The 226549-nt window shown below is 60.4% G+C and carries 229 protein-coding genes, 2 tRNA genes and 2 pseudogenes (1 of these 233 cut by a window edge); 135 read left to right on the top strand and 98 right to left on the bottom strand.

The features are described from left to right. Together BP869_RS11205 and BP869_RS11200 are read left to right on the top strand one after the other, a co-directional pair. On the top strand, positions 1–271 hold the end of the coding sequence (locus BP869_RS11205; RefSeq protein WP_342679712.1) for a class I adenylate-forming enzyme family protein. 1274 nt of this gene lie to the left of the window's left edge; only the last 271 of its 1545 coding nucleotides appear in the window; its start codon lies beyond the left edge, outside the window; it ends in the stop codon at positions 269–271. Positions 272–376: 105 nt separating this feature from the next. Continuing rightward, positions 377–970, top strand: a complete 594-nt coding sequence (locus BP869_RS11200; RefSeq protein WP_342679710.1) for an RAD55 family ATPase — start codon at positions 377–379, stop codon at positions 968–970. A gap of 643 nt (positions 971–1613) precedes the next feature. Here BP869_RS11200 and BP869_RS11195 read toward each other — a convergent pair. The 4 genes and pseudogenes from BP869_RS11195 to BP869_RS11180 form a co-directional block, all read right to left on the bottom strand. Beyond that, complete coding sequence (locus tag BP869_RS11195; protein ID WP_342679708.1) at positions 1614–2510, bottom strand: methionine synthase; 897 nt, start codon at positions 2508–2510, stop codon at positions 1614–1616. Further along, a complete protein-coding gene (gene aspS, locus BP869_RS11190; RefSeq protein ID WP_342679912.1) occupies positions 2507–3796 on the bottom strand; it encodes an aspartate--tRNA(Asn) ligase in 1290 nt (429 codons plus the stop codon). The genes BP869_RS11195 and aspS overlap by 4 nt, the downstream gene beginning before the upstream one ends. A 330-nt stretch (positions 3797–4126) precedes the next feature. Next, positions 4127–4849, bottom strand: a pseudogene (locus BP869_RS11185) (PAS domain-containing protein); the annotation flags it as partial. 91 nt (positions 4850–4940) lie between these two features. Further along, positions 4941–6086: an iron-containing alcohol dehydrogenase gene (locus BP869_RS11180; RefSeq protein WP_342679706.1), complete on the bottom strand. Its 1146-nt coding sequence runs from the start codon at positions 6084–6086 to the stop codon at positions 4941–4943. Positions 6087–6247: 161 nt separating this feature from the next. Here BP869_RS11180 and BP869_RS11175 point away from each other — a divergent pair, with 161 nt between their 5' ends. After that, on the top strand, positions 6248–6913 hold the full coding sequence (locus BP869_RS11175; protein WP_342679704.1) for a hypothetical protein: 666 nt from the start codon (positions 6248–6250) through the stop codon (positions 6911–6913). A gap of 1 nt (position 6914) precedes the next feature. Here the strand turns inward: BP869_RS11175 and BP869_RS11170 are convergent, their stop codons facing one another. Both BP869_RS11170 and BP869_RS11165 read right to left on the bottom strand, forming a co-directional pair. Further along, positions 6915–7592, bottom strand: a complete 678-nt coding sequence (locus tag BP869_RS11170) for a hypothetical protein (RefSeq protein ID WP_342679702.1) — start codon at positions 7590–7592, stop codon at positions 6915–6917. Then, a complete protein-coding gene (locus BP869_RS11165) occupies positions 7586–8542 on the bottom strand; it encodes a hypothetical protein (RefSeq protein WP_342679700.1) in 957 nt (318 codons plus the stop codon). Before BP869_RS11165 ends, BP869_RS11170 begins: the two co-directional genes overlap by 7 nt. A 121-nt stretch (positions 8543–8663) precedes the next feature. On the opposite strand from BP869_RS11165, the gene BP869_RS11160 reads away from it, so the two are divergent. Next, positions 8664–9137, top strand: a complete 474-nt coding sequence (locus BP869_RS11160) for a hypothetical protein (RefSeq protein ID WP_342679698.1) — start codon at positions 8664–8666, stop codon at positions 9135–9137. Here the strand turns inward: BP869_RS11160 and BP869_RS11155 are convergent. Further along, on the bottom strand, positions 9122–9472 hold the full coding sequence (locus BP869_RS11155; RefSeq protein WP_342679696.1) for a metalloregulator ArsR/SmtB family transcription factor: 351 nt from the start codon (positions 9470–9472) through the stop codon (positions 9122–9124). The genes BP869_RS11160 and BP869_RS11155 overlap by 16 nt on opposite strands. Before the next feature lie 118 nt (positions 9473–9590). Here BP869_RS11155 and BP869_RS11150 point away from each other — a divergent pair, with 118 nt between their 5' ends. From BP869_RS11150 to BP869_RS11115, 8 genes are all read left to right on the top strand, one after another. Continuing rightward, the gene (locus tag BP869_RS11150) at positions 9591–9731 is read left to right on the top strand and encodes a hypothetical protein (RefSeq protein WP_342679694.1); all 141 of its coding nucleotides are present in this window, start codon (positions 9591–9593) and stop codon (positions 9729–9731) included. Positions 9732–9784: 53 nt separating this feature from the next. Next, positions 9785–10693 (top strand): permease, encoded by a 909-nt coding sequence (locus BP869_RS11145; protein WP_342679692.1) that lies wholly within the window; start codon positions 9785–9787, stop codon positions 10691–10693. Positions 10694–10934: 241 nt separating this feature from the next. Further along, positions 10935–12002, top strand: a complete 1068-nt coding sequence (locus BP869_RS11140; protein ID WP_342679690.1) for a permease — start codon at positions 10935–10937, stop codon at positions 12000–12002. 8 nt (positions 12003–12010) lie between these two features. Beyond that, positions 12011–12280, top strand: a complete 270-nt coding sequence (locus BP869_RS11135) for a hypothetical protein (RefSeq protein WP_342679688.1) — start codon at positions 12011–12013, stop codon at positions 12278–12280. After that, positions 12267–12509: a thioredoxin family protein gene (locus BP869_RS11130; protein WP_342679687.1), complete on the top strand. Its 243-nt coding sequence runs from the start codon at positions 12267–12269 to the stop codon at positions 12507–12509. The genes BP869_RS11135 and BP869_RS11130 overlap by 14 nt, the downstream gene beginning before the upstream one ends. Continuing rightward, positions 12509–12964 carry a putative zinc-binding protein gene (locus BP869_RS11125; protein ID WP_300164794.1) on the top strand — a complete coding sequence of 152 codons (456 nt, stop codon included), beginning with the start codon at positions 12509–12511 and terminating at the stop codon, positions 12962–12964. The genes BP869_RS11130 and BP869_RS11125 overlap by 1 nt, the downstream gene beginning before the upstream one ends. A gap of 4 nt (positions 12965–12968) precedes the next feature. Beyond that, the gene (locus BP869_RS11120; RefSeq protein WP_342679683.1) at positions 12969–13304 is read left to right on the top strand and encodes a putative zinc-binding protein; all 336 of its coding nucleotides are present in this window, start codon (positions 12969–12971) and stop codon (positions 13302–13304) included. A 114-nt stretch (positions 13305–13418) separates the two neighbouring features. Continuing rightward, entirely contained in the window at positions 13419–13832 is a 414-nt protein-coding gene (locus BP869_RS11115; protein ID WP_342679681.1) for an arsenate reductase ArsC, read from the top strand. A gap of 464 nt (positions 13833–14296) precedes the next feature. On the opposite strand, the gene BP869_RS11110 is transcribed toward BP869_RS11115, so the two are convergent. Further along, positions 14297–15181 carry a cation diffusion facilitator family transporter gene (locus BP869_RS11110; RefSeq protein WP_342679679.1) on the bottom strand — a complete coding sequence of 295 codons (885 nt, stop codon included), beginning with the start codon at positions 15179–15181 and terminating at the stop codon, positions 14297–14299. A gap of 74 nt (positions 15182–15255) precedes the next feature. Here BP869_RS11110 and BP869_RS11105 point away from each other — a divergent pair, with 74 nt between their 5' ends. Next, a complete protein-coding gene (locus tag BP869_RS11105) occupies positions 15256–16089 on the top strand; it encodes an MBL fold metallo-hydrolase (RefSeq protein WP_342679677.1) in 834 nt (277 codons plus the stop codon). Here the strand turns inward: BP869_RS11105 and cofD are convergent. Beyond that, entirely contained in the window at positions 16061–16978 is a 918-nt protein-coding gene (gene cofD, locus BP869_RS11100) for a 2-phospho-L-lactate transferase (RefSeq protein WP_300166882.1), read from the bottom strand. The two genes, BP869_RS11105 and cofD, sit on opposite strands and share 29 nt — an antisense overlap. Positions 16979–17028: 50 nt before the next feature. Here cofD and BP869_RS11095 point away from each other — a divergent pair, with 50 nt between their 5' ends. The 9 genes from BP869_RS11095 (at position 17029) to BP869_RS11055 (ending at position 25830) form a co-directional block, all read left to right on the top strand. Beyond that, on the top strand, positions 17029–18231 hold the full coding sequence (locus BP869_RS11095; protein ID WP_342679674.1) for an HD domain-containing protein: 1203 nt from the start codon (positions 17029–17031) through the stop codon (positions 18229–18231). Between the two features lie 8 nt (positions 18232–18239). Further along, positions 18240–18809: a UbiX family flavin prenyltransferase gene (locus tag BP869_RS11090; protein ID WP_342679672.1), complete on the top strand. Its 570-nt coding sequence runs from the start codon at positions 18240–18242 to the stop codon at positions 18807–18809. Beyond that, positions 18793–20034 (top strand): UbiD family decarboxylase, encoded by a 1242-nt coding sequence (locus tag BP869_RS11085; RefSeq protein ID WP_342679910.1) that lies wholly within the window; start codon positions 18793–18795, stop codon positions 20032–20034. The genes BP869_RS11090 and BP869_RS11085 overlap by 17 nt, the downstream gene beginning before the upstream one ends. Continuing rightward, entirely contained in the window at positions 20034–21197 is a 1164-nt protein-coding gene (locus BP869_RS11080) for an aconitase X catalytic domain-containing protein (RefSeq protein ID WP_342679670.1), read from the top strand. Before BP869_RS11085 ends, BP869_RS11080 begins: the two co-directional genes overlap by 1 nt. 5 nt (positions 21198–21202) lie before the next feature. Then, complete coding sequence (locus BP869_RS11075) at positions 21203–21598, top strand: hypothetical protein (protein ID WP_342679668.1); 396 nt, start codon at positions 21203–21205, stop codon at positions 21596–21598. 303 nt (positions 21599–21901) lie between these two features. Further along, a complete protein-coding gene (locus BP869_RS11070; RefSeq protein ID WP_342679666.1) occupies positions 21902–22795 on the top strand; it encodes a proline iminopeptidase-family hydrolase in 894 nt (297 codons plus the stop codon). 13 nt (positions 22796–22808) lie between these two features. Beyond that, entirely contained in the window at positions 22809–23903 is a 1095-nt protein-coding gene (locus BP869_RS11065) for a helix-turn-helix transcriptional regulator (RefSeq protein WP_342679663.1), read from the top strand. Positions 23904–24121: 218 nt separating this feature from the next. Next, positions 24122–25339, top strand: coding sequence for an alpha/beta hydrolase family protein (locus BP869_RS11060; RefSeq protein WP_342679660.1), 1218 nt, complete (start codon positions 24122–24124; stop codon positions 25337–25339). A 59-nt stretch (positions 25340–25398) separates the two neighbouring features. After that, on the top strand, positions 25399–25830 hold the full coding sequence (locus BP869_RS11055) for a hypothetical protein (RefSeq protein ID WP_342679658.1): 432 nt from the start codon (positions 25399–25401) through the stop codon (positions 25828–25830). Positions 25831–26069: 239 nt separating this feature from the next. On the opposite strand, the gene BP869_RS11050 is transcribed toward BP869_RS11055, so the two are convergent. Genes BP869_RS11050 through BP869_RS11040 form a run of 3 tightly spaced genes read right to left on the bottom strand, consistent with a single transcriptional unit; the run spans position 26070 to position 29356 of the window. Continuing rightward, on the bottom strand, positions 26070–28262 hold the full coding sequence (locus BP869_RS11050; RefSeq protein WP_342679656.1) for an elongation factor EF-2: 2193 nt from the start codon (positions 28260–28262) through the stop codon (positions 26070–26072). A gap of 30 nt (positions 28263–28292) precedes the next feature. After that, a complete protein-coding gene (locus BP869_RS11045) occupies positions 28293–28925 on the bottom strand; it encodes a 30S ribosomal protein S7 (RefSeq protein WP_083523293.1) in 633 nt (210 codons plus the stop codon). Positions 28926–28927: 2 nt separating this feature from the next. Further along, positions 28928–29356 carry a 30S ribosomal protein S12 gene (locus BP869_RS11040; protein WP_067047818.1) on the bottom strand — a complete coding sequence of 143 codons (429 nt, stop codon included), beginning with the start codon at positions 29354–29356 and terminating at the stop codon, positions 28928–28930. Between the two features lie 166 nt (positions 29357–29522). Between BP869_RS11040 and BP869_RS11035 the strand changes: the two genes are divergently transcribed. The 8 genes from BP869_RS11035 to sepS all read left to right on the top strand — a co-directional run bounded on the left by BP869_RS11035 (position 29523) and on the right by sepS (position 37257). Next, complete coding sequence (locus BP869_RS11035; RefSeq protein WP_342679652.1) at positions 29523–29936, top strand: 6-carboxytetrahydropterin synthase; 414 nt, start codon at positions 29523–29525, stop codon at positions 29934–29936. Beyond that, positions 29923–30537, top strand: coding sequence for a 7-carboxy-7-deazaguanine synthase QueE (locus tag BP869_RS11030; RefSeq protein WP_342679650.1), 615 nt, complete (start codon positions 29923–29925; stop codon positions 30535–30537). Before BP869_RS11035 ends, BP869_RS11030 begins: the two co-directional genes overlap by 14 nt. Positions 30538–30539: 2 nt before the next feature. After that, complete coding sequence (queC, locus tag BP869_RS11025; RefSeq protein ID WP_342679648.1) at positions 30540–31211, top strand: 7-cyano-7-deazaguanine synthase QueC; 672 nt, start codon at positions 30540–30542, stop codon at positions 31209–31211. Beyond that, on the top strand, positions 31208–31705 hold the full coding sequence (locus tag BP869_RS11020) for an NUDIX hydrolase (protein ID WP_342679646.1): 498 nt from the start codon (positions 31208–31210) through the stop codon (positions 31703–31705). Before queC ends, BP869_RS11020 begins: the two co-directional genes overlap by 4 nt. Positions 31706–31800: 95 nt before the next feature. Next, the gene (gene prf1, locus BP869_RS11015) at positions 31801–33084 is read left to right on the top strand and encodes a peptide chain release factor aRF-1 (protein WP_067047806.1); all 1284 of its coding nucleotides are present in this window, start codon (positions 31801–31803) and stop codon (positions 33082–33084) included. Then, positions 33085–34749: an arginine--tRNA ligase gene (argS, locus tag BP869_RS11010; RefSeq protein ID WP_342679642.1), complete on the top strand. Its 1665-nt coding sequence runs from the start codon at positions 33085–33087 to the stop codon at positions 34747–34749. Then, positions 34730–35659: a 4-demethylwyosine synthase TYW1 gene (gene twy1 / locus BP869_RS11005; RefSeq protein WP_342679641.1), complete on the top strand. Its 930-nt coding sequence runs from the start codon at positions 34730–34732 to the stop codon at positions 35657–35659. Before argS ends, twy1 begins: the two co-directional genes overlap by 20 nt. Continuing rightward, positions 35656–37257, top strand: coding sequence for an O-phosphoserine--tRNA ligase (sepS, locus tag BP869_RS11000; protein ID WP_342679639.1), 1602 nt, complete (start codon positions 35656–35658; stop codon positions 37255–37257). The genes twy1 and sepS overlap by 4 nt, the downstream gene beginning before the upstream one ends. Before the next feature lie 470 nt (positions 37258–37727). On the opposite strand, the gene BP869_RS10995 is transcribed toward sepS, so the two are convergent. Next, on the bottom strand, positions 37728–38030 hold the full coding sequence (locus tag BP869_RS10995; RefSeq protein WP_342679637.1) for a hypothetical protein: 303 nt from the start codon (positions 38028–38030) through the stop codon (positions 37728–37730). A 201-nt stretch (positions 38031–38231) separates the two neighbouring features. On the opposite strand from BP869_RS10995, the gene BP869_RS10990 reads away from it, so the two are divergent. From BP869_RS10990 to BP869_RS10980, 3 genes and pseudogenes are all read left to right on the top strand, one after another. Beyond that, a complete protein-coding gene (locus BP869_RS10990; protein WP_342679635.1) occupies positions 38232–38771 on the top strand; it encodes a cache domain-containing protein in 540 nt (179 codons plus the stop codon). Positions 38772–38958: 187 nt separating this feature from the next. Further along, positions 38959–39390: a PGF-pre-PGF domain-containing protein gene (locus tag BP869_RS10985; protein ID WP_342679633.1), complete on the top strand. Its 432-nt coding sequence runs from the start codon at positions 38959–38961 to the stop codon at positions 39388–39390. Continuing rightward, a pseudogene (locus tag BP869_RS10980) lies at positions 39368–39478 on the top strand (hypothetical protein); the annotation flags it as partial. The gene BP869_RS10985 and the pseudogene BP869_RS10980, both read left to right, overlap by 23 nt. Positions 39479–39625: 147 nt before the next feature. On the opposite strand, the gene BP869_RS10975 reads toward BP869_RS10980, so the two are convergent. Together BP869_RS10975 and BP869_RS10970 are read right to left on the bottom strand one after the other, a co-directional pair. Further along, entirely contained in the window at positions 39626–40042 is a 417-nt protein-coding gene (locus tag BP869_RS10975) for a HEPN domain-containing protein (protein ID WP_342679631.1), read from the bottom strand. Beyond that, on the bottom strand, positions 40029–40589 hold the full coding sequence (locus BP869_RS10970; protein ID WP_342679629.1) for a nucleotidyltransferase domain-containing protein: 561 nt from the start codon (positions 40587–40589) through the stop codon (positions 40029–40031). The genes BP869_RS10975 and BP869_RS10970 overlap by 14 nt, the downstream gene beginning before the upstream one ends. Before the next feature lie 131 nt (positions 40590–40720). On the opposite strand from BP869_RS10970, the gene BP869_RS10965 reads away from it, so the two are divergent. The 5 genes from BP869_RS10965 (at position 40721) to BP869_RS10945 (ending at position 47050) form a co-directional block, all read left to right on the top strand. Further along, on the top strand, positions 40721–43093 hold the full coding sequence (locus tag BP869_RS10965) for a hypothetical protein (RefSeq protein WP_394339040.1): 2373 nt from the start codon (positions 40721–40723) through the stop codon (positions 43091–43093). 308 nt (positions 43094–43401) lie between these two features. Then, complete coding sequence (locus tag BP869_RS10960; protein WP_342679908.1) at positions 43402–44856, top strand: RNB domain-containing ribonuclease; 1455 nt, start codon at positions 43402–43404, stop codon at positions 44854–44856. Between the two features lie 41 nt (positions 44857–44897). After that, positions 44898–46088 carry a deoxyguanosinetriphosphate triphosphohydrolase family protein gene (locus BP869_RS10955; protein ID WP_342679627.1) on the top strand — a complete coding sequence of 397 codons (1191 nt, stop codon included), beginning with the start codon at positions 44898–44900 and terminating at the stop codon, positions 46086–46088. A gap of 40 nt (positions 46089–46128) precedes the next feature. Beyond that, a complete protein-coding gene (locus tag BP869_RS10950) occupies positions 46129–46551 on the top strand; it encodes a pyridoxamine 5'-phosphate oxidase family protein (RefSeq protein ID WP_342679625.1) in 423 nt (140 codons plus the stop codon). Positions 46552–46648: 97 nt separating this feature from the next. After that, entirely contained in the window at positions 46649–47050 is a 402-nt protein-coding gene (locus BP869_RS10945) for a hypothetical protein (protein ID WP_342679623.1), read from the top strand. A gap of 15 nt (positions 47051–47065) precedes the next feature. Here BP869_RS10945 and BP869_RS10940 read toward each other — a convergent pair whose 3' ends face one another. Then, positions 47066–47335 carry a hypothetical protein gene (locus BP869_RS10940; RefSeq protein ID WP_342679621.1) on the bottom strand — a complete coding sequence of 90 codons (270 nt, stop codon included), beginning with the start codon at positions 47333–47335 and terminating at the stop codon, positions 47066–47068. A gap of 180 nt (positions 47336–47515) precedes the next feature. Here BP869_RS10940 and BP869_RS10935 point away from each other — a divergent pair, with 180 nt between their 5' ends. The 6 genes from BP869_RS10935 to BP869_RS10910 all read left to right on the top strand — a co-directional run bounded on the left by BP869_RS10935 (position 47516) and on the right by BP869_RS10910 (position 53009). Continuing rightward, entirely contained in the window at positions 47516–48781 is a 1266-nt protein-coding gene (locus tag BP869_RS10935; protein WP_342679619.1) for a UDP-glucose/GDP-mannose dehydrogenase family protein, read from the top strand. Beyond that, a complete protein-coding gene (locus tag BP869_RS10930; RefSeq protein ID WP_342679617.1) occupies positions 48772–49536 on the top strand; it encodes a sugar phosphate nucleotidyltransferase in 765 nt (254 codons plus the stop codon). Before BP869_RS10935 ends, BP869_RS10930 begins: the two co-directional genes overlap by 10 nt. Positions 49537–49547: 11 nt before the next feature. Next, positions 49548–50483, top strand: coding sequence for an SDR family oxidoreductase (locus BP869_RS10925; protein ID WP_342679615.1), 936 nt, complete (start codon positions 49548–49550; stop codon positions 50481–50483). Then, entirely contained in the window at positions 50459–51403 is a 945-nt protein-coding gene (locus tag BP869_RS10920; RefSeq protein ID WP_342679613.1) for a glycosyltransferase family 2 protein, read from the top strand. The genes BP869_RS10925 and BP869_RS10920 overlap by 25 nt, the downstream gene beginning before the upstream one ends. Positions 51404–51427: 24 nt before the next feature. After that, positions 51428–52135 carry a class I SAM-dependent methyltransferase gene (locus BP869_RS10915; protein WP_342679611.1) on the top strand — a complete coding sequence of 236 codons (708 nt, stop codon included), beginning with the start codon at positions 51428–51430 and terminating at the stop codon, positions 52133–52135. 139 nt (positions 52136–52274) lie between these two features. Then, positions 52275–53009, top strand: coding sequence for a class I SAM-dependent methyltransferase (locus tag BP869_RS10910; protein WP_342679609.1), 735 nt, complete (start codon positions 52275–52277; stop codon positions 53007–53009). Here the strand turns inward: BP869_RS10910 and BP869_RS10905 are convergent. Beyond that, on the bottom strand, positions 52999–53982 hold the full coding sequence (locus BP869_RS10905; RefSeq protein ID WP_342679607.1) for a lysylphosphatidylglycerol synthase transmembrane domain-containing protein: 984 nt from the start codon (positions 53980–53982) through the stop codon (positions 52999–53001). The two genes, BP869_RS10910 and BP869_RS10905, sit on opposite strands and share 11 nt — an antisense overlap. Positions 53983–54075: 93 nt before the next feature. Here BP869_RS10905 and BP869_RS10900 point away from each other — a divergent pair, with 93 nt between their 5' ends. Beyond that, positions 54076–55905 carry a hypothetical protein gene (locus BP869_RS10900; RefSeq protein ID WP_342679606.1) on the top strand — a complete coding sequence of 610 codons (1830 nt, stop codon included), beginning with the start codon at positions 54076–54078 and terminating at the stop codon, positions 55903–55905. A gap of 297 nt (positions 55906–56202) precedes the next feature. On the opposite strand, the gene BP869_RS10895 is transcribed toward BP869_RS10900, so the two are convergent. The 13 genes from BP869_RS10895 to BP869_RS10835 all read right to left on the bottom strand — a co-directional run bounded on the left by BP869_RS10895 (position 56203) and on the right by BP869_RS10835 (position 71655). Beyond that, positions 56203–57018: a class I SAM-dependent methyltransferase gene (locus BP869_RS10895; RefSeq protein ID WP_342679605.1), complete on the bottom strand. Its 816-nt coding sequence runs from the start codon at positions 57016–57018 to the stop codon at positions 56203–56205. Next, a complete protein-coding gene (locus BP869_RS10890) occupies positions 57019–57876 on the bottom strand; it encodes a glycosyltransferase family 4 protein (RefSeq protein WP_342679603.1) in 858 nt (285 codons plus the stop codon). It lies immediately after the preceding gene. Between the two features lie 294 nt (positions 57877–58170). Next, positions 58171–59343, bottom strand: coding sequence for a glycosyltransferase family 4 protein (locus tag BP869_RS10885; RefSeq protein ID WP_342679601.1), 1173 nt, complete (start codon positions 59341–59343; stop codon positions 58171–58173). Between the two features lie 4 nt (positions 59344–59347). Further along, positions 59348–61732: a glycosyltransferase family 4 protein gene (locus BP869_RS10880; RefSeq protein ID WP_342679599.1), complete on the bottom strand. Its 2385-nt coding sequence runs from the start codon at positions 61730–61732 to the stop codon at positions 59348–59350. Continuing rightward, positions 61729–62589 (bottom strand): hypothetical protein, encoded by an 861-nt coding sequence (locus BP869_RS10875; RefSeq protein ID WP_342679597.1) that lies wholly within the window; start codon positions 62587–62589, stop codon positions 61729–61731. The genes BP869_RS10880 and BP869_RS10875 overlap by 4 nt, the downstream gene beginning before the upstream one ends. Positions 62590–62612: 23 nt before the next feature. Further along, positions 62613–64172, bottom strand: coding sequence for a class I SAM-dependent methyltransferase (locus BP869_RS10870; RefSeq protein WP_342679595.1), 1560 nt, complete (start codon positions 64170–64172; stop codon positions 62613–62615). A gap of 88 nt (positions 64173–64260) precedes the next feature. Further along, complete coding sequence (locus BP869_RS10865; protein WP_342679593.1) at positions 64261–64989, bottom strand: class I SAM-dependent methyltransferase; 729 nt, start codon at positions 64987–64989, stop codon at positions 64261–64263. Between the two features lie 71 nt (positions 64990–65060). After that, the gene (locus BP869_RS10860) at positions 65061–66110 is read right to left on the bottom strand and encodes a radical SAM/SPASM domain-containing protein (protein WP_342679591.1); all 1050 of its coding nucleotides are present in this window, start codon (positions 66108–66110) and stop codon (positions 65061–65063) included. Then, positions 66107–67360, bottom strand: a complete 1254-nt coding sequence (locus BP869_RS10855) for an ABC transporter ATP-binding protein (protein ID WP_342679589.1) — start codon at positions 67358–67360, stop codon at positions 66107–66109. Before BP869_RS10855 ends, BP869_RS10860 begins: the two co-directional genes overlap by 4 nt. A 9-nt stretch (positions 67361–67369) precedes the next feature. Continuing rightward, positions 67370–68149 carry an ABC transporter permease gene (locus BP869_RS10850; RefSeq protein WP_342679587.1) on the bottom strand — a complete coding sequence of 260 codons (780 nt, stop codon included), beginning with the start codon at positions 68147–68149 and terminating at the stop codon, positions 67370–67372. Between the two features lie 8 nt (positions 68150–68157). Continuing rightward, positions 68158–69252 carry a glycosyltransferase gene (locus BP869_RS10845; protein WP_342679585.1) on the bottom strand — a complete coding sequence of 365 codons (1095 nt, stop codon included), beginning with the start codon at positions 69250–69252 and terminating at the stop codon, positions 68158–68160. Next, positions 69249–70478 (bottom strand): GDP-mannose 4,6-dehydratase, encoded by a 1230-nt coding sequence (locus BP869_RS10840; protein WP_342679583.1) that lies wholly within the window; start codon positions 70476–70478, stop codon positions 69249–69251. Before BP869_RS10840 ends, BP869_RS10845 begins: the two co-directional genes overlap by 4 nt. 37 nt (positions 70479–70515) lie before the next feature. Continuing rightward, a complete protein-coding gene (locus tag BP869_RS10835; RefSeq protein ID WP_342679581.1) occupies positions 70516–71655 on the bottom strand; it encodes a glycosyltransferase family 4 protein in 1140 nt (379 codons plus the stop codon). A 95-nt stretch (positions 71656–71750) separates the two neighbouring features. Here BP869_RS10835 and BP869_RS10830 point away from each other — a divergent pair, with 95 nt between their 5' ends. Then, entirely contained in the window at positions 71751–74264 is a 2514-nt protein-coding gene (locus BP869_RS10830) for an oligosaccharyl transferase, archaeosortase A system-associated (RefSeq protein ID WP_342679579.1), read from the top strand. 9 nt (positions 74265–74273) lie between these two features. Here the strand turns inward: BP869_RS10830 and BP869_RS10825 are convergent, their stop codons facing one another. Beyond that, positions 74274–75416 carry a glycosyltransferase family 2 protein gene (locus BP869_RS10825; protein WP_342679577.1) on the bottom strand — a complete coding sequence of 381 codons (1143 nt, stop codon included), beginning with the start codon at positions 75414–75416 and terminating at the stop codon, positions 74274–74276. A 337-nt stretch (positions 75417–75753) separates the two neighbouring features. On the opposite strand from BP869_RS10825, the gene BP869_RS10820 reads away from it, so the two are divergent. From BP869_RS10820 to BP869_RS10805, 4 genes are all read left to right on the top strand, one after another. Then, the gene (locus tag BP869_RS10820) at positions 75754–76422 is read left to right on the top strand and encodes a glycosyltransferase (protein WP_342679576.1); all 669 of its coding nucleotides are present in this window, start codon (positions 75754–75756) and stop codon (positions 76420–76422) included. Between the two features lie 13 nt (positions 76423–76435). Continuing rightward, positions 76436–77011, top strand: a complete 576-nt coding sequence (locus tag BP869_RS10815; RefSeq protein WP_342679575.1) for a DUF2115 domain-containing protein — start codon at positions 76436–76438, stop codon at positions 77009–77011. Between the two features lie 340 nt (positions 77012–77351). Continuing rightward, positions 77352–78878, top strand: coding sequence for an MFS transporter (locus tag BP869_RS10810; RefSeq protein ID WP_342679574.1), 1527 nt, complete (start codon positions 77352–77354; stop codon positions 78876–78878). A 151-nt stretch (positions 78879–79029) separates the two neighbouring features. Beyond that, the gene (locus BP869_RS10805; protein ID WP_342679572.1) at positions 79030–81309 is read left to right on the top strand and encodes a PAS domain S-box protein; all 2280 of its coding nucleotides are present in this window, start codon (positions 79030–79032) and stop codon (positions 81307–81309) included. Between the two features lie 19 nt (positions 81310–81328). Here the strand turns inward: BP869_RS10805 and BP869_RS10800 are convergent, their stop codons facing one another. Next, complete coding sequence (locus BP869_RS10800; RefSeq protein ID WP_342679570.1) at positions 81329–81628, bottom strand: hypothetical protein; 300 nt, start codon at positions 81626–81628, stop codon at positions 81329–81331. A 177-nt stretch (positions 81629–81805) separates the two neighbouring features. Between BP869_RS10800 and BP869_RS10795 the strand changes: the two genes are divergently transcribed. The 6 genes from BP869_RS10795 (at position 81806) to BP869_RS10770 (ending at position 84605) form a co-directional block, all read left to right on the top strand. Further along, entirely contained in the window at positions 81806–81928 is a 123-nt protein-coding gene (locus BP869_RS10795; protein ID WP_342679568.1) for a hypothetical protein, read from the top strand. A 10-nt stretch (positions 81929–81938) separates the two neighbouring features. After that, positions 81939–82334, top strand: coding sequence for a hypothetical protein (locus BP869_RS10790; RefSeq protein ID WP_342679566.1), 396 nt, complete (start codon positions 81939–81941; stop codon positions 82332–82334). Between the two features lie 171 nt (positions 82335–82505). After that, on the top strand, positions 82506–82739 hold the full coding sequence (locus BP869_RS10785; RefSeq protein ID WP_342679564.1) for a hypothetical protein: 234 nt from the start codon (positions 82506–82508) through the stop codon (positions 82737–82739). 28 nt (positions 82740–82767) lie between these two features. Further along, a complete protein-coding gene (locus tag BP869_RS10780) occupies positions 82768–83697 on the top strand; it encodes an ABC transporter ATP-binding protein (RefSeq protein WP_342679562.1) in 930 nt (309 codons plus the stop codon). Then, positions 83694–84389, top strand: a complete 696-nt coding sequence (locus BP869_RS10775) for an ABC transporter permease subunit (RefSeq protein WP_342679560.1) — start codon at positions 83694–83696, stop codon at positions 84387–84389. Before BP869_RS10780 ends, BP869_RS10775 begins: the two co-directional genes overlap by 4 nt. A gap of 6 nt (positions 84390–84395) precedes the next feature. Further along, positions 84396–84605 (top strand): helix-turn-helix transcriptional regulator, encoded by a 210-nt coding sequence (locus BP869_RS10770; protein WP_342679558.1) that lies wholly within the window; start codon positions 84396–84398, stop codon positions 84603–84605. A 206-nt stretch (positions 84606–84811) separates the two neighbouring features. Here BP869_RS10770 and BP869_RS10765 read toward each other — a convergent pair whose 3' ends face one another. From BP869_RS10765 to BP869_RS10750, 4 genes are read right to left on the bottom strand one after another with little or no spacing between them, the layout of a single operon-like run. Then, entirely contained in the window at positions 84812–85732 is a 921-nt protein-coding gene (locus BP869_RS10765; protein WP_342679556.1) for an ROK family protein, read from the bottom strand. Then, positions 85732–86334: a nucleoside-triphosphatase gene (locus BP869_RS10760; protein ID WP_342679554.1), complete on the bottom strand. Its 603-nt coding sequence runs from the start codon at positions 86332–86334 to the stop codon at positions 85732–85734. Before BP869_RS10760 ends, BP869_RS10765 begins: the two co-directional genes overlap by 1 nt. Continuing rightward, positions 86289–86801 carry a hypothetical protein gene (locus tag BP869_RS10755; RefSeq protein ID WP_342679552.1) on the bottom strand — a complete coding sequence of 171 codons (513 nt, stop codon included), beginning with the start codon at positions 86799–86801 and terminating at the stop codon, positions 86289–86291. Before BP869_RS10755 ends, BP869_RS10760 begins: the two co-directional genes overlap by 46 nt. A gap of 49 nt (positions 86802–86850) precedes the next feature. Then, on the bottom strand, positions 86851–87348 hold the full coding sequence (locus BP869_RS10750) for a hypothetical protein (protein ID WP_342679550.1): 498 nt from the start codon (positions 87346–87348) through the stop codon (positions 86851–86853). Between the two features lie 89 nt (positions 87349–87437). Here BP869_RS10750 and BP869_RS10745 point away from each other — a divergent pair, with 89 nt between their 5' ends. The 18 genes from BP869_RS10745 (at position 87438) to BP869_RS10660 (ending at position 108226) form a co-directional block, all read left to right on the top strand. Next, positions 87438–88223 carry a TIGR01458 family HAD-type hydrolase gene (locus BP869_RS10745; RefSeq protein ID WP_342679548.1) on the top strand — a complete coding sequence of 262 codons (786 nt, stop codon included), beginning with the start codon at positions 87438–87440 and terminating at the stop codon, positions 88221–88223. A 42-nt stretch (positions 88224–88265) separates the two neighbouring features. Then, complete coding sequence (locus BP869_RS10740) at positions 88266–89429, top strand: hypothetical protein (RefSeq protein WP_342679546.1); 1164 nt, start codon at positions 88266–88268, stop codon at positions 89427–89429. A gap of 223 nt (positions 89430–89652) precedes the next feature. Next, positions 89653–90384, top strand: a complete 732-nt coding sequence (locus BP869_RS10735) for an ABC transporter ATP-binding protein (RefSeq protein ID WP_342679545.1) — start codon at positions 89653–89655, stop codon at positions 90382–90384. Next, positions 90369–91478, top strand: a complete 1110-nt coding sequence (locus BP869_RS10730) for a SufD family Fe-S cluster assembly protein (RefSeq protein WP_342679543.1) — start codon at positions 90369–90371, stop codon at positions 91476–91478. The genes BP869_RS10735 and BP869_RS10730 overlap by 16 nt, the downstream gene beginning before the upstream one ends. Positions 91479–91487: 9 nt before the next feature. Continuing rightward, the gene (locus BP869_RS10725) at positions 91488–92135 is read left to right on the top strand and encodes a protein-L-isoaspartate(D-aspartate) O-methyltransferase (RefSeq protein WP_342679541.1); all 648 of its coding nucleotides are present in this window, start codon (positions 91488–91490) and stop codon (positions 92133–92135) included. A 5-nt stretch (positions 92136–92140) separates the two neighbouring features. Beyond that, complete coding sequence (locus BP869_RS10720; protein ID WP_342679539.1) at positions 92141–92752, top strand: cyclase family protein; 612 nt, start codon at positions 92141–92143, stop codon at positions 92750–92752. Between the two features lie 7 nt (positions 92753–92759). Then, positions 92760–93365, top strand: a complete 606-nt coding sequence (locus tag BP869_RS10715; RefSeq protein ID WP_342679537.1) for a hypothetical protein — start codon at positions 92760–92762, stop codon at positions 93363–93365. Positions 93366–93956: 591 nt separating this feature from the next. Continuing rightward, positions 93957–95219 carry a phosphopentomutase/phosphoglucosamine mutase gene (locus BP869_RS10710; protein WP_342679535.1) on the top strand — a complete coding sequence of 421 codons (1263 nt, stop codon included), beginning with the start codon at positions 93957–93959 and terminating at the stop codon, positions 95217–95219. Then, on the top strand, positions 95216–96415 hold the full coding sequence (gene glmU, locus BP869_RS10705) for a bifunctional sugar-1-phosphate nucleotidylyltransferase/acetyltransferase (RefSeq protein WP_342679533.1): 1200 nt from the start codon (positions 95216–95218) through the stop codon (positions 96413–96415). Before BP869_RS10710 ends, glmU begins: the two co-directional genes overlap by 4 nt. A gap of 10 nt (positions 96416–96425) precedes the next feature. Next, positions 96426–97577, top strand: a complete 1152-nt coding sequence (locus BP869_RS10700) for a sugar phosphate nucleotidyltransferase (protein ID WP_342679531.1) — start codon at positions 96426–96428, stop codon at positions 97575–97577. Between the two features lie 42 nt (positions 97578–97619). Beyond that, positions 97620–99359 carry a glutamine--fructose-6-phosphate transaminase (isomerizing) gene (gene glmS / locus BP869_RS10695; RefSeq protein WP_342679529.1) on the top strand — a complete coding sequence of 580 codons (1740 nt, stop codon included), beginning with the start codon at positions 97620–97622 and terminating at the stop codon, positions 99357–99359. Beyond that, complete coding sequence (locus BP869_RS10690) at positions 99356–99949, top strand: acyltransferase (RefSeq protein ID WP_342679527.1); 594 nt, start codon at positions 99356–99358, stop codon at positions 99947–99949. The genes glmS and BP869_RS10690 overlap by 4 nt, the downstream gene beginning before the upstream one ends. Before the next feature lies 1 nt (position 99950). Continuing rightward, positions 99951–101036, top strand: coding sequence for a DegT/DnrJ/EryC1/StrS family aminotransferase (locus BP869_RS10685; RefSeq protein WP_342679525.1), 1086 nt, complete (start codon positions 99951–99953; stop codon positions 101034–101036). Next, positions 101037–101948, top strand: coding sequence for a Gfo/Idh/MocA family oxidoreductase (locus tag BP869_RS10680; RefSeq protein WP_342679523.1), 912 nt, complete (start codon positions 101037–101039; stop codon positions 101946–101948). Between the two features lie 69 nt (positions 101949–102017). Further along, positions 102018–103466 carry a nucleotide sugar dehydrogenase gene (locus BP869_RS10675; protein ID WP_342679521.1) on the top strand — a complete coding sequence of 483 codons (1449 nt, stop codon included), beginning with the start codon at positions 102018–102020 and terminating at the stop codon, positions 103464–103466. Positions 103467–103475: 9 nt separating this feature from the next. Next, entirely contained in the window at positions 103476–104639 is a 1164-nt protein-coding gene (locus BP869_RS10670; RefSeq protein ID WP_342679519.1) for a glycosyltransferase, read from the top strand. A gap of 66 nt (positions 104640–104705) precedes the next feature. Then, the gene (locus BP869_RS10665; protein ID WP_342679517.1) at positions 104706–107261 is read left to right on the top strand and encodes an oligosaccharyl transferase, archaeosortase A system-associated; all 2556 of its coding nucleotides are present in this window, start codon (positions 104706–104708) and stop codon (positions 107259–107261) included. Continuing rightward, positions 107261–108226, top strand: a complete 966-nt coding sequence (locus tag BP869_RS10660; RefSeq protein ID WP_342679515.1) for a histone deacetylase — start codon at positions 107261–107263, stop codon at positions 108224–108226. The genes BP869_RS10665 and BP869_RS10660 overlap by 1 nt, the downstream gene beginning before the upstream one ends. Before the next feature lie 319 nt (positions 108227–108545). On the opposite strand, the gene BP869_RS10655 is transcribed toward BP869_RS10660, so the two are convergent. Beyond that, the gene (locus BP869_RS10655) at positions 108546–109721 is read right to left on the bottom strand and encodes a YcaO-related McrA-glycine thioamidation protein (protein ID WP_342679513.1); all 1176 of its coding nucleotides are present in this window, start codon (positions 109719–109721) and stop codon (positions 108546–108548) included. A gap of 53 nt (positions 109722–109774) precedes the next feature. Between BP869_RS10655 and BP869_RS10650 the strand changes: the two genes are divergently transcribed. Next, positions 109775–110062, top strand: a complete 288-nt coding sequence (locus BP869_RS10650; protein WP_342679511.1) for a DUF2098 domain-containing protein — start codon at positions 109775–109777, stop codon at positions 110060–110062. Here BP869_RS10650 and nikR read toward each other — a convergent pair. Continuing rightward, a complete protein-coding gene (gene nikR / locus BP869_RS10645) occupies positions 110059–110487 on the bottom strand; it encodes a nickel-responsive transcriptional regulator NikR (protein WP_067047638.1) in 429 nt (142 codons plus the stop codon). The genes BP869_RS10650 and nikR overlap by 4 nt on opposite strands. 202 nt (positions 110488–110689) lie before the next feature. Between nikR and BP869_RS10640 the strand changes: the two genes are divergently transcribed. The 10 genes from BP869_RS10640 (at position 110690) to BP869_RS10595 (ending at position 116390) form a co-directional block, all read left to right on the top strand. After that, positions 110690–111913: a translation initiation factor IF-2 subunit gamma gene (locus tag BP869_RS10640; protein WP_394326506.1), complete on the top strand. Its 1224-nt coding sequence runs from the start codon at positions 110690–110692 to the stop codon at positions 111911–111913. Beyond that, positions 111910–112290: a PIN domain-containing protein gene (locus BP869_RS10635; RefSeq protein WP_342679507.1), complete on the top strand. Its 381-nt coding sequence runs from the start codon at positions 111910–111912 to the stop codon at positions 112288–112290. The genes BP869_RS10640 and BP869_RS10635 overlap by 4 nt, the downstream gene beginning before the upstream one ends. A 1-nt stretch (position 112291) precedes the next feature. Further along, on the top strand, positions 112292–112867 hold the full coding sequence (locus BP869_RS10630) for a DNA-directed RNA polymerase (RefSeq protein WP_067047630.1): 576 nt from the start codon (positions 112292–112294) through the stop codon (positions 112865–112867). Beyond that, entirely contained in the window at positions 112851–113057 is a 207-nt protein-coding gene (gene spt4, locus BP869_RS10625; protein WP_067047628.1) for a transcription elongation factor subunit Spt4, read from the top strand. Before BP869_RS10630 ends, spt4 begins: the two co-directional genes overlap by 17 nt. Next, complete coding sequence (locus BP869_RS10620) at positions 113057–113542, top strand: GTP-dependent dephospho-CoA kinase family protein (protein WP_342679503.1); 486 nt, start codon at positions 113057–113059, stop codon at positions 113540–113542. The genes spt4 and BP869_RS10620 overlap by 1 nt, the downstream gene beginning before the upstream one ends. A gap of 63 nt (positions 113543–113605) precedes the next feature. Then, positions 113606–113902, top strand: coding sequence for a 30S ribosomal protein S24e (locus BP869_RS10615; RefSeq protein WP_342679501.1), 297 nt, complete (start codon positions 113606–113608; stop codon positions 113900–113902). Between the two features lies 1 nt (position 113903). Then, on the top strand, positions 113904–114086 hold the full coding sequence (locus BP869_RS10610; RefSeq protein ID WP_083523287.1) for a 30S ribosomal protein S27ae: 183 nt from the start codon (positions 113904–113906) through the stop codon (positions 114084–114086). A gap of 2 nt (positions 114087–114088) precedes the next feature. Next, positions 114089–115648: a bifunctional N(6)-L-threonylcarbamoyladenine synthase/serine/threonine protein kinase gene (locus tag BP869_RS10605; RefSeq protein ID WP_342679498.1), complete on the top strand. Its 1560-nt coding sequence runs from the start codon at positions 114089–114091 to the stop codon at positions 115646–115648. After that, complete coding sequence (rdgB, locus tag BP869_RS10600; protein WP_342679906.1) at positions 115645–116196, top strand: RdgB/HAM1 family non-canonical purine NTP pyrophosphatase; 552 nt, start codon at positions 115645–115647, stop codon at positions 116194–116196. The genes BP869_RS10605 and rdgB overlap by 4 nt, the downstream gene beginning before the upstream one ends. Positions 116197–116243: 47 nt before the next feature. Then, positions 116244–116390: a 50S ribosomal protein L40e gene (locus BP869_RS10595; protein ID WP_083523286.1), complete on the top strand. Its 147-nt coding sequence runs from the start codon at positions 116244–116246 to the stop codon at positions 116388–116390. Between the two features lie 574 nt (positions 116391–116964). On the opposite strand, the gene BP869_RS10590 is transcribed toward BP869_RS10595, so the two are convergent. Next, positions 116965–117615, bottom strand: a complete 651-nt coding sequence (locus BP869_RS10590) for a putative phosphothreonine lyase domain-containg protein (protein ID WP_342679495.1) — start codon at positions 117613–117615, stop codon at positions 116965–116967. A 53-nt stretch (positions 117616–117668) separates the two neighbouring features. Continuing rightward, positions 117669–118433 (bottom strand): sulfide-dependent adenosine diphosphate thiazole synthase, encoded by a 765-nt coding sequence (locus BP869_RS10585; protein WP_342679493.1) that lies wholly within the window; start codon positions 118431–118433, stop codon positions 117669–117671. Positions 118434–118538: 105 nt separating this feature from the next. On the opposite strand from BP869_RS10585, the gene htpX reads away from it, so the two are divergent. The 4 genes from htpX to BP869_RS10565 all read left to right on the top strand — a co-directional run bounded on the left by htpX (position 118539) and on the right by BP869_RS10565 (position 121012). After that, the gene (gene htpX, locus BP869_RS10580) at positions 118539–119426 is read left to right on the top strand and encodes a zinc metalloprotease HtpX (protein WP_342679491.1); all 888 of its coding nucleotides are present in this window, start codon (positions 118539–118541) and stop codon (positions 119424–119426) included. Positions 119427–119480: 54 nt separating this feature from the next. Beyond that, positions 119481–119551 (top strand) — tRNA-Gly (locus BP869_RS10575). 139 nt (positions 119552–119690) lie between these two features. After that, positions 119691–119764 (top strand) — tRNA-Val (locus tag BP869_RS10570). A 216-nt stretch (positions 119765–119980) separates the two neighbouring features. After that, positions 119981–121012 carry a hypothetical protein gene (locus BP869_RS10565; RefSeq protein WP_342679489.1) on the top strand — a complete coding sequence of 344 codons (1032 nt, stop codon included), beginning with the start codon at positions 119981–119983 and terminating at the stop codon, positions 121010–121012. A 197-nt stretch (positions 121013–121209) separates the two neighbouring features. Here the strand turns inward: BP869_RS10565 and BP869_RS10560 are convergent, their stop codons facing one another. Further along, complete coding sequence (locus BP869_RS10560) at positions 121210–121527, bottom strand: hypothetical protein (protein WP_342679487.1); 318 nt, start codon at positions 121525–121527, stop codon at positions 121210–121212. A gap of 245 nt (positions 121528–121772) precedes the next feature. Here BP869_RS10560 and BP869_RS10555 point away from each other — a divergent pair, with 245 nt between their 5' ends. The 3 genes from BP869_RS10555 to BP869_RS10545 all read left to right on the top strand — a co-directional run bounded on the left by BP869_RS10555 (position 121773) and on the right by BP869_RS10545 (position 124839). Beyond that, the gene (locus tag BP869_RS10555; protein ID WP_342679485.1) at positions 121773–123833 is read left to right on the top strand and encodes a heavy metal translocating P-type ATPase; all 2061 of its coding nucleotides are present in this window, start codon (positions 121773–121775) and stop codon (positions 123831–123833) included. A 215-nt stretch (positions 123834–124048) separates the two neighbouring features. Beyond that, a complete protein-coding gene (locus tag BP869_RS10550) occupies positions 124049–124537 on the top strand; it encodes an NAD(P)H-dependent oxidoreductase (RefSeq protein ID WP_342679483.1) in 489 nt (162 codons plus the stop codon). Further along, a complete protein-coding gene (locus tag BP869_RS10545; RefSeq protein ID WP_342679481.1) occupies positions 124510–124839 on the top strand; it encodes a hypothetical protein in 330 nt (109 codons plus the stop codon). The genes BP869_RS10550 and BP869_RS10545 overlap by 28 nt, the downstream gene beginning before the upstream one ends. Positions 124840–124971: 132 nt before the next feature. Here BP869_RS10545 and BP869_RS10540 read toward each other — a convergent pair whose 3' ends face one another. Together BP869_RS10540 and BP869_RS10535 are read right to left on the bottom strand one after the other, a co-directional pair. Continuing rightward, positions 124972–125199 carry a type II toxin-antitoxin system HicA family toxin gene (locus tag BP869_RS10540; RefSeq protein WP_342679479.1) on the bottom strand — a complete coding sequence of 76 codons (228 nt, stop codon included), beginning with the start codon at positions 125197–125199 and terminating at the stop codon, positions 124972–124974. Beyond that, a complete protein-coding gene (locus BP869_RS10535) occupies positions 125196–125399 on the bottom strand; it encodes a type II toxin-antitoxin system HicB family antitoxin (protein ID WP_342679477.1) in 204 nt (67 codons plus the stop codon). Before BP869_RS10535 ends, BP869_RS10540 begins: the two co-directional genes overlap by 4 nt. Positions 125400–125733: 334 nt before the next feature. Here BP869_RS10535 and BP869_RS10530 point away from each other — a divergent pair, with 334 nt between their 5' ends. Further along, the gene (locus BP869_RS10530) at positions 125734–126435 is read left to right on the top strand and encodes an alpha/beta hydrolase (RefSeq protein ID WP_342679475.1); all 702 of its coding nucleotides are present in this window, start codon (positions 125734–125736) and stop codon (positions 126433–126435) included. A 4-nt stretch (positions 126436–126439) separates the two neighbouring features. On the opposite strand, the gene BP869_RS10525 is transcribed toward BP869_RS10530, so the two are convergent. The 3 genes from BP869_RS10525 to BP869_RS10515 form a co-directional block, all read right to left on the bottom strand. Continuing rightward, complete coding sequence (locus BP869_RS10525) at positions 126440–126916, bottom strand: putative immunity protein (RefSeq protein ID WP_342679473.1); 477 nt, start codon at positions 126914–126916, stop codon at positions 126440–126442. 730 nt (positions 126917–127646) lie between these two features. Further along, the gene (locus BP869_RS10520) at positions 127647–129119 is read right to left on the bottom strand and encodes a hypothetical protein (protein WP_342679471.1); all 1473 of its coding nucleotides are present in this window, start codon (positions 129117–129119) and stop codon (positions 127647–127649) included. Between the two features lie 281 nt (positions 129120–129400). Next, positions 129401–130981, bottom strand: a complete 1581-nt coding sequence (locus BP869_RS10515) for a hypothetical protein (RefSeq protein ID WP_342679470.1) — start codon at positions 130979–130981, stop codon at positions 129401–129403. A 38-nt stretch (positions 130982–131019) separates the two neighbouring features. On the opposite strand from BP869_RS10515, the gene BP869_RS10510 reads away from it, so the two are divergent. From BP869_RS10510 to BP869_RS10490, 5 genes are all read left to right on the top strand, one after another. Beyond that, positions 131020–131460 (top strand): nucleoside deaminase, encoded by a 441-nt coding sequence (locus BP869_RS10510; protein ID WP_342679469.1) that lies wholly within the window; start codon positions 131020–131022, stop codon positions 131458–131460. Between the two features lie 437 nt (positions 131461–131897). Next, positions 131898–133496: a hypothetical protein gene (locus BP869_RS10505; RefSeq protein ID WP_342679467.1), complete on the top strand. Its 1599-nt coding sequence runs from the start codon at positions 131898–131900 to the stop codon at positions 133494–133496. Then, a complete protein-coding gene (locus BP869_RS10500) occupies positions 133496–136003 on the top strand; it encodes a hypothetical protein (RefSeq protein WP_342679465.1) in 2508 nt (835 codons plus the stop codon). The genes BP869_RS10505 and BP869_RS10500 overlap by 1 nt, the downstream gene beginning before the upstream one ends. A 4-nt stretch (positions 136004–136007) precedes the next feature. Further along, complete coding sequence (locus BP869_RS10495; protein WP_342679463.1) at positions 136008–137048, top strand: hypothetical protein; 1041 nt, start codon at positions 136008–136010, stop codon at positions 137046–137048. Continuing rightward, positions 137041–142359 carry a DEAD/DEAH box helicase gene (locus tag BP869_RS10490; RefSeq protein ID WP_342679461.1) on the top strand — a complete coding sequence of 1773 codons (5319 nt, stop codon included), beginning with the start codon at positions 137041–137043 and terminating at the stop codon, positions 142357–142359. Before BP869_RS10495 ends, BP869_RS10490 begins: the two co-directional genes overlap by 8 nt. 815 nt (positions 142360–143174) lie before the next feature. On the opposite strand, the gene BP869_RS10485 is transcribed toward BP869_RS10490, so the two are convergent. The 6 genes from BP869_RS10485 to BP869_RS10460 all read right to left on the bottom strand — a co-directional run bounded on the left by BP869_RS10485 (position 143175) and on the right by BP869_RS10460 (position 147570). Then, positions 143175–144659, bottom strand: a complete 1485-nt coding sequence (locus BP869_RS10485) for a glutamine synthetase family protein (RefSeq protein ID WP_342679459.1) — start codon at positions 144657–144659, stop codon at positions 143175–143177. Positions 144660–144798: 139 nt separating this feature from the next. After that, positions 144799–145074 carry a hypothetical protein gene (locus tag BP869_RS10480; RefSeq protein WP_342679457.1) on the bottom strand — a complete coding sequence of 92 codons (276 nt, stop codon included), beginning with the start codon at positions 145072–145074 and terminating at the stop codon, positions 144799–144801. Between the two features lie 278 nt (positions 145075–145352). After that, entirely contained in the window at positions 145353–145820 is a 468-nt protein-coding gene (locus BP869_RS10475; RefSeq protein ID WP_342679455.1) for a hypothetical protein, read from the bottom strand. A 229-nt stretch (positions 145821–146049) separates the two neighbouring features. Continuing rightward, positions 146050–146529 carry a 23S rRNA (pseudouridine(1915)-N(3))-methyltransferase RlmH gene (gene rlmH / locus BP869_RS10470; protein WP_342679453.1) on the bottom strand — a complete coding sequence of 160 codons (480 nt, stop codon included), beginning with the start codon at positions 146527–146529 and terminating at the stop codon, positions 146050–146052. Positions 146530–146580: 51 nt separating this feature from the next. Continuing rightward, positions 146581–147393, bottom strand: coding sequence for a hypothetical protein (locus BP869_RS10465; protein ID WP_342679451.1), 813 nt, complete (start codon positions 147391–147393; stop codon positions 146581–146583). Further along, entirely contained in the window at positions 147394–147570 is a 177-nt protein-coding gene (locus BP869_RS10460; protein WP_342679449.1) for a hypothetical protein, read from the bottom strand. 212 nt (positions 147571–147782) lie between these two features. Between BP869_RS10460 and BP869_RS10455 the strand changes: the two genes are divergently transcribed. After that, positions 147783–148691 carry a PEGA domain-containing protein gene (locus tag BP869_RS10455; protein ID WP_342679447.1) on the top strand — a complete coding sequence of 303 codons (909 nt, stop codon included), beginning with the start codon at positions 147783–147785 and terminating at the stop codon, positions 148689–148691. Here the strand turns inward: BP869_RS10455 and BP869_RS10450 are convergent. The 3 genes from BP869_RS10450 to BP869_RS10440 are packed head-to-tail and all read right to left on the bottom strand — an operon-like array spanning position 148688 to position 151055. Beyond that, the gene (locus BP869_RS10450; RefSeq protein ID WP_342679445.1) at positions 148688–149197 is read right to left on the bottom strand and encodes a hypothetical protein; all 510 of its coding nucleotides are present in this window, start codon (positions 149195–149197) and stop codon (positions 148688–148690) included. The two genes, BP869_RS10455 and BP869_RS10450, sit on opposite strands and share 4 nt — an antisense overlap. A 55-nt stretch (positions 149198–149252) precedes the next feature. Beyond that, positions 149253–149795 carry a hypothetical protein gene (locus BP869_RS10445; protein WP_342679443.1) on the bottom strand — a complete coding sequence of 181 codons (543 nt, stop codon included), beginning with the start codon at positions 149793–149795 and terminating at the stop codon, positions 149253–149255. A gap of 9 nt (positions 149796–149804) precedes the next feature. After that, positions 149805–151055: an AAA family ATPase gene (locus BP869_RS10440; protein WP_342679441.1), complete on the bottom strand. Its 1251-nt coding sequence runs from the start codon at positions 151053–151055 to the stop codon at positions 149805–149807. Positions 151056–151168: 113 nt separating this feature from the next. Here BP869_RS10440 and BP869_RS10435 point away from each other — a divergent pair, with 113 nt between their 5' ends. After that, positions 151169–151390, top strand: coding sequence for a DUF5654 family protein (locus BP869_RS10435; protein WP_342679439.1), 222 nt, complete (start codon positions 151169–151171; stop codon positions 151388–151390). 6 nt (positions 151391–151396) lie between these two features. Here the strand turns inward: BP869_RS10435 and BP869_RS10430 are convergent, their stop codons facing one another. The 6 genes from BP869_RS10430 to BP869_RS10405 all read right to left on the bottom strand — a co-directional run bounded on the left by BP869_RS10430 (position 151397) and on the right by BP869_RS10405 (position 155881). Then, entirely contained in the window at positions 151397–152146 is a 750-nt protein-coding gene (locus BP869_RS10430) for a hypothetical protein (protein ID WP_342679437.1), read from the bottom strand. A gap of 74 nt (positions 152147–152220) precedes the next feature. Continuing rightward, the gene (locus BP869_RS10425) at positions 152221–152901 is read right to left on the bottom strand and encodes a small multi-drug export protein (protein WP_342679435.1); all 681 of its coding nucleotides are present in this window, start codon (positions 152899–152901) and stop codon (positions 152221–152223) included. Further along, the gene (locus BP869_RS10420; protein WP_342679434.1) at positions 152898–153590 is read right to left on the bottom strand and encodes a small multi-drug export protein; all 693 of its coding nucleotides are present in this window, start codon (positions 153588–153590) and stop codon (positions 152898–152900) included. The genes BP869_RS10425 and BP869_RS10420 overlap by 4 nt, the downstream gene beginning before the upstream one ends. Before the next feature lie 40 nt (positions 153591–153630). Beyond that, positions 153631–154053, bottom strand: coding sequence for an adenylyltransferase/cytidyltransferase family protein (locus BP869_RS10415; protein WP_342679432.1), 423 nt, complete (start codon positions 154051–154053; stop codon positions 153631–153633). Then, positions 154050–154421, bottom strand: a complete 372-nt coding sequence (locus tag BP869_RS10410) for a Mov34/MPN/PAD-1 family protein (RefSeq protein WP_342679430.1) — start codon at positions 154419–154421, stop codon at positions 154050–154052. Before BP869_RS10410 ends, BP869_RS10415 begins: the two co-directional genes overlap by 4 nt. 50 nt (positions 154422–154471) lie before the next feature. Then, on the bottom strand, positions 154472–155881 hold the full coding sequence (locus tag BP869_RS10405) for a dihydropteroate synthase-like protein (RefSeq protein ID WP_342679428.1): 1410 nt from the start codon (positions 155879–155881) through the stop codon (positions 154472–154474). Between the two features lie 42 nt (positions 155882–155923). Between BP869_RS10405 and BP869_RS10400 the strand changes: the two genes are divergently transcribed. Together BP869_RS10400 and truA are read left to right on the top strand one after the other, a co-directional pair. Continuing rightward, positions 155924–156589 (top strand): PHP domain-containing protein, encoded by a 666-nt coding sequence (locus BP869_RS10400; RefSeq protein WP_342679427.1) that lies wholly within the window; start codon positions 155924–155926, stop codon positions 156587–156589. Beyond that, on the top strand, positions 156586–157428 hold the full coding sequence (truA, locus tag BP869_RS10395) for a tRNA pseudouridine(38-40) synthase TruA (protein WP_342679425.1): 843 nt from the start codon (positions 156586–156588) through the stop codon (positions 157426–157428). The genes BP869_RS10400 and truA overlap by 4 nt, the downstream gene beginning before the upstream one ends. On the opposite strand, the gene BP869_RS10390 is transcribed toward truA, so the two are convergent. After that, positions 157360–157959: a hypothetical protein gene (locus BP869_RS10390; RefSeq protein ID WP_342679423.1), complete on the bottom strand. Its 600-nt coding sequence runs from the start codon at positions 157957–157959 to the stop codon at positions 157360–157362. The genes truA and BP869_RS10390 overlap by 69 nt on opposite strands. Before the next feature lie 195 nt (positions 157960–158154). Here BP869_RS10390 and BP869_RS10385 point away from each other — a divergent pair, with 195 nt between their 5' ends. The 10 genes from BP869_RS10385 (at position 158155) to BP869_RS10340 (ending at position 168745) form a co-directional block, all read left to right on the top strand. Then, positions 158155–159036, top strand: a complete 882-nt coding sequence (locus BP869_RS10385) for a thiamine pyrophosphate-dependent enzyme (RefSeq protein WP_342679904.1) — start codon at positions 158155–158157, stop codon at positions 159034–159036. Then, on the top strand, positions 159030–160136 hold the full coding sequence (locus BP869_RS10380) for a transketolase C-terminal domain-containing protein (RefSeq protein ID WP_342679421.1): 1107 nt from the start codon (positions 159030–159032) through the stop codon (positions 160134–160136). The genes BP869_RS10385 and BP869_RS10380 overlap by 7 nt, the downstream gene beginning before the upstream one ends. After that, positions 160136–160663 (top strand): 2-oxoacid:acceptor oxidoreductase family protein, encoded by a 528-nt coding sequence (locus BP869_RS10375; RefSeq protein WP_342679419.1) that lies wholly within the window; start codon positions 160136–160138, stop codon positions 160661–160663. Before BP869_RS10380 ends, BP869_RS10375 begins: the two co-directional genes overlap by 1 nt. After that, positions 160660–160905 (top strand): 4Fe-4S binding protein, encoded by a 246-nt coding sequence (locus BP869_RS10370; protein WP_342679416.1) that lies wholly within the window; start codon positions 160660–160662, stop codon positions 160903–160905. Before BP869_RS10375 ends, BP869_RS10370 begins: the two co-directional genes overlap by 4 nt. A 495-nt stretch (positions 160906–161400) precedes the next feature. Beyond that, positions 161401–162591: a DUF362 domain-containing protein gene (locus BP869_RS10365; protein WP_342679414.1), complete on the top strand. Its 1191-nt coding sequence runs from the start codon at positions 161401–161403 to the stop codon at positions 162589–162591. 367 nt (positions 162592–162958) lie between these two features. Beyond that, positions 162959–165112, top strand: a complete 2154-nt coding sequence (locus BP869_RS10360) for a methyl-accepting chemotaxis protein (RefSeq protein WP_342679412.1) — start codon at positions 162959–162961, stop codon at positions 165110–165112. A gap of 15 nt (positions 165113–165127) precedes the next feature. Next, positions 165128–165598, top strand: a complete 471-nt coding sequence (locus BP869_RS10355; protein WP_342679410.1) for a chemotaxis protein CheW — start codon at positions 165128–165130, stop codon at positions 165596–165598. A gap of 256 nt (positions 165599–165854) precedes the next feature. Next, positions 165855–167861 (top strand): methyl-accepting chemotaxis protein, encoded by a 2007-nt coding sequence (locus BP869_RS10350; RefSeq protein WP_342679408.1) that lies wholly within the window; start codon positions 165855–165857, stop codon positions 167859–167861. A 10-nt stretch (positions 167862–167871) separates the two neighbouring features. Then, the gene (locus BP869_RS10345) at positions 167872–168348 is read left to right on the top strand and encodes a chemotaxis protein CheW (RefSeq protein WP_342679406.1); all 477 of its coding nucleotides are present in this window, start codon (positions 167872–167874) and stop codon (positions 168346–168348) included. Positions 168349–168427: 79 nt separating this feature from the next. Next, entirely contained in the window at positions 168428–168745 is a 318-nt protein-coding gene (locus BP869_RS10340; RefSeq protein WP_342679404.1) for a DUF2769 domain-containing protein, read from the top strand. Positions 168746–168780: 35 nt separating this feature from the next. Here the strand turns inward: BP869_RS10340 and BP869_RS10335 are convergent, their stop codons facing one another. Further along, the gene (locus tag BP869_RS10335) at positions 168781–169710 is read right to left on the bottom strand and encodes a cation diffusion facilitator family transporter (protein WP_342679402.1); all 930 of its coding nucleotides are present in this window, start codon (positions 169708–169710) and stop codon (positions 168781–168783) included. A 143-nt stretch (positions 169711–169853) separates the two neighbouring features. Beyond that, positions 169854–172526, bottom strand: a complete 2673-nt coding sequence (locus tag BP869_RS10330) for an HAD-IC family P-type ATPase (protein ID WP_342679400.1) — start codon at positions 172524–172526, stop codon at positions 169854–169856. Positions 172527–172711: 185 nt separating this feature from the next. On the opposite strand from BP869_RS10330, the gene BP869_RS10325 reads away from it, so the two are divergent. From BP869_RS10325 to argB, 5 genes are all read left to right on the top strand, one after another. Beyond that, positions 172712–173614 carry an ADP-ribosylglycohydrolase family protein gene (locus BP869_RS10325; protein ID WP_342679398.1) on the top strand — a complete coding sequence of 301 codons (903 nt, stop codon included), beginning with the start codon at positions 172712–172714 and terminating at the stop codon, positions 173612–173614. A gap of 92 nt (positions 173615–173706) precedes the next feature. Beyond that, a complete protein-coding gene (gene argC, locus BP869_RS10320) occupies positions 173707–174693 on the top strand; it encodes an N-acetyl-gamma-glutamyl-phosphate reductase (protein ID WP_342679396.1) in 987 nt (328 codons plus the stop codon). 13 nt (positions 174694–174706) lie between these two features. After that, positions 174707–175192, top strand: coding sequence for a CBS domain-containing protein (locus BP869_RS10315; RefSeq protein ID WP_342679394.1), 486 nt, complete (start codon positions 174707–174709; stop codon positions 175190–175192). Positions 175193–175197: 5 nt separating this feature from the next. Then, a complete protein-coding gene (argJ, locus tag BP869_RS10310) occupies positions 175198–176349 on the top strand; it encodes a bifunctional glutamate N-acetyltransferase/amino-acid acetyltransferase ArgJ (RefSeq protein WP_342679392.1) in 1152 nt (383 codons plus the stop codon). Continuing rightward, positions 176346–177215, top strand: a complete 870-nt coding sequence (gene argB / locus BP869_RS10305; protein WP_342679390.1) for an acetylglutamate kinase — start codon at positions 176346–176348, stop codon at positions 177213–177215. Before argJ ends, argB begins: the two co-directional genes overlap by 4 nt. A gap of 257 nt (positions 177216–177472) precedes the next feature. On the opposite strand, the gene comE is transcribed toward argB, so the two are convergent. The 9 genes from comE to BP869_RS10260 all read right to left on the bottom strand — a co-directional run bounded on the left by comE (position 177473) and on the right by BP869_RS10260 (position 188042). Beyond that, positions 177473–178591 (bottom strand): sulfopyruvate decarboxylase subunit beta, encoded by a 1119-nt coding sequence (gene comE, locus BP869_RS10300; protein ID WP_342679388.1) that lies wholly within the window; start codon positions 178589–178591, stop codon positions 177473–177475. After that, positions 178584–179861: a cysteate synthase gene (locus BP869_RS10295; protein WP_342679386.1), complete on the bottom strand. Its 1278-nt coding sequence runs from the start codon at positions 179859–179861 to the stop codon at positions 178584–178586. Before BP869_RS10295 ends, comE begins: the two co-directional genes overlap by 8 nt. Positions 179862–179863: 2 nt before the next feature. After that, positions 179864–181090: a methanogenesis marker 16 metalloprotein gene (locus BP869_RS10290; protein ID WP_342679384.1), complete on the bottom strand. Its 1227-nt coding sequence runs from the start codon at positions 181088–181090 to the stop codon at positions 179864–179866. Next, positions 181087–181698 (bottom strand): (Fe-S)-binding protein, encoded by a 612-nt coding sequence (locus BP869_RS10285; protein ID WP_342679382.1) that lies wholly within the window; start codon positions 181696–181698, stop codon positions 181087–181089. The genes BP869_RS10290 and BP869_RS10285 overlap by 4 nt, the downstream gene beginning before the upstream one ends. Further along, on the bottom strand, positions 181699–182406 hold the full coding sequence (locus tag BP869_RS10280; RefSeq protein WP_342679380.1) for a GTP-binding protein: 708 nt from the start codon (positions 182404–182406) through the stop codon (positions 181699–181701). Further along, positions 182403–183236, bottom strand: coding sequence for an ATP-binding cassette domain-containing protein (locus BP869_RS10275; protein WP_342679378.1), 834 nt, complete (start codon positions 183234–183236; stop codon positions 182403–182405). The genes BP869_RS10280 and BP869_RS10275 overlap by 4 nt, the downstream gene beginning before the upstream one ends. A 205-nt stretch (positions 183237–183441) precedes the next feature. Next, the gene (locus tag BP869_RS10270) at positions 183442–185154 is read right to left on the bottom strand and encodes a uracil-xanthine permease family protein (RefSeq protein ID WP_342679376.1); all 1713 of its coding nucleotides are present in this window, start codon (positions 185152–185154) and stop codon (positions 183442–183444) included. Positions 185155–185192: 38 nt separating this feature from the next. Continuing rightward, positions 185193–186821: a uracil-xanthine permease family protein gene (locus BP869_RS10265; protein WP_342679374.1), complete on the bottom strand. Its 1629-nt coding sequence runs from the start codon at positions 186819–186821 to the stop codon at positions 185193–185195. 111 nt (positions 186822–186932) lie between these two features. After that, positions 186933–188042, bottom strand: coding sequence for an ATP-NAD kinase family protein (locus BP869_RS10260; protein ID WP_342679372.1), 1110 nt, complete (start codon positions 188040–188042; stop codon positions 186933–186935). Positions 188043–188105: 63 nt separating this feature from the next. Between BP869_RS10260 and BP869_RS10255 the strand changes: the two genes are divergently transcribed. After that, the gene (locus BP869_RS10255) at positions 188106–188666 is read left to right on the top strand and encodes a class I SAM-dependent methyltransferase (protein ID WP_342679370.1); all 561 of its coding nucleotides are present in this window, start codon (positions 188106–188108) and stop codon (positions 188664–188666) included. 44 nt (positions 188667–188710) lie between these two features. Here the strand turns inward: BP869_RS10255 and trpA are convergent, their stop codons facing one another. Genes trpA through BP869_RS10215 form a run of 8 tightly spaced genes read right to left on the bottom strand, consistent with a single transcriptional unit; the run spans position 188711 to position 196484 of the window. Beyond that, complete coding sequence (trpA, locus tag BP869_RS10250) at positions 188711–189511, bottom strand: tryptophan synthase subunit alpha (protein WP_342679368.1); 801 nt, start codon at positions 189509–189511, stop codon at positions 188711–188713. Beyond that, positions 189508–190680, bottom strand: a complete 1173-nt coding sequence (gene trpB, locus BP869_RS10245; protein ID WP_342679366.1) for a tryptophan synthase subunit beta — start codon at positions 190678–190680, stop codon at positions 189508–189510. The genes trpA and trpB overlap by 4 nt, the downstream gene beginning before the upstream one ends. Beyond that, positions 190677–191249 (bottom strand): phosphoribosylanthranilate isomerase, encoded by a 573-nt coding sequence (locus BP869_RS10240; protein ID WP_342679365.1) that lies wholly within the window; start codon positions 191247–191249, stop codon positions 190677–190679. Before BP869_RS10240 ends, trpB begins: the two co-directional genes overlap by 4 nt. Then, the gene (locus tag BP869_RS10235) at positions 191240–192001 is read right to left on the bottom strand and encodes an indole-3-glycerol-phosphate synthase (protein WP_342679364.1); all 762 of its coding nucleotides are present in this window, start codon (positions 191999–192001) and stop codon (positions 191240–191242) included. Before BP869_RS10235 ends, BP869_RS10240 begins: the two co-directional genes overlap by 10 nt. Further along, positions 192001–193014 carry an anthranilate phosphoribosyltransferase gene (gene trpD, locus BP869_RS10230; RefSeq protein WP_342679363.1) on the bottom strand — a complete coding sequence of 338 codons (1014 nt, stop codon included), beginning with the start codon at positions 193012–193014 and terminating at the stop codon, positions 192001–192003. The genes BP869_RS10235 and trpD overlap by 1 nt, the downstream gene beginning before the upstream one ends. Next, a complete protein-coding gene (locus tag BP869_RS10225; protein WP_342679362.1) occupies positions 193011–193592 on the bottom strand; it encodes an aminodeoxychorismate/anthranilate synthase component II in 582 nt (193 codons plus the stop codon). The genes trpD and BP869_RS10225 overlap by 4 nt, the downstream gene beginning before the upstream one ends. Next, on the bottom strand, positions 193589–195115 hold the full coding sequence (locus tag BP869_RS10220) for an anthranilate synthase component I family protein (RefSeq protein WP_342679360.1): 1527 nt from the start codon (positions 195113–195115) through the stop codon (positions 193589–193591). Before BP869_RS10220 ends, BP869_RS10225 begins: the two co-directional genes overlap by 4 nt. 10 nt (positions 195116–195125) lie before the next feature. Continuing rightward, positions 195126–196484 carry a TrpB-like pyridoxal phosphate-dependent enzyme gene (locus BP869_RS10215; protein WP_342679358.1) on the bottom strand — a complete coding sequence of 453 codons (1359 nt, stop codon included), beginning with the start codon at positions 196482–196484 and terminating at the stop codon, positions 195126–195128. A 104-nt stretch (positions 196485–196588) separates the two neighbouring features. Between BP869_RS10215 and BP869_RS10210 the strand changes: the two genes are divergently transcribed. After that, the gene (locus BP869_RS10210; RefSeq protein ID WP_342679356.1) at positions 196589–197218 is read left to right on the top strand and encodes a LysE family transporter; all 630 of its coding nucleotides are present in this window, start codon (positions 196589–196591) and stop codon (positions 197216–197218) included. Positions 197219–197221: 3 nt separating this feature from the next. Here BP869_RS10210 and BP869_RS10205 read toward each other — a convergent pair whose 3' ends face one another. The 5 genes from BP869_RS10205 to cooS all read right to left on the bottom strand — a co-directional run bounded on the left by BP869_RS10205 (position 197222) and on the right by cooS (position 201542). Continuing rightward, on the bottom strand, positions 197222–197470 hold the full coding sequence (locus tag BP869_RS10205; protein ID WP_342679355.1) for a hypothetical protein: 249 nt from the start codon (positions 197468–197470) through the stop codon (positions 197222–197224). A 65-nt stretch (positions 197471–197535) separates the two neighbouring features. Continuing rightward, on the bottom strand, positions 197536–198090 hold the full coding sequence (locus BP869_RS10200; protein ID WP_342679353.1) for a flavodoxin family protein: 555 nt from the start codon (positions 198088–198090) through the stop codon (positions 197536–197538). Positions 198091–198142: 52 nt separating this feature from the next. Next, positions 198143–198814, bottom strand: a complete 672-nt coding sequence (locus BP869_RS10195; protein WP_342679352.1) for a ribonuclease III domain-containing protein — start codon at positions 198812–198814, stop codon at positions 198143–198145. Between the two features lie 428 nt (positions 198815–199242). Next, on the bottom strand, positions 199243–199560 hold the full coding sequence (locus BP869_RS10190) for a hypothetical protein (protein WP_342679351.1): 318 nt from the start codon (positions 199558–199560) through the stop codon (positions 199243–199245). Beyond that, the gene (gene cooS, locus BP869_RS10185; RefSeq protein WP_342679350.1) at positions 199557–201542 is read right to left on the bottom strand and encodes an anaerobic carbon-monoxide dehydrogenase catalytic subunit; all 1986 of its coding nucleotides are present in this window, start codon (positions 201540–201542) and stop codon (positions 199557–199559) included. Before cooS ends, BP869_RS10190 begins: the two co-directional genes overlap by 4 nt. Before the next feature lie 117 nt (positions 201543–201659). On the opposite strand from cooS, the gene BP869_RS10180 reads away from it, so the two are divergent. The 8 genes from BP869_RS10180 (at position 201660) to BP869_RS10145 (ending at position 207880) form a co-directional block, all read left to right on the top strand. Beyond that, positions 201660–201980, top strand: coding sequence for a cupin domain-containing protein (locus tag BP869_RS10180; RefSeq protein ID WP_342679902.1), 321 nt, complete (start codon positions 201660–201662; stop codon positions 201978–201980). 65 nt (positions 201981–202045) lie between these two features. Beyond that, a complete protein-coding gene (locus BP869_RS10175) occupies positions 202046–202468 on the top strand; it encodes a spore germination protein GerW family protein (RefSeq protein WP_342679349.1) in 423 nt (140 codons plus the stop codon). Between the two features lie 11 nt (positions 202469–202479). Beyond that, positions 202480–203142, top strand: a complete 663-nt coding sequence (locus tag BP869_RS10170) for a hypothetical protein (protein ID WP_342679347.1) — start codon at positions 202480–202482, stop codon at positions 203140–203142. Next, on the top strand, positions 203139–203384 hold the full coding sequence (locus BP869_RS10165) for a hypothetical protein (RefSeq protein WP_342679346.1): 246 nt from the start codon (positions 203139–203141) through the stop codon (positions 203382–203384). The genes BP869_RS10170 and BP869_RS10165 overlap by 4 nt, the downstream gene beginning before the upstream one ends. Positions 203385–203457: 73 nt before the next feature. Continuing rightward, entirely contained in the window at positions 203458–203898 is a 441-nt protein-coding gene (locus BP869_RS10160; protein WP_342679344.1) for a formylmethanofuran dehydrogenase subunit E family protein, read from the top strand. A gap of 2 nt (positions 203899–203900) precedes the next feature. Next, positions 203901–204641, top strand: coding sequence for a metal ABC transporter ATP-binding protein (locus BP869_RS10155; protein ID WP_342679342.1), 741 nt, complete (start codon positions 203901–203903; stop codon positions 204639–204641). Continuing rightward, a complete protein-coding gene (locus tag BP869_RS10150; protein WP_342679340.1) occupies positions 204634–205461 on the top strand; it encodes a metal ABC transporter permease in 828 nt (275 codons plus the stop codon). Before BP869_RS10155 ends, BP869_RS10150 begins: the two co-directional genes overlap by 8 nt. Positions 205462–205597: 136 nt before the next feature. Continuing rightward, positions 205598–207880 (top strand): metal ABC transporter solute-binding protein, Zn/Mn family, encoded by a 2283-nt coding sequence (locus BP869_RS10145; protein WP_342679900.1) that lies wholly within the window; start codon positions 205598–205600, stop codon positions 207878–207880. Here the strand turns inward: BP869_RS10145 and BP869_RS10140 are convergent. Then, positions 207877–208713, bottom strand: a complete 837-nt coding sequence (locus BP869_RS10140; protein ID WP_342679339.1) for a class I SAM-dependent methyltransferase — start codon at positions 208711–208713, stop codon at positions 207877–207879. The two genes, BP869_RS10145 and BP869_RS10140, sit on opposite strands and share 4 nt — an antisense overlap. A 106-nt stretch (positions 208714–208819) precedes the next feature. On the opposite strand from BP869_RS10140, the gene BP869_RS10135 reads away from it, so the two are divergent. Further along, positions 208820–208999 (top strand): hypothetical protein, encoded by a 180-nt coding sequence (locus BP869_RS10135; protein ID WP_153015827.1) that lies wholly within the window; start codon positions 208820–208822, stop codon positions 208997–208999. A gap of 65 nt (positions 209000–209064) precedes the next feature. Here the strand turns inward: BP869_RS10135 and cgi121 are convergent, their stop codons facing one another. The 6 genes from cgi121 to BP869_RS10105 all read right to left on the bottom strand — a co-directional run bounded on the left by cgi121 (position 209065) and on the right by BP869_RS10105 (position 215208). Continuing rightward, positions 209065–209574, bottom strand: a complete 510-nt coding sequence (gene cgi121, locus BP869_RS10130) for a KEOPS complex subunit Cgi121 (protein ID WP_342679337.1) — start codon at positions 209572–209574, stop codon at positions 209065–209067. Next, positions 209574–211754, bottom strand: a complete 2181-nt coding sequence (locus BP869_RS10125) for an ATP-dependent DNA helicase (protein WP_342679336.1) — start codon at positions 211752–211754, stop codon at positions 209574–209576. The genes cgi121 and BP869_RS10125 overlap by 1 nt, the downstream gene beginning before the upstream one ends. 112 nt (positions 211755–211866) lie before the next feature. Further along, positions 211867–212409, bottom strand: coding sequence for a KH domain-containing protein (locus BP869_RS10120; protein WP_342679335.1), 543 nt, complete (start codon positions 212407–212409; stop codon positions 211867–211869). Positions 212410–212414: 5 nt separating this feature from the next. Continuing rightward, the gene (locus tag BP869_RS10115) at positions 212415–213206 is read right to left on the bottom strand and encodes a serine protein kinase RIO (RefSeq protein ID WP_342679333.1); all 792 of its coding nucleotides are present in this window, start codon (positions 213204–213206) and stop codon (positions 212415–212417) included. Between the two features lie 4 nt (positions 213207–213210). Then, a complete protein-coding gene (locus tag BP869_RS10110) occupies positions 213211–214152 on the bottom strand; it encodes a tyrosine--tRNA ligase (protein ID WP_342679331.1) in 942 nt (313 codons plus the stop codon). 36 nt (positions 214153–214188) lie between these two features. Next, positions 214189–215208, bottom strand: coding sequence for a type II glyceraldehyde-3-phosphate dehydrogenase (locus BP869_RS10105; RefSeq protein WP_342679329.1), 1020 nt, complete (start codon positions 215206–215208; stop codon positions 214189–214191). A gap of 145 nt (positions 215209–215353) precedes the next feature. Between BP869_RS10105 and BP869_RS10100 the strand changes: the two genes are divergently transcribed. Continuing rightward, positions 215354–216388: an acyltransferase gene (locus BP869_RS10100; protein WP_342679327.1), complete on the top strand. Its 1035-nt coding sequence runs from the start codon at positions 215354–215356 to the stop codon at positions 216386–216388. 347 nt (positions 216389–216735) lie between these two features. On the opposite strand, the gene BP869_RS10095 is transcribed toward BP869_RS10100, so the two are convergent. The 3 genes from BP869_RS10095 to thiC form a co-directional block, all read right to left on the bottom strand. Continuing rightward, positions 216736–219921, bottom strand: coding sequence for an ABC transporter substrate binding protein (locus BP869_RS10095; protein ID WP_342679325.1), 3186 nt, complete (start codon positions 219919–219921; stop codon positions 216736–216738). 140 nt (positions 219922–220061) lie between these two features. Beyond that, positions 220062–220361 carry a YunC family protein gene (locus BP869_RS10090; protein ID WP_342679323.1) on the bottom strand — a complete coding sequence of 100 codons (300 nt, stop codon included), beginning with the start codon at positions 220359–220361 and terminating at the stop codon, positions 220062–220064. 133 nt (positions 220362–220494) lie between these two features. Continuing rightward, positions 220495–221778, bottom strand: a complete 1284-nt coding sequence (thiC, locus tag BP869_RS10085) for a phosphomethylpyrimidine synthase ThiC (RefSeq protein ID WP_342679321.1) — start codon at positions 221776–221778, stop codon at positions 220495–220497. 25 nt (positions 221779–221803) lie between these two features. Between thiC and BP869_RS10080 the strand changes: the two genes are divergently transcribed. From BP869_RS10080 to BP869_RS10070, 3 genes are read left to right on the top strand one after another with little or no spacing between them, the layout of a single operon-like run. Next, the gene (locus BP869_RS10080) at positions 221804–222403 is read left to right on the top strand and encodes an MBL fold metallo-hydrolase (RefSeq protein ID WP_342679319.1); all 600 of its coding nucleotides are present in this window, start codon (positions 221804–221806) and stop codon (positions 222401–222403) included. After that, positions 222403–222858 carry a DUF123 domain-containing protein gene (locus BP869_RS10075; RefSeq protein WP_342679318.1) on the top strand — a complete coding sequence of 152 codons (456 nt, stop codon included), beginning with the start codon at positions 222403–222405 and terminating at the stop codon, positions 222856–222858. Before BP869_RS10080 ends, BP869_RS10075 begins: the two co-directional genes overlap by 1 nt. After that, positions 222855–223406 (top strand): flavodoxin family protein, encoded by a 552-nt coding sequence (locus BP869_RS10070; RefSeq protein ID WP_342679316.1) that lies wholly within the window; start codon positions 222855–222857, stop codon positions 223404–223406. The genes BP869_RS10075 and BP869_RS10070 overlap by 4 nt, the downstream gene beginning before the upstream one ends. A 118-nt stretch (positions 223407–223524) precedes the next feature. On the opposite strand, the gene BP869_RS10065 is transcribed toward BP869_RS10070, so the two are convergent. After that, positions 223525–224148 carry a GNAT family protein gene (locus tag BP869_RS10065; RefSeq protein WP_342679314.1) on the bottom strand — a complete coding sequence of 208 codons (624 nt, stop codon included), beginning with the start codon at positions 224146–224148 and terminating at the stop codon, positions 223525–223527. 8 nt (positions 224149–224156) lie between these two features. Next, a complete protein-coding gene (gene purE, locus BP869_RS10060) occupies positions 224157–224546 on the bottom strand; it encodes a 5-(carboxyamino)imidazole ribonucleotide mutase (RefSeq protein WP_342679312.1) in 390 nt (129 codons plus the stop codon). Between the two features lie 119 nt (positions 224547–224665). Between purE and BP869_RS10055 the strand changes: the two genes are divergently transcribed. From BP869_RS10055 to ribH, 3 genes are all read left to right on the top strand, one after another. Next, positions 224666–225799 carry an alanine--glyoxylate aminotransferase family protein gene (locus BP869_RS10055; protein ID WP_342679310.1) on the top strand — a complete coding sequence of 378 codons (1134 nt, stop codon included), beginning with the start codon at positions 224666–224668 and terminating at the stop codon, positions 225797–225799. Beyond that, positions 225796–226257 (top strand): riboflavin synthase, encoded by a 462-nt coding sequence (ribC, locus tag BP869_RS10050; protein ID WP_300167396.1) that lies wholly within the window; start codon positions 225796–225798, stop codon positions 226255–226257. The genes BP869_RS10055 and ribC overlap by 4 nt, the downstream gene beginning before the upstream one ends. Before the next feature lie 50 nt (positions 226258–226307). Next, positions 226308–226549: 6,7-dimethyl-8-ribityllumazine synthase (gene ribH / locus BP869_RS10045; protein ID WP_342679307.1), on the top strand; the 242-nt coding region annotated here is incomplete at its 3' end.

The raw sequence follows: 226549 nt of genomic DNA, 5'->3' as shown, positions 1-226549 counted from the left end.
GAACGTCATCGTCGAGCACCCGAAGGTCGCCGACGTCGCGATCTTCGCGAGGCCGGACGAGAGGCGGGGCGAGATCCCGGTGGCGGCCGTCGTCTTCAACCCCGGAGAGGGGATGACGCTCGACGACCTGACGATCTACTGCCAGGAGAGACTTGCCGGCTACAAGGTGCCCCGCGACATGGTCGTCCTCGACCACCTCCCCCGGGTGAGCGGCTGGAAACTCCTCAGGCGGACTCTCAGGGAAATGTATCCCGCATCATCGGGGAACTGACCCCCCGGACACCTTATTTTCGTCCCGTTTATATCAAGGATGCCAATTTGAACCTTTGGGAAGGTTTATGTACGCAGATATCCATGTGATCTGCCGGAGAGTATATTGGACAGGGAAAAGCAGCGTTCAACCGGTCTTGTCGGTCTCGACCTGGTTCTGGAGGGGGGGATACCGAAGGGAACGGTGATCATCGTCGCAGGCACACCCACAAATGGACTCGACCTTTTCGCCCGTCAGTTCTGGAAGGGAGACCCTGACAACCCCGAGGAGGGGACATACCTGATGCTCGACGGGAAGATCGAGGAGGGGATGACCGACGCGCGGGAGATACCGCCCGACCAGTACCCCGCACATATGCACGGCCAGCGGATCGTCATCGACTCTCTCTCAAGCATCATCCTCAGGCACGGCATCGACGATGCCGTCGACCTCGTGACCCGCGGGCTGCGGGAGAAGGTGGCGGAGGGGGCGAACGTGGCGCTCATCATGTACCTCGGCATCCACCGGAAGGCAGACGAGAACAAGCTGATCAGGTCGGTTGACGGCTACATCGAACTCAAACAGGGAATCGAGGGCTCCGAGGTGGAAAGGATGCTCGGCGTCTTCAAGATGGTCGGGGTAGAACTCCCCAGGCAACTCGTCCCATACAATATCACCGCCGATGGACTCGAACTCTCGACGACAAAGAGAGTCGTCTGATCTTTTTCAATCGCTCACGATACTTTTTTCTGAGAGATTTTTGCAGACCCGGAGGAGGGTGTTCCGGGGGCGGCAATCCTCCGGAGAAGGTGCAGATCAACCGCCTTCCCCATAACCTGAACCGGGGGGGCGGTAGCCCCCCGGTCCCCCAACCTAAAGATTGGTCCCGGGAAGAGCGAACAGGACATCCAGAGGAGGGAGGTTGCCATATACCCGCCTATCCTGAGCGGGGAACGAGCATCAGCGAGTTCGAGAAGACGAAGTCTTCGAGGGCCGGGGGCAACGAGCGATAGCGAGTTCAAGAAAATCTTTGATTTTCGGCGTAGTCCCCCGGCGCGATACACCGATCAACCGCCTTCCCCACAATCTGAACCAGGGGCACCTCGAAAACCTACATTTCACGGAAAATGCAGAGCATTTTCCTTCACCGGGAATCTTCGATTCCCTGTATTCTCGAACTCGCTATCGCTCGTTGCCCCCAGACCCCCACTTGCGATTGGTCCCGGGAAGAGCGAACAGGAGATCCTGAAGAGAGGATTGTCATCAATCCCCTATTTTAAGGAGATACGATTGGAGTGAGGCGAGAGGCCCACTAGATCTTCGCTAAAAGTTTATGGAGATCCCGGATCAGAAAAAAAGTGAATCAGTATTCGGCCCTGAGGACCGCGGCGGCCTTCACCATCGCGGAGAGTTTCTCGTAGGCCACATCTCTCTCAAGCATCCGGAGGCCGCAGTCGGGGTCGATGAGCATGTTCTCGGCGCCGAAGACGTCGATACCCCGTTCGATCCTCTTCTCGATCGCTTCCATGCTCTCGACGCCGGGATCGGCGGAGGCGACGCAGCCGTAGCCGACCGGCCTCCCTTTCAGGTCCTTCGTCGAGAGGATTTCGAGGTTCTCCCTGTTCTCGGAGAACTCGAAGTCGAGGACAGAGACCTGGATCTTCAGGATGTCGTCGATCGCACTCTCGAGGTTCCCGCAGACATGGAGGCAGGAAGGGATGCGGAGCACCGAGGTGATCAGGTCCACCGCCTGCCTGCCGACGCCAAGGTCGGCGGCGCCGGTGGAAAAGATCGGTTCGTCGATCTGGATCATCGTCACGCCGGCGGCCTGGAGGGCCCGCGCCTCCGTGGCAAGGGCCTGCGCAAGGTCCAGAACCACCTCGTCCCGCCCCCTGTACGCCGGCGTCTCGATCCGCAGGCCATGGGCCAGTGTCGAGGGGCCGGTGATGATCCCCTTCACCTTCGGGTGCTTCGAGAGGGCATACTTCGTGTCCGCGACGGTGAGGGGTTTGTCAGGGGGCTCGATCCTGCCGATGACGCTCTGTCCCCTGATGCCGGGCAGACGGGAGACGAACGCCGTGATCATGTCGCCCCGCACCTGGCCGTCCGAGATGATATCGACGCCGGCGCGGACCTGGTCGGCAACCGCTGTCTCGACAGCCCCGTGCAGGGGGTCGAGGAGAGAGCGGAGCCCCCCGGCCTTGACGACCGGGTAACTCCCGACGACCGTGGTCGGCAGGACCTTCGAGATAAAGTTCATGGGACGACTCTGTGCCTATCACGCGGGAAGAGAACGGCCTCTCTGATGTTCTGGAGACCGAGCATCGTCATGATCAGCCGCTCCATGCCCATGCCCCAACCTGCGTGGGGTGGCATGCCGTACCTGAAGGGCTGGAGATAGAACTCGAAGCTCTCCGGGCTTAATCCTTTTGCCTTGATCTGGTCGACCAGGAGGTCGTACTGGTGGACGCGCTGGGCGCCCGAAGAGAGTTCCATACGCGGGTGCATCATGTCGAAGGCCTTGCAGATGGACGGGTCGTCCTCGTACGGCATCGCGTAGTACGGCCTGATCGCACTCGGCCAGTCCACGATGAAGTAGTGCTCGCCCATCTCCTCGCCGATCGCCCTCTCAGACGGTGTGGAGAGGTCGTCGCCGTAGGCGATCGGTTCGTCGATCTTCTTTGCCGCGATATCGATCGCATCGGCGTACGGGATGCGGGGGAAAGGCGCCTTCGGGACCTCGAACTCGACGCCGAGGTCGGCGAGAGCGTCGGAGCAGGTTTCCGCGACGGTGGCGTACTGGTGGGAGACAAGGTCTTCCAGGACCTTCATGACGTCGTTGTGGTCGGCGAACGAAACCTCGACATCGATGGACGTCGCCTCGTTGAGGTGCCTGACCGTGTTGTGCTCCTCGGCCCTGAAGATCGGCCCGATCTCGAAGACCTTCTCGAAACCGGCGGCCATCATCATCTGCTTGTAGAGCTGCGGGCTCTGGTTGAGGAAGGCCTCCTTCTCGAAGTAGGCGATCGGGAAGAGTTCTGTGCCGCCCTCGGTCGCCGCTGCGACGACCTTCGGGGAGGTGATATTGTAATAGCCGCGCTTCGAGAAGAACTCGTAGGTGGCGGCGGTGACCGCGCTCCTGATCTTGAAGATCGCGGCGACCCTGGGCTTCCGCACGTCGAGGAACCGGGCGTCGAGCCTGGTGTCGAGGTCGGCCGGCACCTTCTCGACGACGTCGAGGGGCAGGGGGCTCTCGCAGGGGGAGACGATCTCAAAGGTCTCGGGGGTGAGCTCGCGGCCGCCCGGCGCCTTCTCGATCGGCTTCACGGTCCCGCTGACGCGGACGATCGATTCGCGGGAGACAGCCTTCGCGGCCTGGAGAACGGCTTCGGATGCCTTCTTCTTGACGACAGTGACCTGGATGATCCCGGTCCGGTCGCGGATCAGGAAGAAGGTGAGCCCGCCAAGGTCCCGGATCTCGTGGACCCAGCCGGCAACCTCGGCACGCCCTGTTTCGGGAGTTACCTCGTTGATGGGAGTACGCATGTACAATCCTGTACCTATGGGGGGGGAAGGGATATGGGCTTTATGATAGGAGAAACGCGAACGACCGGCACCGGCCTGGAGATCGATCCCCTCCCGTCTCCGGAGATATTGCCGCACATTTTCCGACATCACCCAGCCCCGGTCGAGTTCGGTGATGATGCCATTGACCCGGGTGCATTGCTCCACGATCTTCGCGGCGACAGGGTCGTCGATCATGCAGGCAAGACCGACGATCACCTGGAGAGGGTTTCTGATATGGTCGCCGAGAACGGCAAACTGCTCGATGTTCTGCTCGAGCTGTTCATAGGCCCGGCGCCTCATCTCCTCCATCGCCTTCAGGCCGGTGATGTCCTGGCAGACGAACATCAGGCAGAGGGGCCGGCCGTCGTCGTCGGGCACCGCGGACCCGGAGACCCGGAGGTCGAAGACCGTTCCCTCCCGCCTCCGGGCCTTCGTCTCCGTCCGGAACGCCTGGCTGGTCCAGAGTGCCTGCCACATCCCCGGCCCCCCGTCGCTCATCTCAAGGAGACCCTCGATCCTGGTGCCCTTCAGGTCGGCGGCATCGGAAAAGCCGAACATCCGTCCGAAGGCTTCGTTCGCATAGATCACTCCGCCGTCCGGGTCCACGATCAGAATACCGTCCGAAGAAGACCTGATAGCACTCTCCTTGATCCTGAGGTCTTTCTCGGCCTCCCGTCTCCCGGTGATGTCCCGGGCAACGGCGACGATGTAGAATTCGTCTCCAAAATGGACGGCATGTAGCGTCGCCTCCACCGGCACGGTCCCGCCGATCGCCTTCCGGAGGGAGAGCACGATCGTGTGCAGGGCGTCCCGGTCCCTCGCGGAGCCAGCGATGAAGGGGAGGAAACGAGGGCGCTCCGAGGGGACGATCAGGTCGATAAAAGGTCTGCCGACGACGCCCGCCTGCAGGTACCCGAAGTGATCCCAGGCCGGGCGGTTCGCGTCGACCACCACGCCCGACCGCACGTCGATGAGATAGACCGCATCGTGACTTTCGTCGAGAAGGGCCCGGAAACGCTCAAGGTCGGCCATCTGCTTCTGGAGTTCGGGATAATAACTTTTATGAATGGACGTCTCGCCAAACCCGATGATCCGGTCTCGCAGGTCGTCCCAGTCGCCGGGTTCAGAAGGCTGCTTCATAGACCTCCGCGATCTCGTCTTCTTTCGGCCGCCTCGGGTTGGTCACCATGCAGGGGTCGGCCATCGCCCTCCTGGCCAGAAGAGGTATCTCGGCGAGCGTGGCGCCTGTCTCGCGGAGGGTGCCGCGGATGCCGAGCGAAGACCTGAATTCGTGGATACGTTCAGAAAGTGTGTGCGTGTCGCCCTCGCCGGAAGGCCCCATGATCCTCTCGATGTCCCCGTACCGGTCCGCGGCCGCAGGATAGTTGTAGGCGACGACGTGCTCAAGGAGGAGTGCGTTTGCAAGGCCGTGGGAGAAGTCGTGAAGGCTGCCGACGGCATGGGCCATGGCGTGGACCGCCCCGACGCTTGCATTGGAGAAGGCAAGTCCTGCATGAAGGGATGCGAGCATCGTCATGGAGCGTGCGTCGAGGTCGGCAGGGCGAGCGGCAGCGACAGGGAGAGACCGGACGACGAGGTCGACCGCAGTGCGGGCATGAAGGTCGGTCATGGCAGAACTCGCGTTCGAGACATAGGCCTCGATCGCGTGGCTCAGGGTGTCCATACCCGAGGCGACCGTCACCTCCCGCGGCTGGGTGACAAGGGGGAGAGGGTCGAGAAGAGAGATGTCGGGGACAACAGCCTTGCTGATGATGGCCGCCTTCCGCCGTGCACGCTCGTCGGTGATGATCGCAAACTGGGAGACGTCGGCGGCACTGCCTGCCGTCGTCGGGACGCAGATGAGGGGCGGGCCCGGTAGCGGCACGCGGTCCACGCCCTCGAATGTCAGGATATGGTCCTGGTTGGAGGATACGACCCCGATCCCTTTGGCGCAGTCTATTGCGCTTCCCCCGCCCACGGCCAGGATCCCCCGGCACCCGGCGTCGGCATAGACGCCGGCGCCGGCCATCACCTCGCCCGACCGTGGGTTCGAGGAGACGTCGGAGTACAGAGTCCATGCGATCGCCGCGTCGTCGAGGCCCGTGCATATCTCCTCGAACCACGGCATGGTGCGGACAAACGGATCGGTGACGAGCAGGATATGCCTGATGCCGAAGTTCAGTGCGTACCGACCGGCAAGGCGCATCGCCCCTTCTCCAAAAACAAACTCAGGAGCAAAGAACTTTCTCAACACACGGCAGTCGTCCACAGTATCGCACACCTACAGGACAGAGAGATAATGGATGATACTGGTTCAGGAAGTACAAAAACATGCCCATTTCTATAAGGGGGAGATGGTGCTTCAGATTTCTCCCTGCCTCTCCGGCGGGGATCGGTCTGGAAACGGCTTAATAAAAGCGGAGACGATAGATGGATATGCAGAGGAGAGACCTTCTCGCCTGTTGCGTTCTTGTCCTGTCGCTTCTCGCCTGCGGGTGCACAGGACCGGGCGGCGACGAGGCGCAGCCGACCCCGGCACCGACCCCCACGCCGACGCCCCCCATTCAGGCGGGGTCCGGTGTTCCCCAGCCGGTGCCGACGCCGCCGGGTGAGTGGGACGGAAAAAAGCCCTATGACGTGAAGTTCGTCGACCCGGCCACCTATCACATCACCCCCACCGTGACGGCGACCACCACCGTGGTGAAACAGCCGAACGACCTGCAGGTCGACAAGACGGCCCTGAAGGAGTACGCGAAGATCTCGCCCACGAAAGTGGAGAAGGTGATGACCACCGAGATCTATCACATCCCCTTCCCATACTGGGAGCTCGACTACACGGCCAACGCAAAAATCAAGGAGCTTGCACGGTTCGATCTCGAGGTCAGGGACGCGGAGGATCCGAACCGCCTTGTCGCCGAGGTCAACATGAATAGAGCAAATTTCTTGCAGCCCAAAAATAGCACCCTGGAGAATACGGCAAACTCAGGCACGATTCTCCTCAGGGAGGGGTTCCGGGACTATTATTTCGTGATCAAGACCGACCAGATCAGTTCCTTCTCTCTCGTGATCAAGGTGCCGGAGAAATACCTGGTATAGGTCAGGATCCTTCTCTTTTTTCCTGACTGAGAATGATTTCCCGGTTATAGTCGTTGATGGCCAGTTCATATGCCTGCCATTCCCGGTCGGCCTCTCCAATCTGTTTTTCCGCCTCAGCATAGCGCCTGAGGTCGTAGGCCGTCGCCGACGCAGACCAGAGGGTGTAGGCACGGTTCAGGTGATCGAGGGCCTGCAGATATGCTTCCCTGACACCTTCATGGGTTTCGGGGACGGCAATCCCCTCGATCGCCTGCAGGTGCCGGGCGGTTGTGGCGACTCCCCGATCGGCCAGGTCCTCGAACGTCGCCATATAGGCATCGGATTCCTTGAGAGACGGGGCTTTGCCAGCCGAACTGATGAGAGCGGAGACTTCCCTGTCCAGGCCGGCAAGGTCGGCTTCAGAGGACGCAATGGCGTCTGCGAGCACCCTGACCTCGTGGTGCTGTTCAGCCGCGTGGAACAGATTCCACCCGACGAAGGCGACGACCAGCACTGCCACCGCGATCCCGCAGGCGGTCAGCGCCTTCCGCATCTTCGGTGTCAGCGTCGGCTTTTTCAACTCAGGCATCTTCGGGCGGAATGTTTTCAGGTCAGAGACCTGCAGACCGGAGAGCTTTGCCTTCAGTTCACCGACCTTCAGGGCGATCTCCTCAGGCCCCGGCATCTTCAGGTTCACCACCAGCCCTCACCTCCGGGAAGAGGATCGGCCGGGCGGACCGTGTGGCGCGCGGGCCTGACGATATAGTGGAGGGGGATCACGGTCGGGGTCTCGGACTTCACGCTCGTGATCGAGCCGTCGGTCGTATCGCCGACAGGGAACGGCTTCCCCCAGCGGTCAATATTCCCCGGCTGGGTCCTCGGGAGCTGGATGTAGTTGGTCGTCTCGACGTAGTAGTAGCGCTTGCCGCCGAAATCATAGTATTTCGGGGTATAGCCGGCATAATATGGGCCGAAATCCGTCATCTGCACGCCGACGGCCATATGGTCGGAGTACCCCAGGAGGACCACATCATAGTCCATGAGGCTGAGGAGGGCGGCGGCGAGAATCGACGAGTCTTCGCAGTCCCCTTTCCCGTCAACGAGGGTCTCGACAGGATATTTCGGGTACTCGACGCCGTCGGCAACATGCAGGGCATGCGCCGGGACAGCGCCGCCGGTATAACTCTCAGGTGTGTCGTCGGAGGAGTACGGGAGTTGCTGGACGAAGAAGAGGACGTCCATCACCCGCCAGTAGTCCTCGTCGGGGGTGTTGAAGCGTGGGGAGGCTATCTGCCTGACAAGGTCCTCGAGGTACGGGCGTTCGTCCTCAGAGAGGGCGTACCTCCCCCAGGACGCGTGGTCGGGAAGACGCGGCGTCTCCCTCTCCCTGTCAAAGAGGGAAGACGGTATTTCCAGTGTGGCTGTCTGGACACCGCCGTCGATGGCGGTCCACCTGAACTCCCTGGCAATCTCTTTCCCGGCAGGGAGAAGGGTCGGGTCGGGGTCTGTCACCGCAGGTGCGGGCGTGGGGAGAGCACCCGGCGTATCGCCGCCGCCAGGCCCCCCGTAGAGTGCCGGTTTGACGACAAGGGCGATGACGAGTACGATGACGACCCCGGTGAGAATCGATAGTATGTCCTGGCGATCCATATGCAATTTCCAGATATATCGGGAGGATGCTGAATATACACATATAATTGAACAAAATATTTAAATCATGTCAAATAGGTGAAACTTAAAAATCAAATGATTGATATAATATCATAATATTATGCTGCAACAGCCGGTTCGGGGACGTGTCCTCATTCTTCCCCTCGCCCTCCTGGCCCTCACGCCTTTCATCGCCGCCGCAGCCTCCCGCACCCCCCTGCAGGAGAGTCTGCTCTGGGCCGCCGCCGGGATCATCGCTCTCCTTGTCGTCCCGGTCGCAGGCCCGCACCTCGCGGCCGGAGGAAAAACCTATGTCGCGGCCGTCTGCTCGGCGGCGCTGCCGGGACTCGGCCAGGTCGTCAACGGCAATCCGGGAAAAGGATTTCTCGTCTGTGTCCTCTGCGCCTTCGGGCTGAAAGAGGCGTCGGCGATCGGCGGCCTCATCGCCGCGGGCGCATGGCTCTGCGGCATCGCCGACGCACTTGTCACCGCACACCGCATGAAGACCGGCAGCGTCCCCCTGCTGCCTGTCCCGCGGGCGATCTTCATCGAGTACGTCGTCCTCGGGCTTGCGGCGGCCTATGCCCTCCCCTGACCGGCAAGGAGGGCGGCAAACTTCTCTCCCTCCGCGGTGAGGGAGTAGATGATCCAGTTCCCGCGAGATTCTCCCGCGATCAGGCCGGCTTTTTTGAGCACATTGAGGTGGTACGAGAGGCGCGAGTCGGCGACCGCGACCACCTCCCTGATCACGCAGACGCAGAGGGGCTGGACGGCAAGGAGGAGGAGGATCTTCAGGCGCACGGGATCGGAGAGGGCATGGAACTGCTGCGACCGCAGCGCAAGCGTCTCCCCGTCGGGGAGCAGGCGCGTGAGGCCCTCTATACCGCCGACCCGTGCGAGGTCGCCTTCAACAGGTTCAGGAATTGGCATTTTTGTTCTCACCGGAGCCCTGAGGGCTATTTCAAGATAGTATGAAATGGATAGCCTTATACCCTTTGGGATAGGGATACTATTTCAACAAATCTTGAAACTACATGGAGTGAACCAGATGGCAGACAACACACAGAAAGACAGCAAAAAGTCGGGCATCGTCTCAAAACTCATGGGCGCCCTGAAGGGCAAGGAAGGCGGGTGCTGCTGCTGCGGCACGAAGATCGTCCCGAAGAAAGAGGAGAAGAAGGGCGAGTAAGGGCGAGGAGATGGCCGGCATGATAGGGGAAGGGGGAGACTGAGACGGACACGGTGTCGGCGCTCATGACGGCAGGCGGGTTCTTCGCGGTGATCACCGCGGAGCTCGTCCTCCTCTTCATCGGGATCTCCTTCCTCGTCGGCCTCCTCCACGAGTACATCCCTGAGGAGAGGATCCGGGCGGTGCTCGCGGGTCGCGGCCGGGGGACAGGGCACTTTATCGGCGCGGGGTTCGGGGCCCTCACCCCCTTCTGCTCCTGCTCGACGATCCCGATCCTCCTCGGCCTCCTGGACGCGGGCATCCCCTTCGGCGTCTGCATGTCCTTCCTCATCGCCTCGCCCCTCCTGAACCCGGTCATCCTCTCCCTCCTCGTCGCCCTGGTCGGCGTCGTGCCGACCGCGGTCTACGCGGGGATCACCTTCCTCGCGGCCGTGGGCCTCGGCGCCCTCCTCGGGCGGCTCGGCTACGGGCGGTACGTGAAGGACGTGATGGTGGAGAGGGACGGAGGGTGCGCATGCACCGCGGAGAACGGCCACGGCCCGCGCCTCGGGCGGGCCCTCGCCTTCGCCCTCTCCCTCTTCAGGCACGTCTTCCCGTACCTCCTCCTCGGCGCCGGGATCGGGGCCTTCATCTACGGCTTCGTCCCCGAAGACCTCATCGTTGGCCTTGCCGGGCCAGGCAACCCCCTCGCCATCCCGGCGGCCGCCCTGATCGGCGTCCCGATGTACATCAGGGCCGAGACGATCATCCCGATCTCGGCCGTCCTGCTGGAAAAGGGGATGGGCATCGGGGCGGTGATGGCCCTGATCATCGGCGGCGCCGGGGCGAGCATCCCCGAACTCACCCTGCTCGCCGCGATCTTCGAGAAGAGACTCGTCGCCGTCTTCGCCGGCGTGGTCCTCGGCGTCGCCGTCCTCACGGGCGCGGCCTTCTCCCTGCTCGCGGCAGGGGGCATGATCTGAAAGACGGAGAGAAGATGGGTCTGAGGAGTTCCTTCTGCTCTCAATGTGGCGGCCCTCTGATTCCGCAGGGAGATTGCCATACCCCCGCCTATCCTGATGAGGGGGTCTGGGGGCAACAGCCCCCAGTCCAGGTTTCGGGGAAGGCAGTGGATCTCCACTCTCCTTGCGGAAGTCAGAGGGAACACCCGGACCAGAATATGAGGAACACCCCGGATCCAGAAAACCAGGAGATGATACAACAATGATAGACCCCATCACAGGCGCCCTCCTTGCGGGCGTCGCCACACTCGTCGGCTACCTCTCCGAGCACGTCATAACGTGCCTCGTGCCCGCGTTCTTCATCGCGGGAGCGATCGGGGCCTTCGTCAAGAAGGACGCGATCCTGAAGTACTTCAGCCCGGACACGAAGAAGACAGTCAGTTACGGGATCGCATCGGTCTCCGGGACCGTGCTCGCGGTCTGCTCCTGCACGATCCTCCCGATGTTCGCCGGCATCTACAAGAAAGGGAGCGGCATCGGTCCGGCCGTCACCTTCCTGTACGCCGGGCCCGCGATCAACGTGCTCGCCATCATCTACACGGCCAAGGTGCTCGGCTTCGACCTCGGCGTGGCCAGGGCCCTGGCAGCGGTGGCGCTTGCGATCGTCATCGGCCTCATCATGGCGGCCATCTTCAGGGACCATGACGCCGGGGTGCGGGCGGCCGCACCCGCACGGGCCGCACGGGCGGAGGAGGGCGGCAGGCCCTGGTGGGCGACCCTCGCCTTCTTCGCCTCCCTGGTCGGCATCCTCGTCTTCGGCGCCTCGCAACTCCCCTGGACGATCAAGTTCCCGATAGTGTACCTGCTCACCCTCGCCGTCGCCGTGCTCGTCATCTACACCTTCGAGAGGGACGAGGTGACAGACTGGGCGTACGAGACCTGGGACCTGACAAAGAAGATCTTCCCGATCCTGATCGCAGGCACCTTCGTCCTCGGCATGCTCGCCTACTTCCTCCCGCCCGAGACCTTCGCCCCGTACTTCGGGGACAACTCGATCGGGGCGACCCTGCTCGCGGCAATCGTCGGCGGCATCCTGTACATGCCGACCCTCCTGGAGGTGCCGATCATCGGCACGACCTTCGGCTACACCTCGGGCGTGATGGCCGGCGGGCCTGCCCTCGCCCTCCTCCTTGCCGGGCCGAGCGTGAGCCTCCCCTCCCTCCTGGTCATATCGCGGGTGATGGGGGCGAAGAAGACGGCGGTGTACGCCGTGCTCGTCATCCTGTTCTCGGCCCTGGCCGGGTTCGTGTACGGGAACATCGTGGGGTGAAAAAAATCATGAAAGAAGACAAACCATGCTGTGCGGCAGAGGCCCTCAGGCGCATCAGGCAGGTGGACGTCGGCGGTGTCGTCGTCGGGCTCTCGATGCTTGATAAAGTCATCGCGGATGTGGAGGCGCTCGGGCTCGCCTCCGAGGTCCGCCTCTCCGATGAACTGGTGAAGAGAACAAAGGTCTACAACTATATCCCGAAGAGCGCGGAAAAGATGTACGGAGAGGCGCTCCTCGCGGTCTACCGCAATGAGGTGAAAAACCATGACAAAGCTTGAGATATTCGGCACAGGTTGTGCAAAGTGCATGAGAACGGCAAAGAACGTCGAAGCAGCGGTGAAAGAGCTCGGCATCGAGGCCGAGGTCGTCAAGGTCGAGGAGATCGACGCGATCACCGACCGGGGCGTCATGCTCACCCCGGCGCTCGCGGTGAACGGCGAGGTCGTGGTCGAGGGCCGCGTCCCGACCGTCGACGAGATCAAAGAGATCCTCTCGGAGGTGGCCTGATGGCAGGATGCAGTTGCGGCTGCGGCAGCGACTGTGGAGAGGGCGACGGGAAGAAGAGGATCATCTTCGCCTGCGCCGGCGCCTCCAATGTCGGGCAGATCACGAACATCGCCGCGATCCAGTTATTTGTCGAGGGCTTCGGCAGTCCGGCCTGCACGGCGCAACTCGCCACCGGCGCCGGCCCGGTGAAGAGGAAGTGTGCGGAGGCCGACGAGGTCGTCGTCCTGGACGGGTGCCCTGTCGCCTGCGCCTCGAAGATCGCGGAGGCCCAGGGGATCACACCCGACCAGGTGATCATCGCCACGGAACAGGGGATCGCAAAGACCCATGACCTCGAGATCTCCGAAGAGGAGATCGAGAAGGTCGTCTGCGCCGCCTGGGAAGGGAAGGGAAAGGCAAAGAGGTGCCGAGACCTCCCCGAGGGCGGGTGCGGCTGCGGGTGCGGCGGGGAGTGAGCCCGTGGCCGGATGGGTGCTGGTGACCTGTTCGGGCGTCTCGAACACCGGGAGGCTGACGACGCAGGCGGCGTCGGCCTTCAGGCAGCGCCACCCCTCGGCCCTCGACGACGCCGTCCCGGCCGGACGCCTGGATACAGGCGCCGTCCCGGCAGGCTGCCGGGTGATCGCCCTCGACGGCTGCGCCGACGCCTGCGGGAGAAAGAAACTCGAAGGCCTCGGCGTCGTGCCGGACGCCCATATCGTGGCGACCGAACTCGGCGTCGTCAAGAACGGCATGGCAGAGGTGCGGTACGACGAGATCGCACGGGTCGTCTCTGCCCTGCGGGAGGCGGTCTGAGATGGCCGCCGCCGGATTTTCTCTTTTCTCCATATTTTGATCTCCCGGTCGCCGGCGGCGAGGGGGCCTGCGGCCGTGCGCGACCATTATAACCGACCGGGCCAAGGGGAGAGCATGAAAGAGAAGGTGCTCTTCATCTGCACGCACAATGCCGCCCGCTCCCAGATGGCCGAGGGCTACATGCGGGCGCACTACGGCGACCGCTACGAGGCCCACTCGGCCGGCATGCAGCCCGACGCCCTCGACCCCCGGGCCGTGGCGGTGATGGCCGAGATCGGGGTCGACATCTCGGCCCAGCGGGCGAAGCCCCTCACCGAATATTTCGGGCAGCAGATGGACTATGTCGTGACCGTCTGCGAGGGCGGCGTCTGCCCGATGTTCCCCTGGGCGACGACGACCATCCACGAGGTCTTCGACGACCCCCGCGCCCTCGACGGCCCGGAAGAGGAGATCCTCGATGGATTTCGGCGGGTCAGGGACGAGATCTGCCGCTGGATCGACCTGCGGTTCGGGACGGAGAGCGCGTAAGGGGGCGTCATCACACCAGGGTCAGAATGTTAGACTCTGGAGAGACCCTCATGCTCGGGCTGATATATCCCGATAATCCTATGAAGGGAAGTGCGGAACCGCTGCCTTCCCCCCAGAGTCCCCTGATCAATTAAGGGCTCTTTAGTCCCGCGTCGGGGGACTACGCCCCCGATCACTCGAAAACCTACGGTTTTCTCCACTCCCTTCGGTCGTCCCCGCTCAGGATTGGGGTGGGATGGATTCTCCCCGTCAAGACCTCCAGTTCGTTCTTCCCCGGTCCTATCCTAATGTCGGGGGTCCGGGGGCAGCGACCGAAGGGAGCATGAGAAAGCCGCCAGGCTTTCGAGATGCGAACGAAGTGAGCAGGAGAAGACCGTCAGGTCTTCGAGTAGTCCCCCGGCGTAGAATGGGGGGAAGGCGATTGGTTCACGCCGCATACCATGGAATCTAGGAGAGACATCTGACTACACCTCGATCCTCGATACCACCGCCGCCCCGGCGCAGGGCTCGGTCTCGAACTCCAGGGTGCTGTACTGGACCTCGAAGCGTGCGAGCCTCTCCCTGATCTCCTCTTTTACCGCCTCCACCCCGGCAAGGTCGGGGACGCAGGTGACCACATGTGCGTCCAGGATATTGATGTGCGAGCAGAGGGTCCAGAGGTGGACGTTGTGGACGCCGTCCACCCCTTCCACCGCCTCCATCGCCCGCACCACCTCGTCGAGATCGATGCCGGGCGGGGCGTACTGGAGGAGGATGGCCGCCGTCTCCCGCAGGAGGAGGACGGCGTTCCCCAGGATCAGGAGGGCGATCGCCCCGGAGAGGAGGGGGTCGACGAGGGTCTGGCTGGTGAGGGCGATCCAGACGGCGGCGACGATGACCGCCACCGAGGTGAGGGTGTCGGAGAGGACGTGGAGGTAGGCGCTCCGCACCGTCAGGTTCTCTCTTCCCGAGAGGGTCCAGGCGACATAGAGATTGACGGCAAGGCCGATGCCGCCGATCACCCCCATCGTCGCCCCCTCGATCGGCACGGGAGAGAGGAACCTGAGCACCGCCTCCCTCAGGATCCCGGCGGAGAGGAGGACGAGGACGAGGCCGTTGATGAAGGCGACGAAGATCTCGACCCTGTGGTAGCCGAAGGTCTTTTCTTTCGTCGGCAGGCGCCCCGCGATCACGAGGGCGCCGAGCGCGAGGAGGAGGGCGATGACGTCGCTGAACATGTGGCCGGCGTCGCCGAGGAGGGCGAGTGAACCGGTGACGATCCCGCCGGCCACCTCGACCAGGAGATACCCGGCGGTCAGGAGGACCGCCACCTTCAGGGCAAACCTGTCGTCGCCGCGACGGTGTGCCATGGGCCCTCCTCCCCCGCAGAGAAAATGAACCTGTCCCCGGCAGGGTTATGCCACGCCACCGCGAAGGATCGGGCATGGAGATCACCATTCTCGTCGATAACACCGTCCTTCCCGGCAGGGGCCTCCTCGGGGAGCACGGCTTTTCGGCGTACGTCAGGGACGGCAGGGAGTCGGTCCTCTTCGACACCGGGCAGTCGGGCATCGCCTTCCAGAACGCCGCCGCCCTCGGCATCGACCCCCTGGAGGCCGGACACGTCGTCCTCTCCCACTGCCACCTCGACCACACCTGGGGGCTCGTCCCGTACCTCAGGGCGATCAATGCCGCCGGGCGGGCCGGGCGACCGCGGCCGCACCCGGTCTTCCTCGCCCACCCCGAGATCTTCAGGCATGTCGAGGCCGGGGGCGAACCCGAGATCGGCATGATCCTCCCGGAGGAGACCCTCGCCCGCCACGGCGAGGTGCGCCTCTCCCGCGACCCCGTCAGGATCACCGACGACATTGTCTTCCTCGGCGAGATCCCCCGCATCTTCCCCTTCGAGGGGAGGACGGCGGTCGGGACGTCGGGCGGGAAGCCCGACCTCGTCCCTGACGACACGGCACTCGCCTGCCGCACCGACGAGGGGATCGTCGTCGTCACCGGCTGCGCCCATGCAGGCATCTGCTCGGTGGTCGAGCATGCAAAAGATGTTCTGGACGAGGAGAAGGTCGCGGACGTCGTCGGCGGTTTCCACCTCGGCGACGCCCCGGCGGAGCAGGTCGAGGCGACCTGCCGGTACTTCCGCGACCTCGGCGCCGCACACGTCCACCCCTGCCACTGCACCGGCTTTCGGGCCGCCGCCATCGCCGGCGTGGCGAGGGTCGGCCCGACAGGCGCCGGCCTCAGGATCTCTTTCGGCTCGCGCTCCTGACGATGGACATCAGTTCCCAGGCAAGGGCCTCGGCCCGCCTCTCGTCCTTCATCAGGGTGTCCAGGCGGAGGGCGCCCGGCACCTCCGTACTGTCCCGCACATCCTGGACAAAGACATCGACGAAGTCCCTGTACAGGGCGTACGTCCCCGCCGACGACGCCTCCATCCCCCACGCCTCCATCAGGGCGGCCGCGGGGCCGGAGACAGGTTTGTCGCCGATGAAGGGGGAGACCGCGATGACGAACTTCTCCTTGAGGGCCTCCCGCACACCCTCGCACTCCAGGACCGGCGAGATGCTCGTCACCGGGTTCGAGGGCCCGAGGATCACGGCGTCGGCATCCCTGATCGCGGCGAGAACCTCGGGCGTCGCCTTCCTGTGCTCCTCGCCTTTCCGCATGACGCCCCTGATCTCCACCTCGCCGCGGTACCCGACCCAGTACTCCTGGAAGTGCATGGGTCCGGCGTCAGTCTCGACATAGGTCGTCACCTCGGCGTCCGTCATCGGGAGGACGCGGGCGCGGACCCCGAGGGCCCGGGACAGGGAGAGGGTCGCCTCGGTGAGAGTCGCTCCATTCCAGAGAAGACGTGCCCGCGCGATGTGGACGGCCCTGTCCTTGTCGCCGACCGCGATGAACTCCTCGCCGGTGAACTGTTCGAGAAATTTATGCGTCGAGAAGGTGTCGCCCCTGATCCCCCACCAGGTGTCGGTGTTCAGGAGGCCGGCAAAGAGATACAGCACGGTGTCGATGTCCGGAGACATGTGGTTGCCCGAGATCCACATATCCTCCGCGGTGTTGACGATCACGGCGATCTGGTCGTCGTTGACCAGGTTGCGCATCCCCCGCAGGAGTTTCGGCGTCCCGGTCCCGCCGGAAAGGAATGTAATCATAGAGAATAGTTTAACTGTCCATACATGAAGATTTGTGAACAGATAGCCCGATGAAAATCATCAAGGACCCGGTGCACGGCGACGTCGAGGTGGGAGAGACGGCCCTCGCGCTCCTCGACTCACCCGCCCTCCAGCGCCTCCGCCATATCAGGCAACTCGGCTTCGCCCACCTCGTCTATCCCGGGGCCAACCACACCCGTTTCGAGCATTCGCTCGGCACGATGCACCTCGCGGCCGTGCTCTGCCGCCACCTCGGCCTCGACGCGGGCGAGAGCGACCTCGTCACCGCCGCCGCCCTCCTCCACGACATCGGCCACGGCCCCTTCTCCCATGTCACCGAGGCCTTCATGGTCGAGATGATGGGGAAGGGCCACCAGGACGCGGGCGACCTCCTCGGGGAGGGCGAGACGGCCGGCATCCTGGAAGACCGCGGCCTCGACCCGGCCGAGGTCGCCGCCGTCATCAACGGCACCCACAGGTACGCGGGCGTGATCCACGGCGACCTGGACGTGGACAGGATGGACTACCTCCTCCGCGACGCCCACTACACCGGCGTGCCCTACGGCCTCGTCGATGCCGGGCGGTTGATCAGGGCGACGGCCGGGACGGAGTACGGCGTCGCTCTCGACGCCTCCGGGATCAATGCGGCGGAGTCCCTGCTCATCGCACGGACCCTGATGCGCCCGGTCGTCTACTACCATCATGTCTCCCGGATCGCCACCTCCATGTTCCACCTCGCCCTCCTCTCCCACCTGGAGGAGAGCAGGGAGAGTGTCGGGGCGCTGATGCGGATGGACGACGCCGCCCTCTTCACCCGCCTCCTCGCCTCTCCCGACGAGACGGCACGCGACCTCGCCCGAAGACTCTATGAGAGGAGACTGTACAAGAGGGCCGTCTATGTCGGCCGCGGCCAGGTGAACGCCGCCGCCGTGCAGGCCCGGACATCCCTCGCGGAGAGCAGGCAGATCGCCCGGGAGGTCGCGGAGGCGGCAGGCGTCGGGGAGGAGACGGTGCTCGTCGACATCCCGCCCTTCCCGACAGACATGTCGATGGAGGTGCGGGTGCGGGAGAAGAACGCCCTCGTCGGCCTCGAACAGGTCTCCCCCCTCCTGACGACCCTGAACGAGACGCGGCGGGAACAGTGGCGCCTCGGCGTCTACACCCTCCCCGACCAGAGGGAGACGGTGGAAGCGGCGGCGATCGAGGTGCTCCACATCAAAAAACCGACGCAGCAGGACAGGCTGCCGGTGTGAGGACGACGATGGAGAAGGAATATGTTATCGGCGTGACCGGCGCGAGCGGGATCGTCTACGCGAGGCGCCTCCTTGAGGTGCTCGCAGGGAAGGCGCGGGTGCACCTGATCGTCTCCGGGACGGCGCGGGAGATCGCGGTCCACGAAGGCGTGAGCCTTGACGGGTTCCCGGTGATCGAGGAGGACAACAGGAACCTGGCCGCGGAGATCGCGAGCGGGTCGTTCAAGTACGACGGGATGGCGATCGTCCCCTGCTCGATGAAGACCCTGGCCTCGGTCTCGGCCGGTTTCTCCGACACCCTTATCGCACGGGCCGCAGACGTCTGTTTGAAGGAGAGGCGGCGTTGCATTCTCGTGCTGCGGGAGATGCCCCTCTCGCGCATCCACCTGCGGAACATGCTCGCCGCGGACGAGGCCGGGGCGACGGTGATGGTCGCAAGCCCGCCTTTCTACGGGCGGCCGCAGACGATCGACGACCTGGTGGACATGGTGGTCGCACGGGTCCTCGACCACCTCGGCGTGGAACACGATATCGGGAAAAGATGGAGCGGATATGATGACGATGCGACAGTTCATTGACGAGATGCGGGAGAGGGGCCTGGTCGACGAGATCGAAAGACCGGTCTCCGACCGCTTCGAAGCGGCACAGATGGCGAGCACAACCGACAGGGTCCTCCTCTTCCACGACATCGGCGGGAAGAAGGCGGTGATGAACCTCACCGCAAACAGGAGCACCCTTGCGGCGGCACTCGGGAGCACGGAGGCCGACCTGGTGAAGAGACTGGCCGGGGCGTCGTACAGCGGCACGCTGAAGCCGATGGGCAAACTCGAAATGCGCCCGGCAGACCTCACCGAACTTCCGATCATGACCTTCTTCCCGAAGGACGGCGGCCCGTACATCACCGCCGGGATCGTCTTCTCCCGCCTGGACGGCGTGGAGAACGCCTCCATCCACAGGATGATGGTGATAGGCAAGGACCGCCTGGCCGCACGCCTCGTCGAGGGTCGGCACACCGACGTCCTCCACCGCGAGGCGCTGAAGAGGGGCGAGAAACTGCCGATCGCCATCGCCCTCGGCGTCCACCCGGCGGTCACCTTCGCCTCCTGCACCCGCGTCCCCGAGGGGAAGGAACTCGCCTTCGCCGCCGAACTGATGGGCGGGGAACTCCCGGTCTACGAGTGCTCGAACGGTGTCCTCGTCCCGGAGGCCGAGATCGTGCTCGAAGGCTATATCGGACCGGAGAAGTCCGAGGAAGGGCCTTTCGTCGACATCACCGGCACCTACGACTTCGAGCGCATCCAGCCGGTCATGGAACTCACCGGCATGTGGACGAAGGAGGACCCAATCTACCACTCCATCCTTCCGGGCGGGAGCGAGCACCGTCTCCTGATGGGCGTGCCGTACGAGCCGAAGATCTACCGGGCCGTCGCCGGGGTGACGACGGTCAGGAACGTCGTCCTGACGACAGGCGGCTGCGGCTACCTCCACGCGGTCGTGCAGGTCAGGAAGAACACGCAGGGCGACGGGAAGAACGCGATCATGGCGGCCTTCGCGGCCCACACCTCCCTGAAGCACGTCGTCGTCGTGGACGAGGACATCGACCCCTTCTCCATGGAGGACGTGGAGTACGCGATCGCAACACGGGTGCGGGGCGACCGCGACCTGATGGTGATCACCGGGGTGCGGGGCTCGTCCCTCGACCCCTGCAGGGACGGCGACGGCACGAACGTGAAGATCGGCCTCGACGCCACGATGGTGATGGGAGAGGAGGAAAAGTTTGTGCGTGCAGGATGGAATGACTGATGTATCTGGAACCTGAAGAAGAAAAAATGCAGAACGGCGAGTACGGCGAGACGATGCAGCAGATGCTGGAGATCCTCGTCGGACTCGGCAAGGTCTTCGGCGCCGAGAAACTCATCCCGATCGCGAGCGCCCAGGTCTCGGGGGCGTCGTACAAGACGATCGGGAAATGGGGTCTCGAATGGCTGCAGGGCCTGGACGCCCATGTGGCGGTGCCGACTGTCCTGAACCCGATCGGCATGGCCCGCGACCGCTGGAAGGAGATGGGGATCCCCGAGGTGTTCGCACAGCAGCAGGAGGCGGTGGTCGCGGCCTACGGGCGTCTCGGCATCAAACTCGAGTGCACCTGCACGCCGTATTATGTCTCCCAGACGCAGTACGGCGAGCACCTGGCCTGGGCCGAGTCGTCGGCCGTCGTCTATGCGAACTCTGTCATCGGGGCCAGGACGAACCGCGAGGGAGGGCCGGGCGCCCTTGCCGCGGCGATCGTCGGCAAGACGCCGTACTACGGCCTGCACCTCTTCAAGAACCGCCTGCCGAACATCGGGATCACGGTGGACGACCCGGCGGCGCTGAAGGACGCGGCCGAGTACGGGGCCCTGGGCTATGTGGCCGGGAAGATTGTCGGGAACAGGATCCCTCTCTTCTCCGGGATCAGGCCGCCCCGCGACCACCTCAAGGCCCTGGGCGCGGCGATGGCGGCGACCGGCGCGGTGGCCCTCTTCCACGTGGACAGGATCACCCCCGAGGCCCGCCTGCCGACCTTCAAGCGCGATGTCCCGGAGACTGTCGAGATCAGGATGGACGAGGTGCAGGAGGTCTTCTCCTCGATCGAGGTGGACGCGATCGCGGTCGGGTGCCCCCATCTCTCTCCCGCCGAACTCGACAACCTCGCCGGTCTTCTCGCCGGCAAAAAGGTGAATAAGCCCTTCTTCGTCTTCGCCGCACAGGGTGTCATCGCGGAGAACCGCGACGCCGTGGCGGCGATCGAGAAGAGCGGGGCGCGGGTCTATGCCGACACCTGCGTCGTCGTCTCCCCGGCCCTGGACAGGTACGACGCGATCATGGTGAACTCGGGCAAGGCCCTCGCGTATGTGCCGACGATGTGCGGGGCGGTGGCCCGTATCGGGACGATGGAGGAGTGCGTGGCCGTCGCTACGATGTGAGGTCTATGACAGCCGCACCTTTTGAGAGTCTGCCGGGAAAGGACACGAGAGAGCGTTTCGCATCTCTCGGCATCACGGAAGGAGGGGAGGCCGACCTCCTCGCCCTCCGCACGATCGTCCGCGACCACGACGTCGAGGTCTGGGTCTACTTCGACAGGGAGGTGGCCCGCACGTCCACCATCGAGGCCGACCTCGCGGCCTTCGAGATGGTCCCCGAGGCCGACCGCCCCTTCATGGAGCTCCGCAGATTTTTCGCCTTCATGGAGGACATCGAACCGGGCTTTGCCGCGGCGATGGAGACGGAACCGGTCACAGCAAAGGTCGTCGCCGTCGGGGACCGCGAGGCCTACTGCGCCTGCGTGCTCGTGCCGCGGCCGTACGTGAAGGTTTTTCTCGGGTGACCGGTCCGGGGGACGACCGCCCCCGTCAGCGAAAACCTTCGGTTTTCTTGAACTCGCTGACGCTCGTTTCCCCCGGTACAGGACAGGGGGTTCCGGGGTTGCGAGCGTCAGCGGGCTAGAGAAGGTCGCCTTCGAGAAAAACCCCGGTTCAGATTGTCGGGAAAGCGGTCGACCAATGCCCTCCTCCGGGGGCGGGAGTCTCCCCGAGAAAAAAGATCTCGAAACAGACCGCCTATCACAGGACTTTTTTTCACCCACAACCGGATCGCCAGATTCATCCCGGAAAACGTCAAGAGAAAAAATATGGATCTCCCGCATGAGGGTTGTGCAGACGTTCCCGGCGGAAAGATAGTGTATCGTGTCGCCGGAGCGGAGGAGAGCGGCACCCCTCTCCTCGTCCTCCACGGCGGCCCTGGCTGCACGTCCGACTACCTCGAACCCCTCGCCGCCCTCGGGGGGAGGCCGGTGGTCTTCTACGACCAGCTCGGCTGCGGCGACTCCGACCGCCCGGACGACCCCTCCCTCTGGACGCTGGAACGCGCCGTCGACGAACTCGCCGCGGTGCGTGAGGCCCTCGGCCTCGACCGCGTCCACATCCTCGGCCAGTCCTGGGGGACGATGCTCGCCGTCGAGTACATGCTCACGCACCGGCCCGACGGGGTGGAGAGCCTCGTCCTCTCCGCACCCTGCCTCTCGGCCTCGCGCTGGGCCGCGGACGGGCGGAGATATCTCCAGGCCCTCCCCGACGACCACAGGGAGGCGATCCTCCGCGCCGAAGAGGCGGGCAGCTACGACGGCCCCGCCTACCAGGAGGCGATGACGGCCTATTACCGCCGCCACGTCTGCCGCCTCGACCCCTGGCCCGACTGCCTGATGAAAACATTCGAACGCCTGAACACCGACATTTACCTGCAGATGTGGGGCCCGAGCGAGTTCACCATCACCGGAAGCCTCGGCGACTTCGAGCGTGCCGGACGCCTCCACGAGATCGCCGTCCCCACCCTCTTCACCTGCGGCGAGTTCGACGAGGCGACCCCGGAGACGACGGCATACTACAGCCACATGATGCCGGGATCGGAGATCGCCGTCTTCGAGAGTGCGTCGCACGAGCACCACCTGGAGGCGACGGGCGACTACCTTGCCGTCGTCAGGGAGTTCCTCGCCAGAGTCGAAAGCCGAACGAGAGTACGATCATAGACACTCTGGAAAAATGGACGCACACGATAGTAGCATCGGTCCCGACCTGATCCGTCTGTACACCGCACCGGCGGTCGTCCGCCTCCTCGTGGCACTCTCGGGCGGCGGACAACGCACCCACCACCTTGCCGCCGTCACGGGGTGCCGGCGGGACGAGACCGAAGAGGCACTCCGCAGCCTCCAGCGCAGGGGAATGATCATCCGCGAAGCAGGAGGCTATCGGCTCACACAGAGCGGGCACGTCCTTGCGGGCAGACTCTTCTCCTGTGCCTCCGGGCTGTACCGGGCCCTCTACAGCAGACCGGGATTTTTTCTCCCGCCCCTGCCCCTCGTGGTCGAGGGCGTGCTCGACGATATCGGTCACCTGACACTACCCGCCTATCATGAGGCCTTTCACCACCCCGACCGTGCAGGGGACGAGATGAAAGAGTGGATGCTCTCCCGCGGGCATCTCTCGGAGGCAGACGGCGCCCTCCGCCTGACGCCGAGAGGCGAGGCATATCTCACCTTTCTCGACCGCTGCACCAGGACGATCGCGACCATCGAACAGTTCAACAGTTTTTTCGAGAGCCACTCCCTCGACGGCATCCCGGAGTTCGCCCTACAGCGTATCGGGGACCTGATGAGTGCCGGACTTGTCACGGACCTCCCGGTGAACGCGGAGCAGACGTTCGAGTTCTTCCTGGAGATCATCGAGGAGGCCGGATCGATCCATGGGGTCTCGACATGGTCCCTGCCCTTCATTGCCGGGGCCCTCTGGAAACGGGTGATGGCAGGGGCGGAGGTGGAGCTCGTCATCACGCCCGACCTTGCGGAACCGCTCTGGCAGGAGGAGTTCGTCGGCAGGGAAAGGGACGCCGCCGCCTTCCCCAATTTCAGGCTCTTCGTCTCGACGGTCCCGATCACGGTCGGACTCACGGTCACCGACAGGGCCCTCTCCTTTGGCCTGTGCCGTGAGGACGGCACCTACGACACCGTGCACGACCTGGTCAGCAGGGCGCCCGAGGCGCTTGCATGGGGCGAGCGGCTCTTCAGGCATTACAAAGAACACGCGGTGCCGATAGAGGATTTTTTCCGGGAACGGGAGAACACAACAGGATCTGCCTGAATTGAACAGGGACGCACAGGAATATCCCCTCTGACAAACTCCTCGACAGAAGATACCATCAAAACCGTCCTCATCACATCGGCCCGTCGCGCTCTCTGAAGAGGACTGTGAAAAGATCATCACGGGGTGAGAGGCAGATCATCACGGGATGAGGACTCTCGACCCACCATTTTCTCCGAAACCTTAAATGAAATGGCGCCGACTGTTCAGCGGTCACGATGAAAGTCCACTTCAGCGACGAGCAGTTCTCCTTCCAGTACCTCCGTATCCTCGGAACGTGCGCGGTCGGCGGCGCGGACATCGGGGAATGCCTGATGACCGCGGCACGGATCAGGGAGTCCGACTTCGAGAGCTGGCATGCAGAATGGCGGCGGACGGCCGAACTGGTGGAGGGCTATGCCCGCGAGGCCGGGGCCGGCCGCGTCAGCGCCGGAGAGGCATATATGCGGGCATTCTCCTATTACCGGGCGTCGGAGTTCTTCCTCCACGGGGATCCGGCCGACCCGCGGATCGTCGAGACCTGGGGGAAATCGCGCACCTGCTTCAGGCAGGCCCTCGCCCTCCTCGACGTGGAGCACGAGGTCGTCGCCATCCCGTACGAGGGGACCACCCTCCCCGGCTACTTCTTCCCGGCAGGCGGGGAGGGGCGGCCGACCGTCGTCCTCACCACCGGCTTCGACGGCACCGCGGAGGAACTCTACCTTGACTACGGGGTCTCGGCCCTGAAAAGAGGATACAACGTCCTCGCCTTCGAGGGGCCGGGACAGGGCGCGGTGATACGCGAGCAGGGCCTTGCATTCAGGCCCGACTGGGAGACGGTGATGACCCCGGCCGTCGACTGGCTCCTCGCACGGCCGGAGGTCGATCAGGGGCGGGTCGCCCTGATCGGCGCCTCGATGGGGGGCTACCTCGCGCCGCGGGCGGCGGCCTGCGATCACCGGATCGCCGCTCTCGTCGCCAACGGCGGGGTCTTCGACGCCGACTACACGAAACTGACGGTGATGGCAAAGGACGTCATCGAGATCCTCCACACCGACCCCGACGCCTTCGACGCGGCTGTGCGGGAGGTGATGAAGACCGACCCCGCGATCCGCTGGGCCTTCCAGCATGGCATGTACGTCTACGGCGCAGCCTCGCCGCACGAGTGGCTCCTCATGTCGCAGGCCTACACCCTGGAGGGCATGGCCGGCGAGATCGCCTGCCCCACACTCGTCATCGAGGCCGGGAACGAGCGGTCTTTCCCGGGCAGGGCACGCCTCCTGTACAACGCCCTCGCCTGCGAGAAGGAGTGGATGCCCTTCCCTGCAGCCGAAGGGATCGAGGAGCACTGCGGTATCGGCGGCACGATGCGCAGGAACCAGCTGATCTTCGACTGGCTCGACCGGGTGCTCGGGGCGGGGAAGAGGGAGGATGAAAATTCCGCGACACGAAGATGATCGTACCATAACCGGGATATAGTACGCCCGAGAGATTTCGCGCCGTGGAGACCGCGAGGATGGCAGCGTCACTCTCTCAGACAGTGCGCCGGCATACGAAACTCATCATTCTCCTTATCGTACTGGTGCTTCTCCCCCTGATCTGCATCGCCGTCTTTCCCCATCTCCTGTCCCTGACCGTTCCGCCTGACCGCCTCCAGGTCTTCGAAATTACCGGGCAGAAGGCCGGGGAAGGTATCATCATCTCTCTCGACGAGCAGACCATCAGGGACTATCCGGCGCTCGAAAAAGTGCTGCTGGAGGGCGAAGCGAACCGGACAGGGCAGGGATATAACGACGGAGACATCCGCCTCGCGGGCGAGGTGGAATATCCCGAAAAGATAACGCAGGCGACCATCGACCTCTATCTCATCGACCCGACGACAGGCACGAGAAAATATTTCGCGTATGCAGGGCGGTACTACAGGGTCGGGACCGTCCATCAGGATTGAATCCACCCGGCCGGTACGTGCGATCGCCTCCGGGCGATGACCGGGCACGCATCATCGATACCACGCGTCTTTTCAGCGGAGAAGAACGTCAGACCTTGCGGTCTCATACAACAGGCACCCCTACCGGGACACCCAGAAAACAGATCAGCCCCTGCCGGGCAGAAAAGAGCAGAACACCACCCCTCCCAAAAAAGATTGTGGGGAGGGTATTCCCCGGGAACGGTTTTGCGCTCCTCTGCTCACGCCAGATAGTCTTCCGGCCGCGGGATCTGTTCCTTCAGACCCTTCCTCTTCCGGATCGCCTTGACGACCTCGGGGAGGAGACCCTGGGGAACAACCTCGAAACCGGCGAACTCGGTGGACCACATCGCACGGCCTTCGGTCGCGGAGCGGATGTCGCCGGCAAAGCCGAAGAGTTCCGCCACCGGCGCCTTGCCGGAGACAGTGATCGTGTCGCCCATGCTCTGCATGTCGAAGACCTGACCGCGACGTCCCTGGATCTGACCGGTTGCGGCACCCATCTGGTCCATCGGGACAGTGATCTGGATCTTCTGCAGCGGCTCGAGGAGGGAGTCGCCGGCCATCAGGATGCCGGCCTTGACCGCGGAACGGACCGCGGGGATGACCTGCGCCGGACCGCGGTGGATCGCGTCCTCGTGAAGCTTGACATCGACGAGGCGGATCTTCAGGTTCTGCACCTGTTCCTCGGCAAGCGGACCGCCCGCAAGGGCCTCGCGCCAGCCTTCGAGGACAAGTTCCATCGTCTCGTTGAGGTACTGGATACCCTTGGTCATGTCGAAGAACATGTTCGTCGCTTCGATGGCCTTGAGGTTCTTCGCCTCATCCTTCTCGAAACCGGCCTTGATCAGGATGTCACGCCTCTCAATTTCAGGGAGGTTCATCGTGATCTCGCCGCTCTTGATCAGCTGCACGACCTCGTCGCTCAGGGGCTCAAGCTCGATGTAGAACCTGTTGTGGCGGTTCGGGGACTTACCCTCGACAGGACCCGCCTTCAGGGTGGGAGTCTCACGGTACACCACGATCGGCGGGGACGTGACGATCTCGACGCCCTTGTCGCGCTTGATACGGCCGGTGATGATCTCCAGGTGGAGCTCGCCCATGCCGGAGATCAGGTGCTCGCCGGTCTCCTCGTTGATCGTGACGCGGACAGTCGGGTCTTCCTTTGCGACCTGCCTGAGCACGGTGACGAGCTTCGGAAGGTCCTTCATGTTCTTCGCCTCGACCGCAACGGTCATGACAGGCTCGGAGTAGTGCTGGAGAGACTCGAACGGCGTCATCTCCATCATCGACGTGACGGTCGAACCGACGATCGCGTCCTTGAGACCGGTGACGGCGGCGATGTTGCCGGCGCAGAGGCTCTCGACCTCGATCCTCTCGGGGCCCATGAAGATACCGACCTGCTGGAGGCGGTTGGACTTTCCGGCGGTGCCGGAGATGTAGACCTCTTCGCCGCGGCGGAGAGTGCCGGAGAAGAGACGACCGGTGGCGACCTCGCCCGCGTGCGGGTCGAAGGAGATGTCAGTGACCATCATGGCGATAGGACCGTTCGGGTCACAACCGATCATGGACTTGCCGACCTCGGACTCGTAGTCGCCGTGCCAGATGATGTGGACACGGCGGTCCTGTGCCTGGATCGGGTTTGGCAGGTGCTTGACCACCATATCGAGGAGAACGTCGGCGAGCGGGCTCTTCTTGGCGAGAGTCTTCATGTCCCCGGCGCGGCAGCGGTCATAGACCTCGCCGAAGTTCACGCCCGACGTCTTCATGTACGGGACAGAGACGGCCCAGTTGTACAGCGCGGAGCCGAAGGCGACGGTGCCCTGTGCGGCGTCGAGCTTCCAGCCGTCGTTGTACATCTTCTCGTTCATGCCCTTGATGAGCTTGTTCACCTTGTCGATGACGCGCCCGAGGCGGATCTGCATCTCGGTGGCGTCGACCTTGATCTCGTTGATCAGGCGGTCCACCTTGTTGATGAACAGGACAGGCTTGACACCCTCTTTGAGGGCCTGACGGAGCACCGTCTCGGTCTGGGGCATGGTGCCCTCGACAGCGTCCACGACGACGACCGCACCGTCCACCGCACGCATCGCACGGGTGACGTCGCCGCCGAAGTCAACGTGGCCCGGAGTGTCGATCATGTTGATGAGGTACTCCTGTCCGTTGTACTCGTGGACCATGGAAACGTTCGAGGCATCGATCGTGATGCCACGGGCCTGCTCCTCCTCGTCGGAGTCCATGAAGAGCTGGTGACCGGCGAGCTCCTCGGAGATCATGCCGGCGCCTGCAAGCAGGTTGTCAGAAAGGGTGGTCTTCCCGTGGTCGATGTGTGCTACGATACCAATGTTGCGGATACGGTCCGGCTTGTCCATCAGCTCGGTGACCCGCTCTACCATCTTTTTTCTTCGTGTCATGGGAGTGCCTCAGAACCAAAAAAAAGGGTTTTACCGTGCAGCCTTGGCAACACGTTCGCGTTCTTCTTTCTTCGAGACGGAGTAGGCCTTTGCATCGCCCTTCGCCGCAGCGATAATCTCGTCTGCGAGCACGTCGGCAGCCGAGCGCTTGCTCTTGTGGGAGCCGTTGTAGGTGGCGATGGCGAGGAAGCCGAGGGCGGAGTCGACCCGGCGCTGCGGGGCGGTGTCGACTGCCTTCGGGACATTGATGCCGCCGTACTTCAGGCGGACGGTCTCCTCGCGGGGGCCGGCATTGGCGATCGCGTCGACGAGCACCTGGACCGGGTTCTTCTTGGTCTTCTTGTTGACCCTGTCGAAGGCTTCCTCGACGATCCCGATCGTGACCTGCTTCTTGCCGGTGTTCTGTTCCTTCTGCATCAGCTTGTTGATGAGCCGCTCGACGATGAGCATCTCACTCTTGGCAAACTGCTGCTGGGAGAGCTTGCCGCAGGAGTGCGGGACGATCATCGAGGTGAGGTTCACGTAGCGGAGAAGGCCGGGGTCGGCGATCTGGACTTCGGAAAGGTCCCACTTGTTGAAAAGGAGCCTCGGTACGCCGGCTTCTTTCTCTTCTACCTGTTCTACCTGTTCCTGGACAGGAGTTTCTACTTCTTCCACCATCATGATCACCTGCGCGGCTTCTCCTTACGGCCGAGGACCATTTCCTGGAGGCATACGTCGTTCACCTTGGTGACACAGAAACGGACACCAGGAATATCACCCTTCGACCTGCCGAGACGGCCACCGATACCTTCGATGGTGACCTCGTCGTGCTCGTCGATGAAGTTGATCGCGCCGTCGCCGACGGCGAAGGCCGAGACCTGACGGCCGTTCTTGATCAGCTGCACACGGACACACTTACGGATGGCCGAGTTCGGCTGCTTGGCTTCGACACCGACCTTTTCGAGCACGATGCCACGGGCCTGCGGGGCGCCCTCGAGGGGATCAGACTTGATATCGAGCATCAGTTCGCGGCGAGCGTAGTTCTTGTCGCTCCACCGGGTGCTGTTGGCGTCACGCTTCAGCTTTCTGGCTGCAAATTTACCCATTCCCATTGAATACCCTCTTTAGAGTAGATTTTCTCGATGTGGAAACTCCTCACTGTGGTATATACCAAAGCGCGGAATGAATTTATATATTCTCCATCATCTCGAAATCTTGTAGTATTCATGGGACGTCCACTATAATAATCTTATATCCTCACCCGCCGAATGATAGGTGATGGTCACCTGTATCTACAAAGAAACCTACTTCGACGCGAGTCACCGCCTCCTCCACTACCAGGGGAAGTGCCACCGCCTCCATGGCCACAGGTGGAAGGTCGAGGTCTGGATCAGGGGGACGCCCGACGAGACGACCGGTATTCTCATCGACTACAATGATATTAAAGAGGTCGTAGACCGGTTCGACCACCAGGTGGTCCTCAACGAGGAGGACCCGATGGTGGCCTGCCTGCGGCAGTTCCAGGACGTGGTGACCACCGTCGGCGACCCGACGAGCGAGGTGCTCGCCAGGGTGATCGCCGGGCTCATCAACGAGATGTGCGGCAGGGACGGGAGAGACGCACGCGTCGAGAAGATCCGGGTCTGGGAAGCGGAGACCTGCTATGCGGAGGCGACCGATGCGGATCTGTGAGGTCTTTTACTCTCTCCAGGGCGAGGGGACAGAGCAGGGCAGGCCGACCGCCTTCGTGAGGCTTGCCGGGTGCAACCTGGCGTGCGGCTGGTGCGACACGCCGTCCGCGCGTGACGCCGCGGGGGGCCGGGACGTCGCGGTCGATGTCCTCCTCGACCATCTCTGGCGCAAAAAGTGCCGGACGATCTGTTTCACCGGCGGCGAGCCCCTCCTCCAGATAGACGAGGTGGTCGAGGCCTGCCGCCGCCTGTCGGGGATGGGCTATGCCGTCGACATCGAGACGAACGGCACGGTGGACTTCAGACCTGTCCAGCCCTTCGCCTCTGTCTGCATGGACGTGAAGTGCCCGTCGTCGGGGGAGAAGAGCGACCTCTCCCTCCTCCCGTATATCAGGGAGAAGGACAGCGTGAAGTTCGTCGTCGGCACGAACGAGGACCTGGCATATGTCGAGAAGGTCCTCAAACACTGCCCGATAAAGGGCGAGGTCTTCGTCTCGCCGGTGTACGGCTCCGACGAAAAGGGGATCGCGCGCTGGGTGCTCGAGTCGGGTTTCCCGGTGCGTTTCCAGATCCAGCTCCACAAGTACCTGGAGATGAAGTAAGGATGAAAGCGGTATGCCTCCTCTCGGGCGGGATGGACTCGACCACCCTCGCCTATGTGGCGAAAGATATGGGCTACGATGTCCTCGCCCTCCACCTCAACTACGGCCAGCTGACAGAGAGGAAGGAGCGCGAGTGCGCACGGACGGTCGCCGGCCTCCTCGGGGCGAAGGAGTTCCTCGAAGTGGACGTCGGCTACTTCAGGCAGTTCGGAAAGAGCGCCCTTGTCGACGAGGAGATCCCGGTGAACGATTTCAGGGAGGAGCACGCGGGTGTCCCGAAGACCTACGTCCCCTTCAGGAACGGGAACCTCCTCGCGATGGCGACGAGTTTTGCCGAGTCCCGCGACGCCGACGCGGTCTTTATCGGGGTGCAGTCCTCGGACTTCTCGGGCTACCCTGACTGCCGGGAGGAGTTCATCCGGGCCTTCCAGGCGGCGGTGGACCTCGGCACCGCGCAGGAAAAGCCGATCAAGCTGATGACGCCTTTCGTGCACATGAACAAGACGGAGATCCTGAAGACGGGCCTCGCCCTCGGCGTGCCGTACGAGCACACCTGGTCCTGCTACAGCACCAACGATACCGCCTGCGGGGTCTGCGAGTCCTGCCACTTCAGGCTCGAAGCCTTCCGCGCCCTCGGCATCGAGGACCCGATCCCGTACGAGGTGCGGCCATGACCGAGATCTACAAAGGAAAGAGGCTCTCGGTCGAGTTGAACAGGTACACCCTCCCGAACGGGAAGGAGAAGGAAAGAGTCGTCGTCAAACCCGGCAACGCCGCGGTGATGCTCCCGATCGAGGGGGAGGACTGCTACCTTGTGCGGCAGTACCGCTTCGCCATCGGGGAGTACATCTATGAGGCTGCGGCCGGGACCCTTGAACCCGGCGAGGAACCGATCGAGACGGCGCGGCGAGAACTCGTCGAGGAGTGCCGGATCGCCGCCGGGGAGTTCATCCCGCGGGGCTTCATCTACACCTCGCCGGGCTTCACCGATGAGAGGGCCTACCTCTTCGAGGCGCGGGGCCTCACGCCGTCGCGGGAGTTCGACCCGGACGACGACGAGGTGATCGAGGTGGTCAGGATGCCCCTCGCAAAGGCCGTCGCCATGTGCCGGGACGGGCGGATCTCGGACGCGAAGACGATCGCGATCCTCTGCCGGTGCCTGCGATGAAGCAGGCCTTCCGGCCCGCGTGATCGCCGTGTGCATGTAATTTATACGAATCTGAAGAGAAACAAGTACTAACTTTGATGACTGGTGAATGAGAGATGACCGAAAACGCCGAAAATATAGTGGAGATGGACTCGGCGAGGCTGCGATACGAGTTCAAGAAGATGCTCGAACGCCTCGAAGCGAAGCAAGGGAGCGGCACCGAGCTCATCTCCCTCTATATCCCCCCGGACAAGCAGATCTATGACGTGACAGCCCAGCTACGGGACGAGTTCGGGCAGTGCGCGAATATCAAGAGCAAACAGACCCGAACGAACGTGCAGAGCGCCATCTCTTCCATCCTCTCCCGGCTCAAATACTTCAAGAGGCCGCCGGAAAAAGGCATGGCCGTTTTCTGCGGGACGGTCAGCACGGTCGGCGACCGCACCGACCTCCAGTGCGAGATCGTCCACCCGCCCGAGCCCATCAACCTGTACATGTACCGCTGCTCCTCGAACTTCGAGCTCGAACCCCTCAAGCAGATGCTCGAAGAGAAGCAGGTCTACGGACTTCTGGTCATCGACAGGCGAGAGGCGTACTGGGGCTTCCTGCGGGGCAACAGGATCGAGCCCATCGGAGGGTCCACCTCGATGGTGCCGGGCAAGCAGCGTAAAGGCGGTCAGTCGTCGGTGCGATTCCAGCGTCTGCGTCTCATCGCCATCAACGAGTTCTACAAGAAGGTCGGCGACCATGCAAGCGACACCTTCCTTGCCGAGAAGGACTTCTTCAACCGCTTCCAGGGGCTCCTGATCGGCGGGCCGTCGCCGACGAAAGAGGAGTTCAACGAGGGCGGGTTCCTCCACCACGAGGTCCAGAAGCGTGTGCTCGGCCTCTTCGACGTCGCGTACACGAACGAGAGCGGCCTTGCCGAACTCGTCGACAATGCACAGGACGCCCTGAAGGGCGTCGAGGTCGTCAAGGAGAAGGAAGTGATGAACCGCTTCCTGAAAGAACTTGTCAAGGACGACGGCGTCGCCGCCTACGGCGAGGAGAGCGTGCGAAAGAACCTCGAAGACGGCGCCGTCGCGGTCCTGATCCTCTCCGACAGGCTGCGCGAGTCCCGCCTGAAGATCAGGTGCGGGAACTGCGGCTACGGCGAGGAGAAGACGGTGAAGACCGAGCCCGGCAAGACGACAAAGGATATCGACCTCGGGAACTGCCCGAAGTGCAGTTCCCCCCTCCAGATCGAGGAGGAAGTCGACATCATCGAGGAGATGACGACCCTCGCCGACCAGAGCAGTGCGAAGGTCGAGATCATCTCAGACGACTTCGAAGAGGGTTCGATGCTCTACTCCGCCTTCGGCGGGATTGCAGCGATCCTCAGATACAGGACGGGATACTGAATGTTCCTTGAAACTTACCGGCAGATAGAAGAGGCGCTCCGGGCGTGCACCGGAGAGGAGACAGTCGAACTCACGGACGGCGGCGAGCACGCGGACTATGCGACCACCGTCGCCTTCTCCCTCGCGAAGAAACTGAGAAAGTCCCCGATGGTCATCGCGACCGACCTTGCGGCAGAGCTCACCGGGCGTCTTGCCGACGCAGGGATCACGGTCGAGACGAAGGGCCCGTACATCAACTTCCACGTGAGCGCCGCGTACGTGCAGGACGCGGTCAGGGAGGCCCTGGAGCCCGGCTACGGGAAACTCCCGGCACATGCCGGGAGGGTGATCCTGGAGCACACGAGTGCGAACCCGAACGGCCCCCTCCATGTCGGCCACATCAGGAACTCGATCATCGGCGACACCCTGGCCCGGTGCTTCCGGAAGGCGGGCTACCCCCTGGAGGTCCAGTATTACGTGAACGATATGGGCCGCCAGATCGCCATCGTCTCCTGGGGATTCGACCATGTCCCGAAGGAGCGCCTTGAGGACGAGAAGGAGGACCACCACATCGCCCGCGTGTACGTCGCCGCCAACCGCGAGATCGAGAAAGAGCCCGCGATCACCGGCGAGGTCGACCACCTGATGCAGCTGATCGAAAAGGGCGACCCGGAGACGCAGAAGAAGTTCCGCGAGGTCGTCTCCCACTGTCTCGACGGTTTCAAGGTGACGATGGGCAACCTCAATGTCGTCCACGACCGCTTTGTCTGGGAGTCGGACTTCGTGCGGAACGGCGACATGGAGAGGATCATCGACCGGATCGACCGCCTGCCCCAGGCGAAGCACGAGGGCACGCTCTCCCTGGACCTGACGGAGTGCGGTTTCGAGAAGGACTACGTGATCCGCCGGTCTGACGGGACGTCCGTCTACGCGGCCCGCGACCTCGCCTTCCACACCTGGAAGGGCCGGAACTCCGACCGCATGATCGACGTCCTCGGCGCCGACCACAAACTGATCGGCTCGCAGCTCCAGTGCACCCTGAAGCTCCTGGGCGAGAAGGCCCCGGAGATCGTCATCTTCGAGTTCGTCTCCCTGCCCGAGGGCTCGATGTCCACCCGTGCGGGCAAGTTCATCTCGGCCGACGAACTCGTCGCCGAGGTGACGAACAAGGCCTTCGCCGAGGTCTCGGAGAGGCGGCCCGAACTCCCGGCGGACCAGCGCGAGGAGATCGCCAGGGCCGTCGCCATATCGGCCATCCGCTACGACATCGTCAGGATCTCGCCGGAGAAGTCGACGGTCTTCGACTGGAAGGAGGCCCTGAACTTCGAGAGACAGAGCGGCCCGTACGTCCAGTACTCCCATGCCCGCGCCTGTTCGATCCTGGAGAAGGCGGGTGCCTTCGACGAGGCCTTCACGTACACCGACGAGCACGAGATCGCCCTTGCAAAGCAGATCGCCCGTTTCCCCGCGGTGATCGACCAGGTGGTCCGCGAACTCCGGCCTCACCTCCTCGCCACCTATGCCCGCGACCTTGCCGACCAGTTCAACACCTTCTACAGGTACGTGCCTGTGCTGAAGAGCGAGGGGGAGATGCGGGCGAGCAGGCTCACTCTCGTGAAGGCTGCGCAGAACACGCTGAAGGAATCTCTCGAAACCCTTGGTATCGATGCGATCTCCACGATGTGAAGACGCGAGGGGCGCCCTGCGGAAGCAGGGCTACCAGTTTTTTTCTCCCGACGCCACCGCGGCCGTGAAGCCGTGCATGTGGAACAAGCGGGCCCTGAAGGGTGGCGATATGTGCTACAAGCACCAGTTCTACGGGATCGAGAGTCACCGCTGCGTGCAGATGACGCCGACCCTCCGCTGCAACCAGCGCTGTCTCTTCTGCTGGCGCTCTTTCGAGCACGATGTCTCGGCAGAGAGGGAGTGCACGCCCGCGGAGATCCTCGGACGTGTCCGCGACCTCCAGAAGAGGGCGCTCTCCGGGTACAAGGTCTCGCAGTACGTGACAGGGGATCGTTTTGCCGAGGCACTCGACCCGACGATGGTGGCGATCTCCCTCTCCGGCGAACCGACCCTGTACTCCGGCCTGCCGGAGATGATCGACCTCTTCAACGCGGAGGGCTTCACCACCTTCCTGGTCTCGAACGGGACGCGGCCCGACGTCCTCGCCCGCTGCCGTCCCTTCCAGACCTACGTCTCCCTGGACGCACCCGACGAGGAGACCTACCTCCCCCTCTGCAACCCGGAGGAGGAGGGGTCGTGGGAGAGGATCCAGCAGAGCCTCGGACTCCTCTCCGGCCGCAGGTCGGCGGTCAGGACAACCCTCGTGAAGGGGATCAACGACATCGACCCGGCAGGATATGCGGCGCAATACGAGGCATCGGGCGCACGTTTTATTGAGATCAAGGGATACATGTATCTCGGATACAGTCGCAACCGCCTGTCGCGGGAGAACATGCCCGAGCACGAGGAGATCCGCCGCTTTGCCGAGGAAGTCGCCGGGCACTGCACCAGGTACCGTATCGCGGACGAAAGCCCCATATCCAGGGTCGTCCTGATGGAGAGAACAGAGAGAGGGGATGAAACAGAATGAGATTTGATCCAGAAGAAAGGAAGGAACTGTCGAGGAAGGACTTTGAAGAGGCATGGCACCGTGGCCCCGAGGTGCTGACGCCGCCGGCCCTGGCCGGGACGTACCCGCGGAAGGCCTACACGCGTGCGAGGCCGCACCCGATCGCGGAGACGATCGAGAGGCTCCGCCAGGTGTACCTCTCGATGGGTTTCGACGAGGCCCGCGTCCCGGTGATGATCGAGGAGTCGGACGTCTACAGGCAGTTCGGCCCCGAGGCGAGCGCGGTCCTGGACCGGGTCTTCTATCTCGGCGGCCTGCCGCGGCCGAACATCGGGATCTCAGACCGCCAGATGGAGCAGGTGATGGCGATGATCGGGGCCGAGTACGCCGAGGCGCCGGTCACGTCCGAGGAGGCGAAGGAGAGGCTCCAGAAGATCTTCCACGCCTACAAGAAGGCCGAGATCGACGGCGACGAACTGACCCACGAGATCGCCGGGTCCCTCTCGATCGACGACGGCCTGGTGGTCCGCATCCTGGACGCGGTCTTCCCGGAGTTCAAGAGTCTTGAGCCCGAGTCCTCGCACACGACCCTCCGCTCCCACATGACGAGCGGGTGGTTCCTCTCTCTCGGGTCGATGTGGGAGCACTACGCCCACCCGATCCGTCTCTTCTCGATCGACCGCTGTTTCCGCCGGGAGCAGGAGGAGGGGCCGACGCGGTTGATGACCTACCACTCGGCATCCTGCATCATCGCGGGCGAGGACGTCACGATCGAGGACGGCAAGGCGGTCTCCGAGGCCCTGCTCTCGGCCTTCGGCTTCGAAGACTTCGAGTTCCGTCCTGACGAGAAGAGGTCGAAGTACTACATCCCCGACACCCAGACGGAGGTCTACGCCAGGCACCCGGAGATCGGGTGGGTGGAGGTCGCCACCTTCGGCATGTACTCGCCCTCGGCACTCGGCGAGTACGGCGTCGGCGTGCCTGTCATGAACCTGGGCCTCGGCGTCGAGCGCCTGGCGATGATCCTCTACAAGGCGAACGACGTCCGCAAACTCACGTACCCGCAGTTCTTCCCCCGCACTCTCACCGACCGCGAGATCGCGGCGGCGATCGGTCTCCGCGAGGAGCCGCGGACCGTCGAGGGGCGGCGTCTCGTCGGCTCGATCATGGCGGCGGCGACCGAGCACGCCACGGCGGTGGGGCCGTGCTCGTTCCCGGCCTTTGAAGGCGAGTTCGCGGGCCGAAACATCCGGGTCTTCGTGGAAGAACCCGAGGAGAACTCGAAGCTCTGCGGCCCTGCGACCTTCAACGAGATCTTCGTGCAGGACGGCAAGGTGCTCGGCGTCCCTGACACGGAGAAGTTCGCGGACGTGCGGGCGAACGGCGCCCCGACCGGCATCTCGTACCTGATGGCGGCGGCGAACCTCGCGGCGGCACGGATCGAGGAGGCGGCGAGGATCGGCGAGGGCGTTGTCGTCCAGACGAAGATGGCGAAGACGCCGTCCGATGTGAATGTGAAGATACCCGAATGGGCGATGCGGTATATCACGGACAATAAGAGGAAGATCGACGTCCGCGGGCCGGTTTTTCTGACGGTGCGGGCGGAGATTATAGAATAATCTTTTTTTCGAGATAAATCTCTCAAATAATATTTCAGAATCGTAGGGAAATTATTTTAGATTTCGATCCTATTACCGTGGAAAGGGGAATCGATCCCTTCATCATTTTTCTCTACGCAATGCAATGTCCCGTTTGAGACACAAAAGATCCCTCACCGGCCTATATAAAAAAGAGAAGAAATCCAGGATCCAGTAATACCACTTTATTTTGCACGTACTGTTGCCAGAGATTTCATATGGTATCGAATATCTATTGAGAACAGGATATTTTCTCTGTGCTTTACGCCATAACTGATGGCGAATTTTCTGTCGCACATTATGTCCACGCACTCCATGTGTTTTGTACATTGCATGAGATGTACTGACAATTATCCAGTTGACTTTGTACCATCTCTCAGGATCATCCCGAATAGAATACACAACATGAGATATGTTTCGCATTGCAATCTCAGTGTGATTTATACGGGGTTTCATGGATAGTATAACTCCGGGTATCGAATTCCCTTAAAATTAGCGATCGGAATTTTAGAATTTCTCTTTGGATAATCGAGATGCCCGTCGACATCCAGGGCCTGAGTTCTCCCGGTCGGTCGGCAAATTTCACCTTCATAGAGCCTGAACCCGAACACTCTCAGCGGAGAAGGCCCCCCTATAACATCAAGGAATCCTTCCGCACGCGAAACGGCATTTTTTGCTTCCTCCTCCGGGATCGTCCCTGCCATATCGTAGACCGCGATATGCCGCTCCCTCCGCATCCGGTCGAAGGCGAGCACGATCTCCCGGTCCAGGAAAAGTTCGGCAAACCTGACCGCCGGGACGGCGTTCGAGGCGAGACCGTTGAGAACCCTTTGATGACTCCAGAATAGCCGACATTGCGCATAATAGCCATATATAGAGCATAATATCGACAAAAACTCCCATCAAGGCATTCGCTGAGACAGCATATTTATCAGCGGAAAAATCGCATTAATAGCATGCAAAAAACGTCAATTTCATTCCTGATTCTGCTCGTTCTCGGCCTGTTTCTTGTAACAGCCGGGTGCACACAGACTCAGCCCGACACGGCCACTCCAACGCCGGGAAGTACGGGAATTCAGCAGGAGACCTACACCTCCAATGAAACGCTCGTCGCCTTCGTTGAGAGTGCGGCCGCCTATGTGAAAGCAAACGGCAAAGAAAAAGCCCTTGCAGAATTTAACAACCCGAATGGTTCTTTTATCAGGGGCGAACTCTACATCTACGCCTACGACTTCAACGGCACGACCCTCGCCCACCCGGTCGATCCCGAGAAGGTCGGAGTAAACCGTATGGATGAGGGAGAAACAGGGATTTTCCTCCGGGGCTCCAGCGATGCGGTCAGGAATGGAAGCGGTTTTTACCAGATCAAGTATGTCAATCCCATACACAACCGGACGCTCGAATCAAAACTGGTGTATGGTGTGAAGATCGATGATGACTGGTGGCTTGGTTCCGGAATATACACCGGCCCGGCAGACCAGTCTCCAGTGCAGTAACAATTTTCCCCCCGGCATCCGCCCCGGACAGCGTCTGGACCCTGGGCGGAACAACAACCGGGACATCTATTTTTAACCCTGATGACGGGCTGCTTCCTGATAATAACAAGGAATATTCTCATGCAGCATCCCCGGCCGGTAATCATTGCGGGAATCACACTACCCAGTATAGTACAGTACACGATCATTGAGCACGCACCCGACTCCGGCACCGTACCTCTATGTGTTCGCGATCCCGCCCGAACCGGCAAAGACCACATCCATTCTCGCGTCTTTGCATGTTAACGGCAAGAATAACGGGCTCATCGTCACGGCCACGGTTCTCTCCTCACTGCCCAATGGTGTCTTCCCGGCACCTGGCGACGTCTTCGAGTACGTCGACCTCGTGCCGGCCCGGTACACGAACATCACCGGGGCGACGGTCACCTTCACCGTCCCGCTCTCGTGGCTCGACGAGCACCTCCTCTCCCCGGCCGACATCGTGCTGTACCACCACACCAACGGCACCTGGACCGCCCTGCCGACGATCGTCGGGACAACCGCGGACGGGCGGTTACCTTCACGGCGACGAGCACGGGTTTCTCACTCTATGCGATATCAGGGATCGAGAAAACAATAGTGACACCGACGGAGACGCCCTCACCCACGCGGCCCGCTTCCACGTCGCGAAGATCGGCGTCTTCGGGTCGGTCTCCCGCGGCGAGCAGACGCCGGAGAGCGACATCGACATCCCATGCCTGAGTTCTCCCGGCCGGTCGGCGCACCGATCGACCTGGGGACGCCCGACGCCATCAAACCGGTGATGAAGGAGAGGAATGCCATGTGAGACGGTCTATGTCTGAACTCAAACACACTCAGCGCAGAAGACCCTCTATGGCATCAAGGAATACTTCCGCACGCGAAACGGCATTTTTTGCTTCCTCCTCCGAGATCGTCCCGGCCATGTCGTAGACCGTGATATGCCGTTTCCTCCGCATCCGGTCGAATGCGAGAACGATCTCTCGGTCCAGGAAGAGTTCGGCAAACCTGACCACCGAGATATGCTGGTTGGCCCCGGACGGCCGGTACCCTTTCGAAAACATCAACGCCCGTCCGGCCTGAAGCATGGCATTGTAGGCAATGGTATAGGCCCAGTCGCTGTTGCCCGCAAGGACGGTTCCCGCGACCGCCACATCCCTTCGCGCAAGATCCATCGCGTTGTTCACCGCCTGTGTATCAAGGGGGAGTTTTCGGATCAGGCCCTGACGTTCCAGCGCCTCAATCTCCGCCAATCAGCACCACCTTCGGTCCTGCAAGCACATTCGAGACAAACGGATCATCATGTGCGATCCTTCTCTCCATCTCCTCGGCCGTGAAAAGGGCATAGTTGATCTCCCGTCCAAGCAACTCCTCCGTTGCGCGGACCGCGGCGATCAACCGGTCCTCGTTCACCGTCCCGACAATGAAGAGGTCGATGTCGCTCCCGACACCGGCCTCCCCGCGAGCGAAAGAGCCATAGATAAACATGGATTCGATCGCCCCGATCCCGTCGAGATGCTCGGTGATGACCTTCGCGACGCCTTCGGTCTTGAGAATGATGGCGGTCAACTCCTCATACAGGGGAAAGGAACGGTTCACCATATAATAATGTGCATTCCCCCGCCGCATGCTGGAGAGCAGCCCGAACTCTTCGAGGTTCGCGAGTTCCCGCCTGACGGCATTGAGGTTCTCCCCCGTGAGGCGCCCGACCTCGCGGAGGTACATCTCCCGGCCGGGATTCAGCAGGAAGAGCGTGAGAAGTTTCACCCGCGTCTTCGAGGGGATGAGCCGTTCGAGCATGTATCAATAATGTATACTATAGTATAAAAAATGTATTCGATACGAGGACGGTCCGGGCTCAGATCCGCGGCGACGACCGACTCTCTCCCCGGTTAAGTCAGGCTTAAGACCCCCGTCGCCGACGGAGAGGCATGAACCCGAAGAAAAGAACAGACGGCAGCCTTCGTGATCCCCCGTGCGCCAACACCGGATCCGGGAAGACCGCCACGTCTCCGTCGACTGGAGACACCCCGGCTCAGGCCCTTGCCACCCTCTTCCCGACCGGCGGTGTCGTCGAAGTGCGGGCGCTCGGCGACTATGCGACGCACTCCGGCTACTTCGACGACTTTGCAAGACTCGCCGCGTCTGCGGAGGCACTCGACACCGACCCGGAGGTCCGCGGGATCTACGTCACCCTGAACGAGGTGAACCCGGCCCTCCTGGCCAGGCGGGCGAACAGGGTGAAGATGCGGCTGACGAGGAGCGACCCGACGACCTCGGACGCCGACATCCTCCGCCGCCGCTGGCTCCCCATCGACCTGGACCCCGTGCGACCGGGCGGGGTGTCGTCGACGGAGGAGGAGCATGACGCAGCACTCAGGCGGGCGGACGAGATCGCCCGCTGGCTTGCTGAGCAGGGGTTCTCCGAACCTATCCGCGCCGACTCCGGGAACGGGGCGCACCTCCTCTACGCGATCGACCTGCCGAACGACGACGGGGGACTCGTCAAAGGGGTGCTCGCCACCCTTGACGCGTTGTTCTCCGACGAGACGGTCACCGTCGACACCGCGAACTCCAACGCCGCCCGCATCTGGAAACTCTACGGCACCTGCTCGCGGAAGGGGGACACCACTCGCGAGCGTCCGCACCGGCGGGCGCGGGTCCTCTCGGTTCCCAAAGAGAGGAAGATCGTCACGGCCGAAAAACTCCGGGCGATCGCCGCCCTCCTCCCCGTCGAGGCGCCGCCGGCGCCGACGGGCGGGAAGATCGACCTCGCCGCGTGGCTCAGGGAGCACGGCCTCGGGGTGCGGAGCACGCGGCCCTGGCAGGGCGGCACCCTCTTTGTCCTCGCCGACTGCCCCTTCTCGACCGCCCACCGCGACGGCGCCTTCGCCGTCCAGTTCCCGGGCGGTGCGATCTACGCCGGGTGCCACCATGCGAGTTGCGGCGGCGGGACGCAGAGGTGGCCGGAGTTGCGGGCCATGCACGAACCGAAGAGACAGACGAAGCAGAAGACGACACCGCCCTCGTCCGAACCCGCAGAGATCAGGGAGTGTGCGATGAAAATTCTCCGGGACGGCGACCCGATCGCCTTCCTCCTCGACACCTTCCACCGGGAACACGTCGGTGACCGCACCGTCGCCGAGTGCCTGATCATGTCCGTCGCCTCCCAGTCCGTCGAGAACACGAACGGCCTCCACGTCGCCATCTCGGGGAACTCCGGCAAGGGCAAGACCCACGCCTGCACCACCATGCTCACCCTCATCCCGGAGACCTTCAGGCTCACGGGCACCGTCTCCGACAAGGCCCTCTACTACCACGACTCCCTCAGGCCGGGCACCGTCTTCCTCTTCGACGACGTCTCCCTCTCCGACGACATGCAGGAACTCCTGAAGAGCGCCACCGCCGGTTTCCGGGAACCCATCGAGCACCGCACCCTCACCACCGAAAGGCGCCTGCGTGTCTGCACCATCCCGGAGAGGTGCGTCTGGTGGCTCGCGAAAGTGGAGAGCGTCGGCGACGACCAGGTGATGAACCGCATGCTCACCGTCTGGATCGACGACTCGAAGGAGCAGGACGAGCGGGTGCTCGCCCACATGAAGACGGCCGAGGCAGAGCGCCGCGGCGACGACGAGGACGAAGACGTCCACGTCTGCCGTGCCATCTGGGAGATCGTCAAGGAACAGACCTACCACGTCCGCATCCCCTTCTCGACGCGGATCTCTTTCCAGACAGCAAGAAACCGCCGGAACCCGGCCATGCTCTTCGACCTGATCAAGGCCTCCGCCCTCCTCCACGCCTGCCGGCGGGACCGGGACGAGGACGGGAGCCTCATCGCCGACCGCGAGGACTTCGTCTATGCCCGCAGGCTCTTCCTTGCGATCAACGGCGACGCCGGCGGGCAGGAGACGAAGCTGACCAGGAACGAGGCGGCGGCCCTGGAGACGATCGCGAAGATGGGCCTTGAGGCCTTCACCGTCAGGGAGTTGCAGGACGCCCTCGGCCTCTCGTACCACCAGACCTACCGCCTGCTCCACGGCTACACGAACAGCAGGGCGACCTACACCGGCATCCTGGACAAGTGCCCGGCGGTGAGTCTCATCGACGCCACGGTGGCCGAGGAGCGTTTCGGGATCGAGATGAAACGGCGGGAACATTATTTCTCGTTCGACGACCGGGCCTACCGCGAGTGGATGGCGAAAGCGGACGTCTGGATCGACGACGACCCCGACCTTTCCACCTTCGCGCCGGGTTTGCACCAGGGCGGTGGAAACGAGGCGGCGGCAGAAGGGGACCGTTCCTGAGAGGTATGTGCGTACAGAGTACAGTATGAGAAGTGTGTACAGGTACCCGGGGTAATTTGCACACGATCCGGAGAACATACGGCACGCCTGCGGGGGTGGTGTATGGTGCTGCGATACGCGGGCTGGTGCAAACGTCGGCGAGCACCCGGCGTGCACGGCCCTGTTGCCGGATCGGAGGCTGCCGGCGACGGATCTCCCCGGTGCAAAACCGGCGCGAAGGAGAGAAAACAGGTGCAAGGTGCAAAGGCATCGGCGTGCCGGCACGGTCCAGAAGATAATTATGCTCGCGGGTCTCCCGTCCACGTATGATGACCACCCGCCCATCCATCGACCTGAAGGCGATCGCACGGGATGCCATGGAGACGTACGGGTTCTCCCCCCGATTCTCCCCGGCCGTCGAGAGGGAGGTCGGCGCAATCGCGGCGCCGGCCGTGCCACACGGCGTCCGCGACCTCTCGTCCCTCCTCTGGTCGTCCATCGACAACATCGACTCCCTGGACCTCGACCAGATCGAATACTGCGAACGCACGGGCCGCGGCGAGATCCTTGTCAGGGTGGCGATCGCCGACGTCGACGCCTCTGTCCCGAGGGCGTCGGCGGCCGATCGGCATGCCGTCCACAACGGCACCTCGGTCTACACCGGGGTCGAGACCTTCCCCATGCTCCCGGACAGGCTCTCGAAGGGGATCACCTCGCTCCTGCCCGGCCCGCCCCGCCTCGCGGTCGTCATCGAGTACACCGTCCGCCCGGACGGGAGCACCCGGCCGGGCGGGATCTACCGGGCGCTCGTCCGCAACAGGGCGAAACTCGTCTACGAAGAAGTCGGCGACTGGCTGGAAGACATCGGCGATCCGCCCGCGATCTTTTCCGACGTCCCCGGCCTGGAGGAGCAGGTCCTCCTCCAGGACGAGGCGGCCCGGAGACGGAGACGGCACAGGATGGAGCAGGGGGCGCTCGACCTCGAAACCATCGAGGCGGCGCCCGTGATGGAGGAGGGGACGGTGACCGACCTCGTCGTCCCGCGGCAGAACGCGGCCCGGCGCCTCATCGAGGAGTTCATGATCGGGGCGAACGGGGCAGTGGTGGAGTACCTGGGCAGGGCCGGCGTCCCCATGATCCAGAGGGTCGTCCTGACGCCGAAGAACTGGGACGGGATCGTGGCGACAGCCGCGGAGTACGGCTGGCGCCTGCCGAAGAAACCCAGCGCGAAGGCCCTCTCGAAATTTCTCGTCCGGCGGAAGATGGCCGACCCCGAACGCTTCCCCGACCTCTCCCTGACGATCGTGAAACTGATCGGGCACGGCATCTACCTCCCCCTCGACCCCGGCGAACCGCCGTGCGGCCACTTCGGCCTCGCGGTCACCGACTACACCCACGGCACGGCGCCGAACAGGCGCTACGTCGACGTGATCATCCAGAGGCAGGTGAAGGCGGCCCTCCAGGGAGAGGAAACCCCATACACCCGCGACGACCTGGAAAGCCTCGCCGCATGGCTGACAGACAGGGAGAGGGCGTCGGAGAAGGTGGAGAGGTTCATGCGCAAGGCCGCGGCCGCGGTGCTCCTGGAGGACCGGATCGGCGACGTATTCGACGCCCTCGTCACCGGCGCTTCGGAGAAAGGGACGTACGTCAGGATCGTCTCGCCCCCTGTCGAAGGAAGGGTCATGGAGGGCGAGGAGGGCCTCTCCGTCGGCCGGAAAGTCCGCGTCCGCCTGGTACGCACCGACCCGTACAGGGGCTACATCGACTTCGAGAGGGTGTGAGGGCGAAAGCCCCAAATACCGTCCCCGTCCTCCCTCCTCCTATGGACATCTCCCCCGCCACCCTCGAAGAGATCCGGAAGCGGCAGGCCGCGGTCGAGAGGACGTACTCTCCCTACGCCGCCAGGAACGCCGGTGCCGTCAGGAAGAAGGACGCAAGAGCGGAGGAACCCGTCATCCGCCCGCCCTTCTCCCGCGACGCCGACCGCATCCTCCACTCCCGGGCCTACACCCGGTACATCGACAAGACCCAGGTCTTCTCCCTCATCGACAACGACCACATCACCCACCGCGTCCTCCACGTCCAGCTCGTCTCCAAGGTCGCCCGCACCATCGGCCGGGCCCTCGGCCTCAACGAAGACCTGATCGAGGCCGTCGCCCTCGGCCACGACATCGGGCACGTCCCCTTCGGACACACAGGGGAGGAGTGCCTGGACGGGATCTGCCGGCAGGCGGGGGTCGGCGCCTTCAGGCACAACGTGCAGAGCGTCCAGTTCCTCGACGCCATCGAAGACCTGGACCTCACCCTCCAGACCCTGGACGGCGTCCTCTGCCACGACGGCGAGAAGTTCGTCGGCCGCCTCGTCCCGGCCGGACCAATCTCTGCGGCGTCCCTCAGATCGAAGTGCGAGATGATTCGCGGCGGGGCGCCCGTCCTCCCGTCCACCATGGAGGGGTGCGTCGTCAGGGCTGCGGACGTCATCGCCTATCTCGGCCGCGACCTCCAGGACGCGATCGAGGTCGGCTTGATCGACCGGGACGACGACGACCTGGCGGCGATCTGCCGGGAGACCTTCGGGATAGACGATTATCAGACGATCACCAGGACGACCATCGACACCCTCATCAAAGATCTCATCACGGAAAGTTTCGGGAAAGCAGAGATTTCTTTCTCCGACGAGGCCGCGGAGGGCGTGAAAAAGATGCAGACATTCAGCATCGACCATGTCTACAACCATCCAAGACTCACCTCCCAGCATGAGAAGATCAGGAGGATGTTCGCCGCCCTCTTCGAGCACTACTCCGCCGACCTCGAAGAGGAGAAGAGGGACTCGCCCATCTACACCGACTACCTCGACGCCCCCTGGGTCTCGCGGGAGTACCGGGAAGAGGCGAGCGAGGGCGAGAAGGTCCGGGACTTCATCGCCGGGATGACAGACCGCTACTTCGCCGAGAGATTCCGGGCAGTCGTCCTGCCGGAGAGGGTCAGGGGGACATACAGGACGGAGGGATGACCCGATACTATTTTTAAGGAGGTGGCCGAGGGGAGTATTGATGTCAACCAGACTGATGGACTACTTCAACAGGACCCCGCGGATCGGCGTCCTCGGTACCGCAAGCAAAGACGGGAAAGTGAATGTGGCAGTCTTCGAATCGCCGCAGATGATCGATGAGAAGACCGTCGTCGTCGCCCTGGGACAGAACCGCACCCTTGCAAACCTCCAGGAAAACCCGAACGCCGTCTATATGATCGTAAAACCGGCAGAGACAGGGGTAGAGGAATGGAAGGGGATCAGGGTCTCCATGAGAATGAAGGAGTGCACGACGTCAGGGGCGAGGCTGGACGCGTACAGGAAAGAGATCGCACAGATCGCGGGCGATGAGGTGGCGGCGACGATCCAGGCCACGGCGACCTTCGAGATCGGCGAGGTGCGCCCCATCGTCGATATGGGCCAGGGCTGGGAGAACTCGATCTGAACATTTTTCCGGGGCAGGAGGGGAGGACTCTCCTCTGCCCTCACGCCCTATCGACGGCGGATAGTTTCTTCATCCCGGTCGCCGGAGAAATCTGCGTATGGAACACAGACTGAAAAGAACGGCCCGACTCCTCGGATATGGCGCCCTGACATGGCTGGTCCCCTTCCTCGCGGCCGTCCCCTTCTACGGCCCGGGCGGCGACCTCCTCGTCGACGTCTCCCTCTTCAAGAGCGTCATGGTCGTCGTCGGCGGGGTCACGGGAGCTCTGCTCCTGGTCCACTGGTTCGACGGCGTGCAGGCCCGCCACCTCAGGGAGGGCGCGGTCGTCGGCGGCGTGTGGCTCGCGATGAACTGGGCGCTCGACCTCCTGGTCCTCGTCCCCATCGCAGGCATGGACATTGCGACGTACTTCGCCCAGATCGGCCTTCGGTACCTGCTGATCCCGACGATGGCGATCGCGATCGGTTACAGCACCGGACGGGCGGCGGCGAGAGAATAGGCAGGGACTCTCCTCTCACGCACCCCCGAGCACGCACCCGATGCAGATCGCAAGTTCGAGGACGATGATGCCGCCGACCTCAAGCCAGGCCACGCTGTCGGGCAGGGCACCCATATCCCGCCAGACCACCAGGATCATGCCGGTCATGAGGAGGATGAGGGCGTTCATGCCGGCGTTGACAGGGGAGCCGGCGGCGACGAGACACGCTGTTGCGGCGACGCCAAGAGGGAGGCCGGTCGTGGCGCCAAGGAGGACAGGGGCGTTCCTGGGGGAAGGGGCGATCATGGATGGCGGGAGTGAGGCGAGATGGGATTTATAGGTTGTGGAATGAAGGGCGAGGGCAGAGACAATATATACCAGAGACTGCAGATGCGGCGATCTGCCGGATACGAACAACAAATAAGAAACCCATTTAACCGAGCAAAAATAAGTATTCAGATAATTTAGCCGGATCTGGTGGACGGGATGAAAATAGCGGTAATCGGTGGGGGGTATGTCGGCCTGGTCACGGCGGCGTGCTTTGCACATCTGGGGCACGAGGTCTCAATAGTCGAGGTCGACGCCGGCAAGGTCAGGGCGATCAATGCCGGAGAGCCCCCGATCTATGAGGAAGGGCTCGAAGAACTTCTCACGGCGCATGCGGGAAAGACCCTGGTCGCGGGGACGGAATACGGGCCTGTTGCAGACGCGGACCTCTCCTTCATCTGTGTCGGGACACCGCCGGCAGGGGACGGGAGCGCCGACCTCTCGTACATCACCGCGGCATGCCGCTCCATCGGCGAGGCCCTCCGCGGCAGGACGAAGACGCACACCGTCGTCGTGAAGAGCACCGTGCCGCCGGGGACGACCGAAAACCTCGTCGTCCCCACGGTCGGGGTGGCGTCGGGCCGGAACGACCTCGGCTTTGCCATGAACCCGGAGTTCCTCAGGGAAGGCAGGGCGGTGGATGACTTCCTCCACCCCGACAGGATCGTCATCGGGAGCGCCGACCCCGCGGCAGGAAACAGCGTCGCCGCGGTGTACCGGGGCATCGACGCCCCTGCCGTGCGGACAGGCACCACCGCCGCCGAGATGATCAAGTACGCCTCCAACGCCCTCCTCGCAACGAAGATCTCCTACACGAACGAGATCGGGAACCTCTGCAAGCGCCTCGGCATCGACGTCTATGAGGTGATGCAGGGCGTGGGGCTCGACAAGAGGGTATCCCCCCACTTCCTCAACGCGGGCGCCGGTTTCGGCGGCAGTTGCTTCCCGAAGGACGTCGCCGCCCTCATCCACCTTGCGGAGAAGCAGGGCGAGGACCCGGTCCTCCTCCAGTCTGTGATGGAGGTGAACAGGCGGCAACCCCTCAGGATGGTCGGGATACTGAAGGAACGGGTCGGCGACCTGAACGGGAAAAAAATCGCGGTCCTCGGTCTCGCCTTCAAGGACGGCACCGACGACATCAGGGAGTCGCGGGCGGTCCCGGTCATCGAGGCCCTGCTGGAGGGAGGGGCGGCGGTCGCCGCCTACGATCCCCTCGCCGTCCCGAATATGCGCCGGGTCTTCCCGCAGATCGAGTACTGCGCCAGGGCCGCGGAGGCCCTGGCCGGTGCCGACGCCTGCCTGCTGATGACAGAGTGGCCTGAGTTCTCCCGCCTCGACGGGGAGTTCGACCTGATGAAGAGCCGCGTCGTCATCGAGGGGAGGAGAGTTCTCTCCTGCGACGGGAAGGAGGGCATATGCTGGTAAGACAGGGGCTGATCCCGGCGGCCGGGTCGGGGACGCGCCTCGGGCCTTTCACCAACGCGATCCCGAAAGAGCTCCTCCCTGTCGGCGAGAAGGCCGTGATCGAGCACGTGGTCGAGGCGATGGCCGGCGCGGGCATCGAGGAGATCGCCATCGTCGTCTCGCCGCACAAGCACGGCCTCTCCGATTACCTCGGTTCGGGGAAGCGCTTCGGCGTGAACTGCACCTATGTCGTCCAGGACGAGCGCCTCGGGCTTGCGAACGCCGTCGCGGCGGGGGAGCACGTCATCGACGGCACCTTCGCCGTCGTCCTCGGCGACAACTTCTTCGCCCCCACGACCTTCCTCGCCGACCTCATCGCCTTCCACACCTCCCGGCATGCCGACGCCACCGTCGGTGTCGCCGAGGTGGCCGACGTCACCCGCCACGGCATCATCAGGCCTGACGGCGACCGCATCCTCGGCATGGTCGAGAAGCCCTCCCCCGAGGAGGCGCCGAGCTGCCTCGGGGCCATCGGTGCCTATGTCTTCGAGAAGAACATCTTCGACGCCATCAGGAAGACGGAGCCCGGCTACAAGGGCGAGTACCAGCTCACCGACTCGATTGGACGGGAGATCGAGGAGGGGAAGAGGGTGCTGTACAGGCAGATCAACGGCATCCACATCGACGTCGGGACCCCGCATGATCTGATGCGGGCGAATGAGTGGTATTTGAGGGAGAATGGGCACAGCCTGGAGGACATCTCCCGCACCATCTAGGAATGACAACCATGAAGATACTTGTCACAGGTGGAGCCGGATTTATCGGCTCCCACATCATTGCACGGTTGCTTGGTGAGGGGCACGAGGTCGTCTGTCTCGACAACTTCGACCCCTACTACGATCCGGCAGCCAAGAAAGCGAACATCGCACCGTTCGCATCAGACCCGAACTTCACCCTTATCGAAGGGGACATCAGGGACACTCACCTCCTCACGCAAGTTCTCGACGGCGTCGACTATGTCTTCCACGAGGCGGCACAGGCAGGTGTCCGCATCTCGGTGGAAGACCCGGTGAAACCCCACGAGGTGAATGCCACCGGCACCCTGAACCTGTTGCAGGCGGCACGCACCGCCGGCGTCAGGAAGGTCATCTACGCCTCCTCGTCCTCCGTCTATGGCACCGTGAAGTACCTCCCCTTCGACGAAGACCATCCCACCCTGCCGGTCTCGCCCTACGGTGTCTCCAAGTTGATGGCCGAGCAGTACTGCAGGGTCTTTGACGAACTCTATGGTCTGAAGACCTGCTCTCTCCGGTACTTCACCGTCTACGGCCCCCGGATGAGGCCCGACCTTGCGATCAGCATCTTCACCAGGCACGCCCTGAAGAACGAACCCATCACAATCTTCGGGGACGGCGAGAAGACGCGGGACTTCACCTACATCGACGACATCGTCGACGCAAACATCATTGCGATGACGAAAGGCGAAGGGGCGTACAACATCGGCGGCGGCCACCGGGTCTCCATCCAGACACTCGCCGAAAAGATCATCGAGATCACCGGGAGTGGATCCGAGATCAGGTATGCGGACCCGATGAAAGGCGATGCAGAGCACACCTTTGCCGGGACAGAGAAAGCGAAGAGGGAGATCGGGTGGGCCCCACAGACGACTCTGGAAGAGGGACTGAAGAGGTACATAGCATGGGTGTCGACCTCTCAGTCGTGATCCCCACCTACAATGAGGAGGAGAGCGTCGTACCTCTGTATGAGGAACTGCACAAAGTGCTCCCCCCCCTCGGCATGACCTACGAGATCCTCTTCGTGGACGACGGGTCGACAGACCACACCTATCAGCGTCTGAAAGACCTTCATGATCAGGACAGCACAGTCAAAGTCGTTAAGTTCAGGAGCAACTTCGGCCAGAGTGCGGCGATGAAAGCGGGGTTCGACCACGCCGGGGGCGATCTCGTCGTCACCATGGATGCAGACCTCCAGAACGACCCCCACGACATTCCCGCCCTCCTCCAGAAGATGCAAGACGACGACCTTGACGTTGTCTGCGGCTGGCGGTACAACCGCCATGACCCCCTCTCCAAAAGGATCTTCTCGAAGGGTGCAAACCGCCTGCGCAAGGCACTCACGCACGAGACGATCCACGACTCGGGCTGCACTCTCAGGGCCTACAAAAAAGAGTGCACGAAGGACCTGGAACTGTACGGGGAACTGCACCGCTATATCCCGGCAATGCTCCTCTGGAAGGGTTATCATGTCGGGGAGATGAAGACCAACCACCGAGACCGGTCCTTTGGACAGAGCAAATATAACTGGGTCCGTCTGGTCAAAGGATTCCTGGACCTCCAGGTGATCACCTTCTGGCAGAGGTTCTCGGTCAGGCCGATGCATGTTTTTGGCGGGGCGGGGTTAATAATGGGGGCATTAGGCATTCTTGTTACGGGATATCTCATAGTTTTAAAGGTTTTTTTTGGCGCTGCCCTCTTCGAAAGACCACTCTTTCTTGCAGGATTAATTTTGCTTGTCCTGGGTGTGCAATTCATCGCTATCGGAATACTGGCAGATATCCTGCTGAAAATCTACTACGGTCAAAATGACAGAAAAAATTACCTCATTGAAAAGATGATTGAATAAACATCCAAACGCGGAGAATATATCATGGAATCTCAGGCTCAAAGGGATGGGGAGTACCAGATAAAAGGTGACTACCATAAGAAACTGGATAAAGAATGGCGATACTATCCGGTGTATACCGCAAAGATGGAATATCTAACAGACTTTCTAAAAGATATTCCAAAAAGTGCAAAAATTCTCGATGCAGGATGTGGGGAAGGAGTACTTGTCGAGAAATATCGAAAACTGGGATATGATATCAGGGGTCTGGACCTGAATTACTCTTCAGAGTGCGTGATTAAAGGGGATCTCCTCAAAACACCGTTTGAAGAGGGAGAATTTGATGTCGTCCTCTGCCTGGATGTTATCGAACACCTCAACTTTGAAGATCAGGGCCCCGCACTCCATGAAATTCACCGGATTCTCAAGAAGGGAGGAGTAGTTCTTCTCGCCATCCCGAACCTCGCTCACTTTGCATCTCGGTTGTCTTTTTTATTTACAGGCAATTTGATACGGACGTCAACGATAGAGCGTCACAGAGGGGATAGACCCATAAAAGAATATTTAAAACTCACTTCAGAGGAAGAGTTTCAAATCATCAAACGAAAAGGGATATTCCCAACATTACCTATCACATCAGTTCTTACCTATCTCTATCCAGGAAAGGTGATGATACTTCACAAAGTTCTGAATCGGTTACTTCCCTACCCGAACTGGTGCTTCTTAAATATCATCACCTGTAAGAAGGGATGAAATTCTGGGTTTAAAGATAAATCCCTATATCAAATTATGGATAATAACCATGGGCGACAAAGATTTAGAGAGAATCTCAAAGAAGTATGCTTTCCATGAGGCTTGCTAGTTGTATAACTGAGATAAGATGGGGAACAATATGACAGTAAATCTCGTAGATCATTTAGAAAAGGTTCATGAATTTAGCGAGAGCGATTTTAGATGGAAAAATTTGCGAAAACTTGTTTATAAAGACGTAATTGGAAAATCAATCTTAGACGCGGGTTGTGGCACAGGAGACATGACATTGCATTTATTAAATGCAGGATATGATGTCACGGCTATCGACTATTCTGAAGAACTTGTAACTATTACACAAAAAACGATTGAATCAAAGAATTACAAGGCTGAAGTGTGCCAACTAGATCTGTGTAATGCTCGATGCTTGGGCCATAATAGATATGACACGATAGTGTGTTTGGATGTTATCGAACACGTTGAAGATGACAAAAGAGCTCTACAGAATATTTATTATACACTAAAAAAAGGAGGGAATCTCATCATCTCGGTACCGGCGTGTAATTACCTTTATAGTACAAGGGACAAACAAGTTGGCCACTACAGAAGGTATATTAGAAGCGATTTACTTAATACACTGACGGATTGCAAATTTAAAGTTTTAGAAACCAGATACTGGAATTTTATAGGAGTTATACCATACTTCATCTCGGGAAAATTGCTTAAAAAAGAAATATACGAAGGCATGAGATATTCAAGAGATTCCCAAATATCAAAAGGAATAAATTACATTCTAGACAACTGGTTTTCCATTATTGAAAATAACGTCAGACCGCCAATAGGTCTGACACTTTATATTGTCTGTACTAAAGATTAATTTTATCAGTCACACTGAGATTCAATAATTCAAATCCACCTAAAATAAAAATGTACACCAAAAGCAAAACATGGTAACCAAAACCAGAACTAATTGCAACATCTTGCGCGAGTCCTGCAGCAACAAACCCAACAGTCCATCCTGCCTCAAGAGTCCCAAACCCACCAACTCCCTGGACAGGGAGAACGGTTGTAAATATTGCAAAAGTGGATGCAAAGAGTACAGCGGTAAAGTCCATAGGAATACCCATCGCCGCGATGAGGACATAGTTTAAAGAATACATGATTGTCCATACACCAAGCGAGACAAACAGTACCTCAAGGTACAGATTCTTGCGGGTCGAACCCAGTCTCTCAAGACACTCAACAGTCTCCTCACACTTTTTCAAGACGTATATTCCAGGGGAGGAGCGGTTGAGATGAAGTACCCCAAGGATCTTCTCCAACAAACTCAGCGATGAGCGTCCGTAATAGAGCAATCCAAACAGGACGAAAACCATCGTCACCATAAACACAGCGGCGATCTGGATGAGGTCCATGGCAAAAGATGGCACTTCCCCCATCAAAGAAAAGGAAATAATAAACAGAATTGTTATGGTAATGAAGTCAAAAACCCTCGCCACCACAAGGGTGGCAATACCTTCCCCCGTCGTTCTCCCATCCACTTTTTTCAGGAGATAAACATAGGACAGTTCTCCGGTTCTCGCCGGCAGGATGCTGTTCACCATGTTGTGGACGCAGACAATCCTGAAGAGACTACGTAGCCCCACCTCTCGATTCAGCAGGATATGAAAGCGTAATGCTCTGAAAAAGTAGCTGCAGGTGTAGAGGAGGAAGCCCAACACAAGGTAGAGAGGATCGATGCTCGCAAGGGTGGTGACGACGTCTGAAAGGTTGATCTGAGAGAAGAGGATCACGAGGAGTACGACAGTGACAAGCAGAGCGGCGGCTTTGGCGAGATCCGAATGTTTCACCTTGAAATCACGTACTTTATTAATTGATATCTGGAAACATATAGACTGAACGATACCGAGATACCAGGTTCGTACAGATGAAATAGCAGGGTGATGAGAATTCAAGATTTGAAGACGATTTTTTCAAAAGTACAGAACCTCTCAGATGCAAAGAAAGCAGCAGGAGTTTTTGCCTCCTATATTCTTCTGACAATAATCTTCACTTACCCTGTTGCTTTTAAGATCGGGTCGGATATCCCGGGCGGATGGGATGCATTCTACTGGATGTACTCTCTCTGGTATACGGGGTATGCCATTACACATTCCGATATGACTTCCCTCACATACACAGTCATGCAATTCTATCCGGAAGGCATCCCAAACATGTCCTTCCCCTCCGCATTCAATCAAGCACTCTATTTCCTGATGTCTCCCTTCCTTGAACTCCATGTCATCTATACCCTCCTCTGGCTCCTGACATTTATTCTGGGCGCCTTCGGAGCATACCTGCTCGTAAAGTATCTGACAGGGAACACACCTGCGGCATTTATATCCGGGATCGTCTTTGCATTCGCTCCCTATCACTTCGTGCACGCACTGGGCCATTTCGGGGCCACCTCCATCGAGTGGATCCCCTTCTGCGCCCTCTATCTCATGAAGACATTCAGGGAGGGCGGGAGGAAAAACAGCATCCTCGCAGGGATATTCTTCGTCCTGGTCGCCATGAGTGACCTCCAGTATATGGTGTTCATGGGGCTTTTCGCACTTCTGCTCTGTCTCTATGAACTCTATCAGATTCACTCAGATGAACATCTGACGATAATCGCCACAATCGAAAAAGTATTCAAAAAATATCTTCCCTTCGGGCTGGTGTCTCTTGCAGGAGTGCTGCCTTTCACGATCAACGACATCCTTATGGCGACTTCTGGGAACAACTTCCTGAAGCCAAATCCCATGGAAGCGGTGACATACTCGACAGACCTGCTGAGTTTCTTCCTTCCCTCCCAAATGCACCCAGTTTTCGGGAGCATCGTGGCCCCGATCTACAACAACTTCTCCGGAAATATGACCGAACATACAACGTACATCGGATATGCCGTTTTGATGCTTACAATATTTGCCGTCCTGAAACTGAGGTCCAGCAGGGAAGTACAGTTCTGGACGCTCTCGGCGGTTTCATTTTCTCTCCTCAGTCTGGGCCCCCTGCTCTCCATAAACGGGGACACCAAATTTTCAGTTTTCAACACCACCGTGCCACTCCCCCATCTGGTGCTGTATTACCTGATCCCCTTTCTGGAAAACTGCAGGACCACAGGCAGGTTTTATGTTATCGCAGCGCTCGCGTTTGCGGTGCTCGCAGGGTACGGTATTGCGGAGTTGCTGAAGAGACGTACCCTGAAAAAGGACGTATTCGTGGTGCTGATCGCCGGGGTCATTCTGTTCGAGTACCTCTGTTTGCCTTACCCCACATCCTATGTTGACCAGCCCGAGTTTTACAAGGAAATAGCCAGGGATACTGAGAATTATGCACTCCTGGAGATCCCGGCAACGGCAAATTACGGTGCAGGGATAAAAATCGAATATTATCAGACAATACATGCGAAACCTATCGTTGGAGGCCAGGTTGCACGGGCACCGTTAGGAGCGAGAGATTTTGAGAAAAATACTCCATTCATAAGGGAATTGACATATTTGTCTTCATCTCCCCGGGATATCATACAAGAGAATATATCACAGACTGGCCCTTCCATACTAAAACAGCACAATGTCAGATATATCATTCTCCACACTGACTATTTATCCAAACAGGAACTCGATTTCGTTTTTGGGTTACTGAACAGCACCAGCATATCAAAGCCGCAATCATACACCAGAGATGGGTTGATCGTATATAAGGCAGTTAATGAAACCATCAACCTAAACTCTAGAATATCGAACGTATAATACAAACAAGAGAAGTGGCAGAATCCATCAGGCAGATGTTTAATCTGGCTTTACAAAAACAGATCATTTGAATAATAATCATTAAATTTTTTCTTTTCTTAGAAACAGAACTACTGGAGGATATAAACCACAAATTAAGGCAAGCATCAGGAGCAACACATAAAATAGAGAATATTTCCAAGCCCGCAAGTACCTCCTCAAATGAAAAGGTAAGGTTTCTGCCCCCATTTCAAAAAAACCATAGACAGGACAGATGAGAGAGTGTCATCTTATCCTGATGAGAGTATCTTACAAATATTAATTACGACACTTTTTGAGGAGGATATTCATACCCCGGAACAATAGATCTTCTTTTGGATAATATTTCTGTGCACGCAGGTAATTTGGGTGTTCTAGATGACTTTTATTCACAACTCCTGACCATGTGTATGATACGATCTTCTCAAACAAACCATGATTCGGATCGGTGTATTTATCAAACAGAGTAAAAAAATACTCTTTATTCCGACGATTCAGGCCATATTTAAAGTCAGAGAGGACGGCAGGAGGACAATCTGCTTCTTGCAGCATAGATTCATATTGCTCTTGTGAACGCAACAGGTGCTCCCAGGGCAGAGCAATAAAATCAAACATATGGGAACCAGTGTCGCAGTAATATAAAGGATCAAACTGGATATATGCAAAACCATTTGGCTTTAGAACGTGCCAAATTTCTTTAAGAACCGCCTCAGGATCCGATACGTGCTCAAAAGCATTAAGACAAAAAACTGAATCAAATAATTGATCCTTGAATAATAAGGACTCTGCATTCATTTTAATGAACTGGCATTTCGCCCCATCAAAAGGATAATTGAAGCGAGCATATAAATCCAAGAGATTTTGTTTGAATTTTCCACCCCAGAGGGTTTCATAATCCAGTAAATCAACACCAATTGTGAATCTACAACCTTTCCCAACCAGAAAACCAGTATGCATCCCTGTTCCGGCACATAAATCCAGAACAAAGGAATCTTTTAATTGGAAATTTCTTTCGATAATCTCATAACATCGCGTAAATTCGTCCAGGTGATGTCGGAAATCCACTTCAACATCGTACTCTTTTATATTAACCATTTAATTCATATCAATGAGATCTTCGTAATAAGATTTTAACCGCTCAGATATAATAGGCCAGGTATAATTTGAAATTGCTTTTTGATATCCACGACTCCCAAACTGACAGGCCTTAGTCTTGTCATCAAGGAATAATCGAATTGAAGACTCAATATCCGAAACATTTCCACAGAGACAACCATTCACATGATCTTCGATCAAAGAAGCAACAGCCCCACAATATCTATTCCCGATCACGGGCTTTTTCCGGGACCACGCCTCACAGAACACCATCCCAAAACTTTCACTCTCAGACATCATCGCAAACGTATCACAGGCATCATAAGCATCTACAAGGTCCGTTTCCGGAGCCTTTCCCAGATATGTGACGCCAGCGGCATCGATCGGCACCCGATCCTCATCAGGGCCTATCATGACCAGATGTGCGTCCGGATAGTCCTGGTGCAGAGATGCCATCGCGGAGATGAGCATATCGTACCGCTTGCTCGGACTTTTTCTGGACACTGTAAGTATGATCTGCTTGTCCTCGAAACCATATTTTTCCCTGAACCTCCCGCCATCGACATCCGGGCTTAAAAATACAGTATCATCGATTCCAGGGCCGAGGCACACACTCTTCGCCCCGATACGATCAAAGAGTTCGTTCTTGGAATACATCGAATTTGCAAGAACGAGATCGGCCTGCTTCAACTGGTCATAATAATGTGACCAATGGTAAAATTCATCATCGATATGCATTTCAGGCAAAACAACAAGGGTGGGTAGGGAAGGGTGGACTCGCCATTTTGAAGAGATGGATGCCAGCACCTCCCCATCACAGATCTGCAGGGCAAAGGAGCAGGGGGAGAGAACTAGCATACAGGCACCAGAGAGACGGGAAACTCACCTCGAAGATCCGTAAGAGGGAGGGATATATCAACCGAAATATCAATTCTCAAGCAATGAATGAGTCCGCCCGGACTGCGACACTCTCCATGACCGCACTATCAACGCCGCAACCAATAGCAAGAAAGAGGTCTTGCACAAGCAGAACCTTCTTGTCGGGTATCCAGTGCTGAACACGCGCAGCAATCCTGTGGACTCGCCTCAGGAGAGAGAAGAATAAAGGAGGATCCCACCCCAACAGGTGGGGGTACGTTTTCATTCATGCTGTCAACAGGAGTTCAAAAGATTCTGGAATCCTCCCAACAATGAAAGAAACTTCTGCTCAACGTGATCCCATCGATAGTTACTCGCAACATACCTCTTCCCATTTTCGCCCATCAGATCCCCCAAACCATCTTTTCCAAGCAAATACCGGGTACATTCCTCAAATTCGTCGTAACCCTGATACCACAGACCAGCATTACTCCGGACACAGTGCCCCTTCAATACACCACACTCCCCATTTGCCAGAACCGGCGTCCCGCACGCCATCGCCTCAAGCGTGACCAGTGACAGACTTTCATATGGCGAGGGCATGATCAGGAACTTCGCCCTGTGTAGCAGTGAAAACTTCTCACCTTCTGAGACAAAACCCAGATAGATAATCTTCCTATGCTTGGGAACCCCTATGGCGTCCTGGCCCGCCATTACCAGATAAGGTACCGATTCCATCTCCCGCGCCAGTCGTTGATAGAATTCAAACAGGGTGTAACATCCTTTGGAACCCTCAATTCTGCCAAGGTAGAGGATATACTCAGAAGGTACCTTCACCTGCTGGAGGGCGTCAGGAACCTCAATGCCCGACCCGATAACATCCACAACTTTTCCCAACTCATCAAAGCGCACCTTCCGGCGTATGAGATCACGCTCCTCAGGAGTACTGTATACTATTCCCCCAGCACGGGAAAAGATCTCTCGGGTCGTTGAGAGGTTCAGAGCAGGGTCATCTTCTGCAAAAGGAATCAGGATTGCTTTTTTCCCGACGTTTAATACACCATGGTAACTCTGATAATACCTGAACGTGAAGAAGATAAAGCAGTCGAACCGATCGACATTATCCTTGATATATGCAATGAGATCCGGGCAAACAGGACCATTTTCCTCTATCCACCCCAATTCATCATCTCGGGAGTGTTTATGGTAAAATACTCGCTCCTGAACCTGCAAAAGATTTGTTTGATTCCTCATTTTGGTGTTCTTAAACCGCCGGACAGGGATACCATTGACGACGTCGACCCCCTCAGAGCACTCATTCTTCCAGGTATGGTAATTCTTCGCACAGGTAGTCAGGACTTCGATATCATGATACTTTATCAGGTGCTCTGCAAAAAGCCTGGTCAAGTGCTCTGCTCCCCCGACAATATCGGTGCCATATCGCTGAACGACAAATGCAATCTTCATGTACTCAGCACCTCTGATCGATCAGGTACTGTAGATACTCCTCCATCTGGCAAACAATGGAGTCCCAGGAAAAATCATTTTCAACGAGTTTCCGGGCATTACTCCGGAGACGCTCACGGATCGGATCATCAGAGATCAATTCCTGAATCTTCCCGACCATCTGTTCGGGGGGGCATACGATGGCATGCTCATAGTTTACAATGGGAATGCCCCGTGCACCGACCGGTGTGGTTACAACAGGAATACCAGCACTCATATAGTCCAGCATCTTCAAGTTGGTGCCGGAACCACTGAACATGGGATTTATGGCAACGTCAGCTAATTTATACAGTTCACACTTCTCATCTTCATCCACAGTACCGAAAGCCAGCACATTCGCTGGCAACGCGCCGTACTCCTGGGTATAATAATCCTTTATGCTGCCGACTATGAGAAAGAGGCAGCCTTTACATTTTTTCTGAATATCTTCGACGATGAACCTTAACGCTTCTAGGTTGGGGGGATGCCAACTTCCCACGAACAGTATTGTTGGAACCCCCGAAAATCCAACACTTTTTTTCATTTGTTCTCTTTCTTTATCACTAGGTATCCCGATATGTTTGACATCAACCCCATTCGGCACAATCACGATCTTGTCAGGATTGACGCCGTACATCTGTATAAGAATTTCCCTGTTCTCATCAGAGATCGCAAAGATACGATCGGATTCCGTGCACGCGGCCATCTCAGATTCAGATATTCTGGCCAGATAATCAGAATTTTTGATATAATCTTTCTTTTGTTGGTACTCGACATCGATCGCATCATAGACAACTCTCTTCCCCGGCCCGACGTATTTATGCAAAGAGAAGAGATAGGGGTGAGCGAAAATAACGACGTCAGACTGCTCCATCAACTCTTTTACCGTATCGACATAATCGTGGGACAATTCGATATGATTGATCATCGCAACGTCATAGAGATTGACTCCCACTTTCTTCTCCATACTCCACTGTGCCTCGGCGTGTTCCCGGTTCTGAGGGATGCAGATCTGCCGGAGTCCATTTTTAAGCGTGAGGTTTTGATACACCTTGTTAGACTCGATAACGGAACATATGGTAACATCATAATGCTTCGCCAGAAGCGAATACAGATTATAAAGCCGATGCTGGCCGCCTCCCCTTGGAGGATAGCACGAATAGGTGGCTAGAACCAGGATCTTTCTCTTTTTCTGCTGCCGTATGACCTCTCCACCAAGAAGACGACTGCTAAAATTTTCCCACGTTATGCCCTGTGCCGTCAGATAGCCATATTCACCCATCTTTCTGGCCTCATAAGGATGCTCAATGCAATAGTTTATCTTTTCGGCAATTCTACGGGGGTCTGGATCTACCACAAACCCACTCAGCCCATTCTTTACCAGTTCAACAGGTCCACCGCTATCCGTGGTCGTAATCACGGGTTTTCTGCTTAACATCGCTTCGAGTGTGATCAGACCATAGTCCTCAGCATATGGAATGAATACAACAGCCAGCGCTCGGGAATAGAGATCTACAAGTTCTTTATCATGCACGAAACCAACGAATTCAATTCTCTTATCTCCATCTGCCATCTTCCTCAGTTTCTGCTCTTCCGGCCCGGTGCCAGCAATCATCAATTTGATTCTGTGAGGGACATATTTCATGGCTTTGATGATGAGATCAATCCGTTTCGGTCCGTCAAGGCGGCTAACCGTAAAGAGATAATCATATCCGGTACTGGAATAGTGATTCAACTTTGAGGGGGGATGAATGATATTGACGCTTACGCCAACGGGGAAGTAGTCCTTCCGCAAGCGTACCGTATCTGACATAGTATAATATTGCTTAATTCTCTCAGGGGCAAGTGCAAATCCGTCAAAAAAGTGAATTATTTCCTGAACGAAGGGTCCCGGGAATTGAAACGTCTCCGACTTATAGTGCGCCTCATCTTCTTTCAACAACCGAAGTTTTTCGAATACAACATTTACAGCATCCTTAGAGAAGTGGTTCTCATGAATGATTTCAACAATCTCCCCAACCAGTCCGACACGCAGGTATGCGGGCGTCTCTGTAGGCAGGTTGCAGAAGTGGTAGGTGTCGTACAGCCCTCGCAATGTATGAACCATGTACACGACATGATTACCATGCTGAACCATCCAAGATGGGTATTTGGTGGAGATAACCATGTCAAAATGTGAGAGATCAAGGGTATAGAATGAGTAGTATGACGCAATAAGATTCCAAAAATTATCTTCCCGGGTAGGGATTTTAACGAGTTCACACTGGTGAGGGGTATACTCATGTATCGCTTCCCGCATACCCCAGAAAAGTTGTTCTGCCCCGCCAACTGTAAAAGGAACAGGACTTGGGGCAACGATTGCAATTTTCATATTTTTGTCCCTTCCAAAATGAATTTACAATACACAGAATCATCAATTACTTCCGGATTATCTAATATGTGGACTTTAAAACTCATATTTTTATTAGGCTTTATTAATCGAGCATATAAAGAACCAGGAGAGTAAAACCTACCATGCCGATTACCCCAATCCTTCGTGCAATAAACTACAGCATTGCTATCAAATTGGACACGCCCCTGCACCGCATATATCGGATCTGTCTGGCACGCCTCCTCTGAATACAGGTATAAGGGAACAATTACAACTTTTCCTCCCTGGACCAGCAACCGACCGATCTCGTTCATAAACCGAATATCAGAATCGGTTTCAAAATGTTCAATGCTACAGGTAGCTATAGCACCCTTAAAAAAGCCATTCTGAACAGGGATATCTGCAGCATCACAACCGATTCTATATTCATGTACTCCAGAATCATACATGATATCTTGAGAGTAACTAGTACAACCAGTTAGCCTATGAAATATTTCTGGGATGGGAGAGTGCTCACTGGCTATGTCAATAAAATTGTCACCTTTTTTAAGATCCATGAGTTTATAACTCAAGAAGTGCTCTAAAGATTTTTCATAGAAGTTATCAAAGTAATAATTAGGATACCGTCTTTTATATTCTGCCCGAAAGATGTATAATAGATATTGCAATCTGCTAATATACAACGTATCTACTGGAATCCCAAGATCTTTTAATCCTTCACACACAGCGGACGTACATTTCGGCCCAGTATTGTTTATCGCTCCAATAGCAATTTGATTTTGTACACGTTCTTTTAATATTTCTATGCTTTTCTCGAAACTTAACTTTCCCGGACTAGGTTGGTATTCGTACTTCATTTCGTTCACCCATAGGATTTAGATTACTTTTTCCCGATCACTGCGTAGTCCTGAGCCCCATACAGGATCCCATTCAGCATCTCGATATTATGGTTATAAGACTCAAATAAAACCTTATTTCCTGCATCCATCTCTCCTTCTGAAGACAACGTCCGCAGCCGTCCCTCTTCAGCCACTGGCGAGGAGAACTGTGCCTCGATCTCCCTGAATCCCACAGCACCAAAGAGGAACTTCAGGGTCTCAGGGTGAACCGGCCGCACATGGCTCATGTCGATATAGAAGTTTGCCAGAGAGACGAAGGAGAGCGGGTTCACCGTCTCGGCGACGAGGTAATACCCGTACTGGAGTTTCTGACAGCAGAGTTCGAGGAGACGGACAAGGTACGCGGGTTCGAGGTGCTCGACGACCTGGTCGATGAAGATACCGTCGAGGCTCCGGTCTTCGAGGGCCTCCAGATACGAGACTGCATCCACCTTCTCGACGGCCAGTCCCTTCGACCTGCAGAACTCCACCATCGTATCGTCGATGTCGACACCGCGGGCACCGGTCCCGTGCTCCCGCATCAGTTCAAGGAACTCGCCCCTGCCACAACCGATGTCCAGGACATTCTTGCAGCCCTCTAAGTAGGGGAGGAAGGCCTCCTGCCGCCCCTTGATCTCCTGCCGTGAGCCGCGGAAGCGTTCCTCGAAGACGAAGTAGTTCAGGCCGACCCCATCAGAAATTTCAGAGGCCCCGGAGATGTCCTCACCCTCCCAGGAGGCATTCGAGATCCTTTGCTCAAGGACGCGAGCAAGACCAGCTCGATCCCTGATTTCGGCATCCATTGCAGCGAGTCTCTCCCTGACTTTCTCTTCGACGAGAGAATCCACCTCGCCCTTTATCCGGGCGACCGCATCATTGACAGACGAGATCTCAGCCCTGACTTCCTCATCCTCCCGCCGCAGGCACTCCTTCATCATTGCCTTGATGTCGGCCTTCATTCCAGCGACGAGATCTCGCACCTCGGCCCCGGTCTGCCTCTGAACAGAGGAGATCTCTCCCCGGAGTTCGGTCTCGGTCTGCTGGATCTGGCCGCCAACCTCCCCCCTCATCTCGGCCCTGATCTGGTCGAGGACATCAAGGATCTGGAGGGCGACACCTTCCTTCAATGTCTTGACAAACGCACCTTCGGGATGCAAACGTGATTCCAGATCCCCGAGGCGCCCATCCATATCATTGAGAACGCGGGCGGCACTCCCGTTGAACTCGCTCTGCTTCCAGAAGACCGGGTCCACGTACCGCCGCACCTCCCCGTGGACGAGTCCGCGTCCCTTCACCAGGAATTTTCCCGTAAACGGACGGTGCGAACTGATGAAGTAACCGTTGTTCTGGACGCTCCAGTTGCTCGAAAGATAGGTAAGATCTTCCTGAGCAGCCTTCGAATTATTCCCTCTCACAGCTGAACCTTGAAAGGAGGCGCGGGAGGCGGATTCTCCCAAATGAAGCCCTGATTCCTTCCGCCGCCCGATATTCTCCCGGATCTGCTCCATGATCTTTTCGACGTCGATCTCGCCGTCGCGTATTTCTAAAGTATCCTCACCCATGTCACTCATTTCCCATTACCTGAGAGATTTCCGATCCTAATCTTCCCAAAATCGAAAAGCAGCCGAAAGATTGAACTCGCATGAATGATCACCTTTTTTCTAAGAGAATACATGCTAATCCTGCGGCTGCAGGGGCATTATCATCTTGATAGAGTGTACTTGCCAGTTCAGACTTATCACACTTATGCCATCCAGATCTGTAGATGAAATAATCCTCCAGAACTATTGAAAATTTTGATAATTCAACTAATCTCTGCAAACGGGCATCGTCATAATGAATGAACCACCCGTAATCATATGACTTCCCATAGGGCACTGTAACAACAACTCTGCCATAGGGTTTCACTATTCTGTAAATTTCTTGGAGGGCCTTGAAATCGCCCTCATTATCTTCACTTACATAAGGAATATGATATACGGAATTGTCTCTCCCAATATGTTCTATTGTAGATATACAGAATACGAGATCGAAAAAATCGTCTGGAAACGAGGTATTCCTGATATCCCCAACGACCGATATAATCCCAGGACAATTTTTAGGAATCATATCAATCCCAAAAAGTTGAGGGATATTTAAAGACAATAATTCCGATACATATCTATCCTCAGCGTTGGCATAGCCAACATCGAGAACTCTCTTCTCACTGTGGTAACAGGATACCGCCCAGGGGATTTCAATACACCTCTCTGTATCTCCTTGCCCAAAGGGCTCGGCAGGCAACGTAAAAAGCGGCGAGTGTCTACCTAATGGTGGATCAGATAACAAATACCGATAATATCTATTTAATCTCTCAAAGAATGTTTCATTATTACTCATTACGTTACCTCCTATCAAATATCCAATCACAAGTCAGAACAAATGACCCTTAAACCTTTCAATAAAACCTGTTATCCACCTACCAAATCTAGGGGATATTCCAAGATGTTTTCATTACTCTTCAAATCAGAGAGAGGGCGATAGAACGAGCAATTTTTGCAGATATCAGGGATCTTCGGGGAATTAAGCCACAGGTTCCTTGTTTTGTTTGAGTTATAGATCTCTCCAAGAGTTTGATCAGCAATATTCCCGAGTAATAACTCATGATCTCCTTCATAATCCGCACAGGGACAGAAGGACACATCTCCATTAGAGAGTATTTGTGCCGCCAACAGGGGGATGAGACATGGTTCGGAGGACTGTATTTTCTTCGTCCACTGCGCATCCCCAGGTAAAATCACGGATTCGTCAAGGGAAACACCCCAATTAGAATAAGTCGTAGTATAACTATACGGATAAACGGAGCCAAAATTCTCCTCGATCCAATTTTGAATCTCAGAATCCGCCTTATTATTCAACAGGCGAAATCCAAAGACAATATTATCTCTATCTGTTAAATCAACAACTTTTCGAATCGAGCAAAGCATCTTGTGATAGGTATTTCTCCGTGTCATTGTGCAGTACTCTTGCTCGTCGAGACCGTATACGGAAATGTGAATCCGGCCCAACTGATTCACGATATACTTGAGGTCATCATCAGAGTATCTATCCGCGTAGACAGCATTCGTCGTTACAGAAACATTTCTAATCAAGGGGTAATCCGAAATGAGCGCAATCCGTTCGAGCAAATGGGGATCAAAAAAGATATCCCCGACCACAGGTGTTAGAGACAGGTATCCGCCACCCATCTCCGAGTAATCATTGAGAACCTTCTGGAAAAGGTTCATATCCATAATTCTGTGTTCCCTCTTCAAACGGTCATAGGGGCAGATAATGCACCGGTGATTACAGATATTCACAGTCTCGCATATGAGCATGAGCGGTCTGCTCTGCAACCCGGAATCAGGATTCCCACCAAAAAAATCCCGGATCCGACCATGCCAGCTCATTTTCTTCGTGTAGTGGAGATATTTATGATAATCCGGGCAATCGAGCAGAGGGAGTCCATGGTAAACATTCATAAGGCATCATCCTCTCCCTGCCGGATCCGCACATCCGGATGCATATCGAAGACACCCGCAAAGCGGATCCCATCTGTTTTTGCTGTGACGGTCAATATCACTCCATCGTGCATTAAGTAGAGATATTCTTCGAAATTACCGTATCCCCATCCCTGATTCGCAACACCCACAGAGAGAGAGTAGTGACCAGGTGCAAGGGGGACTGCCATCTCAAATTCCACAACCGCAACTTCACCGGGCTTCAGGGGTTGCGTAGCACAACCCATGCAATAGGTGTTCGTCTCAAATACTGAGACTCCAAGGCTGTTACGGATGAAAAAACCATAATGAGGATCTTTCAGATATCTATCAGACTGTACGCGAATTTGAATTGTGATGATATCATCGGTCTCAACGGAATCGACATCCTCCCCCTCAGAGTCGATAATTCTAAGGGACGTCACATCAACCTCACCCGTGGACACATCAGAATGGAGAGCTGAATCAGCACGCACACAACGGTCAATCTGAACCTCAGATGAGCCAGCGTGAGCCTTCTTCAGGAGAGAGGCCTGGTAGAAATCAACCACCTCTTTCGGCTTTCCAACCATCGTTATTTTCCCGTTCTCCAGCAGGAACGCATAATCGCAGAGTGTCTTTACCGCGTTCGTATCATGCGACACAAAAATGATCGACCCCCCGGCTTCCTTGAACTCCTGGATCTTTCGCATGCACTTCTGCTGGAAGTAAGCGTCGCCGACCGAGAGCGCCTCATCGACAAGAAAGCACTCTGGATCGGCATGGATGGCGACGGCAAAGCCGAGGCGCATCAGCATCCCGGACGAATAGGTCTTGATGGGTTCATTGATAAACTCTCCGAGTTCGGCAAAACTGATTATTGCGTCCTTTTTCGCCTCTATCTCGTCGCGGCTCATGCCGAGGAACGTCCCGTTCATGAAGATGTTCTCAAGGCCGGAGAGTTCGGAATTGAAGCCGGTCCCAAGTTCGAGAAGCCCGGTGACTTTTCCCGAGATCTCCACCGCTCCCGTATCTGGGAGCAGAACACCGGAAAGGATCTTCAGAAGCGTCGATTTGCCCGCGCCGTTCTGCCCGACAATCCCCAATGTTTCGCCGGAGTCGACCTCGAAAGAGATATCTTTGAGTGCCTCGAAATCCCGGTGGTACGACCGGTGGAAGAATACCTCCTTGAGGCGATCCGCCGGGGAGGAGTATATCCTGAACCGCTTTGAAACGCCCGTTACCCGAATCATGCTGGTTCCTCAGATAAAATCACGGATATCACGCTCCAGTCTCCGCATCAGGTATTGCTTCACGGCGAGGAGAACGATCCCGAGGCCGAAAAGAAGGATGAGGAAGAGTCCGTTCGGCAGTTGCCCATAACTGAACATGCTCTGGTAGGAGTTAACGAACCAGAACGCGGGGTTGAAAACCTCGATGCCCTTCACAAACTCGGGAAGGATCTCAGTCACGTAGACGATCGGGGTCAGCCAGAACCAGAGTTGGAAGACGACATTCACCGTCTCCCTCATATCCCGGAGGAATACGACCAGAATACCGAGGATCGATCCAAGCGCGTAGGCCACGAACTGCTGAGCTGCAAAGACAACCGGCAGTGCGAAGAGCACCGGAGGGAACTCATATCCCGTCGCAAAGAGGAAGACAAGGATGATCGCAAGGGTGATCCCGAATATGATCGATTCCGATATCACGATGTACAGCGGGAAACAGTTTAGATCCACATGGATCTTAGAGATGATATTCTTGCGGTCGAGATAGACCGTCGACGACCGCATCACGACCGAAGAGAACGTGGTCCAGGGGATGACACCGGCAAGCAGGTAGATTCCATAACTGTAAGCATTCGACGAACCGGGCAGGCGTGCTCCCATGATGTTTGCAAAAACGATAAGGTAGATGAAAACGGTCACCAGCGGAAAGATCACCGACCAGAGCGCTCCAAGCGAAGAGCCAGAATATCTCTCCCAGAGGTCGCGCCGTGCGAGTTCGATTAACAGTGGCAACTGACCGGATAGCGACATGGAACCTCTTATGTACTCTTATCTTCTGTCTGCATAAGCGATTCGGCAACCAACTCCCGGATAGAAGTTGAAAACCGCGAAATGTCAAACAGGGCTGCACGCGCCAGGCATGCCTCCCTGTACTCTTCCGGGTCTTTCGAGACGGCAAGGACGGCGTCGCGGATATTCGCCACGTCCGCCTCCACGAGCACCCCTGTCTCCGGAGTCACGGTCTCCCGAAAGCCCCCTTCGTCCACGGCGACGACAGGTTTGCCGCTCGCCATCGCCTCGACCGGCGTGAGGCCGAAGTCCTCGTCCATCGCGGTGCAGACAAGGCCCCGGCACCGGGAGTAGAGGTCGAGCAGGTCTGCCTCCGGGACCTCGCCCCTGACCTCCACATTCGGCGGCAGATTGTCCTGGATCCTGCCGGCGTACGTTGCGGCATGATCTCCTGCCGCATACCCGCCGACAATGATCAGCCTCTCCTCCGGCATCCGGCGGAATGCCTCGATCTGGAGTTCGATCCGCTTCTCCGGGTACAGGCGGTTCACCGAGAGCCAGAAGTCCCCGTACTCCCTGCAGGAGAACTTCGCGGTGTCCACGGGAGGGTAGATGAGGTCAGACTCCCGCTGGTGGTAGGCACGGATCCTTTGCCTGGTCGTCTCCGAGATCGCGACGATGCGGTCGACCTGCCGAACCGACCGCTGGTCCAGTCTCCGGTGAACGCCTGCCCAGAGGCGGAAGGCCTGCCTGGTCACCGGGTCCTGCCGCCGGAGGAAGGTGTCATACAGATCGTAGAATGCCCGTACCGGAGTATAACAGTACCAGAGATTCGGGTGATGACAGTGTGCCGCATAATGGCTCCAGTTCCCGGTGAAGATAAAAAAATCATAGTCATCCGAGAGATCACAGGAGGAAAAAGATCGTGTTGCGGAGATCTGCTTCAAAGGGGGAAATTTTATCGTCTTCCCCAGGCTGATGACCGGGACAGACATATCCATCTTCTCGACGGCATCGACGTCGGTGGTGATGATGTCGGCACCGAGCACCTCTGCAAGAGTGACGACGACCTTCTCCCCGCCGCCGATGGCCCCGAAATAATCATGGAAGATGGCAGTCTTCATGCCCGCTTCTTCTCGTCCATGAAGTAGTTGAGCTGGTCCCTGACGATATCTCCAACACTGTACGTCGAGACAAAGCCGAGTTTCTGCAGTTTCGTGATGTCGGCCATCAGGATCGGGACCTCGGCAGGCCTGAACCGCGCCTCGTCAAAGGAGATCCTGACCTTCCGACCGCCGCAGACCGCGGTGATCCCCTGGTCGGCGAGAGTGTAGTCGATCGATCCTTCGAGGAGCATCCGGTCGACATTCGTCTTGTCAAAGCGGACGCCAAACATCTCCGCCGTGTCTCTGCCGGTCGGGTTGTCCACGGACTTCTCTCCTTTGAACGTCTCGATTCTGTCCACAGGCATCCCTGCCGCCTCAAGGCTGAGGAGGATATAAGAGAGGACCGAGGTCGTGCGCATCGAACCCTGGTTGTAGACCTCTCCCGGCTTTCCTTTTTCTGCAAGGAGGCAGTAGCCATTGATGACATCGCGGACATGGGACCAGTCCCTGAAGGCGTTCACATTGCCGATGGTGACCCGATCGATCTCGCCGGCAACGAGTTTCGCCACCTGGTTGGTGACGACGGAGGTGACGAACATGATCCCCCGGCCGGCACCCTCGTGGTTGAAGGCACGGGAGACGATGGCCTTCGTGCCGTAGGTGTAGAAGTAGTTCCTCATCAGGTGGTCGCCATAGACCTTGCTCACCGCATAGGGCGACATCGGCCTGAGGGGGTTCGTCTCCTTGATGGGCACCTCGGGAAGGACAGTCGGCTGCGGGAAGATCGCACCGTACTTCTCCTCTGCCCGTGCGTACTGCTCCTCAGAGCTGAAGACCAGCCCGTATTCCTCGGACGACCCGGCAAAAACAATGGTCGGGTCGCAGTCCTTCATCCTGATGGCTTCGAGAAGGTTATTGGTGCCGATCGAGTTGATCTGCGCCGTTTCGACCGGGTGGGTGAACGAACGCGGGACATAGGACTGAGCGGCAAGGTGGAAGACCACATCGGGCTCGGCCACATCGAGGGCGGTGGCAAGGCCGGAAATATCCTCGAGGTTCCCTTCGATAAAGCGGATCCCACCCGCAATATCCTTCTCGGCGATATTCTTCGGGATCGATCCGTCTGCCCGCCGGCGGATCAGGCCATAGACATTCGCACCCTCGTCCAGCAGGTGCCGTGCAAGATATGAACCGGCAAACCCGCTGATACCGGTGATAAGAACGTTCTTTTCATTCCACTTCATTGAAACCCTGACCTGCAGTTTATGCCATGCCTATTGTCTATGTTTTTTTATATACCTGTTCAAGATGTCTGGCGACGGTGTCCCAGGCATATCTCCCTGCCATATCCAGGGAACTCTTTTTCAGATCGGCACCCTCTTGCAAGGTGAATAACACCTTCCTCGCGATCTCCCCCGCCGAGAGCCCGCAGACAAAACCGTTCACCCCCTCTTCCACCAGATCCCGGACGGCATTGCCGGGGTGGTCCGCCGTCACCACGGGGAGGCCGCAGGCCATCGCCTCCAGGGCCGCGATCCCGAAGCCCTCCCGCGTCGAGGGGAGGACAAAGACCTTCGAGGCCTTCATCGCGGCGATGACAGACACATAGTCGGGGAGGAAACCGGTGAAGAATACCGAACCGGCGAGCCCGAGGTCGTGCACCCGCCTCTCCACCCCGGCCCTCTCCGGGCCGTCGCCGACGATCACGGCCCTGAGGTCGGGGACCTCCTCCCTGACCATGGCCAGGGCATCGACGAGGAGGTCGGCATGCTTCTCCCGGATCAGTCTCCCGACGAAGATGACGTCGGTGGCCTCGGCCGAAGGCGGCACCGCCGCGATGCGGGCGAGGTCGATGCCGTTCGGGACGACCTCGACCCCCTCCCTGACGCCGAGGCCTGCGAGGGCCGACGCGGTGGAGGGGGAGACCGCGATGTGGCGGTCTGGCAGAGTCGCAACGAACCTCTCGACCGCCCTCCCGGCGACGCCCTTCCGGCCGAGGTACTCCTGCCAGTAGTCGCCCCAGACCTCGTGCCAGGTGATGACCAGGGGGACCTTCCCGGCAGAGGCCGCCGCCCGCGCCGAGATGCAGGAGAAGTACGGAAAGTTCTGGCAGTCGATGAGATCGGCTCCAGAGGCACGGAGGGGGCCGAGGACCGCCTGCCCGAAGCGGAGGGCCTGCACAACAGATCTCCTCCCGCCTGCATAGAGCGGCACCGGCGCACAGACGCCGTGGAGCACCACGCCGTCCTCCTCGATCGTATCGGGACCGTCCCAGAACTTCATGCCATAGAGGTGAACCTCGTGGCCCCGCGCCGCAAGGCGGGTGGAGACCTCCCGGATCCGCTTCTCGACACCCCCCATCACGTACGGGTAGACGGCATCATAGACATAGGCGATCTTCATCGACGGCAGGAACTCCATTCCTTTTATGCAGTGATGGGCCGCAGGGAGTGAAAAGACATTCGCCGGAGACGAAGACAACACCACTATATAGGAAAGAAAAGAACCATCCAGCAATGTCTCTTGATATCGCCCGCAACCGGCGTACTATCATAATCGCTCTCCTCTTCGTATTCATGCTCGTCGCCCTCTGGATACGAAGTCTGCCCGCGGCGTACCTCGTCAGGGACGGCGTGACCGTCGTCATCGGCTCGGACACCTGGTACACCCTCAGGCAGATCGAGGCAATGGCTGCCCATTATCCCCTGTACTCCTGGTTCGACCCGATGACCGCCTACCCCACGGGCAAAGAGATTGGCTGGGGCCCGCTCTTCCCCTTCATCGCCGCGACCGCGTGCGTCCTCACCGGGGCGACGGCACGCCCGGACTTCGTCTATGTGGCGGCATGGATCCCGCCCGTCATGGCGGCGGCGATGGTGCCGGTGATATACCTCCTCGGGCGGCAGCTTGAGTCCTGGAAGACCGGGATCGTCGCCGCCGGTCTGATCCCCTTCGTATCCCTGGCATTCTACTACCGTTCGGTCTTCGGTTTCGTCGACCACCACGTGAGCGAGGTGCTCTTCAGCACGCTCTTCTGTCTCTGCTATATCGCGGCACTGGGGTACGCCTCGGGCCTCTCCTTCCCGTCTCCTGACAGGGCAGTCCTCAGGAACGCATTCCTTCTCTCGGCGGCGGCAGGCGTCGCGTACCTCCTCGGCCTGCTGAACGCCCCCACGATGATCCTCTTCGCCCTCATTGCCGGGGCATTCACCGTCCTCCAGTTCGTGCGGGAGCACGGGGAGGGACGGCACGGCGAGTACCTCCTGCTCGTCAACGGTGTCGCCTTCGGCATCCCGGCCCTGTATATGCTGCTCTTCGGGGTCAAGACAGACGTCCTCTCCTTCACGACCTACTCGGTCGCCCACCCCATCGCCTACCTGATGCTGATCGCGGCGACCGCGGTCCTGTACGCCCTTTCCCGCGTGCTCGCCGGGAAGAGGTGGGAGTACCCCGCGGCGATCGGTGCACTCGGGATCGGGTCGATTGTTCTCCTCGGCGTCGTCGACCCTGTACTGTCCGGGATGTTCTGGCAGAACCTGACGACCTTCTTCGGGACAGTCCACGAGACCTCGCTCATCAGGGAGATGGAGCCCTGGAACGCGGCACTCGCCTGGACGAGCCTGAACTATGGCCTCATCCTCCTCGTCGGCGGCCTCGGGGTCCTCGGGTACCGCACACTCAAGAGCACAAGGCCGGAGTCCCTCTTCGTCCTGGTCTGGTCGGCCCTCATCCTGGTGGCCGCGGTCCAGCACATCAGGTACGAGTACTACCTCTCGGCCGTCGTTGCCCTGCTTGCGGCGCTCGTCATCGCCGCCGCCGTTGAGTACGGCGGGCGGGAGACGATCGGGTACCTCCGCGGGCTGTCGGGCGGGGAGACCGAAAAGCAAAGCAAAGGTTCGAAAAAGAAAAAGGCAACGAATGATGCACCCTATGGAAAGATGGCCACACTCAGTGTTGTCATCGTCCTTGCCGCCGCCTTCGTCGTCACCTCGGCCGGCAACGACATCACGCTCGGGAGCCATGCAGAGAGCACCGCCATCGTCTCGAACGAGTGGCAGGAGACCCTGGAATGGCTGGGCACACACACACCCGACCCGGGCGTGGACGTCCTCGGGGTCTATGAGAAGGAGACTTTCCAGTATCCTGAGCAGGCCTACGGCGTCATGGCATGGTGGGACTTCGGCCACTGGATCACCTATCTCGCAGGGCGTATCCCCAACACCAACCCCTTCCAGGACAATGTCGTCGGCCCGGGCGGTGCGGCCACCTTCTTCATGGCGACGACCGAGGACGAGGCCGAGGACGCGGTCGGGGTGGCGGGGTCACGCTATATCATCACCGACGGCAGGACCATGACAGGAAAGTTCGCCACCATCGCGTCCTGGATAAACCCCGGAGCAGGGATGCGCCCGTACGCACGCGGTTTCCTGCCGCCGAACGCCGCCCAGACAGAAGGACAGAAGATTGCGTGGGTCTATGACGCTCCCTACTATCACACGATGGCGACCAGGCTGCAGATACTGGACGGGTCGATGACCGAACCGTCGGAGGCCTATTGCGTCGCGTATGACAACAGCACCCTCGCCACGCGGGGGTACCCCCAGATCAGGCAGGTGTTCCGCGGACCGCTGGACGAGATCAGGGAGAAGGCGGAGGTGTATGCCCTCAGCGCACCGTCGGGACAGGGCGCCGTCGTGCTCAGCGACAGCCCGGCCCGGCCTCTCGACACGGTTCCTGCCCTCGGGCATTACCGCCTGATCTATGAGTCGTCGGCAGATGTGGCGACAAGCATCAAGGTCTTCGAGCATGTACCGGGTGCGGTCGTGAAAGGAGATGGCGTCGTTGAACTGCCTCTTGTCACGAACAGCGGCCGTGCATTCACCTACAGGCAGCAGAGCGTGAACGGGACATTTGTCCTGCCGTACGCCACCGAAAGCGAGAACGGCGGCGTCAGGGCGACGGGGCCGTACAGGATCGCCGGGACAGACACCTCCTTCACGGTGACGGAAGAGGCTGTCCTCTCCGGGTAAAATCCCCTGTCACTCCTCTTTTTGATCGGCCTTGAGGAGCATCATGCTGACGAAGACCGCCGCAAAGAGGATCTGGATCCCGGCGAGGAAGAGGGCGAGGGCCCAGACTGCATTCGCAATCTGGGAGAGAGAACCGAAACCCGCGGCGGCCCACTGGTAGACGATGCCGAGGCCGACGATGACGCCAGCCGTCATCATGAGACTGCCGCCGGCAATCCCCCACTCCAGGATATTGTAGTTCAACAGCCTCGATATGGCCGCACTCTGCCGCCCGTAGCCGTGGACGACGGAGAAGACCCTGATGATGAGCCCCATCAGCATGCCCTCCAGCCCGCCGATGAAGGCCAGGGACGCAAGGATGAAGGAGTGGAAGCGGTAGGTCTCGACATCGCCCCGCACAAGGAAGAGAAGCATCAGCGAGAGACCGAAAAAGGCGAAGAAGAGGCCCGGGACCGCGAGGAACGGCACGGGCCGGTAGAGGAGCATGAACCTGACATGCCGCCAGCCGTCAGAGAAACTCTGGAGTTTCGAGGGGGTGAGGCGGGGGTGGTAGGTGATCGGCACCTCTTCTATGCGGAGTCCGGCGATCGCCGCCTCGATGATCATCTCGGATGCGAACTCCATCCCCCCGGTCTTCAGGTGGAGGCACTCCAGGGCGTCCCGCCGGATCGCACGAAAGCCCGTATGGGAGTCTGAGATGTGGGTGTGGAAGACCCGGTTCAGGAGCCAGGTCAGGACAGGGTTGCCGATATAGCGGTGGAGGGCGGGCATGGCGCCCGGGAGGATCGTCCCCCGGAGACGCGAGCCGAGCACCATGTCGGCCCCGGCATCCAGCGGCGCCAGTAGTTGCGGAATTTCGAGAAAGTCGTAGGTGTTGTCGGCGTCCCCGATGACGACGTACGTCCCGCGGGCCCGTGCGAGGCCGGCAAGATACGCGTTGCCATAGCCCATCTTCTCGGGCCTGACGACGATGGCCCCGAGAGAGGCCGCGATCTCGGGGGTCCGGTCCCGGGACGAATCGGCGATGATGATCTCCCCCTCGGTGCCGAGGTCTGCAAAGACCTGCCTGATCTTTGTGATGCAGTCGGCGATGGTCTCTTCTTCGTTCAGGGACGGAAGGACCACAGAAAGCGCCGGAGGAGATCTGTCCATGGGTATCTAGATCATTGGTTATTCTGCCCCTATATAGTGTCGCCGGAGACCTGCCGGAAGTGGGGGGGTACGACAGTGTCGCAGGCGGCAGAGGGTGACTGACGACGGGAGAAAGAGGGGCAGGCGGCGGTGTTGGCCATCGTCTCCTGAGGGGGGAAGACAGAGCGGCCGGTTGTCTGTGAAAAAGAGGCCCGTTTCTTCAATCCGGGTGTCGATTCGCTCCATACGAAACCGTATATAGGGTTACGCCGATGATCTGACAGGAAGGATCGTCCTCGCGTTCACCATCGAAACAGGGCGGATTGAGGCATACATGGGGCAGAAAGACCTTTATTCAGTGATCATACCCGCATATAACGAAGAGACCAGGATCAGGTCGGTTCTCTCTACTTTTATTCAGGCTTTTTCCGGGCACGAGATCATCGTCGTCTGCGACGGGGCCGACCGCACTGCGGATATCGTCGACGAGGTCTCGAAAGAGAACCCGATGATCAGACTCCTGCGATATCAGGAGCGCCTGGGGAAGGGAGGCGCGATCATCGAGGGTTTCAGGGCGTCTCACGGACAGAGGATCGGTTTTGCCGACGCGGACGAATCGGCCGAACCTGCCGAGATAAAGGGGATGTTCGATGCCCTGGACGGAGCAGACGGGTTGATCGGTTCGCGGAGACTGAAGGGATCAAAGATCACCATCAAACAGCCCCTTATGCGGAGGGCGATAAGCAGGATATTCAATATCGTCTTTGCGCACATCCTCTTCGGCCTTCCCTTCAACGACACGCAATGCGGTGCGAAGGTGTTCACGAGGGAGGCGGTCATGGATATCATCGACGACCTCGAGGGGAGGGGCTTTGAGACAGACCTTGAGATCCTCTGGCGCCTGGAAAAGAAGGGGTATACGGTGAGGGAGTACCCGATCACCTGGAAGCACTCGGAAGGGTCGACCTTCAGATTGTCGTATTCGTGGAAGATGTTTGTCAGTCTCATGAAGATCCGGTGGGGATGACCCCGAGAATTCCATGCCCGAACCCGAAGACCGCATCCATGAAGCTGCCGACCGCCTTGCCCGGTGCAGGAGCCCCGGCGATCTTGCAGAGGCGATCGCCGTCGAGGCGGAGCGGTACACTCTTTTCGATCTCCAGCAGATCGGCGGGGGGGTCAAAAGGGAGGTCGACCGCCTGCCCGAGCCGTACCGCTCCCGGGTGCGGCCGTACTTCGAGGCGCAACTCTTCGGCGCCTACCACCGCCTGATGCTCGGCCACCGAACAGGGGCTTTTGCAACTCTTGAAGGCCCTATTGCCGACCGGGAACGTTTTGACGCGTTCGTCGCCCTCATCGTCCCGGGATGTCTGGAAGACGGGGATACGGACTTCGGCCTGAAAAATCCCCACCACACACTCTTCTACTACCTGATGACGGGCTTTGTGATGTTTGTCGAGGGCGGGCCCGGCCACCCTGTCGGCACGCCCTTCCCCGGCGGCTTTGCCGTCGAAAAAAAAGGGGAGAACTATTACTGCCCGATCCGGGAGAAGGAGGAAGAAGTGCTCTTCTCCATCTGCAATGTCTGCCCGGCACGGCAGATGGAGGGGGTGTGAGACCTCCCCCGCTGGTCGTCGGATAAATCGTCCAGATCCGCGAGGGTGCCGATCCCGAACATGAGGAAGGTATGGCAGAGCACGCCTGTTTCCGTCTTTTCCATGCTGGCTTCGGGCCTCGCAACGATTCAGACCACAAAATATTGCCAATGAGATATATTTCTGGCCACCGGGAGAATCTTACCTGTTTTCTTCGCCAGATATCCCTCGAAATCCAGAATTTTGTTAAGAATAGCGGCGCATCATCAAGGCCGCCTCATATATAAATCATTCTGATCCCTTCACAACGCTTTCATAGCGCGGTACAGACCCTTCACGTATACAGGGGGAACGTGCGGGAATGCCAGATCTGAGCCCGACCGAGAACATGAGCATGGACGAGCGGAGGCGAGGTCTCCGCCTCGTCCTCCAGGAGGGGATGGTCACCCAGGCGATGGTCACCCTCACCGGCGGGGTCTTCCTCGTCGCCTTCGCCCTCCAGCTCGGGGCATCGAACACGATCATCGGGCTTCTCGCCGCCATTCCGCCTCTCGCGGAACTCTTCCAGATGCCGTCGGTCTACCTGGTGACGCGGATCAAGAACCGCCGGCGCCTCACGGTCACGGCCTCCTTCCTGGCAAGATCGTTCTGGGTCGTCATCGCCGCCATCCCCTTCGTCGTCCCGCCGTCGACAGCGGTCTGGGCACTCGTCGGGGCGATGTGCTGCTACTCCATCCTCTCCGGGATCTCGCACTGCGCATGGAACTCATGGATCCACGACCTCCTGCCGCAGACCGAGATCGGGGACTTCTTCTCCAGGAGGATGCGCCTCTCCACCATCCTCGCCATCATCCTCTCTCTGGCCGCCGCTTTCTTCATCGACTTCTGGAAGACGGAGACGGGAGGGGAACTCACCGCCTACTCCGTCCTCTTCTTCGGCGGCTACATCGCCGGCATGGTCGGCGTCTACCTCCTCTCCAGAACTCCCGAACCCCTGATCCAGGAGGAAGAGGCCCCGAAACTCCGCACGATCCTGAAGGAACCGGCCTCTGACAGGAACTTCCGGAACCTTCTCACCTTCCTCGGGTCCTGGAACTTCGCCATCAACCTCGCCGCCCCCTTCTTCACCGTCTATATGCTCCAGAGACTCGGTATGGACATCGGGTGGGTGATCGCCCTCGCCGTGCTCAGCCAGATCGCCTCGGTCGCCTCGTTCAAGGTCTGGGGACATACCGCCGACCGTCTCAGTCATAAGTCCGTCCTCCAGATCAGCGGCCCGATCTTCATGATCGCGATCCTGGCCTGGACCTTCACCACCCTTCCCGAGCCGTACTTCCTCACCATCCCCCTCCTCATCGTCATTCACATCCTCACCGGCATCTCGACGGCAGGGGTCACCCTCTCCACCAACTACATCGGCCTCAAACTCGCTCCCCAGGGTCATGCCACCTCGTACATCGCCGCCGCGAGCATCACCAACTACCTTGCCGCTGGGGTCGCCCCCATCGTCGGCGGGCTTTTCGCCGATTTCTTTGCCGCACGGGAGGCGTCCCTCACCCTCACCTGGACAGACCCGGCAGGCACGATCGTCCTGAACACCCTCGACTTCCAGCACTGGGACTTCTTCTTCTTCTTCGCCTTCATCATCGGATTGTATTCCCTCCACCGGCTCTCTGCCGTTCATGAAGAAGGGGAGGTGAAGGAGCGGATCGTCATCCACGAACTCCTCGCAGAGGTGCGGCGGGAGATGCGCAACCTCTCGACCGCGGGAGGGCTGCGGACGATGATACGGCCCCCTGTCGCCAGGATACTCAAGTCGCAGGAGAAGAAACTGGAGGAGGCCACCTATGACCGGGAGAACAGAGTAAAGGGCATCCCGGAAGAGTGATACCTTGTCCCGATCCATGAGCCTGGGCAATTACATTTGAATTATATAATAATACCTATTTCTGTGGCGATGGCGAGATAGAATAGTATATATATTAATTGAGTGCATTCACGGTACACCCGCGACCCATTCCCGCGGGCGAGATGAAAACATGCCCTGCCAGAGGGAAGAGATCAGAAGAGTACCCGCCACAACCCCTTCCGTTGCCGGCACCTGTGAGAGGGCAGCCGGCCTGCCGGGAGAGGAAGAAGAGCGGAACGAACCATTATCCAGCCATGCCGAACTCGAAAGCCCATCATTTACCGGGAGTAAGAGTTCGCCCGCCATTTTGCGGTCTGTCCTGAGATCGGCACTCGACACCCTGAATTTCCCGATTGGATGGATCTACCAGGTCATGGAAGAGGAAGGGGTGGCCAGAATAGTCAGCACTTCCGGCATCCCGGAGGCATGGCCCGGGGACATCGAAGAGATAAGGACCCACACCCCGCCCCATGATACCATATTCGGTGAAGGAAGAGCAACTTTCACGGCGGACTATGCCAGGGCATGTCCGGAAAAGTTTCGAAAGCCCGGCATCGTTTCCCTCGCCAGCATCCCCCTCAGCGTGGGGGACCAGATGATCGGGGCACTCAATCTGGCCAGCACAGAAAGGCATGAATTCACGCCGGAAGAGCGCTCAGCCCTCATAACCATTGGAAAGGTGGCGGGCAGCATCATCAGGGAGATGGCCGCGGAAAACATCTCCCCCGATCTCGCCGGACGCGGGCCTGACAGTGAGCCGCCAGAACACACGATTTCTGTTGAAACATACGGGCACACCCCGGCAACACCCATCATTCAATCAGGTCGAGGCGCTCCGGGGCAAAGCGACCAGGGGGAGACCACCGCCCCGGCATGCAGGACACGGGAAGACGCCGCAGAAAGGGCACTGAAAAGGAGAGAACAGATACTGGAGGCTGTTAACTATGCCGCGGAAAGGTTCCTGGGCGCTTCTGCATGGGAAGACGAGATACCGGGCGTGCTCAGGCGACTTGGCGAGGCAACCGGAGCAGGCAGGGTCTATGTATTCAAGAACACAGTCGACCACGCCACCGGCGAGATCCTGATGACCCAGTCGCAGGAGTGGACAGGAGAGAGGACGTCACGAGAGATCGAAAACCCTGCCCTGCAAGCATTGCCCTATCGCGCAGCAGCCCCGCGGTGGCAGGAGGTCCTCTCTGCCGGGGGGGTCGTCGCCGGACCTGTCCGTACCTTCCCCGCAATCGAACGTGCATATCTTGAGCCGCAGGGGATCCTCTCCCTTGTGGCGGCGCCGATCTTTGTGGAGAGGCAATGGTGGGGATTCATCGGCATGGACTACTGCACCGAAGAAAACCTCTGGTCGCCTGCAGAACTGGATGCAATCCCTGCAGTGGGACGGCTTATCGGGGCGGCCATCCAGAGGACGAGAGCAGAGGAGATATACCGCAAGCCTGTCGAGAAATCTCTTGCAGGAGTCTTTGTTGTTCAGGACGACCTCCTGAAACGGGTCAACCCACGCTTTTGCGAGATCTTCGGTTTTAGAGGAGAAGAACTCATTGAAAATATCAGGCTCAGTTCTCTCCTCTCCCTGCAGGGCAGGGAGGCGTGGGACCTCCTGATGAAGGATCCGGACGCGTCTATTCATGCAGAACTCCCGGGAAAGACACACGATGGGTGTCCTATCATCGTCGAGGTCTTCTGCTCGTCCCATCTCTACGAGGGGAAGCCGGCAGTGGTCGGCACCCTCATCGACATCACCGCACGGAAACAGGCAGAATACACCCTGGCAAAGAGCGAGGAAAAGTACAGGGAGTTCTTCAAAAACGTGACAGACGCCATCATCGTCACCGAGATACCGACACCGGAGAGAGAGGTCAGGATCCTTGAGGCAAACGACGCCGCCGTCGCGATGCTGGGGTATCCCTACGATGAACTGCTCAGAATGCCCCTGGAGAGCATTGTTGACGCCGACATAGGGGAGCGTGTCGGCGAAATTACCCGGGCCCTCCTCTCCACCAACCATAACAGGTTTGAGGGGGCATTCCGCAACAAAGACGGACGGACCGTTCCCGTCGAGGTCAATCTTCACCTCTTCACCCAGGACGGCCAGGACGTCGTCCTCTCCATCGCACGGGAGATCACCGAGAGGAAGAGAATGGAGGAGGAGGCGCGGGGGGCCTATCAACAGATCGAAAAGAACATGGGGCAGTTCGCCGTCCTGAACGACGAGATCAGGAACCCTCTCCAGGGGATCATCGGATTTGCCGCACTTGAGGACTCGCCGCTATCCCCGAAGATCATCGAACTCGCGCGCGAGATCGACAGGATCGTCTCCGGACTCGACCGGGGATGGGTCGAGTCGGACAAAGTGAGGGACGTGCTCAAAAGACAATACGGCCTCTTCGATTAAGAGAGGTGAAAAAGGGATCTCACTCCCCGATTTCCATCTCGATCCCTCCGATCCATCCTGCGGCGACATTGTAAACCCAGGCAATGAGACCGCCGAAGATGAAGCCGAGAATCCCGTAGAGGACGGCGATGGCGAACGCCAGAATAAGAAGAGCAACACTTCCGAGTCCGGCCGTGACCATCCCTCCGTCGCTCGGGGCAGCCATGTTCAAGATTGATATGAGCGCGAAGAGGAGACCGAAAATAAGCCCGATGACGCAGTAGATTACACCTGAGATTTTTGCGACCGAGATGATGCCGAAACGTTTTATCTCTGTCATATCCTGACAATTGCCCTCTCCAGGGCAAAAAACCTGTATTACGGTGTCGGCGGATCCGGTTCGCCCCGCGGGACCGGAGAGGTGTTCGGCGACAGCATGTGAGATATTCCTCACAAGGCATATATACGAAGTGAGCAAGATCTAACATAAAGTTGCATATTTCTCACAGGCGATTGCATGAAAACACGATACCTCCTCCAGACATGTGCCGGTGCCCGGGTGGCAGCGGCCGGGATCTTCCTCCCAATCAGCGACGCCGTCACCGATACGGCCATCTTCTGGCATCTCGCGGAGGCCTGAGGTGATGGAGATGAAGAACAGAACGCGATATCTCCTCTGGACCGCCTTCGGCGTCCTCTTTCTCATCCTCGGGATCGCCAGGTTGGCCCTCGGAGAGGGGAGCAGCGACACGACGGCGGGCATGTTCATCACCTCCGGGATCATCATCATCCTCTTTGCCGGATCCCGGGCGATGCGGCAGGAGGAGGGACTCGAACAGGACGAGAGGACGAGGAAGATCGGGGCCTACGGGATCACATACGCCTGGTTCCTCACCCTCGTGTACCTCTTCGCCCTCTTCTGGCTGGAGAACATGGGGATCCTTGCGCTCTCGGCGACGGACGTGATCCTCTCCACGATCCTGTTGACAACGATCTCGGCGAAGGTTTTCCAGTGGTGGTTCTTCAGAAAGGGGGACGTGAAATGACCCTCACGCGAAAGGACTTCATCGTCACTCTCGCCGGACTCCTCGTGGCATGGCTCGGTCTCACCCTGGTCTGGCTCGGCGTCGTCGGCGAGACGAGCCCGGTCGCTCTGGTCCTGGTCCTCGGCGGCATGATCGGGATCTTTTTCCCGGCACTGCAACAGACGTACCAGGATGATCTGGCGAAGTTCCCGGCAGACGTCGTCAGGAAGGCGTGGGTACGCCGGGGTGGCCACGGGAGCGGCGACAATCGTCGTCTTCGTCGCCCTCAGGGAGGCAACGGCAGGCGACCCGAAGCTGCATGCCCTCCTCTCCCTCCCTGTCGCGGTGATCGCCGGCATTTTCGTTCTTATGGTGACGGAAAAGGGCGTGCTCAGGATCTCCCGAAAAAAGAATCAATCGCAGTGACTGAACACACCATCAAAAAGGGAGCACTATGAGTATCATTGACGTTAAAAACCTGAAAAAGACCTTCAACGGGAGAGAAGTCCTGAAAGGGATCACCTTCTCCGTGGAGAAGGGCGAGGTCTTCGGCTTCCTCGGCCCGAACGGCGCCGGGAAGACGACGACCATGCGGTGCATCCTCGGCCTCCTGAGGCCGACGGATGGAGAGGCACTCGTCTTCGGCGAACCCCTTGCCGAGAATGACGGGACACGCGGGCGTGTTGGAGTCCTCCTCGACAAAAACGGGATCTCCGACAGCCTCAGCGCCCGGGAGAACCTGGAGTACTATGCACGCCTGTACGGCGTCCCCGACCCGGAGGGGCGGGCGAAGGAGATCCTGGAGTTCACAGGCCTTGCAGAGAGAAAGGACAGCCTCGTCGGCACCTTCTCGACAGGCATGAAGCGGAAACTCGGCCTCGGGCGGGCGATCCTCCATGACCCCGAGGTGCTCTTCCTTGACGAACCCTCGGCAGGCCTCGACCCGGAGGCACAGAGGATGGTCAGGGACCTGATCCTGGACCTCTCCCGCAAGGAAGGGATGACCGTCTTTGTCAACTCCCACAACCTGGACGAAGTCCAGCGGGTCTGCTCGAAGGTCGCCATCCTCCACCAGGGGACAGTGAGGGCATTCGACACCGTCGAGCACCTGAGGGGCGGCAGAGAGGGGACGCACCTGCGGGTCGTCCTCTCTGACGCCACTTCGGCGGAAAGGGCGGTCACCGTCCTTGGTGAGGTTCCCGGGATAGGTGGTCTCTCCCGTGAGGGCGAGGCCGTCAGCGCCGCCCTTGCCGGGGAGAGCGCCGCGGAGGTCGTCCGCACACTCGTCGCCGCCGGGTGCGGCGTCGAGGAGGTCACGCGGGAGCGCCGGTCCCTGGAGGAGATCTATCTGGCCGCGGTGCGGCAGGCGGAGGGGTCGGCATGAACGGCATATTCACCGTCGCAAGGAAGGAGGCAGGCCAGATCGTCAGGTCGCGCCAGCTCCTGATCTCGGCGGTCATCGTCACCCTCGTCTTCTCCACGACCGCGGTCCCGGCCGCGCTCGCCACCGCGGGCTATGCCTCCCTCGACCGTGTCGGTTTCATGCTCCTCGTCGTGATCGGGATCTTCATCGGCTACATCTTCTCGGGACAGGCCTTCCTGCGGGAGAAGACAGAGGGGACGATCGAGACACTCCTCTGCTCGCCCCTCTCCCTGCGGGAGATCTGGCTCGGCAAGGTGATCGGCGTCACCCTCCCGGCCTATGCCCTCACCCTCGGCGGTGCGGCTGTCCTCGTCGCCGGGGCATCGGCCCTCACAGGGGCGCTGGTCCTCCCGTCCGGCCCCATGATCTTCCATCTCCTCGTCGTCGTCCCGGCCTTCATAGCCGTGGCCGTCGGCATGCTCGGGATTGTCCAGCTCCTCCTCGGCATGCGGGAGAACCAGATCATCAACATGGCCGTCGTCTTCCTGGTCATCTTCTTCTTCTCGGCCTCGGCCGGGCTGCTGGGGGCCGGGTTCCAGGCGACCTGGACTGTCGAGGGTATTCTTCTTGCAGTCGCCCTCGCCCTCCTCCTCGTCCTCAGGGGGGCAACACGGTTCCTGGACCGCGAGAGGATCGTGACCACCATCCCATGAGGCACGATGCAGACGAGAATGCGGGAATACCGGGCAAAGACCGGGCTCACACAGGAGGAGCTCGCCACACGGGTCGGCGTCAGGAGGGAGACGATCGTCTTCCTGGAGAAGGGGAGGTACAACCCCTCCCTCAGGCTTGCCTGGCGAGTCGCCCGCGAACTCGGGGCAGGGATCGAGGAGGTCTTCATCTTCGGCGAAGAGGACCTGGAGAAATGAAGAGAGATGACGTGCTCGCCCGCCTTGCCGCCCTCGCAAAAGACCTCATAGCGTCAGAGAGCACGACCGCCCGCTGGATCGGCAGGGACGCCCTGCAGGACCTCAGATAAATACTCGTTTTCATACGAGGAACCCCGGCCTTCCCCTCCTGCCTGCCAGGGATCCCGATAGAGTTTCTTTTCACCAGTGCACGCCCCGCAGATATATCACCATATCCCGAGCGCGTACGCCGCCGCACCGAGGAGGGGCGCCCTGCCCCCGAGGGGACTGACCGCAATCCGCGGGAGGGGGAGGTAGCGGTCGAGATGCGGGAGGAGAGACCTGATCAGGAGGTCGCCGTGGTGCTGCGCCAGGGGACCGTCGAGCACGACCACCTCGGGCTCGTAGGCGACGACGATGTCGGAGAGGGCGCGGCCATTGACCCTGCCGAGGGCGTCCATGAAGGAGAGGGCGAGGGGGTCCCCGACCTCCGCGGCACCGAGGATGCCGGCGCTCGTCGCGGCGTCGAAGGACGGCGCCGACCCCTGCCCTTCCAGCCAGGCCCGGAAGAAACGGGGCATCCCTGTCCCCGAGGCATAGGCCTCCCAGTGGCCGGGATAGCCGCAGCCGCAGACGCAGCCGTAGGCCGCGTCCACGAAGAGGTGGCCGACCTCCCCCGCGTTCCCCGACCGCCCGAGGAGCAGGCGGCCGTTCACCACCGCACCGCCGCCGATCCCTGTCGAGAGGGTGACATAGACAAGGTTCTCGACACCCCGCCCGGCCCCCTGCCACCTCTCACCGAGGGCGCCGGCCCGGCAGTCATTGAGAAGGGCCACCGGCAGACCAAAACGCTCCTCCAGGGGTCCGCGGAGAGGCACCTCGGGGAAGGACAGGTTTGGTGACCTGACGATCACGCCCGCGGCACAGTCGAGGGGACCTGCCGAGGCGATCCCGATCGCCGCAGGTGAGGCGTCGCCGGTCACCGCCTCGACCGCGTCCGCGACCGCACGGGTGACGGCGAGCCCCGACTCCCCGACCCGCGGCGTGTCCCCGGTTTCAAGCCTGACAATAGAACCGTCATCCGCCACAAGCCCGGCCCGGTAGTGGGTGGCGCCGATATCGACGGCGACCACCGTCCTCCTCTCCATCACCCACCCGGTCGGCGCGGCGGCATATGGGCCTTGTCCTCGCCGGCAAGGGACGCCGCCTCCAGGCGGAGCACGGGCAGCAGGGCGTCCCTGTTCGCCTCCGTCACGACGACAAGGCGCACGTCCGGCCTCTCCTTCAGTCCCTCGATAAAAGAGTCGCCCCTGAGGGCGACTGTCGCCACCACAGGCAGGGGGCCGTCGAGAAGGGAGGTCACCATCTCCCTGAAACGAGGGGAGAGGCACTCCATCTTCCCGATCTCGTCGACGACGACGAGGCGCACCCCCGCCCCGGAAAAGGGCGCGGCGGCAAGGAAGGCCTCGAACATGGCGACGTCCACGCCGTACCTCCCCACCCTGTGCCGGCCCCTGATCCCGGTATGCGCAAGCAGGGCCCGCCTGCCGTCGAAGCCCACCAGTTCAAAACCTGTCCGTCTCCCCTGCTCCCTGATCTCGGCCGTGTAAAACCCGGCGACGCCGGCCATCCCCTCCGCGACGGCGCGGATGAGAGTCGTTTTCCCGGTCCCCGGCGCCCCGGTGATCAGGATGTTCCCGGCCGTCAGGACTCCTCCCCCTCCTCCTTCCTCCTGACCGTCATCTCGCACTGCGCCTCGCCCATACACCGGGCCCGGACAAAACGGAGGGTGAAGGCCGGGTTGAGGTGCTCGACCGCCGATATGGCAAAGGGGAGACACCAGGAAAAAGCGGTGTCGGCGTCGCACCCGGCCCCGGCCAGGCACCGGGTGTACGGGCATGCCTTCACCACGACCGTCGCCCTCTCCGGCGAGGTGGCGAGGATGGAGATCCTGAAGTCGGGGCCGAAGAGCACGACCGCCCCTGCCCTGAAGACCTCGCAGATCTCCTCCGCGGTCGCCGTCGGGAAGGCAAAGGTCTCCGCGATCTCCCGCACCCCGCGGCCGACCTCGTACCAGATCACCTGCTCCCTCTCATCGGGCGTGCCCTCCCCCTCACGCAGGGCCCGCGCGTACAGGGCCGGGAGGAGGGAGGCCGCCCGCGTCGCAAACCGCCATCTGGCAAGAGGTGGGATCTCCTCGATCAGGTCTTTCGGCATGATGACACCACACACTCTGGAAAAAGAGGACGCGGCCGGGATGAAAACCTTACCTCTTCGGCTCGATCGTCATCTGGCATGTCTCCCCGCCCAGGCACATCCGGCTCCCGAACGCGATCCCGTAGGCAGGGTTGAGGCTCTCGACCGCCGCGGTGCAGTAGGCCCTGCAGTCGGGACAGATAGTCTCCGGGGCCTCCTCCATCTCCCTCGCCCGCGAGAGGTACGGGCAGGACGTCGTGACCACGCGGGCGCAGTCTCGGCCCTGTGCGACCTGCACCTCCCCCTTCAGTTCGGGCCCGAGCACCGCGGTCGAGAGAGTGCTGAAGGCCCGGGTCACGTCCTCCGCGTTCTTCAGGGGCATGTTGAAGGCGCGGGCCAGCGCCCCCTGCGTCTTTCCGGCCTCCGTCCAGATCGCCCCCGAGATCTCGCCGAGTTCGCCCCCATGCCTCTCGCGGTACACCTTTGCGTACGCCAGGGGGAGAGCACTCGCCCCCCGTGTCGCCAGACTCCACCGCACCTCGGCAGGGATGTCATTGATCTCCACCATCTTTTCTCTCCTCCCGGCACCATCCGGTGCCGGGCAGGAATATACAGGCACGCATATAAAAAGTGTCCGCGAAGAGAGATCCGAAGACCATGGCAGAGAAGAGAGAGATCAGGGGCGTCCTCCTCGACATCGACGGCGTCCTCTATGTCGGCGGGCAGGCGGTTGCAGGGGGGAGGGAGGCAGTCGCATGGCTCAGGGACAACGGCATCCCCTTCAGGTGCGTCTCGAACACGACAAGCAGGTCGCGCCGCTCGATCGCGGAAAAGTTACAGGGCTATGGCTACGAGATCGACGAAAGCCTCGTCTTCAACCCGCCGGTCGCCGCGATCCATCATATTGCAGGAAAAAGGACTTTCCTCCTCACGCGGGGCAGTGTCAGGGAGGACTTCGAGGCGGCAGGCATACCCATCGTCGAGGACGGCGCGGAGGCCGTCGTCGTCGGCGACGCGGGAGACGGGTTCTCCTATGCCGCGATGAACCGGACCTTCAGGATGGTCCTTGACGGCGCCGCGATCGTCGCCCTCGAAAAGGACAGGTACTGGATGGGCGACGACGGCCTGATGCTCTCCGCAGGCCCCTTCGTCGCCGCCCTCGAATATGCCACAGGGAAGACGGCGACGGTCGTCGGAAAACCCTCGGCCGCATTCTTCTCCCTCGTCCTCGCCGACATGGGAGTGTCCCCTGCACAGGCGCTGATGGTCGGCGACGACATCAGGACCGACATCGGCGGGGCGCAAGGAGCAGGGATGAAGACAGCCCTCGTCATGACAGGAAAGTTCAGAAAAGATATTTTTGACACCTCGCCGTACAGGCCCGACCACCTCCTCGATTCTGTCGCCGACCTCCCGGCGGCCATCGAAGCAACGTATATATAGAGGTAACTGCGACTCTCGCCGGGACGGCGGGGGAAGGAGAGAATGAGCGAACAGATACGCAGGGCATTCTTCATCGGGATCACGATATTGTGCGCATGCATCATCGTGGCATCAGGAGTCATACCGTTCCTGAGGCCCGCGGCAATCTATCCGTCCATCACACCGGCCTCGGAGACCGACGAAACCGGAGACTCGGAGTTTCTTTTCTCCTTCGAGGATGGCACCTACCGCCTCTGCATGCCTGTGGACATGGCCGTCTACAGCGGCGCCCGGGGGGGATCGAAGAACGCCATTCTCTACGAAAACCTCTCCGACGACGTCTGGATGACAGGGTATTACCGCGCCTTCATCGACGACCCCCACCAGGAGGCCCTGTACGGCAAACTCCTCTACGCCTTCTCTGACCTCAGGGACAAAAAAGCCCTCGACTCGGACCGTTATGTCGAACTGGTCACCGCCTTCGTGCAGGCGATCCCGTACGAACACCACCCGAACGGCACGCCCCCGAAGTTTCCGGTCGAGACCGTCGCCGAAGGCACCGGGGACTGCGACGACAAGAGCCTCCTCCTTGCCGCCCTCCTCTCGCAGGCAGGATATGACGTCGCCCTCCTCAACTTCGTGAACGACTCCCACATGGCCGCCGGCATCGCAGGCGACCACAACACCTTCGGGTCGACCGGCTACATCTACATCGAGACGACAGAGATCGGGTTCGTCGGATCTGTCCCCGAAGTCCTTGCAAACGGTGCAAGGCTTTCCGAAGAACCGCTGGTCATCGGCATCGGCAACGGCACGGCGAGGTACACGAGCGGCGACGAGACCGCGTATATCGAGATGCGGGAAAGGGAGGCAGAGGAGATCACTGCACGTCTCGGCATGACCCTCGATCAAGAGATGACGGCGTTGCGGGCCGAAGAGTTGAGGCTTATCGAGACCAGGGATCACCTGGAAGAGATGCTCGGAGGAGGGGAGACCGCAGGCTACAATGCCGGCATCCTCTCGTTCAACGACGATGCCGCAGCCTACAACGCCGCCCTGCAGGCCCACGACAGGGAGAGAAAACGGTTCGACGAGGCCCGGGAGGTCTCGGCCTATATTCTCGGCCACCGATCTGATCGGGCCGCGACCTACCGCTGGCTCCTCGACCATCCCCTGACTCAGACCACGATGCAGACAGGGGAGGGGACTGAAGCCGGCATATCCTGAGAGGACGTCTTCCTCGCCAGAAAGGCAGCCTTTGAGATCTGGTTCCTCCTCTGGACGGCCGGATAGGCCTGTGCACGCTCGGCAATCGCGGAGAAGGTTATGTCTGTCATGATCATGGGGTCGGCAGGGAGGTATTCAAAGGGGGGCCGGGCGGGGGGTGAAAGTGTCGCGCACTCCGATAACTGTTTATCCCCATTTTCTGATATACTCTGGAGGGTTATTCATGCTCAAGATTGAGAACCTGAAGGTCAGGATCGGGGACCGCGAGGTCCTGCATGGGATAGACCTCCAGATCAACGACGGGGAGACGCATGTCCTGATGGGCCCGAACGGTTCAGGCAAGAGCACCCTGCTGATGACGATCATGGGGTTTGGCAACTACCAGGTGACCGAGGGACGTATCCTCTACAATAACAGGGACATCACCCACATGCCCATTGACGAGCGTGCAAAACTCGGGATTGGCATGCTCTTCCAGCGGCCGCCGACGATCTCCGGTCTCAAGCTCGGCAAACTCCTCACCGCCGTTGCGGGCGGCAAGACCGGCGACATCCCGGGGTACGCCAGGTCTGTGAACATGGAAGGGTTCCTCGAGCGGGACATCAACAAGGGCTTCTCCGGCGGGGAGATCAAGCGGAGCGAGGTGCTCCAGCTGATGGTCCAGAGGCCCGACTTCGTCATGGCCGACGAGCCGGAAAGTGGCGTCGACCTGGAGAACATCTCCCTGATGGGCAACTCCATCGCCCGGCTCCTCCAGAAAGACCTGCACATCGTGAACCGTCAGAAGAGCGGGCTTATCATCACCCACACCGGCCACATACTCAACTATATCGAGGCCGACTTCGGCCATGTGATGATCGACGGGCTGATCCGGTGCCACGGCAACCCCCGCGAGATCCTCAACGTGATCAAGGAGAAAGGATACAAGGAGTGCCTCGCATGCCAGCAGATATGAACGAGTTCTATACCCTCCCGGAGACCGAACAGGAGCGCCTCACCCAGACCGGCCTCGACGTCGGCATGGAGAACAGGTGCGGGAGTTTCTTCCAGATGGACCAGAAGATCCTCCAGACAACCTGCTCGGCCCAGGGCGTCGAAGTCCTCTCCCTTCAGGAGGCCCTGGAGAAATACGACTGGATGGCCGACAGGTACTGGAACGCCGTCAAAAAGGACAAGGACAAGTACACGAAGTTCGTCGCGAAGCAGGAGCAGCCGCGGGGCGTCGTCGTCATCGCCCACAAGGGCACACGCGCCGTCTTCCCGGTGCAGGCCTGCCTGTACCTCTCCGCGGCGCCTGTCCAGACAGTGCACAATATCATGATCGCCGAGGAAGGGGCCGAACTCCATGTCATCTCCGGGTGCGCCAGCGCCGAAGGGGCAAAGAGGGGCTCGCACCTCGGTGTCACCGAGTTCTATGTCGGCAAGAACGCCCACCTCACCTCGACGATGATCCACAACTGGAACCCGCACATCTCGGTCTATCCGCGGAGCGCTGCGATCGTCGAGGAGAACGGCGTCTTCATCTCCAACTACGTCTGCATGCACCCTGTCTCCCGCGTCCAGATGTACCCTGAGGCGACCCTTGCCGAAAACGCCACGGCACGTTTCTCCTCCATCGTCGTCGCCCACCCGGGTGCTCACCTGGACCTCGGCTCCCGCGCGGTCCTCCAGGGGAAGGGGAGCAGTGCCGAACTCGTGACCCGCGCCATCACCAGGGGCGGGACCATCATCTCCCGCGGCCATGTCATTGGCGCCACAGAGGGGACAAAGGGGCATATCGAGTGCCGGGGCCTCATTCTCACCGACGGCACGATCCACGCGATCCCCGAGATCGACGGCAGGGTTACCGGCACCGAACTCTCCCACGAGGCGGCTGTCGGCAAGATCGCACAGGACGAGATCGAGTACCTGATGGCCCGCGGCCTCTCCGAGGAGGAGGCGACATCGACGATCATCCGCGGCTTCCTTGACGTGAAGATCGAGGGCCTGCCGCCGGTGCTCCAGAAACAGATCGACGCGGCGATCGACGCCTCAGAAGCAGGCTACTGAGAGACAGAGATGGAGAGGGACTATACGGAGGAGCGCCGCCGCATGGTGGACCAGCAGATCCGGGCGCGGGGTGTCAGGAGCACCCGGGTCGCCGCCGCGATGCTCGATGTCCCCCGCCACCTGTTTGTCCCGCCCGGACTGCGGGGCTCGGCCTATGGCGACCATCCCCTCCCCATCGGGAGCGGGCAGACGATCTCCCAGCCCTACATCGTCGCCGTGATGACAGAACTCCTGGCGGTGGAATCCGGCGACCGCATCCTTGAGATAGGGGCAGGGAGCGGCTATCAGGCGGCGATCCTGGGCCGTCTTGCCGCGGAGGTCTGGACGGTCGAGCGCCTGCCAGAACTTGCCGACCTGGCGGAGAGGAACCTCGCCGGTGTCGGGGCGGAGAACATCCATGTCGTCACCGCGGACGGCACCCTGGGCCTGCCCGAGCACGCCCCGTACGACGGGATCATCGTGACCGCGGCGACCCCATCCGTCCCGCAGCCCCTCTTCGACCAGCTCGCCGACGGCGGGAGGCTTGTCGCACCGGTCGGCAGCCGGGGACTCCAGTACCTGATGTGCTACACCCGCCGCGGTGACGATATCGTCCCGGCCTCGTGGGGGGCGGTCTGCTTCGTCCCCCTGATAGGGGAGCATGGCTGGGAGGAGTGAGGGCCGTGTTCTACGACATCACGCGTGAGCTCTCCGAAGAGATCCTCGCCTTTCCCGGCGGCGACCCGAAGCCGTCGTTCACGAGAGAGGAGCATGAGGACTATGTCATCACCCTTCTCTCCCTCTGCACCCACACCGGCACCCATATCGACGCCCCTTCCCACTACCTGAAGGATGAGGGAGGGACGGTCGACGCCATCCCCCTCGAAAGGCTCGTCGGGAGGTGCCGGGTCGTCGACCTCGGGACCCGAACCGCGATCACGCGGGAGGACCTCGAAGGGCGGATCGGCGATGCAAAAAAAGTTCTCCTGAAGACATGGTTCTCCGAAAAAACCGCGTTCGATCCGGGTTACCCGCACCTGACCGCGGACGCCGCGGCCTTCCTCGCGGACGCCGAGGTCGCCTGCATCGGCATCGACTCCCCCTCCATCGAGGCCTTCGACGGCGACGGCACCGTCCACCGCACCCTCCTCGGGGAGGGCATCGCGGTCATCGAACTCCTCGACCTCTCCGGCATCGTCGAAGGGGACTATTATATGATCGCCCTCCCTCTCCGTCTCAAAGGGCTCGACGGGGCACCGGCGAGGGTGATCCTCTCGGACAGGCCCATATCCTGAGGTGACCATGAACCTGATTGCAACTGCCGTACAGCGGCTCGAAGAAATTATGAAAGACGGGGGCTGCGAGGAGGGGACCGTCTCGCTCGCGCAGAACCCGAAACTCCCCCTCTGCCCGTACCCGCAGGGGGTCTGCACCGAGGCGTGCTTCGGCGATCGACGCGGCCATGTGGTCACCGCCGACCCGATCCAGGCCTGCACGAAGGTCTCGTTCATGTTCGGCGCTCCGCTCAAAAGCCCGGTGGAAAGGACGGCGGCCTGCGCGATCATCAATGCCGTCACCGGATTTTTCTGCATCAACAGGAAGATGAACGCCTGCGACGAGGCGCATCATGCCCCCTGCCTCAGGGATCTCATGGCAGAGGTCGCGGGAAAGAGGGTCGCCGTCGTCGGCGAGGCAAAGGGCCTCCCTGACGCCCTTGGCACGGCCCTCGTGCCAGACCCGGCCGACGCCGACGTTCTCCTCGTCACCGGCCCCGGCCTCGTCTCCGACGACGGACTCGCCGCAATCGAGGCCGCCCTCGGCACAAAGAGGGTGATCTTCCTCGGCCCCTCCACCGCGGGCGTCGCCCTGCTCCAGAAGATCGAGCACTGGTGCCCGTACGGGCATTGAAAGGATCGACCCTCCTTTTTTTTATCCACACGCGAGAAGAAGACTTTCAGAACGGGCAATATCCAATTTTTCGGCTCTGGAGAAACTCTCTCGGGCCGATGTCGCCCCCGGTTTCCATGACGAGTGGTGTGGATCAAATGCCTTCCTCACAATCTAAACGGGGGACTACGCCCCCGGACCCCCGCTCAGGATTGGACTTCGAATGGTAAACTCTACATTTTGAAGAGGAGACTGCCCTCCACCCCCATCCCAATGGCAGGGGGACCGGGGGGCGGCAGCCCCCCGGCAGAGGCACTCCGAAACAGGATTTCTACAGAGCCCAGGAAAGATAATTCTACAGAATTTGAAACTGAAGATGTCCTTTCCAGGCAGATCTTTGAGGTGCTACAGACCAAAGACCTTCGAAGGCGGCGAATGAGATCTCGGCAAAGAGCACACGCACACCATATCGCCCGACCAGAGACCTCTGCCCCCTGACCGACATCTCCGGGGCGGCTGCACAAATCGCGATTATAATAATCCTGATACCTTGAAAAGATCCCCGCGGCCCAATCCCCAAACCTCATATCCTGTGAGGGTGCAGACGTACTCATGCTTTTCGGCTCTTCAGGGATCAGAAGAGAATATTCCGGAGGATTCGCCGACCTGGCCATCCGTGTCGGGGCTGCGGCTGCATCCCGCGGCGGGAATGCGGTCGTCGGCAGGGACGCCCGGACGACCGGGCAGGTCCTCGCGGACAGTGTCAGTGCCGGCCTCCTCTCGGCCGGATGCGACGTCTATAGTTGCGGCATCGCCCCCACCCCGACGGTCGCCTGTGCCGCACGTGCCCACGACCTCGGCGTGATGATCACCGCCTCGCACAACCCGGAGGAGTACAACGGGATCAAACTCCTCAACCCGGACGGTTCCTCCTTCACCGCGGCCCAGCAGGCCGCCATGGAAGAGGCGCTCGCACAGGACCACTGGACCGGGTGGGAATCCCAGGGGCATGTCCACGCCCTCGATGCCGTCTCAATCCACAAAGACGTCATCCTCAGCACCCTCACCCTCCCCGAAGGACTCGATGTCGTCGTGGACTGCGGGAACGGTGCCGGGAGCATGATCACCCCATCCCTCCTTGCCGACGGGGGCGTGCGCCCCCTCGCCCTCAATGCCAACCCGAACGGCCGCTTTGTCAGGCCCTCCGAACCCCTGGAAGCGAACCTCCCGTACATGCCCGCCATGGTGCGGAAGGCAAACGCCGCCTGCGGGATCGTCCACGACGGAGACGCCGATCGGATGATGGCCTTCGACGGGAAGGGCCGGTACATCGGCGGCGACCACCTGCTGATGCTCTTTGCGAAATACCTCGGCGCACGCCGCGTCGTCACGACCGCAGACGCCTCGATGGCGATCGAGGAGGTCGCGGAGGTGAGACGAACACCAGTCGGTGACACCTACGTCTCCGAGGAACTCCTCCGCTGGGGAGACTTCGGCGGAGAACCATCAGGGGCATGGATCTTCCCGAAAAATTCCCTCTGTCCGGACGGCATCTATGCCGCCGCCCTCCTCTGCGAGATCGCCGGGGAATGGGACATCGCCAACGAAGTGGCACTGATGCCCACCTACCCGATCCTCAGGGACTCCATACGCCTTGAGAATGCCCGAGACCTGATGGGCGCACTCGGCGCCGCCGTCCCGACAGACGGCATCAGGATCGAGGAGGAGGACGGCTGGTGCCTGATCCGTGCAAGCGGGACAGAGCCGAAGATCCGCTTCACCGCCGAGGGGAAGGACGCCGCCGCCGCACAGAAGATGATGGAGCAGGGGAAGGCGCGTGTATCCGCGGCCCGCCACGGGAGTGATGTTGCATGAAGTGCGTCATCCTTGCCGCGGGCGAGGGAAAGAGGATGCGCCCCCTCACCGCGGAGAGACCGAAGGTGATGCTCCCCATCGCCAACAGGCCGATGCTCGAACACCTGATCGCCGCCGTGCGGGACGCCGGGATCACCGAGATCATTCTTGTCGTCGGCTACGGCGAGAGAGAGGTGCGGGAGTGGTTCGGCGACGGCGAACGCCTCGGCGTCTCCATCAGGTACGTGCCGCAGCGCCACCAGCTCGGCACGGCCGACGCCCTCCGGTCCACAAAAGGGCTCGTGACCGGGAGGTTCCTGATGCTCAACGGCGACATGATCGTGGAGACCCGCGACCTTGCCGCCCTCTGCCGGATGGACGCCCCAGTCATGGGAGTCTATGAATCAGACCACCCCCAGGACTACGGCGTCGTCACCACGGCCGGCGACCGCATCACCGGCCTTGAAGAGAAATCGCCGAACCCGAAGAGCCGGACCATCAACGCGGGAGTGTACCTCTTCGACGCCGGGATCTACGACCTCCTCGAAGAGGTCTCCCTCTCGGGCCGCGGCGAGTACGAACTGACCGACGCCCTCGCCGAGTACATCAAAGAGGGACGACTGCAGGCATACCGCCTGGCGACCTGGATGGACGTCGGGTCACCCTGGGACCTCCTCGACGCCAGCGCCACCCTCCTTGCCGGGATGAAACCGACCTCGGAAGGGGAGATCGAGAACGGCGTCGTCATCCACGGGAAACTCGTCCTCGGAAAGGGATCGGTCGTCAAGGCCGGCACATACATCGAAGGGGACTGCATCATCGGGGAGGGGTGCACCATCGGCCCCCACGCCTATCTCCGGGGCTCGACCGCGATCGGCGACCGCTGCCACATCGGCCACGCCGTCGAGATCAAAAACTCGATCATCTTCCCTGAAACCAAAGTCCCGCACTTCAACTATATCGGCGACTCGGTCATCGGGAGCGGCTGCAACTTCGGCGCCGGCACCAAGATTGCGAACCTCCGGCACGACCACGGCATCGTCACGGCCAGCGGCAGGTCGACGGGCAGAAAGAAGTTCGGGGCGATCGTCGGCGACCATGTCCTCTTCGGGATCAACTGCTCTGTGAACGTGGGGAGCGTCATCGGGAGTTACTCCCTCATCGGCCCCCACTGTCTCGTCGAAGGGACCGTTGCCGAGAGGACCATCATCAGGTAGGTGAAGAGAGATGCAGGCAGTCATTCTCGCAGCAGGCGAAGGAAAAAGGCTCAGGCCCCTCACCCACACGATGCCCAAGGCGATGGTGCCGGTGGCGAACAGGCCGATCCTGGAGCACATCATCAGGGCCCTGGAGAAGAACGGGATCAGGGAGATCATCGTCGTCGTCGGGTACAAGAAGGAGCACGTGATCCGCCATCTCAACACACTCGACATCCCGGTCAGGGTCGTCGTGCAGGAGAGACAACTTGGCACCGCCCATGCCCTGGCATGCGCCGCACCCCTGATCACCGGCGACTTCCTCCTCCTCCCTGGCGACAACTATGTCGACACCGCCTCCATCGCCAGGATCATGCGGGAGAAGAACGCGGTGCTCACCTGGGAGCACCCCCACCCGTCGAACTTCGGTGTCCTGGTCATCAGGGACGGTCTGGTGAGAGAGGTGATCGAAAAACCCCAGGACGCCCCGGGATTCACCGTCTCGACAGGCATCTTCTCTCTTGACCCGTCCTTCCTCCAGTACCTCGATGAGACGGAGATCCCCGATGCCGTCAACAGGATGATCCGGGCAGGCACGCCCCTGAAGGCCGTCGCCGCCGCCGACTGGCAGGACGCGGTCTATCCCTGGGACCTTCTCAAACTGAACGCCGCCCTGCTCCGGGACGTCAGGCCGGAGCGGGCAGGCAGGAGCGGGCCCGGCGTCGTGATCCGGGGCCGGGTCTCGATCGGGAAAGGGACGACCATCGGCCCGAACACCACCATCCTCGGACCTGCGATCATCGGGGACGACTGCGACATCGGCGCAAACTGTGTCATCACGTCCGAGACGAGCGTCGGCGCCAGGGCACGGGTCGAACCCTTCACCATGATCGGCCAGTCTGTCCTCCTCGACGACGTGAGCATCGGGTCCCATTCCCGGATCGTCGAGGCGGTCGTCGGGACAGGGTCGCACCTCGGCGACCACGCCACCACCTTCCCCACAAAGACGATCTTCTCGATAGAAAGGGAGATGATCGGGGCGAAATTCGGGGCGATCATCGGCGACCACATCTGTTCGGCACCGTTCTGTATCTTCAGGAACTGCATCGTCGGGAACGATGTGGTCATCGATGACGGGAAAACCATTTACGGGGAAGTCCCCGACGGTGCAAAACTATTATAGGATCACAGGAGATTAGCAGAGTTAGCCGGATTCGTGAAGACCATGTGCGGGATAGTAGGATATATCGGCTGGAGGGACGCGGCGCCCCTGATCATCGAGGGCCTCAAGCGCCTGGAGTACCGGGGCTATGACTCCTTCGGTGTCGCAACAGAGAACGGGGACATCAGGGTCGTCAAAAGGAACGGGAGGATCTCGGATAACCACCTCGACCTCTCGGCGCTCAGCGGGACCATCGGCATCGGCCACACCCGGTGGGCGACGCACGGCGTCCCAAACGAGCAGAACGCTCACCCCCACACCGACTGCACGGGCGCGATCGCCGTCGTCCACAACGGCATCATCGAGAACTACGCGCTGCTGAGGAGAAAACTCACCGAGAAAGGCCACCACTTCAGGAGTGAGACCGACACCGAGGTGATCGCACACCTGATCGAGGAGTACTACACAGGCGACCTCCTCGCCGCGGTCACCGAGACCGTCCGTCACCTCGAAGGGTCCTATGCGATCCTGGCCCTCGCAAAGAATGACCCGAGAATCATCGCCGCCCGCAGAAGCAGCCCCCTCGTCCTCGGCATCGGCGACGGCGAGATGCTCTGCGCCTCAGACATCACCCCCCTCCTCGACCACACAGAGAGGGCCGTCTACCTGGAGGACGGAGACATCGCCGCCCTCACGCCTGCACGGATCGACGTCTATCATGACGGGATGCCTGTCGAGAGGCATGTCGACCACATCACCTGGAGCGTGGACGACGCGAAGAAAGGGGGGTTCCCCCATTACATGCTCAAGGAGATCTACGAACAGCCCCAGGCCTTCTATAACACCATCAAGGGCCTCGAAGGGGACAGCCGCCTTGCCATGGTCAGGGTCGCACCCGAACTGACAGTGGCGGCCTGCGGGACGTCATACCACACCGCCCTCATCTTCCGCTATCTTGCCGAGGACTACGGAAAGAAGAGGGTCAACGTCGAACTCGCCTCCGAGTTCAAGTATTATGCCCCGCCCATCCGCGAACTCGTCATCGCCGTCTCCCAGTCCGGAGAGACCGCGGACACCCTTGCGGCGATCGACCAGGCAAAGGCCCACAACTGCCCGGCCCTCGCCATCACGAACATTCTCGGGAGTTCGATCACCAGAAAGGCGGACTGGACCCTCTTCATGTGCGCCGGCCCCGAGATCAGCGTCGCCGCCACCAAGTCGTTCACCGCGCAACTCGCGGTCTTCATGGCGATGGTGAACGCGATGTGCGACAGGGAGTTCGACGACGTCCTCGCCCATGCCAACTGCTCTATCGAGCGTGTGCTCTCCTGCACCCTCGGAAAAGCGGTCGCATTAATATCTGAGGCGCAGGAGATGTTCTATGTCGGGCGGGGCGTCTTCTACCCGGTCGCCCTCGAAGGGGCGCTGAAGATGAAGGAGATCTCGTACATCCATGCCGAGGGTTATGCCGCAGGCGAACTCAAGCACGGGCCTTTCGCGCTGCTCTCTCCGGAAACGCCGGTCGTCGCCATCTGCATGCCGGGCAGGACCTACGGCGTGATGCTCTCCAACGTCAAGGAGATGAAGGCAAGGGGGGCCCCGATCATCGGCGTCGGCGTCGAAGGGGACACCGAGGTGGAACAGGTCGTCGACGTCTTCATCCCGGTGCCCAACGACCACCAGATGGTCCAGGTGCTCACCGTCTCGGTCGTCCTCCAGCTCCTCGCATACCACACCGCATGTGCTTTAAACAGGGACATCGACAAACCAAGAAATCTGGCAAAGAGTGTGACCGTCGAATGATAGAATATGGCATAAACAGACTGGGAGAGGGCGCACGCGTCTTCGAGCCGGTGACTCTCGGTTTTCCGTCACGGGACAGGCTTGACCAGGAGGGGTATCCCGGCACCGTCATCGGGAAGAACGCCGTCCTCAGGTCGGGGACGATCATCTACTGCGACGTCGAGATCGGGGACGAGTTCTCGAGCGGGCATAACGTGCTGATCAGAGAGAGGACAAAGATCGGGGACCATGTCGCCGTCGGCACGTCGGCCGTGATCGAGGGGGACTGTGTTCTGGGGAGCCATGTATCCCTCCAGAGCATGGTCTATATTCCGACAAACACGATGATCGGGAACAATGTCTTCATCGGCCCGAACGCGGTGCTGACGAACGACCGGTACCCGCCGCGGGGCAGGCCGCCCCTGCAGGGGCCGATGGTCAGGGACGGCGTCTCGATCGGGGCCGGCGCTGTGATCCTCCCGGGGATCACGATCGGCGAGGGGGCGCTCGTCGCCGCGGGCGCGGTCGTCACCCATGACGTCCCGGCCAGGATGATGGCGATCGGGGCGCCGGCACGCTTTGTCGACCTTCCTGCGGGGATGCGCGACTGATATGACGATCCCGATCGCACGCCCCCTTCTCGGGGCTGAGGAAGCGGACGCCGTGACGGCGGTCCTTGCATCAGGCATGATCGCACAGGGCGGCCGCACGGCTATGTTCGAAGAACAGTTCGCCAGATATTGCGGGGCCAGACATGGCGTCGCCGTCAACTCGGGCACGGCCGCCCTCCATGCCGCCCTGCTCGCGGCAGGCGTCGGCCCGGGCGACGAGGTGATCGTCCCGGCCTTCACCTTCTTTGCGACTGCGTCCTCGGTCGCTATGTGCGGCGCGACGCCGGTCTTCGCCGACGTCGACCCCGCACTCTTCACCATCGATCCGGCCTCCGTTGAGAATCTCGTCACCCCGCGGACAAAGGCCGTGATCGGCGTCCACCTGTACGGCCAGCCCTGCGACGTCGGGGCTATCCGGGAGATCTGCGACGACCGCCACCTCGTCTTCATCGAGGACGCCGCCCAGGCCCATGGCGCCGAATACCGTGGACAGAGGGCCGGGTCGCTCGGCGACCTCGCCTGTTTCTCCTTCTATGCGACGAAGAACATGGCGACAGGCGAGGGCGGCATGGTCACGACATCCTCGGACGATTACGACGCACGCCTCCGCCGGGTCATCAACCACGGCCAGTCAGACAAGTACCTCCACACCGAACTCGGCTACAACTACCGTCTCACCGACATCGCCGCCGCGATCGGCCTCGTGCAACTCTCGAAACTCGACGACTTCAACAGGCGCCGGCAGGAGACCGCCGCATACTATGACAGCCACATCCGCGCACCCGGCATCCTCACACCGCCGGTGGCGGCGGGCATGACCCATGTCTACCACCAGTACGTGATGCGGGTGACCGAAGAGGCGGCCCTCTCACGGGACGCGTTCATGGCCCGTCTCCGGGAGAAGGGAATAGGGACGGCAGTCCACTACCCTGTCCCGCTCAACCGCCAGCCCGTCTTTGCAGGCCTGAATGCCTCCTGCCCGGTCGCCGAGTCGCTTGCAGCATCCGTCTTCTCCATCCCCGTCCACCCGGCCGTGACCGACGAGGAGAGGGCGTACATCTGCGATGCGATCAACGAGGTGATCTAGATGGACGCAGGCGTCATCGGCACCGGCACGATGGGCAGGAACCATGTGCGGGTCTACACCGAGTTGAAAGAGGTCGGCACGACCTATGTCTACGACCTCGATGCGGCGGCCGCAGAGAGAGTCGCAGCCGCGAACGACGCCGAGGTCTGCCACTCGATGGACGAACTCCTGCGGAAGGCCGAGTGCATCTCGGTCTGCGTCCCGACGCCGTACCACTTCTCGACGGCAGGACAGGTCATCGGAGCCGGGGTGCACACCCTCATCGAGAAGCCGATCTGCCTCACCGCCGAGGAGGGGAAGCAGCTCCTCGGCCTGATCCCTGACGACATCACCGTCGGCGTCGGCCACATCGAACGCTTCAACCCGGTCGTCGACGAGGTGAAAAGGCTCATCAAAGATCCCCTCTATGTCCAGATCTCACGGCACAACCCGGCATCGGCACGGGTGACCGGTTCCTCTGTCGTCGAGGACCTGATGATCCACGACATCGACATCGTCTTCCACGCCCTCTTCAACGGGCCGTACACCCTCAAAAGCAGCGGCACCGCCGATATCGCGGGGGCGCTCCTCACCTTCGGGACGACACCGGTCTATCTCTCCGCAAGCAGGAAGTCCTCCAAGAAGGTCAGGACGATCTATGTCGAGGAGGAAGACCTGACGATCGAGGGCGACTTCATGACCCAGGAGGTCTACGTCTACCGGAAACCCGGCGCATACGGCCAGGAAAACGGGCTGTACCGTCAGGAGAACATCATCGAGAAGGTGCTCGTGAACAAGGTCGAGCCCCTGAAGATCGAACTCCAGACTTTTGTCAGGGCGGCACGCGACGGCACGCCCTTCCCGGTATCGCCGGCAGAGGGGCTTGAAAACCTCAGGATCTGCGAGGAGATCAGGGGCAGCCTCTCCATCTGATCCCTTTTTCCTCGACCGCTGGCTACTTTATCCCTGCACGCCCATATTCATTCAGGTTCCGGGATCACCATGAAAGACAGACTCTCATCGATCATAGCACGGAAAGGCCCGATCCGGCGGATCGGCGTCATCGGCATGGGCTATGTGGGCATCCCCGCGGCGGTGCTCTTCGCCGATGCCCCGGCATTCGAACATGTCTACGGTTTCCAGAGAGACTCCCCCTCGTCTGGCTATAAAATAGAGATGCTGAATCGGGGCGAGTCGCCCCTCAAGGGCGAGGAGCCCGGGCTTGAAGACCTCCTCCAGAAGGTCGTCTCAGCCGGTACGTTCGAGTGCACCCCCGACTTTTCGAAGATCGCCGAGTGCGACGCGGTGACGCTCGCGATCCAGACGCCCTTCAAGGACAAGAAAGACCTCCTCCCCGACTTCACTCCCCTGATCGCCGGGATCAGGAATGTCGGGAAATACCTCACCCCCGGCACGCTCGTCGTGCTCGAATCGACGATCACGCCGGGGACGACTGCAGGAATGGCCCGCGAGATCCTGGAAGAGGAGTCAGGCCTCGTCGCAGGCGAGGACTTCGCCCTCGCCCACGCACCCGAGAGGGTGATGGTCGGAAGATTGCTCAAGAATATCCGCGAGCACGACAGGATCGTCGGCGGCATCGACGACGTGAGCACGAAACGGGCCGTCGAACTCTACTCGCCCGTCCTCACCCTCGGCCATGTCATCCCGATGACCGCCACCGCGGCCGAGGTGACAAAGACCGCGGAGAACACCTTCCGCGACCTCCAGATCGCCGCAGTCAACCAGCTCGCCCTGTACTGCGAGGCTATGGGCATCAATGTCTATGATGTGCGGGCCGGCGTCGCCTCCCTCAAGGGCGAGGGGATCACCCGCGCCATCCTCTGGCCGGGCGCAGGCGTCGGCGGCCACTGCCTCACCAAAGACACCTACCACCTGGAGAGGGGCGTGCAGCAACTCGGGCCGGACGCCCTCGACTTCCCGGACGGCAGGGAGTCGCTGTACACCCTCGCCCGCGGCATCAACGACTTCATGCCCGAGCACATGCTCCATCTTACAGAGTCGGCGCTCGCACAGGCAGGAAAGACCCTGAAAGGCGCGAAGATCGCCCTTCTCGGCTGGGCCTTCATCAACGACTCGGACGACGCACGGAACACCCCGGCAGAACCCTACTACGAGGCGGCGAAGGCCGCGGGTGCGGAGGTCCGCGTCCACGATACATGGGTCGACCCGGAGACGGCGCCCGACGTGCCGCCGGGATTGTCGAAGGATCTCGACGCCGTGCTCAAGAGTGCCGATGCGGTCGCCATCTTTGCCGGACACAAGGAGTACAGGAGACTCGTGCCGGCAGAAGTGAAGGCGCTCTGCGCCTGCCCCCACCCGGCGGTCGTCGACGGCAGGAATGTCGCCGACCCGGACGCCTGGATCGACGCGGGTTTCACGTACCGCGGCATCGGCAGAGGCGACAAAAACGGCCACACATTCACGGAGTGAGGTGAGGTCATGAAGATCCTCCTCGTCTCAACGCAGGACTACATCCACCACCCCGTCCCCTCCCGCCACCACTACATCTTCGAGGAACTGGCAAAAAGGCACGAGGTGCATGTTCCCCACTTTCACGTGAGCGATGGAATGAACGGCAAGGAGAGAGAGACACGCCTCCAGGTCCATGAGGCAACGATGTTCCCCCTCAAAAGTCCGCTCCTCCACTACACCCTCAACGCCCCCTGCCATCACCATGTCATCTCGCAGATCGTGAGGGACGAAGGGATCGACCTCGTCGTCGTCGGGCACATCCTTGCCGGCACCGCCGCGATCAGGGCGGCAGAGAAAGAAGGGATTCCAGTCGTCTTCGACCTCAAGGACTGGCTCCCCGACTCTGCGGCGGCATATTACCATAACCCCGTCCTCAAAAACACCATATACAAAACGGTCTGGGCCATTACCAGGTACAATCTCGACCACAGCAGCGAGATCACGACGGTCTCCCCCTCCCTCGTCGACCGCCTGAAAGGATTCGGGTACGATTCCCGTTTGATCACGAACGGCGTGAACACCGACTACTTCAAACCCCTCGACGGCCTCCCGTACAGGAAGAAACTCGGCATCGACGAGAGTACTTTTGTCATCGGGTTCTCCGGGAGTATCGAGCGGTTTTTCGCACTTGATCAGGTGCTGAAGTCATTCAAAAAGGTGCTGCAATTCCACGAGGACACGAAACTGCTGATCGTCGGTGGGTCGCTCTTCACGCACTATGATCAGGAGATCAGATCCCTTGCCGACGAGCTGGGCCTGAAGGACCGCGTCATCTTCACCGGCACCGTTCCCTACCCCGAGATGCCGCACTATGTCGCCTGCATGGACGTCTGCCTCATCCCCTTCTCCTCGGCGACCTGGGATAACATCGCCCTTCCCAACAAGTTTTTCGAGTACTCGGCATGCGGAAAACCCATCCTCTCCACACCTGTCCCCGATGTCATGAAGATCGCAAAAGAGAATTACCAGGTGTACAGATCAGAGGAAGAGTTTCTGGAAAAGGTCAAAGATCTGATCAGAGAACCCCGGAACTATGATCTGGACCTCTCGGGGTACAGCTGGAAGGTGAAGGCAGGAGAATTCGAGGAGATCTTCAACCGCCTGGTCGACGGGAACAACCGCCATATATAAGAATCTGCGGACTGCATCTCATATCAGAATTATATTTTTGCGTGAAAAAAAAGGAAGAGGATATTCATGCTCCCTACGTCTCTGACTAAGAAACAAACGTACCTTGTCCTTGGACTTATCGTCCTGTTTTCCCTGTGTGCACTCTGGATACGCCTCATCCCGATGGCGGGCCTGACTGCCGGGGGAGAGGTTGACCTCCAGGGAATCGACCCCTGGTACAACATGAGGCAGGTCGAGGCGCTCGCCGCCAACGGCCTCGCCTATCAGTGGTTCGACCCCATGACCCTGTACCCCACCGGGGATGTCGTGCACTGGGGGCCCCTCTTCCCGACGATCATCGCAGCCCTCACGATCCTTGTCGGGGCGACGACGCGGCCAGAGATCATGTTCGTCGGCGCCATCGTCCCCCCGTTGATGGGTGCCGCCATGGTCCCCCTGGTCTACCTTCTCGGGAGGAGGCTTTCTGACTGGAAGACCGGCCTCCTTGCTGCGGGCTTTACGGCTGTCGTATCGGGGCACTTCCTGTACCGATCTCTCTTCGGCTTCGTCGACCATCACATCGCGGAGGTGCTCTTCTCGACGCTCTTCGTGCTTGCATATATCGTCGCCATCCAGGCAGTGCGGGGGGGGAAGGTCGACCTGTACTCCCTTGAAAGCCTGAAAAAGCCAGCCATCCTCGGTATTCTCGCCGGCATTGCCTACCTCCTCGGCCTCTTTGTCATGCCGACGATGATCCTGCTTGCGATGATCGTCGCCGTCTACACGCTCTTCCAGTACCTCATCGACACATGGGAGAAGAAGGAGACCTGGAACCTCGCCGTCATCAACACCGTGGTCTTTGCCGTCGCGATCATCGGGCTCTTCCTCTTCGGCTTCCCACATGAAGGCCTCGGTCTCGCCCGGTACACGCCGGGGCACGTGCTCGCGTATCTCGCTATCATCGTCGGGAGCTGGTTCCTCTACGCCCTTGCACGGGTAAGTCGGGACAAACCAGCATACATCTACCCGGTACTCCTCGCCACCATCGGCATGGTTGTCGCCATTCTCCTCAAGGTCGCAGCCCCGGTCCTCTACGAGGTTCTCATCGGAAACTTCTTCGGGTTCTTCGGTCAGCCAGTCGAGATCCTCACCGTCGAAGAGGCGATGCCCTGGAGCATCGAGGCCGCCTGGTATACCTTCAATGTCGGGTTGCTCCTGATGGCCGGCGGTTTTGCTGTCCTCCTCTATGGAATATTCCAGAAACGCCGGGTCGATTACCTTTTCGTCCTGGTCTGGTCGGCGATCATCCTCCTCTCCACCTGGCAGCACAACAGGTACGAGTATTATCTTTCGGTGAACATCGCCCTCCTTGCCGGCCTTTTCGCCGGGTTCGTCCTTGAGCGCGGATGGCAGGAGGTTGCCGCACACCGTGTCTCCGAGGTCGCAGCACCTCTCGATAAAAAAACAGGGAAGAACAGGAAAGAAGAGAAAAAACCATCCGGAGGGAGCGACCCCGTAGTGCTCCTCGGCAGCGTCATCGTCGTCATTCTCTCGGTCTTCTTCGTCATTTCCTCCCTTCAGGTAGGCCTTGCCATGGCGGAGGGGTCTGCCTACGGCGGCATGCACCCGCAGTGGCGCGAGACTCTTGAATGGATGGAGAACAATACCCCTGATACAGGCGTTGACTATTACAAGAGTTATGAAAAGGACTCGTTCCAGTACCCGGCCGAGTCGTATGGCGTGATGACCTGGTGGGACTATGGCCATTTCATTACTTTCCTCGCCAAGCGCATCCCGAACTGCAATCCCTTCCAGCATGGGGTCGCCGGTCCGAACGGTTCTGCGGCATTCTTCATGGCGCAGAACGAGGATACGGCAGCTGAGATCCTGACACACGACGGGACCAGGTACGTGATCACCGACACCATGATGGACACCGGAAAGTTCTGGGCGATGGCAACCTGGTTCGACCCGAAGGCCGGGCCACAGCCCTACCAGCAGACCTGGCTTGTCCCTGCCGACCAGGACACACTCGTACAGCACAGAATCTACACCCCCGCGTACTTCCAGACGATGACCTCACGCCTCCATAACTTCGACGGCTCGATGTCCGCATCAGACCAGGTCTACTACACCGAGTACGCCGATGCCGCCGCGGCCGGTTACGGCCTGCCCGTGATGACGAACCTCTCGATCCTGGACGCGGACACTGCACAGGCGAAGGTGGAGGCCTACAACGCGAAGGCGCAGGCAGGGATGCACGCCGGGACCATCGGCCTCGAGAACAACCTTACCATAGCCGGGAGCGAGGCGCCGGCACTTCAGCACTTCAGACTCGTCCATGAGTCAAGCCAGAACTCATACTCCTCAAAGACCCCGGACATCAGATATGTCAAGGTCTTCGAGTTCGTCCCCGGCGCTCATATCAAGGGGGAGGGGACGATCGAGGTGAGCCTGACCGCAAACACGGGAAGGACCTTCACCTACAGGCAGGAGAGCATCAACGGCGAGTTCGTGGTGCCGTATTCCACCTCGGGCACGCCCTATGACGTGCGTGCGGCCGGGCCGTACCGGATCGTCGGGACCGGCCAGACCTTTGACGTGTCCGAGGACGCCGTCATGCAGAGATTAACCATTAACTGATGAAAGCGTCCGCGATCACCGGCAGGGTGTTTGCGAAACACGATATGGAGGGAGGCGCCGAGACAGGCGCCCGCCTGCGGGAGGTCCTCGAAGGCCTCCCGCCTGACATCCCTGTCCGCCCCCCTGTCGCGGCCGACCCGGCCGAGATCGAGATCGTCCATGACCCGGCCTATGTGCGGTGGATCAGGGAGATGGGCAGGGGCTGCTGTTTTCTCGATGACAATACCTATATCACCCCCTCGACCCTGGAGGTCGCTCTCACCGCCGCGGGGTCGGCCGCCGCCGCGGCTGAGCGCGCCCTCGATGGCGAGAACTGTTTTGCCCTGGTCCGCCCGCCCGGCCACCATGCCAGACCCGCACGGCAGATGGGCTTTTGCATCTTCAACAACGCCGCCTTTGCCGCGGCAAAGGCCCTCCAGGAGGTGGACCGCGTTGCGATTCTGGACTGGGACCTGCACCACGGGAACGGCACCCAGGAGATCTTTCTCGCCTCCGACCGCGTGCTCTACCTCTCTGTCCACCAGAGGGGAGGTTTTCCGGGAACCGGATGGCCTGAGGAGGTCGGCACCGGCGCAGGCAGGGGGTTCAGCCTCAACGCGCCCATCGCGCCGGGCGGCGGGATCGCGGACTATGCCTTCCTCTTTGCCGGGGTCTTTCTCCCCGCGGTCCGGGCGCACCGCCCTGACCTCTTGATCATCTCAGCCGGGCAGGACGCCCTCGCCGACGATCCGCACGGAGAGATGCGCCTGTCTCCGGACGACTACGGGCTCCTGACAAACCTCGCCCTCTCTCTTGACCTGCCTACGGCCCTCGTCCTCGAAGGCGGGTACGGCCCGTCGCACGGGAAGGCAATCGCCGCGATCTTCGCCGCTCTGCGGGGGAAGAAGTTTGAGGAGGAGACCGCACCCCCGCGGCCCGGCACGGTGGCTCTGGTCTCGCGGCTCAGAAAATTGATGATGTACTAAGTCGGGCTCTGGAGATGTCTTCATACTGCGGGTCAGGAGAGACTATTCGGATCCCGCGGGGGGAAGCGCGGGCCGACGCCTTCCCCACAATCTGAACCGGGGGCAAGCCCCCGGATCCCCAATCCAGGATAGAGCCCGGGAAGAGAGAGCAGAGATTCTGAGGGGGGGACTGCCATCCTCGTCCGATCTTACAGGGTGCGAGCATCAGCACGCTTGAGAAAATCTTTGATTTCCGAGGGACCGGGAGGCGACCGTAGGGAGTTGAGAAAACCGAAGGTTTTCGAGCGGCAGCCCCCCCGACATCGGCACCCCCTCATTGTCAGCCCTGCCTGCGGGGGACCCGGTCGCAGTTCATGTGCGAGACCTCGAAGCCCGGCACGATCACCCGGACGACCGGGACGGCGGTCCTCGTGAGGTCGCAGAGAAGGACACGGTCGGCCGAGGTCGCCACCTCGTCGAGAACGACCCTGATGTCGTCGTCGAAATACGCGGTTGCACGGTTAGGGATCTCCTCGATCGGAACCGACGGGGCCTCTCGGAACCACGCACCATTTATCCGCTTCATCCTCTCGTAGCCCGCCCGTTCGATCAGGTGCTGCCGGCCCTCGTTGACCCGGCCGCCCTGGAGCTGGCTCGCACGGCTCTGCGCCACCTCGGTGAGGGCGCGGAGGGCCGCGATCGTCGGGTCGGGATGGGTTCCGGCGCCCATCACAAGGAGGGCCGGATCCCTCGCGACCGTGTCGTCGGCAGCCGCGGCGACCGTCGGGATGCCGGTCCGCCCCTCCAGGAGCCAGAGGTGGACAGCGATGCCGTGCCCCTCAAAGAGGTCGAGGACCTCCCGCACCGGGCCGTCGGCGCTGACCGCAAGGCGCCGCCCCATATTCCGCAGCCTTTCGGCCCGCGAGAGGGCGTCGCGCTCGATCACTTCGAGGAGTGCATGGAGGACGGCCTCCTCCATGATATTCCCTGCTGCAAGGCCGTTCGTGTCCGAGGTGAAGAGGGGAACGGTCATGCCCAGGCAGTCGTACGGATGGAAGACGGCATTCGAGGGCACGAGGAGCTCTTCGTCGTTCAGGATGTCTGTGGCCGGGCTCCAGTGGATCTTCTCGTCCTTCTCCAGGGGCCGCGGCAGGATGAGGTCGGCCGGGTCGAGGGCACGTATCGGCCCGAGTTCCTCGAAACTCGCGTATTCCATACGGTCGCCATGATACTCGCCGGAGTAGCGTTCGACCGCCTCCATCATCGCGGAGACCTCGGCCTGCAGGGGCCCCTTCCCCTTGCCGGCATGGTATTTTGCCGCACCGATGGCGGCACGCGGGCGGAAGGCCGAGAAACAGGGGATGCCCAGGCGGTCGAGAGAGGTGACGTCCTCGACCGAGACGACGCCGATCTCGTCCATCATGGGCCCGATGACCTGCAGGGTCTCCTCAGGGGAGCATGAACGGTGGGTGCCGTCGAAAAAACATTTTTTGACGTGGTTGAAGGTGACGGACATTATCAGGGGATTGGCCGGGCGATATTTTATATCTTCACGCTCTATTCTCCTGCATGGAGACCGCGGAGATCGCTGTCGGGATGGCGGTACGCTACCCGCGGACCGGCACGGCCGGGAAGGTGGCGAGGATCGAGGAGGTCAGGGGGGAAACCTTTGCCGAGATCGATACCACAGGCCTGCTGTACCGGGTCGACACGCTGGAACCTGCCGCACAGCCGGGACGCACCCGGGAAGAGAGAGAGGAGAGCGCCGAAGACCTCATCAGGAGAGAGAGGGAGTTCGGCAAAGACCTCGGAGACGCCTGGAAGAACATCGACAATGCCTGTGAGGGAGGGGGTTAATCCTCCTTCTCAATCGGTATCGTCGTCAATTTTACCGATTCCACACCCTTCTGGGACATGAGCCGCTCGGCAATCGTCTTGAGGGCCGCACCGTCGCCGCGGAGGAGGATCACTTCCATGCACTGGTCATGACTGAGATGGGCATGCATCGATGCCTGGATGGTATGGATGTACTCGTGCTGGATGTCGGTGATCGTCTGGAGGAGGCCGCGCTGCTCGTGGTCATAGACCATCGTGATCACGCCCTGCCTCTCGCCCTTGACGTCGGACATCCACTGGTAGTAGGTGATGTAACTCCGGATCGCATCCCTGATACCCTCGGAACGTGAGGAGTAGCCCCGTGCGCTGATGATGCCGTCGAACTTGTCGAGCAGGTTCTTCGGCAGCGAGATGCCGATCCTGGAGAGTTCGCTCTCTGGGTTCATACGATCCTGTAGTACGCGTAAAAATATAAAGCATGGCATTGCGCGTAACACCAATTCATTGCCTCTGCCGAAACAGAAACATACATCGTATGCAACGCCCGGCCCTCCCCGGGATTTTCCGGCCCCCGTGTCCGGCACCGATTTATCTATAAAGAGTGCGATATATATAGGAAGGGAGGTTTGAATCAGTTTGCATGATGCTATGATACCCAACGTCAATATCGGACTTGTCGGGCACGTGGACCACGGCAAGACGACCCTCGTCTCCGGACTCACCGGGATGTGGACCGACCGCCACAGTGAGGAGATGAAGCGGGGGATCTCGATCAGGCTCGGCTATGCCGACGCCACCTTCTACCGCTGTGAAAACCATGAGGGGAGCGAAGCCTATTCCACGAAGGACGTCTGCCCGATCTGCGGGGCCGCCTGCACCCCGTTCAGGACCGTCTCCTTCGTGGACGCACCAGGCCACGAGACCCTGATGGCGACGATGCTCTCGGGCTCGGCCCTGATGGACGGCGCAATGCTTGTCATCGCCGCAAACGAGCCCTGCCCACAGCCTCAGACGAAGGAACACCTTTCGGCTCTCGAACTGGTGGGGATCAAGAATATCGTCATCGTTCAGAACAAGATCGACGTCGTCTCCCAGGCAGACGCCCTCAAACACTATAGCCAGATAAAAAAGTTCGTGAAGGGAACAATCGCTGAGAACGCACCCATTATCCCGGTTTCTGCCCAGAAAGGGATCAATATCGGGGCCCTCATCGATGCACTCGACAAAAATATCCCGATCCCTGAGCGCGACCCCGAGGCACCGGCCAGGATGCTCATCGCCCGCTCCTTCGACATCAACAAGCCGGGAGCGAACTGGCGTGACCTGAAGGGCGGCGTGATCGGCGGGTCCCTGACAAGCGGCGTCATCAAAGACGGCGAAGAGATCGAGATCAGGCCGGGCATCCAGACCCAGACCGAGAACAAGACGGTCTGGGAACCGATCATCACCAAGGTCGTCGCGATCCACACCGGCGACAAGAAAGTGAGTGAGGCGGCGCCTGGTGGGCTGATGGCACTCGGCACGAAGCTCGACCCCGCGATCACGAAGAGCGACACCCTTGTCGGCCAGGTCGCAGGGCATGTCGGTGACCTCCCGCCGATCCACGACCACCTTACCTTCACCGTGAAGTTGATGGACAGGGTCGTCGGGTCAGGAAGCGAACTGGATATCACGCCGCTGAAGCACAAGGAACCGCTGATGCTCTCGGTGGGCACGGCAGTGACCGTCGGCGTGGTGACGAACACGAAGAAGGACCAGGCAGAAGTGGTCCTGAAGAGGCCGGTATGTGCGGATGCGGGAGCGAGGATTGCGATCAGCCGCCAGGTCGAAGGGCGGTGGCGTCTGATCGGCATGGGGATCCTTGCCGAGTGAAGGTGCTCCTGGACACCAATGCCCTGATGATGCCCGTGCAGTTCCGCATCGATCTCTTCGAGGAGCTCAGATACCTCCTCGGGAGGTATGAGCCGCTCGTGCTCGTCGACGTGAAGCGCGAGCTGGAGGGGCTTGCCCGGGGCGGCGGGAACGACGCCGCCGCGGCACGGGCCGGGCTGATGTTCGCAGAGCACTGCCGCGAGGTCGAGAGCCAGAGCAGTGCCCGGGCGGTCGACGACCGCGTGGAGGCGTACGCGGCCGCAGAGGGGTGTATGGTGGCGACGAACGACCGCCGCCTGAGGAATGCCCTTCTCGCGGCGGGCGTCCCTGTAATCTCATTGAGAAGCCAGAAAAAATTGGAAATTTTAAGGGGATAGCATGTATTATCGTGTGACGCTCGAGGACAAGGTCAGGGTGCCGCCGCACCGCCTTGGCGAGGACCTGGAAACTGTTATCCTGGACGAACTCCAGAAACAGCTTGAAGGGAGCATAGACAAAGAGATCGGCATTTTCATTGCCGTAACCACGATCGACAGGGTCGGCGAGGGCGAGATCGTCCCCGGCGATGGGGCAGTTTATTATGACGTCACCTTCGAGGCCCTGGTGCTCAGGATCGCCCTCCAGGAAGTGATCGAAGGGGAGGTCGTGGAAACGACAAGTTTCGGGGCGTTCATTTCCCTGGGGCCGATCGACGCGATGCTCCACGTGAGCCAGATCTCCGACGACTTCATCACCTACGACGAGAAGAACAACACCCTCAACTGCCAGGAGTCGGGCCGGGCCATCCAGGTCGGGGACGGGATCCGCTGCCGGGTGGTGACCCTGAGCCTCAACGAGCGCGAGCCCCGCGAGAGCAAGATCGGGCTGACGATGCGGCAGGCCGGTCTCGGCACGGAAAAATGGCTTGTCGAAGAGCGCACAAAGGAGCAGGAGAGCCATGGCGCCAGCGCGTAAGAAGAAGATGGTGAAGGTCTGCCGCGACTGCCACAAAGTGGTCGAGGGAGAGTCCTGTGTGACCTGTGGATCGACGAACCTCACCGAGGACTGGGCAGGCTACCTCATTATCATCAACCCTGAAGGGTCGGAGATAGCACGCCGGATGAACCTCGAAATGCCCGGCAGGTACGCTCTGAAGGTCCGTTGATGCTCCGCCTCCCTGAAGAGTGCAGAGACCGTTTCAAAAAGCCGATCGGCAGGCTCTTTCCTGAACTTGTCGACGCTCTCCCCCTGCTTGCAGGCAGAACCGTTTATACGGTGGGGGACGTGGTGACGCACAACCTGCTGGCGGCAGGGGGGTCGCCTGAGATCGCCGTCATCGACGGGTACACGATGCGGGCGCCCTGTGCAAAGACTCCCCTCTGCGCCCACCGCAGGGTGCAGGTGAAGAATCCGGCAGGCACCCTCACTGAGGAACTGGTCCGGGCCCTCAAAGATGCCGTGGAGCACCCGCCCGTCCTTATCATCGTCGACGGGGAGGAGGATCTGGCGGTGATCCCGCTCGCCCGTCTCGCCCCCGAGGGATCGGTGATCCTGTACGGGCAGCCAGGAGAGGGGCTGGTGGCCTGCATCGTTACAGAAGACCTGAAAACTCTTGCAAACGATCTATATTCCCTTTTTGTCCCGGTATAACCCGGGATCCGGATCAACCCCCATGCTTTAAATAAATATGTAGACAATATTTGAGGGATATCGATGGAATTTGAGATCACCCGTGACTACCGGAATGAACTTCTGAGCCGGAGGGAAGTGCATTTTACCCTTACCTACGACGGCGCAACACCTTCGAGGGCACAGATCCTCGGAAAAATGGCTGCCCTCCTGAATGTCAAGGAAAGCCTGACGGTGCTCGACTCAACGAAGAAGCAGTTCGGCATGATGGAACTCCGGGGCGTCGCCAGGATCTATGACGACGAGGAGAACCTGAAGATGACCGAGCGCGAGTACCTCCTCAAGAGGGGCGCCCCGAAGGCAGCAGAGGGGGCCGAGTAAAATGGCGGCGGCGAAGAAGGCTGCACCGGCTGCAGTAAAGCGCAGCGCCTATTTCTCGGTCGAGGGTGACAAGGCAGTGCCACAGCGGAAGTACTGTCCCCGTTGCGGGGTGGGCGTCTTCATGGCCCAGCACAAGGGTCGCCTTGCCTGCGGGAAGTGCGGCTATACTGAGTTTTCAGAATAAGGATGCAAAAGGGCGGAAAGGTACTGGGTATTGAGGGGACGGCCTGGAACCTCAGTGCCGCTATTTTCGGCGAGGATCTTGTTTCCCTCTACTCCAGTCCGTATCAGCCTCCGAGCGGGGGGATTCACCCGCGGGAGGCCGCCCAGCACCATGCCTCCGCGATGCGGGAGGTCGTCTCCCGCGTGCTTACGGATCCGGACGAGATCACGGCGGTGGCCTTCTCGCAGGGGCCGGGGCTCGGCCCCTGCCTGCGGACTGTGGCGACGGCGGCGAGAGCCCTTGCCCTCGCCCTCGACGTGCCCCTGATCGGGGTAAACCACTGCGTCGCGCATGTTGAGATCGGCCGGTGGGCGACCGGGTGCAAGGACCCGATCACCCTGTATGTCTCCGGAGCGAACACCCAGGTGCTCGGCTACCTGAATGGCCGGTACCGCATCTTCGGCGAGACCCTGGATATCGGGCTCGGGAATGGGCTGGACAAGTTTGCCCGGAGTAAGGACTTCCCCCACCCGGGCGGGCCGAAGATCGAGGCACTCGCCCGCGGCGGGCGGTATATCGACCTGCCCTATACGGTGAAGGGGATGGACCTCGCCTTTTCCGGCCTGATCTCCGCCGCACAGGAGAGCAAGGCCGACATCGAGGACGTCTGCCACTCTCTCCAGGAGACGGCCTTCGGGATGTGTGTCGAGGTGACCGAAAGGGCCCTTGCCCAGGCAGGTAAGGACGAGGTGCTCCTGGTCGGCGGTGTCGCCGCAAACGGGCGTCTCCGCGAGATGCTGAAGACGATGTGCAAGGAGAGGGGCGCCGAACTCTTCGTGCCCGAGCGGCAGTTCTGCGGCGATAATGGTGCGATGATCGCCTACACGGGCCGGATCATGCTGGAGAGCGGGGCGACGATCCCGGTCGAGGCGTCGCGGGCGAACTCCCACTACCGCGCCAATGAGGTGGACGTGGTCTGGCGGCACGGCGAGGTGCTGCGCCCGGCCGAGGAGGGGCCGCGCCGGGGCGCGGAGGCGGTCGTAACGATCGACGATGATACGGTGATGAAGAGGCGTGTCTCGAAGTCGTACAGGGTCGCGGCCCTGGACGCCCGCCTGATCGCGGAGAGGACGCGGGCCGAGGCGCGGCTGATCGCCGCAGCCCGGAAGGCCGGGGTGCCGACGCCGATCCTCTACGATGTCACCGGCGACACGATCATGATGGAGAGGGTCGAGGGGACGATCCTGCGGGACGCCCCGACGCCGGAGAACCTGGAGCGCGCCGGCGTCGCGGTCGGCCGCCTCCATGCTGCCGGGATCGTCCACGGCGACCTGACAACCTCGAACATGATCGAGAGGGACGGCAGGTGCGTGCTCATCGACTTCGGGCTTGCCCATTCGTCCTCCGAGATCGAGGACCGCGGCGTGGACCTCCACGTCCTCTTCCAGACCCTGGAAAGCACGACAGAGAACCCCGACGAGTTGAAGAAGGCCTTCCTCCGCGGCTATGCCACGGCCCTCCCCGGGGCGGAGCGTATCGCCGAGCGCGAGGAAGAGATCGAAAGGCGGGGGCGGTACCTCTGAGGATCGCGGTCGTGACCTCCAACAGGCACAAGGCCGAGGAGGTGGCGAGTTTCTTTGCAGGCGTCGCCGAGGTGGAGCATATCAGCCTCGATATCCCGGAGTACAGGGACAACGATGTCAGGAACATCGCCCGCGAGAAGGCGCGGTACGCCTGGGAGCAGGTGCGGCGGCCGTTGATCGTCGACGACACGGCCTTCTCGATCGATGCCCTGAACGGTTTTCCCGGCCCGTACGCCGCCTATGTCCAGGGGACGATCGGGAACGAGGGAGTCCTCAGGTTGATGGCAGGGAGGGAGGACAGGCAGGCCCACTTCGAGACGGCGATCGCCTACGCGGACGAGGTCGGCGAGGTCAGAGTCTTCTCCGGCATCGTCGAGGGCGAGGTGACCGACGCACCGCGGGGGGGCGTGGGGTTCGGGTACGACCCGATCTTCGCGGTCGGCGGCCGGACATTCGCCGAGATCCCGCTCGCGGAGAAGAACCTGATCTCCCACAGGGCGCGGGCACTCGCCGCCTTCAGGGCCTGGCTGGAGGATCAATATCCTTAAGTGGACAAACGTCGTTGTACTTAGAACGAATAGTGGTGAGATAAGATATGGCACGGTTCCCTGAAGCAGAAGCAAGGTTGCTCAACGTCATGGTCTGCATGCGCTGCAACGCACGGAATGCACTGAGAGCAACACAGTGCCGCAAGTGCGGCTACAAGCACCTCCGCCCCAAGAACAAGGAACGCAAGGCGTAAACAGGATAGAGAGGGACGTGCGACCGGCCGCACGGCAGGTACCCTCACCATACTTTTCTGTGTTGTTGCCCGGAGAGTGTCCGCGGTGCGTCTGCACGTCCCCCTCCCGAGCGGTCCGGGCGTTTAAACAAGTGTTCTGTTGAGATCGTCATACGAGAGTGATCTCTTCTCCAGATATCAGGAGAGGAAGCGCTGATCCCCCTCCTCTTCCAATACAATTCCCGGGGGCGGCAGTCCTCCGCCACCGGCATCCGGGAACAGGAATTCTCCCGCGATCTCTTCTGGAAACTTTCACTCCACGCGAGGGTTTTCAAAAAAAACTAAAAAAAGGCACTGTAGAAACCCTCCCGTGAGAGTACTTTCTGGAATGATAACTGGAGATATCCTGTTCTTGCGTGCTGGTTCCAGGAGGCTGCCGCTCGAAAATCTTTGATTTTTGGCGTAGTCCCCCGGCGCGAGCGTGCGGGAAGGCACGCCGACCAGACGATCTCCTCAGAACAATTTTCATCCGATATGCTTGAGTCTCCCTCCGGGACTCATGTTCGATTCTACAAAACCAAAAAAAAAGGAATATTCAGGCGCTGTAATACGTGACCTTCTTGCCTTCTTCCGCGTATTCCCCGGCAAAGGTCTCGATGTTGCGCTTGTAGCCGATCCTCTGCTCGACGCCGAGGGCCCTGAGCGCTGACCTGACCCGCATGACGTCGGCCTCGTCGCTCCAGTCGCGGGTATAGACGTAGACCACCTTTCTCTCGTCACGGGAGTCGGGATTGGGGCGTGCGGTGCTCACTTTTGCGGAGACGCCGAGGTCGCCGGCGACGGTGGCGTCCCTGATCTTCTTCCAGAGGGCGTCGACCTCCCCGGTCTCGCAGAAGATGAGCCATTTGCCGGCCTGCTCGCCGTAGGGCTCGACGTCCCCGGCCGCAGGGTCGTCGGCGATGATCCAGTAGGTCTCCGTCGTCTTCGAGGGGGTGACCCCCTCGCCTCCTGAGATGAGATGATAGATGGCGGCCGCGCTCCCGAAGCGCCCGACGAGGGCGGCGGCGAGAGGCGGGTACTCGGCCTCGAAGTCGGCGAAGATCGCCAGGAAGTCGTCCTGGAAGTCGACCCCTCCTTCGACGCGGGCAAAGAGGGGGTCGCCGCGTGCAAGGAGTCCTCTGTTCAGCAGGATCTCGAAGATGCCGTAGGCGGCATCGGCAAGTGCCTCGGAATCGACTTCGTCCATGATCATCTCGTTGGAGAGGCAATCAAAAAAGGTTATCATTCCTGACCGGGAGGTCAGGTCCTGAGCGCAGCGGCGACGAGGTCGGCGGCCCTCTCGCCGGAGAGGAGCATGCCGCCGAAGATCGGGCCCATGCGGCACTCGCCGCCGACGGCGTTCGCGGCCATGCCGCAGACGAAGAGGCCGGGGAAGACTTCCTTCGTGTGGTCGAGGATGTTGCCCTCGGCCCGCTCGGCCCACATGTAGCCCTCGCCGCGGATGGGGAGGTCGCCGCCCTTCTTCGCGACCATGTGACAGATGGTGGCGTCGTGACCGGTGGCGTCGACGACGGCGCGGCACCTGATGGTGAGGGGGTCGACGTGGAGGCCGGCCATCTCGACCGGGCTCCAGTTGATGACGAGGCCCGCGACCCGGCCGTCGGCCTTGACGACGACGTCCTCGACGGCGATGAGGTTGAAGAACTCGGCACCCACGGTGCAGGCGGCGGCGGTGAGTTTGGAGACGGATTCGACGGACTTCGCGACATAATAGCCGGGCTCGGCCTCGGTCGAGGCGATGCCGAAGCGGTCGAGGAGGCGCTTTGCCGCGGCCTGGACGACGATTCTCGGGAACATCATGCCGCCGCCCCACATGCCGCCGCCGATGGAGAGTTTCTTCTCAATAAGACCGACTTTGAGTCCTTTCTCCGCAAGGAGTGCAGCGCAGGTGATGCCCGATGGGCCGCCGCCGATAACGGCGACGTCGAGATCGAGGTACTCGACCATCGTCTCCATCTGCGTCTTCAGGATCGCCCTGCTGATTGTCACTTCATCGAGTTCCATCGTTCCACTTCAGGGAAAAGATTGGGCATACGGATTGAAATAGCCATTCTCCGCGGATGGCAGGGTCGCAGGTATTATAGGCACAGAGAGATACCTCATAGTAATATGCAGTGGAAACGTGATTTCGGGCTCACGATGAGGCAGCTCATGACCTGGGCACTCCTGCTCCTGGTCTACCTGATCTTCCTCACGATACTCGGGAGCCTGTTCGGCATCGGTCCGTGGAGTCTTGTCGCCATCGCCGCGGTGATGGCCTTCGCGCAGTACTTCTTCTCCGACAGGCTGGTGCTCATGAGCACAGGCGCCCAGGAAGTGAGCGAGGAGGAGTACCCCGAGCTTCACAGGATCGTGGAGAAACTCGCCGCAGAGGCAGGGATCCCCAAGCCCCGCGTGGCCATCATGCCCTCCCCGGTGCCCAATGCCTTCGCGACCGGCAGGAGCCCCTCCCACGCTGTCGTGGCGGCGACTGACTCGATCATGCGTCTCCTCACCCGCGACGAACTCGAGGCGGTGCTCGCCCACGAGATCGCGCACGTGAAGAACAGGGACGTCATGACCCTGACCATCGCCTCGTTCCTGGCGATGGTGGCGGCGATCATCATGCAGAACGCCTGGCTCTTCTCCCTCGGCGGCGACCGCCGGGAGGGGGGTGCCTGGATGGCCGCATGGGTCGTCTCGATCGTCGTCTGGATCGTTGCCACCCTGCTGATCCGCACCCTCTCCCGGTACCGGGAGTTTGCGGCCGACGCGGGCAGTGCGTACATCACGGGCAAGCCCCGCGCCCTCATCTCCGCGCTCAACAAGATCAGCGGCAGGATGGACATGATCCCGCCGGAGAAGAAGCAGGAGGTCGAAGGGGCGAACGCCTTCTTCATCATCCCGGCTCTCTCCGGCAACAGCATCATGGAGCTCTTCTCCACCCACCCGACCCTGGAGAAGCGGGTTGCGGCCCTCGAGGCCCTCGAAGAAGAGATCGGGCATATGCCGCGGTAAACCCCCCGGCAATACCATTTTATGTCATCGGTGCGAATATCGTACGGTACCCCTGCATCGATGGTCTAGTGGCATGACTTTGGCCTTCCAAGCCAATAGCCCGGGTTCAATTCCCGGTCGATGCATTCCTTTCTGACACCGCTTCCGCACTGCCCCACCTTTCTTCGTGCGCACCCGCCCTGTCACGCTCCCCTGTCGCATCGGGAGGCGGGCGGAGAGGAAGAAGGTTTATTATGACGCTACGCCAATGATGTACGAACACGAGGGCTCGTGGTCTAGCTGGCTATGACGTCGCCTTCACACGGCGGAGGTCCTGAGTTCGAATCTCAGCGGGCCCATCTTCTTTTTCATATTCTTTGCAGGTTCCGGGAAATATCCGCCGATACATGAAGGCTGATTTTGAGATGTATCCATTCTCATCAGGCGAACGCGACTATATTCCATGTGTTTTATAAATACTCCCTGTCCAAACTACTTTGAACCGACAATGTAACCCCGGAGAGGGACTCATTTCAGAGTACCTGACACGGGTCCCCAGGGAAGTGGAAAAACATATGGAAGACGCAAAAATCTATGTAGACTACGAATATGGAAAACTTCGGGAAGTGATCGTAGGATTATCTACCGGAATGACACCGGACCTTAAGGCACCATGGTTTGAAAATGCTCTCCGGATTCTGCCGGAGGATGAAGCCGCCTATGCCCGGGAAACGGCCGGAATGAACTTTGCAGATATGATCCACCCAGATACGGGGAAAAGCGAATCCGAAATGCTTGAAGAAGAAACTCAGGCCTTTATCGCTGTTCTGAAAAAACTCGGGGTAAAGGTCCTTCGCCCAAAAGAGATAACTCCGGAATTCATCCGGGAGAACTATGGCGAAAAAATCCTGATAAACGGATACTCTCAGGATTTTCCCCGTGACAATCTGGTGATCATCGGAAACACCGTTATTGAATGCAATCTGAGAACTCCAATCAGAAAAACAGACATCTCAGGTTTCAGTGAAATTTTACGGGAAAAATGCGTTGACGGCGTCAGGTGGGTTGCCATGCCGCATACAGAACCACTGGCAATTCCCGGCGACGAAACACCGTTGCTCGAAGGTGGCGATGTTATTGTTCTCGGCACCACGATCCTGGTGGGAAACTCGATGAATCCCGCTGTGGGTTCAAATGAAGCCGGATATCGCTGGCTGAAAAATTTCCTGGGTGACGCCTTCAATGTAATGCGTGTGCCATTGGTGCCTGAGATTCTCCATCTCGACTGTGTGCTTTCGGTTCCCAGAAGAGGACTTGCAATTCTCTGTCCTGAAGCGTTTGCAGAAGGCATCCCGAAAGCGCTTGAAGACTTTGACACAATAACGGTGTCTCTGGAAGCTGCCTCAAGGCTGGCCGTCAATGGTCTGCCCGTTGACGAAAGTCATTACATCATGTCCTACAACGATCACAATGACAATGAATATATCCGGGAAGAACTGGAAAAGCGTGGGATTTCCGTCTATCCGGTGTATTTCGGGGTTCATAACGGACAGGGCGGAAGTCTGCGGTGTGCAACTCAGGCTCTGACTCGCAGGTGTGAATACTAATCGGTGATGAGGGAAGTCTTCGTATGGCAAAGAACAGGACCCCGAAGCCATGACCGAAACTAGCTCCTCCGTGGTCTACGAAAAGTGTGCGGATCTTTTTTGATCCGCGGTTTTTTCTCTGCACGGAGGTGATCCATGGATTACAGCAGATCCATCCTCGCCCTCGGAATCCCTTTTCCCCAACCTACATGAACGGTCTATCGGGCAGGGAGCCTCGTCTCGATGATTCCTTCAATGAAATCGGTTCCGGCATATCCTGCTGCAATCAGGCCCAGGAGAAACTCCTGACCGATCTCCATTCCGACCAGGAATACAGCAGCGAAACTGCCCGCGATTGCACCGATAATAAGACTGAACAGGAGTCGATTCAGATCGAACCATTCCTTCATCTCTTCATTCTTCACCGCTGCCTGATCCGATCTCTTCTTGATTCCAACAATTGACCTGGTCCCCTGTCCGACTGCGCCCAGTATGGCACCCAGAACCACATACAACACTGCGGTAGTAACATCCATATGCATCCCCCAGGAGGAGTTCACTCCAGCATTGTCCTAAAAACTTTGTCACTTACATTTGCTGATTGCATAGGGAGAATCCCAAAGAAGTGCGGTAGAGGTTCCCTCTCCGCAACACTCTTATCTGGAGAAGACGATCGGCATCTCGACCCGGAGTAACTCGGCAGGACACCGATGTGCGGAAACCATCCTGAGGGGGTAGATGTCCGATACTTTTAGATACCCACGCGGGCCAGGGGGAGGCGATGGACCATGAACACACCCCTGCCGGGTATCATGCACACGACCGGCCGATGCATGAAGAGGGAGAGATAACTCCCGCAGAGCATGCAGGCGGACCTCCGAAGACCCACCAGCACAGCGGAGGGGGCGACCACCGCCATGCCCTCGAAGACTTCAAACGCCGGTTCATCGTCTCGGTCGTCCTCACGGTTCCCATCCTCGTCCTCTCGCCGACCATCCAGACGCTCCTCGGGTTCAGCGTCGAGGTCCCGGGAGCAGACTATATCGTCCTGATCCTCGCATCCGCAGTCTACTTCTACGGCGGCTATCCGTTCCTCACCGGGATTGTAAAAGAACTGAAAAGTCGGACACCAGGGATGATGACCCTGATCGCAGTCGCGATCACCGTCGCCTACATCTACAGCGCCGCGGTGATCTTCGGCATGCCCGGCGAGGGGTTCTTCTGGGAACTCGCCACCCTGATCGATATCATGCTGCTCGGGCACTGGATCGAGATGCGGTCGGTGCTCGGCGCTTCGCGTGCCCTCGAAGATCTGGCACAGATGCTCCCCAGGGAGGCGCATCTGTTCAAAGACGGTTCCGTCGAGGACGTGCAGGTCGAGGCACTGATCGTCCACGACCGTGTTCTGGTGAAGCCGGGCGAGAAGATCCCCGTCGACGGCGTGGTGATCGAGGGGGACTCCAGCGTCAACGAGGCAATGCTGACGGGGGAGTCGCAACCGATCGCCAAACAGACCGGAACATCGGTGATCGGGGGTTCCATCAACGGCGAAGGCTCGCTCGTCGTTGAGGTGCGGAAGGTCGGCGCCGAGACGTACCTCAACCAGGTGGTCGAACTGGTCCGTCGGGCACAGGAGAGCAGGTCCCACACGCAGGACCTCGCAAATCGAGCGGCATTCTATCTCGTGGTAATCGCACTGTCGGTCAGCGCACTGACATTCGTTGCCTGGGTGTTCCTTGCCCGCGACACCGGGTTTGCCGTCGAGCGGGCGGCCACCGTGATGGTGATCGCCTGCCCGCACGCACTCGGACTTGCAGTCCCGTTGGTGGTTGCGGTCTCGACGGCGCTCGCGGCACAGTCGGGATTTCTCATCCGCGAGAGGCAGGCATTCGAACGGGGAAAGGACATCCAGGCCATCATCTTCGACAAGACCGGAACTCTGACCGAGGGGCGGTTCGGCGTGACAGACATCATCTCATTCGGTCCTCTCGGCGAGGACGGGGTGGTGCGGCTGGCCGCCTCCCTGGAGGCGCGGTCAGAGCACCCGATTGCACAGGGCATCATCCGCAGATCACAGGAAGAGGGGCTGGAACTGGCATATCTGGAAAATTTCAGGACTATCCCGGGAAAAGGCGTCGAGGCGGTCGTCTCGGGTCGACACCTGAAGGTCGTAAGCCCCGGATACGTGGAGGAGCAGGGGATCGCCGTCGACGACGGACGGGTGGAGGCACTGCAAAGACAGGGGAAGACGGTCGTCTTCCTGCTCGAAGACGACACCGTGATCGGGGCCCTGGCACTCGCGGATATCATCCGAAAAGAGTCACGTGAAGCGATCACGCAGTTGAAACAGATGGGAATTCACTGCATGATGCTGACTGGAGATAATCGGTATGTTGCCCGCTGGGTGGCCGAGGAGCTCGGGCTTGACCAGTACTTCGCCGAAGTTCTCCCGCACGAGAAGGCCGAGAAGGTCAGAGAGGTCCAGGAAGACCATATCGTCGCAATGGTCGGCGACGGAATCAACGACGCACCGGCACTGGTACAGGCAGATGTCGGCATTGCGATCGGCGCCGGGACCGATGTCGCAATCGAGAGTGCGGATATCGTGCTCGCCAGGAACGATCCCCGGGACGTCGTGGGAGTCGTCGACCTCTCAAAGAAGACGTATGCAAAGATGGTCCAGAACCTTTTCTGGGCGACGGGTTACAATGCGTTTGCCATCCCGCTCGCTGCAGGGATAGCGATCGGGTACGGGATCCTTCTCACGCCGGCGATGGGGGCGGTTCTGATGAGCGCAAGTACCGTGATCGTGGCCGTCAATGCGAGGACGCTCCACCGATAAACGTCTGTACGGGACAAAAATGAGAGAGAGAGGAAACACCGATACGGGATATTTTTTGAGCCACGGTTTTTTCTTTCTGCACGAAGGGGATCCATGGATTGCAGCGGATCGATCTTCCACCCCGTTCCGGCGAACCGGCCGAAGCCATGACTGAAACCACTTCCCCGCGGCTCCACGAAAAAAAATCTATGTACGAGGTGTCCCTTTACTTCTCCATGGAAAACCGGCCCCTAAAGGTTCTCGTCATCATGGGCAGCCCCCGGAGGGCGAACACATACCACGCAGCCGAACGGATCCGCGAGATCCTCCAGAAGAACGCACCGGTGGACTGGGAATACGTCATGCTGCGGGATGTCAACCTGGAGCAGTGCCGCGGCTGCTATACCTGCTTCGAGCGGGGGGAGGAGCACTGTCCGATCAAGGACGACGCAGCCCTCCTTGAGCAGAAGATGCATGACGCGGACGGGGTTGTCTTTGCCACCCCGGTCTACGGCTTCCAGGTCTCGGGATTGATGAAGGTGTTCATCGACCGCCACGCATACATCTTCCACCGCCCCCGTTTCTTCCGGCAGAAAGCACTCCTTCTCACCAGCGCCGGCGTGATGGGGAACAAGGACGTGCTGGAATACCTCAATGCCGTGGCCCGCATCTGGGGCTTCGAGGTCGCCGCACAGGCATGGATCACCTCCCATGCCACCGGGTAAGGGAGAACGAGCAGAAGCTGCAGGCGGCGGCAGGGGCCTTTCTCGCCGCACTCCGGAGGGAGACGCGCTCAAGGCCAGGACTGTTCGACGTGATGGCGTTCCATATCGGGAGAGCCCCCTGCGACGAACTGGGCGAACGGGCCCCTGCGGATCACGCCTACTGGATCGAGCAGGGGTGGCTCCAGAAGGGACGACGCTATTATGTGGATGTGCCGGTCAATCCGGTCTACCATGTCCTGGGCACGCTCGCGGAATGGTACATGCGGCGGCAGATACGAAAGGACCTGAGGGAGATCGGTTGAACCGGTGCAGGGGAAGAATGAATGCAGGCTTGAGGTCCGCAACAAAAATTCTCAAACTCCTCAATTGGTGGAGTGAACGGCGAAGAGGGGAGTAAAAAAATTACGATGTGCCAAAAAACGGGAACTCCGGATTCAGAGCAAGCGATTCAGGTCTTCGACAGTCATATTGGCCTGCTTGAGAACGTGTGATAAGGTAGAACGCTTGACCGGTTTATGCATGGGTACGGTCAGTTTCAGTGTTTTATCAGGGAGGTGCTTTTGCAGGCGGATATGGCTGCCCCGTTGGCGGACCACAACCCACCCATCCCTTTGAAGTGCCGCAACAATTCTGTCATAATTCAGAGCAGGCACTTTGTTCATACGGCGATCTCAATTTGCTCGGCTTTTTCGTTAAACACAAGATCGTCATCAACGACTTCAAGGTACAGATCGATCGCTTCCCTGATATTTTCCAGTGCTTCTTCCTTCGTGTCGCCTTCACTGATACAGCCGGGAAGGCTCGGTACATAGACGGTGTATCCTCCTTCCTCACTGGGTTCAAGCACTACACGCAGTTTCATACTATAACCTACCAATTCCGGAAATTTATACTTAATTGCCCCGCCATACAAAGGATTACGCCAATCGATCCCCCACCGAACGCTGCCTGACGGGTGTGGTAAAACGAAGAGAAAATGCAGGCGGCGGCAGATACGAAAGGATCTGAGGGAGATCGGTTGAACTGGTGCAGATGCAGAAGATGAGAAGGGCTTGCTATGATCACTACGGAATGAGGCGTGGTATGAGTCATGGAACTCCTCGAAGAGGCAGGTGTTGCTCCGTCGCGGACTTCAATTCTTAATGACAATCACATAGGTATTAAGACTAGATCAAATAGCAAAAACAATAGGAGTTATGGAAAAGAAATGCTTTCAAATTCAGGGGATTCCAGCAATTCTCTGGGGTTCCCGCTCAAATAAATTATATCTATACATACACGGACAGTCCGGGCGTAAAGAAGAAGCGGAAGCGTTTGCTCATATAGCCAGTCATTATGCGTGGCAAGTTTTGAGTATCGACTTGCCCGAACATGGAGAACGCAAAAGAGAAACAAATTCATTCGACCCGTGGCACGTCGTGCCAGAACTCGTGTCTGTTATGGACTATATCAAAGGCCAGTGGACACACATTTCTCTATTTGCTAACAGCATCGGTGCATGGTTCAGTATATTGAGTTTTGAAAATGAACTGCTGGAAAAAAGCCTTTTTGTTTCCCCTATTCTTGATATGAAACAACTTATTTCCACTATGATGCTCAGGGCAAATGTATCGGAAACACAGCTTGAGCGTGAACGTATTATCCCCACTTCCTCTGGACAAACTCTTTCGTGGGAATATCTCCTCTATGCTCAAAATCACCCGATTACACAATGGGAGGTTCCAACAGCAATATTGTATGGCGAGCATGACGAACTTACAGATCGTACTGTTGTAGAAAAATTTGTCCAACGTTTTCATTGCAATCTAACTATTATGAAAAATGGGGAACACTGGTTTCATACCTCAGAACAATTGGAAGTCTTAAATAATTGGATCAATACGTGCCTTCGAGAATAAACTATCAAAACCCCTCCCCCTTCCTCAATTTAATAGAGACCCCGCCCCCCTGCTCCAGCACAACGATCCTCCCCATCATCTCCTCCCGCAACTGCCCAGGGAGACGCTCCGACTGCCACTCCCATTCCCCGCCAGCGTCACCCCCGGCCGCCGCCACGGCTTTCAGGGCATAGTACGCCGCCCCGTAGGCGTGCTGGGGGACATGCGCAGTCGCCACCGCCTGGCCTGCGGCACGTGCGGCAAAACAGGCCGCGTCATTTTCTTTCGCTTCGCGGGCAGCGGCATGAGCGGCAAGAGAAGCGCCGCGGATCTCGGTCATCCTGAACACGCCCGTACTGGCCCATCTCCGGCATGTTTCGATGGCATTGCGCGGCCGGCCGTCCTCAGGATACGCCTCCTCAAAAAACGGAAGCACCCGTTCGGCGCAGTCCGCAGCCCAGGTTGCCATCGAGATCTGATCGTCTCTGGCGTATTTTTTCACACGCAATTCTTATGAACGTCCCATATTTTGTATCTTGATATGCTGCCGGGAGGGAGATGTCAACCGGGATTGCCGTAGCATCGATACACCCCTTCCAGGACGCTCCGGGTCCGCCTCGAGTGGACGGCGAAGGCGGACGTCCGGACCGACGACGACGATCCCGACCCTTGCACCCTCGCGCCCGGTTCGCGCCGGGGTGGTGGCAACCGGGCGGCCGAGGAAAAAAGCCGATCCTTACCGGGATCTGTGTACAGAGTACATAGAGAGAAGTGTGTACAGCTACCCCTGATAATTTACACACGATCCGGAGAACACCCGGCACCGGTGAGAAGGATGGATCCCCGGTCGTGATCCGGGCGCGGGTGTAAACGACCGAGAGCACGCTGCATGCATCCCCGATCATCAAACAACGGCCGCCAGCGAGATATCGCCCGGTGCAAACCAGGCGCGAAGAAGAAAAATGGCCCTCTGGCCCTGTAGAATGCCTCTCCTTTTCCTGGATCCGGTATAATTCAACCGCCTCCCCACATCGATCGCGCCGGGGGCGGCAATTCGATAGTGTTCCCGCATGGTGTCTTGCTCCGAAGAGGGAGCACGGATCCGTGCACATCCCACAAGCCCACAGGAATGTTCATCGCGTATGCTTCCGTGGATCATGCCTGATTCTCCAGAGCCGAATAAACGGGTTGGAGCCGGGATCGGCCCTGAAGCCTCCCGGCCCTTTCCAGTCCTAACCCGCGGGCTCGAACTTTATCGCCCTGTCGTACACGATCTCGTTGTAGGACGGCCCGGTACTCGTAGCACCCTCCAGGTAACTCCTCCAGATAATGAAGAGCGGCTGGTCAGGCTCGATGCCGTAACTACCTATACCGGAGGGGAGTTCGAAACAGTGCGGGTCACCCTCGCAGTCCCTCGCGATCGTGTAGACGTACAGGTACTTCGCGTTGGGATTGTCGGGGAGGTACTCCTCAGCAGTACCGCTGAAGTCCGCGTCGGTGATCGATCCGACGCCGTTCCACACATCCGCTCCATAGACGGAGAAACTCGAGTACGTCGCCTTGCCCGTGGCGACGTGGTTGACCCCGTAGACGATGATGAACTCGTTCGTATCGTTCCCGAGGGTGATCGGCGGGTTTCGCAGGAAGTCATAGTACTGCGTGGTGTCGAAGAAGGGCGGCGTCGGCGAGTTGACAGTCTGGTTTGCGCTCCATAGATACGCTGCATCGTTGCTTGGCCCCACACCATCGATTCCCCGCTGGATAGCATCATTCCCCATCGGGAATCCGATACTCGTCGGAAGCTCCGTGGAGCTCAGGTTGTTGTGCTTCTCAAGAATCGCGTTCCTGAGATCTTCGAGATCGTCCGTAAGGTCAAGCTCCGTCTTCCCTGTTCCCCTGACCCGCATATCCGGAGACTCATACGGGTCGAGTGCCGTCGTGTTTTTCGGCGTCACGCGGAGGATAGTCGCCGGGGTATTGTTGATGTACTCGGCGCCTGCCTGCTTGTCGGTGAAGAGGGCAGGGCGGATAAATATGCCGAACGTATCGGAGGTGTTGTCGAGGCCCATATTCAGTATGGACGACGGAAACACCTGGGTGTTCATCATGTCGTCCGAATATCCCGCCGATCTGGCGGCGGCACGGATACGCTCGTCAATGCCCCTGTCGGCCGTGGCGACGGTAATCGTCGTCTGGTTGTACGGATCTCCCGAGCCTCCGGTCGTGTTGATGACCTGATTGTTCAGCGAATCGGCGATGTTGGAAAAGATCCACCTGGTCTCGTTGCCATAGGTCCTGCTCATGAGATAATAATCGTACCCGAAGTACCTGCACTCAGGCGGTGTCTGTCCTACGAAGACAACAGCTTCGTCGGGACCGAGATTCCAGAAGGAAGATGTGTTCCCGCTCATTCCAAGTGTTTTCGCTATCTCTGCTATCCGTTCGTCGACCGGATATCCGGGTGCCGGCGGAACGAAGTATGCCAGATACTTTGTGGCCGGATTGTTTCCATATGCGGAAGGCAGCACCCCTGAATCATAGAGTTTGATGAGATCGAAATAGCCGATCTCACCTTCCTGCACGCTGAAGTTGTCCTGCTCCAGTATCTGCCGGAAAGCATCCACGTCACCTGTTTCTCCTGTCTGTGCAAGGCCATGCCCTACCAGCATGGCCACGAGAACTGCAAAGAGGATGTACCGTCTCAAACTCTTCCCCCCTCTGGGGGTGGAATACCATCCGGGCAAGAAATAGTTTTGGTTGTATCCCGGTCCGATTGCTCTACTCGTGCATTCTGTCATCCAGGCAAACAACCGATATATGGTCCCCTACCGCATGCTGACCCTGAAAAAGGAGAGGGATCCGCCCACACGCTGGAGCGCTGCTCAGAAAATGTTCAATCGCGTGTGCTTGAAACGAAGGTTCACGCCGAATTCTCCAGAGCCGAATAAACTGGTTGGAGCCGGGATTCTCCCGGCCTCTTCCAGTCCTAACCCGCCGGCTCGAACTTTATGGCCCTGTCGTACACGATCTCGTTGTAGGACGGGGCTGTTTTCGTAGCACTCTCCAGGTAGCTCCTCCAGAGAATGAAGATCGGCTGGTCGGGCTCGATGCCGTAACTTCCTATACCAGAGGGAAGCTCGAAGCAGTGCGGGTCACCCTCGCAGTCCCTCGCGATCTTGTAGACATACAGGTATTTCGCGTTGGGATTGTCAGGGAGATACTCCTCGGCAGTTCCGCTGAAGTCCGCGTCGGTGATCGATCCGACACCATTCCACACATCCGCTCCATTGAGAGTGAAGCTCGAGTACGTCGCCTTGCCCGTGGCGACGTGGTTGACCCCGTAGACAATGATGAATTCATTCGTATCGTTCCCGAGAGTGAGCGGCGGGTTTCGCAGGAAGTCATAGTACTGCGTGGTGTCGAAGAAGGGCGGCGTCGGCGAATTGACAGCCTGGTTTGCGCTCCATAAATATGTTGCATCGTTGCTCGGGCCTACGGCATCGATCCCCCGCTGGATAGCGTCAATCCCTTGCGGGAACCCCGGAGCCGTCGGAAGCTCCGTGGCGCTCAGGTTGCTGTACTTCTCGAGAATCGCGTTCCTGAGGTCGTTGAGATCGTCCGTAAGGTCAAGCTCCGTCTTCCCGGTTCCCTTGACCCGCATATCCGGAGACTCATACGGGTCGAGTTGGGTCGTGTTTTTCGGCGTCACGCGGAGGATGGTCGCAGACGTGTTGTCGATGTACTCGTCGCCTACCTGCTTGTCGGTGAAGAGGGACGGGCGGATAAATATGGCGAACGTATCGGAGGTGTTGTCGACACCCATATTCAGGATGGACGACGGAAACACCTGGGTGTTCATCATGTCGTCCGAATATCCCGCCGATCGGGCGGCGGCACGGATGCGCTCGTCGATGCCCCTGTCGGCCGTGGCGACGACTATCGTCGTCTGGTTGAACGGGTCTCCAGGCGACCCCTTCGTCTTGATGATCTGGTTGTTCAGCGAATCGCCCATGTTGGCAAAGATCCACCTGGTCTCGTTGCCATATGTCCTGCTCATGAGATAATTATCGTACCCGAAGTACCTGCACTCCGGCGGCGTTTGTCCTACGAAGATAACGGCTTCGTCGGGACCGAGATTCCAGAATGCAGATGTGTTCCCGCTCATTCCAAGCGTTTTCGTTATCTCTGCTATCTGTTCGTCGATCGTACCCCCGGGTGCCGGCGGAACGAAATATGCCAGATACTTTGTCGCGGGATTGTTTCCATATGCAGAAGGCAGCGCTCCTGCGTCATACAATTTGATGAGATCGAAATGCCCGATCCCGCCTTCCTGCACGCTGAAGTTGTCCTGTTCCAGTATCTGCCGGAAAGCATCCACGTCACCTGTTTCTCCTGTCTGTGCAAGGCCATGCCCGGCCAGCATGACACAGAGACATGCCAATAGAATATACCGTCTCACAGATTTCCCCCCTTTTGTGGTTGGAATACTATCCAGGTGAGAAATAGTTTTGGTTGCTTCCCTGCCCGACCGCTCGACCCCGGCAGTTTCGGTGACCGGAATGTTCATGGGCCGTCACGCACTTTCTCTATCCGGGTGTCGTTTCAATGGACAAATTCATGCAGGCCGCCATCGAAGAGGCCAGACAGGGACGTGCCGAGGGCGGGATCCCCATCGGCTCGGTGCTGGTGATCGACGGCAAAATCGTCGGCCGGGGACACAACCGCAGGGTGCAGAAGGACAGCGCCATTTTACACGCCGAGATGGACTGCCTGGAGAACGCGGGCCGGCTCAAGCCGGAGGATTACCGCCGGGCGGTGCTGTACTCGACTCTTTCCCCCTGCGACATGTGCAGCGGCACGGTCCTCCTCTACAAAATACCCAGGGTCGTGATCGGCGAAAACCGGACCTTCCAGGGATCGGAGGAGTACCTCCGAACCCGGGGCGTCGACGTGGTCGTCCTGGACGACGAGGAGTGCGTGCGCCTGATGACCGAGTTCATCGCCGCGAATCCAGAGTTGTGGAACGAGGATATCGGGGAGGAGTAGAGGGGTCATATCAAGAGAGAGAATGGGGGGCGTCGTCATCTCCGATAGCACCAGGTAATAGGCCACTGACGATGCGTGTCTGTAGATCATCAACAATTGGATCATGATCTGTGCAGGGGTTCAATACACCCTAGAAGAGAATATAAAGGAAATTTTCTCCGGCGCAGTTTATAATTCACATTGCCTTAACTTCGCAATTTTTGTAGGACATCCTCTCCGGTTCAAGCAGTTAACCATCTTTTCATGCATTTTAAAATCGAAGGAGGAAGGGTACGCGTTCTAGACACTCACGATATTAGCACAAAAAACGCACTCATTTGAGTATGGCAAGAACTCGACAACTCTATTCATATGATGAGACAAAAGAGCGGCATGAAATTTAATTCGATGATATTATCTTGGCCGAAGAAATACATCGTTCTTGAAGGGGACTTTCAGTGGATTATGCAATATGGAAGAGGCATTCTGGACATGAAGAGTTAGTCTACGCCAAAAATTTTGTAAATAACCACCATTTATCCAATAGCAGGCTTTTATTTTGCCCTGCGTGTGGAGAACCAGTAATATTAGCAAGTGGAGAGGAAAGAACCTATTTTAGACACTGCCCCAATAATCCAAAAAATTACACCTGCCCCAACTATTCAGATAGCGTATATGCGGTTCAATATCAGAGGCAACAAGAGGAACGCAAATTAAGGCAACGTCCAAAACGGATCTATATTTTGAAGATAGGTGGAAACTTCGGGCTTTTTCTTGGTTTTCCTCCATTGGAAGAGAAGACTGTTTTAGCTGCCAGAAATGAAAAACTCATAGTACGAATCATTAATCCTAATAATGCAGAACTTAAAGAGAACAGAATCCTCTCTAATCAATTAATTCCAGGAGAAACAACTTACCTCCAGTTAAAGTGGATATATGATTATTACTCTCTCGAATACAGCGAATCACCAGTCGGTCACGACATAATTAAAATGTGGGGGGAGGATCTATCAGGACTTCCAGAAGAGGGGGCACTGTTTAGATACAGTAAAAATTATGCTCGTTGTATATCAAACAACGGAGAGATAAACACAGACAAATATTACTATTTTGCAACAGCCTTTGGAATACCAGATGACACTGAAGACTTTCTCGAATACGAGCCAGTAGGGGAATTAGAAGGAGATTCATATGGCTTCGAATCAAAATGGATGGTCTACCGAGTGCAGTTTACCAAAGTTACCGAAGAGGCCATAGAATTTGCAGACAACTTAGGAGTCACGCTTGTCGAGTGGCATCCCCCCCTAATCCCCCTCTGGCCTCCTCATGTGCAGGTTGGAAAGAGGCAAATTTACAGTAAACCAGCGACCGTCCTCAACCAGGCACAAACAGACACATTCTATTATCAGGATACGGATGGACAATCTCGCAGACTTAAAAAAATACCAACTAAAGCAGCAGGATTGTTGTTATGCCACTCTGTCAGGGGTCCAACACACGTCAAATCCTCTGATGGATCATATGAGGCTCACCTCACATGCGAATATCCGGAAGAAATATTTCAGTACTTCTTTCCAAAAATAACACTTGATTACGCAAAAAAAACACTTGAAAATGGAGACTCCTTCTCCCTCAAGGGTAGAGCAAACTTATCCTTCAAGTCAGACTGTAAATGTGACATTTATCATTACTCAGAAAAACAACTAAAAAGTGTTTACTGGAATGAACAGACTATTCTTGCATTTCCAAACCTCTCCGAAGGAGATAATATTTGCGTACTTCATGGACTTGACGCGATACATCAGGTAAGCATTCCCAAACACATCCAGCCAAAGGGAAGATACGCGGTAAAGAAAGACGAAGAAACGTATCAGGAACTCATTCTAATGAGAGGTACGTTTATATCGACCCCCGTGAAAGTGAAATATATTCTGGACCATCTTGAAAAGTATCCTAAAGTCAGTAGTTATCTCAGCCAGACATTACGATCTGGTAAAATACCACAGAAGGCGTACGACCATCTTATTTCTGAATTCTATCAGGAGATTGAAAAGTAATGGCAAATCCAAAAAAAGATTTCAAATTACGTTGCTGTATCGGGATTTCGGTGAAATTTGACGACCATAATTTCAAAATCTTGAGGATAGCAGACATTTCCACAAATGAGTGGGGTAAAAAAGGTCGAGTAAATACCATAGGTACGATCTACACCAATCCAGACAACGGGCACATGCTCATACCGATTAAGTTAGAGGAAAATTCTAATCAATGGGGGCATGACAATGTAGGCATCTGGATGTGGAAAGAAAATGCCAACTCTGAGTTTTATGACGCAGCCCCCTATTCACATCATCCTAAACCCCCTTGCAAATATAATTATTACGAGTTAATCTTCTTGCAGAATCCTGAAACTTCGCCAGGATCCCTACGACATAGGAGACTGGTGATGGATTCTGAGGATGCACTCGCACAGATGTTGGAGAATGGTATTGTTGTCCCGGATACATTTTCAGAAAACCTCCTCGTAGTCTATGACTGCGATGAAGAACATTACTTCTGTGTTGAAATAACGAGAGCAACATCCTGTCTACGGTATAATGAGTTGCTATTTGTAACCGACAGAAGGTCATTGGATCGATATAGAATCATAAGAGCAGACGTTATTGATTCTTTTGATCCAGTATACACAAATTCAATCCCAGATAACAGTTCAGACCTGACTCGAAGGTTCATCTACAAAAAAATGAAATTCGGTCAGCAGGATAAGTTAGATCCTCTTATCCTCCATAATGATTCAACTCGTTTTGCAGGATATTTTTACCGCATCGCATCTCGCTTGAATTACTCAGAGGGTGAGAAGAAACTCGTGAACAAAATTGTCACCGAGGCCCTATCAAATCCAGAATTACAGCCACAATTTATACTGTCTCCAGAAGTAAAGCAAAGGTTAGAGTTACAAACTGACATAATAAATGCATATCTCAATACTGACGATAAAGTTGAGGAGTTTGTAAGAGGGGTTATTGAAAACGTCCCGAAGATCAACGAAGAATACGTTGATAAAATACAACGTATCGCAAATCAAGAATTATTTGAGCAGAAAGAGGCTTTAGAGAGAGAAGTTAGCGACCTAAAGAACATAATCGATGAAATCAATAGTGAAATACTTGTAATAAATGCGGAAAAAACAGCTGAAACGGATGCATTAAAATCACTCAAGAAAACAGTTGAATCAGAAGGGGAAAGACTCAGATCAGAGCAAGAATGCCACATAAAACAGGAACCCCACAGGTACAAAGAAGATCTAAAAAAGATTGCCGATGAGGGAATTGTTGCATTTAAAAAAGAACAAATGCAGGCGATCGCCAAAGAGGGCGAACAGTTTAGAGCGGATCAACAGAACACTATCCAGAAAGATCTTGAGTCACTCCGTGAGGAAACTCGCAAAATCCAGAAGGACATAGACTCATTAGAAGTATCAAAGAAACAACTTGAGAAAGATATTTCAGAAAAAAAACAGATTCAAGAAAAATTCTCGCAACTGGAACAAAAGAAGCAAGATTTAGAAAAAATAAATGACCAGTTAAAAACCTATTGTGAGCAGAAACTTAGGAGCATCCAGCATAATCCAGGGAACTTCCTCGGCGATTTGGCGCTGTTTAAAGGGGTAATTCCATCAGAGGATTACGAAAAAATAAGTGTTGCCTCCTCGCCAAATTCAGATCTTTTAGTGCAGCCGGCAAAAGATTGTCACGGATCAGAACCGATCGAGAGTGAGAATATAAAAGATCTAATCGATGATCTGAAGAACAATCTTCAGAACATTGGAACTGACAATAAATATGCTGAGATCTTAGCTAAGCTCATTGCTGGAGCATATGTGACAAGAACTCCTCTCCTCCTTACAGGATGTAAGGCAAATCTCATGGCTAATGCCATTTCAGTTACACTCCACTCACAAACACCTGAGGTTATTTCTGTTCCAACTGGTTACAACAACTATTCTTCACTGTTAAACACTGTGAAAAAGAGTAGAGGAAATATTGTTCTTCTTCAAAATGTCATCGGTTCCATTGACGAATATTGTTATACGCATCTCGCAAAGGACATTCTTGATGAAAACCCCGAAAAATACATCCTGTTTTCACTTGATTTCTCAGAAAACATGCGAATACTTCCGCCAAGTGCCCTAGGATATATGGTCCTCATCAATTCAGAAGATATGATAACCTCCATTGCAGCCAATGCCTTGTATCCTGGGATTTGTACAGTAACTATCGAAAGAAGTTCAAAGGGATTTCAGGATTTGTATCAGAGAGCAGTTAAGATTTCAAAAGGACTGAATACAACAAATGGGTACAATCTGACTAGAACTGCAATACTCTCTGATTTTATCGAAACAGATGACGAAAAAGATGAAGAAAACGTGGAGGGGGTACTTCTTCTGGAGCTTGCATCATATTGCAAATTGTTAGGGACTACAAAAGAACTAAACCAAAGACTAGAGAATCTTAGCAGAAAAGACCTCAAAGAGATCATAGTGGGACTCCTTGGAGGAGAATAACTCTATGATCCAATATCCCCATGAGATTATAGCACAGGGACTGGGGATATCTCGCTTTTCCTGTGAAGACAAAAACGCCTATATTGCCCGGGTGCTTTATTCCGCCATTTCAGAATGGATAAAAACAGCAGTTTTAGACAGATGTATTGAGGACAGAGAGGAATATCAGGACACAAAAGACACACTGTACACAAAACATCATGTGACCAGAAAATGCAATATCATCCTTTCTGCCTATTTAGATCTCTATCCAGACGTGAAGAAATGGTTTTATCCTGAGGATAAACCGGATTTTCAGCCAGCAAAAAAGATCCAAGAGAGACTGGAATACGCTGGATTTCTTGTATCTGGACCGGACAACACAATTCAATTACCCCCAGATAAATTCGCAAGAATTGCCGATGATTTGTTTTTACTCCGCGGAACATCATTCGGAAAAGATGGAGAGATACATGGGCTTGGATGGTATGTTAATAGGATTTCCGAAAAAAATGCGTACTCGCTTGAAGAACTTTTTTTGATACCACAAATTGATGCAAAAGACACCGTTCTTGAGTACAGTAGATATGCTAATGGGAAATATACACTAAACCCCATCATATCTGATGTTCGAAAATATTTTGACCCGCTTTCAAAACTAATCTTCTCTGATTCCTGGAAACAATCACTGGATCATCCGTGGGAACTAACGGTGTATCGAAATAACCTTGCTGACTATGGAATTGCTAAAAACGAAAATGACAAGATATATACCCTGGCATTTCCGGATTACATCATAAAAACACACGAAGTTCGTAGATTCATGTATGGTCTTCGACATTTGAATGATAATCAGGTACAGGCCACAATAACGACCTACAAAGACGCAATCAAAATCAAGCTGTACTCTACTCTTCCCGGGAGAGAGGAAATGTTGCTCTACATGATAGCTTGGCCGGTTCGAAACATTCTGGACAGAACAGAATTTATTACATCGCCTGTATTCCTTCCAATCGTCACAAAACTTCTGGAGAATCTAAACATTCGGGTGATACAGAATGGCTGAATATAGTGCTCAACATATACACCATGAACTTGTTGCAAAATTGAAGGACTACATCGGGGCACAATACTTTGGTGAGAACGATCTTCTTTTGAGCGCATCAAAAGATCTTTTAGATGAAAAAGACTCAATTTACAAAGATCCCTACATAGAATCAAATCAAACATACCAGATATCAAAAGATGGATTGATTAATGCCGATATCCCTCAAAATATCAAGGATTTCCTTTTTCAAATGAGTACCAAAAATTTAGGGGTTTTCAAAGATCCTTATAGTCACCAGGTTAAGGCGCTTGAAGAGTTTTACCAAGGGAGCGACATTCTGGTGACAACAGGCACAGGTTCTGGAAAGACCGAGTGTTTCATGTGGCCTCTTGTCGCAAATCTTGCGAATGAAGCAAAAACATGTCCAGATTCGTGGAATAAAAGAGGCATTAGGGCGTTGCTGCTCTACCCAATGAATGCACTGGTCGCAGATCAGATTGGTCGTTTGCGGAAAATGATCGGGGACTACGGTGGAGAATATTACACACTTTTTACGGAGTATACTGGTGGCGCACATACTCGTATTCCTCAATTCGGAATGTACACGGGTAGGACACCATATCCCGGTGAACCTGTAAAAGAAAAGAATACAGAACTGGCAAAAACACTGGAACGCGACCTGATCGACCGTAGTCCCGAGTTGATCGCGGAGCTCAAATCGCTGGGGAAGTATCCCTCAAAATATGATCTGAAAACCTATACTGCAAATCTAAAAAAGGGGATTCATCAACCTGCTCTGCGGGATGCGGAATTAATCACCCGTAAGGAAATGCAGGATTATTGCCCAGATATTCTCGTCACAAATTACTCAATGCTCCAATACATGCTGATTCGGCAGATCGAACAGCCATTCTGGTCAAACACAAAGGACTGGTTAAACGAATCTCCGGAGAACAAACTCCTGATAGTCATCGATGAAGCACATATGTACCGTGGATCGGCGGGAGGAGAGGTGGCCCTCCTCATTCGCCGGCTAATGTACAAGTTAGGAATTACGCGCGATAAAGTACGGTTTATTCTCACCAGCGCAAGTATTCCTGTTGATACCGAGGAAAAGAAAATCGAACTAAAAAAATATCTAAGGGAGATCACTTCATCGGAGAAGGATACATTCTCGATAATAATTGGAACAAATAAAAAGATCGATCTCCTAAATCCCGTTGATTTCTCTGCAAATAAGATAAGTAATTTCCCTCTAGATGATTTCCAGCTTGATGATACAACAAAAGTACTAGCAATCCACAGATTTTTCCAAGAAATTGATGGGACAAGGCCCCCATATGATACTATCAAGGAACTAGAAGTATGGTTATTTGAAACATTGCCAAAATACAGTCCCATACAACGGATAATAAATCAAACAGCAGGAAACGCTACCGGGATCACCGAACTTGCAGAGATTGCGTTCCCACATGATGATACCAAAAATGCACTTTCGGCAACACAAGTTCTTCTATCACTACTACCACTTGCTAAAAAAGACAGGCAGGTTCTCTTTCCTGCAAGACTTCACATGTTTTTTCGTGGCCTACAGGGATTGTACGCATGTACAAATCCGAACTGCCCAGAAAAGCATGCTGGCGACGGTATCACTCTCGGTAAGATTTACTCAGACAGTGAGTGGGACACCTGCCCTCACTGCGGTGGAAAAATCTATGAGTTAGTCAATGATAGAAGATGTGGAGCCCTATTCCTCAAAGGATACTTGCTCAATGGGGGGGATTCCAAGAAAAAGAACTATCTCTGGCGTACTCACGGAGAAATATTTGGGAAAGAGTTGAAGGAAGTACATCTCTACATCATCCCGCAGAATTATCATAGAAAAAAGGGAGATATCCGTTACGGGTGGCTTGATGCAAAGACTGGTTTCATCCATTTTAACAACATTCATGCCGAAGAAGATGGATTCTTAGAGGTTTGCTACTCTCTTAAGCCAGTAAAAGGAAAGCCAGAACAACTGACATTTTACTCCTGTCCCAAGTGTGAAAAACAATTGAGGAATTACGCACTTTCCGATTTTTCTACGAAGGGAAATGAACCTTTTTACAACATTGTTTCATCACAACTGTCGGTTCAACCGCCTGCACTATTTAACGAAGAAAAACTTAAACAACAACCAAATGCCGGGAGGAAAGTCCTTGTCTTCTCAGACAGTAGACAAAGAGCGGCGGTACTTGCCAAAGATATGACCCGGACAGCAGATGATCAGGCTGCAAGAGCTGTTTTAGTTCTGGCGGCCACTCGATTGCAGGAGTGGGCCAAGGATAATGATAATGTTGTCACACTTGATATGCTCTATCCCGCATTTTTGGAAATATCATACCAAAATCATTTACGTCTATTCTATGGAGGGGACAAGACCCTCTTTAACAAAGATCTAGAAAAGATCAAACGTACTATTGAAAGAGCAGAAAGACAGAAAAAACCGATAATATATGATAGAATCACTAATGATTACAGGAACAAGCCAGGACTGTTTTCTGAACAACTCCTGAAAAATCTCTGTTCACCTTTCAGGTCTTTGACAGATCTTGGATTGGGTTGGATGGAACCCAGTTACGAGGATGATATTACAGGCTGTCTTGAATCATTCAAGGAACATGACATCCAGATGTCTGAAGAGGAATTTATTGCCCTTTTTGCTGCTTGGGCCCACTATCATTGTACAAACTCATTTGCTATCGGAAACCAGATTTCAGATCAAATACGGTACAATATCTCCCTTCGTAAATATGGCAGCAGGTTTGGTGTAAAGGAAAAAGACCTAAAAAAAGTACCATCCAGATTCAAGAAAATATTGGCAAATAAATATACGTATCATCAGATTGATTGGATTGTGTCTATACTTTCCAACACCTTCCTTGATCGCGGAAGTGGAGAGGAGGAAGGCAGATATTTCCTGATTTTGGAAAAAATTGCGTTAAAATTCAAGGACACACATAAGTGGTACCGCTGCAGAACCTGTTCCAATATTTTCCCATACACTCTGTTCGGGAAATGTGCACATTGTGGTTCACCTGATATCTATGAGATGAGTGATCAGGATCTTGAACGATACAAGTTCTGGAGAGACCCTGTTCTTGATGCAATCGCTGAAGGTTCTGGGAAATTGATTCATACCATCAATACGGAAGAACATACGGCACAACTATCCTACAAAGATCAGCGGGATGACATATGGTCTACGACAGAAAATTACGAGATGCGGTTCCAGAACCTTGTCTTGGACGATGAGTTTCCAATTGATGTTCTGAGTTGTACAACAACGATGGAAGTAGGTATTGACATCGGGTCTCTGACAGCGATCAGTCTTCGGAATGTTCCACCAATGCGAGAGAACTACCAGCAGAGAGCAGGACGTGCAGGAAGACGCGGAACGTCAATATCAACAATTGTCACCTATGCTCAAAATGGCCCCCATGACGGTTGGTACTTCAATCATCCCGAGAAAATAATTTCAGGAGATGTCAGCAGCCCATGGATTGATGTAGACAATAATACACTCCTTCAGCGTCATGTGAATCTGCTTATCCTATGTGAATTTTTGAATGAAAAAGGGACGGATTTGTACGAATATCCAGTATTATCATTCTTCGATAACTACTACAATGAGTTTATAGAGTTTCTGAAAACATTCTGGTTTAAACCAGAACTAGAGGAAACAATTCTATCTATCCAAAAAACAGATGAAAGTTCTCATCAGAAATTTATATCAGAACTCATAAGAGAATTAGAGAGAATCCGAGATGATGTGTTCAAAAACCGCGACCTTTACGAGGGCAAAGCGGAAAAAGAACAAAAAACCAGTCTTCTGGATCACTTGAGTTTTGAGGGGATCTTACCAACCTACTCATTCCCCCAAAACGTTGTAGGTTTCTACATTGAAAACGGATCTGGGAATAAGATAATCCAGAGACCAGACCGTTCACTTGACATTGCAATTAGTGAATATGCCCCAGGAAAAGTAATCGTTGTAAACAAAGAAACCTACAAAGTCGGCGGCATATACAGTTTCCACTCAAAGTTCAGAAAAGGCAATAGGCGTGAAAATCAAGCACGACCGTACTTTGACGATCCTAATTATCTGTCCGATTTGTATCTATGTCCAAACCCAGAATGTGGCTGGACTGATACAAAATATCCAATAGGGGGAGTGTGCCCATTCTGTGGAGAACCAATTTCAGAAGAGAAGAAACGGAAGATGCTTCGACCATGGGGTTTTGCTCCCATAGACGGAAAGCCAATCCCAGAAGCACACGCAGAAATTGAACAGTCATATGCAGAGGAGCCATGCTATTTTGCAACACCTGACCGCAATGACATGAAAGACATTGGGTGTCAGCACATAATGGCCGCAGTCCGATCTGATAAGATCAGAATCATCAACAAGGGCGTGAAAGGACACGGATTTAATGTATGCCAGAAGTGCGGTGCTGCAGAGGTTGCAGAACAAAGTGATGAGGATCCCGAATCAAAAGTATTGAAGAATATTGGCCGACCATACTCTATCCAAGGTGCAAGGTGCATTCATGATCCGGTAAATGTGTATCTTGGTCACACATTTGCAACAGATATGATTGTCTTTGAGTTTGAACTGGATAAGTCCCTAATAAACACCGAATACTCCGGAATGTGGATATCAAGCGCTGCAACAACACTCACCGAGGCTTTCTTACTTGCTGCAAGCCGGACTCTGGATGTTGATTTCAAAGACATTAAAGGTGGTCACAGAGTTCACGAAACGGAAGATAAAACGTTTGTTGATATTTACATCTATGACAGTCTATCAAGTGGAGCGGGATACGCCACTGGCCTTTGGAGCATGATTGATCCACTACTCCAGAATATTCAGAATGTCTTGAACTGCGACAAAAGGTGTGCTACAGCATGTCACTCTTGTCTCAAACATTACTGGAACCAGAGAGTGCATGAAAAATTGGATCGTCTTGCAGCCCTTGATCTCCTGAGCTGGGGTAGATATGGCAACCTCCCAAAACCCTTGAGCATCGATGAGCAACATGAAATTATCATCCCACTCAAACATTTGCTTGCTGATGCTCATCCTGAGATTCAATTACCCCCCGAGAAAGGGAGCATGTCAGTTATTTTACCGAACAAATCAATCCAATTCGTGGTGTATCCTGCTATGTGGCTCCTATCAGAGAAGAAAGATAGCACCATATATTTGTCAGATAAGGTAGTAAAAAATGCACTCCCAAAAGCCTTTGAAGAGGTAGATAAGATTATAAAACACTTCCTGCGAGATTAGAATCCTCCAAAAATTAATTTTCCTGCTCTGCAGGAACTATCCCTAACAATTTCTACATAGTGTGTCACTCCCAGTTCTGGATCCTATCAGAGGATTTTCAAGAAGGATAAGGCTTCATGTTAGTCCCCAGCAGACGATACATGGGGGCAGAAAACCTGCGATCCTGCGCAGGATCAGAGGGGACCTCAACAAGAGCAAGGAATTTTCTTTAGGGTCTTACCATCCTGAATCCGGGAGATGAAACCTGATCACACCACACTCTAAACGCGGTTCCAACAAGAAGCAATCCCGCTCTCCATCGACTCGCCCGAAACCTTCAACGCCGCCATCGGCACGCTCATCGCCTCCCTCGATCCGTCGGTCGAACTGCTCAGCTTCGGAGAGGCGCTCCACGGCGGCGAGGAGAGCCTCCTGCTCCGCAACAAACTCTTCCAGCGCCTGGTGGAGAGGCACGGCTACACTGCCATCGCTATCGAGAGCAGTTTCCCCTGAGGCCGCTTCATGAACGACACGTGGCCGGCCGTGGGCCACACCTCACCAAGATCTTCGGCCCGCGCTATGCCGTCATCGGCTCGGCAGTGGGTGTCTCGGAGGCTAACGGCATTGGCCAGGACACAGCGACATACGCCCGCGGCGGGCCGCCTCTGCAAGAGCAGGACGCCAGCACCGGGTAGGAGGCCAAAAGAACCGTAGCTATGCAGAAGCGACGGCAATGCGCACGCCCTCCTCAGCGTGGACGACGTATTTTTTCCGAGAAAAAGAGAGCCTCCACCCACCCCGAAAAAAGATTGTATCGGGAGGAGTATTCTGAGATCTTATGCGACGTGGATGTACGTCTCGACGAGCTCGCGGATCGCTTCCGTGTTGCCGTAGAGCTTCTCGCTGAGGCCCTTGTCGTTGAAGGCCTTCAGGGTCTGGATCCTGTTGTCGATCATGCCTGCCGGGAAGATGCCGTTCTCCTCGAAGATCGCACGCCTGGCGACGAGGACGTCGGCCGACTCAAAGCACGATGCCGGGAGCTGCCTGAAGGTGGCGAGACGATCCTTGAACTCGGGCCTGAAGATGTTGCCGATGACATAGAGGTCCTCGGCCTGCTTGAGGGCGTCGGGCATGTTGATGCCGTGGAGGGAGGCGATGATCAGGGAGGCGACGGTGAGATAGGGATCGCAGGAGCCGTCCGCGACACGGTACTCGATCGTCTGCTTGGACGGCCTCGCGGCGGCGCAGTGGTAGCCGCAGGGGTTGGCGTCGCGGGTCATATCTGAACCGCAGGTCCAGCCCAGGGGCACGCGGACCACGACAGAGCGGTTGCGGTCGCCCCAGCAGATGTAGGTCGGGGCTTCCTGGTGGGGAACCAGGCGGAGGTACGAGGTCGGGATGCAGTTGCCGAAGGCCGTGATCGCGTCCGCGGCGTCGAGGATGCCGGCGATCATCTTCCTGGCCATGGAGCTGAGCTTGCCGTCCTCGACCATCAGGTTCCTGCCGTCCTTCTCGACGAGCATGTGGAAGTGCATGCCGCTGCCCGCCTTGCCGACGGTGATCTTCGGGGCATAGCTGATGTCGACGCCGTAGCGGTAGCCGAGCATGCGCAGGATCCACTTCGCCAGGATGATCTGCTCGACCGCCTGCTCCACCGGCACCGGGAGGAACTCGATCTCGTGCTGCTCGTAGTAGGTGTCCTCGTTGCAGAAGCAGCCGACCTCGGAGTGGCCGTACTTGATCTTGCCGCCGGCGCGGGCGATCAACTTCATCGCCTCGTTCCGCAGGTCTTCGAACTTCGCGAAGGGCTCGGCCGTGTGGTAGCCCTTCTGGTCGCGGCCGGGGTAGAGGTCCTCGCGCGGGCTGATTACATAATACTCGAGTTCGCCGAGGGTCTTGAAGACGGCACCGGTCTGGCGGGTGAACTCCTCGTTCGCCTTGCGGAGCACGTACTCGGGGGAGCTCTCCAGGGGCTTGCCCTCGTTGTCATAGAAGGAGCAGAGGATCTCCAGCGTGGGCACCTCGGTGAAGGGGTTCATGAACGCGGTGCGGTAGCGGGGGATCGCATACAGGTCGCTGCTCCCGGCCTCGATGAAGGAGAAGAGGTTGCTGCCGTCGACACGCTCGCCGTCGGAGAGGATGGTGTCGAGGTGTTCCTTCGAGGAGATAATGAAGTTGAGGGTCTTGAGCTGGCCGTCCTCCGCGGCGTACCGGAAGTTCACCATCTCGATCGCATTTTCCTCGCAGAAGTGGATGATGTCTTCCTTGGTAAACTCCGCCGGATCCTTCTTGAGAAAACGAACCAGATCGTTGGGATTCATCAAGATCTCAGAGTCTTTCATAATTTCCTAACGTTGGTTCTGGCCGGATAAAAACATAATCCTCATTTAAACAGATTTGCGAGGGAATAAAAATATTTAAACGCCATAGAAGGCAGGGACTTTCCATCGGCGAGACACATCATAGCAGCAGGATCATGCCCAGCGCCGCATAGTCGTCGGGCCCTCTCCGGGGCACCCGACGGCTGCAGGCCGTGCAGAGAGGCACACCGTTCCGCCGGGGACCGTCACCGCCGGGGAAGGAGGGCGCCCTGCTCTGCCCGGGCTCCCAGGCCCACTTGGAGTCAGGCAGGGCATTCCGGTAGATCGTTTTCCCGCAGACCGCACACCTCCCCTTTCCCGCATCCCCAAACCGCCTATTCCAGCATTGCTGCCGCCCAATTGTGCCGCCTGACACCACAACCACCCTGCCCGCGAGAATATATTCTTGTGCGACAATAGAATCACTAACTATATAATAATTCCGGAATATTTTTTTCAGAATATCATCGAATGAGAAAAACAAGAAATTAAAGAGAATGAAATCTCTCAAAAAACGATTTCATCGCCACGCAAGGGACAGGTCACGTCAGGAGTGCGTTCAGAACAACGCCTGGAACAGATTGGAAAAGGCCCGGGCCAGGAGTTCAGGGGGAGGAGCCGGGCATGCCCCCTCGCTCCGGACGTAAAAAAGAATTATTCTATACAATCCCCGATCTCGGCCATGCCCGACGGGCCGACCACCACTTCGAGGACACCATGCTTGAAGGACATCCGCGCCACCGCGAGGGCCGGGGAGGGGAGGGCGACCGTGGTGTAGTACCGCCGTTCGCCGTCCTCCGCGGCGATATGGAGGGAGGCGTCCTCCTGCCAGACCCTGACGCCGTCGGCAGTCACGCCGGGAAGCGCTGCGGTCACGACAGTCTCCCCGCCGACCTGGTGGACCTCCACCACAGGTTCGTTCGCCCCGGCCCCTTCACTGCCGGTCAGCGCCTTCATCGGGGACCACGTGGGCGGGAGGACATGGCAGTGCCCGTCCCTTATCAGCATATAAATCCCGAATGCGACGGGCTTGTTCTCGTATTCGTCCTGTGCGCGGTTCACCATCTGCCTGATGTAATCGCTCAGTTCACTGAAGTCTTCCTCTGGTATATCCTGGCTCATGCTGATTCCTCACGTAGGGTAGCCGGTCTCCGACTGTCCCCGAAGTACATTTTTCTGACCTGTAGGTATAAATTTTTTGATCTTGCCATCTCCAAGGAAAAGAGAAATCAGAGCAAAGTGTCAAATTGAGAGCGACGGTCAGGTTTTAAGGGCAGCGAGATGAAAAAAGAAGTATATAATGGGGCATATGCCCCCCGGCCCACCGGGGAGAGAGGAACCGCGAGGAGGATCACTTGTGGTACGGTTCGCCTCGCACGATCCTGAAGGCCCGGTAGATCTGTTCGAGGAGGATCACCCTGACCATGGTGTGGAGGAAGGTCATCCGCGAGAGGGAGAGGCGGAGATCGGCACGGTTCAGCACCGCCTGCGAAAGACCGAGAGGCCCGCCGATCACAAAACACACCTCCCGCGTTCCGGAGATCTCCCAGGTACGCAGGCGAGCCGCAAGGTCCTCGCTCGACCACATCTCGCCGGCACCGTCAAGGGCGACGAGGAGGGCGCCCCCGCGGACCGCCGCAAGGATCCGCTCTCCTTCCTCTTCCTTCACCTTCGCCTCCTCTGCCGGCGAGGCGTTCTTCGGCACCCGCTCGTCCTTCACCTCGACGATCTCGCAGTTCGCATAGGGGCGGAGGCGTTTCTCATATTCTGCAATCCCCTCTTCGATATACCGCTCTTTCGCCTTTCCAACAGCAACGACACTCACCTGCATCTCCAGAGCCCCTGTACCTTTCGTGCCCCTTTCCAGATATATTAGGCGACATTACAGGCGACCGGCCGTACACCAGATCCAGCCGTCCTCGTCAGACCGGAAAAAACGGTTCTCGCCGCAACGGAGGCGCTCCATCGCGGCCATCGAATAGTGTGCCTCGACCTGCCCACCTGCGTCCCGGATCACCGACCCGATCATTCCCGGCGTGTACAGGGAGATGGCGGGCAGGCCCGACCTCTCCTTGAGGCAGGAGAGAACGGCCCGCGGGACCGCCCGCCTGCGCAGGGAGACCATCTGGCAGGGAGCGAAGTACTCCGCGATCACGTGGTTCTTCCCGGTCCCTGAGCAGAATGAACCGAGGATGCCGGCGAGGGTGGCCCGGTCAGGATAATAACTCGCCCCTTCAAGGACAAGGACCGTCGGTTCCCCGACAGCAAAGGGAAGAGAAAGCACAGAGGCGATATCGGCCTGAACGCAGGAGACCCGGGCAGCGAGGTCAGGGGCGACCCTCGCGTAGAGGGCGCGTTTCTCCTCCATCCCGGCACGACCAACCTCCACGACCGAGGAGACCTGGTCGGGGTAGCGCTCCAGCACCTCGAAGGCCAGGGGGTTCATCCCTGCCGCCGGGACCACGACCCTGCAGGGTTCGCCTGCCCTATCCAGAGCCTGTCCAAGAAGGCAGGCGATCATGTGCCGCCCGTTCAGGACGACCTCGCCATACCACGGACAGACCTCCTCGCACTCCTTCAGGAGGCCATAGGCGGGCGAGAGGTCAAGGGCGTCGAGGAACTCTCGCACAGGCCCGCCATCGTACAGCGCGGCCGACCAGGCCATAGCCAGCGCTGCCGCGGCGTCGAGACCCATCTAGAGCCCTCCGATATCCCGGTGCCAGGGGTCAGGGTGCCCATCGACGAAGGGACCGGACATCCCGGTGGAGGCAGGGAGGAGAGGGGCGTCCTCTTGCAGACGCCCGGTGTACCCTCTCCCCATGACCTCACTCCCGGCGAGCGAGATCCCGATCTCCCTGATCGCCTCTGCCATGAACCTGTCCACAGACTCACACCCTGCCGCAGGCGGAGAACAGCAATGGGGGTGACCGAAGGGTGGAAAAGCACACCATAGAGGCTGCCGCTCAACCACCTCCATCGTCTCCATGTATCCTGCCTCGCACACACAGGGATATATATCCTCTCAATTGCATGCGCACGCATCAGATCGAAAGGATTCTTAAGAGTCAATGCTTTTGCATAGACATGGACAGAACGCAGATCCTGATTCTGGGCATCGCCCTCCTCGTCTGCACCGTCCCTGCCGTCGCCAGTGCCGCGGCAGAGACGATCGGCGGCGACCAGGGCTATTATGCCGTCCACTGCAACGTCGACGGCGCAAAGGTCTACTTCGACAACGACCTCAAGGGCGAGATCACGAGCGGCCGCCTTCTGGTGCCGGTCTACGTGACAGGCACGCCGTACAAGACCATCAGCATCGAGGCAGACGGCTATGAGACCTACACCACCTCGATCGTCGAGTACCCGGCCAAGGGCGAGACCGTCGACATCAACGCCAACCTCCAGCAGGCACCGATCGGCGGCGACATGGGCGCATTCCTCGTGAAGTCCAATGTCGAGGGGGCAAAGGTCTTCTTCGACAACGACCTCAAGGGCGAGATCGCAAACGGCGAACTCGTCGTCCGCGTCTATGTGACAGGCACGCCGTACAAGACCATCAGCGTCGAGGCCGACGGCTACGAGACATACACCGCACCGGTCACCGAGTACCCGGCCAAGAGCGAGACCGTCACTATCACGGCGACCCTCCAGCAGGCTCCGATCGGCGGCGACATGGGCGCATTCCTCGTGAAGTCCAATGTCGAAGGGGCAAAGGTCGCCTTTGACGGCGAGGCCAAGGGCGAGATCAAAAACGGCGAACTCCTTGTCAGGGTCTACGTGACAGGCACGCCGTACAAGACTGTCACCGTCAGCGCCGAGGGCTACGCGCCGCAGTCCGTCGGGATCAGCCAGTACCCGGCAAAAGGGGAGACTGTCGAGATCGACACCACCCTCACGCCGGTAACCCCCACGCAGTCCCCGCTCTCACCCTTCGCGGTGCTCGGGTCCCTCTGCATCTGCGGGGCTTTCCTCCTGCTGCGGCGGGAAAATTAAATCTTTTTTCCCAGGATTCTTTCAAGAAGGGGGCGCTTGAGGAGCGCCACCTCATAATCGAAATACTCGACCCATTCTGAGATGAGGGAGGTCGTCCTCTTCTCGGCCGCGAGCGCCTCTTCAAGAGCTGCGATCCTGGCCTCAAGGGCCTGCCTCTGGCTGTCCAGTCCCGAACGGAGGGCGGCGATCTCGGCGTCCTGCCGCGCCACCACGTCCTTGAGGTCGCGGGCCTCGGCATAGGCCTGCACCACCGGCGAGGGCGCGGGCTCCGGCCCCTCGTCGTCGACAGGTTCGACCGCCTCTTCCGGGCTCTTTCCCTCCTTCGCCGCCCGGGCAAGTTTTTTCACCGTCTCGACGGCCGCCGCGGTGTACAGGCGCGCCGGGCCGATGCTCCGGGAGTGAAAGAGGTCGGGGTGGGCGGCCAGGTACTCCCGCACCTCGGCCTCGGGGAGGCCGGCGAGGTCGGCGATCTCGGCCGGCTTGAAATATTGCATTCCCATCGTCATGGCGTCGTCCAGCAGATGATCCTTTCTTCCTTCAGCGGAAAAATGCTCCCATTTCTCACGGTACTCGCTCGCCCTCGACGAACCAGTTCATAAAATACCGGAAGGACCGGTTCCGCCGCTTCGCAAGCCCGACATCGAAACCGTCAAGGACCGCCTGCATGAACGCAATGCGGGAGACACCCCGGGGGATGAGGGCGTTGAAGGCCTCCTTCGTGATCCGCTCGGTCCTGTGGGGGAGGGGCGGGAGGCCGAGCGCGGCCTCCTCCTCCTTCCCCACGCCGGCGAGGTACCAGCTCTCGATCTCGGCGATGACGATGACGATCATCTCGGCCTCCATCGCGTGGCCGAAAGAGTCCAGCGTCTCCTGCACCCGGCGGCCGGCATAGGGGGTGCTGTCGATGTCCCTGACAAAGACATAGGGAAAACCGGCCTTTCTCAGCGCCCTGACGAGGTTCATCGTCCGCAGCCTCTTCTCGCAGGCGTACTTCCAGACCTTCGTCTCGTAGCCCTGTGCCGCAAAGAGGGGGGCGACGACGCGGTCGAAGAAGCGTTCGTCGTCCGGCCCTTCGAGAAAAAAATAGAGGGGTTTTTCCGCCATCGGCCCGCCTCAGAGGAGGTTCTGGACATAGAGTTCGTCGATCCCCATGCTCTCCAGGAAGACCTCGAGCTCGGCGCGTTCGGATGGGCGGGAGATGGACGAGTAGCCTTCCCTGTCCCTCCTGAGGAGGAGGATGTTCTCCCTGCCGCCGTACTTCACCACCTCGGGGTGGTGGGTGGTGACGAACACCTGCCGCCCCAGGTGACAGGCGACGTCCTGCATCATGGTGACGAGTTTCGCGATCAGGTGGGGGTGGATGTTCCTCTCCGGTTCTTCGATGATGACCACCGGTTTCTCCTCGAAATAGAGGATGACGACAAGGGCGGTGAGGTTGATCGTCCCGTCCGAAAGGAGGAAAGAGGGGACTGCGGCGCCGGCGGTGTACTCCTCCTTCACCGTGGCGATGAGAGAGCGCTCGGCGATAGCGTCGACCCTGATCTCCTCGATGAAGGGGAGGAGGTCGCGGACGAACGACCAGGCGCGGCGTTTCTTCTCCGGGTCCGCGAGGATCGCCCTGAGCACCAGGGCGAGGTTGCGCCCGTCCCTTTCGAGTTCGGCACGGCCCGGGATCTCGGCGGCCCTCTTTGCCAGGCGAGGGTCGAGGTCGTAGTGGCCGATATCGCGGAAGAAACCTCCGACACGGGAGACCAGGGGCGAGAAGGTCGGGTAGATCGCAGGGCTCTCCAGGATCGACTCGTCTGGGGCAAGCTTCGCAGGCATCAGGGGAGTGCATTCGGGTTCAGGTGCGAGTCCGGCCGGCGTGACAGTGCAGCCGACCGCACCGTCGGCCGACCTGACCAGGGTGATCTCCCCCTCTCCCGGGGACGAGGGCCGGCCGTCGCCGTCCACGACCGTATAGACGCACGACGCCGTGATCCGCTCCTCGGCCACCGTGCAGCCGCCCCCGGCGCAGGCGAGGGTGATCTCATAGCTGCCCCGCAGGGCCGCGGCCTCGATCACCCGGCCGCCGTCCCGGAAAAAGCGGACCCGCGCCGGGTCGGCGGCGGCGTCGAGGGAGACCGAGATCCCGGTCGTCTCGCCGGGAGGAGCGCGGAGGTTCCTGATATACTCCCCGCCCCCCTGGAGGGAGACGGCATTGGCAAAGCCCTCGCGTGCGCAGTCGGAGAGAAAGGTGAAGGCGTCGACAAAGTTCGACTTGCCGGCGGCATTCGGGCCGATGATCACGGAGAAAGGGCCGAAAGCCGCCGATGCGGCCTGAAAGCTCTTGAAGTTCCTGAGGGAAATTCCTGAAATCTTCATCGTGCACCTCAGGATCGGGTATTGCCTCAGGGGAAATAAAGCGCTTCTCTTTTTTGCATCTGTACATTTATATATGATGCAGCATATGCTCGGCCATGGGTTTCTACGGAGAAGTGCTCGACAAGGTATCTGACCTGATTACGGCCGCATTCGGACTGGTCGCCGCGCTGGCATGGAACGGTGCGATCCAGACGCTCTTCGTCGAGGTCTTCGGGACGACGGAGAGCCTCGCGGCACAGTTCACCTATGCGATCATCGTCACGATCATCGCCGTGCTCGCCACCATCTGGATCGCACGGATGGCCGCACGGGCGGAAACAGAGAAAAAAGAGTGAGAAGACTCACTTCCAGATCCAGCCGATAACCCCGCTGTCCGCGGTCTCGTTCCCGGCGAGGGCCCGGAGGCGCTCCTGCTCCTCCTCCATCACCCGCAACTGGTCCTGGAGAAGGGTGCGGGTCTCATTGTCGCAGGTGCAGTTCTCCACCAGGCGCTGCATCTCCCGGATCTGGTCGCGGCTCTGGTTCAGGTTCTGGAAGAGGGTTTCGGCCGCGGCCTCGTCGCCGCCGGCAAGGAAGCGCATCCAGCCCGGCCTGGCCTGGATCTGCTCCTCGGCCTGGAGGCGGGTCTGGATCGAGTTATTGAAGGTACGAGCGATCGCCGAGACATTCTTCCCGATGCCGCCGTCCATCTCGCCGAGGGCGAGGAAGGTGTGGACGGCGAGGCGGACCTCGTTCTGGTTCTTCCAGACCTTCTGCTTCTCAGGGGGGAGAGCACCGGTCTCGTTCTCCAGGTCGCCTACAGTCTGGTTGACCCGTTCCCTCAGGCGTTCGTGGAGGGTGGCGTTCTTCTTCACCTGCCCGGGAGCGGTGCTCACCTTCACGGTAAGGGGTTTGCCTTTCCCCGGCGCCTTCGTCGGTTCAGGTGTCGCATTGACTGCTGGATCCTGCTCGTCACCCGCGTCCTCCTCCAGGAGGACCGGGGCACTGTTTCCTGCTTTCCCCTGACCGTTCCCGTTGCCGTTCCCGGGAACCGCAAGGGCCGGGGCAACGAGGAGGAGACAGAGAATGAGCACGGCTGCTTTTCTCATCATCTGATATTCACCAGGAATGCCTCTGTCAGGGTTGGATAAGAATATGTTGAACCCGGAGGTTCAGCCTTCGCTATTCAGAGAGAGGAGGCGTACCTCTTCCAGAGGATCCAGAGGGCCGCGATCAGCAGGGCGATCAGGCCGAGGGCGCCGAGGCCGAGTGTCGGGCTCTGCCTGAAGAGGGAGAGGACGGCGTCGGCGCCGAGGGCGATGGCGTAACTGCTGACAAAGCTCCCGATGAGAACGCACCCGACTGCACGCTGTGCGGTGAAGCCCATGATCCGCCCGAGGACCGTGGCGTTCATCCCACCGGACCCCTGGAAGGGAACGATCACGAAGACGATCAGCCCGGCGGTCGAGAGGCGCTCAAGCCAGGGGCGGGCATCGAGAAATGCCCTGCCGCCGGCCATGAATTTCCCGAGGAATGGGCCGAGCACCGGGATCTTCAGGGTGAGGTCGAGGTTGAGGGCGACGAAGAGCGAACAGCAGAGGTCCACCGTCACCGTGCAGGCGGCGATGAGCCACCAGGGTTCGCCAAGGCCGATCCCGACCGGGATCACCGTCTCCTTTCCTGCCGGCGGCACAAGGTACACGAAGAGCAGCCCGGCAAGGGTCAGGAACTCCTGATAGGACCTCGTGAGGTAGAGCACAAGGAGGAGGAGGGCGCCGAGCCCGAAGGGAAGGGCGAGTTTGATCGCCCTGTCGGCCAACGGATTCGCATGAAAGGTGACATCCCTGAGAGAGAGGATCCCGGTCATCTGTCACGAGAGATTGGTGGCCCACCCATATGAAGGAGCGCCACACGACATAGGACAAGAACGGAAGCACCGGCGAGGACGAGCGCGACGGCCACCGTACCGGCGGCACAATACTCCCTGAGGAGAGACGCGGCGGCACCGGCCCCGAAGGCGAGGAGGGCAGACCCGATGACACATCCCGCCGAGACGCAGACGACTACCGCACGCCTGCCCATCCCGAGCATCCGGCCGGCAAACGCCCCGCCGACACCGCCCGAGCCCGCGAAGGGGAGGACGGTAAAGAGGACGAGTCCCGGAGAGGAGAGACGGCGCAGCGCGGGGTGGCGTTCAAAGAAAGTACCGGCGACACCGGCGGCGCGGGAGAGGGCAGGGCCGACGTACGGGAGGGTCATAAGGAGGTCAGCGTTCAGGACGACGAGGAGGCAGCCGGCGATGTCCACCCAGGCAAAGGAAGCAGCGGTGAGCCACCAGGGGTAACCGAGGGCCGCCGCAACCGGGATGAGGGCCTCGCCCCCGACAGGCGGGACGATATAGGCGGCAACAAGGGCGAGATAGACGGGGGCGAGGTTGGGGAAGACAAGGACGAGAACCAGGACGTACAGGGGATACATCAGGAGAGGGATGCCGAGCCTGAGGGCGCGGTCGAGTGCCGGGTCCTCCGCAAACAGTGTATCTCCTTTCAGGTCCATCGGAGATGGGGTCGGCGGCCGGGGATAAAAGAGTGGCGGGTCAGGGATGGCCCCGCTCGGCAAGGATGCGCCCGACGATCTGGGACGAGGAGGAGAGAGGCCCCTCGTACCGGCCGATCCGCACCACGCGGGCCCGCAGGCCGTGCTCCCGCAGGGCCCGCTCAAGGTCCTCCTCCTTGAAGAACTGGTTGAAGCCGAGAGTGATCACGTCGGGGTCGATCTCCCTGATAGGAGCGAACAGATCGGTCTGGTCGCCGAGGCGGGCATGGTCGACAGGCTTCAGGGCCGCGACCATCGCGAGGCGCTGCTCCTCAGGCATGATGGGCTTTGGCTTGTGGCGGACATTGACGTCCCGCGCCACGATCACGTGGAGTTCGTCGCCGAGTTTCTTCGACTCCTCCAGGTAGAAGAGGTGTCCGGGGTGGAGGATGTCAAAGGTGCCGGTGGCGACGATCCGCTTCATTCCACCACCTCAAGGTCATAGGGCTGGCCGTCCGCGGTGAAGCAGGCCCAGTCGTCGGGGCCGTACGGCCAGCCGATGATCAGGTTGCAACGGCCTGTCCTCGGGAAGAAGGAGAGGTCGGCGTCCGAGGGATAGAGGACGCCGTTCGGGTGGGAGTGGGCGCTCCCCGCGTTGTGGGTGCCGAGGGGTAGCATGTCCAGGAAGACGCTCGCGCTCTCCTCGTTGCTCGTCGTGCCCGGGACGAGGTCGAGTTCCCTGATGACGCCGTCCTCTTCCCTGAGGATGGCGGCGAACTCGTTCGGATGGTTCTCGGCCCCCAGCCTGAGGAGGAGGTCGAGGAGGTCGGCGGAGATACCCCTGATCTTCATAGGTCTATGGAACTTGGGCGGCATGGCCAATCAATGATTGCATCGGAGGATCAGAGGGGACCGTCCTGCACATAGCTCCTGCCGAACTGAACGGCGATCTCGGCCCGCGCCAGTTCCCGGCCGAGATAGGCGGCGTGGTCGAGGCGGGTGACGCAGCCGCCCTCCAGCAGGGCGGCAGCGAGGTCGGCGGCCGTCCGGCCCCGGTAGACCGTCCCCCTGTGTTCGACCAGGATCCAGCCGCCGTCGACGGCGATCCTGATGTTCCCCGCGGGGTCGGGGGTGAAGGCGTCTGGGGCGGGGGCGACGTCGAGAACTTCACCCACGGGGAGGGGCTCGCGCCGCCGCCTCTTCTCCTTGAGGACGAGGAGATCGATGCCGAGGTCCTTCGGGTACGGGTGGTCGCCCATCGCCGCCATCATCTCTGTCGCCCGGCGCATCTCCGCGACCGAACCCTTCGTCTTGTCCGAGTGTTCGGAGGTGAAGATCAGAGAGGCCCCGACCTCATGGGCACAGACCGCGAGAAGGGCGTTCACCCCGACGGAGTCTGCGTCGATGAGTTCCGTGACATTGCCGGCGCCGAAGAAGAGGGGGACGTCGCCATCGGAAAAGCCGCAGAGGGAGGCGACAAGTCCTGAGCCCGCGGGCTGGAGGAGGGGGTCGGCGATGAGGGCGAAGATGCCGGCGTCCTGCGCGGCGCGGAGGTTCGCCGCAAGGCCGGCCGCGCCCGGCACGACGACCGCCGCAACACCGGCCGCGGCGATCTCCTCCCCGACGAGGGGGATGTTCCCCTCGTGGAGGGAGAGGACCAGGTCTGCCCGGCAGAGCGACGCCCGGATCAGGGCCGGGTCCTGCGTGTCCGCGGCAAGAGAGCCCTCGATCCCGTCGAGAACCGCAAAGCACCTCTCCACGTCGGCAGGCACGGCGTCGAAGCCAAAGCCAAGGTCGACGATGTCGGCACCCCGGGAAAAGAAGTCCTCGACGGCCGCACGGAGGGCCGGGTGGCGGTGGGCGTCCATGATCTCGGCAAGGACCTTCATCCGCGACCCGCCCCCGATCTTCGTTCCCCGCAGGACGATCTCAGGCTCCGCGGCATCCTCGAGGGCGGAAAGGCAGCGGTATGCCGCGTCCCGTCTCTCCGAGGCAAAGAGTTCGTCGGCAGGGACCTCCCGGGAGAGGGCGACCTTCCCGAGGAGGGGGAGGACCATGGCGAGGTCCGCGGCATGACGCGGCCCGCGATAGACAGGCACGCCGGTTTCCTCCTCGACAGAGGCAAAGGAGGCCGTCGACATCCCGGAGACGAGGACGAGATCGTAATCTCCTGCTTTGACGAGGTCCCGAAGATTTTCCGGGGTCAGGAACGCGGCTATATCGCCGGTGACGACGACGTCGGCGTCAAAGCCTTCGGCGGCCTTCCGGACGACTCCGGCGGTCGCCTCGCCCGTGGGAAGGAGGATCCGCATACCATTCCTTAAGAGGGCGGAGACCTAAAATGATCTGATCCCATGCTGAGATGTGATCTGCACATCCATACCAGATATTCCCGTGACGGCGAGAGCAGCGTCGAGGATATACTGAGACAGGCCGAAGCCGTCGGGCTCGACGCGGTTGCGATCACCGACCACGACACCGTGGAGGGGGCCCTCCACGCCCTCCAGTGCCGGACGTCCGTGATCGTCATACCCGGGACAGAGATCTCGACAAAACAGGGGCACCTCCTTGCCCTCGGCGTCACAAAAGCCTTCCCGAAGGGCATGGACTTTTTTGAGGCCGTCCACCGCGCCAGGGAGGCGGGCGCCGTCCTCATCCTCCCCCACCCCTACCATATGTGGCGCCACGGCGTCGGCCTGAAACTCAGGGCCGGTCCGGCCCTCGTCGACGCCATCGAGGTCTTCAACAGCAGGTACATCATGGGGACCGCGAACAGGAAGGCAGCAATGATCTCCCGGGACCTCGGAAAGCCCGCGGTCGGGGGGAGTGACGCCCACCAGTCACGCTTTGTCGGCTACGGCTACACCCTTGTCAATGCCGACCGCAACCTCGACGCAATCCTGGAGGCGATCCGCACCGGAAAGACCGCTGCAGGCGGGAGGATGACACCCCTCCGCTCGTACACCACCCAGTCCCTGAAGAGTTCCTGGAAGAAGATTCAGGCCAGGATCCCGAAATGAGGCTTGCGTTCAGGATCGGCTACTGGGGGGACGACTTCTACGGTTCTCAGGTCCAGCCCGACCTCCGCACCGTTGAGGGCGACGTGATCGCGGCGTGTATACGGATCGGCCTCTTCTCAGATCCCAGGGATGCAAGATTCGCCTTCGCCGGCAGGACAGACCGTGGCGTCCATGCCGCCGGGCAGGTCTGCGCCTTCACGACCGCCGAGCCGGAAAGGGCGGTGGCGGCCCTGCGGTTCGAACTCCCTGCCGACATCTGGACGACAGGGTGGGCAGAGGTGCACGACCTGTTCAGCCCGAGAAAGGAGGCCGCCGCACGGACGTACCGCTACTATTTTGTCGAGCACCCGGGCGACACGGCGGCGATGGACGACGCGGCGCAGGATTTCGTGGGCGAGCACGACTTCTCCCTCTTCTCCCGGCAGAGCGAGAGAGATCCTCTCCGCCATGTCATGGCGGCCCATGTCGCGGATGAAGACGGCTTCTGCGTCTTTACGGTGACGGCCGAGAGTTTTCTCTGGAACATGGTGCGGTGCATGGCCTTCGCCCTCGCCGCCGTCGGCAGAGGGGAGATGGATGCCGGCGGGATCAGGGCCCTGCTGGCAGGCGAGGGGACGGCGCGTGTGCCGGCCGCACCACCCGGCGGCCTGATCCTCACCGACGTCGCGTATCCCTTCCCCTTCACTCCCCTCCTCCCCTCGCCGAAGGCAGAGAGGGCACTTGCCGAGCGGGAACAGGACTTCAGGTTGAAAAAAAGGGTGACTGCAGCCCTACGCGGGCTGAGCCTGGATCTCCTTCGGGAGGAGCAGGCCGACGACAAACTCAGGGACCTGCCGTGAGGTCTTGACAGAGAGGAAGAAGTTCTCCTTTCCCTCGACAAGCCCCCTGTACTTCATGAGCATCTTGAAGTCTGTGGAGAGGAGGGTGACGCCAAAGACCTTCATGCTGGCATGGTGCTCTGCCACTTCCTTCTCGTCGCCGACGATGAGTTTCTCCCTGTTGCCATTGACGTCGAGAATGAGTTCATTGTCATAGCTGAGGACCATCATCCTGACATTCCCGACCGTGACAGGTTCACCGTCAGGGAACCAGGCATTGTAGGTCGTCATGTACGGGTAGGTGGCTCCCGGCGTCGGATCCCCGATCTCGACGTCCAGGGTGAATGCCGCCGCAGCGACGAGGATCACCAGAAGTCCCAGGACGCCGAGAACGACCTTCTTCTTCCCGCCCTTTTTCACGGGTTCAGGGGCCGGGGGAGGGGATGGGGGCGCCATCGGTTGCTCGACCGGGACTGACTGTGATGGCTGAGGGAGGTCTGCCGGAGGGACAGTGCCGTCCGCCGCGTCATCGTGGACATGTTCTTCGGTCATAATTTCCCGGGGAGAGTGCGTGTCTTCAGCATTTATGGCTGATGGATTGTGGCGGGAGATCTGGCGATCCGAACCAACAAGCCCAAGTCAGCGCGCACCCAAACTATGTACGTCCATAATAGCAACCTACAAGAGTCCCCCGACAAATGTAATGATCGATAATGAGCAACTATCACAGGTGAGGAGTTGAGCACTATTTCTGAGATTCCGAAAGAGGAGTACATCAAGACCTGCACAGCCGCATGTGCAGGGTGCAGTTCCTCCCTCTGTCTTCGCTATGTCCTGAAGGCCGCGGGGCCCGACACGGTCCTTGTCATCCCGGCCTGCTGCACATCGGTGATCCAGGGGGTGTACCCGAACACGTCCTTCAATGTCCCGGTGTACAACATCGCCTTCGCAGCGGCGGCAGCCTGCGCCTCGGGCATGAGCAAGGCGTTCAGGAGCGCGGGGAAGAAGACGAACGTCATCGCCTATGCAGGCGACGGCGGGACGGTGGACATCGGCATCCAGGCGCTTTCCGGCGCCTTCGAGCGCGGCACCGACTTCCTGTACATCTGCTACGACAACGAGGCCTACGGGAACACCGGCATGCAGCGTTCGGGCGCCACCCCCCTCGGCGCCCTGACGACGACGACGCCGGGCGGCAAGGGCGAGTTCAAGAAAGACCTCGACCGTATCGTCGCCGCCCACAACCCGCCCTATATGGCGACGGCGTGCAGCGCCTACCCCCTCGACCTGTACAAGAAGGTCAAGAAGGCGCTCTCCATCGAAGGGCCGAAGTTCATCCACATCCTTGCGCCCTGCCCGCCGGGCTGGCGCTACGAGTCCGACCGGACGATCGAGATGGGCAAGCTCGCGGTGAAGACCGGGTCGTGGGTGCTCTGGGAGCGCGAGTACGGGAAGTTGACCGTCTCCGGGCCCTCGAAGGCCGCGATGAAAAACCCGCTGCCCCTCGAAGAATACCTGAAGGGCCAGGGCCGTTTCAAGAAGGCGACCCCCGAGATCATCGCCGAACTCCAGCAGGCCCTGAACAAGAACCTGGAGAGGATCAGGAAAGAGGAGGAAGGAATATGCTGATCATCTCAACAGGGAACAAGGCCGTCGCCGCGGCAGTGAAACAGGCGCACCCGTCTGTCGTCGCCGCCTACCCGATCACGCCGCAGACCGAGATCATCGAACAGATTGCAAACTACGTCGCCGGCAAGGAGATCGCAACCGAGTACATCCCGGTGGAGAGCGAGCACTCGGCGATGGCCGCGTGTATCGGCGCATCGGTGACCGGTGTGCGGACCTTTACGGCGACGAGTTCCCACGGCCTGCTGTACATGCACGAGATGCTCCACTGGGCCGCGGGGGCCCGCCTGCCCATCGTGATGGCGAACGTGAACCGCGCCCTCGGGCCGGGCTGGAACACCTGGGCCGAGCACACGGACGCCTTCTCCCAGCGCGACACAGGCTGGCTGCAGGTCTATGTGGGGACTGTCCAGGAAGCCTACGACGCCACCCTGATGGCCTTCCGTATCGCCGAGGACGAGCGCGTCCTCCTGCCGGTGATGGTCAACCTGGACGGCTTCTCCCTCTCCCATATCATGCAGTCCCTGGACACCGTCGAGCCCGGCGACTTCATCCCGCCGATCAGACTGCCGTACGCGATCGACGTGAACAACCCGATGGGCTACGGCCCCATGACCGGGCCTGCCGACTACTTCAAGTTCAGGTGGGACATCGAGCGTTCGATGCGGGACGCACGGGACGTGATCCGCGAGACGGAGGAGGAGTTCGCCCGCCGGTTCGGACGGAAGTACGGCCCGACAGAGGACTATCAGTGCGAGGACGCGGACGTCGTCGTCGTCTCGATGGGCACCCTCGGCAAGGAGGCCGAGGTGGCCGTCGACATCCTCCGGAAGGAGGGCATCAAGGCCGGTTCGATGCGGCTGCGCTGGTTCAGGCCCTTCCCTGACCTCGACCTGAAGGGGAAGGAGGTCGTGGTCATCGACCGCGACTACTCCTTCGGCTTCGGCGGCGTGGTGGCGGCCTCGATCAAGGCGAAGACCGGCATCGAGTGCTACAACGTGATCGCCGGCCTCGGCGGCCAGGAGGTCACGTACGACGATATCGCGGGCTTCGTGCGGGACCGGAAGATCGGTGAAGAGATGTGGTTCGGGGTGAGCGAGTAATGTACGAGATCAGGATCCACTCCCGCGGCGGGCAGGGCGGCGTGACCGCGGCCCGTCTCCTCGCCCTTGCGGCGTTCAGGGACGGGAAGCACGCAACCGCATGCCCCTTCTACGGGGCAGAGCGCCGGGGCGCACCTGTCGTCTCCTTTGTGCGGATCGACGACGCCCCGATCAAGATCTATTCCCAGATCAGGAACCCGGACATGGTCGTCGTCCTCGACGCCTCGGTGATGGAGACGGTGGACGTCCTCCAGGGCCTCAAGGCGGGCGGGAAGGTGCTCGTCAATTCAGAGCACCCGCATGAGTTCCCGGGATTTGCCGCGCACCACGTCGACCTCACCGGCATCGCCCTGGCAAAGAACCTGGCGATCGCCGGGACGCCGATCGTGAACACCCCCTTCCTGGGGGCGGCGGCAAAACTCGGCATCGTCTCCTTCGAGTCGGCAAAGCAGGCGATCAGGGAGATGTTCTCCGACGAGCGGAACGTGCAGGTGGCCGAGGCCGCCTACGAGGAGATGGTCATATGAGAGAGCGGCTTGCACTGAGCAGACCGAAGGCCGGGGCCTGCGGGCTCACCGGGTCGTGGCGGGTCTTCCGCCCGGTCGTGGACAGGGAGAAGTGCAACCAGTGCGGGATCTGCGAGATCCACTGTCCCGACGGCGTGATCGACGAGGAACTGAATATCGACCTCGATTTCTGCAAGGGCTGCGGCGTCTGCGCCAATGTCTGCCCGAAGAAAGCGATCACGATGGTCCGCGAAGAGCGGTGAAGGGTCTCGGACTGAAAACCTATTCTGGGGGGAGGAGTGACATCCTCCTCCTATTCTAAGTCTGAGGAATAAGAACAGGATCTCGTAAGAGCGATTAGTTTCTCATCCTAGGGGTCTGCAACCCCGCGCTCACTGCCATTAGGATAGGCGGGGATATAGCCATCTCCCTCCCCCGAGTGTCATGTTCACTCTTCCCGGGGCCAATCCTAATTTCGGGGGTCCGGGGGCAACGAGAAGACCAAAGGTCTTTGAGGCAGTCCCCCGGTGGGCAGTATGGGGAAGGCAGTGGATCGGCATCTTGTCCGGGGGACTACGCCCCCAGACCCCCGCTCAAGATTGGACCGGGGGATGGCAATCTCCCTCCCGACCCTACTAGAGAACATCGAATCGCTCTCCTCTCGATAAAGTCTCCCGAGCCCTATGTTGCACTTCCCCCAAACCCCCCCACCCCCGGTACATATCCTTTTTCCGACCACAAAGAGATGAGTTGGTACGATGACGCCAGCAGACCCCCCGGCAAAAGAGGTCGCCCTCGTCCACTGCCGGACCTACGACGAAGAACAGGTCTATGCCGCGGTGGAACGGGCGGTCGGCCTCCTCGGCGGGGTTGGGGCCTTCGTCCCGCGGGGGTGCCGGGTGCTCCTCAAGCCCAACCTGCTGATGGGCGCGGAGTCCAGGCAGGCGGTCACCACCCACCCGGCAGTCGTGAAGGCGGTCGCACGCCTGCTTGCAGAGCACGGCTGCACGGTCGTCATCGCCGACTCGCCCGGCGCGGGGACGCGCTACACCCGCCGGAACCTTGAGCGGGCCTATGAAAGATCCGGCTTTACCGGTGCGGCCGCGATACCGGGGGTCTCCCTCTCCACCGCGACCTCGTCGAAGACCGTCCCCTTCCCCGAGGGGGAGGTGATGAAGCGCTTCTCCATCATCGACGCCGCCCTCGATGCCGACGCGATCGTCGTCGTCTCGAAGGCGAAGACCCACCTCTTCACCGGCTACTCCGGGGCCGTCAAGAACCTCTTCGGCGTGATCCCCGGCCTTGAAAAACCGGTCTTCCACGCGAGGTTCAGGGACCCGCAGGAGTTTGCGAGGATGCTCCTCGACCTCAACACCCTGGTGCACCCGGCCCTCCATATCATGGACGCGATCGTCGGGATGGAGGGAGACGGCCCGATGTCGGGGTCGCCGCGGCCTATCGGCGCCGTCCTTGCGGGTGCGAATGCGACGGCGGTCGACATCGTCACCTCCCGGTTGATGGGGATGGACCCTGCCGACATCGGCACGATCAGGAGTGCCGCGGAGCGTGGATGGGTTAGCCCGGACTTCAGGGAGGTCGGGGTGATCGGCGACGACCCCGGAGCAGTGACTGTCTCCGACTTCAGGAAGGCATCCACCCACCCGTCAGCCCCGGCCGTCCCCTTCCTCAACAGGCAGATACTCCCCTTCCTCCAGCGGCGGGGGACGGAGATCAGGCCGACGCCGGTGCCTGACCCCGAACGGTGCACCGGTTGCGGCAGGTGCGCCCGCGCCTGCCCGGTCGCGGCGATCAGCATCGAGGAAGGCAGGGCCGTGATCGACGAATCCTCCTGCATCCGCTGCTACTGTTGCCATGAGATGTGCGAAAACAGGGCGATAGGACTGCGGCAAGGGCTTGCGGGAAAACTTTTGTCGTCTCTTCTCAAGTGAAGCATACAGGATCAGCCAGAGTTTACCCACATTTTTCAAGAAATACGCCATTTTTGCAGCATTAAAATGAAAAGGAACCCCCAAAAGATTTAGAAATCTATATTTTTTTCAAAAAAGCCACAAAAAAGGTATCGGGGCAGAGATATCTGATCAATGTCAGCACAAAAAGACATAGAGTACGAAATAATCGTGCGGATAAAATGCAATCCATTAAATAACATACTGAGTAGATGATCATCTATCCCGGAGCGCGACGGCCCGTGACCGGCCGGAGCCCGATGTCTGACCCCACGCACACACGGCACCCTCCGGTGATGGGATATGGCGAGAATCGCCCTCCAGAGCAAAAATCAGACAGGAGATCATCATGCCAGAGAAAGAACCCACCATCGAAGATTGTCAGAAAAAGATCACCAGACTGGAGAAGGAGATCAGGAAAAACGAGAATCTGGCCGCGGGCATGGACCAGATCCCCCTTCCAGCCCACATCATCGACACCGACTTCAACGTCCTCTACATCAACAGGGCGGCTGCAGACCTCCTCGGGAAAAAACAGGAGGAATGCATCGGCAAACCGTGCTATGACCTCTACAGGACAGGCCTCTGCAACTCGAAGGAATGCCCCTGCAGGGTTGCGATGACTGAGGGGCAGGTCAACACCATCACCAACGACCTCGGGGACGGACGGGTGATCAAGTGCACCGGCGCCCCGTACAGGGACGGCAGCGGCGCGATCATCGGGGCGGTCGAGTACTTCCCCGATGTCACCGGTGAGGTCAGGATGATCAAGGACCTCCTCGGGGTGGCCGACGGTATCAGAAACGGAAACCTCTCTGTCAGGGCAAAACTCGACGGCGAGGGCGAAATCCTCCAGATCGCGAAGGGGGTCAATGCGATCATCGACGCGATCACCGAGCCCCTCCCGCCGACCATCGCCGTGATCGACCAGATCGGGCGGGGCGAGATCCCCGGGAAGATCACGGCCGATTACAAGGGAGACTTCAAGAACCTCAAAGAGAGCATCAACCGCTGTGTCGACGGGCTCGAATCCCTCAGGGAGTGCGATACCGTCCTCCAGAAGATCGCCGCGAACGACTACACGAAAAAGGTCGAAGGGCAGTATACCGGCGTCTATGCCGACATCGCCGACGCAGTGAACACTGTCCGCGAGCGCCTCCTCGTCGTCCTCAAGGTCGCCACCAACATTGCACAGGGCGATCTCTCCGATCGCGATGAACTCAAGAAGGTCGGGAAGCGTTCAGAGAATGACAGGATGCTCCCTGCACTGATCGGGATGGGCGAGGGGCTTGCAGCCCTGGTCAGGGATGTTGAGATGCTCGCAAGGGCAGGCCAGGAAGGGAAACTCTCTGTCAGGGCCGACGTCTCCCGCCACCAGGGTTCCTTCGCCGAGGTAGTCTCCGGCGTCAACGGCCTCCTCGACGCCATTCACAGACCCCTGAACGAGGGGATGCGGGTCTCGGCGGCCATCGCCGACGGCGACTACACGAAGACGTTCTCCGACGACATCGAGGTTTCCGGAGAATTCAAGCGCTTCAGGGATTCCCTGAACCAGATATCAGTCAATGGCAGCGGCGCGTTCAGGCAGGTCAAGCAGGCAGCCGAACAGGTCCAGCTCGGTACTCTCGAAGCGAGCAAGGGCGGCGACCAGATCGCCAAGGCCGCCGAGCAGGTGGCCCTCACCAGTCAGCGGTGCGCCGACCTCGGCAAGAAGACCCTCACCAAGATGGAGGAGATCACCCAGAAGTTCAGCGACCTCTCGGCCTCGAACGAAGAGATCGCCAGCACCTCGCAGGAAGTCCTCGAGAGAGCACAGAATGTCGCCGAGGTGGGCAGGGACGCGGAGAAACTCGGTAAGGAGGCCAACACGAAGATCACGGTCGTTGAAAAGATCGCCAACGAGAGCGTGATCAACATCACCCAGCTCAACCAGGAGATCCATGAGATCGACAAGATCGTGAAGCTCATCACCGACATCTCGAACCAGACCAACCTCCTCGCCCTCAACGCCGCGATCGAAGCGGCACGGGCGGGCGAGCACGGCCGCGGCTTCGCCGTCGTCGCGGGTGAGGTGAGAAACCTCGCCGGCGAGTCGAAGAAGGCGACAAACGACATCGAGAACCTCATCACATCCATCCAGGCGAAGAGCGAGAAGACCGCCTCGAACATCAGTTCAGCGAACACCGAGATCACGGCAAGTGTCGAGAGCGTGAACAAGGCGATCGTCGCCCTGAACAGGATCGTCGAGGGCGCGGTCTCGGTGACCCATGACATGGGCGAGATCGCCAAGGCCATCGAGGACCAGGCGAACACGAGCAATGCCGTCGTCCAGATCGTCGAGGACGGCAACAACCTGACGAGGTCGAGCCTCGAACAGATCGAAGACCTTGCCGCCCTGGCAGAGGAGACGAGCGCCTCGACCCAGGAGATCAACAGCGCCACTCACGAACTCCATGAACTGGCGGCCGATCTCGAAAAGCAGATGGACAGATTCAAAGTCTGAAGGTGGGGATAGACCGTGGTAAAGACCATCGACGTCGTGGAGTTCGAGATCAGCGGCACCAGGTACGCCCTCGACATCCTCCTGGCACGGGAGATCGTGGAGATGATCCCGATCACCCCGGTGCCCCTCGCGCCCCCCTATATTGCCGGGATCATCAACCTCAGGGGCGAGATCACGAACATCATCAACCTCAACACCCTCCTCCAGCTCCCGGACAGGGTGGAGGTGACGAACAGGAAGATCATCGTCCTCGTCCCCGAGGTCGCGGGAGGATCCAACCTCGGGATCATCGTCGACGACGTCCATTCGGTGATGCAGGTCTCCGAGGACGACGTGGAGACGATGGACGCGGCACTCTGCCACGAAGCATTCGTAAAGGGGATCATCAAGATCGGCGGCGATGGGGGCGACGATATCGAAGAGAAGGGTCTCGTGATCTGGATCGACATGACCAAAGTTCTCAGGAACCTTACCGCCGCGGTCTGAGGCAGACTGCGGCGGGAGATGGTAACCATAAGTGGAACATAACTCAAAATAAGATATATATTTTGAGGATAAGTAAAGAAATTAAACAATTGCCAATATTCAAAATTAAAAAATAATATATATAAGTACACGCAAGTACGTACTCGACACCCCGAACTGATGCGCACACCGGCGAACTGTCGGTTCCAGAGATCGCACCCAATCATTTTCAGCATATCGCGCGTAAGCGGGGCGTAAAAGACCAGAAGGGATCGCAATGTCGGAAATCAAGGAAATTATCGAGATACTGGAATGTGCTTCAGAGGGGGATTTCTCCCGCACCATCGATGAGAAAGATGTCGAAAAGGCCATTAAGCCATTGATAGAGCCCCTCAAGGCATGCCTCATAAAGATGGCGGAGACGGAGAAGAAGAGGGTACATGATGCCCATGACCTCAAGAACTTCAAGGACGCGATCTACCTGAACCCGGCCCCGATGCTCTTCATGGACCCGGCCCTGAACGTCCTCGACCACAATGACGCCTTTGTCGAAATGAGCGGCATCCCGCACGAAACCCTTGTCACCATTAAAATGAGCGACTTCAAGGCCACCATAACAAGGGGAGAAGGGATCAGGGAGTGCATCAGGACGAAGTCCCGCAACTTCGCTGAGGCAACCATCGAACTGCCGACAGGCACCAAGACCATAGACCTCCATAACATCCCCTTCCTGGACGAAGACGGAAAACTCCAGTCTATCCTCCAGGTCTGCATGGACAGGACCGAAGTAGAGGAGGAGAAGAAGGAGGTCGAACAGTTGGTCCGCGACGCAAAAGAGAAGGCAGAATGGTATGAGTCCATCCTGGACAGGATACCCTTCCCGATCTCGGTCACCGACATGAACATGAAGTGGACCTTCATGAACCGAGCCTTCGAGTCCCAGTGGAACAGGGACCGCGTGAAAGACTGCGGCATCTCCTGCCAGGCGACAAAGGGGCCCCTCTGCAACAATAAGGACTGTGGCATCGTGAAACTCCGCCAGAGCGGGAAGGACGAGATCACGACCCTCTTCGAGAAGGACGGCGCAAGTTTCCAGCTCGACATCGCCTACCTGAAGGATGAGAGAGGCGAGAATATCGGCCACATCGAGATCGTCCAGGATATCACCGAGATGAAGCAGCAGGAGAAGAGGGCCCAGGAAGAGGCCCGCCTCCTTGCGGAGAGCGCCGAGGAGATGCGGCAGGCGATGGACACCATGGCCGCCGGCGACCTCACGTCTCTCGTCAAGATCAGGGACGACGACGTACTCAAGGAACTTAAACTGAACTACCGCCAGGCACGGGAGTCGCTGAAGGAGACACTGACGGAGATCACCACGGTCGCACGGCAGGTCGATGACGGGACGAAAGAGACGAGCCGGAGCGCCGAGGACATCGCGAAGGCGATCGAGCAGGTCGCAACGACAAGCCAGAAGTCCGCGGAAGGGTCACGGAAGAGCCTGGAGAACATCGAGGAGATCGCACGGACGTTGTCAGACCTCTCTGCCTCCGTGGAGGAGATCGCGAGCACCTCGCAGGATGTCCTCCAGAAGACCGGCGAAGCGTCCGAACTCGGCGACCAGGCAGAGATCCTGGGCAAGGAGGCCTCAGGGAAGATGCGGGGCGTCGAGGGGATCGCGAGAAAGAGCGTCGAGGAGATCACCCGGCTCAACGAACAGATGCAGGAGATCAGCAAGATCGTGAAGCTCATCAACGATATCTCGAACCAGACCAACCTCCTCGCCCTCAACGCCGCGATCGAGGCGGCACGGGCGGGCGAGCACGGCCGCGGCTTCGCCGTCGTCGCGGGCGAGGTGAGAAACCTTGCAGGCGAGTCGAAGAAGGCGACAAACGATATCGAGAACCTCATCTCCACCATCCAGACCACCACAGACAAGACCGCAGAGAACATGGAGTCGGCCTACAGCGAGATCAATTCCGGGATCTCGAGCGTGGAAAAGGCCATCGAGGCGTTGAACACCATCGCAAAGGCGTCGAAAGAGGCGAACCAGAACATCGGCGAGATCGCGAAGGCCACCGAAGACCAGGCCAGCGCCACCAACCGCGTGATGGAGGCGATGGAGCGGAACAGGGCAGAGATCCAGCAGAACATCAAGGGCATCGAGAACATGGCCGCCCTCACCGAGGAGGTCAGCGCCTCGGCCCAGGAGGTCGGAGGCGGTGCCCAGGAGATGGCCGGCCTCGCCGACAACCTGAAGAAGAGACTCGACAAATTCACCCTCTGAGGGTCAGAACATGGCAGAAACAGTAGACGTGGTGAAATTCGAACTCGGCGGCGAGTATTATGCCCTCGATATCCACCTGGCACGGGAGATCGTGGAGATGATCCCGATCACTCCCGTGCCCAGGGCGCCCTCCCACATCGCCGGCGTCATCAACCTGAGGGGCGAGATCACGAACATCATCGACCTTGCCACCCTCCTCAACGTCCAGACCAGGTCCGAGACAGAGAACAGGAAGATCATCGTCCTCGTTTCGGAAGCGACCGGCGGTTCAAACCTCGGGATCATCGTTGACGATGTCAGCGCCGTGATGCAGGTCACTGAGGCCGACGTGGAGAAGATGGACGCAGGCCTCTGCCGCGAGGCCTATGTGAAAGGGATCATCAAGACACGGGAGAATAAGAACGACGAGACCGAAGCGACCGGCCTTGTGATCTGGATCGACGTGGCAAAGGTCCTTGAAGACCTCACCGGTCTGCACGGGGCCTGAAGGCGCGCAGCAACTCCCTCCTTTTTTTCAGAGATATCTTTTTATAATGGGTGTGTATCCCCCTGGCGGGGGAGACACGATGGACACCTTTGAGGAGAAAGTCCAGGCAATGAAAAATATGGCGCCTGAAGACGTTCAGGCGGCAGTTGAGAAGTTGAAATCGATATGCACCTGCCCGACATGCCCGTCGTACAACCGGTGTGCAAAGGACGGAAAGGAACTCCTCTTCTGCACTACAGGGAAGAGTTTCATGTGCATCAGCGACGAGAAGAGTTGCATCTGCCCGACATGCCCGGTTGCACGGGATATGGGGCTGAAGTACACCTTCTTCTGTACTCGGGGGGCGGAGAAGGCGCAACGGTACGAACACACGGTCTGGGGAACGAAGATGGTCTGAAGGGCCATCTCTGATCCAGACCATTCAAACTATTTTCATGCGCCATGCCGCCGGTCCGGTTCCTCTTTGCCGGAGTGACAGATCGAGGGGCAGTGCGCACACTCTGCCGGGCAGGGCTCGACCCGGATTGAGACATTGGCCCGGGGAAACTCAAGCCCGATGTCGGACTCGATATGTTTCACCAGGTCATAGGCCGTCTCGAGGCTGTCGGCCCGAGAGACGACGAGGTGGAGGTCGATGAAGCGCTCCGAGCCAGCCCGCCTTGTCCTGAGAGCGTGGAAGTCCACCACATCCGAAGAATGGTCACAGATGATCTGCCGGATCCGCTCCTCCTCTTCGGGCGGGAGGGCATGGTCGGTGAGGTCGGAGAAGGCCCGCCGCGTCAGGTCAAAGGCCGCCTTCATGATGATCACCGCGACGCCGAGGGCGAAGACAGCGTCGAGGACGACAAGGCCGGTAAGCCTGATGGCCACAAGCCCGGCAAGCATCGCAAGGGATGTGTACACGTCGGTCCGCAGGTGCCAGGCGTCACTTTCAAGGGCGATCGACTCGGTCTCCTTCGCCGCCCGCATCAGGCGGGCCGAGACATACCAGTTCACGCCGGCCGAGAGGAGCATCACGGCCATACCAAATCCGATGGCGTCCATCGCAAGCTCCTCGTTTCCGGAGATAAGCGTGCCTGCCGCCTCCCTGATGATGAGAGCGGCCGCCACGAAGATGAGGATTGCCTCGATGAGGCCGGAAAAGTCCTCGTATTTCCCGTGGCCGAAACGGTGGCAGGCGTCAGCGGGCTCTGACGCCTTTCTTATGGATAGGAAGGCAATACCCGCGGCCACAAGGTCGATCCCGGAGTGGATCGCCTCGGAGATGATGCCGACCGATCCGATCGCACACCCTACGGCGAGTTTTGTCACCACCAGGAGTGTGTTCGAAACGACCGAGAGGCGTGCGGTCTTCTGCTTCACGACATCCGCAGATTCAGGTTCTCTCCGAATGATATCACCAACAGCATGAGGGCGGATATGCCACCCGTCGATAACTTTTACGATTTGCGCTCAATCGGGATAGGGTTTGTGATCAGATGGCGCGGGCCGTTTCGACGGGGCCGTCACCGTTTCCGGCAGAGGTACTTGTAGACTTCCATAACAAAGACCAGAGAGAGGGCGATTGCAAGCAGGGTGAGCCAGAGAGGGAGGGAGACCGGGGCGACACCGACACCAAGGACGGCCTGCATCGCCGGAACCTGCATCGCAAGAATATGGATGCCTTGCGCCGCCATCACGCCGACGATAAGGAACGGATTCCTCCCGATAGGGATGCGAAAGACAGACCGGCATTCAGAACGGCAGTTGAAGGCATGGGCGTTCTCCATCAGGACCATGAAGAGGAGGAGAACGTTCCGCGCCGCGTCCTCCCCCCACCCGCCGCCGATCAGCCAGGCCCAGAGGAGGAACGCGGTGATGCCGATGTACGAGCCCGAGACAAGGGTCTCCTCGACCATCAGACGGTTGAAGACTCCTTCCCCGGGGAGCCGCGGCCGCCGCCCCATCACGTCGGGCTCGCCGCCCTCGAAGGCGAGGGCGACGTCCTGGATACCGTTTGTCACCAGGTTCAGCCAGAGGAGTTGCACGGCAAGGAGGGGGAGAGGCAGGCCGGCAAGGAGAGCAAGGGTGAAGAGGAGCACCTCGGCGGCCCCGGTGGAGATGAGGAGATAGGTGACCTTCCTGATATTGTCATAGGTCGCCCGACCGCCCTCGACCCCGGCCACGATCGAGGAGAAGGAGTCGTCGGTGATGATGATCGAGGCGGTGTCCTTCGCGAGGTCTGTCCCCGAGCCCATGGCGACACCGATGTTCGCCCGCCTGAGGGCCGGTGCGTCGTTCACGCCGTCGCCGGTCACGGCGACATAGTGCCCGCCCCCCTGGAGCCCTTCCACAATGGCTGACTTCTGGAGGGGGGCGACGCGGGAGAAGACATGCGCCTTTCCAACAAGATCGCGGAATGCCTGACTGTCCGGGGCGCCGGCCCCTGCCAGATCCTTCCCGGTGACGAGGTCGTCTTCAGACGATGCAATCCCGAGGTCACGCGCGATTGCCAAGGCCGTCGCCGGGTGGTCGCCGGTTACCATCACCACCCTGATCCCGGCCTGCCTGCAGGTCTCCACCGCCCCCGCCGCGTCGTGCCTGAGGGGGTCGATGAAGCAGGCGAGGCCGAGAAAGACGAGAGGCGGGAGGTCCCCCTCGTCGAAGGGGAGGTCCACACCGCCCACGATCTCGCCAGAAGCGACGGCGATGACCCGGAAGCCCCGTGCCGCAAGGAGGGCGGCCTCCTCCGCGGCCCCGTGCGGAGGGGCAGGGCAGCGCGGGATCACCACCTCGGGCGCACCCTTCAGGGCGACAAGGATCCTCCCGTCCTCCCGGTAGAACGCGGCCGCATATCTCCGCTCTGGCTCGAAGGGGATCTCGGCCAGGATGGCCTCTTCCCTCCGCACGGTCTCCGGGGAGAGGCCAAGTTTGTAGGCGGCGGCAAGGAATGCCACGTCGATGGCGTCGCCGTAGTGCTCCCAGTCCCCGTCCCGCCGCACGAGAGTTGCCTCGCTGCAGAGGACGGCCGCCCTGACCATCCCCTGCAGCCTGAGATAGTCCGCCTCTGCAGGAGGCGGACCGTCCGCCGCAACGACCCGGCCTTCGCCGCGGTAGCCCTCGCCGAGGACCGTATAGCGTCGTCTGTCAGGGAGGACGATCTGCGTCAGGGTCTGCTCGTTGACCGTGAGCGTCCCTGTCTTGTCGCTGGCGATGCAGGTGCAACTCCCCAGGCCCTCGACCGCCGCCAGGTTCCTGACGACGACGTTGCGCGTCGCAATCCTGCTGACGCCAAGGGAGAGGGCGACGGTGATCGCCACAGGCAGTCCCTCAGGGATCGCGGAGACCGCGAGGGCGACGGCCAGGAAAAAGACCTCGACCGGTTCGATGCCCCGGAGGAGAGCGGCCACGCCGAGGACGGCACTCGCACCGACGACGAGCACCCCGACCCAGCGGGAGAACTGCTCCATCCTGATGAGGAGGGGGGGTTTCGTCATCTCCATCGCGGAGAGAGTCGTTGCGATCTTCCCGACCTCGGTCTGCCTGCCTGTGGCGACGACGACCCCGCTCCCCCGCCCGGATACGACCGTGGACCCGGCATAGGCCATGTTCGCCCGCCCCATCAGGGGGGCGTCAGGGAGCAGGGGATCCGCGACCTTGCCGGCAGGCACCGACTCGCCGGTGAGCAGGGACTCGTCGACAGAGAGGACGTTCTCCCTGAGGACCCTGAGGTCGGCAGGGACGCGGCTGCCCGGTTCGAGGAGGACGATGTCGCCGGGCACGATCTCCTCGGCAGGGACGCCGCTCTCTCTCCCCTCCCGCCGCACCCGCCCTGTGATCCTGAGGAGGACACGGAGGGCCGCCGCACTCTGTTCGGCCTTCCACTCCTGGACCACACCGAGGGCGGCATTGATCAGGATGACCGCAAAGATGAAGAGTGCATCCGTACGGTCGCCGATCAGGAAGGAGACGGTCCCGGCGAGAATGAGAATGAAAATGAGGGGGCTTTTGAACTGGCGGAGGAAGACGGTGAGAAAGGAGGGGGGTGCCCTTTCAGGGAGGGCGTTTTTCCCGTACAGGGCGAGACGTCTGGCCGCTTCCCCGCGGGAGAGACCTTCCGGTGACGACCCTGCTTTCAGGAGCGCCTCAGACTCTGACAGGGCATGCCAGAGAGGGCCACTGTCCGGGATATCGGCCATGCGCGATCAGGCCACCGCTCCGGTATCGACCGGGCGGTATATTCCTCTTGTGGGGGGCACGGGCGTGGCCGCACGAAAATATGTGCAGAAATTTTCATAAAAAATGAAAAAAGTTTCAGAAAAAAGCCCATCCATCGAATAAAGACGAAGGGCTTATCGTATCCTCTTCACCAATAACGAATTTGATGCTCGATCGATTCAGGGGCTGCATGCTCGGGGCGGCCGTCGGGGACGCCCTCGGCATGCCTGGCGAGAGTTCGCCGATGAACCTCTCGCACCTGTACAGGGGGTACAGAAAGGCGTGGCGGTGGCACCCGAATGCCCGCCTTGAGCCGGGCCAGTACACCGACGACACCCAGATCATGCTCCTCGTCGCCTCCCTCCTTGCCTCGGGAGAGTACTCTGAGGAGAGGTACGCCCGCGACCTCGCCCGCCTCTGCTCAGAGAGCGACCTCCGCTTCCCTGACGGGTCGGTGATGGCCGCCTGCGAGCACCTGGTCACGCAGGGGCCGGGAATGACAGGCGTCAACTCGGACACGGCCGGGTGCATCCCCCTTGCCGTCCCCTTCGCCCTGCGGTACGGCGACCAGGTCGAGCGTTCAGGCCGCCTCGCGAAGGCCTGTTCCGTCACCCACACCCACCCTGCCGCCCTGGCGGGTGCGGTCACCGTCGCCTGCCTCCTCTCCGCCACCGTGTACGGCGCCCGCGACCCCGTCTCCCTCGCCCTGAAGACGGCGGCGGCCGAGGACACCGAACTCGGCATCCGCATCAGACGGGCAGTCGCCCTCCAGGAGGAGGGGATCAGCCTTGAAGCGGCATTGCCCGCCATCGGCAACGACGTCTCCGTCTACCAGACTGTCCCGATCGCATTCTTCCTGATGGGCCGGTACGACGCCCCGGAAAACCTCCTCTATGTCGCCGCCAATGTCGGCGGCAACACCGACACCATCGCCTTCATCTGCGGGGCGTACGCGGGGGCGAGGTACGGGGCCGCCGCACTGCCCGCCGACCTCCTTGCCGGCCTGGAGAACAGAGATCTGATCGACGGACTTGCGAGGGCGCTCTTCGACGCCACGGCACACACATGATCCGTCCGTAACGGCGTTTCCTCCCCATCCCCGGAGGGGCGCGGCCCGACAATTCCAAACCATTAAGTTTTTTCTCCGGTATAATCTCCTGTATGGATGTCGCTATCGTTGGGGCGTCAGGCTACGCCGGCGGAGAACTGATCCGCCTTCTCCAGAGCCATTCTTCTGCCCGGGTGACGGTCGCCACCTCGAGGGCGCTGGAAGGGCGACCGGTCGCGGACCAGCACCCGCACCTGCGGGGCTACACCGATCTCCCCTTCACCAACCCGAAGGCCGGGGATATTGATGCCGATTTTGTCTTTCTTGCCGTGCCGCACACCGCGGCGATGAACTTCGCGGGAACACTCCTTGAGCGTGGGATCAGGACAGTCGACCTCTCGGCGGACTACAGGCTGCCGAAGGACGTCTACGAGAGGGTCTACGGGGTCACTCACACCGCCTATTTCAAGGCGCCGTACGGTATCCCGGAGCTCCACAGAGACGAGGTGAAAGGGGCAAAGTTCGTCTCGAACCCGGGGTGCTTCCCGACGGGTGCGACCCTTGCGGCGGCACCCCTGGCGAAGTACGCAAAATACGTCATCTACGACTCGAAGACCGGGGTCTCGGGCGCCGGCGACAACCCCTCGGCGACGACCCACTACCCGAATGTGGCCGACGGCGTGAACGCGTACAAGTGGACGAGCCACCGCCACCTTGCCGAGATGAAGCAGGAACTTTCCCGTCTCGGATCGCCTGCCCACTGCTTCTTCACCCCGCACCTGGTGCCGGTGAACAGGGGGATCCTGACGACGGCGCATATCATCCTGGACGAACCGATGGCCCAGGACAAGGTGGAGGCCCTGTACAGGAATTTCTACGCGGGCGAACACTTCGTCCGCCTCCAGAAGCCGACCCTGCCGGCCGTGCGCGGCAGCAACTTCTGCGACATCGGGATGGAGAGCGAGGGCGAACGCGTCGTCGTCGTCTCCGCTATCGACAATCTGGTCAAGGGCGCGGCAGGTCAGGCGATCCAGAACATGAACATCATGTGCGGCTACGCCGAGGACGACGGCCTGAAGGCTCCGGCGTGCCTGCCCTGACGGAGGAAAAAGAATGAAAGTACGCGAGATCATGACGCCCGACCCGGTGACGATCCAGGTCGGAGACACGGTCAGGCATGCGGCCTCCCTCCTGCGGAGGCACGACATCAGCGGCCTGCCTGTGCTGGACGGGAACGAACTGGTCGGGATGGTCACGGAGGCCGACATCCTCTCCCTCCTGAAGACCGGCGGCGTCTCCGAAGACCTCTGGCTCCCGTCGCCCTTCGAGTTCATCGAGGTGCCGATCAGGGAAATGATCAATATGGAAAAGACGAAGGCGGCCCTCTCGGACGTCGGGAAAACGCCAGTCCGCCAGGTGATGTCGATGCCCGCGATCGCCATCGCCCCTGAAGACGATATCGAGAAGGCAGCGGCCGTGATGCTGAAGGAGGGCATCTCCCGCCTGCCTGTCGTGGAGAAGAAGAGGCTGGTCGGGATTGTCGCCCGGCGCGACATCGTGCAGGGGCTTGGCGCCTCATATGAGATCAAGGAGGAATAAGAAGCATGAAGAGTATCTGTGCGGTTCAGGGCGTCGAAGCCTGGGGGATCAAGGAAGGGAAGTACGGGCTTGCGGTGATCCGGGCGATCGGCACCGCGGCGGCGACTTTCACCTCCAACCGGGTGTGTGCGGCCCCGGTCCAGTTGATGCGAGAGAGGATCGCGGCCGGGAAACTCGACGCGATCGTCGTCAATTCAGGATGTGCGAATGCCTACACTGGAAAGAGGGGGTATGAGGACGCCGTGAAGATGGCCGGGACCGCGGCCGCGGCCCTCGGCCTCCCGGAGGACAGGGTCGGCGTGGCGAGCACCGGTGTGATCGGGCGTTATCTCGACCTCGAACGGATAGACAGACAGTGCCGCGAGGTCGCCCCGCACCTCGTCTCGTCGGCAGAGGCCGAAGTGGCGGCGGCGCGGGCGATCATGACGACGGACCTGATCGAGAAGCACGCCCTCGTCCGGGGAGACGGCTTCACCGTCGCGGGCATCTGCAAGGGAAGCGGGATGATCGCCCCGAACATGGGGACGATGCTCGCCTTCATCTACACGGACGCGGCGATCGGGGCGGCGGAACTGCAGGAGTCAATCCGCTCCGCGGTGCGCCGGAGTTTCAACCGCGTCGTCGTGGACGGGGACGAGAGCACGAACGACTGCGCCTTCGTGACCGCAACCGGTCTCGCCGGTCCGGTGGACAGGAAGGCCTTCGATGCGGCCCTGGAGGCCTGCTGCATCTCTCTTGCGAAGCAGATCGCCGCGGACGGCGAAGGGGCGACGAAGATGCTCGAAGTGCGGGTCACTGGCGCACCCGACGAGGCGGCGGCCGAACAGGTGGCGCGGACCGTCGTCGCCTCCCCCCTCGTCAAGACCGCGGTCTACGGCGAGGACCCGAACTGGGGCCGCGTCGTCGCCGCGGCCGGCAGGGCGGGTGTCATCTTCGACCCCGACGCCATCTCCCTCACCATCGGCGAGGGCGCGGAGGAGACGCCCCTCGTCAAGGATGGGGTGATCGTCTCCGACCTGGTCAGGGCAAAGGCGGCGATGCACGGGAAGAGGGTCGTCTTCTCCCTGGACCTTGCCGCGGGCGCGGGTGCGGCCGCCGCATGGGGCTGCGACCTCACCGAGAAATACGTCGAGATCAACGGGAAGTACACCACATGAGGCGCGAAGAGGTCCTGATGGAGGCGCTGCCCTATATCCAGCACTTCCACGGCAAGACGATCGTGATCAAGCTCGGCGGCCATGCGATGGTCGATCAGGAGATGCTCGAAAACGCGATCAGGGACATCGTCCTCCTCCACTATGTGGGGATGCGGGTCGTCGTCGTCCATGGCGGCGGCCCGGAGATCACCGAGAAGATGAAGGCCCTCGGCAAGGAGCCGCAGTTCGTCGGCGGCCTGCGGATCACCGACGCCGAGACCCTGGAGATCGCCCAGATGGTGCTGGTCGGCAAGATAAACGACGGCATCGTCTCGGTCCTGGCGCGGTGCGGCGCACAGGGGGTCGGCATCTCGGGGAACGACGGCAATGTCATCATCGCGAAGAAGATCGCCAACCAGAAGGTGAAGGTGGGCGAGGAGGAGCAGGAGGTCGACCTCGGATACGTGGGCGAGATCGAGAAGATCAACCCGGAGCTGATCACCACCCTCCTCGCGAACGGCTATATCACGGTCATCGCCCCGATCGCGATCGACAGGGCCGGCCGGAGCCTCAACATCAACGCGGACACGGCGGCCGGCGAGATCGCCATCGCTCTCAACGCTTTCAAGCTCATCAACCTCACCGACGTCGACGGCGTGATGGACAGGGAGAGAACCCAGGTCTACCGCCATCTCAGGGCGATCGAGACAGAGGATCTGATGACGGACGGCACGATCGCGGGCGGCATGATCCCGAAGATCGACTCCTGCGTCAGGGCGGTGAAAGGGGGCGTTTCTTTCGCCCATGTGGTGAACGGCAACAAGCCCCACACCATCCTCCTCGAACTCTTCACCGATGCCGGCGTCGGCACGATGATCACCGAGTGAGAGGGGAGATACTCTTTTTTTGAACTCGCGGACGCTCGTCCCCCGAAATTAAGATTGACCTCGGGAAGACAGAACAGGAGATCTGAGGGGAGAGATTGCCATATCCCTGCCTATCCTAACGCGGGGGGACCGGGGGGACGACCGTAGGGAGTTGAGAAAACCGAAGGTTTTCGAGCGGCAGCCCCCCGGACAGGTCACCGATCTCCTGCCTCTCCCACAGAAAATCCTCCAGATCCAAAAAAGAGAGAACCGGATCCTCACCGCCCCTTCACCGCGGCCATAAACCTGTCCCTGATCTCCGCGGGGGAGAGGGGGATATTGGGGACGTCCGCGTTGCCCGGCCTGATCAGCACCCTGACGAAGGCGGGGCCGGGCGAGGGGTCGTCGAGGGCCGACGCGATTGCCCCCTCGTCGGCGACGGTGCAGGTCCGGGGGAATCCGGCGGCGATCGCCGCGACTTCGAGGTCGGCGCCGGTGCAGGCGCAGGTGGGCTGGTTGCCCGTGGAGCCAAAGGCGCCGTTGTCCAGGCAGACGACGGCGAGGTTTTTCGGGGCGCTCGCCGCGATGACCGGGAGGATCGAACTGCCGAGGAGGCTGCCGTCGCCGTCGATGACGACGACCCGCCTCTCTGTCGAGAGGGCGAGGCCGAGGCCGATAGCCGAGGCCTGCGTGTAGGAACCGAGCATGTAGAAGGTGAGCGGGCGGTCGCCCGCGGCATAGAGCTCCTTGCTCGGCACACCGATGTTGCAGACGACGGCGGCGTCTCCGAGGTGGGGGACGATCGCCCGGATCGCCCCGAACCTCTCCGTCACCGGCGCGGGGAGAGGACGCTCCCCGAGGATGCAGGGGCGGCAGGGGCGCGGCGGCAGGTCGCGGCAGACCTCGCACTTCCCTCCCTCCCAGACCTTCGGCGAGATGAGAGCGACGTGCGGGCGGGAGTGGAGGAAGGCGTCGTCGATCACCTCGCCGATCTTCCCGATCTCCCCGGCGTCCTGGACGACGGTGTACGGGATGCCCGAAGCCTCGAGGATCGCGGGGAGGCGGGTGTTGAAGGGGATCTGGGCCGGGATCTTCTCCCTGTACACCCCCCGCCAGCTCGCGAGTATCGGGAGGGGCAGACCGAAGGTGACGGTGAGGGAGAGGATCGCGTTGAGCATGTTCCCGAGGCCCGAACTCTGGATCACGACCACGGGCCTCTTCCCGGCAAGCACCGCCCCGGCAGAGACGCCGACGCCGTCCTCCTCCCGCATCAGCCCGACAGTCTGGAAACGCTCTGTGAGGAGGAAGCAGAGGTCGCCGGCGCGGTCGCAGGGGAGGGAGGCGACAAGGTCGATCCCCTTTTCGGCAAGGAGGTCGGCGATGATCTCTTCATGCACGGTTTCTCACCTGTCCGAGAACCCTCGCCCCGAGGACAGCCGCGTCCACGTCGGGAGCGACCCTGAACGCGGGTTCGATCCTGTAGCGCTCATGCTCCTCTGCGACACGCCGGTACCCGCCGCCGGTGATATTGAGGAGGACAGTGTCGGTGCGCCCGATCTCCCCCGACTCCACCGCCTGCCTGAGGGCGGCCACCGCCACCGCGGCCGCCGGGTCGAGGTCGATCCCCTCGGCATCGGCAAAGTGCCGCCCTGCATCCTCCGCATCCCTGTTCTCCACCGAATACATCGATCCTCCTGTCGCGGTGAGGGCGTCGAAGACGCCCCCGCCGACACCATAAGGCGGACCTCTATTGGTCAGCACATCAGAATAAACCGCCGCGATTGACGCCCGTGCGTCGGGCATGTCCTCTTCAGGCAGGATCTCGCGCCGGCCGGCCAGCCACGCCCTGACCATCGGGACAAAGGGGGCGTTCTGGGCGAGGTGCAGACGCGGCAGACGGTCCCCGAACCTGCCGTCGCCGATAAGCCGCATCGACGCCTCCCAGGCGGCGATACCCCCGGTCCCACTCCCGACAGCCTGGACATAGTGGTCGGGGACCCGGCCGAGGGTGACCGCGGCGTCGAGCATCACCGTGCCCATGCCGTCCCTCCGGGCGACGTTCTTTGCCCCGCCCTCAGGGATCAACCCCTGGACCGAGCAGAGGCCGTTCGCCACCGCGATGGCGTCGGCATAGTCGCCGTCCACCGTGACCAGGCAGACCCTATCGGTCTCCACCGTCGTCCAGAGGCGGGAGGCGGCCGTCTCCGGCACCACGACGACGACCGGCATCCCGGTCAGGGCCGCGGTCTGGCAGAAGGCGCGGCCGGTGTTCCCCGCGGAGGCGACGACGAGAGTCCGGCCGCGGGCCGTCTCCCGCACCCGCACCAGCGTCGGGAGGGCTTCGAGTTCCTTGAAGGAGCAGGTGAGGACCCTCCCCCCCTTCTCGGGCCAGTAACCGGAAAAACCGATCCAGAGATCCCTGAGGCCAAGATCTCGGGCAAGAGCGGTGGAGCGGAAGGTGACCGGGCCCGCGGCGGCCTTGATCGTCCCCTCGACCGGGAGCCAGTCGGCGAACCTGAAGACGCCGGGTTCGTCCCTGAGGTCGAGGGTTTTTTTCCGGTATACGGTGCGGATGAGGGCCCTGCAACCCGAGGGGCAGGAGAGTGTGTAGTGGTCCTCGACAGTTTCCCCACAGTCGGGGCAAAGAAGTGTGTACGGTCGCATCATTGTCACCTCACCGGGAACCCCCGGCCAAGGATCCTCTGGCGTAGGTCCTCGCAGAGGGCCTCGGCACGGTTCCGGTCGGACTGGCGGAGGGTGATAGGCACCCGCCTGCCGCCGACGGTGATGGTCCCGAGGGCCCCGGAGACGGCGCCGCCCCGGCACGAGGCCGCACACGCCCCGCAGGAGACGCAGAGCGCCGTGTCTATCCCTTTCCCTGTCGCAAAGGCCCCGGTCGGGCAGAGGCCGCCGGCCACGCAGGGCTCGCAGAAGAGGCAGGAAGTCGGGTCGTACGTGACCCGCCGATCGGTGCCCTGCCAGACGTTCCCGTAGGTCGCCGCGGCAAAGGGCCGGCGGTCGCTGATGTCGGCCACAGGCAGGGCGATCGCCTCGTCCAGGACGGAGAGGGCGGAGAGGCCCGCGTCGTCCAGGACGGGGATCGCGGCGGCGATGCTCGTGATGCACTCCGGCCCTGCCGAGGTGACGAAACCGCCGCAGTAACGGGGGTTCATCTCACTGATATCGGCGAAGGCCATGATGTTCGGCTTTTCCGGCGTGCTCCGCGTCCCCTCGCCCATCACGAAACCGGGCGCCCCGTTCACGAGCACCCGCGTCCCGGCCCTGATGAACCTGAGGGATGGGTCGTTCTCGATCGGGTTGATCTCCCCGCAGCCGCTGACCGAGGCCTCGGCACACGGCCCCCGCATGCCCGCGGCCGAGAAGATCGTCCTGACCTCGGAGGGTTCGCGGTTCACGTAGGCGGTGTAGTTCTTGAAGGCGCTCCTGGTCGTGAGGAGGCGGGCGACGGTGCAGTCCTCGATCGTGACCGTGCGCGAGATCTCCCTGCCCCCCGCGGCGACCAGGACATCGACGTCCTTCCCTGCCGCAAGGTCGGCGATGAGGTGGCCGCCGCCGTACCTCTGCCCGCTGTGGGAGGTGCCGTAGACGACCATGTCCACGAGGCCGAGGCGCTCGTTCGGGCAGGGACCGGGGAAGGCCGGGACACCGTTCAGGCTGACGGTGTCGGCCCGGAAAAAGGTGCCCGGTTGGGCCACCGGCACGGAGAGGACGGCCGCCGTCCCTGACATCACGCCGCAGGTCCCGCAGGTGACGACGTCGACGTCTTCGGGGGTCAGCCTCTCCCCTTCCCGTATCCGCCTCTTCAGTTCGGCCGCGGTCAGGACGACGGCGCTGCCGTCCCTGATCCGTTCCTCGATTCCTGCGATGGTCTTCATATGATGACGTCCTCCACCCGTACGTGCAGCCCCTCTGGGCGCTCCACTATCATATTGGTAACCCCGGTGTGGGCGAGGGCCATCATGCAGAAGCCCGGGAGGAAACGCTGGCGTTTCCCGAAGACCGGCGGGTGGGCGACAGGCCGGGCGAGGCCCTCGAAGCCGATCATGTGGTAGGCCCGCACGTCATGGTACTCCCGGCCGCGGGAGAACTCCGGACCGACGACATGGCCGGTGATGAGGCCTGTGACGGGGTCGGCCTCGATCACCCTGATCACGTGCTGGACAGGGCACCCCGCGCCCATCGGGCGGCCGACGACGATCTCGCCCTCCCTGATCCCCCATCTCTCCACGAGGTCTGGCCTGAAGGGGAGGACGATCTTCCGGGCCGTGGGTTCGCCGGGCAGGGGGTCGATGACGAAGTCGTAGGCATTGCCGACGATGTCACGCCCCGTATAGACCGCGTCGGGGGCGGCGACGCAGGCCTCGCCCTCCGAGAAGGGGCAGTCGGAGACGGAACGCTCCCCTGCGGCGACCATCTCCATGAACGCGGCGCAGGTCCGTGCCCCGCAGAGGCCGCAGTTCTTTCCGGGAGGCTGCCAGCCCATCTACTCACCCCGGAAGAGGGTGCCGGCGTCCCCGAGTCTCCGGACGACCCCGAAGTGGTGCTGCCAGCCGATCTCCTTCTTGCCGACACAGACTGTGCAGACACCGAGGGGCGGCACGCCGCGGAGTTCGATGGTGGCGGGGTCCGTCACCTCGTCGGCCTCTGCGATCCTCTGGAGGAGATAACGCATGCCCGTCCCCTGCACCGCGTTCGTCTCGACGATCTCGATCTCTGGCGCCACCTCCCTGATCCCCTCCCTGAAGACCTCCTTCTCGGCCTGGGAGACCAGGTCGATCCTGGTGACGACGGCCACGTCCGCGAGGCCGATCATCGGCCCCATCTTCAGGGGGGCGTGGATGCCCGAGACGGCGCTGAGGACGACGACGCCGAGGGCCTGGGTGACGTACGGCGAGCAGCGGAGGCAGAGCCCAGCGGACTCCACGATGAGGAGGGAGGCCTTCTCGGCCTCTGCCCAGCGCAGGGCGTCGGCCATCACCATGATGCCGGCATGGTCCGGGCAGAGGTCGCCCGAGTAGACCTTCCGTGCCGGGATGCCGAACTCGGCCGCGAGTTCCTCGTCCTCGAAGGCCCTGACCACGTCGATCTTGAGGTAGGCCGCCTTCTCCCCGGGCCCGAGGCTCCTGAGGACCTGGCGGACGACCGCGGTCTTGCCCGCCGACGGCGGTCCTGCGATGACGAGGAGTTTCATAGGGCGTGCACCGAGTCGGAGGTGAGGGCCGCGTGCACGTCTTCGGAGAGGAAGGCCGCAGGCAGGCCACCCGTGATCGCCTCGCCGGCGCGGATCCGTTCCCTGAGACGGCAGAGGATGCCGTCCATCTTCTTCACCGCGGAGAGGGCCTCGTCTTCGCGGCCTGTCCGCTCGATGACCCTGACGACCGTGCCGTTCCGCATCACGATCCGGCGGTCACACATCAGGGCGACGAGGGGGTCGTGGGTGACGAAGACCACGGCCTTCCGGTAGGTGCGGAGGACCTCGATCACCCGGTCCTTGAAGATCCCGGCATTCTCGACCTCGTCCAGGATGATCACGGGCGTGCTCCCGACGAGGATCGCGTCCGCCACCATCAGGGATCTGGTCTGCCCGCCCGAGAGGGAGGTCATCCGCGCCCCGGGCACGATCTTCTCGCCGGTGAACTCGTTTGCAAGGGCGATCGTCTCAGTGATGATGCCGTCGCGCCCGATCCTCCGCGACCTGACATGCATCTCCAGAAACTCCCTGACCTGAAGATCGGCGAGGCATTTCGTGTTCTGGGTGATGAGCGCGACCGGTTTTTTCGCCGGGTCACGGACATAGTCGTCGGGCGGCGCCGCCCCATTGACCAGGACAGTCCGTCCGGTGACCGTGTCGTTCCGGGCAAAGACCTCGATGTCGTTGATGAAGGCGCTCTTTCCTGACCCGGTCGGGCCGACGATGGCGAGGGTCTCGCCCGGTCTGATGACGATCCGGTCGAAGTGCTCGGTCTCGCCGTTCTTGTCCCTTCCGGGGAGGACGGTGATCTCGGTGACCTGCGGGTCCATGCAGGGCGTCATGCAGGAGATCAGATAATGCTATCCATAGGGCACAAACAATCCTGACACATGTGCAAAAAAGTACAAAAAAAGAGACACTACGACAACAAAACTGTGCATCAAGGGAGTGGAGACCGGGCAGGGGTGGCCCATTGGAGAGGGCAGGCCCCCCCTGTGGACAGGTGTCCGGAGGGGGGCCGGGTGAGGCGGCCCCTCAATGGTCGAAGTGGAGGAAGGCCCGGCACCGCCCTCCCTCCTCTGCGCTCCAGGCCCTGTCGGCGTACTGCCCTGCCATGTACCAGGCGAATGCGGCAAAACCGAGGTCGTCTTCGAGCATCTCCTCCTCCGTGGGGCGGGAGGCAGGGAAGGCCAGCGCCTGCCCGGTATAGCCGACCGCAAGGTCGAGGTTCAATTCGTCGAAGGAGGCCGAGACCTCGACAGGGCCGTCGGTGAGGGACCCCATCGTGCCCTCCGCGACCTCGGTGGCCGCGGCGGCGGCGCGGACGATCACCTCCTCGCGGGCGCCCCACTCCTCCCCTTTGCGCCGGAGGAAGGCCTCGATCTCCCTGGACGCGGCTGCACCCGGTTCGATCACGATGCTCTCCTCCTGCCTGATGCCGAGCCTGAGGGCGAGGTTGAGCACGATGGCGGTGATGGTCGCCAGGGTGATCGAAGAGGCGAAGACGGGTTCGAAGATGGGGGGGACGTCCTCGAAGACGTACGGGACAAACTGGACAGAGAGGCCGAAGACCAGGGAGAGGCCGATGACCAGCACCTTCCGCGTGTCCATCATCCTGGAGAGCATCGTCGTGATCCCCACCATGATCAGGAAGGCGCAGATGTAGACGACGACCGCACCGATGACATAGATCGGCACCAGGGAGAAGGCGGTCGTCGCCTTCGGGACGAAGGCGCAGACGACGAGCGCCCCGCCGAAGAGGAAACCAATGTACCTGCTCGTGATCCGGGAGGCGACCGAGATGCCGAGTTCGGACGACGCGGTGGAGACGCCCGGGGAACCGATCACACCGGCAAAGACGTTCGTGAGCCCCATCGTGAAGACGCCGTCCCTGATATTCTCCATGTCGGGCCTGACCCAGGCGGCGTCATTCACCCGCTGCCCGATCGTCACGTTGGTGATCGTCTGGATCGTCGTCGCGATCACGGCGATGAAAAATATCGGGAGCAGACGGAGGTCGAAAGACCAGAAGAAGTACGAGAGGTCAGGGGCCTGGAGGAGGGGGGCCGCCACCACCTGCTCGAGAGCGTCGGCCGGGTACAGGCCGAGGAGATAACTCGCGCCAAGGCCGACGGCAAGGGCGGTGATGATCGCGTTCGCCTCATACTTCTCGCCGAACCTGGGCGAGACGACGAGGACCGCAAGGGTGAGGACGGCCACGCCGACACCGGCGGGGACGACCCCGGCGGCGCCTATCCCGCCTGTCATGCCGAGAAAACTCTGGATGCCGAAGGGGATGAGGGAGAAGCCGAGGACGGTGATGACCATGCCCATCACCTCGGGCGGGAAGAGGACGCGCAGTTCCCTGACGACGCGGGAGAGGCCCATCTGGAGAAGGCCGGCGACGGCGGTCATGCCGAACGCGAGGGCGAGGCCGCCTGCCTGGGCGGCATGGAGGGTCGCCACCAGGAAGGACTCGTCGCAGGCATTCGGCATCAGGTAGCCGCAGCCGATGCCGCGCCCGCGGAGGGCCTGGAGGGCGGTGCCTACCCCTTCGGCAATGAGAAGGGAGGAGAGGAGGGCCGCCGTCATTGCGGGCGGACCCCCGACGGCCGCGACGATGATGATCGGGATCATCAGGGAGAGGGCGACGTGCTGGACGACGAACTGGAGGGTGAAGGGCACCGCCACAGACGCGGGCGGGCGTTCGTCAACGCTGTACACGAGGTCTTCAGGTCGCCTGCTCATGGTCCCCTCCCTGTGCTGTCATCTTCATCTCCTGTCTCCTAGTGGTCGAAGTGCAGGTGGAGCGTGCACCTGCACGAAAGGTCGCTCGCATCGGCCATGCCTCCGGCACCGGTCGTCAATCGCCCGCCCTCACCTGACCGCCGCGTCAGGTACGAGACGAAGACCTCCAGGTTGAACTCGTCGAAACGCATGATCACCCGCACCGGCGCCTCGGTCACTCCCTGGGCCTCGATGTCCCTGATACAGGCCTGCACTGCCTTTACCGCCCGGGAAAAGACCTCCTTGCGTGCCCCCCAGGCCCTGGCCGGCCCCATCATCGCCGCATTCACGTCGGCAGGCGATCCCGCCGCAGGGTCGTGGAAGAACTCGACGGTGTCCTTCACACCCACCTGATACAGGGCATTGAGGAGGATCGCAAGGAGGGCGGCGACGGTGAGGGATGTGCCGAAGGCCGGGGAGAAGAGGTCGCTCATGCCCGCGATCTTCTCCGAGACCAGGTCGATCCCGACGCCGATCGCCAGGGGGACGCCGATGACCAGGGACCGCCGGGAGTCGAGCATGCGGGAGGAGATGATCGCAAGACCCGAGACGATGATGAAGGAGACTGCAAAGAGGGAGACGGCGGCAAGAACGGATGCGGGCACGGAGGTCAGAGCCCTGATAAGCAGGGGTGAACACCCGGCGAGGATGAGGAGGATGCCGGCAGCGATACCGATGATCCGGGAGAAGGCGCCGTTCGCGATAGAGACCCCGACGGCCGCGGGCGACGCACCGACGCCGGCGCCGCCGATCAGGCCGGAAAAGGCGGTGGCAAGGCCGGTGACGAGGACGCCCTTCTCGATGTTCCCGAAGTCCGGCCTCTGCCATGCCTGGTTGGTGCTCACCTGGCAGAGGGTGAAGGTGCCGAGGTCGTTGAAGACGGTGCAGAAACCGGCGACAAGGAAAGGTACGAGGAGGGCGGCGTCGAAGGACCAGCCGATCTTCAGGGGGTCGGGGAGGGCGAAGAGAGGGGCGGCGGCGATCCCGGCGATCTCGGCAGGGCCGAAGGCGCCGGTGGCGACGGCGATGAGCCAGCCCGCGCAGATGCCGAGCATGATCCCGGCGGTCCTGACCGCCCCGCGGCCATAGACGTAGACCACGACGAGGAAGCCGAGGAGGAGGATGCTTGTGACGGCCGAGGCGATGTCGGTGCCCGGACCTGAGCCGTACTTCCCCATGAACGCGGGCATGATGTGGCTGATGAGCATGATGCCGAGCATGAGGAGGATCATGCCGGCGATCTCGACAGGGAAGTACTTCCTGAGGCGGGAGATGTAGCGTGAGAATCCGGCCTGGGCGAGGCCGGTCACCGTCGTCATGCCGAGGAGGAGGGAGAGGCCGCCGGTCTTGACGGCGAGGACCATCGGCCCGAGGTATGCGGCCGAAAGGGTGTACGGCGCAAGGTATTGGACGCCGAAGCCCCGGTACCCGACGGCATTCACGACCGTCGCCGCACCGGAGGCGATCGCGATGCCGCCGATGAGGACGAGGAGGTCGTCGTCGCCGATGCCGGCGGCTCCGGCCAGGGCAGCGATGACCTGGAGGCTGATCACGAAGAGGAAGAGGTGCTGGACGGCGAGCACCAGCGTGACCGACCATGGCGGACGGTCGTCCGGCCTGTACACCATGCCCGGCAATTTCACGATAAATAGTGGAGATTCTGCGGAAAAAAACCTGTGGTTTTCGCTTTGTAGAATCGCTCATAAAACGAAGTTTCAGGCGGTTCTTTGAAAACCACCTCAGAGGTTTCGATCGTATGCCGCCGGCCTGAGGAGGGGCATCAGCCTGGCGATGTGGTAGCCGCAGATGACGGAGATCCTCTCGCCGAAGGCGGCGTCGAGGGCGGGATCGCCGGTGTCGACGAAGAGGGCCGGTGTTGCGGCGAGTTTGCCGGGCGTGGCGACGACGATAAGGTTCTCCGGCCCCGCGGCACTGAGCACCGCGGGGGTGATCGGCCCGGTGCCCCGGCCGATGACCGCCCCCTGCGCCCCGATCGGGCTGACGATGATCCTGCACCGGCCGGCACTCTCGATCTGCGCGAGGATGGTCGCCTCGTCGGCGTCGAGGACGGCGACCTTCCCGTCCACGACCACGTCAACGCCGAGGAGGGTCGCCTCGGTCCCTGCTGCCCGTGCGATCGCGGCCGTGGTGCCCCCGGCCCCGAGGACCACGCACCCTCCCGCCCGGATCAGGTCGGCCATGAAGCGGGCGATGCCGTCGAGGGCGGCGGCCTCGTCCCCGAAAGAGGCCTCCTTCCCGCACTGCACCCGGCCGGGGAGGAAGGGGATCCTGGCCGTCGCGTAGAGGCGGGCCCGCAGGTCGCCCTGCCTGTACGCCTCCTCGTCGATGTCCATCACCTCGGCCTCGCGGAGGGCATAATCTCCGGCAAGGACCTCGCCCACCGCGGCGGGACGGACCGCAAAGACGCCCGAGTACATCTTCACGCCCGCGGGGATGCCGAGGATGGGGGTCTCCCCCGCGGCCGCCGCGACGTCCCGCGCGGTGCCGTCGCCGCCGCAGAAGAGGAGGAGGTCGGCCCCGGCGTCGATGCAGGCCCTGACCGCGGTGCGGGTGTCGTCGGCCGTCGTCTCCCGGCCCCCGGCGGTATGGACGACCTCGTACTCCCTGATGCCCGCGGCGTCCAGGGCGTCGGCCCCCATCGCACCGGCAGAGGTGAGGAAGCGGAGGGGGAGGCCGCGGAGAGAGAGGAGGGCCTCGACGGCACGCTCATGCGCCCGCGGCAGCGCACCCCGCCGCCGCGCCTCGTCCGCCGTCCCGTCCGTCCCCTTCAGGCCGACCGTGCCGCCGAGACCGGCGAGGGGGTTGATCACAAGGCCGATCGTCGTCATGGAGATGCAGAGTATGCCGCCGGAGAGGGAAAAAGATGTATGAGAGGGAGGGAAGGGTCGAGCATGAAGGCGCCAAATGGAGAGGGGAGAAACCGGGAGAGGATGTCTGACATCGGTTTCCGCATCATGTCTGCCCTCTTCAGGATCCAGGACCTGGTCTGGCCCCCCGATCGCCTCCTCGACCGGATCGGGATCAGGGAGGGGATGGTCGTGGTGGACTATGGCTGCGGCCCGGGCAGGTATATCGCGGGGGCGTCCGGGCGGGTCGGCAGGACAGGCCGCCTCTATGCCGTCGACATCCATGACCTGGCGATCGAGGCGGTGAAAAGGCGGGTCAGGGAGGAAAATCTTGCCAATGTCGTTCCTGTCCTCGCACGCGGCTACGACTCGGGCCTCCCTGCCGGGACCGCAGACCTCGTCTATGCCCTCGATATGTTCCACATGATCGAAGATCCGTCCGCCTTCCTCGGAGAACTCCAGAGGATCATAAAACCCGACGGGGTGCTCGTGATCGACGACGGCCACCAGCCGCGCACGACGACCCTGAAAAAGATCCGTGCCTCGGGCCTGTGGGAGGTCGCGGAGGAGACCGCGGCATTTCTGCGGTGCCGCCCAAAAAAATGAGATAAATGGCGCGGGTGCCGCCTTTCCCAAAAACAGAGAGAGGGTCAAGCCCCTTCCCTGACGGCCCCACACAGTCCGGCGACGAAACTCTTCAGTTCGGCGCACATCACATCACTGTCCCCCGGATGTCGCTCGACGATCTCCACGATCGCGCTGCCGGCGATCACGCCGTCAGCCCCCGCGGCCGCGAGCGCCCTGACCTGGGCGGGGCCGGCGATCCCGAAGCCCACGGCGATCGGGAGGGAGGTGCGTGACCGCAACGCGGCGATCCTCTCCTCCATGCCGGGCGGGAGGCCCGCCCTCGCGCCGGTGACGCCCTGCACAGAGATGAGATAGAGGAAACCCCCGGCATGGTCGATGATGCGGTCCAGCCGCTCGTCAGGGGTGTTCGGGGCCACGAGAAAGATCTGGTCGAGGCCGTGCCGCCATGCCGCGGCGACGGCCTCCCCCGACTCCTCGGGCGGCATGTCTGGTATGATCACCCCGTCGGCCCCGGCCGCGGCCGCCTCCCCGTAGAAACGATCGATACCGCGGACATAGACGATGTTGTACGCCGTCATCAGGACGATTGGAACCTCTGTCGCCTCCCTCACGGCCCGCACCAGATCGAAGATCCGGGCCGGCGTCGTCCCGGCCGCAAGGGCCCGAGCGTTCGCTCGCCGGATCGTCGGGCCATCGGCGATGGGGTCGGTGAAGGGAACGCCGATCTCGACGATGTCCGCCCCGGCATCGACGACCGACCGCAACGCCGCAAGAGAGGTCGCGGGGTCGGGGTCGCCGCCCGTCAGGTAGGCGATGCAGGCCGGTCGCCTGAGGCCGGAGAAGAGGGGCCCGATCCGGCTCATATCGCCACCCCCATCCTCACCGCGACCTCTGCCACGTCCTTGTCCCCCCGCCCGGAGAGGGTGACGACGACGATGTCGTCCCCGTCCATCTCCCGGGCCATCTTCACCGCGTGGGCGACCGCATGGGCCGACTCCAGGGCCGGGATGATCCCTTCCCGCCGCGAGAGGAGGGAGAAAGCGGCAAGGGCCTCCTCGTCGGTGACCGCAACGTACTCGGCCTGCCCGGCGTCCTTCAGCATGCCGTGCTCGGGCCCGACGCCCGGGTAGTCGAGGCCTGCCGAAACCGAATGAGTCTCCAGGATCTGCCCGTCCCTGTCCTGGAGGAGGTACGAGAGGGCGCCCTGGAGCACACCCTTCGTCCCGGCGCAGAGGGTGGCCCCGTGCTTCCCGGTCGAGAGGCCCTCGCCCCCGGCCTCCACTCCGACAAGGCGCACCTCGTCGCCGAGGAAAGGATGGAAGGTGCCGATGGCGTTCGAGCCCCCGCCGACACAGGCGACCACCGCCGTCGGCAGACGCCCCTCGGCTTTCAGGACCTGTTCCCTCATCTCCCTCCCGATGACGCACTGGAAGTCCCTGACCATCGTCGGATAGGGATGCGGGCCCACCGCGGAGCCGAGGAGATAGTAGGTCTCCGCGGGACGGGCGATCCAGTCGCGCAGGGCCTCGCTGACCGCGTCCTTCAGGGTGCGGCTGCCTGTCCGCACAGGGTGGACCGTCGCCCCGAGGAGTTCCATCCTGAAGACGTTCAGCCGCTGCCTGGCCATGTCCACCTCCCCCATGTAGACCTCGACAGGGATGCCCAGGGCCGCGCCCGCGATCGCCGTCGCCACGCCGTGCTGGCCGGCGCCGGTCTCCGCGATGATCCTGGTCTTGCCCATGTGCCGCGCCAGCAGGGCCTGCCCGAGGGTGTTGTTGATCTTGTGTGCGCCGCCGTGGAGGAGGTCCTCCCTCTTCAGGTAGATCCGGCAGCCGAGGTCGCGGGAGAGGTTCCGGCAGTACGTGAGGGGAGTCTCTCTCCCGGCAAAGGTCGAGAGGTACCCCTCCAGTTCGGCCTGAAAGGCGGATTCGTTCTTCGCTCGTCCATAGGCGGCCTCAAGCGCCCCGAGTTCACCCATCAGGGTCTCCGGGACGAACTGGCCGCCGAATTCACCGAAATATCCCTTCTTCATGGGGATATGCTCCTGCATGCCATGATAAATTCCGTCATCTTTCGTGTGTTCTTAATGCCCGGGCTGTCTTCGACGCCCGACGAGACGTCCACCCCGTACGGCCGCACGGCCCTCGCCGCCTCGCCGACGTTGTCCGGTGTCAGGCCGCCGGAGAGGAGGACAGGGACAGGCGACCGCAGGACAAGCGACCGGGCCTCATCCTGATCGTACCGCCTTCCTGTACCCTCGCTCCGGTCGAGGAGGACGGCGTCGTACCTGCCGGCAGGGAGTCTCCCGTCGGCGGACGCCCTGATCACCCGCACGCCCCGCGGCACCGGCAGGTCGCAGTAGAGTTGCACCGCAGTCGGGCCGAGGGCGAGGATCTCGGCGAGTTCTGCCGGGTCGTCTGTCCGCGAGACGCAGATCCTGGCCGTGGAGGGGCCGAGGGCGGCGAAGATCTCGGCCGCCTTTTCAGGGGCGACCGACCGCGGCGAGTCGGAGAAGAGGACGACGCCGATCGCGTCGGCACCGGCCTTTTCGGCGGCAAGGGCGTCGGCGGCCCGCGTGATCCCGCAGATCTTCACGCGCATACCAGCCTCTCCAGTCTCTTTCCCGGATTCGCCGAGGACATGAGGGCCGAACCGACGAGAAACGCATCGCAGTACGGCCGCAGGGCCCGGACGTCGCAGGGCCAGACGACGCCACTCTCGGAGACGACAAGACGCCCCTCGCCGGTGACGAGGGGAGCGAGTCTCTGTGTGGTGTGCAGGTCGATGGCCATCGTGGAGAGGTTCCGGTTGTTGATCCCTATCAGGGACGCACCGGCGGCGCAGGCGAGTCCGGCCTCCTCCCTGGTCCTCACCTCCACCAGGGGTTCGAGACCGAGGGAGAGGGAGAGGTCCACGAACCGTCCGAGGTCGCGGCCGAGCACACCGGCGATGAGGAGGACGGCGTCGGCACCGAGCGCCGCCGTCTCCCTGAGCTGGAGTTCGTCGACGATGAAGTCCTTCCTCAAGACAGGGACAGGTGCGACCTCCCGCACCCGCCCGAGGTTGCCGGTGCTCCCCCCGAAGAAGAAGGGCTCGGTCAGCACAGAGAGCCCGGCGCACCCGCCGGCGACCAATGCGCGGGCCAGTGCCTCGGGGGGGACGCCGCAGAGGAGGGTGCCGCGCGAGGGCGAGGCGTACTTCACCTCCGCGATGACAGCGTTCCTCCGTTCCGAGGTGCGGATCGCCTTCGTCAGGCTGAACCGCCCTGAGGCCCGGCGGTCGGGGATGTGCCCGGTCGCTTCAAGCCCGGCCACCCGTTCGCGGGTGCGGGCGAGGATCTCGTCCAGGATCATCAGGCACCTCCTGTCGCCCCGACAAGGGCATCGAGCTTCTGCCGCGCCTCTCCTGAATCGATCGAATCTTTCGCACGGCGAAGGCCGTCCCCGAGGCATCCGGCCCTTCCCCCGAGATAGATCGCGGCGGCAGCGTTGAGGAGGACGATGTCGCGGGCAGGGCCGTGCTCGCCGTCGAGCACGCCCCCGAGGATCGCCGCGTTCTCGGCCGCGTCCCCGCCGGCAAGGTCGGAGAGAGAGGCCGGCGGGATCCCGAAGTCCTCGCAGGCGAGGTCATAGGTCAGGACCGCCCCCTCGCGGAGTTCGGCGACACGGGTCGGCCCCACGGTGCTGATCTCGTCGATGCCGCTCCCGTGGACCGCCATTGCCCGCCCGACGCCGAGGCTCTTCAATACCGCGGCGACCGTCTCCACGAGCGCCGGGCTGTAGACGCCGACGAGTTGCGCCTCCGCACCGGCCGGATTTGCAAGAGGGCCGAGGAGGTTGAAGACCGTCCTGATACCGAGTTCTGATCTCGGCCCGGCCACCCGGCCGAGGGCCGGGTGGTACGCCGGTGCATAGAGGAAGACAATCCCGACCTCCTCGACGACCTCACGGGCGCGTTCAGGTCCGAGGTCGAGGCCCACACCGAGGGCGGCGAGGACGTCGGCCGATCCGCACCTGCTTGTTGCGCCCCGGTTGCCGTGCTTCACGACAGGCACGCCGGCGCCGGCGACGACGAAGGCCGCCGCGGTGCTGATATTGAAGGTGCCGCTGCCGTCCCCGCCCGTGCCGCACGTATCGACGAGAACGCCATCGACCCGCGGCATGATCCTGAGGGAGGCCTCGCGCATCGCCTGTGCAAACGCGGAGATTTCATCTACAGACTCGCCTTTCATCCTCATTGCGGCAAGAAAACCACCGACCTGTGCCGGGGTGGCGACGCCGCAGAGGATCTCGCGCATGACCTCTCCCGCCTCTCCGCCGGAGAGGTCGCGGCCCCCGGCCACCCGGACGATCGCCTCCCTGATCATGCCCGCACCCCCTTTCCGGCAAGGAAATTCCTGATGATCCGGTCCCCCTCGCGAGAGAGGACGCTCTCCGGGTGGAACTGGATGCCGTCTACGGGATAGTCCCGGTGCCTGACACCCATCACATAGCCGTCGTCCAGACTCGTCGCCGTGACCTCGAGGTCACAGGGGAGGCTGTTTCGGTCGGCCACCAGCGAGTGGTACCGGGTGGCGTCGAAGGGATCGGGAACGCCGTCGAAGATCCCGGTGCCGTCGTGGACGATCCGGGAGGTCTTGCCGTGCATCAGACGCCCGGCCCTCGCTACCCGCCCACCGAAGACGGTGCAGATCGCCTGGTGGCCGAGACAGATCCCGAGAGTCGGGACCTCGCGGCAGATTGTCCTGAGGGCATCCAGACAGAGGCCCGACTCTTCGGGCGTCCCGGGACCCGGGGAGAGGATGATCCGGTCGCAGTCGATCTCCCGGAGCACCGACGCAGGGGTGTCGTTCCTGACGACGATCGGATCGCCGCCGAACTTTCCGACCTGCTGGTAGAGGTTGTAGGTGAAACTGTCATAGCAGTCGATGATGAGCACTCTCATAGGTCACTCCTCCCCTGTGCGATCGCCCGGAGCATGGCCGCAGCCTTGTTCCTGGTCTCTTCCCACTCGTTTTCGGGGATGGAATCGGCGACGATGCCGGCGCCGACCTGGACCGACGCCGTCCCGTCCTCGACGACGACGGTCCTGATCGCGATGGCAAGGTCCATATCGCCGTCGAAACCGACATGCCCGACCGCACCGGCATAGATGCCGCGGGGGCAGGGCTCCAGGTCGTCGATGATCTGCATCGCCCTGATCTTCGGGGCGCCCGAGACCGTGCCTGCCGGGAAGCATGATGTGAAGGCATCGAAAGAGTCGTACCGGTCGTCGAGAGTCCCCTCCACCGTGGAGACGATATGCTGGACATGGGAGAACTTCTCGACGCCCATGAACGCGGGCAGGCGGACCGAGCCATAGGTGCAGACCCTGCCGAGGTCGTTTCTGGCGAGGTCGACGAGCATCGTGTGCTCGGCGCGTTCCTTCGTGTCGGCAAGGAGATCCTCTCCGAGGCGGTCGTCCTCGTCAGGGGTCGCACCCCTCGGCCGCGTCCCGGCGATCGGGACGGTCGTGACCGCCCCCTTCTCCACGCGGACGAGCATCTCGGGACTTGCTCCGGTGACCTGCTGGTCCCCGAAGTCCAGGAAGTACATGTACGGGCCCGGGTTGATCGCCCTGAGCGCCCCATAGATCGCAAAGGGGTCGCCCGGGTAGTCGCAGTCGATCCGCCGGGACAGGACGCCCTGGAAGATGTCACCTGCCGCGATGTGCTCTTTCATCCTCAGGACGGCGGCCTCGAAGGCCTCCTTCGAGACGGTCGAGCGGCAGGGGAGGTCAACCCCTGCGGCTTCTGGTCGGGGTTTCCGTTCCTCCGGTTCGAGGGCCCGGATCTGTGTAACCAGCGCCCTGATCCTTGCCCTGCTCTCCTCGTACGCCCTGTGAGGGTCTGTGTCTTCGGTCAGCAGGGGGCTTGAGAAGACGTACATCCTGCCGGCGAGATGGTCGAAGACGATACAGTCCTGTGCAAGGAGAAGCCTGGCCAGGGGGGCGTCGGGACCGTCCCGACGACCGGGCCCGACCTTCGGATGGAGACGGTGGACGAGGTCGTACGCGAAGTAGCCGACAAAACCCCCGAAATATCTCGGGGCGCCGACATCGGCGACGGCAAACCGCCCGAGGATAGACCTGACCATCTCGACCGGGTCGGCCCCATCAGGAGAGGCAGCGACCCGGACAAAGGGCCGCGTGCCGGTGATCTCGACCGTCTCCCCCAGGGAGATCCTGAGGGCCGGGCCGACCCCGATCACCGAGTAGCGTGCACCCCGGTCACTTCCCTCCATCGACTCGAGGAGGAAACCGGCGCCGTCGCAGAGCCCGACATAGACTCCCGGAGGCGTCACAGGGGGAAGGGGAAGTTCCTGGCAGAGGGGAATGATAAGGGGCCGGGACCGCCCCTCTGCAGCGGCAAGAAACTCCTGATAACCCGGCTTGAATATCTCTGTTTCACCGATTACGGCACTATCCATTCCACCGGCATCACCCCACCTTCGGCAGGTGCGCGAGCGATTCGCGGATCAGCTCGGCCGGGTATTCGTAGTCAGGGAGGCCGCCCGCAAGATAGGCATCATAGCTTGCGAAGTCGAAGTTGCCGTGGCCCGAGTTGTTGAAGAGGATCACCTTCTCTTCGCCGGTCTTCCGGCACGCGAGGGCGGCGTCGATCGCCGCCTTCACGGCATGGGCCGCCTCGGGGGCGACGATGATCCCCTCTGTCCTCGCGAAGGTGAGGGCCGCATCGAAGACCTCGTTCTGGTGACAGGAGACGGCCCGCACCGCCCCGGCGTCGGCGAGGTGGGCGACCAGGGGCGAGACGCCGTGGTACCGCAGCCCGCCCGCGTGGATCGCCGGCGGCACGAAGTCGTGGCCCAGGGTGAACATCTTCAGGAGGGGAGTGAGGCCCGCGATGTCGCCGTAGTCGTAGGCGAAGAGCCCCTTCGTGAGGGTCGGGCATGCCGCGGGTTCGACGCCGACGACGTCGGTCTCCGGGTGCTTCCCGCGGAGTTTGTCCCCGACAAAGGGGAAGGCGAGGCCGGCGAAGTTCGAACCGCCGCCGACGGAGCCGATGACCATGTCGGGATAGGCGTCCTCCATCGCCAGCTGCTCCCGCGCCTCAAGGCCGATGACTGTCTGGTGGAGACAGACATGGTTCAGGACCGAACCGAGGGCGTAGTTTGTATTTTTATGATGCACCGCATCCTCCACCGCCTCGGAGATCGCGATGCCCAGGCTCCCCGGCGTGTCCGGGTGATCGGCAAGGACCTTCCTGCCCGCGTCCGTCCTCTCGCTCGGCGACGGGATGCACTCGGCCCCGTAGACCTGCATCATGCTCTTCCTGTACGGTTTCTGGGCGTAGGACGACCTGACCATGTACACGGTGCAGGCCATGCCGAAGAGGGCGGTCGCAAAGGCGAGGGAGGAACCCCACTGCCCGGCGCCGGTCTCTGTGGCGATACGCTCGACACCTTCCTTCATATTGTAATAGGCCTGCGGCACTGCCGTGTTCGGCTTGTGGCTGCCCGGCGGGCTGACACCCTCCCACTTGTAATAGATCCTCGCCGGCGTCTTCAGGTACTTTTCGAGGCGCCGCGCCCTGTACAGGGGGCTCGGCCTCCAGAGCCTGAGGATGTCCCGCACCTCGTCGGGGATGGGGACGGAGCGCTCGGTCGCCATCTCCTGCCTGATCAGTTCGCGGGGAAAGATGGCCGCCAGGTCATCAGGCACCACCGGTTTTCCCGTGCCCGGGTGAAGAGGCGGGGCGAGAGGCGTCGGCAGGTCGGCCTGAATGTTGTACCAGGCCTTCGGGATGGCGTCCTCGTCCAGGAGGATCTTCGTCTGCATGAATGGAAGTACACAATGAACATAGATATACATTGTGGAACAAAACATTACATCCAAGATTGGAGACGCCGGGCATGGCCCGATTTTATAGAGCAGGACGATTCATGATGATGGAGATGGACGGCATTGCAGGGGCCCTGATCCTCGGCCTCGTCATCGGTCTTTCAGGCGCCCTTGCGCCGGGACCGACCCTGGTGGCGACGATCAGGGGGGCGCTCGCGGAGGGGTGGGCGGCAGGGCCGAAGGTCGCGGCCGGGCACGCCGCCCTGGAGACGGCGGTCTTCCTCGCCGTCGTCGCAGGCCTCGGTGTTGCAGCCGGGTCTGTCGGCCCCGCGGTCGCCCTTCTCGGCGGGGCGGCCCTCGTCGTCTTCGGCGCGATGACCGTCAGGGAGAGCAGGACCGCGGTGCTGGAGGCCTCACCGGCCGGAACGGCGGCCGGGAACCCATATGTCGCCGGGGCCGTAACGAGCGCCGCAAACCCCTATTTCTGGATCTGGTGGCTCACCATCGGGGCCGGCCTCCTCCTTGACGGCCTGGCCGGGGGTCTGGCCGTCGCCGGCGCCTTCATGATCGGCCACTGGGCCGCGGACTTCGGGTGGTTCGGCCTCGTCGCCGCGGCCACTGCGGGAGGGAGGAGGGTCATGAGCGTCGGGCAATACCGCCTCGTCCTCGGCGCATGCGGCCTCTTCCTCATCCTCTTCGGGGCGTCGTACCTCTGGCGGGCCTTTGCTTGAGGATCACCGTTCGGCCGCGGACCGTGCCGCAGCATCGTCGTACACGCGGGCCTTCCCCCGCACCTCGCCCTTCTTTGCCCGCGGGCTGAGGCGGTCGAGCACGACAGAGGCCGGGGCGGCGCCGGAGACAAGGGCGAGCGCGTCGACGATCTCGGCCCGCGACGGGATGGGGCCGGCAAACCGCGCCGTAAAATCGATCTCTGTCCTCCGCCTCTCCTCGTCCCTCTCGTACCGGGAAAACTCGATGTCCATGTACCACCATGCAGGCGGAAAAGGGTTGAAGGTTTGGGGAATATTCCGGGACCGACCCTTCCCGATCACTCCGCAAGATTCTTTCCTGCCCCAAACGCCCGTCTCATCAACTCTTCGCTCTCCTGCGCCTCGCCGGCCGCGAGAAGGCCAGGGGCGATGATGATCTCGGTCACCTCGAGGCCGAAGAAGGTCATCGTGATCTCGAAGTGCGTCGCCATCCCCTCGAACATCGACGGGTTGGCGTCGCCCTGCGGGAAGATGAGGACGACCTTCTTCCCCGGCGGAAGGCGCGAGGTGAAGTCCGGGTTCACGAGAGCATACCAGCGGTCGATGAAACTCTTGGTGTTGCCTGTCATCTGCCCGAAATAGACCGGGCTCCCGATCACAAGCCCGTCGGCCGAGATCAGGTCCTCGTAGACAGGATACATATCGTCCTTCAGCCGGCAGACATTCGTCCCCTTGCAGTAGCCGCAGCCCTGGCAGTCCTGGAAGACCATGTCGTTCAGGTAGATGACGGCGGTCTCCGCCCCGGCCGCATGAGCGCCGGTGAGCGCCTGCTTGACCAGGATGTCGGTGTTGCCCCCTTTGCGGGGGCTTCCCACAATACCGATGACTTTCATGCCCCTTCGATCCCCCATCAGGGGGCAGGGATATATAACGTGATCCCCGGCATCAGGGCCTGAGCAGGCGGGCGGCCCGGGCAACCCCCTTCAGTCCGCACTGGAGGAAGACGATGCCGAGGACCGCCTCGACAAGGGTTCCCTTCACATGCCCGACATCCCCCTTCGGCACAGGCGGGTCGAGGTGGATGCGGTGCTCGTACAGCCCCCACCGATCGCAGAGGCGGGCCATGTTCGCGTTGCTCTCGTACGCCTTCCGCCTCTCTGAGAGAGTCCCTGCATCCACGACCCTGGGGCTCCATATCTCGGGGAGCACCCCGATCTTCAGGGCGGCGTCGCCGATCCAGGCGAGCGCCTCCGCGGCCTCGGGGAGGCGGGCCATCTCCGCGAGTTCCTTTCCGGAGAGGATGCAGCCATCGTCGCCGAAGTGTACGAGGATCTCAGAGACGAGATTGCGCGTGCTTGGCTGGAAAAAAGCGAGGAGGAGCATCTCCTCGCTGGCGATCTGATACCCGAGGTCGGCCTCGATACCGGCCCTGACGCTCTCCCGGATCGCAGCGATCTTCCCCAGTATTCGCTCAATCGAGGAGAGCCAGTGCCCCATCATCCTGAACTCGCGGGCGTTTTCGGGGGGGAGACGGGCACGCCTGGCGGCGATACCGTCACGCAGGGCCCTGAGATTCCTTTCTATCCCTACCTCGTGCCAGATGAGTGTGCGGTGCATCTCCTCCTCCCTGAACCAGAAATATCAAAAATAATATATATTATATTCAGCATGGTGGTGTGCCTCAGGGGGGACGGGACGGCCTGCCGCGGTGCGGCGAGTCCACCGGCTGAAACGGCTGAAAGTCGGACGGGCGACAGAGACACCGCACCAAGGGGCCGAACAGATGCCACCGGAAGATAAGAACCAGAACGGCCAGCCGCTGGCATGTACGGCAACATGGCCGGGGGCTCCAGAAAAGCCGCCACTGGTGCCGGCTTATCTTCAGGGCACGATGCCGTGAAGGCCCGGTCCTGCAGTCGAAACGGCTGAAGATGCAGGACAGAAAGGCGAGGCACGGGGCCGAACAGGGTTCCGCATACACCCTCTGGGGCACGTTTTTCAGGATATACCATCCTTTTTCTGTCCCGCAGAAGGGGGAGAACGATCTACTCGTCTCTCCGGCCATGGCAGGGACCGTCCGTCTCCTCTGACACCCGCGTGGCGCCGTGCCTCCGGTGGTACAGGAGGAGAAGGGCGTCGGCTGCAGCGTCCTCCAGGCCCCAGGGAATCTGTCCTCGCTCCCCTGCCTGTCGCAGGAGTTCGGCGCGGAGGGCCGGTTCGTCCGCGATCCCGAGGGCCGCCACGCCATCCAGCATCCCCTCCAGGCCGAAGACGATGAACCGCCTGTTCCCCACTCTCACCTCAGAGATGAGGGCAGGGTCGGCGGCGCTGCAGGAAACAGGCCTGGTGTCTTTCCCTGTCACAGCCCGAGCCCCTTCCTCTTCTCCTCGATATGGCCGAGGATACCATCCGCAGCCGCCGCAGCGTCAGGTTCGAGCCTGAGGACGCCGCCGGTGATCCCCTGCAGGTCCGCGGTGAGGAGGTGCACCAGGCGCGGGGCGCCGGTCACCGTCGGCACCGGGTTCACATAGGTGTACAGGCCGAAGGCCAGCGCGAATATCGCGTCGATCGTCGCCTTCTGCTCCATGTACTCGGGTGCGACCGCCGCGACCGGCAGGTCGGCGACCGGGACGCCGCCGAGTGCCGCCCCGACGGCGGCGACGAGGTCCGCGAGCCGTCCGGTGTCCGTACAGGTCCCGAAGGAGAGGACGGGCGGCACGCCGAGGGCTTTGCAGACCTTCTTGAGGCCCGGGCCGGCCTTTGCAGCAGCGTCGGGGGTGCAGAGGCCGGCGACCTGCATCGCCGCGTTCCCGCAGCCCATCGAGAGCACCAGAATATCCCGCCTGATCAACTCCTCGGCCACCGCGACCGAGTGGACGTCCTGCCCCGAGTCCCTGAGGGTCGTGCAGGAGACGAGGCCCGCCACGCCCCGGATCGAGCCGTCCTTGATCGCGTCCAGGAGGGGCACGAGGCTCCCGCCAAGAGCCGCGACGATGCTCTCTGGCGAGAAACCGACGACCGCCTGGCCGACAGGGAGGCCGCGGACAGGTTCGACCTTCCTGTGCCTCTGCCGGAAATTCTCGATCCCCATCTGGAGGAGGGACGCCGCCTGTGCCCGCGCCTGTGCCGGGTCATAGTTCACACGATCGGTGACACCCTCGAAGGCGACGAGTTCGGAAACCGGAACGATCCTGAAACCGAACCTCTCCGCATAGACGGGATCGAGGGGCAGGGAACAGTTCATGTCAGCCACAAAGACGTCCACCGCCCCTGTGGCCAGCACCGCCTCCTGCATGATCCAGTTCCCCGTATAGCCCCAGAAGACGTCGTCCATCTCCAGGCGCTGGACCATCTCCTGCCCGGTTTCGATATTCGCGATCACCCTGATACCCTTTGCCCCGGCCTCGTGCGCTCGTTCCTGCCATGCCGGTTCGCGGGCGAGGTCCACGAGGGCGAAGCCCAGGAAGGGTTCGTGGCCGTTCGGCAGGATGTTCACATAGTCGGGATCCAGAACGCCGAGGTCCACCCGCATCCAGTGGGGCGCCGGCGTCCCGAAGAGGGCGTCCTGCAGAGACTCAAGGACGAGCTGGCTCTGGTAGGCCATCGCCACAGAGAGGCGCATCGCCTTCTTCGCGAGGCTCACATAGTCGCCGTCCACGTTCGTGAGGGAGGAACTCGTCGCGACCATCATCTCGCCATAGACCCCGCCAGGAAAGATGCCGATATCCTTCCAGACCCTGACCCGGTCGGCCGGCGCAAGGAGTTCAACGATCCGGCTTGGTTCGTCAGACCTGCGGTGGAAGTCGTCCTGAACAAAAGTACAGAGGGCGAGGGCCAGTCTGTCGGTCGGCACCGCGGTGTCAAGGCCGAGTCTCGCCGCAAACGCCTTCAGTTTTTCCGGGTCTTTCACCCTGAACGGTGTCCTGCCAAGGGCAGTCTCCCGCAGGGTCCTCACCGTCTGCTCGCAGTGGTAGTGGTAGGTGGAGGCCCCCATCACATTCCGCAGGAGCATCATCCGCATCGCCATGCCGTCCGCGGAGATCCCGCAGACACCGCGTTTGTCCGCAGACGCATCGGCCCTGCACGGCCCGTTCGAGCAGAAATCACAGCGGACACCCCCCATGCAGAAGCGGCACCTGCTGTCGGGGTCGCCCCCGATACCCTGGGCCTCGTAGCGGTCCCAGACATTGGAGAGCCCCATATCATGGAGTTTTTTATAGACCGTCCTCACCGACGGGTGGTACGAGATCCTCTTTTCATCCAATTGCGTCCCCTCCGGAGGCGGCCGCGTCTGCCGCCGCCACCCCCCCATCTCAAGGAGAGGGAATAAACCTGTCGTCGTCATGCCGGGGCGAGCACCTCTTCGTCCGCCAGATGGTCGCGGCGGAGGGAGCGACCCAAAGGTATTCATTGGTGAAGACGGAGTATCCCGTAGGTGAAGACCTTGATTGCACGAACGGTCATGGAGACCCCGGTCGAGAAGAACCCGCACGGCGTGGACGCACGGAAAGTCTACGACACCGAACACGCCACCATGGTCCACATCACCCTGCAGCCGGGGGAGAGCCTGAAAAAGCACATCACGCCCGTGGACGTCGCGTTCTATGTCCTCGAAGGGACAGGGGTCGTCGAGATCGGGGACGAGAGGCAGGAGTGCAGACCTGACACCCTGATCGAGAGTCCTGCACGGGTACCTCACCGCTGGATCAACGAGGGCGACCGGCCCTTCAGGGTGCTCGTCGTCAAGGTGCCGCGGCCGACCGAGACGACCCGTCTGTTGTGACGGGCCTGTCGGGCACCTCCCCCATACCTTTAAGTGGAGGTCTTCCCTCTCAGAGTGGGACGAACATGACAGGCGACGAAATGATCAAGGTAACGGCGGAAGAACTCCGCAACTTCGTATCGGCAAAGGCTATCATCGGCGATCCGCTCGACCTCGGCGACAAGGTTGTCTTTGCGATCGCCGGCTTCGGCTTCGGCTTCGGTGCCGCTGCAGCGAGAGGCAATGGTCCGGGCGGCGAAGGCGGCGGAGGCGAAGGCGGCGGGGCAGGTGCCGGTGTCGAGCCGGTCGCACTCCTTGTCGTCCACAAGGACGTGAAGGGCCCTGAAGGAGTGCAGATCTATTCTCTCAAGAAGAAGGGGCCGATCGCCGAGATCATCGAGAGTGTCGGGGAAGTCGTCCCCTCGATGGTCGAGCGTGTCACCGCCAAGGTCGGCAAACCGGAAAAGGGTGAGGAGAAGGAGAAGAAAGCCGAACAGGGAACCGAGTAGACAGGTCGAGCATGGCCGCCGGCGACATCCTCATATTCCTTGTGTACTATGCCGGCATCGGTGTCATCCTCCTCTCCGTCCTCCTCCTCCCCCTGCGGGTGGGGGCGGCGGGGGCCTATGAGGGCGGGGGAGGGACAGTCTCCCTCTCCCTCAGGTGGGCGGCATTCGGCGTGAGCGTGAAGAAAGAAACAGCCTGGCATACCGATCTCCTGGTTGGCAGCATCACACTCTTCTCTCTGACGATCCCTGAGGCCGAGTCTGAAGAGGGAGGAGAAAAAGGGGAGGAGAGAGAAGAGGAAGAAAAGGAAGGGCTTCCTTCCCTTCCCTTCACCCTGGAGACTTTCCGTACACTTTTCCCGCATATCACCTGTCTTCTCGGCAGGGTCACCGCCCACACCAGTCTGGAACGCCTTGCCCTCTGGATCAGGGCCGATTTCGGCGGCCCCATTGCGACAGGGAAGGCCTTCGGGATGGTGCAGGCTGTTCGTGGCATCCTGGGGCCGACACTCGTCGATGTCGATATGGAACCGCTCTTTTCCGGCGGGGATCCGGCGGGCCGGGGCGAGGTGAGGCTCAGGATCGACCGGCCTATCGCCCTTCTTGGCGCTGCGGCCGATTTCGCCCTTGCACCGCCAGTGCGCCGGATCATCCTTGAGAGGGGAGAGGAGAAATGAAGGTAGATGTTACTATCGGCGAGGTGCGCACGGCCGGGGGACGCGCTGTCGTGCCGATCGTGCGGAGCATGCTCTGCTCGTGGGATGGAGGGGCGTACATCGCCGCCGAACCGGTCGCGATCGTCGTGGCGGGTCCTGACGGCGCCCTCCTCGTCGGGTCCGCGGGGGAGGATATACCCGGAGGCAGGGTCCGCGAGGCGGTGGAACGGGCCTATGCCGCCCTCCGTGCAGGGACTGGATAACACCCTCTAGATCACTTTTCTCACCCGGTAGCAAACCTGAATGAATTTATAGCACGAATGCCGATGATCTCTCATGCACAGACATAACGGCTGCCAGTACCTCAATCTCGAAAAGAACTTCACCGTCACAGACCTCGCCGCATTCCACGGCCATCTCGGCCCATATATCGTTATCGGATACAGGATCGGGAAATACGCGCGCGAAAACGTCTGCAACAACCCCTTCGAACTTCAGGCGCGGGTCTACTGCGCCGGCACGCCCCCGGAGTCCTGCCTCGCCGACGGCGTCCAGCTCGGCAGCGGATGCACCCTCGGCAAACGGAACATCAAGATCATCGAGAGCGATCAGGTCGCCGTCGAGTTCGAGACCGACGGCAGGACGGTCAGGATCGTCCCCCGGCCCTTCGACCTCCCGAAAGCTGACGGGGACGACTACGAAGCCCTGATCGAAGCCTTTGCCGAAGAGATGTACTACCTCGACGACGCCGAACTCTTCACCGCCGGCGAGCACTGACGATGCCTGGCGGCACCATCGACCTTGCAGGGGTCTTCACAGCCTACGAAGGGTCTGACCGACCGGTGATCAGGGGCCTCACCTTCACCGTCGCCCCGGGAGAGTTTGTCGTTGTCGGCGGACCGAACGGCGCCGGAAAGACAACCCTCCTTGAGACGGTCAACGGGATGCTCCCGATCACCCGCGGCCAGGCGACGGTCTGCGGTCTCGACGTCGCGTCCCGCGGCTATGAGGTCCGCAGGCGGGTCGGCTACGTCATCCAGAACTTCGCCTTCGACCCCCTCGCTCCCTTCATCGTCAGGGACGTCGTGATGATGGGGCGCTACGGCCTGCTCGGCTATGGCCGGCGGCCGGGCGAGGCGGACAGAAGGATCGCGAGGGACGTGATGGACCTCCTCGGTATCGACGACCTCGCGGAGAGGCCGATCGGCAAACTCTCCGGCGGGCAGCAGCAGAAAGTGCTCATCGCCCAGAGCCTCGTCAAAAAACCCGATATCCTCCTCCTCGACGAACCCTTCTCCAATCTCGACCTGGGCACCCGCGACTTTATCTGCGGGGTGCTTGCCGGCATTGCAGACGAAGGCTGCACCGTCATGATGGTCTCCCATGCCTTCGACGCACTCCCCGACAGGGAGGTGCGGGTGCTTGTGATGAATGACGGACAACTCATCTTCAACAGGCCCTGCCCGGCAGAAGAAGTCGAAGATCACGTCCGCACCCTCTCGGGAGGCCCGCATGCTTGAGTTCCTCATCCCGAACAACATAGTCTGCCATGCCGTCGAGGCGATGCTCTTCGCCTCGATAGCATGCAGCGTCCTCGGCGTGATCATCACGCAGATGAACATCTCCTCCATCGGTTTTACGATGACACATGCCGCCTTTGCCGGTGCGGCCGCCGGGATCTTCTTCGGCATCGACGGGACCGTTGCGGCAGTCCTCGCAAGTCTCACGATCGCCGTCATCTTGGGCCCCCTCTCGGAGAAGGCGAGGATGCCCACAGACACGATCCTCGGGATACTCTTCGGGATGATGATGGCCGTCGCCATCTTCTTCGTCTCGTACATGCAGTACCTCGGGACAGGCGTCAACACGAGCGCGCTTCTCTTCGGGAACGTCGTCTCCCTGTACCGCGAGGAGATCTATGCCCTCGCCCTCATCTCCATCGTCGCCGTCCTCTTTGTCCTGATCTTTTTCAAGGAGATCACGGCGGTCATCTTCAACAAAAAGATTGCCGAAGCGGCCGGGATCAGGGTGCGCCCCATCTTTTATGCACTCCTCTTCATGATCGCCATCTCGGTCTCCCTCTCCCTCAACATCATCGGCGGCCTCCTCCTCTATGTCTGGCTCGTCACCCCGGCGGCGATCGCCTACCAGTTCTGCTCCACGGTCAGGGGCCTCTTCCTTGTCGCCCCTCTTGTCGCTGCAACGGTCAGCGTCACCGGAGCATGGGTCGGGCTCCAGCACTCCCTCCCGGTCGGCCCCCTCGTTGCCGTCGCCTTCAGCGCCCTTTTCCTCCTGGCAGTGCTCATATCCCCGAAGCGCCGGGTTCCGAAGGGTGACTGAACCTCTTTTTCTATTTTAGCAAAATATATAAGATAATTCGCACATTGTTAAACATATGCCGATAAAAAGTAGCATCGAAAGGATACTAACAGCGCTATTCATAATATGTGTCCTCGGGGTGCCAGCCGTGGCGGCGATGGATATCGTCGCCACGACGAGCGTCATCGCCGACCCGGTAGAGGCGATCGGCGGGGACCATGTGAATGTGATTGCGGTCGCCGATCCGACCATCTGTCCACATATGCAGGGCGAAATCATCGACAGCCGCATCCAGATGCAGAAGGACTTCATCGCATCGGCAGACCTCTTCTTCGCCCACAACTCAGGGATGGACAAGCCCGTCGTCATGCCGGCAGTCGAGAAGTTCATGCAGACAAACTACGGCAGAAAAGTGAACTGGACTGTTATCAGTGCACAGGACTGGAACACCCCCGAGAAGGCGAAGGTCTTCGCAGGAGAGATAAAGGACAAACTCGTTGCTGCAGACGGGGCAAATGCCACTGCATATGAAGCAAACTATGACGCGTACTGCGATGCGATCGACGCCGCCGACCTTACCGAAGAGGAGAAGAGCAGGACCGAGGGGCAGGATGTCATCGTGATGGTCTGGCAGAGGGAGGCGGCGGAGAACTGGCTCGGCCTCAACGTCGTCGCCGTCTTCGGCCCCGACTTCTACATGGGCGGCCAGTTCACCCCGGCAAAGGTCGTCGACGACATCGCCGCAAACCCGGAGAAATATAGGAACGTGAGGTACGTCATCGAGAACATGCAGTCGGGAGAGATGGCGAAGGGGATCGAGGAAGCTCTCCACGATCGGGGGATCGGGGCAGACCGCGTCATCTTCACCAACTTCCCGAAGTCGCTCGCAGGCGTCGACTCCCTGCCCGACGTCCTCGTCCACAACAAGGAGGCCGTGACCCCGACCGACAGGCCGATGGATATCATCGCCACGACGAGCGTCATCGCCGACCCGGTGCAGGCGATAGGCGGGGACCACGTGAACGTGATCGCAGTCGCCGACCCGACCATCTGTCCGCATATGCAGGGCGAAATCATCGACAGCCGCATCCAGATGCAGAAAGACTTCATCGCATCGGCAGATCTCTTCTTCGCCCACAACTCGGGGATGGACAAGCCCGTCGTCATGCCGGCAGTCGAGAAGTTCATGCAGACAAACTATGGCAGAAACGTGGCCTGGACCATTATCAGCACACAGGACTGGAACACCCCTGAGAAGGCGAAGGTCTTTGCAGGGGAAGTGAAGGAGATCCTCATGGCAGCACAGCCCTGGAACGCCGACGCGTTCGAAACGAACTTCCAGGCGTACTGCGACGCGATCGATGAAGCCGACATCGCCGACCGTGAGCGGAGCAGGATCGAGGGGCAGGACGTCATCGTGATGGTCTGGCAGAAGGAGGCGGCGGAGAACTGGCTCGGCCTCAACGTCGTCGCCGTCTTCGGCCCCGACTTCTACATGGGCGGCCAGTTCACCCCGGCAAAGGTCGTCGACGACATCGCCGCAAACCCGGAGAAATATAGGAACGTGAAGTACGTCATCGAGAACATGCAGTCGGGAGAGATGGCGAAGGGGGTCGAGGAAGCCCTCCATGACAGGGGGATCGAGGCAGACCGCGTCATCTTCACCAACTTCCCGAAGTCGCTCCCGGGCGTCGACTCCCTGCCCGGCGTGCTTGCACACAATAAGGAGGCCGTGATGGCAAGCCCGGTCACGCCGCCAGCTGGCGACAGCGGATCTGAGCCCTGGGAAACAGCCCTTGCCACCGACATAACCACGGGCGAGGAGTCGGAATTCTGCTTCGAGGACTGTGCCATCACAAGAGTCGTCATCGTACCCGAAGAGGATATGAGTTCGCTCACGATGACAGCACAGGAACTGCCCTATCCCCCCTACGAAACTGGCGAGACCGGGAACGCCACGTACCAGTACCTCGAGGTCGGGCCGGGTTTCGGAAACCTGGAAAACTGCAACGTCACCTTCGAGTTCTCCGTTGACGAGGCCTGGATCGAGGGGCAGGGGATCAACACCACAGACATCGCTCTCCAGCGGTACCATGATGGGGCATGGCAGACACTCAGGACCGAATATCTCGGTACCGAAGGAGGAGTAGCGAAGTACCGGGCATATTGCACAGGGTTCTCCTTCTTTGCGATCACCGTCGTACAGGGCTGGGCTGTTGCGGCCGTGGCGGAGGAGATCCCGGTACAGACGACGGTGACGACTGCCGTCACGACGGCCGCAGCCACGCCTCCGGAGACGACGGCGACCACGGCCATGCCGACGACACCCGAAACGACGACGACAACTGTCCCACCGACGACGGCACAACAGTCGCCTGTCTCTTTCATCCCCTTCTTGACTGCAGCCGCACTCGCCGTCCTCCTGCTGCGGAGAACTTAATCTCCCTCTTTTTTCCATGAGATATGCGCGTACCGCGACGTCTCCCGCAGCACATATGCCCCGCCTTCAGGGACGAGCCAATCGGCAAGGGCGCGGCGAAGGATCTCCTCCTGCTTTCTCCCGCTCACCCCGAACTTCGGCGCACAGGTCACCAGCGCCTCGTCGAGATCGACGAAACGCACCTCCCTGTGCATCAGTCCGACATGCAGGTCAGGGTAGATACCCATCTGCCAGAGGAGGTTGCAGACGATGTCGGCCTTCGGGACAGGCCGGTAGACGGCACCGTGGAGAGACGGCCAGACCTGGAGATAGCGGCGTTCCCAGGCAGGGAGGTCGGCGAACCAGAAGAGGTGCACCGACCCGGCGGCGACGTCGTCCATCTTCTGGAGGGCGGCCCGCAGGTCTTCCATGCCGAGGGAGAAGGACGCGACGACGATGTCGTACGGCAGCCGCAGGTCTGTGGGCGGGTCGACGTCCTCCCAGCGCTTCCTGACGACGCCGATGTTTCCGATCCCCTCCTCGTCCATATGGTCCTCAAGCACGTCGGCCATCCCGGAGGCCGGTTCCACCGCGGTGACCGTCCGCACACGGCGGGCAAGGGGGAGGGCAAGGGTGCCCGGACCGGCACCGATGTCGAGAACCCGCGCCGCCCGCACGAGGGGAAGGGCCGAGAGGGTGCCCTCCACTCTCCGGCCTGAAACATGGGTATCATAGAGGACGGCCCGCCTCTTCTCACCCCAGAGGGCAGAGCCGGTCCTGAAGCCGACTACAGAATGGTTCTGCCGCACCTCTTCGGCCCATACCGCATTCCAGTCAATCGCCCCGGCATCCATACGGAAGGGATCGTCTCCTGCAGACAAAAACCTTCCACAGGGGATCGATGGCGAGGGAAAACCCTCATATGCCGGATAGAACAATCATTCACTGGGAAGTGATTCCATGGACAAAACAGGTGTTGCATTGCTCGTTGTAGGGCTTATCCTCGCCGGTGCGGGCGTCTATGGTATGACGCAACTTGCACCCGAGGTGATCGCCTTCCTCATCGGCATCGTCGAACTGGTCGTCGCCGTCATCGGCCTCGGGTTCATCGTGATCGGGGCGATCATGGCAAAGGACTGAGGACAAAAAGAAAAAACAGCAGGACCGAAGCGCCCTGCTTCAGATCTCTTTTCAAGACAGATTTTTCAGCGGTTCACTTCAAGGAGGGCGACCCTCTCCATGACGAGGGGGCGGATGCGCCCGCCGGCCGCATCGATCTCCTCGGGCGTGATGCCGTAGCGCTCCATCAGGCGGCGCTGCTTCTCTTCGTCGATCTCCTCCCAGTTATCCTCCGTCCAGGAGAGAAATTTGCCGAGCGCGGCCGCCGCCGCCTCGGAGGGTGGGCAGAGGCAGACATAGCAGCGGTTCGTCCCCGCGTGGAGGCCGATGCCTGTCGCCACCCGGCACTGACGTGTCCCTGCCGCATAGAGGAGGGCCTCCATCTCCAGGGTGTTTGCGATCGCACGGCCTTCCTGCCAGGCGCGGAGGGCGTGGCGCACCGCCTTCACGGCATGGACCCTGCCGGCGAGTTCGTCGGCGTCGAAGCAGATGATGTGCGTCCCTGTCGACTCCGAGATCCCTTTGATCGTCTCCAGAAATGCGGGAAGCGTGGGGATCTCGATGACCGCCTCCCTGATATCGCAGTTACTCTCCATCATGTCCCTCGAAATGCAGAGAGCGTGGTCTGCCGCCGCTCTCTTTTCACCTCGATCTCCTCTTCGACGGCCGGGGCATCGTCTCCGGCCTCCTTCCCCTCGATCTGGGCGAGGACCTTCGTCGCCGTCTTCTCACCGAGGATGGGAGCGATCTTCCCGATCCCGGCCGCCCTCATCTCTTGTGGCGTCGTCATGCCCAGGTCGAAGAGGCGCCGGGAGAGCACCCGACCGATGCCGCGCAGGGCGATGAGGGGCAGAAGTTCCTTCTTGATGCCGTACTTCACCCGTGTTCCGAGTTCGGTAATCGGTTTTGCGAGAGGGCGGTTGAAGAGGTATGCAAGGCGCGAGGCGGCGTGGATGAGCCAGACCGCGGTCTCCACCTTGTTGTGGATGTCGCCGGGTCCCACATTGAAGTGCTCGGAGATCATCGCCTCTGTCACCTCGTCAGACCACTCGGAGAGGAGCATCGCGGTCTTCACCGAGGCGTAGAACGCCTCCATCTCATCTGAGCCGTACGGCACGCCAGTCCAGAGTTCGGCCTCGTGGTCCTGGAGGAAGAGAGGGAGGATCTCGGCGTCGTCCTTACGCAAAAAGAGCGTGAGCATGTCGGGCGTCTCGCAGATGAGTTCGAGAAGACCGATGTCGGTATAGGTCGGGGCCCCTCTGAGGGCGGCGACGACCTTCTCCGCACTCCTCGGGTCGATGTAGAGGCGGGAGACCAGGTCGCCGTACTCTGTCGCTTCGAGGCGATCCCCGAACTCCGTCACCATCTCGGCGTCGACGAGCCAGTCGATCACACGATCAATGGTCTCATGGATGGTGGACCGCAGACCCTGGTGCTCGTAGGCATAGTAGGTCTCCCCCATGAAGGAGAGCACCTCGCCGCGGCTCTGCACGAAGCGAGTGGCGATAAGGGAGAGGACATGGGTGCGCAGGGCATTCTCCGAGTTGCACTGGGAGGAGACTTCCTCGGGCGGGGCGTCGATGTACGCCTCGAAGAGGTCCTGACAGCCATCCTCACTCTTTGCGATGAGGACCGCCTCGCCGTACGGGTCGAGGTGCGGGCGGCCGGCACGCCCGGCCATCTGCTTGTACTCACCCACCGGGATCGGCGCCATGCCACCGTCGCCGAAACGGAGGTAGTCGCGGATCACCACCCGCCGTGCCGGGAGATTGAGGCCGGCGGCAAGGGTGGGCGTCGACGAGATCACCCGGATCGCCCCTTTCCTGAAGGTGTCCTCGACGATCTTCCTCTCCGCCGACGAGAGACCGGCGTGGTGGAAGGCCGCGCCCTTCCTGACGCAGAGGGCGAGGGTCTTGCCGAGGTCGGTCGCCGCCTCGCGTTCGATCGCGTCGGCCGCGTCGTCGAGGGCAGGCTCGGAGAGTTTCAGCCCGCCGGCCGCCCTCTTGGCAAAGGCTTCCGCATTCCGCCTCGACGAGACGAAGACAAGGCACTGCCCGCCCTCCGCGACCGTGTCCAGGCAGAGGTTCAGGTCGTCGTTCTTCGACTTTGACGGCACCTCTCTTTCATGGTCCTCGAAGTGGATCATGCCATTGTAGAAGACCCCTTCCCGCAGGTCGACAGGCCGCCACTCGCTTGTCACGAGTTCGGCGTCGAGCCAACCGGCAAGGGCGCCGGGGTTGCCCACAGTCGCCGAGAGGGCGATCACCTGCATCGCCGGGTTCCTGTGCCTGAGTTTCGCGATCACCATCTCAAGGGTCGCACCCCGGTCAGGGGAGGCGATGAGATGGCACTCGTCCACGACAAGGAGGGTGATCCTGGAGAGCCAGGGTGCGGCATTCCTGAGGAGGGAGTCCACCTTCTCCGAGGTGGCGACGATAATATCGTTTTTGCCAAGATAGGCGTCTTTCCGGTCGAGGTCGCCAGTCGCCACCCCGACCTTCACGCCCTTGCCAGAGAAGTCCTCGTACTTCTCGGTGGCGAGGGCCTTGAGGGGGACGATGTACAGGCACGTGCCGCCGTCGGCGATATGGCGGTGCATCACCATCTCGGCAACGATGGTCTTGCCGCTCGCCGTCGGGATGGCGCACAGAAGGTTTTTCCCCTCGAAGATCCCGGCCCTGACACAGGCCTCCTGGGGAGGGTAGAGCGCCTCGATCCCGCGTGCACTGTACTGCGACCTGAGGGCGTCGGGAAGAGGCAGGTCAGCAACCTTCATATGGACCCCTTTGTTTCCACTCGAAATTCAAGACCATGTCCACAGATTGTAGAAAATATAGTTGTTGGATGTATATATCTCTCCACCGGAAATAACGCCGGGCGCGCGGGGATCAGTAGTAGTAGTCCAGGATATTTTCCTTCTCCTCGCGCCGCTTCTTCTCCAGGAAGGAGTAGACGGTCTCGTGGGGCACGCCGTTGATGAGCATCTCGAGGGCTGTACGGGCATTCTTGAGGTGTTCGGGCGTCCCGATCAGGGTGACGGTCTTGCCCTGCACCGAGATCACGACATAGGCCATGTCCTCGATCTGCTCCCGCGCCTTCCCGGCTTTGCCGATGATCCTGCCGCGGAGCCGCTCCTGCTGGCGCGGGGAGGGTTCCACCACAGAGAGGTCGATGACGTCGATAGTGAGGTCCTCGTCATCGAGGAGCCTGAACGCTCGCTCAGGCGAGAAGCCCCGCGCGATCGCGGTGACGACATCGGTCGCCCTGAGCACGCCTGCCGCGTCCTCCCCCTCGATCCGCACCTCGCCCTCGTCGCTGTCGATCTGGATCGCGGCCCCTGTCTTCTCCTCCAGCGCCTTCTTGACGGCGCCGTCCTTTCCAATGAGGGCGCCGATCCTGTTTGCACCAATCCTGATTTCCTGTACTGTCATCTGATTCACCGCTCCTTATCTGCCAGGGGCCGGAATGTTCCGCCCGTCACCTCGCGCACCAGCGCGTCCTCGTCCTCCACAGAGCAGAAAGAGGAGAAAAACCGGTTGATATTCCTGATATCCCGGATCAGAAAGGTTCCGGCATTCGGGTGCTCGCGGGTGACCGCCTGGCCCATATCGATAATATAGGGTTTTTCCCGCCAGAGTATATTGAATTCACTCAGGTCGCCGTGGACGAGCCTGGCCTCCTGGAAGAGCGTCTTTATCTCCCCGATGACCGCCCTGTACACCCCTTCCGGGTCTTCAAGTTCCACGTTCCTGATCTGGGGGGCCGCCGTATCGCCTTCCCCGATGAACTCCATGATCAGGATGTTCCTGTCGAAGGCGTACGGCTCCGGCACCGGGACGCCGGCCTCACGGGCTCTTTTGAGGTTTGCGAACTCCTTCTTTGTCCAGGTGAAGACAATGTCCTTGCGCGTCTTCCGCATTCCGGCAAAGCGGGGGTCGCCGACGATGTATTCGGCCATCGCCTTGAAGTTCGCCGTCCTCATCCGGTAGATCTTGATGGCGACCGTTTTCCCCTCCCTCTCGCCAAGGAAGACGTTCGCCTCCTTACCGGTGGAGATGGATCCGCCGATCGCCGAGATCTTCTTCTTGTGGACAAGGCGGTACAGGGCAAGGAGGGTGTCCTCGTCGAAGACCTCGCCCCTCACCTTCCTGGAGTCCGCGTCCTTGATCCGGATGCCCATCTCTTCGAGCTTCCGGTCGAACTCCTTTCCTTCCCTGTCCCCACCCATAGTGTTACACCACAGCGTCGTGCACGCCGGCGAGCACCTCGACGAGGTAGTCGGCGGTCATCATCTTCAGGTCGAGGGGGTGAACCTGGCCCGCGCCATAGGCGGCCTCCACCCCGGCGTACGAGGAGAACTCAAGGTCGCCGCCGAACTTCGCCGGTCTGTGCATCACGACCGTCTCGAAGCGGGGGAAGATGTGGTGCTGGAGCACCTGAAGCACCGGGTTCTCCTCGATACCCGGCGGGCAGAAGGCCTTCTTCATCTTTGCCCTGATCTCGTCCTCGCTGTCCGCGACCGAGATGAGGTTTCCGGCAGACGAGGACATCTTCTTGCCGTCCAGGCCGTTGATGATCGGGGTATGGATGCAGACCGGCGAGGCGTAGCCCATGCCCGGCAGGTACTCCCGGGCAAGCATGTGAATCTTCCTCTGGTCGATCCCGCCGACCGCGGCGTCGACGCCGAGGAGCGCGATGTCGGCCATCTGCATGATCGGGTAGACCATCTGGGAGACGGCCGGGTGGTCCATGCCGCGGCCGACCTCGTCCATCGAACGGTGCGCCCGGTTGACCGTGACCTCCTGCGAGAGCTGGAGGACAAGGAGTTCGTATTCGGAGTTGAGCTGAAGGTCGGTGCCCATGACGAACTTTGCGTCTTTCAGGCCGAGGGCCTCGAAGCACCGGCGGTTGTACTCGGCGGTCTCCCTGACCTCGTCGAGCGTGCCCTTGTGGTTGAGGAAGGCATGGAGGTCGGCGAGGAGGACGGTCACCTCGAACCCGGCCTTCTGAAGGTCCATCAGCTTGTTGATGGTCACCAGGTGGCCGAGGTGGATCTCGCCCGAGGGCTCGTAGCCGGCGTAGACACGCCGAACGGGCTTCTGGAGGAGGGCCCGCAGCTCCTCGTCGGTGACGATCTCCACGGTGTTACGCGTGGCAAGAGAGTATGGATCCATAAAAGAATATGGGATGTCCGGGGGATTAATCCTTCTTCAAATGGCAGTGAAGCCAAGTGCCCGGTTGGTCATCGCGATGGAGGTGGCGGCATCGTCGGCCCCGTTCATCATGGCGCGGATGGCGTCGACGTTCTCGACGACGACGTCGGCCTCCTGGTGGATCGCCTGGAAGAGGAAGAGTTCACGGCCGACGAATCCAATGGACTCTGCGAAGATGCAGTTCTCGTAGAGGTCGGCGCGCCTCCTGCCCATGTCCTGCGCGAACTCCTTCAGCTCCGCGGTGCTCGTGATCCCGGTGCCCTTGCGCACAAGGCCCAGCCGCGGGTGTTTCTCGATGATCTCGATGACTTCCTCGCGGGTCGCATCGCTCCCGAGGTCCATCTGGACGGCGTGCATGTGCATGAAGGTGGTCGGCACGATCATTGCCATCGTGGTGATGTCGATCTGCGGGAGGACGGTCTGGACGTCGGGGCCGTGGTGGCTCGGGATCTCGACGGGGTTGAGGACGATCGCGTCGACCGGCCCTTTCTTCACTTCGCCGGGGTCTGAACCGCGGCGGACCATCGTCGCCCGCACTCTCTCTACCCCGAACTTTTCGTCCATGGCCTGGATGATCCGGCAGAGACCGGTGGTGTTGCAGGAGACGACACGCACGAACTGGCGGTTCTTCGCCTCGGCATAGTTGCAGCTGGAGCAGAAGGAGAAGCCCGCGATCTCGTGGTCCTCGCCACCCTGCCAGATCGCCTTGACGCCGTAGAGTTCGTAGAGTTTCTTGTTCTTCACGCCGACGCCGCCCGGCGTGGCGTCCACGACGATGTCCGCGTGCTTGATCATCTCGGTGACGTCGCCTGCGACCTCGATGTCGGCGTCCTCGAAGGCCTTGCGCTTGTTGATCTCCGCGATGTACAGAGGGTAGCCGCGCTGGTTCGCGATGTATGCCTCGGCGCTGGGCCTGGTCTTGGAGACTCCCACGACCTCCATATCGGGCTGAGCGGCGACCGCATCGGCGACTCTCTTGCCGATAGTGCCGAATCCGTTGATTGCGACCTTGATCATGTAAAGCTTCAGTAAGAGCAGAAGCACATAAAGGTTCCCTTCTTCCAGGCCGGGGACCGGAGGTCGGGAATGCCCCCCACCGCATTCGCGCCGGCGCCAGTTTCCTGATGGGCAGGACTATATACCGTGGTGCCACACCGCTGGTGTGGAGACCTCCCGCCGCCATGCAAACAACTTTGACTTTCTCCGTCTCTCCGCGGCCCTGGTCATCATCATCTCCCACGCCTATGCCCTCCAGATTGGATATGGGGCGATACCGGGCAACTCCCCGGCGGTGCTGGTGGGGCAGGCGGCGCTTGCCGGTCTTTTCGTGATCAGCGGGTATCTCATCCCGCAGAGCTGGATGACACAACCCGACGTGAAGCGGTTCTTCTGGAAAAGGTCACTCCGGGTCTTTCCCGCACTGGTACCGGCCCTGATCTTCACGTTTCTTCTCGTCGGTCCGCTCGCCACGACCCTTCCCCTCGTGGACTATTTCATGACACTCTTCTCACCCTTCACTCTCGCGTCTTTCGATTCGGTCTGGAACGGATCGGCCCTCGGGCTCTTCCAGTCAAACCCTGTCACCTTCGTAAACGCATCTCTCTGGACGATCCCGGTGGAGTTCATGATGTACATCCTCGTCGCACTCCTCGGTGTCGCCGGCCTCCTGCGGCGAAAAGATGTCCTTCTTGCCCTGATAGCCATCGACTTTGCGATCTGGATGGTGGTGTCCGGGGATCCCGGCCTTGCGAAGGTGCGGTTCACCCTCTACTTCCTCATCGGTGCTTACCTCGCTGTCCACCACAGGGGCCGCCGTTACGACCCCGCGACCGCCGGCGTGCTTGCCGTCGCCCTTGTCGCTGCATCGCCGACCCCCTTTGCCCTCTTTCTCGCCCTCGTCGCCGTGCCGTACATCGTCCTCGCCGTCGCCCATCTGGGTGTTCCGGCCCTGAACAGGTTCGGGAATCGCGGCGACTTCAGTTATGGCGTCTATATCTATGCCTATCCGATCCAGCAGATGATCGTCCTCTATCTCGGGACGTCAATGCCTCTCTGGCTTTTTTCGGGCCTCTCGGTCCTGCTGACCTTTCCCCTGGCCTATGCCTCCTGGCACCTCGTCGAGAAGAAGGCGCTGGCCTTAAAACAGATGGGATTCGGGGAGGAGGCCTCCCCCCTCACGACCGGGCAGAACCCCTGAAAGCGTCGAGGACCTGACGCTCATTCGGTTCTGGAAAAATCCTGTCTGTGTGCCTGTACCGGGGGTCCGGTGGCAACGGGGCGAACTTGAGAACACAGAGAATCAAAGATTCTCTGAGAAGTAAAATCTCTGGTTTTACGTGCACGGAAAATCGAAGATTTTCCTGTTCCGGCAGATCTCCGATCTGCATGGGATCGAAGACCTTCGAGATGTGAACGATGCGAGCATGAGAAAATCGAAGATTTTTGAGTAGTCCCCCGGCGGGCAGTCCGGGGAAGGCGGGGGGTTGGTGTCCCGCACCAGAACAGGAACTCTACGCCACCGAAAACGAGAGCATGCCGGACCTCTCACTCGCGGTTGCTGAAGAGGCTATCCAGAGCGGCGACGAGGTCGTCCACCCTGAAGGGTTTCGGGAGTGCCGCGGCAAAACCGTATTCTGAGTACGACGCCATCACCGGGTCGTCCGAGTACCCGCTCGACGCGATCGCCTTTACGGCAGGATCGATAGCGAGCAGGCGCTCGACTGTCTCCTTCCCTCCCATGCCGCCGGGAACGGTCAGGTCCAGAACGACGGCGTCGAAGGGTTCCCCCCGTGTCCGCGCCTCTTCGTAGCGCTCGACCGCCGCGGCGCCGTCGGCCGCGGTCTCGACGGCAAAGCCCTTTTTCCCGAGCATCAAGGCCATCACCTCCCTGATCCCCTCCTCGTCATCCATGATCAGCACCCTCCTCCGGGGCCCGCCGTTTTCACGCGCCCGGGGCGTCTCCTTTCTCTCCTCGCGCGGCGCACTCTCGCTCGCCGGGAGGTAGACCGTGAATGTCGTCCCCTCGCCGGGCGTCGAAGAGACGTCGATGGTGCCCTCGTGCCTGCGGACGATAGAGAGAGAACTCGGGAGGCCGAGGCCCCGACCATGTACCTTCGTCGTGAAATAGGGGTCGAAGATCTTTCCCAGGTGTGCAGGGTCGATCCCCTCCCCGGTGTCGGCCACCTCGATCCTGACATATCTGCCGGGGCCGAGAGAGGGGCGGGCGGCGGTTATCTCCGTGTTTTTCGCCCGAATCGTAACCGTGCCCCCATCCGGCATCGCCTGCGTGGCATTCAGGACGAGGTTCCCGATCACCTGGGAGATCTGCCCGATATCCACGTCCACTGGCCAGAGACCGTCTTCTATCTCGAAGACAGGCCGCACCGCCGATCCCCGCAGGGTGAAGGCCGTGGTCTCCGTGATCATCGCGGTGAGGTGACGGGCCTCGCGCACGGGCGCACCGCCGCGGGCGAAGGTGAGGAGTTGCGCCGTCAGGTCACGCGCCCTGAAGAGGGCAGCCTCCGCGTCTTTGAGGTATGTGCACCGTTCGTCATCCGCGGCGAGGCCGTCTTCGGCGAACTGGATGTTCGCCAGGATCGCCATCAGAAAGTTGTTGAAGTCATGAGCGATCCCGCCGGCAAGGAGACCGACAGACTCGAGTTTCTGGGCCCGGACCAGCTCCTCCTCGGCACGCCTCTCGGTAGTGACATCGCGGACGACGATCACGGAGCCGGTGACCCGCTGCTCAGGGTCACGGATCGGGGCGGTCGAGCTCGAGATGAGTCTTTCCTCCCCGTCCTTTCTGAGGAGAACAGCGTCGCCCCCGGTGCCATGAACCGGGCCGGCAATCGCCTGCCTGATCTCCGGATCGAGCACCCGCAAGACCGCGGCGAGGTCCTTCCCTTCGGCCTCTTCCTGCGGCCAGCCAGTGAGGACCTCCGCGGCGCGGTTCATCAGGACGATCCTGCCGTCGGTGCCGGTGGCGATGACGCCGTCGGCGATCGAGCGCAGGGTGACGGCAAGCCGTTCCTTCTCGGTGGCAAGGTTTGCCTCGACAGTCTTGCGTTCCTCGATCTCCGCCTTCAGTTGCCCGACGGCGCGGTCCAGGTCAGCAGTCCGCGCCGCCACGAGGTCGGCAAGGTGCCGTCTGTGGAGGGCGAGTTCGTCGTCGGCCATCCTGCGGGCGGTGACGTCGGTGTTCAGGCCGGTCATCCTGAAGGGCGTGCCGTCCTTCCATTCGACGACCCGGCCGCGGCCGAGGATCCATTTCCACCCGCCGTCTTTTGTCTTCAGCCTGAACTCGGCCTTGAAGATCTCATTCTCACCTCGGCTGGCGGCGAGAAGCGCGGCGACCGCCTTTTCCCGCTCTTCGGGATGGATAAGCCTCTCCCATGCGGAGAAGGACGGCACGAACGCGTCGGGCTCGTACCCGAGCATGCGGTACCACCCCGGACTGAAATAGGTGGTGCCGGTTGGGATGTGCCAGTCCCACAGGCCGTCGTTTGTCGCCTCAAGAGCTGCGGAAAGGCGCTCTTCACTCTTTCGCAACCGCTCCTCCGTCGTCCTCAACCGGCGGTTCATAGCCGTGAGAGTGACGAGGAGAAGGATGAGGAGGAGACCGGCGGCGGCGGCGGTCCAGACGGTCTCTCTCTCCACCTCGACCGTGCCGGGCGGGCGGTTGATCACCGTGCTCCCTGCCGGCAGGGCCGAGTCGGGGATGCCGAACCTCTGGAGTTCATTATAGTCGAACATTGCCGACTCCGGCCGCGCCACCACTGGCGGGATATCTTCGACCGGTTTCCCGTCAAGGATAGTCGACGCCATCTCCGCGGCCGTCGCTCCCTGCATAAAGCCCCGGGTCATGTAGCCGCCGACGATCCCTTTCCCGAGATAGAAGTCCCAGACGCCGTAGATGGGGACGTCTGTCGCCGCCCGCACCCTCGCCGCGACCTCGTCATAGGTGTAGCCACGACCGGTGGCGTCGGTGTTGTAGGTGAGCAGAAGGACGACGCTTTCCGGGGGAAGGATCTGTAGGGCCGCCTCAACGTCGGTGAAGGGGAGGTCTTCGAGGACGGTCACGTTCACCTGGTCCTCGTAGGCGGGGATGATCTCCCGGAGAAGAAGTGCGTTCTCCTTCCCTGCGGTCGAGATGTTGTCGTTGACGATGACGAGGGTCTCCGTCTCGGGGTGGAGAGAGAGGGCGAGGTCGATCGTCCGCGGGATCTCGTAGTCCTCCATCACGCCGGTGAAGTCAGGGCTCTCGGGGGCCGGACGGTCGGGCCGCCAGTTCAGGCCGGTAACGACGACAGGCGTCTCCGGGAAGAGGGTGTCTTTGTACTCCCTGAGGAACTGGTAGGCATCCTCCTCAGAGGCGATGATGACGTCAGGAGGGCTGTCCCGATATTTTTCCCGGTAGATGGCAGCGAAGTCATCATAGTACGCCTCGCCGGCGGCGTGCTTCGTGTCCATGTACTCGATACGCAGATCTGTCCGGGCATCGGGCGGGAGGACAGAGACGACACCGGCGACGACGTCGTCAGTCCAGGTAAATCCCTGGTTGTAGGAGAGGAGGAGCATCACAGTCCGGGTATCGTCGACATCACCGGCGGCACCCGGCGTGATCAGGACCAGAAGAATGAGGAGGGTGCAGATCAGCGTCCGCGGCAGGTTGGGGGAGGGGCTCTCCGTGCCGGTCACGGGAGATACATTGAGGAACCATGAAATAAACATTGCGTTTCATGCAGTTCAGGGTTTTCATCCTTTGCATCATTTTATTTTAAAATAACTGTGGATACAGCCCGTTTTCCCGGAAAAAACGAGGCAATTTCTGGGTTTAAATACATATTCCAACTGGCAGGTCTGGAGACCTCTCAAAGGCGCTCCAGGGCCTCCCGCCCGCTCATGCCCTCCGCGATCCCGAGGGCCCGGGCCGGACCGTTTGCCGCGGCGATCGTCCCGGCAAGGATGTCGTCGACAGTCCGGATCGACGGCCCCGATGCCGGCCGCACCTTCGCCGCCGCGTAGCCGAACTTCTCCAGGGCCTGCACGTCGACGGCGCCACAACCCACGAGGCCCTTCTCCATCTTCACGAAGACGAGGTTTGCCGGGCCGAGGGGGATCACAAAGCCCTCGGCCTTCTTCCCACCGATGGTGAGAGGTATGCTGTCCATACATGCGGTGGCACCTTCGAGGATATGAACCGCGTGGGAAAAAGTTTCCCTTCACAGGATTAACCACGGAAAAACAGAGAGACCGGAAGAGAGAGGGCGAACCGCAAAAAAAGAGATGGGATCTCGAAAGGCCCTATTCCTTCGGGGTCTCGTCGAGCAGATCTCGCACCATCTTGATCGCGCAGAGGTCGCCGCACATCGAACAGGTGTCGAGGTCGCCGTCCCTCTCGTGCATCTTCCGGGCGTGGTCGCCGTACATCGCCGCCTTGAACTGGTCGTCCCAGTTGAGGCGCCTGCGAGCCTGGGCCATCTTCAGGTCGGCCTTGGCATGGGCACCCTCGCCGAGGCGCACGATGTCGCCGACATGCGCAGCGATCTTTGCGACCCGCGTCCCCTCGACGATGTCGTCGAGGTCAGGGAGGGCGAGGTGCTCCGCGGGCGAGACCATGCAGAGGAAGTCGAGGCCGTGCATCGCCGCCACCGCCCCGCCGATCGCCCCGACAACGTGGTCGTAGCCCGTGCCGATGTCGGTCACCAGGGGGCCGAGGAGGTACAGGGGCGCCCCGTCGGTGAGTTCCTTCATCATCTGCACGTTGTAGCCGATCTGGTCGATGGGCATGTGGCCCGGTCCCTCGATGAAGCGCTGGACCCCGCGGGAAAGTGCCTGCTTTGCGAGGCGGGCGAGGGTGACGTACTCCGTCGCCTTCGCAAGCCTCTCCGCATCGTACAGGCAGCCTGGCCGCATGCCGTCGCCCAGGGAGATGACGACGTCGTTCTCCTCCAGGATATCAAGGAGGTAGCCGTATTCCTTATAGAGAGGGTTTTCCTCGCCGGTGGCCGCCATCATTGCAACATGGAAGGCGCCGCCCCGCGAGACCACGCCCATGATCCTGGGGTCGGCCTTCAGGGCGGCAAGGGCGTCCTGGTTCACCCCGCAGTGGAGGGTGAGGAAGTCCACGCCCTGCTTGCAGTGGTCCCTGATGACATTGAAGAGGATGTCCGAGGTGACGTCCGCGGCCGATCCGGCACGCCTGACCGCCTCGTAGATCGGGACCGTGCCGACAGGAGCGTCGAGGGCGAGGATCCGCTTTCTCATCGCCGGAAGGTCGCCGCCGGTCGAGAGGTCCATGAGGGCGTCGGCGCCGTTTGCGAGTGCCGCCTCGGCCTTCCTGATCTCAAGGTCAGGGTCGCACCTCTGCATCGAGGTGCCCACATTGACATTCACCTTGATCCGGCACCCTTCCCCGATGGCGACGAGGCGGTGCGGGCGACGGGGGTTGGCTGCGACGGTGATCCGTCCCCTCGTCACAGCACGGGCGGCCTGCCGTGGTGAAAGCCCCTCGTCCCTCGCGATCGCCTCGATCTCGGGCGGGACGCCTTTGAGGGACTCCTTGATCAGGGTTTGCATAACACACATCTGTCACCGATCCTTATTATTCTGCATGCCAGTCACGTGGTTGCCGGGAGAGGGGTTCTTCGCGAACAGTTACCTCTTCGGCGATATCCTCATCGACGCCGGGGTCTACCCGATGGCCGTCGCCCCCCATGCGGACAGGGTCAGGACGATCGTCATCACCCACACGCACTACGACCATATCGCCCACCTGAAGGAGATCGCGGCGATGACCGGGGCCGAGGTCTGCGTCCATGCCCTCGACGTCCCCGGCCTCACCGATGATACCCGGAGTCTTGCGCCGATGTTCTGCGAGCAACCCCCGATGGTCGTCCCCGACCGCATCCTCGCGGACGGGGACAGGGTCGGCGGCCTTCTTGTCATCCACACGCCCGGCCACACGCCCGGCGGGATCTCCCTGTACAGCGAGGAGGAGCGTGCTCTCTTCTGCGGCGACACCGTCTTCCCGGGCGGGTCATTCGGGCGGTGCGACTTTCCGGGCGGGGACGGCCGCGCCCTCGCCGCCTCGGTAGAGCGCCTCTCCAACCTCGACGTCGAGGGCCTGTACCCCGGCCACGGCGAACCGTTGAAGAGCGGCGGCAGCAGGCATGTCAGGGCGTCGGCCCTCGCCCTGAAGGGCATGCGGTGATGAAGGGCGTCTACTGCCTTGTCCTCCGGACGAGGGCCTGCGAGATAGAGGTCGGCCGTCTCGGGGCCGTCCGCTTCAGGGCCGGGTATCACATCTATGTCGGTTCGGCCCTCGGCCCCGGCGGACTCGAGGCGCGGGTCGGCCGGCATGTCAGGCGTGCGGCGACGTGGGAGGGGCGGCCGCACTGGCACATCGACCGCCTCCTCCTCTCTCCCGACATCGCTCTCAGGGGTGCGGTCCTCGGGGCGACGGAGGAGGATATGGAGTGCCGGATCGCCGCCGCGATCGGCGGGGAGGCCGTGCCGGGTTTCGGATGCACGGACTGCTCCTGTCCCTCGCACCTCTTTTTCCGGCCTGAAGATCCTTTTGCAGAGATCGCGGAGGCGTTCAGGAGGGCGGGCCTCGTCCCGCAGATCAGAAAGAGCAATATGGGTGAAGTCCATCTCAGTGTATGAAGGTCCTCGGCGTATCAGGGAGCATGAGAAAGGACGGCAACACCGCCCAGCTGGTCAGGTACATCCTTGCGAAGGTGCAGATGTCAGGGATCGAGACCGAATTCGTCTCCCTCGCCGGACGCATCGTCCACCCCTGCACCGGGTGCGAGAGGTGCAAGGAGACGAAGTGGTGCGTCATCGAGGGGGACGGGTGGGGCGACATCGCCCAGCGGATGCTCGAGGCCGAGGTGGTCGTCATCGGGTCGCCGACCTACTACTATGACGTCAACGGCCAGATGAAGAACCTCATCGACCGGACCTACTCCCTGTACCATGACCGAAAACTCGCGGGCAGGAATGCCGTGGCGGTGACGGTCTGCGCCGACCGCGGCTGCGAGCGTTCCCTGGAGACGATCGAGGGATTCCTGAACACCCACCAGTTCTCGTACCTCGGCCATGTCTGCGGGAAGGCCTATCTCCCGGGCGAGATCATGACAGACGCCCGGGCGGTGAAGAAGGCCGACGGCGTCGCAAAAAAGATCGTCAACCTCCTCCAGCCGAAGGACTAAAACTTTTTTTCAGTTCCAGGAAATTCCTGTTGTACAGAGCCAGCGATGTTTTCAAAGAACCGCCTGAAACTCCGTTTCATGAGCGATTCTTCAGAGCCCATTTTCCCTGCACGGCGGATCAGAGGTCCGCCGTCTCCAGATATCTCCGGGGTCCGGGGTTCCCGGGCACCCGCGGCTCTTTTCCCTCTTCATCACGGGAGGGGCGAAGATCCCCTTCCACCACCCCGTACTTGAGCACGTCCTCGAAACGCCCTCTGTGAAAGAGGTGCCCCCGCCGGCATCCCTCAAGGCGCAGCCCGGCCTTTTCGAGCACCCGCGCGGAGGCCGGGTTCCGCCGCAGGCAGGAGGCATGGACCCGGTGGAGGCCGAGGGGCCCGAAAGCGAAGGCGACGGCCGCCACCGCCACCTCGGTCGCATAACCCCGCCCCCACGCGTCGGTCCTGATCCAGTAGCCGAGTTCGGCGTTCCTGTTCGCGGGGTCGATGGTCAGGCCGACCGACCCGATGAGGACGCCGTCGCCGGCCCGCACAATCTTCCAGACAGCGCACCGGCCGTTCGTCCACCCCGCGATGCTCGCCGCGATCCAGGCCGTGGCCATTCCCTGCGGGTACGGGTAGGGCATCCGCACCGCCGTATCTGCGATCGCGGGGTCGTCGGCAAGGCGTGCGATCTCCGGGGCGTCTGAGAACCTGAACGGCGCAAGAAAGAGATGCGCGGTCCGAAGGGTCGGCTGGACAGTCATCGTCCTGATCAGGCCACCCCGAGGATCCTCGCCGCCAGGTGGGCGGCGTTCTCCCCGCCATCGACCGCGACGCAGGCGACAGGCACGCCCTTCGGCATCTGCACGACCGAGAGGAGCGCATCGAGGCCGCCGAGGAGTTTTCCTGAGACCGGGACGCCGATCACCGGCTTCTTCGTCTTCGAGGCGACGACACCCGGCAGGGCCGCCGACATCCCGGCGATGCAGATGAAAACCTTCGCGTCCGAGGCCTTCACGTACCCCTCCAGGCGGTCCGGGTCGCGGTGGGCCGAGATCACCTGGAGGTCGTATGTGATCCCGTACTCGTCGAGCACTTTTGCGGCCTTCTCGGCGATGGCGCTGTCCGAGGCCGACCCTGTAATAACGGCAACATCAGGCATGATATCTCTCTATTTTCCTCAGGATAGTATAGCCCGAAAGGTGGTTATCCTTTGTCCTGCACGGCCGCGGGGGTAACCTACATTTCCCCCTAGCGTGCACCAGTATATACTGATCTCTTATGGAAAACGAAAGACTCCTGATGCTGCCAGGCCCGGTACCGGTGCCGGAACGGGTTCGGCAGGCAATGATGCGGCAGGCAATCAACCACCGCGGCCCCGAGTTCGGCGCCGCCTACGCCGAGAGCGTTGACGTCCTCAAGGACTGCTTCGGGACCAAAAACGAGGTGTACATCATCAGCGGTTCCGGCACCGCCGGCATGGAGGCGGCGATCGCCAACTTCGGGCAGGGCAAAAAGATTGCCTCCCTCGTCAACGGCAAATTCGGCGAGCGCCTCTGGAAGATCGGGCAGCGTTGCGGCGAAGCGACCGCCATCAACTCAGAGTGGGGCACGCCCGTCAACCTGGACGCCCTTGCCGAGGCCCTGGAGAACGGCGCCGAGGTCGTGACGATGGTCCACAACGAGACCTCCGCCGGCATCCTCAACCCGGCGAAGGACGTCGGGAAACTCGCCCGCAAGCACGACGCCCTCTTCGTGATGGACGGCGTCACCTCCGTCGGCGGCGACGACGTCCGCATGGACGAGTGGAATGTGGACGTTGCGATCGTCGGTTCGCAGAAGTGCCTCGCCGCACCGGCAGGCCTTGCGGCCGTCGCGGTCTCTGACCGCGCCTGGGAGAGGATCGCCGAGAAGAGGCCCTTCTACCTCGACCTCGCGGCCTACCGGAAGAACGGCCAGAAGAGCCCGATGGAAACCCCATACACCCCGGCCGTGCCCCTGTTCCTCGCCCTTGCCGAGGCCCTCGCCATCATCAAGGAAGAAGGCATGCAGGCCCGCGTCGCCCGGCACCACAGGATGTCGGCCTCGGTCCGCGCCGCGGTCGCCGCCTGGGGCCTTGAAATGTTCCCGACCCTCGACGCCGTCTCCGCATACTCGAACACAGTCACGGCGGCGAAGATGCCCGAGGGCGTCACAGACAGCGCCCTCCGCGGCACCGTCAAGAAGATGGGCATCGAGATCGCCGGCGGCCAGGACCACCTCAAGGGCAAGATCTTCAGGATCGGCTCGATGGGTGCGGTCAGCGCCCCCGAGATCCTCGCCACCCTCGCCACCGTCCAGTACGCACTTCGCAAGGCAGGAGTTGCCGGCGTGGGCGACGGTGTCGAGGCCGCGGCAGAGGTGCTCGACGCATGAAGGTCGGCGTCGCTGACACCACCTTCGCACGCGTCGACATGGGCGCGATCGCCATCGACGAGCTCCGCAAACACGCGAGCGTCGGTATCGAGCGCTACACCGTCCCGGGGTTCAAGGACCTCCCGGTCGCCTGCAAGAAACTCATCGAGGAGCGGGGATGCGACATCGTCATCGCCCTCGGCATGCCTGGCGGCAAGGAAAAGGACAGGATGTGCGCCCATGAGGCCTCCCAGGGCCTCATGCTCGCCCAGCTCATGACAAACCACCACATCATCGAGGTCTTCGTCCACGAGGACGAGGCCGGAACAGAGAGTGAACTTGCCTGGCTTGCCGAACAGCGGACAAGGGAGCACGCCGTCAATGCCGTGAACCTCGTCCTCAGGCCGCAGGTCCTCACCAGGCAGGCCGGCACAGGCCAGAGGCAGGGCTTCGAGGACGTCGGCCCTGCGAGGCAGTGAACCGGCAGAATAAAAAGAGAACACAGACAGGATCGATCGAGGAGAAGACAATGGCAATCAAGCTTGGCTTTGTGGTTGCGGAGTTCAACCGCGACATCACCTATATGATGGAGATCGAGGGGCGGGAGCACGCGAAGTTCCTCGGCGCAGAGGTCACCGAGTGCTTCTATGTGCCCGGCGCCTATGACATGCCCCTGGCGATCAAGAAACTCCTCTCCGAGGGGAAGGTCGACGCCGTCGTCACGATCGGCTGCGTCATCGAGGGCGCGACCCAGCACGACGAGATCGTCGT

Source organism: Methanofollis sp. UBA420 (assembly GCF_002498315.1).
GTDB lineage: Archaea > Halobacteriota > Methanomicrobia > Methanomicrobiales > Methanofollaceae > Methanofollis.
The sequence above is the reverse complement of the archived record's forward strand: the minus strand, read 5'-3'. Positions and strand labels throughout refer to the sequence as shown.

Bases quoted from the DNA above. Each gene is read 5' to 3' on its own strand.
- BP869_RS10655 (WP_342679513.1), bottom strand. From the start codon at position 109,721: ATGTCCGTCACCTTCAACCACGTCAAAAAATGTTTTTTCGACGGCACC.
- BP869_RS10210 (WP_342679356.1), top strand. From the start codon at position 196,589: ATGATGATGGAGATGGACGGCATTGCAGGGGCCCTGATCCTCGGCCTC.
- glmS (WP_342679529.1), top strand. From the start codon at position 97,620: ATGTGCGGGATAGTAGGATATATCGGCTGGAGGGACGCGGCGCCCCTG.
- BP869_RS10610 (WP_083523287.1), top strand. From the start codon at position 113,904: ATGGCGGCGGCGAAGAAGGCTGCACCGGCTGCAGTAAAGCGCAGCGCC.
- glmU (WP_342679533.1), top strand. From the start codon at position 95,216: ATGAAGTGCGTCATCCTTGCCGCGGGCGAGGGAAAGAGGATGCGCCCC.
- BP869_RS10615 (WP_342679501.1), top strand. From the start codon at position 113,606: ATGGAATTTGAGATCACCCGTGACTACCGGAATGAACTTCTGAGCCGG.
- BP869_RS10090 (WP_342679323.1), bottom strand. From the start codon at position 220,361: ATGGACAGCATACCTCTCACCATCGGTGGGAAGAAGGCCGAGGGCTTT.
- BP869_RS11055 (WP_342679658.1), top strand. From the start codon at position 25,399: ATGGCAGCGTCACTCTCTCAGACAGTGCGCCGGCATACGAAACTCATC.
- BP869_RS10445 (WP_342679443.1), bottom strand. From the start codon at position 149,795: ATGGCGGAAAAACCCCTCTATTTTTTTCTCGAAGGGCCGGACGACGAA.
- BP869_RS10845 (WP_342679585.1), bottom strand. From the start codon at position 69,252: ATGAAGACTGCCATCTTCCATGATTATTTCGGGGCCATCGGCGGCGGG.
- BP869_RS10160 (WP_342679344.1), top strand. From the start codon at position 203,458: ATGCACAGACATAACGGCTGCCAGTACCTCAATCTCGAAAAGAACTTC.
- BP869_RS11130 (WP_342679687.1), top strand. From the start codon at position 12,267: ATGACAAAGCTTGAGATATTCGGCACAGGTTGTGCAAAGTGCATGAGA.
- queC (WP_342679648.1), top strand. From the start codon at position 30,540: ATGAAAGCGGTATGCCTCCTCTCGGGCGGGATGGACTCGACCACCCTC.
- BP869_RS10800 (WP_342679570.1), bottom strand. From the start codon at position 81,628: ATGACAGAGATAAAACGTTTCGGCATCATCTCGGTCGCAAAAATCTCA.
- BP869_RS10865 (WP_342679593.1), bottom strand. From the start codon at position 64,989: ATGAGTAATAATGAAACATTCTTTGAGAGATTAAATAGATATTATCGG.
- BP869_RS10690 (WP_342679527.1), top strand. From the start codon at position 99,356: ATGATAGAATATGGCATAAACAGACTGGGAGAGGGCGCACGCGTCTTC.
- BP869_RS10740 (WP_342679546.1), top strand. From the start codon at position 88,266: ATGAGCGAACAGATACGCAGGGCATTCTTCATCGGGATCACGATATTG.
- BP869_RS10180 (WP_342679902.1), top strand. From the start codon at position 201,660: ATGGAGACCCCGGTCGAGAAGAACCCGCACGGCGTGGACGCACGGAAA.
- BP869_RS11035 (WP_342679652.1), top strand. From the start codon at position 29,523: ATGGTCACCTGTATCTACAAAGAAACCTACTTCGACGCGAGTCACCGC.
- BP869_RS10450 (WP_342679445.1), bottom strand. From the start codon at position 149,197: ATGACGATGGGAATGCAATATTTCAAGCCGGCCGAGATCGCCGACCTC.
- BP869_RS10095 (WP_342679325.1), bottom strand. From the start codon at position 219,921: ATGTTTATTTCATGGTTCCTCAATGTATCTCCCGTGACCGGCACGGAG.
- BP869_RS10735 (WP_342679545.1), top strand. From the start codon at position 89,653: ATGCTCAAGATTGAGAACCTGAAGGTCAGGATCGGGGACCGCGAGGTC.
- BP869_RS10280 (WP_342679380.1), bottom strand. From the start codon at position 182,406: ATGAAACTCCTCGTCATCGCAGGACCGCCGTCGGCGGGCAAGACCGCG.
- htpX (WP_342679491.1), top strand. From the start codon at position 118,539: ATGCAGTGGAAACGTGATTTCGGGCTCACGATGAGGCAGCTCATGACC.
- BP869_RS10900 (WP_342679606.1), top strand. From the start codon at position 54,076: ATGAGAATTCAAGATTTGAAGACGATTTTTTCAAAAGTACAGAACCTC.
- BP869_RS10075 (WP_342679318.1), top strand. From the start codon at position 222,403: ATGAAGGGCGTCTACTGCCTTGTCCTCCGGACGAGGGCCTGCGAGATA.
- BP869_RS10855 (WP_342679589.1), bottom strand. From the start codon at position 67,360: ATGATTCGGGTAACGGGCGTTTCAAAGCGGTTCAGGATATACTCCTCC.
- BP869_RS11085 (WP_342679910.1), top strand. From the start codon at position 18,793: ATGCGACAGTTCATTGACGAGATGCGGGAGAGGGGCCTGGTCGACGAG.
- sepS (WP_342679639.1), top strand. From the start codon at position 35,656: ATGAGATTTGATCCAGAAGAAAGGAAGGAACTGTCGAGGAAGGACTTT.
- BP869_RS10345 (WP_342679406.1), top strand. From the start codon at position 167,872: ATGGCAGAAACAGTAGACGTGGTGAAATTCGAACTCGGCGGCGAGTAT.
- BP869_RS10105 (WP_342679329.1), bottom strand. From the start codon at position 215,208: ATGATCAAGGTCGCAATCAACGGATTCGGCACTATCGGCAAGAGAGTC.
- BP869_RS10560 (WP_342679487.1), bottom strand. From the start codon at position 121,527: ATGGATGTTACTACCGCAGTGTTGTATGTGGTTCTGGGTGCCATACTG.
- BP869_RS10510 (WP_342679469.1), top strand. From the start codon at position 131,020: ATGGACAAATTCATGCAGGCCGCCATCGAAGAGGCCAGACAGGGACGT.
- prf1 (WP_067047806.1), top strand. From the start codon at position 31,801: ATGACCGAAAACGCCGAAAATATAGTGGAGATGGACTCGGCGAGGCTG.
- BP869_RS10070 (WP_342679316.1), top strand. From the start codon at position 222,855: ATGAAGGTCCTCGGCGTATCAGGGAGCATGAGAAAGGACGGCAACACC.
- BP869_RS10550 (WP_342679483.1), top strand. From the start codon at position 124,049: ATGGAAAACCGGCCCCTAAAGGTTCTCGTCATCATGGGCAGCCCCCGG.
- BP869_RS10840 (WP_342679583.1), bottom strand. From the start codon at position 70,478: ATGAAGTGGAATGAAAAGAACGTTCTTATCACCGGTATCAGCGGGTTT.
- BP869_RS10755 (WP_342679552.1), bottom strand. From the start codon at position 86,801: ATGCCGAAAGACCTGATCGAGGAGATCCCACCTCTTGCCAGATGGCGG.
- BP869_RS10670 (WP_342679519.1), top strand. From the start codon at position 103,476: ATGAAGATCCTCCTCGTCTCAACGCAGGACTACATCCACCACCCCGTC.
- BP869_RS10375 (WP_342679419.1), top strand. From the start codon at position 160,136: ATGTACGAGATCAGGATCCACTCCCGCGGCGGGCAGGGCGGCGTGACC.
- BP869_RS10405 (WP_342679428.1), bottom strand. From the start codon at position 155,881: ATGCGGATCCTCCTTCCCACGGGCGAGGCGACCGCCGGAGTCGTCCGG.
- BP869_RS11165 (WP_342679700.1), bottom strand. From the start codon at position 8,542: ATGGATCGCCAGGACATACTATCGATTCTCACCGGGGTCGTCATCGTA.
- twy1 (WP_342679641.1), top strand. From the start codon at position 34,730: ATGCGATCTCCACGATGTGAAGACGCGAGGGGCGCCCTGCGGAAGCAG.
- BP869_RS10770 (WP_342679558.1), top strand. From the start codon at position 84,396: ATGCAGACGAGAATGCGGGAATACCGGGCAAAGACCGGGCTCACACAG.
- BP869_RS11115 (WP_342679681.1), top strand. From the start codon at position 13,419: ATGAAAGAGAAGGTGCTCTTCATCTGCACGCACAATGCCGCCCGCTCC.
- BP869_RS10495 (WP_342679463.1), top strand. From the start codon at position 136,008: ATGATCCAATATCCCCATGAGATTATAGCACAGGGACTGGGGATATCT.
- BP869_RS10120 (WP_342679335.1), bottom strand. From the start codon at position 212,409: ATGACAGTACAGGAAATCAGGATTGGTGCAAACAGGATCGGCGCCCTC.
- BP869_RS10595 (WP_083523286.1), top strand. From the start codon at position 116,244: ATGGCACGGTTCCCTGAAGCAGAAGCAAGGTTGCTCAACGTCATGGTC.
- BP869_RS10590 (WP_342679495.1), bottom strand. From the start codon at position 117,615: ATGGACGAAGTCGATTCCGAGGCACTTGCCGATGCCGCCTACGGCATC.
- BP869_RS11070 (WP_342679666.1), top strand. From the start codon at position 21,902: ATGGATCTCCCGCATGAGGGTTGTGCAGACGTTCCCGGCGGAAAGATA.
- BP869_RS10545 (WP_342679481.1), top strand. From the start codon at position 124,510: ATGGATCACCTCCCATGCCACCGGGTAAGGGAGAACGAGCAGAAGCTG.
- BP869_RS10295 (WP_342679386.1), bottom strand. From the start codon at position 179,861: ATGATGCGACCGTACACACTTCTTTGCCCCGACTGTGGGGAAACTGTC.
- BP869_RS10745 (WP_342679548.1), top strand. From the start codon at position 87,438: ATGGCAGAGAAGAGAGAGATCAGGGGCGTCCTCCTCGACATCGACGGC.
- BP869_RS10805 (WP_342679572.1), top strand. From the start codon at position 79,030: ATGCCCTGCCAGAGGGAAGAGATCAGAAGAGTACCCGCCACAACCCCT.
- BP869_RS10360 (WP_342679412.1), top strand. From the start codon at position 162,959: ATGCCAGAGAAAGAACCCACCATCGAAGATTGTCAGAAAAAGATCACC.
- BP869_RS10945 (WP_342679623.1), top strand. From the start codon at position 46,649: ATGGAACACAGACTGAAAAGAACGGCCCGACTCCTCGGATATGGCGCC.
- rlmH (WP_342679453.1), bottom strand. From the start codon at position 146,529: ATGCAGGTGAGTGTCGTTGCTGTTGGAAAGGCGAAAGAGCGGTATATC.
- BP869_RS10935 (WP_342679619.1), top strand. From the start codon at position 47,516: ATGAAAATAGCGGTAATCGGTGGGGGGTATGTCGGCCTGGTCACGGCG.
- BP869_RS10065 (WP_342679314.1), bottom strand. From the start codon at position 224,148: ATGACTGTCCAGCCGACCCTTCGGACCGCGCATCTCTTTCTTGCGCCG.
- argB (WP_342679390.1), top strand. From the start codon at position 176,346: ATGAGGCGCGAAGAGGTCCTGATGGAGGCGCTGCCCTATATCCAGCAC.
- BP869_RS11045 (WP_083523293.1), bottom strand. From the start codon at position 28,925: ATGATGGTGGAAGAAGTAGAAACTCCTGTCCAGGAACAGGTAGAACAG.
- BP869_RS10790 (WP_342679566.1), top strand. From the start codon at position 81,939: ATGAAGAACAGAACGCGATATCTCCTCTGGACCGCCTTCGGCGTCCTC.
- BP869_RS10880 (WP_342679599.1), bottom strand. From the start codon at position 61,732: ATGAAAATTGCAATCGTTGCCCCAAGTCCTGTTCCTTTTACAGTTGGC.
- BP869_RS10465 (WP_342679451.1), bottom strand. From the start codon at position 147,393: ATGGGTCTCGACGCCGCGGCAGCGCTGGCTATGGCCTGGTCGGCCGCG.
- BP869_RS10265 (WP_342679374.1), bottom strand. From the start codon at position 186,821: ATGGTGTACAGGCCGGACGACCGTCCGCCATGGTCGGTCACGCTGGTG.
- BP869_RS10165 (WP_342679346.1), top strand. From the start codon at position 203,139: ATGAAGGTAGATGTTACTATCGGCGAGGTGCGCACGGCCGGGGGACGC.
- BP869_RS10115 (WP_342679333.1), bottom strand. From the start codon at position 213,206: ATGGGTGGGGACAGGGAAGGAAAGGAGTTCGACCGGAAGCTCGAAGAG.
- BP869_RS10515 (WP_342679470.1), bottom strand. From the start codon at position 130,981: ATGAACATTCCGGTCACCGAAACTGCCGGGGTCGAGCGGTCGGGCAGG.
- BP869_RS10430 (WP_342679437.1), bottom strand. From the start codon at position 152,146: ATGATGAGAAAAGCAGCCGTGCTCATTCTCTGTCTCCTCCTCGTTGCC.
- BP869_RS10950 (WP_342679625.1), top strand. From the start codon at position 46,129: ATGTCAACCAGACTGATGGACTACTTCAACAGGACCCCGCGGATCGGC.
- BP869_RS11140 (WP_342679690.1), top strand. From the start codon at position 10,935: ATGATAGACCCCATCACAGGCGCCCTCCTTGCGGGCGTCGCCACACTC.
- ribC (WP_300167396.1), top strand. From the start codon at position 225,796: ATGAAGGTCGGCGTCGCTGACACCACCTTCGCACGCGTCGACATGGGC.
- BP869_RS10110 (WP_342679331.1), bottom strand. From the start codon at position 214,152: ATGGATCCATACTCTCTTGCCACGCGTAACACCGTGGAGATCGTCACC.
- BP869_RS10350 (WP_342679408.1), top strand. From the start codon at position 165,855: ATGTCGGAAATCAAGGAAATTATCGAGATACTGGAATGTGCTTCAGAG.
- BP869_RS10420 (WP_342679434.1), bottom strand. From the start codon at position 153,590: ATGGACCTGAAAGGAGATACACTGTTTGCGGAGGACCCGGCACTCGAC.
- BP869_RS10665 (WP_342679517.1), top strand. From the start codon at position 104,706: ATGCTCCCTACGTCTCTGACTAAGAAACAAACGTACCTTGTCCTTGGA.
- BP869_RS10685 (WP_342679525.1), top strand. From the start codon at position 99,951: ATGACGATCCCGATCGCACGCCCCCTTCTCGGGGCTGAGGAAGCGGAC.
- BP869_RS10535 (WP_342679477.1), bottom strand. From the start codon at position 125,399: ATGAAACTGCGTGTAGTGCTTGAACCCAGTGAGGAAGGAGGATACACC.
- BP869_RS11105 (WP_342679677.1), top strand. From the start codon at position 15,256: ATGGAGATCACCATTCTCGTCGATAACACCGTCCTTCCCGGCAGGGGC.
- BP869_RS11030 (WP_342679650.1), top strand. From the start codon at position 29,923: ATGCGGATCTGTGAGGTCTTTTACTCTCTCCAGGGCGAGGGGACAGAG.
- BP869_RS10565 (WP_342679489.1), top strand. From the start codon at position 119,981: ATGGAAGACGCAAAAATCTATGTAGACTACGAATATGGAAAACTTCGG.
- BP869_RS10620 (WP_342679503.1), top strand. From the start codon at position 113,057: ATGCTCCGCCTCCCTGAAGAGTGCAGAGACCGTTTCAAAAAGCCGATC.
- BP869_RS10150 (WP_342679340.1), top strand. From the start codon at position 204,634: ATGCTTGAGTTCCTCATCCCGAACAACATAGTCTGCCATGCCGTCGAG.
- BP869_RS10340 (WP_342679404.1), top strand. From the start codon at position 168,428: ATGGACACCTTTGAGGAGAAAGTCCAGGCAATGAAAAATATGGCGCCT.
- cofD (WP_300166882.1), bottom strand. From the start codon at position 16,978: ATGATTACATTCCTTTCCGGCGGGACCGGGACGCCGAAACTCCTGCGG.
- BP869_RS10080 (WP_342679319.1), top strand. From the start codon at position 221,804: ATGCCAGTCACGTGGTTGCCGGGAGAGGGGTTCTTCGCGAACAGTTAC.
- cgi121 (WP_342679337.1), bottom strand. From the start codon at position 209,574: ATGGAGAGTAACTGCGATATCAGGGAGGCGGTCATCGAGATCCCCACG.
- BP869_RS10325 (WP_342679398.1), top strand. From the start codon at position 172,712: ATGCTCGATCGATTCAGGGGCTGCATGCTCGGGGCGGCCGTCGGGGAC.
- BP869_RS10530 (WP_342679475.1), top strand. From the start codon at position 125,734: ATGGAAAAGAAATGCTTTCAAATTCAGGGGATTCCAGCAATTCTCTGG.
- BP869_RS11050 (WP_342679656.1), bottom strand. From the start codon at position 28,262: ATGACACGAAGAAAAAAGATGGTAGAGCGGGTCACCGAGCTGATGGAC.
- BP869_RS10630 (WP_067047630.1), top strand. From the start codon at position 112,292: ATGTATTATCGTGTGACGCTCGAGGACAAGGTCAGGGTGCCGCCGCAC.
- BP869_RS11065 (WP_342679663.1), top strand. From the start codon at position 22,809: ATGGACGCACACGATAGTAGCATCGGTCCCGACCTGATCCGTCTGTAC.
- BP869_RS10145 (WP_342679900.1), top strand. From the start codon at position 205,598: ATGGATATCGTCGCCACGACGAGCGTCATCGCCGACCCGGTAGAGGCG.
- BP869_RS10135 (WP_153015827.1), top strand. From the start codon at position 208,820: ATGGACAAAACAGGTGTTGCATTGCTCGTTGTAGGGCTTATCCTCGCC.
- BP869_RS10960 (WP_342679908.1), top strand. From the start codon at position 43,402: ATGACCACCCGCCCATCCATCGACCTGAAGGCGATCGCACGGGATGCC.
- BP869_RS10370 (WP_342679416.1), top strand. From the start codon at position 160,660: ATGAGAGAGCGGCTTGCACTGAGCAGACCGAAGGCCGGGGCCTGCGGG.
- BP869_RS10175 (WP_342679349.1), top strand. From the start codon at position 202,046: ATGACAGGCGACGAAATGATCAAGGTAACGGCGGAAGAACTCCGCAAC.
- thiC (WP_342679321.1), bottom strand. From the start codon at position 221,778: ATGTGTGTTATGCAAACCCTGATCAAGGAGTCCCTCAAAGGCGTCCCG.
- argJ (WP_342679392.1), top strand. From the start codon at position 175,198: ATGAAGAGTATCTGTGCGGTTCAGGGCGTCGAAGCCTGGGGGATCAAG.
- BP869_RS10225 (WP_342679362.1), bottom strand. From the start codon at position 193,592: ATGAGAGTGCTCATCATCGACTGCTATGACAGTTTCACCTACAACCTC.
- BP869_RS11040 (WP_067047818.1), bottom strand. From the start codon at position 29,356: ATGGGAATGGGTAAATTTGCAGCCAGAAAGCTGAAGCGTGACGCCAAC.
- BP869_RS10485 (WP_342679459.1), bottom strand. From the start codon at position 144,659: ATGAATCCCAACGATCTGGTTCGTTTTCTCAAGAAGGATCCGGCGGAG.
- BP869_RS10710 (WP_342679535.1), top strand. From the start codon at position 93,957: ATGCTTTTCGGCTCTTCAGGGATCAGAAGAGAATATTCCGGAGGATTC.
- BP869_RS11080 (WP_342679670.1), top strand. From the start codon at position 20,034: ATGTATCTGGAACCTGAAGAAGAAAAAATGCAGAACGGCGAGTACGGC.
- BP869_RS10125 (WP_342679336.1), bottom strand. From the start codon at position 211,754: ATGAAGGTTGCTGACCTGCCTCTTCCCGACGCCCTCAGGTCGCAGTAC.
- BP869_RS10425 (WP_342679435.1), bottom strand. From the start codon at position 152,901: ATGACCGGGATCCTCTCTCTCAGGGATGTCACCTTTCATGCGAATCCG.
- BP869_RS10810 (WP_342679574.1), top strand. From the start codon at position 77,352: ATGCCAGATCTGAGCCCGACCGAGAACATGAGCATGGACGAGCGGAGG.
- BP869_RS10700 (WP_342679531.1), top strand. From the start codon at position 96,426: ATGCAGGCAGTCATTCTCGCAGCAGGCGAAGGAAAAAGGCTCAGGCCC.
- trpD (WP_342679363.1), bottom strand. From the start codon at position 193,014: ATGATCAGGGAGGCGATCGTCCGGGTGGCCGGGGGCCGCGACCTCTCC.
- BP869_RS10890 (WP_342679603.1), bottom strand. From the start codon at position 57,876: ATGCTAGTTCTCTCCCCCTGCTCCTTTGCCCTGCAGATCTGTGATGGG.
- BP869_RS10055 (WP_342679310.1), top strand. From the start codon at position 224,666: ATGGAAAACGAAAGACTCCTGATGCTGCCAGGCCCGGTACCGGTGCCG.
- BP869_RS10795 (WP_342679568.1), top strand. From the start codon at position 81,806: ATGAAAACACGATACCTCCTCCAGACATGTGCCGGTGCCCGGGTGGCA.
- BP869_RS10885 (WP_342679601.1), bottom strand. From the start codon at position 59,343: ATGAAGATTGCATTTGTCGTTCAGCGATATGGCACCGATATTGTCGGG.
- BP869_RS10650 (WP_342679511.1), top strand. From the start codon at position 109,775: ATGGAGACCGCGGAGATCGCTGTCGGGATGGCGGTACGCTACCCGCGG.
- BP869_RS10910 (WP_342679609.1), top strand. From the start codon at position 52,275: ATGACAGTAAATCTCGTAGATCATTTAGAAAAGGTTCATGAATTTAGC.
- BP869_RS10750 (WP_342679550.1), bottom strand. From the start codon at position 87,348: ATGGTGGAGATCAATGACATCCCTGCCGAGGTGCGGTGGAGTCTGGCG.
- BP869_RS10875 (WP_342679597.1), bottom strand. From the start codon at position 62,589: ATGAAGTACGAATACCAACCTAGTCCGGGAAAGTTAAGTTTCGAGAAA.
- BP869_RS10260 (WP_342679372.1), bottom strand. From the start codon at position 188,042: ATGACGACGATCGGCCTTGTGATCAACCCCCTCGCCGGTCTCGGCGGC.
- BP869_RS10555 (WP_342679485.1), top strand. From the start codon at position 121,773: ATGGACCATGAACACACCCCTGCCGGGTATCATGCACACGACCGGCCG.
- BP869_RS10330 (WP_342679400.1), bottom strand. From the start codon at position 172,526: ATGGCCGATATCCCGGACAGTGGCCCTCTCTGGCATGCCCTGTCAGAG.
- BP869_RS11135 (WP_342679688.1), top strand. From the start codon at position 12,011: ATGAAAGAAGACAAACCATGCTGTGCGGCAGAGGCCCTCAGGCGCATC.
- BP869_RS10990 (WP_342679635.1), top strand. From the start codon at position 38,232: ATGCAAAAAACGTCAATTTCATTCCTGATTCTGCTCGTTCTCGGCCTG.
- BP869_RS10970 (WP_342679629.1), bottom strand. From the start codon at position 40,589: ATGCTCGAACGGCTCATCCCCTCGAAGACGCGGGTGAAACTTCTCACG.
- BP869_RS10415 (WP_342679432.1), bottom strand. From the start codon at position 154,053: ATGAAGCGGATCGTCGCCACCGGCACCTTTGACATCCTCCACCCCGGA.
- BP869_RS10930 (WP_342679617.1), top strand. From the start codon at position 48,772: ATGCTGGTAAGACAGGGGCTGATCCCGGCGGCCGGGTCGGGGACGCGC.
- BP869_RS10205 (WP_342679355.1), bottom strand. From the start codon at position 197,470: ATGGACATCGAGTTTTCCCGGTACGAGAGGGACGAGGAGAGGCGGAGG.
- BP869_RS10315 (WP_342679394.1), top strand. From the start codon at position 174,707: ATGAAAGTACGCGAGATCATGACGCCCGACCCGGTGACGATCCAGGTC.
- BP869_RS10940 (WP_342679621.1), bottom strand. From the start codon at position 47,335: ATGATCGCCCCTTCCCCCAGGAACGCCCCTGTCCTCCTTGGCGCCACG.
- BP869_RS10275 (WP_342679378.1), bottom strand. From the start codon at position 183,236: ATGGACCCGCAGGTCACCGAGATCACCGTCCTCCCCGGAAGGGACAAG.
- BP869_RS10915 (WP_342679611.1), top strand. From the start codon at position 51,428: ATGGAATCTCAGGCTCAAAGGGATGGGGAGTACCAGATAAAAGGTGAC.
- BP869_RS10725 (WP_342679541.1), top strand. From the start codon at position 91,488: ATGGAGAGGGACTATACGGAGGAGCGCCGCCGCATGGTGGACCAGCAG.
- trpB (WP_342679366.1), bottom strand. From the start codon at position 190,680: ATGAAGAAGGGATATTTCGGTGAATTCGGCGGCCAGTTCGTCCCGGAG.
- BP869_RS11160 (WP_342679698.1), top strand. From the start codon at position 8,664: ATGCTGCAACAGCCGGTTCGGGGACGTGTCCTCATTCTTCCCCTCGCC.
- aspS (WP_342679912.1), bottom strand. From the start codon at position 3,796: ATGCGTACTCCCATCAACGAGGTAACTCCCGAAACAGGGCGTGCCGAG.
- BP869_RS10955 (WP_342679627.1), top strand. From the start codon at position 44,898: ATGGACATCTCCCCCGCCACCCTCGAAGAGATCCGGAAGCGGCAGGCC.
- BP869_RS11020 (WP_342679646.1), top strand. From the start codon at position 31,208: ATGACCGAGATCTACAAAGGAAAGAGGCTCTCGGTCGAGTTGAACAGG.
- spt4 (WP_067047628.1), top strand. From the start codon at position 112,851: ATGGCGCCAGCGCGTAAGAAGAAGATGGTGAAGGTCTGCCGCGACTGC.
- BP869_RS10220 (WP_342679360.1), bottom strand. From the start codon at position 195,115: ATGGATAGTGCCGTAATCGGTGAAACAGAGATATTCAAGCCGGGTTAT.
- BP869_RS10290 (WP_342679384.1), bottom strand. From the start codon at position 181,090: ATGAAGACCATCGCAGGAATCGAGGAACGGATCAGGGACGGCAGCGCC.
- BP869_RS10390 (WP_342679423.1), bottom strand. From the start codon at position 157,959: ATGACCGAAGAACATGTCCACGATGACGCGGCGGACGGCACTGTCCCT.
- BP869_RS10715 (WP_342679537.1), top strand. From the start codon at position 92,760: ATGAACCTGATTGCAACTGCCGTACAGCGGCTCGAAGAAATTATGAAA.
- BP869_RS10660 (WP_342679515.1), top strand. From the start codon at position 107,261: ATGAAAGCGTCCGCGATCACCGGCAGGGTGTTTGCGAAACACGATATG.
- BP869_RS10680 (WP_342679523.1), top strand. From the start codon at position 101,037: ATGGACGCAGGCGTCATCGGCACCGGCACGATGGGCAGGAACCATGTG.
- BP869_RS11075 (WP_342679668.1), top strand. From the start codon at position 21,203: ATGACAGCCGCACCTTTTGAGAGTCTGCCGGGAAAGGACACGAGAGAG.
- BP869_RS11090 (WP_342679672.1), top strand. From the start codon at position 18,240: ATGGAGAAGGAATATGTTATCGGCGTGACCGGCGCGAGCGGGATCGTC.
- BP869_RS10895 (WP_342679605.1), bottom strand. From the start codon at position 57,018: ATGGTTAATATAAAAGAGTACGATGTTGAAGTGGATTTCCGACATCAC.
- BP869_RS11095 (WP_342679674.1), top strand. From the start codon at position 17,029: ATGAAAATCATCAAGGACCCGGTGCACGGCGACGTCGAGGTGGGAGAG.
- BP869_RS10605 (WP_342679498.1), top strand. From the start codon at position 114,089: ATGCAAAAGGGCGGAAAGGTACTGGGTATTGAGGGGACGGCCTGGAAC.
- BP869_RS10920 (WP_342679613.1), top strand. From the start codon at position 50,459: ATGGGTGTCGACCTCTCAGTCGTGATCCCCACCTACAATGAGGAGGAG.
- BP869_RS10925 (WP_342679615.1), top strand. From the start codon at position 49,548: ATGAAGATACTTGTCACAGGTGGAGCCGGATTTATCGGCTCCCACATC.
- BP869_RS10825 (WP_342679577.1), bottom strand. From the start codon at position 75,416: ATGGACAGATCTCCTCCGGCGCTTTCTGTGGTCCTTCCGTCCCTGAAC.
- BP869_RS10200 (WP_342679353.1), bottom strand. From the start codon at position 198,090: ATGAAAGTCATCGGTATTGTGGGAAGCCCCCGCAAAGGGGGCAACACC.
- BP869_RS10785 (WP_342679564.1), top strand. From the start codon at position 82,506: ATGATCTGGCGAAGTTCCCGGCAGACGTCGTCAGGAAGGCGTGGGTAC.
- BP869_RS10140 (WP_342679339.1), bottom strand. From the start codon at position 208,713: ATGGATGCCGGGGCGATTGACTGGAATGCGGTATGGGCCGAAGAGGTG.
- BP869_RS10585 (WP_342679493.1), bottom strand. From the start codon at position 118,433: ATGGAACTCGATGAAGTGACAATCAGCAGGGCGATCCTGAAGACGCAG.
- cooS (WP_342679350.1), bottom strand. From the start codon at position 201,542: ATGACGACGACAGGTTTATTCCCTCTCCTTGAGATGGGGGGGTGGCGG.
- BP869_RS10490 (WP_342679461.1), top strand. From the start codon at position 137,041: ATGGCTGAATATAGTGCTCAACATATACACCATGAACTTGTTGCAAAA.
- BP869_RS10965 (WP_394339040.1), top strand. From the start codon at position 40,721: ATGAACCCGAAGAAAAGAACAGACGGCAGCCTTCGTGATCCCCCGTGC.
- BP869_RS10255 (WP_342679370.1), top strand. From the start codon at position 188,106: ATGAAGGCGCCAAATGGAGAGGGGAGAAACCGGGAGAGGATGTCTGAC.
- BP869_RS10640 (WP_394326506.1), top strand. From the start codon at position 110,690: ATGATACCCAACGTCAATATCGGACTTGTCGGGCACGTGGACCACGGC.
- argS (WP_342679642.1), top strand. From the start codon at position 33,085: ATGTTCCTTGAAACTTACCGGCAGATAGAAGAGGCGCTCCGGGCGTGC.
- BP869_RS10235 (WP_342679364.1), bottom strand. From the start codon at position 192,001: ATGATCCTGGACGAGATCCTCGCCCGCACCCGCGAACGGGTGGCCGGG.
- BP869_RS10475 (WP_342679455.1), bottom strand. From the start codon at position 145,820: ATGAGCCAGGATATACCAGAGGAAGACTTCAGTGAACTGAGCGATTAC.
- trpA (WP_342679368.1), bottom strand. From the start codon at position 189,511: ATGAGCCGGATCGGGCCCCTCTTCTCCGGCCTCAGGCGACCGGCCTGC.
- BP869_RS10155 (WP_342679342.1), top strand. From the start codon at position 203,901: ATGCCTGGCGGCACCATCGACCTTGCAGGGGTCTTCACAGCCTACGAA.
- nikR (WP_067047638.1), bottom strand. From the start codon at position 110,487: ATGAACCCAGAGAGCGAACTCTCCAGGATCGGCATCTCGCTGCCGAAG.
- BP869_RS10400 (WP_342679427.1), top strand. From the start codon at position 155,924: ATGCTGAGATGTGATCTGCACATCCATACCAGATATTCCCGTGACGGC.
- BP869_RS10675 (WP_342679521.1), top strand. From the start codon at position 102,018: ATGAAAGACAGACTCTCATCGATCATAGCACGGAAAGGCCCGATCCGG.
- BP869_RS10460 (WP_342679449.1), bottom strand. From the start codon at position 147,570: ATGGCAGAGGCGATCAGGGAGATCGGGATCTCGCTCGCCGGGAGTGAG.
- BP869_RS11150 (WP_342679694.1), top strand. From the start codon at position 9,591: ATGGCAGACAACACACAGAAAGACAGCAAAAAGTCGGGCATCGTCTCA.
- BP869_RS10780 (WP_342679562.1), top strand. From the start codon at position 82,768: ATGAGTATCATTGACGTTAAAAACCTGAAAAAGACCTTCAACGGGAGA.
- BP869_RS10815 (WP_342679575.1), top strand. From the start codon at position 76,436: ATGCCCGAACCCGAAGACCGCATCCATGAAGCTGCCGACCGCCTTGCC.
- BP869_RS11195 (WP_342679708.1), bottom strand. From the start codon at position 2,510: ATGAACTTTATCTCGAAGGTCCTGCCGACCACGGTCGTCGGGAGTTAC.
- BP869_RS10195 (WP_342679352.1), bottom strand. From the start codon at position 198,814: ATGCACCGCACACTCATCTGGCACGAGGTAGGGATAGAAAGGAATCTC.
- BP869_RS10440 (WP_342679441.1), bottom strand. From the start codon at position 151,055: ATGAAGATTTCAGGAATTTCCCTCAGGAACTTCAAGAGCTTTCAGGCC.
- BP869_RS11155 (WP_342679696.1), bottom strand. From the start codon at position 9,472: ATGCCAATTCCTGAACCTGTTGAAGGCGACCTCGCACGGGTCGGCGGT.
- BP869_RS10270 (WP_342679376.1), bottom strand. From the start codon at position 185,154: ATGAGCAGGCGACCTGAAGACCTCGTGTACAGCGTTGACGAACGCCCG.
- BP869_RS10285 (WP_342679382.1), bottom strand. From the start codon at position 181,698: ATGGGCTGGCAGCCTCCCGGAAAGAACTGCGGCCTCTGCGGGGCACGG.
- BP869_RS11060 (WP_342679660.1), top strand. From the start codon at position 24,122: ATGAAAGTCCACTTCAGCGACGAGCAGTTCTCCTTCCAGTACCTCCGT.
- BP869_RS10215 (WP_342679358.1), bottom strand. From the start codon at position 196,484: ATGCAGACGAAGATCCTCCTGGACGAGGACGCCATCCCGAAGGCCTGG.
- BP869_RS11110 (WP_342679679.1), bottom strand. From the start codon at position 15,181: ATGGCACACCGTCGCGGCGACGACAGGTTTGCCCTGAAGGTGGCGGTC.
- BP869_RS11125 (WP_300164794.1), top strand. From the start codon at position 12,509: ATGGCAGGATGCAGTTGCGGCTGCGGCAGCGACTGTGGAGAGGGCGAC.
- truA (WP_342679425.1), top strand. From the start codon at position 156,586: ATGAGGCTTGCGTTCAGGATCGGCTACTGGGGGGACGACTTCTACGGT.
- purE (WP_342679312.1), bottom strand. From the start codon at position 224,546: ATGCCTGATGTTGCCGTTATTACAGGGTCGGCCTCGGACAGCGCCATC.
- BP869_RS10410 (WP_342679430.1), bottom strand. From the start codon at position 154,421: ATGAAGATCAGGGGTATCTCCGCCGACCTCCTCGACCTCCTCCTCAGG.
- BP869_RS10850 (WP_342679587.1), bottom strand. From the start codon at position 68,149: ATGTCGCTATCCGGTCAGTTGCCACTGTTAATCGAACTCGCACGGCGC.
- BP869_RS10835 (WP_342679581.1), bottom strand. From the start codon at position 71,655: ATGGAGTTCCTGCCGTCGATGAAGATCGCCTATGTCTATGATGCCGTC.
- BP869_RS10730 (WP_342679543.1), top strand. From the start codon at position 90,369: ATGCCAGCAGATATGAACGAGTTCTATACCCTCCCGGAGACCGAACAG.
- BP869_RS10870 (WP_342679595.1), bottom strand. From the start codon at position 64,172: ATGGGTGAGGATACTTTAGAAATACGCGACGGCGAGATCGACGTCGAA.
- BP869_RS10830 (WP_342679579.1), top strand. From the start codon at position 71,751: ATGTCTCTTGATATCGCCCGCAACCGGCGTACTATCATAATCGCTCTC.
- BP869_RS10540 (WP_342679479.1), bottom strand. From the start codon at position 125,199: ATGAACAAAGTGCCTGCTCTGAATTATGACAGAATTGTTGCGGCACTT.
- BP869_RS10455 (WP_342679447.1), top strand. From the start codon at position 147,783: ATGGACAGAACGCAGATCCTGATTCTGGGCATCGCCCTCCTCGTCTGC.
- BP869_RS10860 (WP_342679591.1), bottom strand. From the start codon at position 66,110: ATGAATGTTTACCATGGACTCCCTCTGCTCGATTGCCCGGATTATCAT.
- BP869_RS10500 (WP_342679465.1), top strand. From the start codon at position 133,496: ATGGCAAATCCAAAAAAAGATTTCAAATTACGTTGCTGTATCGGGATT.
- BP869_RS10775 (WP_342679560.1), top strand. From the start codon at position 83,694: ATGAACGGCATATTCACCGTCGCAAGGAAGGAGGCAGGCCAGATCGTC.
- BP869_RS10765 (WP_342679556.1), bottom strand. From the start codon at position 85,732: ATGGAGAGGAGGACGGTGGTCGCCGTCGATATCGGCGCCACCCACTAC.
- BP869_RS11175 (WP_342679704.1), top strand. From the start codon at position 6,248: ATGGATATGCAGAGGAGAGACCTTCTCGCCTGTTGCGTTCTTGTCCTG.
- BP869_RS10380 (WP_342679421.1), top strand. From the start codon at position 159,030: ATGCTGATCATCTCAACAGGGAACAAGGCCGTCGCCGCGGCAGTGAAA.
- BP869_RS10365 (WP_342679414.1), top strand. From the start codon at position 161,401: ATGACGCCAGCAGACCCCCCGGCAAAAGAGGTCGCCCTCGTCCACTGC.
- argC (WP_342679396.1), top strand. From the start codon at position 173,707: ATGGATGTCGCTATCGTTGGGGCGTCAGGCTACGCCGGCGGAGAACTG.
- BP869_RS10240 (WP_342679365.1), bottom strand. From the start codon at position 191,249: ATGCGCGTGAAGATCTGCGGGATCACGCGGGCCGCCGACGCCCTTGCC.
- BP869_RS10170 (WP_342679347.1), top strand. From the start codon at position 202,480: ATGGCCGCCGGCGACATCCTCATATTCCTTGTGTACTATGCCGGCATC.